Genomic DNA, 230,686 nt, shown 5'->3' with positions numbered 1-230,686 from the left:
CGAACAAGACCAGTGAGGCGAGGTAAAGACGCTTGGTGCCGAAGCGGTCCGCGGCCCAGCCGGTGACCGGGATAACCGTTGCCAGAGCGAGCGTGTAGCCCGTCATCGTCCACGCGACCGTGGCGTAGGTAGCGTCGAACTCCTGCATGAAGGTCGGCAGCGCGACGCTGACGACGGTGACGTCAAGGATTGCCATGATGGCACCCAGCACCACCACGCCGGCGACTTTCAGGACGCCACTATCGAGTTTGTCCGCTGAGGGTTTACCAATTGCAGCTGAGCTCATGCGCTCTCCTCCGTGAAGGGTGTTTCCGTTCATGCTCGCAACCGATCGTGCCAAAACGGTTTCGCGCAGCGCGCCCGGGGCCGCATAGTTGGCCGTATGCGCGCGAGCCGGCTGGTTTCGATCATCTTGCTGCTGCAAACCCGGGGGCGGATGACGGCCCAGGAATTGGCAGATGAGCTGGAAGTTTCCGTGCGCACTATTTACCGCGACGCCGAATCCCTGCACGAGGCCGGCATCCCGCTATATGGCGACGCGGGACGTGACGGGGGTTACCAATTACTCGACGGGTACCGCACACGGCTGACCGGCCTGACAAGTCACGAGGCTGACGCCGTGTTCCTCGCGGCCGTCCCAAAAGCCGCCGCTGAGCTGGGTTTGGGCACCGTCATGGCGGCCGCTCAGCTGAAGATGAAGGCCGCCATGGCACCGGAACTCGCCGCCCGCGCCGACCGGATCCAGCAACGGTTCCTGCTCGACGCCCCCGGCTGGTACAGCGATGGTGACTCCAGCGAGCATCTTCCGGCCGTGGCCGGGGCGGTGTGGGATCAGCGGAAAGTCGAGGTGCTCTACCGGCGGTGGCGCGAACCTACTGATGTCACGCGGGTTCTCGATCCGTACGGCATCGTGCTCAAGAGCGGCAAGTGGTATGTCGTGGCCGGCTGTGATGGGCGGGTGAACACCTACCGGGTCAGCCAGATCCTGAAACTTCTGGTGCTTGAGGAGGAATTCACCCGCCCAGCTGATTTCAGCCTGCCCGGCTTCTGGCGTTCGCAGGTCAGCCAGTTCCGCACACGGCTCGTGCAAGGTGATGCCGTTATCCGCATGTCCCCGCTGGGCGTGGAACGTGTCGCCGACCTGATGCCGTCAGATGTCGTCAAGGCCTTTCAGGAAACAGGTCACGACGATCCTGTGCGCGAAGGCTGGACCCGCGCGACCGTGCCGATCGAGTCCCTGATTCACGCCGAGACCGAGTTCCTGAAATTTGGCGGCGAGGTCGAAGTGCTTGAGCCCCAAGCACTTCGCTCCCGTCTCACGGAAACCGCCCGTGCGCTTGCCGCTCTATATGCGGGTGTGGGTGGCGATCCAGTTTAGTTCGTCCCAGGTTTTGCCGTCGTCCCACGAAAAGCGTTGTGCCCATTGGGCTTTGCCGTCACCGAGGTTGTCCCACTCATACCGCACGATGATCGGCTTGCCGTGAAACTCATCCGGGCCTTCGAAAATGCCGCGGTTACCGTCGAAGCGGCCTTCCACGGGCGGGTCGAGGACGCCGGGGTAACGCGTGGACATCCACCAGATGCGCCACGTCTGGGTCTCTGGCACGAACATGCGCAAGGTCGCGCCCTCAAACGATGCACTGGACAGGGTGTCCACGTTGCCTAGCCCACCGAGGATCGGCATGCATTGCGCCTCTGACTCGAACTCGACCCACTCGGTGCATGTGGGATCGGTGACGTCGGCCAGCTTGCGGTTGCTGGTGCGCCACTTGCCGTGGAAGAAGTCGAACGCGTGGCGCCCGTCATTGATCTGACTCATGACCGGGACGCTAACTACAACTCACTGACACCTTCTGTCAGTGGAACTCCGAGGGTCAGGTAGGCGAAGCCGAAAGCTCCGCGATAGCCGTGCAGCCACCGGCGGCGGTGTTCGTCGGACTGGGCGCGCACTTCCTGTGCCCGGGGGTGAGCCGGGTTCTTGATCAGCCATTCTTCATAGTCGGCGAGATATCCGGATTCGAAGGCGTCAAGTTCGTTCAGGGAACTTTCCTCGGTGTACAGCGGCCGGTAGCCCGCCTCGACCGCCACATCCACCAGGCCTCGTAATGTCGGCAGCTCAAACAGGTCTGGCCACACCAATTCCGGCTCGGGCACGGGACCGGTTGGGTCCCATAGACCTTCGCCAAACAGCAAGCGTCCTCCCGGGCGCACCCGCGTGCGCAACGCTGACAGTGCTTGCGCCGGGCCGCCGAAGGCGTGACTGGCCCCGATACAGATAACTACGTCGGCTTGTTGCTGTGTTTCTTCCCCGGAAAGGGTGCGAAAGGTCGCCCGGTCAGTAAGCCCGCGTTTTTCGGCTTCCATGCGGCCGCGGGCCAGGCCCCGCTCGTCGGTGTCGATGCCGGTGCCGACGGCTGACGGTGCGTGCTCCAGAACGCGCAACATCAGTTCACCCCAGCCGCAGCCGATGTCCAGGACGTCGGCGGGCCGGGCGGCGGCGAGACGGGCCGCTAAGTCGTTGGCCCGGTGCTCGCTGAGCGGAGCATTGAACGATAGATGGGCATACCAGGTGGGACCGTCAGATTCCGTCATGAGCCGGCAATCTACGCGGATTGCTGGCCGGATGGCACTGAGTTTTCTAACCGGTATGCTCCGCGTTGTGACTAGGCGGGAATCGATCACCTGGTGGGGCAGCGGTGCTGTGCTGCTCCTGTTCGCGGTGAGCGGTTTGATCGGCGCGCTGGTGAAACCAGCCGAGGCGGCGAAACCTTGGCAGGTCAGCGTTTTGTCGGCATCGACCGCCACTGACCGGCCTCCGCTGCAGCGGGCTGACGCGGCCAACCGCTGGCTGATCGTCCGCGCCAAGGTCGAGGTCACCGGCGATAGCAGTGCTTCTGGCCTGAGTTCAATGGTCCGATTGTCCGGAGTGGACGGTTTAGTGAAACCCGAACCTGGTGTTGTGCTTTTGCGGGATAGCACGCAAATTGACCGGCTACATCCCGGAATGCCGGAAGAAGTGGTGTTCGCCTGGGAGCAGGCTGCCGCGACGGCATCGCCCCAGCAACTGACCGTGCAGATCTCCGGCGCGCAGCCCGTCACCGTGGCGGTGACCGCCCCGTGAGCTCCTCGAAAAACCGTTACGACCGGCTCAAGAATCTCGGCGGTGGCGAGAAAGAAGCCGAAATCCTCAGCGACGAGTGGATTCAGGCGCCCGATGGCAGCTGGATCCGCTCCAGTGACAAAGCCGCCAAGAAGCTCGCCCGCAAAGGCAAGATAGCGGCCCCGGCCGAGCCGGAGAGCGCCGAAAACGGGGAAGCCCCGGAACCGAGGCGCTGGTTTAGCCGCAAGTCGTCGGCCGAAAAGAAGCGCGAAGAAGAAGAGCTGCGCCAGCTTGAGGCCGAACGCAAAGAGCGGCTGGACAAACAACAGGCCGAAGAGTTCGAGCGGCACGCTGAGCGGGAACGCAAACGCAAAGCCGAGCTGGAACGCGAGATCGAGCAAGAGCGCCTCGCGAAGCTTGAGAAGGAATCGGCCGCCGAACGCGAACGGCAGGCCGAGCTCGAACGCGAGCGTCAGCGCAAGGCCGACCTTGAGTTCATGGCCGAGGTCGAGCGCACCCGTGCCCGCGAGATCGAGGAAGAATTCGAACGCGAGCGCGCCAGAGTCGCTGAACTGCAACGCGAAGTCGAGCAGGAGCGGCAGCGGCAAGCTGAGCTAGCCCGTAAAGCCGAAGAGGAACGGGCACGCCAAAGCGAACTCGCCCGCGAGGCCGAGCGCGAACGCCAGCGCCTCGCCGAACTCGAACGCGAAGCCGAGCTCAACCGCACTTCTAGCAAGGACTCTGGCTACTTCCGCGGCTCGGGCAGTGGCACCAGCTTTGACGAGGCGACGATCGGCAACAATTCGCCGACGTCATCCGGCGGATTCTGGGGCGCTGGCACCGGATCCGGCACCGGGTTCGCTGACGACACGATAAGCAGCGGCTCGTCCTACTGGGATTCGGCTAGCGGTTCGGGCAGCGCCTCGTGGGATTCAGGCGCGGCAAGCGATCCGTGGGCTGCTTCGAAGGATGACAGCTGGGACTCTGGCACGGCCGAAGGTGCTGGCAGCGAAGGAACCTATTGGCGGGCGCCTGACGCTGACGGCACCCTGACTGACCTTCCGCCAGCGGACACGAAGAAGAAGCGTAAGAGTAAAGCCAAGACGAGCCCTGCCCCCAGCGCTCCCGCTGGGCCGAGCATGGCGTTCATTCCGCCGCGGCGTAAACGCAGTGCGGGAGAACGGATCGTCAGCGGTGCCATCGCCACGGGGCTCGTGCTCGCGACGCTGGCCATTGGCGGTGGGCTGCGCTGGCTGGGTCCCGACCCGGAGCGCGTTCAGCGGCCGTTTGTGACCTCAGGTGAGCAAGGCGAGACGGTCAGTTTGCGCAAGTTCGCGATCACGGTGCAGACCGCCAAAGCCGTGTCGACTGTCCAATCCGGAGGATCGGCTCACGACTCCCAGGGCGTGTGGGTGGTGCTGCGCGTGCGCGTGGTCGCCAGCAACGAACCGGGGACGGTCAGCTATGTGGCGCTTCGTGATCACAGCGGGCGGACGTTCCTCGCGACGGACCGTCTTGGCCAGCCGTTGCTCGATGGCAAACGCACTTTCCAGCCGGGGATTCCGCTGGAGGGTGAAGTCGTCTTCGAAGTGCCCAAGGACGCCCTGGGCGGCCTGACCGCGCTGTTCGCTCCCGACCCAGCACTCTTGAGCATGGAGGCGATGGCCTCCGTTGACCTGCCAGCCTTGAGCGTGCTCGCGGATCAGTCTTCGGCGACGCTTGGCGCGGCTGAGGTGCGGCCGTGAACCAGACCAATTTCTTCAAGCGCAACCTGTGGGGACTCGTCGCGCTGCTGCCCGTGACAGCGGCGTTCGGGATCGTGGCCCTGGACCGCACCGGCTACTTCGACGTGCGCAGCCCGGGGCAGGCCGTCACCGCTGAGCCAACGCAGTGGGTGGCCTACTCCGACGCCAAACTGCGCCTGCTCAACCTCGTGACCACGGCTGATCTTTACGACGGCGAGGCCAAGCCGGTGAAACTGCCCGATCAGGTGCGTGCGTGGCGGGCGGTCATCGAGATCCAAGTCAGTGACCAGCGCAGCCTCGACGGATGTCAACTGTCGCTTGAGGACAGTGCGGGCCGTGTCTTTGGCACCCAGCCCAGTGAACTTTCCGCCGTGCGCATGCCCCCGCCGACCTGCACGGCCGAGGACAAAGGGCTAAACACCTATCAGGTGACCGTCTTGTTCGTCACGCCCGCCGAAGCCAAACCCGTCGCCGTCCGCGTCATGCGCCCCGCCGCGCTGCCCGCCTATGCCCGGCTGCCCGCCGCTTGACCGCTCCACGAACGCGGCGACCAGGCACACCAGCAAGAACACGCCGATCGCACTGTTGACCGCGCCGAAAATGCCCGACAGCGGAAGCCAGAACGTTTCCGGATCGCGGGCACCGAGGATCAGCCGCTCGATCTGCCACAGCAGCAACGGGATCAGCTGAACGACCACGATCAGCAAACTGGTCGCCAGCGTCAGCGGCAAGCCCACCCGGCGGACCAGGTCTGGCGTTTCCAGCGGGTTGACTCCCGTGGCCAGGGCACCGACAGCAAGCCACGCCACCGGCACGATGATGACCATCAAAGCGGTGCTGAACACCCACGACACCGGCTCAGCGAGGTCGGCGATCAAACGCGACAGCGGGTGAGTCGCGATCGTCAGCGCCAGCAGCGACATCCAGCAGATGTCCAGGCCCATGCGCACATAGGCGGCCCACGGCTGATCGTTCACGGCTGCCCACAACGGCATCAGCCAGCGCAGCAGGATCGCGCCGATCAGCACGCTCGCCGCTGCCACGTCCATGGTCACCTGGGGCTCCAGGGCCGGGTTCACAGAGTACCCATCGAAGTGGTTGGTGCTTATATAAATGAGCAGGAATGGCACCAAAACGACGGTGAACGTGGGCCAAGAGCGCGAGGGAAGCATCTTGCGGAACATCAGCAAGATGGTGGCGAGTAACGCGGCTGGCGCGAAGGCGTGCACGAACACCCCTGCGGCCCAAGCGATCCCGCTGGCGAGGACGGCCAGTTTGACCGTGGCGAGTTTGGCCGTGAAACCAGCGAAGGTCAGGGCAAGCAAGGTCGGCCAGTGCTCAGCGAGCTTGGCTCCGGCCGAGCGGACCAGCTGTAAGACATCGGCGGCGGTCTGCTGCACGGGCGACAGCTTACTGGACGACATGCCATCGCCGCGCCTCCTAGCATGACCGGGAAATCTGACTAGGTTGTCAAAGATGCCGACGTTAGAGATTTCCGTTGCCAGCCTTGATGATGTCCGGCTCATGGGACGGTGGGCCGCCGACGAGGGCTGGAACCCTGGCCGCGACGATCGCTTCGCGTTCCTTAGCGCCGATCCGCAGGGGTTTCTGATGGGCCGCGTCGGCGGTGTGCCCGCTGCCTGCATCTCGGTTGTGCGTTACGAGGCCGGGCACGGGTTCCTTGGGTTCTACATCGCCCGGGAACCGTTTCGGGGCAAGGGGTTTGGGCTGCAGATCTGGCAGGCGGGCATGCGCCGGATGGCTGGCCGTAATGTCGGGCTTGATGGCGTTGTGGAGCGTCAGGCCGACTACCGCGCTTCCGGTTTCACGACAGCGTGGTCCAACGTGCGGTTCGCCGGTGTCCCTGCGCCACAGGATGCGTTGCCTGACGTCCAGTTGGTGGACGCACGAAGCTTGCCGTTCGACGCCATAGCGGCCTACGACAGACGGTTCTTTCCTGCTGCCAGGGACAGCTTTCTGGCCTGCTGGCTTAGCTTGCCAGACCGGCAGGCGGTCGCGGCAGTACGCGATGGGCAAATCGCCGGATTGGGGGTCGCCCGCCCGAGTGAAACCGAATACCGGGTTGGGCCTCTTTATGGTGAATCACCGCAGATCGTGGCACTTATCCTAAGCAGACTGCCTGCGCCGCTAACGATCGACGTGCCAGACATCAATCCGGCGGCGATCAAACTCGTTACGCGGCAAGGGATGCAGCCGCAGTTCGAGACGGCGCGGATGTACACCGCAGGGGCGCCGCGGATCGATTTGAGTGGGTTGTTCGGAGTTACCAGTTTGGAGCTTGGCTAACTCGGCCGCGGGTGAATCTTCTTCAGCAGCTTGGTACCATGCCGCGGTCAAGGCGCCGAGGTTTGCTCAAGCAGGGAGGTCTTTCCGATGACCGACAGAGGAGTGAAAGGCCGCGTCAAAGGGCTGTTCAGCGGACCAGGCCAGGAAAGCGAAATGCTTGACGCACCACAGCAGGTGGCGCCGGTCCTCCCCGACGCTGAAATGGAAAGGCAGGCGCTGCAAGTGCTGGTGCTAGCCCGGCGAACGGCCGAAGAGCACGTGGCCAACGCCCAGCAGGAAGCTGAGCGCATCCGCACCGACGCGCGGGCCAAAGCCGAACAAACAGCCAAAGACGCCCAAGCCATTGCCGAGGGCGTACGCCGCGACGCCAACAAAGCTCTTTCAGACGCCCGGGCACGGGCCGAAGAGCTGGCACGTGACGCCCAAGGTCACGCCGAGACGGTGCGCCGGGAAGCCGACATGACCTTGTCGGAAGCGCGGGCGAAGGCCGAGGAGATCACCAAATCGGCACAGTCCAAAGCAGACGCTCTTGAGCGCGAGGCCCGTCAGCGTTATCAGGACGTGGTCGGCAGCCTGGAGATCAAGCGCGCCTCGGTGCAGCAGCAAATCGAAGCGCTGCAACAGTTTGACCGCGACTACCGGTCACAGTTGCGCACGTTCATGCAAAGCCAGTTGCGCGTGCTCGGCCCGGAAGAGCCGAACACGGCCACCGCCGCGGTCATCCCGGCGCAGTCCACGGGCTCGCTGGATGAGGCGCCCCAGACGTTTGAGTCCGAAGCGCCCCAGCAGGTTTAGCTAACGTTCTGACGTGGCTGGCTCAGCGTCGCGCTGGGCCACGTCGTCCGGCGGGAACTCAGTTTCCCGCCCGAAGTACTCCCCTGGCTCCCGCTGAGCCGGGATCTCAGGCTCACGCCGCGGCAGTGGCTCTTGCTCCGGCTGCCCGAAGTATTCGCGATCCTGCCGGACATAGGCGTCAGGCTCACGCCGCGGCAACGGCTCACGGCCAAACGGATCCCGGCGCGGCAACGCCCCAGGCTGACCTTCGCTGTGCTGGCCTTCGGCTTCGCGCGCTTCGTCCTGACGCAACTCGGCCTCGCGCTGGGCGGCTTCCGCTTCCCGCCGCGCTTCGTCGTGCTGCGCTTCAGCCTCGCGCTGGGCGGCTTCGGCTTCCCGCTGGGCTTCGTCGTGTCGCGCTTCGGCTTCCTGCTGCGCTTCCGCGTCCCGCTGCGCTTCTTCCTGGCGCAGCTCGGCTTCGCGCTGCGCTTCGGCTTCACGCTGGGCCTCAGCCTGGCGCGCTTCCGCTTCGAGCTGGGCTGCCTCGTGACGGGCTTCGGCCTCGCGCTGGAACTCGGCCTGACGCAATTGGGCCTCGTGCTGCTGCTGAGCCTGGCGCTGTGCTTCGGCTTGACGCTGGAACTCAGCCTGCCGCTGGAACTCGGCCTGGCGCTGTGCCACGTCGTGGCGCATCTCGGCCTCACGCTGCTGCTGAGCTTGACGCTGCGCTTCAGCCTGACGGCGCAGTTCGGACTCGGGAGCCTGACTCAAATGCTCAGCGTTCTGGCCGTTGAGACCGGCCAGCGCTTCCTCAAGAGGCTGGGCCATAGGCTGCTGAGCGGCGGCACCCTGGGGTCCTAACTGGACGATGGGGAACTCGCCCGTGGCATCAGAACCACGCGCGGCCGCTGCCATGACCGCTGCCGCGGCAAGGCTGGCGACGCGTTCGGCTTCCCGCTGGACCCGCGCCCTGACCTCGATCGCGTGCTTTTCCGCGGCATCGGCTGCCCGCTGAGCCTCGTCGAGCCGGCTCAACTGAGCGGTCAGTTCCTGCGTGGTCTCGCCGAGACGCTGCTGCAGCTGAGCCAGCTCACGATCGGCGGCCGCACCTTCTTGCCGTGACTGGCCGAGGCGCTGCTGCACACTGTCCAGTTCGGACTGATGTTGCGCCACAGCCTGACGCTTGGTCTGGATCTCGTGCTGCAAAGCATTGAGAGTCTGCTGAGCGGTTGACGCCTGCTCTTCCGCGCGGCGCTTGAGGTCAGCGGCGTAGTGCTGGGCCTCGGCGGCGAGCGCGGAGTTCTTCTGGTTGACCGCCTGACGCAGATCGTTGATCTCGCGCTCGGCGACGGCCTTCATCTGTGCCGCTTCCTGCTGGGCCTGGTTACGGGCCGCTTCCAGGAGCGCTTCGATCTCGGCACGGGCCAGCTCAGCCTGCTGCGCGGTCTGCTCTTTGACCTGGGCTGCTTCCTTTTCGGCCTCTTCTTTAGCGGCATCGCCTTCCGCACGCAGACCGTCGGCCTGCTCGCGCGCCTCTACGAGCAGCTTGTCGGCTTTTGCCTGGTGATGCCCGGCTCGCTCGACCGCGTTGGCGACGATCGCCTCGGACTGTTTCTCAGCCAGGGCAAGGATCTGGTCGACCATCGGGCCAAGGTGGCGAAACGAAGCGCGCTCGATCTGGGCCGGCCGCTGGTGCAGTTCAGTAAGCTCATTTTGCAGCTTCTGAATCTGCGAACCCATGTCCTGGATCTGGCCGAAAGCGCGCTTACGCTCGCCCATGAGCGCGGTGAGTTCACTGTCGACGCGGGCGACGTATTGGTCGACCTGCCGTTTGTCGTAGCCACGCAGCCCGACTTCAAAGCCCGGCCGCGCGATCATGTCATCACGACTGGGCTGGTCTTTAGCCTGGGACATACGTCATCTCCTCCAAACGTCCGCGTGCACAGCGACACGCTACGCGCCGCAGAAGGCCACGTCACTACGCCCTCTGTACCACTTCGGCCAACTCGGTCTACCTATGCAGCCATCGACATCTGATCAGGCATGGGTGAGACTCGACGCGCGGCGGTCGCGGAACATCGCGCAACTACGCGGAAGTGGAGTAAACCAGGGTGCAATCCGACCGGCAGCTCGAGGTCACCTTCACCTCCGGGAGATCGGGTTCAGGCCCGGCCACCTGGGGACAGCAGAAGATCTGGAATGTGGTCAGCAGCCTCGGCAATGACGCCGCTAGGTACAACGTGACCGGTGGATCACCCGTGTCGCCTGGCATAACGCTGGCACGGGCCGATGAGATCTTTCGTAGCCTGCTTCATTTGCATGACTCTTTGCGCACGCGGCTTCATCTGGGTGATGACGGTCAGTTGACGCAGGTCGTGCACGCGAGCGGCGCGATACCGGTCCTCTCCCGACAGACCGCCGAAGATGACGTCACTGAAAATGCCTATGCGCTCTATCACGAGCTTCAGGGGCGCACGTTTGACTGTGCGAATGAGTGGCCGCTGCGCATCGGGCTGATCGAGGCGGGCGGTCTCGTGCGCTATGTCATCTTCTCGATGCCGCATACCGCCAGCGATGGCTGGGGGTTACGCAACCTGCTGGCCGATTTCGTGGATCTGCTTGGCAGCGTGCCTAAGGCGCGTGAGGATCTGATGCAGCCGCTGGAGGAAGCCGCGTTTCAGTTGTCTGATCGTGGCAGGCGGCGTGACGCCGCTGCCCGGCGGTCGATGCTGGACAAGCTCGCCCAGGGTCCGGTTTGCCTGTTCCCCGCTTATGCTGGGCAACCGCCGGCGCCGAAATTCCCTAACGCGTGCTTGCATTCTCCGGCTTTGGCCCTGGCGCTGGACTGGATCGCCGCTGATTTGGCGGTCACACCGTCGTCGGTGTTGCTGGCGGCCGCTTCCGCGTCGGCTGGGCGCATCACCGGCGTACGTGATGCGTTGTTTCAGGTTGTCGTGAGCAACCGGTTCCTGCCTGGTTTGGCGACGGGTGTGAACGTGGTGGCCAATGAAGGCTTCTTCTTTCTGCCCGATATCGACAAGGATTTCGCTGACGTGATCAGGCGTGCTTTCGGGGCGACGCTGTCCACGCAGCGGCACGCTTACTACGACAAGCTCACCCTGGATCGCGAGATTGAACAGCGCCGGTCGGCCGGTGAGGCAGTGGCTGATTATTCGTGTGTCATCAACGACACGCGTGGGCTGATGCCGATCCTGAACCTCGAAAAGGCTTCCCCTGAACCACTTTCCGAGGCTGTCGCCCGGACGGTTCTGACGTGGCCGGTCGAGTTCGAGCCGCGGACGTATACGACGTTCGCGCTGGGGGCTGGCGATGCCCGGGGTGCGCTGGAGTTGTCGATGACGGCTGACAGCGCTCTGGTGCCCAAGCCGGATATGGAGCGTTTCCTTTACGGCATCGAGGATCTGGTCGTCACGCAGGCTCTTGCCCTGGGTGCGCCTTAGCCGGCCGCTGCTGACAGTTCGTTGTAGCTGTCGGCGATTTCCTGTCCGCTTAGCTTTTGGATAGCGGCCATGATGTCGTCGGTGACGTCGCGGCGTACTTTTGCGCCTGCGCTGCCTTCGGGCTGTGCGAAATACATCGGCTCACCGAAGCGGACCGTGATGCGGCCTAGCTTGGGCAGCCGCGCTCCCACGGGCTGAATCTTGTCGGTGCCGATGAGCCCGACCGGCACGACCGGCGCTCCGGAGGCGAGGGCCAGCCACGCGACGCCGGTGCGGCCGCGGTAGATCCGGCCGTCGCGTGAGCGGCTGCCCTCGGGGTGAATGCCGAACGCGTGTCCCTCGGTGAGGACGTCCAGGGCCAGCTCGAGTGCTGCTTGGGCGGCGCGGTGACCGCCGCGTGGGACCGGGATGGCGTCGGTGCCGATGAAGAAGGAGCGTTTGAGCCAGCCCTTTATGCCGGGCTGGGTAAAGAATTCCTCTTTGGCCAGGAATGCCACGGGCCGCGGGGTAACCAGCGGGATGACGAAACTGTCGATAAACGACAAATGATTGGCAGCCAAGATGACCGGGCCGCGCTTGGGGACGTTGTGCGCTCCTTCGATCACCGGACGGTAGATAAGCCGGGCTGCCGGGGCGATGACACCGCGTACGGTCTTGGGAAGTAGCACGATCTTGGAGTTTACGCGGCGCTGACAAGCAGGTGGCGGGCACGCTGGCCGCGTGCCCGCCGCGACGGGCTGCTAGGTGACGCTGTAGATGCGCTCGACGGTCTGCGTGACGCGTTCGCCGGTGGCGGTCGTGGCCTCGACTTTGAGCCAGACATAGCCGGTGGCCGGGTTCTGGATCGTCGTGTTGCCATTGGTGACCGTGGTTTCGTGCCAGGTGGCTCCCTCGTCGGTGGAGAACCAGGCGCGCAGTCCGGTCAGTGCGGCCGTCTCGCCGGTGTTGGTGCGCTTGACGTCCACGCCGATGGTGTGCGGTTGCCCGGCTGGGGCGTTGTTGTAGAGGTCGAGGCCGAGCCGGTAGAACGGTTGCAGCAACGATTCGTCCTTGCATTCGAAGGGTGATCCTTGGAAGCAGGGCGCCGGATTTCCGCGCCCGGACCGGAAGGTCCACGTGGTGTCGACGCGCGGGGACAAGCGGCGGATCGCTTGCACTGGCCCACCGGGGCCGCTGGCCGGCAAGACGGTCTTAGCTTCCAGACGATATTCAAATTCTTCAGCTGGTACTGGGAAATCAGGCACCGAGGAATATGGTGACCCGATCGGGGGGATCTCGGTCCCGTCGCGGAACAGGCGGTAGGTTGTCGCGCGGTAGCCGTGGCTGTCGACGTCGAGCAGGTGTCCCACCGATCCGTCGCCCATGTAGGTGCTGGGCCGCAGGAATTGTTCTTGCCCTGCAAGGTTCAGCCGGAAGAACGACCGGTTGTGCGGATCGAATCCGCCCGGGGAACTCGGGCCGGAGAACCACACGTCGGTGCCGCCCATGGGACGGCGGTTGTACATCGTGATCTGGTTGCGGCCCTTGTCGTGGATGACCGCGATGCGGGTCCAGGTCACCTTCTGGATCGCATCGGCGCTGCCGCCGACGTATTCGGTGATTTTGGCTGGGCCGTTGAGGTTGATGGCTGGCATGACGATCGTGCCGGCGGCGTCGTTGCGGAATCCGATGAACGCCCGCCATGAGGCTAGCCCGGGCAGGTCGGCGTGATATTCGGCGTCCACGCGGGTGAGTTTGGCCGGGTCGACGCGGTGGGTCAGGTCGCTGGGGATGCCGCTATCGGGACCGTAGTGCAGGTTGTAGATGAACGCGGGGTTGGGTTTTGTCGTGACTGCCAGTGTCCCAGCGGTTTTCACCGCCAGGCCGTCAGCGCGCGAGAGCCCGAGGTAGGCGAGGTCGCGATAGGACGTGGGCACCGGTGCCGCGCCTTCGGTGTCGACGAACGTGACGATCGCTTTGGCACCAGCCGTGTGGGCGTTGCGGGCCGCGTAGTAGGTGGCCAGTGACGTGTTCTCGGCGGGAAGCCCTACCAGGGCAACCTTTCCAGCTACGTCGATGCCGGTGAAGTCAGAACCGTCGCCGGCCCAGACGGCCGGTTGCGTGCTCTGTCCCGGCAGGCCGGCCGCCCACAGGGCGGGGTCGTGGATGCCGCGCAGTTCGTGGCCTGCGGCGGTGAACCAGGTGATGCGGTCGGTGAAGGTCCACGTGTCTTGCAGGTTCAGCTTGCCGAACCGCGGGGCAAGGGTCGGGGTGGCGTAGGCGTCGCCGATAGCGCAGGCGCAGCCTAAGACCGCGGCGGCTCCGCCGGGCACGGAACGGCTAAACGACACCGAGTGCACCCGTGCTTCGGCGTCTCCGGCGTCGGTTCGCAGTGGCACCGCTAGGCGGGCGTCGAGGGTGACGCCGGTCTTGCGGGAAACAGGTATGTCCACTTTGGATAGTGCGGTCCAGCGCAGGCGGCCCGTCGCGGGACGTTGCGCCAGCGCGGACAGCACGCTGTAGCTTCCAGTGGGGACCTCTGCGGTGAACGTGCCGTCGGCGGTTTGTTCCGCGTCATAGAACAGTTGCGCGAACGGATCGTTGTTGGCGGCCTGATCGAAGTCGTCGCGCATCACGTAGACGCCCGGGGTCGCTTGCTGCCCTTGGTGATCGAGCACGCGTGTGGTGAGGGTGTGGGTGGGGGCCACGACGTAGAAACTGACCGGCGTGCGCAGGCTGACGCCGTCCGCGGTAGCGGTGATGACGCCGGAATACGAGCCGTTGGGGCCGAAGAACGTGTTCACGATGAGGAACGCGTCGGCTTGCCCGCGGGCGGGGACGGTGATCCGGCCGGTGAGTGCGGTGGCGCCCACCGGGATCGGGCGGCCGTTCCAGCCGGTGCCGGTCAGGGCGAGGTTGACGGTCACGGAACGGTCAGAGTTGTTGTGGTAGGTCAGCTTTTTCAGCTTCAGCGACTGGCGCTTGAGGCGGCCGAAGTCAACGGCGGCGGGGGCGGTTAGCTTCGCTGAGTACGCGCGAGAGATGTCGGTTCTTCCGGAACCGCCTTCGGTGACCTTGATGTTGACGTCGGCGGCTGTGGACACGAGGGTGTCTTTGAGACGTTGCGGTGTCCACTGTGGATGCTGCTGAGCCAGGATCGCGGCGGCTCCGGCGACATGAGGAGTGGCCATCGAGGTGCCGCTGGCCGAGGTGTAGCTATCGCCCACGGGTGTGCCCATGGCCGTGTCAACGGCACGCGCGGCGACGATGCTCACGCCGGGCGCCGTCAGGTCGGGCTTGATGCCCGCGTCGAGATAGCGGGGGCCACGGCTGGAGAAGTTCGCGAGCTTGTCGTCGCGGTCAACCGCACCGACCGTCAACGCTGCCTGTGCCGCGCCCGGAGACCCGACCGTGACCGGCCCGAACTCTCCCGTATTTCCCGCCGCGACAACGAAAAGCGCCCCGGTTTCGGCGGTGAGGCGGTTGAGTTCCAGCGATAACGGATCGGTGCCGTCGCTGATGCCGCCGCCGACACTCATGTTGATGACCTTCGCGCCCGAGGACGCCGCGTAGTTCATCGCGTCGATGAGCCACGAGTCGTAGCAGGAACCGGAGCCGTCACAGGCCTTGGCGTTGATGAGTTTCGCGCCTGGGGCGACACCTTTGTAGCGTCCGCCCGAGGCGGCTCCCGAGCCCGCGATCGTTGAGGCGACATGGGTTCCGTGCCCGTAGAGGTCGGCCGCGTCGGGGTCCTCGGTGAAGTTGTGCTCGGCCACGACCCGGTCAGACAGATCCGGGTGGGTGGCGTCGATGCCGGTATCGATGACAGCCACGGTGACGCCGGTGCCGTCGAGACCGGCACCCCAAGCCGCGGGTGCGCCAATCTGCGGCACACTCACGTCAAGGGCGACTTTGCGCCGGTGGTCCAGCCAGACTTTCGTTTGCTGGGCTAGCCCGCGCAGGAATTCGCCCTTGCGTTTGCCGTCGACGCGCACGCCGTCATAGCCGTTGGCCTGCTTGATGAGCACGGGCAGGGTGGTGGCCTGGTCCAGGCCTTCGCGCACGAGACCGGTGACGTTGAACAGCTCCCGGTCCAGGCGGGTGTCGTCGTCCACATCGGAGGGAATGACGTAAAGGTCACGGCTGCCCGCGATCGTGGATCCGGTGAGCCCCGTGAACGTGACGTCACGGCCGTCGGGGCGTGGGGCGGCCTCGACGGCGAAGGTGTTGTCAGCGAAGAACGTGACGACGTCACCGGTGATCAGCGTGACCCGGTGCGGTGAGGTGTCCACGCGCGACGGAAGCCGGGGCTGTGTCACGCCAGCGCTGTGCGCGGGGATCGGCCCGGCGAGCAACGCGAGTGTTAGCGAGATGATGAAAAGCTTGTTTCTACGCATGGCACGCATCCTGATAGGTGAATGTCAGGTGACGGAAGATGAAACAGCGGCGGATCCTCGCCATTGACGAGGACCCGCCACGAATCCACACTCGTCGCATGAACCCGCTCGGCCTCGATGAAGCGGCCCTGGCCGTCTATGAACGGCTCGTTGACCGGTCGCCCTCCACTGTGGACGAACTGCGAACCGCGGTGCTCCTGCCAATGAACCGGCTCCAGGAAGCCTTGGAAACATTGGAGTCTCGTGGCCTGGTGAGCCGGGTGGCGGGCAGCCCGGCGCGCTATGGCGCGATATCGCCAGACATCGCGATGGAAGTGCTTCTTCTGGAACGGGAGGAGGAGATCAAGAGGGCACGCCGTTATGCCGAGCAGCTCACGGCCCGGTTCCAGGCCGCCGCCATGCAGCGTGATCCGGCGGAGCTGGTCGAGATCGTCACGGGGATCCCGGCGTTGCGGCAACGGTGGGAGCAGCTTCAGCGCGGGACCCGCCAGGAGGTCCGGGGCATCGACAAGCCGCCGTACACGGTGTCGGCCAAGACGCCGGAAAGCACGCACACGGAGACGGAATTGCTCGGGCGTGGCGTGAAGTACCGCATCATCTATGACACCTCGGGCATTGATGTCATGACCGACTGGCATCTTGATATCGAGCGCAGCGCCGCTCTGGGTGAGCAGGCTCGGGTCATTACCAACGCGCCCACGAAACTGGTCATCTTCGACGACCGGTACGCGCTGATCCCGCTACAGGTCGCACCATCGACGATCGCCTCGATGATTCTCGTGCACCGCTCGGGTTTGCTGGAGGCGCTGTGCGCGTTGTTCGAAAGCCTTTGGGCCCAGGCGCTTCCGTTTGCCGTGCAGCAGACCTCCACGCCTGACCGCCCGACCGAGGACGAGGCACGGCTGCTGGCGTTGCTCGTGACCGGGGTTCAGGATGAGGTCATCGCCCGTCAGCTCGGCCTGTCGTATCGCACCTATCAGCGCCGCCTGGCTTCGCTTTTGCGCCGTCTCGGCGCGGAAACCCGGTTTCAGGCGGGTCTTCGGGCGGCGTTCCTCGGCTGGGTGACGCCGTAGCCTCCTACCTCCCGGGGGTAAGAGGTATCCTCCTCGGATGCGACCTCGACGACGAGCACGGCTACTGCTAGCCGCCCTGCTCCTTGTCGCGCTCGCTGGCTGGCAGGGCTGGCAGTGCCATGCCTCCCCCGCCCTGCCCTTCACCGCTGCGGGCTCTGGGCACCACGCCTCCGCCGACACCGGCTTCGCCGCGGCCGCTTTGCTCGACAGCCGCATCGCAACTGCTCCCGCCTCTGCAGCCAAGCCGGCGGAAGCCGGGCATGCCGATAGCAGCCTCACACCGGGTCAGGCGAAGGTGGGTGCGCAACTTGGCAGCGCCAAGGTTCGGGCAGAAGTGGATGCGCACCTTGGCACCGCTATTGCTGCGGGCGGCACGTTTGGCGGGCATGAGGAGCCGGCGGCGATGCTGGCGTGTTTGAGTTTCCTGGCCACCTTGGCCGTTGCTCTGTTTGTGCTCGCGCGGCCGCTGCGGGTGTTGGAGCTTGTGTCCCAAGCGCGTGAAGCGGTCAGCGTGGGGTGGTTTGGTGCGCGAACGCCACGACTGGCTCAACTAGGCGTCATGCGGACCTGAGGATAACCAGCTCTCGATGCATTGATAGTCATCGCTGGTTTACTACCCTCGGAAAGGCTTACTCGTGTCTGCACAACTCATCTCCGTTCTCCTGCTCGGCTTGCTCGCCGGTGGCGTGTCGTGCGCCGCGGTGCAAGGTGGGCTGCTGGCCGGCCTGGTCACCCGGCAGCGCACCGGCACCGATCAAGGCTCCAGCGTCACCGACGATCTCGCCCCGGTGGGCGGCTTCCTCGCCGGAAAACTTGTGTCCCACGGGCTGCTCGGGCTCGCGCTCGGCAGCATCGGATCGGTGATGCAACTGTCCCTGCACGTGCGGACGATGGCGCAGCTGGCCGCCGGTGTCCTGATCATCGTGATGGGGCTCGCTCAGCTCGGCGTCCCGGGATTGTCCAAGCTGGCCTTTAGCCCGCCCGCCGCGTGGGGACGTTTCGTGCGCGGACGGGCCCGTTCGATGTCCGTTTTCGCTCCCGCCGTGCTCGGCTTGGCGAGTGTGCTGATTCCGTGTGGCGTAACACTTTCGGTCATGGCCATGGCGGTCACGACGGGGTCGCCTTGGCAAGGTGCGGCGCTGATGCTGGTGTTCGTGCTGGGCACCGCGCCGCTTTTCACCCTTCTGGGTTATGCCGCAGCGCGTGCCCGCAGGGCTGCTGGGCCGTGGCGCAAGCGGCTGGCCACCGCGACGGGGTTGATGGTGCTCGCGGCCGGGCTTTACACGTTCAATGGCGGTCTTGAATTGTCCGCCTCTCCCCTGGCGGCCAGTCAGATCGCCGCCTGGTTCAGCGATGGCGCACCCGCCCCGGCGCAGGCGACCGTGACCGACGGCCAGCAGCGGATCACCATCACCGCCGTGACCGACGCCTACGAGCCCGCCGATCAGCAGGCGGTCGCTGGCGTGGACACGGTGCTTGTGGTGCGGTCGAAGCAGGCCCAAGGATGCATCCGGGCGTTCGTCATCCCGAGTTTGCGCATCGAGAAGACGTTGCCGGTCAACGGTGACACCGTCATCCCGCTTGGTGTGCTCAAGCCCGGCAAGCTGCGCTACACGTGCGGCATGGGCATGTACACCGGGCAACTGTCCATTGTGGAGAACCTGTCATGACCGTCGAGCACACGTTCACCGTGTCGGGCATGCATTGCGCCAGTTGTGGCCTGCTGATCGATGACGCGCTCGAAGACCTTGCCGGTGTGGAGCATGCGCAGACCAGCCTGCGCACCGGGGTCACGACCGTGCGGCTAGATCCAGCCGTGATCACACCTGCCGAAGTCGCCGAAACGATCCGCTCCACCGGCTATGGCGCCGCTTTACAGGCGCCTGAAGACTGACACGACTTTGCCGAGGATCGTCGCGGTGGTGCCGTCAAGCGGCTGGTAGTGCTGGTTGCGTGGCTCCAGCATGACCTTGGCACCTTTACGGCGGTAGACCTTGACGGTGGCTTCACCGTCAAGCATCGCCGCGACGATGTCGCCGTTTTCGGCGGTCGGCTGCTGGCGCACGACGACGATGTCGCCTTCGCAGATGGCGGCTTCGATCATCGAGTCGCCCTTGACGTGCAGACAGAAAAGCTCGCCCTGGCCAACCAGTTCTGGCGGCAGGGGCAGGTAGTCCTCAATTGACTCTTCGGCGGTGATGGGCACACCCGCCGCGATCGTGCCGAGCAGCGGAATCCAGACCGGCTTGGAACCTCTGTTGCTAACGGGTCTGTCCGTTGTGGACGTATCCAGAGTTACCGCGCGCGGCCGGTCCGGGTCGCGGCGCACGTAGCCCTTACGCACCAGTTCTTTGAGCTGATAGGCCACGGACGACGGCGAGACCAGGCCGACCGCCGCGCCGATCTCGCGGACGGTGGGTGGATAGCCGTGCTCCTGCACCCATTGCGCGATAGCGGAAAGGATGCGTTGCTGGCGTGCGCTGAGCTGGCTGGGCACCGTCATGCCCCAGATCCTACGCCATATTCGATCAGGTGTACGGGAGGCGCCCGCTTAACTCGAAGGGGGTCATAGGTGCTCTGCGAAGTGCGTACGCCAGTGCCCGCTCAGAAAAGGGCAGAGCAAGCGCATTGATGCTGGCAGTTGTGGGCAGGTCAGGTTGCTGTTGTTCTTGGCGGCTTGGGCTGCGTCAGTCCAGTGGGGCAGCGCAAGGAATTGCGCGCTCGGCTGCTGAGCTGCCAGCAGGGAGCAACCGGGCGTTTTGCTGCTGCCCGCACAGACTGGCCCAGCTTTCTGGCCTGCGGTAAGGACTATGCGACTAGGCGGATGACATGCCCCCATGTATGCGGGCACCAACCATACGCACTTCGCGACTACACATGAACCCAGGCCCGGCGGCGTGACTACCATCGCGCGCGCATGCCGACGGGCGCGGCGTGGCGGGCTGAAGCGGGCGCGCGGCAGGGCATGCAACGGGCGGCGGCGTGGCAGGCGGAGCGGGTGCGCGGCAGGGCATGCAGCGGACGGCGGGCGGGCAGGCGGCGGTCAGACGCAGCCAGCGGAAGCCCGCGAAAGTCAACAGGGCCAACAAGAATGAGATGGCGCGGCTGGAGGCGTCATAGCCTCGAGCCGCGCCATCGCAGGCACGTTCACCTGCCTCCGGATAGTCGCCAGTTAAGTGGTGACCGAACGGAAACGGCGCAAGCGCAAGCTGTTGGATACAACGAACACGGATGACAGGGCCATGGCCGCGCCGGCGATCATGGGGTTGAGCAGCCCGGTAGCGGCCAGTGGAATGGCGGCCACGTTGTAGGCGAACGCCCAGAACAGGTTGCCCTTGATGGTGCTCAGGGTCCGCCGCGACAGGCGGATGGCGTCCACCGCCGCGGTGAGGTCTCCGCGCACGAGCGTCAGGTCGGAGGCTTCGATGGCGACGTCGGTGCCGGTGCCCATGGCGAGGCCGAGGTCGGCCTGGGCGAGGGCGGCCGCGTCGTTGACGCCGTCTCCGGCCATCGCGACGACTTTTCCTTCGCCCTGAAGGCGTTTGACGACCTCCACTTTGTCCTGTGGCAGGACTTCGGCGATGACTTCGCTGATGCCAACCTCTTCGGCGATGGTGCGCGCGACCGTCGCGTTGTCGCCGGTGAGCAGGATCGGGGTCAGGCCCAGGTCCTTGAGCGCTTGCACGGCTGCCTTGCTGGTGGGCTTGACCGCGTCGGCCACGGATAGCACGGCTCGCACTTCGCCGTCCCAGCCGGCCAGCACTGCCGTGTGTCCCTTGGCTTGTGCGGCTTGCTGTGCTTCAGCGAGGGCTGCCGAGACGGTCAAACCCTGATCGCTGAACAACTGTGGGCGCCCGACAACGACCTTCTTGCTGTCGACGATGCCGGTGACGCCCAAACCCTCCACATTGGAGAAATCCGTAACCGCTGCGGTTGACGCGGCGGCTAAAGCGATCGCCCGTGCGACCGGGTGCTCGGATGCCGCTTCTAGGGCGCCTGCGAGGCGAAGTGCCTCGTCGCGTGCCGAAGCCGGGAAGACGTCCACCAGCGTCATCTGCCCGGTGGTCACGGTGCCGGTCTTGTCCAGCACGATGGTGTCCACGGCACGGGTTGACTCGAGCACTTCAGGGCCTTTGATGAGGATGCCCATCTGCGCTCCGCGGCCGGTGCCGACGAGCAGTGCGGTCGGTGTCGCGAGCCCTAGCGCACAGGGGCAGGCGATGATGAGGACCGCGACGGCGGCGGTGAACGCGGCGGCGACGCCGCTTTGCGTACCAAGCCAAAATCCAAGGGTGGCAACGGCCAGAGCGATGACGATGGGCACGAACACCGCGGAGATCTTGTCGGCCAGGCGTTGCACCGCGGCCTTGCCCGACTGGGCTTGTTCCACGAGCTTGGCCATCTGGGCCAGTTGTGTATCAGCGCCAACGCGTTCGGCCCGCACGATGAGCCGGCCGCTGACGTTGACGGTCGCGCCGACGACGCGGTCGCCCGGTTTGACGTCGACTGGGACGGATTCACCGGTGACCATGGAGTTGTCCACGGCCGACGTTCCTTCGGTGATGATGCCGTCGGTGGCAACCTTTTCGCCGGGGCGGATGACGAACAGGTCGCCGACGGCTAGCTGCTCGACCGGAATGCGGGTCTCGGCTCCGTTGCGAAGCACCGCGACCTCTTTGGCGCCCAGCTCCAGCAGCGCCCGCAGGGCGGCACCGGCGCGGCGCTTGGAACGGGACTCGAAGTAGCGCCCGGCCAAGATGAACATGGTGACCCCGGCCGCGACCTCAAGGTAGAGGTTGCCCGCTCCGTCACTGCGCTCGATGGCGAGGCTGAAGGGGTGCTTCATGCCCGTGACGCCCGCGGTGCCGAAGAACAAGGCCCACAAAGACCATCCAAAAGCGGCGAGGGTACCAAGGGAGATGAGCGTGTCCATCGTGGCCGCCCCGTGGCGCAGGTTGGCCCACGCCGCTTTGTGGAAGGGCAAGCCGCCGTAGACGACCACCGGTGCGGCCAGTGTTAGCGATAGCCATTGCCAGTTGGGGAATTGCAGGGCGGGAACCATCGCGAGCACGATGACCGGAACCGATAGCACGATCGCGACGATCAGCCTGGTACGCAAGGGATCTGATGGCTCTTCGGTGGTTTCGGCTTTCGCAGCGGGCAACGCGGCGGTGTAGCCGGTGGCCTCGACCGTGGAGACGAGGTCTTGTGGGGTCACCGTTTCCGGGTAGGAGACGGTGGCCTTCTCGGTGGCGTAGTTGACGGTCGCGACGACTCCGTCGAGTTTGTTGAGCTTCTTCTCGATGCGCATGGCGCAGGAGGCACAAGTCATGCCGCCGATGGCGAGTTCGATTTGCTTTGGTGCTGTTGTTGTCATGACTCTTCCTCCCTTCAGTGGCCGTGGCCGGGTGAGCCGTGCGGGCTAGGGGTGGCGGTGGGAGCCACCGGCACCGTAACGCCGTTGGTGGTGGCGGTGAACTGGGCTGTGCGGACCGTTCCCTGATGCTGGAAGTCCAGGAACAGTCCGTATGTTCCCGCGCTCGGCACTTCGGCGTAGAACACGATCTGCGGTCCGGCTTTCGTGGTCTCTTCCGGGTGCACGTGCAGGTAGGCCAGATCACCGTCGCGCAGGGCGACCAGGTGCCCAAAGGCGCCGAGATAGGGCTCCAGATCCGTTACTGGCGCTCCGGCTTTAGTGACCGTGAGCGTGAGTTTGGAGGAGGTGCCCGCAACGAGGTCGCCGTCGATGGTGACGGTGTAGTCATCGACCTTGGCTTCGCGGGTCACCTGTGCGGGTGGTTGCGGCTGGTAGTCGCCGGGCGCGTTGACGTCGGCGCCCAGGATCAGGCCGCTGTCGCGTCCCGTGGGCTGAAAGTCGGCGAAAACGCGGTATGGGCCCGGTTGCCCGGCGCGCAGCGGCACTTCCCACGTGCCGTCAGGCGCGAGCACCGGGTGCACGTGCTGGAACCCGGTCAGGTCACGGCGGGCGACGATCAGGTGCAGATCCTTCTCGTGCGCACGGGTATAGGAGGTCAGCGCTTTTCCGTCTGGGTCAAGCACTTTGAACCGGAACGGCTGACTGTCCGTTGTGGACAATGTTGGCGTGACGACCTCGAGACGGTAGCCGTCCTGGGCGATCTGCAGTCCGCCGGGCACGGCTGGAGCGGCACTGTCGCCGCCGTGTTCGTCGCCGTGCGCTTGCGGTTGCGTGGCGGGGGCGAAGGGACCGGCGAGTGTGCCGGCGCCCCACGCCGCCGCGAAGATCGCTACCAGGCCCAGCCCGAAGAGGCTGAGCTTGACAGGTGTCTTCATACCGTTGTCACCACCCGATATCCGGCCTCGTCGACAGCTGACGCGATGGCCGCGTCGTCTAGGGCCTGTTCACTGTCGACGGTAACCGTCCCTGAGGCGAGGTCGATGTTCACCCCGCGCACGCCCGTGAGCTTGCTGATCTCGGTGGTAACGGAGTTCACGCAGTGGCCGCAGGTCATTCCGGAAACGGTGTAGGTCTTCGTCGTCATAACGCTCACCCTACCCCTACCCCCCAGGGGTATCAAGTGTGACGGCGGCCGCAGGTTTTCGGCCCCATCCGGCGGGTACGGGACCGGCATGAAGACAACGTGGAAACCACCCGCCCGGGAACGCCACGGTGAACTCACCAACCGGTCGAATCTGCCGGACGAGATCTTCGCGTTCCCGAAGAAGCGCAAGGAACCACTCACGGACGCCTCGCATGTGCGCAACGCGCTAGCACGGTTCGACCAGGTCGAGGACGTGACCGACGCCGAACGCGACCAGGCGTTCGCCAACATCAAGAAAGCGGCCGAACACTTCGATGTCGAGGTGAGCGAGGCCAGCTGGCACGAACTCGGCAAGCCCGAATGAAACAGTTGCGAGTACCAGTTGACAAGTTAACGCAATATTTCGACAATTCAATGAAAGTTTGGCAGGGCCGAGAGGCCCTGTAGGTCGGTCCCGCTCGCCGCCCACCTGTTCCTTAACCGTCCCCCAGTGACAGGACAGCGATGAGACGAACGACCCTGGCCTTGTTCGCGGCCGCGCTTGTGACGACATATGGGCTGGTAGCCCCCGCGCAGGCCGCGGGCGGGCCCAATCTGTCGCCCGGCAAGCCCGTATCGGCGAGCACCTCCAACGGCCCCTACACCCCCGGCAACCTCAACGACGGCAACGCCTCGTCCTATTGGGAAAGTGCCAACAACGCCTTCCCGCAATGGGCTCAGGTCGACCTCGGCACCAGCACCAGCATCGACCAGGTCGTGCTGAAACTGCCCGCTGGCTGGGGCGCCCGCTCCCAGACACTGTCCATTCAGGGCAGTGCGACCGGCTCCTCCTTCACCCCGATCGTGGCTTCCGCCAGCTACTCCTTCGCACCCGGCAGCGCCAACACGGTCACCATCAACTTCCCCGCGGCGGCAACGCGCTTCGTGCGCGTCAACATCACGGCCAACACCGGCTGGCAAGCCGCGCAGCTGTCCGAATTGGAGATTTACGCAGCTGGCACGCCTTCGGGCAACCTCGCGCTCGGACGCCCCACAACGGAAAGTGGTCACGCTGACGTCTACGGCGCGGACCGCATCGTCGACGGAAACCAGGGCACGTACTGGGAGAGCGTCAACAACTCGTTCCCCGAGTGGGCACAGGTCGACCTGGGCGCGGCGGTGAGCGTCGACCGGGTCGTGCTGAAGCTGCCCGCCTCCGGCTGGGGCAGCCGCACGCAAACGCTGTCCGTGCAGGGCAGCACCAACGGAACGTCGTTTACCGACTTGAAGGCGTCCGCCACGTACACGTTCGACCCGGCGGTCGCGGGCAACTCGGTCGCCATCACGTTCACGGCGACGTCAGCTCGTTATGTGCGGATCAACATCACCGCCAACAGCGCGTGGCCTGCCGGTCAGTTGTCGGAACTTGAGGTCTATGGGGCGGGTGGCCCGGTCGATACGACGCCACCGAGCGTTCCCGGGACTCTGTCTTATTCGGTGTCCGGCACGACGATCACGCTGAACTGGGGCGCGTCGACGGACAACGCCGGTGGCAGCGGCATGGCCGGTTACGACATCTACCGCAACGGCTCGCTGGCTCAGACGGTGGGCAACGTGACGACGTGGAACGACACACAGCCCGCCACGGCGACGGTGTCTTACTTCGTGCGTGCCCGTGACAACGCCAGCAACGTGTCTGGCAACAGCAATACCGTTACGCGGCAGGGGACTGAAGTGGACACGACTCCCCCGGGTGTTCCGGGGACACTGTCCTATCTGGTCGCTGGCACGACGATCACGCTGAACTGGGGCGCGTCGACGGACAACGCCGGTGGCAGCGGCATGGCTGGCTACAACATCTACCGCAACGGCTCGCTGGCTCAGACGGTGGGCAACGTGACGACGTGGAACGACACACAGCCCGCCACGGCGACGGTGTCTTATTACGTGCGTGCCCGCGACAACGCGGGGAACCTTTCCGGCAACAGCAACACCGTTACCCGGCAGGGAACGCAGCCGCCCGGATGCAACAACGTGGCCTCTGGCAAGACGATGACCGCTAGTGGGTCGACGTTCACGTTCACTCCGGAGAAGGCCAACGATGGGCAACTGTCGACCTATTGGGAGGGCGCGGCTGGGTACCCACAACATTTGATTGTGGCCCTTGGCGCCAACCACCACGTCACCGCGGTGCGGGTGAAGCTGAACCCGGACCCCGCGTGGGGAACTCGCACGCAAAACATCGAGATCCTTGGGCGTGACCAGGGATCGTCTTCCTACACCACGGTTCTGGCCGGCGCTACGTACCAGTTCGTTCAGGGCAACAATGTCGTGGAGATCCCGGTGACGGCCACGACGGCCGATGTGCAGCTGCGTTTCCACAGCAACTCTGGCGCCCCTTCGGGTCAGGTGGCCGAGCTGGAAGTCTGTGGCACCCCAGCGCCGAACCCGGATCTGGTGGTGTCCAATGTCTCCTGGACCCCAGCCTCCCCCACCGAAACGTCAGCGATCACGCTGTCGGCGACGGTGCAAAACATTGGCACCGCTGCTTCTCCTGGCACGACGGTCAACTTCGTGCTCGGCGGATCGGTGGTGGGCAGTGCGGCGGTTGGCGGGCTGAACGCTGGCGCGTCAACGACCGTCTCGTTCAACGCGGGCACCCGCGCGATGGGCAGCTACAGTGTCGTGGGCGTGGTTGACCCCACGAACACGGTGGTGGAGCAGAACAACGCCAATAACACGTTCACGTCACCGATTCAGCTCGTAGTGGCACAGGCTCCGGGCCCGGATCTGCAAGTGGCTGGTGTCACGTGGAATCCGCCTAACCCGGCTGTTGGCGCAGCTGTTTCCTTCACAGTGTCGGTCAACAACAGGGGCACCACGGCCTCGGCCGCCTCGGTGACCCGGGTGACGGTTGGCAGCACGGTTTTGAATGGCAGCACAGGAGCGATCGCCGCTGGTGCGACGGTCAGCGTGGCCATCTCCGGCACGTGGACGGCCACTTCCGGTGGGGCCACGATCGTGGCGGCCGCGGACGCGACCGGTGTCGTGGCAGAAACCAATGAAACCAACAACACGCTCAGCCAGTCCATTGTGGTCGGACGCGGCGCGGCGGTGCCGTGGGTGTCCTACGAAGCCGAAGCGGCCGCACACAACGGCACCCTGCTGACTACCGATCCCCTGCGCACGTTTGGGCACACCAACTTCGGCACCGAGTCTTCGGGCCGGGCGTCGGTACGCCTGAACAGCCAAGGCCAGTTCGTGGAGTTCACGTCCGCCAACGCGGCCAACTCGATCGTGGTGCGTAACTCAATTCCCGACGCCGCCGGCGGTGGCGGGATCGACGCGACGATCAGCCTGTATATCAACGGAGTGTTCAACCGCAAGCTTACGTTGTCGTCCAAGCACAGCTGGCTTTACGGCACGACCGACGACCCTGAGGGTTTGACGAACACGCCACAGACCAACGCACGCCGTCTCTTTGACGAGTCAAGCGCCCTGCTCTCGCAGTCCTATCCGCAGGGCACCAAGTTCAAGCTGCAACGCGATGCCGGGGACGACGCGTCGTTCTACATCATCGATTTCATTGACCTGGAGCAGGTTGCCCCGGCTTTGACGCAGCCATCGAACTGCACGTCGATTACGGCCTATGGCGCGGTACCAAATGATGGTCTTGAAGACACGGACGCGATCCAGCGTGCCGTGACCGATGACCAGAACGGTGTCATCAACTGCGTGTGGATCCCGGCCGGACAGTGGCGGCAGGAAAAGAAGATCCTGACCGATGACCCGCTCAACCGCGGCACCCACAACCAGGTTGGCATCAGCAACGTGACCATTCGCGGGGCTGGGATGTGGCACTCGCAGCTTTACAGCCTCATCCAGCCGCACCAGGCACCCGGGATGATCAACCATCCGCATGAGGGCAACTTCGGTTTCGACATCGACAAGAACACCGTCATCTCCGACATCGCCATCTTCGGTTCTGGCCGCATCCGTGGCGGTGACGGCAATGCCGAAGGCGGCGTTGGCCTCAACGGCCGGTTCGGCGTCGGGACAACGATTTCGAACGTGTGGATCGAGCACGCCAACGTGGGTGTATGGGCCGGGCGCGACTTCACCAACATCCCCGAACTGTGGGGCCCCGGTGATGGCGTCATGTTCAGCGGCATGCGGATTCGCAACACCTATGCCGACGGCATCAACTTCGCCAACGGCACCCGCAACTCGACCGTGTTCAACTCGTCGTTCCGCACCACCGGCGATGACGCCCTGGCGGTTTGGGCCAGTCAGTACGTCAAGGACACCTCCGTCGACATCGGGCACGACAACCGGTTCGCCAACAACACGATTCAGCTCGTGTGGCGGGCCAACGGCATCGCCATCTACGGCGGCTACGGCAACAAGATTGAAAACAACCTCATCTACGACACGATGAACTATCCCGGCATCATGCTGGCGACCGACCACGACCCACTGCCGTTCTCGGGTCAGACGCTGATCGCCAACAATGGGCTCTACCGCACCGGCGGGGCGTTCTGGAACGAGGATCAGGAGTTCGGGGCGATCACGTTGTTCGCCCAGAGCCGCGGCATCCCAGGCGTCGTCATCCGCGACACGGATATCTTCGACTCCACCTACGACGGGATCCAGTTCAAGACCGGCGGTGGTGTCGTCACCGCGACGATTACGAATGTTCGCATCGACAAATCCAATAACGGTGCCGGCATTCTGGCCATGAGTGGCGCGCAAGGCAGCGCCACGCTCACCAATGTGGTCATCACCAATTCCGCTGACGGAGACATCGTCCGCCAGCCTGGCACTCAGTTTGTGATCAACGGCGGCTAAATCGCGCCTTGATCGTTGGCCAGGGCATGAGATCAATTATTCGTGCCCTGGCCGTCGCCTTTGTGGCCACCGCCGTTGCTATCACTGGCACACCAGCGGTGGCCGCTGCCGTTCCGCCTGAGATCTTCTTGCTGATCGCCGAGATTCCCGGCGGGTCCACCGACGCTAAGCACCCGCGTGAGATCGTCATCGACTCGTTCTCCTTCGGCGCCACCCGGGTTGGCGACGATGGCACCGGCGGTGGTGGCGCCACCGGCAAGGTCGTGTTCCAGGATCTGCACCTGACGAAGAAGCCTGATGTCGCGAGCCCGCTGCTGTTCCAGGGCATCGTGCAGGGCAAGCACTACGTCCAAGCCGTGCTGTCGGTGGAAAAGCCGGGCCCGGGACAGACTCCGTACCTCATCATCACGATGAAGGATGTCCTCATTTCCTCCTATCACACCAATGGCGGCACGGAAGCGGTAAGTCTTCACTTCGACGAGGTCACGCTCGGCTAGTCCTTTTTGGACGCCGCCTTGATAGCATGTCGTCGATGAGAATCGGGATTCCCCTGGCCTACAGCGGCGGCTTCACCCAGGCGGTCAAAGCACTGGCCGACTATGAGAAAGCGGGCCTCGACGTCGTTTTCGTCGCCGAGGCCTACACGTTCGACGCGGTGAGCCAGCTCGGTTACATCGCGGCGAGCACGCAGCGGCTCGGCATCGCCTCAGGTGTGATGCAGCTTTACACCCGCACCCCAACGCTGATCGCGATGACGGCGGCCGGCTTGGACTACGTGTCCGGTGGCCGCTTCACTCTCGGGCTCGGAGCGTCTGGGCCGCAGGTCATTGAGGGCTTCCACGGGGTGGCTTACGATTCCCCGCTCGGGCGCACCCGCGAGACGATAGACATTTGCCGCATGGTGTGGCGCCGCGAACCTGTTTCCTACCAAGGCGAGCACTATCAGGTGCCGCTTGCCGAAGGCTTGGGCACGGGTTTGGGCAAGCCGCTAAAGCTCATCAACAAGCCGGTGCGCGAGCGGATTCCGATTAGCCTGGCCGCCATTGGTCCCCGCAACGTGGAGCTCGCGGCGGAGCTGGCCGAAGCATGGCAGCCCGCGTTCTTCTACCCGGAGCGGGCTATGCAGGTGTGGGGCGAGCCGCTGGCCAGCGGCACCGCCAAGCGCGCACCCGAGCTGGGCAGGCTCGACACCATCGTCAACGTCATGCTGGCCATCGGTGAGGATGCGGCGCCACTGCGGCGTTTGGCACGGCCCGAACTCGCGCTCTACATCGGTGGCATGGGCGCGCCTGGCCGCAACTTCTACAACTCGCTGGCGCAGCGTTATGGCTTCGAGCAGGCCGCCGCGAACATCCAGGAGCTCTACTTGGCGGGCCGCAAAGATGAGGCTGCCGCGGCGATTCCCGACGAGCTGGTCGACGGGACCACACTCATCGGCCCAGCGTCGTGGGTCAAGGAACGCATCGCCGCGTTCGCGCAAGCCGGGGTCACCACGCTCAACGTGGTGCCGGTCGCGCGAACGCACGAGGCGCGGGTTCAGCTCATCGAGCAGATCCGCGATCTGGCCGGCTAGCCGAAGTAACGCTGGCGCAAGGTTTGCTCGCCGTCGTAGGACTTGCGGAACAGGCCGCGGCGTTGCAGTTCTGGGATCAGCAGCTCGCAGATGTCGGTGATGCCGCTCGACGGCGGGCATGGGATCAGGTTGAAGCCATCGACTTTGGCGACTTCGAGCCACTGCTCGACGCGGTCGGCGACCTGTTCCGGGGTGCCGTAAAGCGTTACCGGAGCGTCGGCCCGGGCACGCCGCGGCCGGGAGACGAGGTATTTCACGTCGCCGACGGTCCAGTCCCGGTCTGGGCTTAGGCCGCGCAGGAAGCCGATAAACGATTGGCTTCCCTGGTTTTTCACTTCGCTGACCGGTGTTTCTTCCGGGTACGCCGCGAGGTCGACATCCATCCAGCCGCACCATTTGGCGAGCTGTCCTTCGGCGCTCCACATTTTGTTATAGGCCTGTGCTCGGGCGCGGGCTTCTTCTTTCGTCGGCCCGACCATCACCATGGTGCCCTGCAAGGCTTTGAGGCTCGCTGGATCCCGGCCCACCTCGGCGGCCCGTTGCCGCAGTGCCGCGACCTGCTTGGCGCCCGCTTCGGGGTCGGACATCGTCAGGAATACCACTTCGGCGTGTGTCGCGGCGAAGGTCATGCCGCGTCCTGAGGCGCCTGCCTGGTAGAGCACGGGTGTGCGCTGTGGCGAGGGCTCGCATTGGTGCGGCCCGCGGACAGTGAACCATTGGCCCACATGGTTGATTTCGTGCACCTTGGCTGGGTCGGCGAAGATGTCAGCTTCGGCGTCACGGATGACGGCGTCGTCTTCCCAGCTGTTGTCCCACAAGGCGCGTACGACACTGAGGTATTCGTCGGCACGGTCGTAACGCTGGTCGTGGTCTAGATACTCCCCTAGCCCGCAGCCCTCAGCCGAGCGCAGGTAGGACGTGACGATGTTCCAGGCGATGCGGCCGTTGGTGAGATGGTCCAAAGAGGAGAACAGCCGGGCGCACTCGTAGGGCTGGTGATAGGTGGTCGAGTAGGTGACCGCGAAGCCCAGGTCGCGGGTTGCCGCGGCGAGCGCGGCCACGACGAGCACCGGGTCGATCGACGGGATCTGCACGCCGTGCTTGACTGCCGTGGCCCACGATCCCTTGTAGACGTCATAGGTGCCGTGGATGTCGGCGAAGAAGAGAGCGTCCACACACGCCTGTTCGAGCTGGCGGGCGATCTTCGTCCAGTAGTCCAGCGACCGGTAGCCGGTGGCGGTGCGGTCATCTGGCGAGCGCCACATGCCGACGAACTGCGGCGACGGCGAGCACTCGGTGAAGACGTTGAGATGCATTAGTGGGGGCTCCCCTCAACGTGCAATGGCATCGCTTTGATGCCGTTGACGAAATTGGACTCCAGCCGGACGACCGGGCCCGCGTGCCGCAGCCGGGAAAGGTGTGGCCGCAACGCTTGCAGCATCGCCGCGGCTTCCATGCGGGCCAGGTGCGCGCCGAGACAGAAGTGCGGGCCAATGCCAAAGCTCAGGTGCGGGTTGGGATCGCGGCGCAAGTTGATCGTGTCGGGTTCATCGAACACGGCTTTGTCACGGTTGCCCGAGACGTAGTAGAGCACGACCTTGTCGCCGGAGGCGATGTGCTGCCCGGCCAGGGTGACATCACGCGTGGCGGTCCGCCGGAATTGCATGATGGGTGTGACGGCACGGATGAACTCTTCCACGGCGAGGTTGACCGGGCTGTCGCCAAGTGCCGTCTGCAAAGCTGGGTCGGCAAGGAGCATCTGGACCGAGTTGGAGATCAGATGGCGGGTCGTCTCGTTGCCGGCGACCACGAGCAGCAGCCAGAACTGGCAGAATTCCCGGTCTGCCAAACGTTTTCCGTCCACCTGCGCGTTGGCCAGCAGGCTGATGAGGTCGTCGCGGGGATTCTCCCGGCGCTCAAAGGCTATGCCTAGGGCGTATTTGAAGGCTTCACCGAAGGTGGCACGGTAGGCCTCGATGTCGCCGCCGCCGTATTCGGGATCGTCGAAGCCGACGAGGTTGTTGCTCCACCGGTAGAGCAGGTGACGGTCTTCGCGTGGCATGCCCAGCAGATCTGACAGGACGAGCAGGGGCAACTCGGCGGCCAGATCCGTTACGCCGTCAAAGGTTCCGGCCGCCATCGCGCGCTCGACGATCTGAGCCGCGTGCTGGTGAACGCTTTCGGATAGCTCGCGCATCGCCCGTGGGGTGAACACCGACGTGACCAGTTTGCGGATGCGGGAGTGTTGCGGGGCATCCATGTTGACGAGCAGCTGGCGGGCGGTGTTTAGATCGGCGACGGTGCGCGGGTCAACCAGGAACGCGCCTTTGGCCGCTGAGGAGAAGTCTTCCGGCCGCCGCGACGCCTCGATGATCGCGTCGTGCGCGGTGACGGCCCAGAAACCGGTGCCGCGCTGCAAGGTGCGCCCGACGGCGCTGTGCCGCCACAGAGCCGGTTCGTCCGTCCACGTGACGCCACCGGCCGCGCGCAGCCCGGCGAAGTGTTCGTGGGGAACACCTTTGGCGTAGGTGGCCGGATCAGCGATGAAATCGTTCATGCGCCTGTGCCCTCTTCTGGATGGGCCGCCAGGAGATCGCGCAGCAGGTCTTTGCGGATTTTGCCGGTGCTTTCCCGCGTGAGGCTGTCGACGACCCGGTATTGCCGTGGCACCTTGAACCCGGCGAGCGAGGAGCGGCAGTGCACGTCCAGTTCGCTGAACGGCACCGGGGACTCCAGCTCCACCACGGCGGCGACGCGTTCGCCGAACTCGTCGTCGGGGGTGCCGATGACGGCGGCGTCACGGACAGCCGGGTGGCGTAACAACACCGCTTCCACCTCGGCGGGGTAGACGTTGACCCCACCACTGATGATCATGTCCTGTGCCCGGCCGGTGAGGAATAAGTACCCGTCGGTATCGACGTGGCCGATCTCGCCGTAGGTGAACACGCCTGGCCGCAAGTGTGCGGCGCGGGTTTTGTCTTCGGCGTTGTGGTACTGAAAGCCGCGGCCGGGCCGTCGCATGTAGACACGGCCGGTTTGGTTCGGGCCGAGTTCGTTGCCGTCCTCGTCGACGATGAGGATGTCGTTGGGCGGGATCGGGCGGCCGACGCTGCCGGGACGCTTGACCCACTCTTCAGCGCTGATAAGCGTTACCGCGCCACCTTCGCTGGCACCGTAGTACTCGGTAATGACCGGCCCCCACCACTCGATCATGAGGCGTTTGACGTCTTGCGGGCAGGCCGCGCCACCGTGCCAGATGGTGCGCAGGGCGCTGGGGTCGAAGCTTTCCTTTACCGCGCTTGGCAGCCGCAGGAACCGCACGAACTGTGTCGGCACCAGGTGGCAGTGCGTGATGCGTTCCTGTTGCAGGACCGTGAGGATCGGCTCGGCGTCAAAGCGCTCACGCACGATCAGCGTCGAGCCGCGAAGCAGCGACATCAGGGCGAAGAACAGCTGTGCCGAGTGATACCACGGCCCGACGAGCAGCACGCGGCCATCGTTAGGCACGTCGAGTAAACGGCCCGCGTAGTTCAGCATGCGCTCGATGCGGTCAAACGGATCGCCCAGCGTGAACAGTCCATTGAGGACGCCCTTGGGCGCGCCGGTGGTGCCGGAGGTGTAGACCATCAGCTGTCCGCACACGGGCTCGCCGGGGTCCTTGCCCTGCACCGGTTTGGCCGGGTCGAAGATGGGAAGGCCGGTGATGTCGGTGCGGTCGGTCACGAGCGCGGAAGCGCCGGAGTCCTTGAGGATATAGGCGACTTCGGGTTCGGTGAGATGTGTGTTGATGGGCACGACGGTGATGCCGCTGTGCAGGCAGCCCAGCAGCACCTCGAAGACTTCGCGGCGGTTGGTCAGCAAAATGCCAACGGTGTCACCGGTTTTGAGGCCTGCCGTGGCTAGCGTGCTGCGCCAGGCGGCCGCCCGGCTGGCCAATTCCTGCCAGGTGAGGGCGCCGCTGTGGTCAGCCAGCGCGATCGCGTCAGGATTGCTGGCCAGCTGGGCCCGCAACATGGTGATCATTCGAGCAGATCCGGGTGACGGCGGATGATTCCCTGGTACATCGTCTTGAAGTTGAACCGGCCGATTCCCGGAGTGCCGATGGTGTCTCGGGTTGTCCGGGCGCTGTCCGGGTCGATGGGTATCGTTTTTCCGGCCGCCTGGGCCAGAAGCTGGACCTGGCAGCACCGGTCCATGGCCACGAACCACCATGTCGCCTCCTCTACCGATGCGCCTACGGTCAGCAAGCCGTGGTTGCGCAGAATGACCGCCTTGGCCGGGCCGAGTGCTTTGGCGATCCGGCGGCCTTCCTCGTGGTCGAGCACCACGCCGGTGTAGTCGTCAAACAGGGCATGGTCTTCGAAGAAGGCGCAGGCGTCCTGGTTGATCGGATCCAGCAGGGTGCCTAGGGCCGAGAAGGCACGGCCGTGCACCGAATGCGTGTGCACCGCGGTGACGACATCTGGCCGTGCTTCGTGGACGTGGGCGTGGATGGTGAAACCAGCGGGATTGATCCGCCCCCGGCCATAGACGATGTCGCCGTCGCTGTTGACCAGGAGCAGATCCGACGTGCGCACGTGGCCGAAGTACCGGCCGAAGGGGTTGATCCAGAAGCAGTCCAGCCGCTCCGGGTCCCGGGCGGTGATGTGTCCTCCGGCCCCCTCGTCGTAGCCCAGTTCGGCGAACAGGCGCAGGGACGCCGCGAGGCGCTGCATGCGGTGCAGTCGTTCCGGGTGACGAAGGTCGACGTCCATTATCCGCAGCCTCCAGCCTGATCGGTGTCGTAGGCGGTCTCGGGTTTCGCCGGCGGCTGCACCGCTGGTGTTTCGTCGTCGGCCTGGAAGACGCGCAGGAACGCGTCGACTCGGTCCAGACCCCAGAACCGGTGCTGGCCCCATTTGAGGTAGGGCACGGCGAAGATGTCGTCAAGGTAAGCCTGGTAGAGACATCCGGTGCCTTCCTTGCGGATGGCATCGTCGAGGTGAGCGTCCACAATGGACACCGGGTCGAGGCCGGCCTGCTCGGCGCAGCCGGTCAGGACTTCGGGCTCGCAGATGTTCTCACCGCGGCCCCAGCGGGCCTCGATGACGGCGTCGTAGAACTCGTTGGCTTTGCCCGCCGCACGCGCGCGCAGCCAGCCCAGGTGCGGCAGCTCCCAGAACGGGTCCACGTCAATGGGCCAGGCCATGGGTACGCCTTCGGCCTGCGCCAGGCGTTTGGTGTCCATGAGGATGTAGAGGTGCTTGGCCCGGCTCATCTGCGCGTAGTGGAATTCCCCGCCAGCCTCGGCGAGTTCACGGCTCGTGCGCTGATCGGGATCCCAGTAGGGGTAGACGTCAAAGGTTTCCAGGACGTTGGGCACGGCCGCGCGCAGCCGGCGCATGGTGAGCCAGCTATACGGGCTGCGGAACGAGAAGTACAGCTTCGGCGGCTTGAGAGGTTTACGCGCCACTGCCGTCTCCTAGCAATATCCGGCTTACCTCGGCGTCCAGTTCGGCCAGGTTGCCCGCTTCGGGTCCGCGGCTGATGGCGTAGCCGTGCAAGATGGTGGCCGTCGCGACATGGAACAGCGTCTGTCCACGTTGGACATAGCAGTCCATCTGGCCGTCGAACATGGTGGCCCGCAACACGTCGGTGACCCGGAAGGTGGTGTGGATCGTCTCTTCCATGTGAGCTGGGGCGAGCATGCGCACCCGTGCCCGCGAGACGACGGGGATCCAGGAGCGTTGTGCCAGCATCCGCCCGACGGCCAGGCCACGGCTGTCGAGGAACCGGTCGACGACCTCTTCCAGGCAGCGGGTGAAACCTGAGTGCTGCACCCGGTCGGAGAAGTGGCAGTAGAAGTATGGTGCCCGCCACGACCACAGCATGCCTGTGCAGCCATGGGGCACCAGCACTTGCTCAACACTGAAACCCGCGGGGATCTGAAGGTCACGGGCGGTGCCGTCGTGCAGTTCGGTTACCTCGTACGCCGCCAGAGCCGACGGGGCGGGCCGGTGCGCCGGGGCGTCGCGTTCGGGCACGAGGTTGAGGGTGACTTTTCCGCGCAGGGCCACGACTTCGGCACCCTCACGGGTCACCAGCAGCCGCACTTGCAGCTGCCTGCCCTTGGCTGTGATCACTTCAGCGCGCACCAGGTCGTCAACCTCAAGCACGGCGGGCAACTGGACCGAACAGTCCACGATCTCGGCGCCGAGGCCATAATCGTGAAACAGCTCCCGGGCACCGGCACCGTTGTCACGCAACCAGGCGAGGACAGCCTCCTCGACTAAATACATAAAATGCTTGAAGCCGACCCAGGTGCGAATGTTGGCGCCCTCGTAACGGGGGCGGCTTTCCAAAACAGTCGTCACAGGCTGCAAAATGTGGGTCACGGGCCGCTCCTTTGATAAGGGACGGGCGCCAGCGCGTCGGCGAACCGGATGATTCGATCCGCGACCTCGCCGGGCCGCTGGACGTAACAGAAATGGTCGTACTCGTCGTCGATGAGCAAACTGGCGTGCGGGATACGCCGTGCCAGTGAGGTTGCCGCCTGGGGCGACAGGGTGGGGTCGGCGCCGCCGGCCAGCACCAGCACCGAGGCTGATATTTCGCCCAGCGCCACCGCCGCACTGGAGACGAACTGGTCGAAGACGGCGAGGAAACCGGCCGGGCCCACCCGGTCGATCGCCTTGCCAATCATGTTTTCCACGACATCGGCGCCGATGCGTTCTGCCCGCCCGGACAAGCGGGAGAGCAGTGAGTCCTTGATGTGCTTTTCGAAGGCACTGCGGGACCGGTCAAAGATCTTCCAGGTGACCGCCACTTCTGGCGGCCGGTACAGCGGGCAGATCAGGGCCGCTGCCTGGCTGGTGCGCGGGTCGCCGATGCTCAGCAGTTCGAGCAGAGCGTTGGCGCCGTAGGAGTGGGCGATGATCAGGTCGGGTCGCTGGCCCACCAGGTCGAGGGCGTCGGCGAGCAGGGCGCTGGAAGAGCGGCGCCGCCATTGGTAGTCGTTGCCGGGACGCCACGGCAGATCGAGGGCGACCAGTCTCCATTGTGGACTGATCTGCTTGGCCAGCGGCAGCCAGCTTTCCCACGAGTCTTCGAGACCGTGGGCGAGCACGGCAAGCCGGCCTCCGGGTTGTCCCGGGGCCAGCTCGCGGCAGGCCAGCCCGGTCACGCCGGCTGCTCCTGGTGCAGTGCGCTGACAGCTAGCGCGACGCTGATGATGTCTTGGGCGCCATAGCAATCGCCCCAGGTTTGGGCAATGCCGCGGGCGTGTTCGCGGGCCTGGCTGAAGCTGACGCCGTGGTCGCTGTGTTCCAGGACGAGGCAGGCCGCACCGGCCCGTAGCGGTTTGGCGTAAAGCCGGTCGGCCACGGGATCAGAGGGCTCAGCGCCCACGACGATGACCCGGTTAGCCCGCCCTGATCGCAAAAGCAGGGCACCGAGCCGCAGGGCGTGTGCGCCGCTGTCGCGCCCGGAGCAGAGCATGAGGTTGGGGCCGCCGAATTTGAACCATTGCGCGACGGTGCCGGACAAGACGTTGCTGGAAGCGTTGGGGGCGACCATCGGGCTGACGGCTTTGCCGCCATCGGCCGCGACCGTGGCGACCACGTCCACGACGGTTTCGACGTTGCCGAGGTTGCTGCTGGCGACGACCGCCGTGCCTGGGTCGGCCGGGCCGTCCTTGCGTTCACCGGTGCCCATGTTTAGCGCGCGGTGCACCGCGCACAGCGCGAGCCTCGTGGCCGGTTCCTTCATGAGCAGGCCTTTGCGCCCGAGCAGGGTGTTGGCTTGCTCGGGTGGGCAGGCCCCATCCGTGCCGGGCAGATGCACACTCCACCCGGTGACCGTTATTGGCTTCATGCTGACTCCAGCAGGGTGACCGCGTTGACGCCGCCGAAGCCGAAAGCGTTGAGCTGTATGAGCTTTGGCGCGTGGGTCGCTGGGGCGTCTTTGACGATGTTCAGGTCGGCTCCTTCGGGCAGCACCTCGCGCAGCCCGGCCACCGCTGGCACTTCCCCGCCGGACATGCAGCGCAGGGCGACGTCCACATTGGCTAGCGCGGCCCCGCCTGACATGTGGCCGACCGCGCCTTTGATGCCGGTGATGAGCGGGTTGCCGCCGTAGGCGATGACGCTGCGGCGCAGGGCTTCGCACTCGGTGGGGTCGTTGAGCGCGGTGCCGGTGCCATGGGCGAGCACGAGGTCGGTGTCGCGTGGGTGCCGTCCACTTCGGGCATAGGCTTCGTCGATGGCACGGCAGATCCCGTTGATGTCCGGTGCTGTTTCGTGGAACGCGTCGCAGGACAGCCCGGTGTAGAGAAGCTTGGCGAGTTTCGGCCCGGCCCAGTTCTCCCCCACGACGACCACCGCCGCGGCGCCTTCACCGAGCAGCACGCCGGGGCGGTCTTTGTCGAAGGGACGGACTTGGTCTGATGGCTGCTCGGCGACCCGGCCGATCATCGCCAGCATCGAGGCGGTCATGACGTCGGCGGCGCCGACGACGACAGCGTCTGCCTCCCCGGTCTCCACCATGTCCTGGGCCAGGGCCAGAGCGTGCCCTCCGGCGCTGCACGCGTTGGCGATCGTCATCACCTCAGCGATGCCTGGCACGCTCTGTCCGAAGTGGAGCCGTTCCGGGTCGGTCAGGTTACCCTGCTCGACGGCGGCGAGCTCCCGCAGTCCGGTGCCCACGATGGCGACGACCCGGTGTTCAGCCAGGTCGAGCCGGGCGTCGGCCAGGGCCTGGGTCACACAGCCGGAAAGCAGGTCACCGGCATAGCCGTCCATGGAACGGCCGGGGATGTGATAGCCAGCGTTGACATTGATCGGTCCGGGCACAGGATGGCGCAGGGGGCCGACACCGGTGATTCCTTTGAGGAGACTGGCGAAGGTTCGCTCGCCGTCGCCGAGGCACGTGAGCAGACTGCTAGCCGCGATCAGCGCCGCCACGACTCCACCCCCGGATGATTGCCGCGCCCACGGCGCCATCGTCCGTGCTCGCCGTCAGCAAGGTGAGCTCACCGTCGCGGGCAGGCTCGGCCTCGTGTAGTTCAAGGACACTGGCCAGGGCGATGGCTCCCGTGGCGGCACCGCAGTCACCGAAGTGCTGTGCGGCGCGGAAGATTTTCGTGCCGGCGAGTGCGCCGCTTTCAGCCTCACGGGTGATGGCGTGCAGCCGGATGTCGCCAGCGCTCGCGTGTGCTTTACGCAAGACGCGCTGCACGCATCCGGCGAGGGCCTCACTGCCCTGACCGCCTGGGCCGTAACCGTTGGCGATGGCAAGGACTTCGGCGACCGGGGCCATGCGCACTGTGCTGACGGCGAAAACGGCCACGGCTTCCCCGGCCGGGTGCGGGACCTTGCCGGATAGTGCGGTCATCCACGCGCGGTGCGGGGTGAACTCCTCGACGGCTCCTACGAGCATGGTGTCGGCGTACCCGCGATTGATGGCGTTTCCGGCGTAACGCAAGGCGTTGAGGAAGGCCATGGGCCCGCCGGTGATGGTGGCGTTGGCGCCGCGCAGGCCGTAGCGGATCGCGGCCTGCCCGGCGGCGCAGTTCATGACGGTGTTGGGAAACAGCACCGGGTTGACCAGGTAGGGCTTGGGCTGCACCAGCGTTTCCATGCTGAAGTCGCTGGTGGACTTGAAGCTGCCCAGCGTGGTGCCCAGGGCGATGCCGATGCGGGGGCGGGTTTCTTCGTCAATTTCGATGTGCGCGTTGGCCAGTGCCTCACCGCAGGCGACGACGGCTAGCGCGGTCGCACGGTCGTAGAAGCTGGTTCCCTTGCGGCCCAGGTGGGTTTTGACGTCGAAGTCGGTCAGGGCGTGACCGTCGGCGGCGGGAAGCTCGGCTTCGTAGAGGGAGCCGACGGGCACGCCCGGGTGGGCCTGCCCGCTGCTTACCCGTTCAGCTAGCGCACCGGCCCGCATTCCGGCTGAGCTGATCGAGGCGAAGCCGGAGATGAAAAGTGTGCTCACCGCACCGCTCCCAGCATGACGATGGCGTTGTTGCCGCCGAAGGCGAAACCGTTGTTCTGCACGACCCGCACGGTGGCGCGCCGGGCGACGTTGGGGATGGGGTCCACACCGGACAGTTCCGGGTCGGCGTTTTGCCAGTTGATGGTGGGCGGCAGGAAGCCACGGTCGATGGCGATCGCCGAGGCGATGGCGCCAAAGCCACTGGCCGCGCCCATGGTGTGCCCGATCATTGACTTGATGGAGCTCATGGGCGGCGGGTTGTCGCCGAAAACCTCAATGACCGCACGGGCTTCGGTGAGGTCGTTGGCTGGGGTGCCGGTGCCGTGGGCACAGATGTAGTCGACTTCTTCGGGTTTGATGTCGGCGGAGCGGTGTGCGATGCGCATGCACTGGGAGATGCTTTCGCGGTCTGGTGCGACCGGGTGCTTGGCGTCGCAGTTGATGCCGTAGCCGAGGACTTCGGCGTAGATGCGGGCGTTGCGGCGCTGAGCGTGCTCGAAGGTTTCCATGACGAGCACGGCTCCGCCTTCGCCCGTGAGGATGCCTGAGCGGTCCCGGTCGAAGGGCGCACAGGCGGTTTCGGTGAGGGCGCCGAGTTTGAAGAAGCCCGCGTGTGCCCAGCGGCATACCGAATCCGCGCCCCCGGCGAACACGACGTCGGCTTCACCGGTGACCAGCAAGTCGTAGGCGTAACCAATGGCGTAGTTACTCGCCGAGCAGGCGGTCGCCAGGGTCAGCGATTCGCCGTGCAGGCCGAGCTCTTCGCTGACGGCGTGGGCCAGCCGGCCCGCTGGCAGTTGCTCGATGAGTTCCGGGACCATGCCGGGAAATCCGCTGGCCAGAATCTGCGCCGTGAGCGCTTCTGCCACAACGGATTCCCCGCTCGTCGTGCCGAGCACCGCGTGGGCGCGGCCACGGTCGAGGCTGTCGAGGTCCAGACCGGCATCGTCGGCAGCCAGCCGTGCGGCGGCTGCCGCGAATTGGCTGGATCTGCCCCACCGCTGCGGGTCAAGACGCCGCAGCCACCGTGCCGGATCGAAGTCGCGCACCTCGCCGCCATTGCGATGCGGAAAGCCGCTCGAATCGAAGCTTTGGATCTGCGAAATACCGGACGCGCCGGCGAGCAGAGCCGCCGCGAACGCCTCGGCACCGGTGCCGATACTCGACACCGGTCCCAGGCCGGTGACTGCGACGCGAGTCATGACTCAGCCCTGCCAGCCCGCGTGACGCGAAACCGCGTCGAAGGTGGCTTTTAGGTTGCGCAGTTCCGGCAGCTCCGACTGCGGGATCTCGACCTTGAAGTGCTTGTCGATACGGGCGAGGATCTCAATCGCACGAAGCGAATCCGCTTGGTACTCCTCGGCGAAGTCGCCAGAGTCGGTGAGTTCCTCAGGCTCGATCTCGAGCACCTCGGCAATGATCTCGCGCAGCTCGGCGTACCGCTGCTCAAGTTCTGACATGGCGATCCTCCTCATTGGACGTTGTCCCGACCGCGTCCTTGGGGCGGCGGGCGGCCATCAGTGAGCCAATGTGTGCTATCCGTGTGTCCCCGACCCACGATTCGCCAGTGGCGAAAGCGGTGTCGGCGACAACCTGCTCCAGGTGCACGACGTGGCGAACCACGTCCCCGGGGTAGGCCCGTCCTTCGACGCGGTACTCACGTGCGCCCAGGAAGAGCAGCACTGATCCGTCGGCTGCCGCTTCGTCGCCGAGCCACAGCAATGCGGCGCTCTGCCCGAACGATTCGATCAGCAGCGAGACCGGGTAGGCGTATGCCCCGATCTCGGCTCCCACGGGGACGTCCGCGTAACACGGGTCCGACGCGGTGACCGCTTTGATGGTTTCGATCGACCGGCCCGGCTCCATGTTGAGGACCCGGTCGACCAGAAGCAGCGGGTGCCGCTGCGGCAGTGCCGCTTGCACTTTGGCGATATCCATTAGGCACCACCAAAAACGGCCCAGATGGAGGCGGCGGCCGCACCGTCGCGGCGCCGGCCGGTGCCTCGCGCGTTCCATCCGCCGTCTAGTGGGGTGAGCTTGACGGTCAGCGTGAGTTCGTCGCCGCCGTGCAGCGGAGCGGTCAGGCGCAGTGACCGCACCGACAGCAGGCGGCTCTGGGTGGGAAACGCCTGAGCCATGGCCTGGCAAAGGGTTTCGACGATGAACACGCCTGGATACAGCGGCAGGCCGGGGAAATGGCCGCGCAGGATCGGGTGCTCCGGGTCGATGTAGAGCCGGGCGGTGAGGGTGTCGGCGGTGACGTCGAGCTGCTCCACCGCGCGCAATGGCGTCGCGAATGAGACGGTCATAGGGTGATCCCGCCGTCCACTTGGAACACCTGGCCGGTGATGTAGTCAGCCTTGGCGGAGATGAGGAACTCGACCATGTGGGCGACATCGTCGGCGCTGCCGTAGCGGCGCAGGGCGATCAGTTGCAGGGCCTTGTCGCGCACTTTGGGGTCGAGCACACCGGTCATGTCGGTTTCGATGAAGCCGGGGGCGACGACGTTGACGCGAATGCCATAGGCGGCAACTTCTTTGGCCAGCGACCGGCTCAGCCCGATGATCGCGGCTTTGCTCGCGCCGTATGCCGTTTGGCCTGAGTTGCCGTAGACGCCGGCGACGGAGGACAGGTTGACGATGTTGCCGGCCCGCCGTTTCATGAACCGGAACGCGAGCGCGCGGCAGAAGTTCCAGGTGCCGCCGAAGTTGGTGTCCATCACGGCGTCCAGATCGGACCGCTTGGCGAGCACGAGGGGTGCGTCGCGTGTGATTCCGGCGTTGTTGACCAGTGCGTGGATGGGCCCGAGGCGGTCCTCGGCGGTGGAGATGAACGATTCGACCGCCGCGGCGTCGGTCACGTCGCAGGTCGCGTAGTAGTGGGGCACGCCGACGCCGGCGATTTCCTTCTGCGCCTCGTCGGCGGCTTCACTTGGCGTGCTGTAGCAGGCCGCGATCGCATATCCCTGCTGGGCCAGCCGTAAGGCGATCGCCCGGCCGATGCCTCGCGATGCTCCGGTTACTAGTGCCAGCTGCTGGTCGCGCAAGGTCCCGCCTCCTGTCACTGGAACATACGAGAAAACACGAGACTCGTATGTCGTGTTCCCACGCTGAACAGTCTCAAATACGAGTCTCTTGTGTCAACACACTCTCGGTGTCGGCTCCGGGAGCCGAAGCGCCAAACCGCACCTTGGTAGGGGTTCTGGAGAACTTCGCCGCAGGTCCGGTCAAAGGTGCGACAGTGCCGTTGTGCAGGCGAGTGTTTTGCAGCATGTCGCGTTCAAGCACGTGCGGATCGGTGGCGACCTCGGCTAGCGGGCGGATGCGCTCGGCGACCAATCCCGCCTCGGTAAAAGCTTTGATGACAAACGCCACAGGGCGTTCGGCGCACCAGGACGCGACGGCGGTGTTGATTTCGCCGCGGTGGGCCAGCCGGTCCACATTGGTGGTGTGCCGGGCCAGGTCAGGCTGCCCGAGCAGGGCGACGAGGGCACGCCAGTGTTTGTTGAGCGCGACAGCCAGATAGACCGAACCGTCCTGGCATGGGTACACATTGGACGGAACGACGAAGTCGGTTTCGTTGCCCATGGGCACCGGTGGCGCACCGGCGGCCGCGAGGGTGAGCAGCCCGCAGCTGCTGGCCAGGACGGCGTCAAGCATGGCGACGTCGACGTGCTGGCCTTCGCCGGTGCGATGGCGGTGGTTGAGGGCGGCCAGGGCGCCGATGGCGGCGTGCAGGCCGGCTAACTCGTCGGCCAGGAACGTTGGTGCCCGGGTGTCGCCGTTGAGGGCCATCCAGCCGCTGGCGGCCTGGACGGCGGGATCGTAGGCGGGCCGGTCGATGCCGGTGCCGTATTGTCCCCAGCCGGTGATGGACACGAAGATGATGTCTGGCTTGACCTTGCGGCAGTCTTCGTAACCGGCGCCCCATCCGCTCAGCGTCCCGGGACGGTAGTTCTCCACGACCAGGTCGGCGTCGCGTACGAGGTCGAGGAACGCACTGGCCGACTCCCGAAGATCCAGGCCGACACTGCGTTTGTTGCGGTTGACCGACTCACGAAACCACGACAGTCCCGTGCCCGGAATGTTGGGCGGCACGTCACCGTCGCGGCCGTTGGGCAGCTCGACGCGGATGACGTCGGCTCCCATGTCGGCCAGGACACAGGTGGCCTGCGGTCCGGACCAGACGCGGGTCACGTCGAGCACGCGGATGCCGTGCAAGGGTCCGTCCACATCGGAGCGGGCTTCGCGGTAGAAGTCTTCGCGCCGCATGTCAGACCCGCCGCAGGATAGAAGCCGTGCCCAGCGATCCGCCGCAGCACATGGTGATCAGGGCGTGTTCTTGATCGGTGCGTTCGAGTTCGTGCAGTGCGGTGACGAGCAGCCTGGTGCCGGTGGCGCCCAAGGGATGCCCGAGGGCGATGGCACCGCCGTTGACGTTGGTGCGCTGCAGGTCGGCCTTGTGCTGCTCAGCCCAGTTGAGCACGACGGCGGCGAAAGCCTCGTTGACTTCGAATAGATCGCAGTCGCTGATGCTCATGCCGGTCTTGGCCAGCACGCGGGAGGTGGCTTCTACCGGTCCGTCGAGCAGGTAGTACGGATCCGCTCCGGTGACGACGCCGCCGGCGAGCACGGCTCTTGGCTTTAAGCCCAGTGCCTTGGCTTTGTCCAGGGACATCCACAAGATGGCGGCCGCGCCGTCGGAGATTTGAGATGTGGTACCAGGTGTGTGTACTCCGTCAGGCACATTGGTCTTGAGGGTCGAAAGAGTGTCCATGGTGGTCGGCCGCAGGCCCTCGTCTCGTGAGACGCCCTTAAACGCGGTGATCTCGCGGTCGAACCGTCCTTCGGACCAGGCTGTGGCGGCCCGTTCCTGCGACTGCACGCCGAACGCGTCCGTGTCGGCACGGGTCAGGCCCTGGCGTGTGGCGATCCGTTCCGCGCCACCGAATTGTGACTTCGGCGGATCGTCCCACGGGTATTCGGCGGTCTTGTAGTGGCCGGGACCCTGGTAGAGGTTGACGCCGATGGGCACACGGCTCATCGTTTCGACCCCGCAGGCGATGCCGATGTCGATCGCCCCGCTGGTGATGAGAGCCGACATGAGGTGGTTCGCCTGTTGTGCCGAACCACAGGAGACATCAACTGTCGTACATCCAACACGAGGGTCGAAGCCGGTGTTGAGCCAGGCGTTGCGGGTGACGTTGAGGCTCTGCTCACCGGCCTGGGTGACGCAGCCGCCGATGATCTGGTCGACCTGGGCGGGGTCCACTCCGGACTGATCCAGCACCGTTTTGATGACGTGGGCCAGCAGTTCAACGCCTTTGTAGGCGGACAGCACACCCGCACGCCGGCCGATCGGCGTGCGGGTGGCCGCGACGATCACCGCCTGGCTCATGCGTCTTCCAGCGTGATGGCGAGTTTCGGGCACGCCCTGGCGGCCTGCTCGACGCTTGGCCACAGATGCGGCGGCGGCTTCTCGTCCAGCACGTAGAGAAAATCGTCTGAACGGACTTCAAACACTTCGGGAGCCGCGGCGGCGCACAGGCCGTTACTGTCGCAGCTCTCATACTCGACGACTACTCGCATGGTCTCGTATCTCCTCGTATCTCTTGTGTCTATCCAACACCCTAGATAGCGTCTGTGCGAATGCAAGTCTTCACTTGCGAGGAGGTTCGCGTGGAAACACCACTGCATGGCTTCACGCCCTGGCCACCAGAGTTTGCGGACCGCTATCGCCAGGCTGGTTACTGGCGGGGCGAGGTCCTGGGCGATCTTCTGCGCGGGCCGGCTGCCACTGATCCGCAGCGCACCGCGGTCGTCACTAAGCAAGCCCGCTATTCCTATGGTGAGCTGGATCTGCGGGCCGATCAGCTGGCTGCGGGCCTGGCCGAGCTCGGGATTGGACGGCGTGACCGCGTCGTGGTCGGGCTGCCCAACACCGTCGAGTTTGTGACAACGTGTGTCGCGCTATTCCGGATAGGAGCGCTTCCGGTCCTGGCGCTGCCGGCGCACCGGCGGGCCGAGCTGACCTATCTGGCGCAGTATTCCGAAGCCGTAGCGTTGATCACCCCGCACGCCGACCTGGCGCAGGAGGTGGCCAAGGAGGCGAACACGCTCAAACATGTGTTGCTTGCCGGTGACCTCGCCTCGGTCAGCGGCACGCCTCGCGATCATCAGGGACCTAGCCCGTCGGATGTGGCGTTCTTCTTGCTGTCCGGGGGCACAACGGGTTTGCCGAAGCTGATCCCCCGGACCCACGACGACTATGCCTTCCAGATGCGCGCGAGCGCGGCGGCGATGGGCTTCGATGAGCGGCACGCCTATCTGGCGGCGCTGCCGGTGGCGCACAATGCCGCCCTGGGCTGCCCGGGTGCGCTTGGCGCGCTGTGGGTGGGCGGGCGGGCGGTGCTGGCTTCCAGCCCGGCTCCCGATGAGGTCTTCCCGCTGATCGCGCAGGAGAAGGTCACGCTGACGACACTGATGCCGGCCGTGTTGTCACTTTGGACAGACACCGCGGAGTTGTTCAACGCGGACCTGTCCGGCTTGACGATCGAGGTGGGCGGTGCGGTGCTCGCGCCGGAGCTGGGCCGCAAGGTGCGCCCGGCGCTGGGGGCGACGCTGACGCACTGGTTCGGGATGGCTGAAGGCATTTTGTGCTTCACCCGCCGCGACGACGGAGATGAGGTGGCGGCAACGACGCAGGGCACGCCGATGTGCGAGGGCGACGAGTTGCTGATCGTCGATGAGGACGACAAGCCGTTGCCTGCCGGGGAAACCGGGCAGCTGCTGGTGCGTGGGCCGTGTGTGCTGCGGGGCTATTACAACGTCGAGGAGCACAACAAGACGGTCTTCACCGCTGATGGTTTCCTGCGCACGGGTGACCTCGCCAAGCTGACCGCCGAAGGCCGCCTGGTCATTACCGGCCGCATCAAGGACGTCATCAACCGCGGTGGTGAGAAGGTCTCTTCCGATGAGGTGGAAAGCCATCTGATCGCGCACCCGAACGTGCGTGGTGCCGCTGTGTTGCCGCTGGCGGACCGGCGGCTCGGCGAGAAGATCTGCGCGGTGATCGTCGCCCGTGGCGAGCCACCGACGCTGGCCGAGTTGCGTGAGCTGTTGCGCCAGCGGGGCCTGGCTGATTTCAAGCTGCCAGACCGGCTGGAAATCGTGGAGTCGTTGCCGCAGACCAACGTTGGCAAGATCGACAAACGCAAACTCGCCGCATTGCTGGATGGGTCATGAGTCTGTGGCTTGAGGGCAAACCGCCGCGGCGGCCCGGTTTGCAGGGCCGCCGCGAGGCTGATGTCGTCATCGTCGGGGCCGGCTTTACCGGGCTGTGGACCGCCTATTACCTCGGCGTTCAGGCACCTGAGCTCAGTGTGCTGCTCATCGAAGCCGAGCACGCCGGGTTTGGTGCCTCGGGCCGCAACGGTGGCTGGTGCACCACGGAAATGCCGACGTGGCTTGGCAATCTGGTGCTTCGTTACGGCCCGATGGGCGCGATGCGGTTTTACCGCACGGCGGGCAAGTCGCTCGATGAGATCGAGAAGGTGCTGTCCAGCGAGGGAATCGACGCCGGCTGGCAGCGCGACGGATCGCTTTACCTGGCCCGAAACGAGCCGCAACGGCAGCGGTTGCTGGCGTGGCAGGACATGCGCCTCAAGCTGGGCATCAATGACATGACCATTTTTGAGGGTACCGCGGCGAAAAGCCGCCTGAACGCCACGAGCGTGATCGCGGCAGGGTTCACCCCCAACTGCGCGACCGTGCAGCCCGGGCGGATCGCGATCGGGCTAGCCAGCGCGGTGGAGCGGCGTGGGGTGACGATCGCCGAGGGAGTGCGCGCTGTCCACATTGGACCCGGTGTCGTCCGCACCGATCAAGGTGACGTGCGCGCCAAGGTGGTCCTGTGCGCGACGGAGGGCTACACCGGTTCCTTGACCGGGCATGCGCGCCGGGTCCTGCCGGTGCGTTCCCGCTTGATCGCCACCGTTCCATTGCCGGACAGTGTGTGGCAGGACCTCGGCTGGCAGGACCGCATGACCGTCGCCGATTCGCGTTATCAGTTCGGCTATTTCCAGCGCACCGCCGATAACCGGCTGGTCGCTGGCGGCCGTGGCGTGGGCTACAAGGCGCGCGCCGGTGCCGATGAGGTGATCTTCGCCCGGTTGCGGCAACTGATCGGCGAGCTGTTCCCCCTGCTGCGCGATGTGGAGATCACGCATCAGTGGAGCGGTGAATATGGCCTGCACCGTGATTCGGAGCCTGCCGTGGTCTTTGATCCGGCCACCAACATGGGCTACGCGGGTGGTTATGGCGGGGAAGGTGTGGCCCTGAGCAATCTCGCGGGGCGCACGCTGACCGCGCTGGTGACCGGGCAGCAGCGGGCCGAGACCCGGCTGTGCTGGGTCAACCACCGCTCCCGCCGCTGGGAGCCAGAACCGCTGCGCTGGCTGGGAGTCCGCGGTGTCGCGGCGGCAGCCAGCTGGGCAGATAACTACGAGGACCGGACCGGGCGAAAGGCGCCGCTGGCCGGATTTGTTATGAGGAGAGTCCTGTGAACGTCCCCATGCTTAACGGTGGCACGCATATCAACCTCACCGTGCGGGATCTGGAGCGCAGCACGGAGTGGTATTGCCGCGCGCTGGGTTTCACCGTGGTGCGTGATGCGCGGCCGGTGGAAAGCGGCTTTCACTTCCGGACCCTGCTGCACACCAAGGCGCTGACGTCAGTCGTGCTTGGACAGGCAGACAACCCGGACCCGGAGCCGTTCAATGAGAACCGGGTCGGCTTGCACCACCTCGCCTTCCACGTTCCTGAGCGGGAAGACCTCGCCGCCTGGGCTGAGCACCTGACCGCGGCGGGGGTGCAGCACGACGGGGTGCAGAAGTTGTTCCTGGAGGCCGGTTTCGGGATCTGGCTGCGCGACCCGGACAACATCTGGCTGGAGCTTTACTGGCTCAACGCCGAATTCTTCATGCAGCAAATGCGCGCTCGCGTCAGGGAACGCCGCGCGGCGACTCCCGCAACTGTCTGATTAGGAGCTAATCCCATGCGGTATGAGAATTATTGGCTGAGCACCGAGCCGGTAGAGCCGGGGCCGCCGTTGCCCGGCGACGTCAGCTGTGACGTGGCCATCGTGGGTGGCGGTTACACCGGTTTGTGGGCCGCGCATTTCCTCAAGGAAGAGTCACCCGGCCTCGACGTGCACATCCTGGAAGCTGACTATGCCGGTGCTGGAGCCTCCGGCATGAACGCTGGCTTCGTGCAGATGACGGCGGGCAAGGTGCTGCGGCGGATGCTGTGGTACTACGGCCGGGAGAAGGCCGGCGGTGTGTACAAGTCGGTCGCCCGGTCCATTCTGGAGCTGGGCCGTTTCTGCAAGCGCAATGAGATCGACGCTGACTTCCAGAGCAACGGCATCGTGCAGGTGGCCACGGACCGCAAACAGCTGGCGCGCATTCAGCTGCAGGTCGCGCGGGCCAACCGGGCCGGTGCGGGTGCCTTTGATCTCCTGGACGCCAAGCGGGCGCAGGAGATCATCGGGTCACCATCGGTGCTGGGTGCTATCAAGGTCAGTGGGGCTCAGGTCAACCCCCACCGTCTGGTACGCGGGCTGGCCCGCGTGGTGCGTTCACAGGGCGTGACGATTCACGAGCAGACGCCGGTGACCACCATCGTCAAGAACGGCGACAAGTGGGAGATCACCACCGAGCATGGCACGGTTACCGCGAGCCAGGTCGTGGTGGCCACCAACGCTTGGCAGGGAACGTTTCCTGAGCTTTACGCCCGGCAATATCCCATCTGGAACTACCTGATGGTCAGCGAGCCGTTGACGGACGCTCAGCTGGCTAAGGTGCGGTGGCCGGGACGGGAAGCCGTCGCCAATTCACTGTCGTTTTCCACCGCGGCCCGGCTCACTCCGGACAACCGTGTGCTGTGGGCCGGCGGTCTGTGGTACCGCTTCGGTGACCGCGAGACGAGCCGTGCGCACGAGCGCAACGACGAAGCGTTTGGTCTGCTGGAGGAGTCGTTCCGCGGGTTCTTCCCGCAGTGGGGCGATGTCAAGTTCGCGTATGCCCACGGCGGCCTGATCAGCTGGAGTCACACGTTCATCCCGCAGTTCGGCCGCACTCCTAGCGGGATGATTTATGGACATGGCTACACGGGCAGTGGGATCGCTGCCAGCCACACCGGTGGGAAGATCCTGCGGGATCTGGTGCTGGAGCGGCAGACCGAGTACACGGATCTGGCGTTTGTGACGGTCAATCAGCCGAAGTTCCTGCCGGGCGAGTGGGGCAACAAGGGTGCCGATTACTTCATCTGGCGGCAGCGTGTCGGTGACAAGCTGCCGTTGATGCTCCCCTATCGTGCCGCACTCGCGCCGGGTTCGTTCTTTAAGCGCCACAGCCGTTCTGGCCGTTAGGTCAGGCTCTTGGCGCGGTGGGGCTGGGGATAAGGTCACGGGTTTCGCCGACGGCGAAGTCCCACAGATCTTCCGCAGGGCGGCCGGCTTCGGCCCAGGCCTGGCGGGCCAGCTCCACCGGCGCCATGGGTGCTTCGGCTGACATGGCGAACGCTCCCCAGTGGATGGTGCCCATGCGGGCCGCCCCAAGGTCTTCGGTGGCGCGCACGGCTTCGGCTGGGTTCATGTGCAGTGGTTTCATGAACCAGCGGGGCAGGAACGCGCCGACGGGCATGAGCGCCAGATCGATGTTGGGACAGCGCTGGCCGATTTCGCTGAAGTAGTTGCCGTAGGCGGAATCTCCGGCGAAGAACACGCGCTGCTGGGTGGCGCTGCCTCCTTCGGCGGTGAACATCCAGCCGCCCCATAGGCTTTGGCATCCGTCGAACAGGGTGCGGCGGCTCCAGTGGTGGGCCGGGACGAATTGTGCCTCGACAGGGCCGATGGAGGCGGTTTCCCACCAGTCCAATTCGGTCACTTGTGTGAAGCCGAGGCGGCGGAACCACCAGGCGAGCCCGGCGGGCACGAGCATGGTGGTGTCACGTGGGAGCCGCTTGATCGTGGGGGCGTCAAGGTGGTCGAAGTGGTTGTGGCTGATGGCCACGGCGTCGATGTGGCCAATGGCCTCTAGCGGAATGCCGGGCGGGGAGAAGCGTGGTTTGACGCCGGGGATGCGCTGTGACCACACCGGGTCGGTGAGCAGGGTGACCCCGCCCATGCGCACGACACAGGTGGCGTGGCCGATCCAGGTGACCGAGCTGCCTCCCTCGGGCACGGCCGGCAGATCGCTGGCTACCGCGAGCGGAATCCGGTTGCTGTCGCGCAGGTCGGGTTTCATCCCGCCGGAGAGCATGAGCTTTTGCACATGCCGCCAGCTGGGCATCGGGTGGGTGAGCCGGTCGGCGAATCCTCGTGGCCAGCGTCGCTGTCCGCGGCGCTTCGATCGCAAAGTGTCAAACACTCGGTAAACACTCCGTGGATACCACATGTGACCCTCCGAAAACCTATTTAACAGAAGAAGATTACTTAATATTCATCGATCCGTAGACAGGGCTAGATGACCTTGTGACAGAGTCGGTTGTAAATGCCCTAGAGTGCCCGATCCAGCCGCCACAAGCAACTTCGCCTCTCCCCTTGAACCTTAATCCATGGGGCAACGCTATTGAAGAACCCTCTTGCAAAGGTGCCTTAGTGCGCTAGCGTGTCGTCATGCAATCACGACATTCATTCCCGTGGAATTATGGTCCATTATGGACACGCCGGGCATTTTCACATCTTGTTTGAAATCTTGTATTAGGTGCTTTCTGGGGGGAACTGGCGCCAGGGACAGGGGGAACTGTTGAACACCCAAGAAAAAATGCTCGACATATGGGGCAATATCTTCAAGAAACCGGTCGAGCCGGAGACTGACTTCTTTGACGACCTCGAGGGCGACTCCATGGCGGCGGCCGCGGTGGTGCACTGGATCGGCATCGTATTTGGGGTACAGGTGCCGATGGTGGAAGTGTTTGAGCAGCCAACGCCCGCAGAGCTAACTCGCCTCGTCGACTCGATGATCGCTAGCGGCTAGCCGGAAACCTGCTAGTTCCGTCGAGGATCCGACGAAACTAAGTCCAGCATTTCCAGCTACCGCAACCATTACCCAAGTGGATCGCGCATCCTACGACGCCGCATTCCGGCGGGGGCCCATATGCATCTGAGTTTATCGATGCATTCAAGCAGAGGTTTGGGGACCACGTGAGATGAAGAACATCCGATTTCAGGCCTGCCTGGTGGGGCGAAACGGCACTAGCCAGACCAACATTCCAAAGCAGCCCGGACGCATTGTTGCCAGGGCACCGTTAAGCGACCTACAAGGCGCATACCTGTTTGGCGAGCTTGGTGATTATTCCCTTGGCGGCCCGGCACTTTTCTATGAGGAGTACGCATGTCGGGAAGTCGACATCGTCGCCCTAAGCCGGGCTTTACACGAGCTTATGCGCCGCCATGAAATGCTTCGCGCCACCTTTGACGCATCAGCGACGTTGCGTGTCCACAACGAGCTTCCAGTGCCACTGTCCTATCGCTCATTGCAAGGCTTCCCAGCCGAGGTGTGCGCACAGATCCTGGCCGAAAGCCGCGACGAGTGCTACCGGCTGGCCACGCCGTTGACCGACGCCGCTCCGTTCACCGTCAAGGTGTTCAAGATGGACAGTAAGACGATCGTTCAGGTGTGCGGGCGCCTGCTGGCGATCGATGGCTTCTCCGGCGAGATCTTCGCCCAGGAACTAAAGGCGTTGCTGGCGGGGCAGCAACTTCCTCCCTTGCGTTACACGTTCCGCGAGTACCGCAACGAGATCGATGAACGCAGAGAACTGCCTGAATACGCGACCGCACGTGCCTACTGGATGGACCGGATCGAGACACTGCCGTCGGCACCACAGCTTCCCCGGCGCCGCCGTGGCGGCGACCCGGATCCCAATCTGGTCCGGCGTATCTTCCGGATGCCATCGCAGCAGTGGGCCAAACTGGCCGCCGCGACCAAGAAGAACCGCCTCACCCCAACGATGGCCATCGGGGCGGCCTTCTGCGAGGTTCTGCGGCACTGGGCGAAGGCACCGAACTTCACCATCAACATCATGTATGGCGAGCGGGCGCCGTTGAGTCCAGACGTTGGCAATGTGGTCGGCAACTTCAGCAGCACCTTGCTTCTCGAATGTGCCGGTGGGGCACCCGAGAGCACCTTCCTGGACCGGGCGAAGGCGTGGCGGCGCCAGCTGGCCTCAGATCTGCAGAACTCCGCTTTCAGTGGGGTGTCTGTCATTCGCGAACTCAACCAGCGTCACGGCAACTCGCGGGAACCGTTGATGCCAGTGGTCTTCACCAGCATGCTGGGGGTTGGCGAAGACAGCAGTGGTGTTTTCCTGGAAATCCTTGGCTGGCAACGGCTTGAGGGCCGGGTTCGCACCCCGCAGGTGTCGCTTGACCATCAGGTCTATATGGCCGACAACGAACTGGTGGTTCAATGGGACACCGCTGACGATCTTTATGTGCCGGGTGTCATCGATGAGATGTTCGCCGCCTACCAGCGTGTGCTCACGCGACTGGCCGACTCCGAAGAGGCGTGGCATGCCGAGGCGTTTGACTTCACACCTGCCTCGCAGCTGGCCATCCGGGCGCGGGTCAACGACACCAGCATGCCCATCGCGCCGGTGACGCTGCACGAACTGTTTGAGCGGCAAGCGATGCGCAGCCCCGGCCGGCCCGCTGTGATCACCGCGGCCGGTCAGGTCACCTATGGCCAGTTACGTTCGCAGGCCAATGCCGTCGCCCACGCTCTGCGGGTGCGCGGGGTCCGCCCGGGCGAGCTGGTCGGGGTAACCGCTGCCCGTGGGCCGCATCAGATCGCCGCTTTGCTGGGCGTCATGATGGCCGGTGGCGCCTACGTCCCAGTGTCTCCACAATGGCCGGAGCAACGTCGTGAGCAAGTCAGCCAGATGTGCGAGTTACGGTTCATTCTCAGTGATGTCGAAGAACCCGCTGGCGAGGCTGAGGCCGAGGTGCTGCCGGTGGCGCAGACCATCGCGGACAATACCGGCGCGCCAGAGGTTGTGCCTGATCACGACGGCAGCCGGCTGGCCTACGTCATCTTCACCTCGGGCACTAGTGGCACGCCAAAAGGTGTGATGATCACACATACGAGTGCGGCCAACACCATCGCCGACATCAATGACCGCTTCACTGTCGGCCCTCAGGACAGGGTTCTCGCGGTGTCGGACTACACCTTCGACTTGTCGGTGTGGGATGTGTTCGGGCTTCTGGCCGCCGGCGGGGCGATTGTCGTTCCCGATGCGCAGGCCGCCCGCGAGGTGACCCACCTGTACTCCCTCGCCCTCGATCACGATGTGACCATCTGGAACAGTGTCCCGGCATATCTAGCCATGTTCGTCGACTTCGTGCGGGCAGGGGAACGCTCACCCTTACCGGCTTTACGGCTGGCGATGGTCAGCGGCGACTGGGTGCCGGTGACGCTGGGCGGTGATCTGCTTGACGCGGCACCGAACGCGCGCTGTGTCAGCCTGGGCGGCGCGACGGAGGCGTCCATCTGGTCCAACTACTACCCCGTGCCTGCCGAGCCGCCCGAAGACTGGGTGAGCATCCCGTATGGATTCCCACTGCGCAATCAGCGTTTCCATGTGCTGGACGGGCAGTTGCGGCACCGGCCGGACTGGGTGGCCGGTGAGCTTTACATCGCCGGGCACGGTCTGGCGGCCGGTTATCACAACAGCCCTGAGCTGACCGAGGCGGCGTTCAAAGTCCATCCGCGCACCGGCGAACGGATCTACCGCACCGGCGACTGGGGCCGTTACTGGCCCGACGGCACACTGGAGTTCCTGGGCCGGGAAGATCCGCAGGTGAAGGTCAACGGATTCCGGGTCGAGCTGACCGAAATCGAAGCTGTGCTACTGGCGCATGAGGCGGTCAACGACGCTGTTGTCGTCACCCGCAAAGCCACGCATGGGGTTTCCCTGGTTGGCTTCGCCGCCTCGGACCGCACCCATCCAGGCTTCGAAAGTGAGCTGCGGTCCTATTTGGAGGACCGGCTGCCGTCCTACATGGTGCCGCGCATCATTGACGTGCGGTTCAGCCTTCCCCTCACCGCCAACGGCAAGGTAGACCGGCGGCTGCTCAGCGAGCAGGCCATCGCGCTGAACACGGTCGCCATCACTCCTAAAGGCGCGGCACCGGTGGGAGACACCGAGCGGGCACTGGCCAAGATGTGGCAGGAGCTTCTTGACGTGCCAGAGGTTAGCCGTTTCGATGACTTCTTCGCCTCGGGCGGCAACTCGCTGCACGCGGCCCAGCTGATGAACCGCATCGAGCAGGAGTTCGGGCAGCGACTTCCCCTGGCGACGCTGTACACCTCGGCATCGGTGGAAAAGCTGGCCCGCAGCCTGGTTTCACAGACTCCGCAGGCAACACGCCGGGTGCTGCAGCGGTTAGGCGGCAGCGGCGGCGATCCACTGGTGCTGGTGCACCCGGTCGGCGGTGACCTGTTGTGTTACCGGGATTTGGTGTCCGCTGTGGAATCACGGCGGTCGGTGCTTGGCCTGGCGGGCTCGACGGCGACGTCTATCGAGGAGATCGCGGCGGAGTATCTGTCCGAAGTGGTGCAGACGGTCAACGAGGGCACGGTCCGGCTAGCGGGATGGTCACTTGGTGGGGTCATCGCCTATGAGATGGGCCGGCAGCTGCTCGCTAACGGCCGCGACTGCACCGTGTTGATGATTGACCCGTGGGTACGCCGTCAGGACGCCCCAGTGCCCACGGAACTGGCTCTGGCCGGATCGTTCCTGTCCAATCTGGCCGAGTCGGAAGTCGACTTGAGCGCTGCTGGTCTCGACGGGCAGGCTGGAGCGTCCAAGGCGCTGCATTACGCGTGGAGCGACTTGTCCGGGCAGCTGCCGGTGCTCAAGCAGCTGACGTTTGACGAGCTGTCGCGCATGTTCGAGGTGTTCGCCCGCAACACCAAGGCGTTGCTGGCCTACACCCCGCAAGTCACTGCCCAGCTTCCGGTTGAGCTGATCGAAGCCGGTGCGGGGCTAGCGGGGCCCGGCGGGCACTACCTTATGCCGCTGCGGCAAGCGCTTCCTGACATGAGCGCCGGCATGGTACTGCCGGCCGATCACTTCGGCATGCTGAAGGGAGACAACGTTTCGCAGATCGCCCGGCTGCTGTAAGCCTAGCCGCCAACGGTGGGCCGGAGCGGATGAGCAACATCCGTCCCGGCCCGCAGCCGTTTCAGGCCCGGTCGGTCAGGGTTCCGGCCAGGTGCGCCGCCCACAGTTCACGGCGCTTGGGTTTGCCACTGGTCGTACGCGGCACCGTGCCCATCGGCACGGCTACGGGCACCAGGCGTGCCCCGCCAACGTGGGGGAACAAGACACCGGAGAGCCCTTCGCGCCATGCGGGACGCGCCCCTTCCAGGATCACCAGCGCTGTAGCGGTGCCGTTGTCGTGGCCGAGGACGGTGGTGGCGCGCCCGGCCGGAATGCCAAGCGCGGCAACGAGAAGAGCGTCGAGGTCTTCGGCGAACACGGCCCGTCCACGGATCTTGAGGCTGTCGCCGAGGCGGCCGAAGACGTAGAGCTGCCCGTCTTCGAGCACACCGGCGTCTCCGGTGCGGACTGTCCCGTCGTCAAACGTGGTGGACTGGGCGTAGCCTTCGCCCACAGATGTGCCGCCGACGACGATTTCGCCGGGTTGCCCGTCAGGCACAGCGTTTCCGTCATCGTCGACGACCGTCACGGTGACGCCTTGTAGCGGCTGGCCGCAACCGACCACGGTGCCGGCGTCGCCGTCGCGGGCTTGCCAGCCGGTGCGCAACGGCAGCCCGGTGACGGCCAGTGTCGCTTCGGCTAGGCCGTAGGCGGGCAGCAGCGCGGATCGCGACAGGCCGGCCGGTTCGCCGAGCTGGAAGAACCGCTCCAAAGTGGAGGCCGAAACGCGTTCGGCACCAACGATGACGGCCCGCCAGGCGGAGAAATCGAATCCGGACAGTGCTTCGGGGCGTACCCGCCGGGTTATGTGGTCTAACCCAAAGCCGGGCAGTGCGGTGAGCCGCGCACCGTGCACCCCGAAGCATTCCAGATAGCGCAGGGGCCGGCGGACGAACTCTTCCGGCGGCATCAGCCACAGGTCTCCCCCGGTCGCCAGCGGAGCCAGCAGGCAGCCGATCAGGCCCATGTCGTGGTGCACGGGAAGCCAGGAAGCCGTTGCGTCTTCTGGCGTCATCTCCAGCCATGCCTGGATGGCGTGGACGTTGGCGGCCAGTGCGGTCGCCGCAATGCGCACGCCCCGCACGTGGCCGCTGGTGCCGGAGGTGAACTGGATGAGCGCCAGCCGCGCCGGGTCAACGCCGGGTCCCGTTTGCCCGCCACCGGCGGCCAATAGCGCCCCGGAGTCGATGGTCCGCACCCCGAGCTCCGCGGTCACTTTGCTTACCGTCTCCAAAGCCGTTGGCGCGCAAACGACAAGAGCTGGTTTGGCGGCGGTGAGCGCACCGGTCAGGTGTGCGGCATAGCGGCTGGCGTCGTCGAACGTCATTGGCGGCGCGAGCGGCGACGCGGTCGCTCCGGCCTGCCATGTGCCGAACAGCGCACCGACGAAGCCGGGCCCGGTTCGCTCCACAATGGATACCACGTCACCTGGGCGGACCCCAGCGATCCGTAACGCGTGGCTGGTTTGCCGGGCCAGCTCGGCCAGTCTGGCGTAGCTCCAGAAGTCCCAGCCGTCAGGCTGAGCGAACCGGATGCCACGGTCGCCTGATTCGCTTAGCTGGCCCAGCTTCACCGCCTACGCCGCCTTCGCCTCGATGATGGGGAACATGGGTGTCATGGTGACGTTGACGAGTTCGAGTCCGGCCGCGCCCAGCAATTGGCGCTGCTGTTCGATGCTGCGGGCGCCGTTGCCGTTGAGGGTGAAGATGAGCATGTCCATGCGGCGAGCCAGCGGCGGTGAGTCGGCCTCGACCCGGCCGGCTTCCAGGATGAACACGCTGCCGTTGGGGGCCATGGCTTCGCGGATGCGCGACAGGATGCTGATGACCTGTTCCTCAGACCAGCTGTAGAGAATCCGCTTGAGCACGTAGGCGTCACCGCCGGGCGGGATCGGGTCTACCAGGAAGCTGCCGCCGACGACTCCGCAACGGTCGGCAACCCCTGCTTCGGCAAGCATTTCCGGTGCTCCGGCGACCACACCGGGAAGGTCGAAGAGCACTCCCTTGGCTTTGGACAGCCGGCCGAGCAGGCTGGCGAGGAAGCCGCCGTTGCCGCCGCCGATGTCGACGATGGTGCCAAACCTGGTCCAGTCAACGGATCGCACGATGGCCATGAGTTCCATGGCGGTGACACCGCTCATCACCTTGTCGAAGCGCTGGCTGTCGGCCGGGTGGTCGGCCAGGTAGTCCCACATGGGACGGCCGTGCACGGCGTCGAAGGCGGGCTCGCCGGTGCGCAGGGCGTGGTCGAGGCCTTCCATCGCCCGGGTGCACACCACCGGGGACAGGAAGACTTCACGGGCCGAGTAGGGGTGATCGGTGCGCAGCAGTTCCGCGATCGGGGTCAGCGCGAAGACATCAGTCTCGGTCTCCTTGAACAGCCCGCGGGTGGCCAAGTAGCGCAACGTTTTCTTCAGCGACTCCTCGTGGCCCCCGGTGGCCTTGGCTAGTTCCCCGATCGGCAGTGGCCCGTCAGCCAGGTGGTCGGCGACGTTGAGCAGGCACACCGCACGGATCGTGTAGGGGTAGAGGTAATCGCCCAATTCCATGAGCGTGAGGATCGATTCGACATCAATGGGTACGCGGCGCTTAGTGGTCAGCACGGTGCGGTCCTTTCGCTGGTTCGCAGGCCTGGTCGGTTTTAACTGGGCAGGTTGGCCCCGCCGAAGGCCTGCAGCCACAGGGCCCGGCGATGCCAGCGGTGGAGCGGGTGTTCAGGTGTCAGGGCGGTTTCGCCGATGACTTGCCTCGCGTTTTCGGTGCACGCCATCGCGGCTCGTCTGCTGGCGGCTATGGCCGAGGAGAGCGCTTGGCCGGTCTCGGCACCGGCGGCGTCGACCGTTCCGGTGAGCCAGGCGGCGCGGTAGGCCAGCGCGCGGACGACTTCAAGTTCGGCGTAGGCGTCGGTCAGCTGGTGCGCCACGGCTTGAAATGGTGCGTTAGGACGGTCGGATCGTGTCTCGTTCTTGGCGTGCTCGACGGCCATATCGAGCGCACGGTGGGCGATGCCGATGCCTTCGCAGGCGAGCAAGGCGATGGCGGCACGTGAGGCGACCTGCATGACCCGTCCGCTGTCCACTGTGGACACCAGGAATCGGGCTGGGGCGTCGAGGAACCGCAGGTCGCACATAGGGCGCAGCGGGTCGTGGCCTTCCCTGGCCAGCATCCCGGCGTTTTCCGCGCTGACCGCGAAGACGGCGGTGCCGCCGGCGATGACCGCGGTGGTCAGGATTTCGGTGGCGAGCTCGGCATCAGGCGTGTGCGGTGCCTTGCCCATGAGCGTCCAGCGTGTTCCCGAAGCGGTGGCTTTCACTACGGGAGTGGCCGAAAGCAGGCCAGCGATAGCGACGGGATTGGTGTCCTTCTCCCCCGCGGCTTCCCGGATGACCGCACCCGGCCCGGCGCTCTGCCACCACGGCGCTGGCATCAGGGCGTAGCCGCTGGCTTCGGCGAGAAGGCCGCGTTCCACCGGGCCGAGGTCATAGTCGAGCCAGCCCCGGCGCACGAGTTCTGGCCACAGCTGCATGTCGGTGGGAGGTTTGCTGGTGGCCAGGTCGTTGATGGCTTGTGCCGGGTAGCGCTCGGTCAGAAAGGCCCGTGCGGTTTGCTTGAGCTGTTTTTGCTCGCCGGTGAGAGCGAAGCCCATGTGCGTCTCCGTTCGGCAGCGGGTCATCTCGCCGGTGAGTTGAGCCCATCAAGGATTCCCGCGTGTACGTGGTCGATCAGCGGGACCAGATAGAAGTGATCACCTGAGAACACTTTGAAGTCAAACGAACCGGTGGTGGCGTGCTCCCAGTCGGCGACCTCGGGCACGAGCGCTTCGGGGTCCTGGTCGCCGGTGAACGCTGAGATGGGCGTGGTGATCGGCGGCCCGAGGGTGGGCTGATAGGTCTCCACGAGCCGGTAGTCGGCGCGCAGTGTTGGCATCAAAGCGGCTCGCAGCTCGGGGTGGGCTAGGGCCGCGTCGGTGGTGCCGCCGAGCCGGCGCATCTCTTCCCACAGGAAGTCGTCGCTGCCAAGGTGTTTGGACCCGGGACGGTGGTGCTTGGGTGCGGGGCGGCCGGAGACGAATAGCCGGACTGGAGGTGCCCCCAGGCGATACTCGAGCCGGTAGGCGACTTCCCAGGCGATCGCGGCGCCCATGCTGTGACCGAAGATGGCGTAACGTTCCCGCACCTTGCCTGATAGGGCGGTGACGATGCTGTCAACCATGGTTTCCATGTCGGGGACGCACGGTTCGGCGATGCGGTCGAGGCGGCCCGGATATTGGATCGCCACGACTTCGATGTCGGTGGGCATCTTGACGGCCCAGTTGCGGTAGAAGGTGGCGTTGCCGGTGGCATGCGGGAAGCAGAACAGCCGTAGCCGCGCACCGGGCCGGGGGCGGTAGGCCCGCAGCCAGTCGTCGGGGTTGATGCTCACGCTTCACCGGCCTTGTCCGCCGCCGCGGTCAGCGCTGCCAGGTCCTCATTGGTCAGCATGACCGGTGGCCGTGAGCCGAGCAGCTGAGGCGGGCCGAGGCGCAAGGTGAGGTCTTGCCAAAGCTGGCATAGCGACAGGTGGTACTGGCCTTTGCGTAGTGGGTCCTCACCGGCGTCGGCGGCTGCTTTCAGTTCTCCGACGGCGTGGACGATGCCTTCGGGCCAGACGCTGCGGAAAACGTGCAGATAGGACGGAACCTGCGCCTGGCCGATGACAATCGAGCTGGGCACGTCGTCTTCGTCCAAAACCGACTCGTAGTGCGGTTTGGCGTCGTTTTCGGCGACCTCGCGGGGGAAGTCGGGCCGTGCGGTCCACACCACGGGGCCGTGGGTGCTTAGCAGCGTTAGGTTTCCGGCCTCGGTGCCGATGCTGAGCCGGTGCATCAGGTGGGCGTAGTTGTCGGGGTCGGCGGGGTCCATCTGGTTCTGCACGCGCAACGTGATCGGAATGCCGGCCAGGACGCCGTCGAGGCTGCGGAACGGAATGTCTAGCGGGGTGGCTGAGGCGATGTCGGGGTTCATTTCCGGGACGGGCCCGAACGCCCAGGGCCGTACGCCGCCGACGGCCATGCCGATGATGTCGAGCATTGAGTACGCGAGCTGGAAGCCGCACGCCGCGTCGATGTAGAGCGGCTTTTGCCGTGACAGCAGTTCCCTTGCCGCGCCGAGGAACCGGCGCACCGGTTCGGTGTGGGTGTAGAACGGGTTGAGCTGGTAGATGACTTTGTTGCGGCGGGCTGTCTTGAGGTTTTGTGCCAGCTCGTCGTGGTGCAGCGGATGTTCCTGCAGCACATGCATTCCGCGGGCCATGAGTTCCTGGGCCAGCTGTGAGCCTTTGCCGCCGAGCAGCCCGCCGCGGATGACGACGCAGGCGAATTTGACGTCTTCGGGGATCTGGCTTGGCGAGGTGTAGAGCGGCACGCCGTAGCGGCGGGCGCAGGCCTGTGAGCGTTCGCTTCCGCCGGCCAGCACGCCGGCGAGTTCGAAGGGCTGGTTGGGGTTTCCCAGTGCTTCTAGGTAGACCTGGCCGAAACGGGCTCCGGCCACCACGACGCGTGTCTTCACACGGCCTCCTCGACGTAGGATCCGGTTTCTTGCGCCGAACCGTCCAGGATGGACAGGTCGTCGATCGTGGGCAGTGACGTCAGCCGGGCGACCGCTTCGGCCGGGTCGAGGATTTCGCCCGCGTGGTGGACTCCGTCCGGGACGCGTTTGCTGGCCAGGGCGTGCGCGGCGAGCGCGGCGACGGCACCGGTCAGTTCACTGGCGCCGTTGCCGCGCAGGACAAGCGTTTTGGTCTGCGTCGCGGTGGCCAGCTCGATGACGATGAGCTGATAGGTGGCGCGGCCGAAGCTGTCCAGGGCCGCCGCACGGGTCAGGGCGTGCGCGTCGGCGTTGCCGCGCATCACCGCGCCGACGTGTTCTCCGGCGAATACCGAGTAGGTGGCGGCGTTGGTGACGCCGAGGCGGGCGCAGACGCGCTCGGTCTCGGTGCTCAGGAACGCCATGCTGAACGCGGGTTCGGCGAAGAACGGCAGCGTGTCCGGCGGCGGTGCGGTGGCGGGTGCCCGCTTTCCGTTGCGCAGCACCGTGCGCACGGCCCCGAAGGCGGTGCCGCCGCGGAAGTAGTCTTCGGCGGCGGTGAGCGTGAACTTGTCGCGGCCGCCGATGTAGGCGGTGAGGGTGTGGGGCTGGCCGGTGGTCAGCTGGGCGAGGTAGCGCGGCAGCAGTGAGGTCAGGCCGGGCATCATGCCCGCTGAAATCATGGCGGTGCCGGGGCGGATGCGCGCCACTTGCTGGTAGAGCACATCGTCGCCGGCGGCGTCGGCATATGCCGCACCCACGGCCGCGGCCGCGCGGGCGACGCGGTCGCCGACTTCGTGTGCGGGGCCAGCGCAGTTGACGATGACGTCGCATCCGGTGCAGAACGCGGCCAGGCTCGCCGGGTCGAAAACGTCTGCCTGCTGGGTGTGGGAGCCGGGAAGCGTTGCGGCCAGGGCGGTTAAGGCATCCTGGCGGCGTCCGCCCAGGCGCAGCGCTGTTATGCCCCAGCGGTGCAGCGCCTGAGCGGCAGCCTTTCCGACCGCGCCGGTGGCCCCGACGATGCCGATCACGGTCATCTCCTTTACCGGTTCGTGACGGTGGCGGCCAGTGTGGCGATGGTTTCGGTGTCCGATGTGGACGCCGGCCACGCCAGTTGTGCCGCGGTGAGGGTGGATTCGGTGACTTGCAGGTCGCCGAGGCAGATGTCCTCCCAGAACTCGAGGTCCGTGGAGGTGAAGTCGGCGGGCCAGATGAGGGTCAGGTCGCCGGCGTAGATGGCGGGGCTGGGCGTGCCGGCTTGCGGCCCGAGTGGGGCGAGCAGCACGGTTTCTTCCACGAGCACGCCGCGTTCGGTGAGGGTACGGGCGATTTCGAGGGCGATCAGCGCACCGGGGCCGGTCGCCAGGAGCCGGACCTGGGCCACGTCGGCGTCTTCGAGGGCCTGGGCGCAGCTGGCCGCGACCCGGTCCACATTGGGCAGTGCGGCGAAGGCGGCCGGGCTCAGCGTCCACGCCGGGGCGCTGGCGTCGATCGCTTCGGCCACCGCCTCCAGAGCCTCGGCGCCACCACCAATGGCGGGCACCAAGACCAGCGGCACCGAACTGCCCGAAGAGCGAAGCGGGACAAGGACATCGGCCTGCGCGCCGACGGTGGCCAGAGCTGGCGAACCGGTCGCTTCCGCCGAGGCTAGCCATTCGGCCAGACCGGCGACGGTCGGGCGTTCCAGCAGATTGCGCAGGATCTCGTCGAAGAACCCGCCTTGTGCCTCGGGGAGCTCTTCCATGATCCGCCCAGCGAGCTGAGCGGCCACGAGCGAGTCGCCGCCGAGCTGGAAGAGGTTGCCGTCACGGCCGACCGGCACCTTGAGCGCCTCGGACCACATGGCTTCGAGCCGCTGTTCGAGGTCGGACATGGCTTCGGTGCGCACACCGGTGACCGTGCGCTGGCGTGGAATCGCGGCGAGCAGGGCCTTGCGGTCGATTTTGGCGTTGCTGGTGATGGGCAGGGTGTCGAGCACGTGGATTACGGGCGGCACCATGTGTTCGGGCAGCCGGTCGCGCAGGTGTGCCGTGAGCGCTGCTGGGTTGAGCGGTGCCCGGTCGGCCTTGAATGAGGCGGCCAGCACGCACATGCCGAGTTCGCCGATGTAGGTTCCCGCGTCGGGCAGGCACACCTGAGCGTGTGCGCCGGCGCGGGCGAAGACTTTCTCCCAGGCGATGCGGTCGAGGAAGACGCTGTCGGTTCCTTGGCGGTCGTCGGCGAAATCGCCGGTGGCCGCGTCAAGGCTGACGAGCAGTTCCAGTGACGTCATGATCTGGTAGTGGTCACGGGTCATTTCCAGGGCCACGATCCAGCCGCCCGGGGCGAGCACGTCGCGGAGTCGGCCGAGCACGGCGTCGACGTCGGCGGTGGCGTGCAGCACGTCCCCGGCGATGATGAGGTCGAAGCTGTTGGGCGCCAGGCCTTGTGCGCGCAGGTCGGCGTTGAGGTCGCAGACCGCGTAGTGCACGGCGGTGTTGTCGGTGAACCGTGCCTGAGACTGGTTGAGGAAATAGGGCGACAGGTCGGTCGACAGGTAGGTGTAGTCCACATCGGACAGTGCGCTGAGCACGGACTGGGTCGTGCCGCCACCGCCGGCGCCGACTTCCAGGATGCGCACCGGCCCGCGGAACTGTCCGGTCAGGTGACGCACGACAGCTCCGGCGGCTTCGTTGGCCCAGCGGTTGAACAAGGCGTCTTCGTAAAGGGTTTGGGAGACGTCGAGTTTGCCGTCGGGGAACAGCAGCCGCAGCGGGTCGCTGTCGCCGCGCAACAGTGCGGGCAGTGAGCTGATGCTCGCACGGAAGTAGTCAAGCAGTGCCTGATCGGTGGGCAGCGCGACCTCGTCGACTCCGGCCCACGCCTGATCCAGTGGTTGCACGGCGGCCACGAGGGAGTAGCGGCCGTCGTGGTGCGACAGCAAGCCTTCGTGGGTCAGGGCGCGCAGCCAGCGGCGTACGAGCCGGTGGTGTTTGGGTGAAACGGCTGCGCCGGTGAGGATGTCGTCGAGGGTGTGGCTGGTGCCTGGCTCGGGGAACAATCCCCCGGCTTGCAGCGCATGGATCATCGCCGGCAGCGCGACCCGGTCGAGGCGGTCGGTGAAGGTGCGGTAGCGCTCGCGGTCCACGCCTTCGATTGAGGCGTCTCCGGCGGCCGAGGCGACGGCGGGCAGTTCGTCTAGCCCGGTGACCTTAGGGGTGATGCGGGCCGGTTCGGCGAAGGCCACGAGACGCCGTTCGAGGGGCTGGTCGCCTTCGACGAGCACGGCCGCGTTGGCCACGCCGGTGTGTGCCGCCAGGGCGGTTTCGATTTCGGCGAGCTCAATGCGGTACCCGCGAATTTTGACCTGGAAGTCTTCTCTGCCAAGGAATTCGATGTTCCCGTCGGCCAGGTAACGGCCGAGGTCACCGGTGCGGTAGAGACGTTCCCGTGTCGTGGGGTGGGTGATGAAGCGTTCCTGGGTGCGCTGTGGGTCATTGAGGTAGCCCATCGCGACACCGGCTCCGCCGATGTAAAGCTCACCGACGACCCACTCCGGGCACGGCCGCAACGCGGCGTCCAGCACGTGGAAGGTCTGGTTGGCCAGTGGCTTGCCATACGGAATGCTGGCCCAGGTGGGGTCGACCGTCCCTATTGGATAGGAAATAGACCAGATCGATGCCTCGGTCGCCCCACCCAGGCTGACTATGGACAGTCCCGGGACCTGGGCCCGGATCTGATCGGGCAGCGCGACGGGAATCCAGTCTCCCGAAAGCATCGCGAGCCGCAGGCCCGGCAACGCTGGCGCGCCCGGCACGGAAAGGTAGCCGCTGAGCATTTGCAGCTGGGCCGGCACCGAGTTCCAGACGGTGATGTGGTGCTGCGCCACCAGCTGTGCCCAGTGCGACGGGTCAGCGCGGCGCTCATGATCGGGGATGACGAGGCAGCCACCCACCGACAACGGGCCGAAGATGTCGTAGACCGACAGGTCAAACCCCAAGGCGGACAAGGCGAGCACCCGGTCGTTGTCGGTGACGCTGAAGCGCTGGTTGATGTCGGCGATCGTGTTGAGGGCCGCCTCATGGGCGATCATCACGCCTTTGGGGGTACCAGTCGAGCCTGACGTGTGGATGACATAGGCGAGGTCTTCCGGCCCTGTTCCCGTCACGTCGCGCGGCGGCGAACCCGGCACGATGGCAGCCATCGTTGTTGCGGTCAACCGCAACCGGGCACCCGACGATGACATGATCTGTTCTTGCCGGGCGGCCGGTGAGCTGGTGTCGATGGGCATGTAGGCGCCACTGGCCAGCAACGTGCCCAGGGCGGCACTGACTTGGTGCCAGCCACGTTCCAGGGTGATGGCGACGAGATCGCCTTTGCCGCAGCCGTTGGCGGTCAGCCAGCTGGCGACTCCGGCGGCGTGCGCGGCGAGCTGGCCGTAGGTGACCTCTTCGGCGCCGGCGATGACGGCGATGCGGTCCGGTGTGAGGGCCGCCTGGGCGAAGAAGGCATCGTGCAAACGGCCGCGGGTGAACGGGGCGGCGGTGTCGTTGGCCTGGGCGCGGCGGGCCTGTTGCGCGGCGGGCAGGGCACTTTCCAGTGGCCCGGTCCACGCGGTGTCGTCGGTTGCCAAGCGCAGCAACAGGTCCTGGTACGCGGTGAACATGTCGTCGATGACGTCGTCGGGGAACACGCCTTCGCGCACGTCCCAGTTGGTGGCCAGCATGCCGTCGCGTTCCATGTTCTGGCAGTCGATGAACACCTGTGGCGTCTGGCTGATGCCATATCCCAGCTCGCCTAGCGGAATGTCGCTGGCCTCAACGCCTCCGGCCAGGCCGATGGCGCTAGTGAACACGACCGGGAATAGGGCGGCGTCGCCTCCCTTGCGGCGGGCGATTTCGCGCATGACCTCGATGCCGGTGAAGGTGCGGTGGTCCATGTCTTGCCACAGTTGTGCTTGCGCGGCGCGGGCCCGCTCGGCGAAGGTGACCGGCGTGCAGTCGACGGCCAGCAGTTCGACGCTGGTGAAGTCACCGACGAGCAGGGGAACCTGCTCGTGCAGGGGCAGCCGGTTAAGCAGCGTCACGTTGACGGTGAAGGCGGGGTGACGGCTCCACCGGGAGATGGCGTCGACATAGGCGGCCAGGACGGCGGTTGAGGGGCTGACATCGTGGCGTCCGGCGCGTTCGCGCAGCTGACTCCACGTGTCGCGTGGAAGGGTGAGGGCCCACCGCTTGAACCTGCCGGCGCTTTGCCCGGCCTGGCTGGTGACCGGAAGCTCGGGGGCCGGCGGCAGACTGTCCACGCGCGAGAGCCAGTAGTCGCGGTCGGTGTCATGGCGGCCGCCCGCGACGTAGGACCGCTCGGCCAGCAGGTAGTCGCGGAAGGTGATGTCAAGGCTGGGCAGTGTGGTGTCTGGCTGGTGATAGAGACGGTGCAGTTCGTCGAGGATGATCTGGATGCTGATGAAGTCAGCGATGAGGAAGTCGACCGACAGGTGCAGCACGGCTTCGTCATCGCCCAGGGTGATCCTGGCTTCGAACAGCGGCCATTTGTCGTGTGGGAAGACCCGGTGGTCCATTTCGGACCGTGTCGTTTCCACCGCGGTGTCGAATCCTTTGGTGCCACGGGTGTCGGTCACGGCCACCACGTAGTCGTCGACCTTCGGCAGGACGCGCTGTGAGCCGTCGTTGGCCACGACGGCGCGCAGCATGTCGTGGCGGGCGATCAGCGCACGCCACGCTGCTGTCATGCGGGCCGGGTCGAGCGACGGGTAGCGCAGTTCGCCGTAGCCGTGGCAGGCCACGCCGCCGTAGACGAACGTGCGGCCCCGGCCGAGCAGGTATGCCGACTGCACGTCGGTGATCGGGAACGGCTCGTAGCGGCTGGCCTCATCGGCGGTCAGCCGCGGGAACCCGCCGGCACTGAGGTGGCTGATGATGTCGTCTTTGTGTTCCCGCAACGCTTGCCGGCGTTCGTCGGTCATCGCCCCTTGCGGCGCACGGAAACGCAGCTGTCCCTGCTCGGCCCAGACCCGGATTCCGGCCCGTTCCAGGTCGTCGATGAGCTGCGATATGGCCTGTGTCATATGACGCCTTCCTCAAAGTCACCTGGTTGCACATCAACGAATGCCGCGAGCTGGGCGATGGTTGGCGCGGCGAAGAGTTGCCGCAGGGTCAGCACGACACCGAAGCGCTGGCGCATGAGTTCCAGCAGCCGGGTGGCGAGCAGGCTGTCGCCGCCGAGGGCGAAGAAGCTGCGGTGCCTGCCGATCGGGGTGCCGTCGCCGAGCAGCTGGGCCCAGAGTTCGGCGAGGAGTTTCTCGGCTTCCCCGGCCGGTTGTTCGCTGGCCGCTTCGGCGATGGTGTTGCCGAACAGCTGCCGCACGGCGGTTCGGTCGACTTTTCCGTTGGCTGACAACGGAATCTGTTCCAGCAGCTGGATCTGGTCGGGCACCATGTAGCTGGGCAGCCGTTCGGCCAGGGTGCGGGCCAGCGCGTCGAGGTCGACTTCGCTGAAGGGTGCGAACACGCCCAGGGCGATGCCGGGCCCGGCGACGACCGCGACGGCACGTGACACGCCGGGGTGTTCGGCCGCGACGGCTTCGATCTCGCCGAGTTCGATGCGGTGTCCCCTGATCTTGACTTGGAAGTCAAGGCGGCCAAGGAATTCCAGTGTGCCGTCGGGCCAGTAGCGGCCCTGGTCGCCGGTGCGGTACCAGCGCTGCCCGTCCTCGCCGGTGACGAACTGTGCCGCGGTCAGGCCTGGTTCGCCACGGTAGCCGAGGGCGACGCCGGCGCCGCCGATGCGCAGTTCGCCTGGCACCCAGTCGGGGCAGTCGCGGCCACGGTGGTCGGTGACGCGGTAGGCCTGGTTGCGCAGCGGTGTGCCGTAGGGAATGGACTTCCAGTGCGGCGGCACTTCGGTGACTTCGATGGCGTTGGACCAGATGGCCGCTTCGGTCGCCCCGCCCATGGCCACGAACGTGGCCGAAGGCGAGGCGTTCTTGAGCCGGCCGGGCAGATCGAGACCGACCCAGTCACCGGAGACCAGCACTGTGCGCAACGAGGCCAGCGCCTGCGGTTGCGAGACGGTCAGCAGCATGTCCAGCAACGCGGGAACCGAGTTCCATACCGTAATGCCGTGCTGCGGTACCAGTTGCGCCCACAGCCGGGCTTCGCGGCGGTCTTCGTCGTCGATGAGCACCAGCGCCCCGCCAGCCGACAGCAGGCCGAAGATGTCGTAGACCGACAGGTCGAAGTCGAGGGCGGAGATCGCCAGGACCCGGTCTTGTGGCCCGACGTGGTGGCGGGTGTTGATGTCGTCAATCGTGTTGACGGCGGCGGCGTGCGTGATCTCCACACCTTTGGGCTCACCGGTCGAGCCGGAGGTGAAGATGATGTAGGCCAGCGCGTTCGGGTCGGCGTAAACCGGTTCGGTCAGTGCTGGCCCGTCGTCAAAGGACAGTTCGGTGTTGATGATCGCTTTCACGCCGGCCTTGGCGTAGATGCGTTCTCGCCTTGCCAAGGGCTGTTCGACGCCGACGGGAACGTAGGCGGCTCCGGCGGCCAGGACGCCGAGGACGGCGGCGATTTGGCCCGGCCCGCGCGGCAGGGTCACCGCGACGGTGTCGCCGGGCTTGACGCCTTTGCTGACAAGGGTTCCCGCGATCGTCAAAGCTTTGGCCCGAAGTTCGCCATATGTCAGCGAAACGTCGCGGTGGATAACGGCGACACCAGCAGGGCCGGCGGTGAAGAACGGCTCGTGCAGGGTCCGCCAGGGCCGTTCGCCGCTGGTGTTGTTGACCTGCGCCCGGATCGCACGCTGGCTCGCGGGCAGCATGTCGGGCACGGGACTGTTCCAGTTGCCTTCGGCGAGCCAGACCAGCAGGTTGCGGTAGGCGGCGAACATGGTGTCGAGCAGGTTCTCGGGGAACAGTTCGTCGACGCTGTCCCAGTTGAACGCCAGCCCGCCTTCGCGTTCCATCACCTGGTTGTCCAGCCACACCTGTGGTGTCTGGGATATGCCCCAGCTCAGCGAGCCGAACGGGAACCGCATGTTTACCAGGTCGGGTGCCACCCCGAGCGCGCTGGTGAATACGATCGGCATGCTGACGGCGTCGCCTTGCTGGCGGCGGGCCAGTTCGCGCAACACCCACAACGCTGATACGGCACCGTTTTGCATGCCGTCCCACATGTCCTTTTGCAGCCGCTGCACGGTGTCGAGCCAGCTGTCGCCGGGTTCGGCGTGGTGGCCGACCAGCAGCAGTGAGGTGAAGTCGCCCAGGATGTTGTTGATGTCTGGGTGGACATCGTCGCGGTGGAACATGGTGGCATTGAGCGTGTGCTGGTCGGCGCCGCTGAAAGCGCTGAGCACTTCGGCGTAGGCGGCGGCGAGCACGGAGGCCGGTGTGACCTGGTGTGCCCGTGCGGTTTCGACGATCGCTTTCCACTGCGCTGGGTTGAGGAAGTCTTCGCGGCGGTGGAACACGGGTTTGGTCAGGGTGGCCGGGTCTTTGGCCAGCGGCAGGGGTGCCGCGGGCGTGAGGCTGTCCAGGCGCTTGAGCCAGTAGGCCGCCGCGTCCTCGTGTCCTTCGGCTTCGCGTCTCACGTAGTCGCGGAACGAGACGCCGAGTTCGGGGAGGGCGGCGTCCAGATCGCTGTACAAGGTGGACAGTTCCGAGAAGAAGATGACGATGCTCAGCGCGTCGAGCACGATGTAGTCGAAGCTGAACCCGAGCCGGTTTCCAGCGGACTGGATTTCGATGAGCGGCCAGCGCGCCGGGTCGGGAATGCGCTGTGACAACTCCGCGCGCATCGCCTCGGCGTCGTCGCGGATGCCGATGGTGAACCGGGGCACCTCGGCCAGGATGCGCTGATTGCCGTCGTCGTCGAAGATGGCGCGCAGCATTTCGTGTCGCTGGACGAGCCGGTTGACGGCTTCCTCGAGCCGGGCGACGTCCACATCGGAGCCTTCGAATTCCCAGTACCAGTGCGAGCCGACGCCGCCAAGGGCGAAGTCGTCGCTGCGGCCGAGCCAGTAGGCGCGCTGGACATCGGTGGGCGGGAACGGGTCGTTGCGGTGCTCGGGGTCGTGCTCGATCGGTTTCAATGGGGCGGGCGCGGCCTCGGGTGTCAGGTGAGCGGCGAATTCGCGTAGCGTCGGTGAGCTGAACAGGTGGCGCAGCTGAACGCCGCCCAGGCCGAGGATGCGTAGCCGGGCGAGCAGTTTTGTCGCGATGAGGCTGTCGCCGCCGAGGGCGAAGAAGTTGTGCTGCCGGCCGATCTGGGCGACGCCGAGCAGTTCTGACCATAGGGCGGCGACGGTTTGCTCGGTTTCGCCTTCCGGCTCTTGCATGTCGCCGCCGCTGTCGACGGTGATGAGTTGCTCAAGGCGCCGCCGGTCGATTTTTCCGTTGGCTGACAACGGAAATTCGTCCAGGACGGCGATGACACCGGGGATCATGTAGGCAGGCACCCGGTCGACGAGCAGGTCACGCAGTGCCGCCGGGTCGGGTGAGCCGGTGACGGCGGCGGCCAGTTGCCGGTTGCCGCCTTCACCAATGGCCAGCACGACGGCTCGTTTGACGAGCGGGTCGCTTTCGAGGGCGACTTCGATTTCGCCGGGTTCGATGCGGTGGCCGCGGATTTTGAGCTGGAAGTCGCGCCGGCCCAGGAATTCGACCGTGCCGTCGGGCCAGTAGCGGGCCTCGTCGCCGGTGCGGTACCACCGCTGCCCTTGGTGGGTAACGAATTGCGCGGCGGTGCGGTCGGGGTCGCCGGTGTAGCCGAGGGCGACGGAGTGCCCGCCGATCCATAGTTCGCCGGCGACCCAGTCGGGGCAGTCGCGGCCGTGCGCGTCCACGACACGCATGAGCTGGTTGTGCAGCGGCACCCCGTAGGGCACCGAGCGCCAGTGTTCGGGCAGCGGCACGGGCACGAGCTGAACCGTGGAGTGGATCGCGGTTTCGGTGGTGCCGCCGAGCGCGACAAGCTGGCCGGGGAACCGGGGTGCGAGGTTGAGCGCGACCCAGTCGCCACCGAGCAGTGCTAGGCGCAGCGGCAAAACCCGCTCCCCTGCCGCGGTCAGGACGAGGTCGAGCACGGCCGGAACCGACTGCCAGATGGTGATGTCGTGGCGCAGCACCAGGTCGACCCAGGCTTCGGGGTCACGGCGGGTTTCTTCGCTGACGGTCACGAGGGCGCCGCCGGCCGACAGCATGGCGAAGATGTCGAACACCGACAGGTCGAAGTCGAGTGCTGACACGCCGAGCACCCGGTCGGACGGTCCAATGTGGAATCGTTCGATCAGGTCGTCGAGGGTGTTGAGGGCGGCGGTGTGCGGCACCATGACGCCCTTGGGTTCTCCGGTCGACCCTGAGGTGAACAGCAGGTAGGCCGGGGCGTTGGGGTCGCCGGGCAACGGCTCGTCGCGCAGCGGCACGGCCACAGCCGGCAGATCGGCTTCGGTGATGGTGAAAGCGGCGTTCGCGCGGGCGGTGATGCGTTCGCGGCGCGCGGCGGGCTGATCGATGCCAATGGGCACGTAGGTGCCACCGGCGCGCAGGACACCCAGGACCGCCAGAACCTGACCGGGTCCTTTCGGGACCGTCACGGCGACCGCGTCGCCGGGCTTCATGCCCCGGGCGATCAGATCGTCGGCGAGCGCCTGGGCCCGGCCGGCGAGTTCGCCGTAGGTCCAGCTGCCGTCCTTATCCCACAGCACGGCGGTGCGCTCGGGGCGCATGCGGGCGCGTTCGAAGAAATCGTGGTGCAGCAACCGGATATTGCGCGGCGCGGCAGTATCGTTGGCGCGTGAACGGGTCGCGTGCACGGCACTGCTGAGCATATCGGGCAGCGGCTGATCCCAGTTCTCCTGCGCCAGCAGCCAGCTGATGATGCGCCGGTAGGCGCCGAACATCTGCTCGCACATGCCTTGCGGGAACAGTTCTTCCACGACGTCCCAGTTGAGGTAGAGGCCGCCTTCGCGTTCGGTGACCTGATAGTCCAGCCACACCTGCGGCGTCTGCGACATCGTGTATCCGGGGGCGCCGAAGCAGCGGCGCACCTCGGCGTCGAAAAGCTCGCCGAGGCTCAGCGCGCTGGTGAACACGACGGGTGCGCCGACGGCTTGCCCGCCGCGGCGGCGTGATAGGTCGCGCAGCACGTCGACGCCGGAATAGGCGGCGTTGGCGGCGTCGGTGCGCATCCGGTCCTGGGTCGCTTTGGCAAGGGCTGCAAAGGCTTGCGGGCCGGTGTGCACTTCGAGCAGCAGCAGGTTGGTGAAGTCGCCGACGAGTTTGTCGACCTCGGGATGCACTGGCCGGCGGTCGTAAAGCGGCAGGTTGATCATAAAGTCGGTGGTGGTGCTCCACGCGCCCAGCACGTGGGTGAAGGCGGTCAGGAACGCGACGGACAAGGTGATGTCGTGTTGCCGGGCGCGCGTGTTGAGCAGTGCTTGCTGTTGCGGGTCGAGCCAGTGGAAGTAGCGGGTGGTGCGGTGCTGGCTGACCTGGCTGGGATCCTGGGCGAGCGGCAGTTGCGGCGCACCGGGGAAGGTGTCGAGCCGTTGCTGCCAATAGTCGCGTGCCACCGACCGGTTGCGGTCGGGCTGCGCGGCGACGGTCGCCAGATAGGAAGGAAAGTTCCATTCGATGGGTACTAGACCCACGCCCCAGTTGTCGTAATAGGCGGCCAGGTCCGACATGAGCACGCGGAAGCTGTGCGCGTCGGCCACCAGCATCTCGATCTGTACGTGCATGCGCGTCTTGCCCTCGGGCAGCAGACTGAGCTGAATGTCGAACGTCTGTCCTTTTTCGACATTGAGCCGCCGGTGCGAGATCTCGTCGCGCAGCTGTTCCAGGCGTTGTTGTGCGAAAGCCGCGTCAAGGTAGCGCAGGTCGTGCACGGTCAGGCCGGGCCAGGCGCTGTGCGGGCGGATCTGTTGCGTGCCATCGGGGTGAAAGACGGCCCGCAGCATGGGGTGGCGGGCCAGCACGCAGCGCACCGCGGTCTCCAGCCGGGCGGGGTCGACGTTTTCCCCGTCGAACTCGTTGTAGAAGTGGGCACCGACGCCGCCGAGCGGCTGGCCGTCAGCGCGGCCGATCCAGTACGCGTGCTGCATGGTGGCGAGCGGGAACGCGGCCGATTCGTCCACCGTGATAGCCGGTGTCGTTTTCGGACTGTCGCCCATGCGCGTTTGCGCGAACTCCCACCATTGCGCCAGCGTCCGGAACTCGATGAGTTCGGCGAAGGTCACGTTCGCGCCTTGCGCGTGCCAGCGGCTAGCCAACCGCATGACGGCGATCGAGTCGAGGCCTAGCCGCAGCAGGTCGTCGTCATCTCTGACGTCGGCCGGCGGGCAGTCCAGCGACTCGGCGATATCCCGGCGCAGATCTTCTATCTCCAAGGTCGCAACTCCTATTGTCTCGTATGACACATAGGCTGGCGTTAAGCTATCAGCGCCGACAGATACAAGTCTAGAAGATACTCGTAAACACTGCTCCGTTGAGGACGTGAAGATGACTATTACCTGCAGCGATAGGGAATGTCACGTGTTTTGGGCGCAGGTAGACGCGAGTCATTCGATCCTGTGGCCGCTGCTTGACGACGGCGAGCGGGAACGTGCCCGCGGCTACAAGCACACTCCCGATCGCGCCCGGTTTGTGCTGGGCCGTGGCCTGGCCAAGCTGGCTGTCGCGCAGATCGCTGACGTGGAGCCGGAATCGGTGAGGCTGACCGCGACGTGCCGTCATTGCGGTGGCCCGCATGGGCGTCCGGAAGTTGACACCTTGGACGGGCGGATGCGTTTGTCGATCACCCACTCGGGAACCCGCGTCGGGGTGGCCGTGACGTGGGATATCGAGTGCGGCCTCGACATTGAGCAGGTGGCGTTGCGTGGGGGCGGCCCGCCGCGTAACGCGCTGTCGCCCACTGAACGCACCGTCTTAGACGCGATCCCGCAAGACGAGCAGGTCGGGGCGTTCATTCGCACGTGGACGCGTAAAGAGGCGGTGCTCAAGGCGACCGGTGATGGGCTGATGCTCTCCCCGGCCGATCTGACGATGAGCCTGCCGTGGCAGCCCGCCCGTCTCGACACGTGGGTCAACCGGCCGCTGCCGCACACGCCGGTGCACCTGCATGACCTCGATGTCGGACCGCACTACCGGGCCAGTCTGGCCACCCTGAACGTTCCCGTGACGGTGGTTGAGCACGATGCCGACATTTGCTGGCTTTCTGAGATGACCGCTCCACTGTAGAGACAGGAGAACGCGTTGCTTCCCCGATTCGATGCTCTCGACCCGGCTGTGCTCGAGTATCCGTATCCGGCATATGCCAAGCTGCGGGCAGAAGGCCCGTTGTGCCGCTTCGGCCCGGGTGCCTATGGCGTGACGCGGCACGCCGATGTGCTTGCGCTGCAGCGTGATCCGCGGCTGGGCAGTGAGTTCCCGGACCAGTATCACCACCTGTCCGTCGGCGATGGCCCGGCCAGTGCGTTCTTTCAGCGCATCATGCTCTACCGCGACCCACCGGATCACACGCGGCTGCGCAAGCTGGTGGGCAAGGCGTTCACCCCGGCCGTGGTCCGCCGGCTGCGTGCGCACATCGAAACGCTCGTCGAAGAGCTGATGGCGCCGGCGCTCAAGGCCGGCGGGTGCGACATCGTGTCCACTTTGGCCTATCCGCTGCCGGTGCTGGTGATCTCCAAGCTGATGGGCATTCCGCCCAACGCGCACGATGATGTGCGGCGGCACTCGATCCGCCTGGGCCGGGCCTTTAGCGCGATCGTGCCGCAGAACGCGCGCGAGGAGGCGCACGAGGCGGTGCGGTGGCTGCGTACCTACATTGGACAGTTGCTCGACGCACGGCGGGAGAACCCGGGTGAGGATCTGCTGTCGGATCTGCTGCGTGCCGAAGACGATGGCGACACGCTGACGCACGAGGAGATCGTGGACAACACCGTCTTCTCGTTTTTCGCCGGGTTTGAGACCACGGTGCATTTGATCACCAACGGGTTCGCTTTGCTGTTGCGCTATCCGGAGCAACTCGAACGGCTGAGGCGCGATCCTTCCCTCGTACCAGCCGCGGTTGAAGAGTTTTTGCGGTTTGAAGCCCCGATTCAGGGCACCGCGCGGCTGGTGCACGAGGCGGTGGAAATTGGCGGGCACAAGGTGCGTGCTGGGCGGGTTCTGGTGCTGATGCTGGGGTCGGCCAATCATGACGAGACCGTGTTCGACAATCCTGAGCAGCTCGATGTCGGGCGGGCGAAGAATCCACATACGACGTTTGGTGGCGGCGGGCATCTTTGCCTGGGCGCGTTTTTGGCCCGGACGGAAGGCCAGGTGGTCTTCGAGTGGCTGCTGCGTCACACGACACAGCTCAAGGCCGCCGGTGATCCCGTCCGGGAAATCGATACGCCGTTTAGGGCTTACGAATCGCTGCCGGTCGCGCTGAGCTGAGCCCGCAGAATCGTCAGTGTCGGGGTGGGTGTGACTTCGGTCAGGCTCAGCCCGGCACGGTTCAGCAGCTGCGCGGTGCGTTCGGTGGTGCGGTGCGCGCCGCCGGTCAGCACCATGGTGTGCACGTCGAAAAGCTTTGCCACGTCATAATCGTCGCCCGGTGGCAGCACGGCTTCGAGCAACAGCAGGACGCTGTCGGGGCGCATGGCCGCGGCGATGTTGGCCAGGATGCGCACGACATCGTCGTCGCTGAAACCGGGCAGCACGGTTTTGCAAACATAGGCGTCGGCGCCTGGTGGCACCGTGTCGAAGAAACTGCCCGGCACGATCTCAGCGCGGTCCTTCACCGGTTGCAGGAACAGGCCCGCCCCGGCGACGACATGGGGAAGATCAAAGAGAATGCCCTTTATCTGGGGGTACTTGGTGAGCAGTCCCGCCAGGAATGAGCCGTTACCGCCGCCGACGTCGACCAAGGTGGACAGTTCGCCCCAGGCGAAATAGGGCAGGACAGTGCGCAGGTGCAGGTGGTTGATGCTGCGCATCCACAGATCGACGCGCACGCTTTCGTCTTGGTGCGCGGCCAGATAGGTCCAGTAGTCGGTGCCGTGTGCCTGGTCGAACGCGGGCTCGCCGGTGCGCAGCGTGTGACTCAAATGCGCCCAGGCCTGCGCGTCGGAGGGCAGGAGGGTGAACACGTCTTTGAGCGACATCGGGTGATCGCTGCGCAGCGGTTCGGCTAGCGGTGTCAGCGCGAAGACCCCGGGTTCGGTTTCGGTGAAGATTGCTTTGCAGGCCAAGGCTTTCAGTGCCCGGTGCAGCGAGTGCTCGTGTGCTTGCGTTTTGGCGGCGAGGTCGGCGACGCTCATCGGCCCGTCGATGAGCAGGTCTGCTATGCCGAGGTCGCTGACGGCCCGCAGGGTGAACGGGATGATGAAATCGCCCAGCTCCCCCAGGCGCATGATGGAACCCAAGTCCAGCCGCTTCACCGCTTTGTCTCCTCGCTGTAGCGCATCAGGTCGAGCTGATGCAGGCCTTTGCGCACGTTGGGGCCGAGCAGGCCGATCTGGCCCAGGGAGTGGCCGACGCGCGAGAAAATGGTTTGCCGGTAGGCGACCATGAGGTCGTTGTAGGCGGCGAATTCGACGCCCTCGGCCCGGTTGACGTCCATGCGTTCCCAAATGTCTTCCAGCAGGAAGCGGCGCCGGATCAGGCTGGCCGATTCCAGCACGAGCTCTTCACGCTCGGCTCGTTCGGCACTGGTCATCTCGTCATAGATGCCGGCCAGCGACAGCACGCCGAAGGACACGTGCCGGGCTTCGTCGCGGCCGACCATGGCGGTGATGCTCTTGATGAGTTCATCGTGGAAGGTGTTGTTGGCCAACCGGAACGCGGCCATGGCGAGGGCTTCGACCATGATCTGCATGCCGAGGGCGACGACGTCCCAGCGGCTGTCAGACAGGATGCTTTCGAGCATGAGCCGCAGCGGATCGCAGACCGGGTAGGGGTCGGGCACCTTCTCGCGCAGATAGCGGGAGAACACTTCGACGTGGCGGGCCTCATCGACGGCCTGGGTCGTGGCGTAGAACTTGCTTTCCAGGTCCTTCATCGTTTCGACTAGGCGCGCGGACACCACCATCGCGGCCTGTTCGCCGTGCAGGAACTGGCTGACCATCCAGGACTGCAGTTCCCACCGGAACTCATCCCAGGCCGGGCGCCCTCTTTTCGCCAGCGGTGAGGCGGCGAACGCGGACATGGCGAACGCCGAGTCGTCGGGCAGCGGTGCCCCAAACGGAACGTCGAGCGTCCAGTCGATGTCCTCGACTTTCCACTGGCCTTCTTTGGCCCGTTCGTAGAGCGTGCGGACCCTGGACCCGGTCGGGTCGTAGTCCCAGCCGAGACGTGTATCTACAACAGTCTGTACAAGCATCTCGCCCACACTCGTAAACACTAGCTATCCTCGGGTGGTGGAGACAACGGAAACCTATGACGTGCCCGCCTCCGTTTCCCAGCGGCTGCTCTGGATGATCAAGCACTATCGCACCGACTATGGGGCGCTGAACTGCCCTGTTGTCTGCCGCGTGCGCGGATCGCTAGATCTTGACGCGTTTCAGCGGGCGGTAAACGATCTCGCGGCGCGCCACGATTCCCTGCGCACGACGTTTCAGGGACGCGGGCCACGGCTGTCCCAGCGCATCCACGCGCCCCGGCCAGAGCCCGTCGTGCTGGAGGATCTGTCCACTCACGACGATCCGTCCACGGCGGCGGACAAGGCGTTGGCGCAGGAACTCAGCTCCCCCATCGACCCGCAACAGTGGCCGGTGCGCGCCCGCCTATGGCGGATAACCGCCCGTGAGCACCTGTTCTGCCTGAACCTGCACCATCTCGTCACCGACGCGTGGTCGACGGGGATCTTGTTGCGGGACTTGTGTTTGCTTTACGACATACACACCGGCGGCACGGCATCGCTGGCTCCCTTGGGCTGGTCGCCGCGCGAGTTCGTGGAGTGGCAGAAAGCCCTGCTGGCCGGGGACCGCCTCAAACGCCACCAGGACTATTGGCGGCGTCAACTGGCCGGCGCCCGCCTCCCCCAGCTCACGTCTGCTCCTCCTGCTTCCGCTGCCTCGGCTTCTGGCGCTGCTGTTTCCGGCGCCGGCGCTTCGGGCGCTTCCGTGACGGGCGGAGTGGGTTCGGGCGGCTCGGCTTCCACGGGCGGCGGTGCTTCGGGCGGCTTGGCTTCCGGTGCTTCGGGCGCAGGGGCCGAAGATGGCGCGGGACTGTCCGGGGTGGATGGTGCGGCGCGGGTGGACACGGTGGACTTGCCGGCGCGTGTGGTGTCGGGGTTGCGTGACCTGGCCAAGCGGGAGCAGACGACGCCGTTCACGGTGCTGCTGGCGTTGTTTCAGGCGCAGCTGCACCGGGTGACCGGGCAGGGCGACATTTCCGTGGCTTCCATGTTCGCCAACCGCACCCGCCCCGAACTGCGGGAAACCGTGGGTCTGCTGGCCGGCATGGTGCTGTTGCGGGCCGATGTCGCGGCGCAGCGGTCCTTCACCGATCTCGTGCGGCATTGCCACAAAGCTGTGCTCGGGGCGTTCACCTACAGCGAGCTGCCGTTTCAGTTGCTGCCGACGAATCTGGTCGACACCGGTGGCGGCCGTGCGGACAACGTGATGTTCAACGTGATGACTGAGACACAGCACCTGCGTACCGGCGGCGGGGTCCACTTTGAACTCGTTGTGCCCACCGACATCGGCAGCAGGTTCCCGTTTGAGCTGGCTCTGGTTCCTGTTGGCGAGTCGGCGATGAAGGCCGCGCTTTTCCGCGCCCCTGATCAGCTTGAGGCGGCTGGGGGTGAGGCTTTCCTGCGCGGATTCGCCGCGTTGGCGGCTGCCGTGGTCGATGAGCCTGACGCGAGGTTGGCAGGTCTATTGACAACGAGCGCGGATGCCTGACAGCCTCGTGACTGGACACTCGTAAACACGCGCATATACGAGAGAACGCAAGCAAGCGGATGGCGGAGGCGCTGATGACATTGCGGCTGCACTGGTTCATGCCGTTGCACGGAGACGGGCGTGAAGTCGCCAAAAGTGCGGACGGCTCGTCTGAGACGAACATCCGCCGCGAGCCTGATCTCGCCTATCTGAGCCAGGTCGCCCAGGCGATTGACCGGTTCGGTTTCGTTGGAGCGCTGATTCCTACCGGCATGTTCTGCGAGGATCCTTGGCTCGTTTCCAGCGCGCTCGCGGCGTACACCCAAAAAATGAATTTTATGATCGCTTTGCGCCCGGGATCGATGCCGCCGATGGTGGCCGCGCAAATGTCGGCGACGTTCCAGCGCCTGTCGGGCGGCCGGCTCATGCTCAACATCGTGACCGGCGGCGACGCCGACGAGCAAAAGCGTTACGGCGATTGGCTTGACCACGATCAGCGTTATGAGCGCACCGCGGAATTCCTTGATGTGTGGTCGCAGGCGTGGAAGGGCAAGCCGTTCGACTTTGAGGGCGAGCACTTCCACATCAAGGCTGGCCTGCTGACTCGCCCGCATCCGGTACGCCCATTGGTGTTGCTCGGTGGCGCATCGGCTGGGGCACAACGTGCGGCTGCCGCGCATGCCGACGTGTATTTGAGCTGGGGCGAATCGCCTGACGCGATGCGGAATTTGACCAAAGAGGTCAGTGAGCTCGCCGCCAAACACGAGCGCACCCTGGAATTCGGGACGCGGTTTCACATCATCAGCCGCGACACCTCGCAGGAGGCGTGGGAGGTCACTGAGCGGCTGCTGGCCGGCATGGATCCTGAGCGCATCGCTCAGGCCCAGAAACGTTTCGCCCGAAGCGAATCGGAGGGGCAGCGGCGTATGGCCGCCCTGCACGGTGGCAGCACGGACAACCTGGAGATCTACCCGAACGTGTGGGCCGGTTACGGCCTGGTGCGGCCGGGGGCTGGAGTCGCGCTCGTGGGCAGTCACGAGGAGGTGGCGGCCAGGATCGAGGAATACCACGACACCGGGCTGACGCATCTGATCCTTTCTGGCCAGCCGCATCTGGAGGAGGCCTACGCCTTCGGCGAAGGTGTCATGCCTATTCTGCGAAAGCGGGGCTTGCTGTGAGCACACCGACCACTTTGGTCATTGGCAACCCGCGTCAGGGTTCGCGGACCTCCACGGTCGCCGTGGCGCTGGCTGACGCGTTGCGCACGGCTTTGGCGCCTGAGGGTGTGACGCTGGCTGAGCCGGATGTTGTTGACCTGTCTGAGCTTGGGGCCATCATTCCGGCGCGGGCCAGTTCCAGCGTGGCGGCGCCTGACGCGGTCGAGCAGGCGCTTAAGGCGGTGCGCCAGCCGGGTTTGCTCATTGTTGTCAGCCCGACCTTCAAGGGCGCCTATTCGGGGCTGCTCAAGCTTTTCCTAGACATGCTGCCCATTGACGGGCTGTCTGGCACCGTGGCCGTGGCGGCCATGACCGCCGGGTGGGCCCGCCATCGTGGTGCGGCAGACCAGTTCCTGTGTCCCTTGCTCACGGAACTGGGAGCAAGTGTTCCTGTTCCCGCACTATCGGTTATCGAAGAAGAGTTCGCCGATCTCAATCCTGTTATCGGCAGCTGGATCACCTCGCACGCTCCGACGCTGGGGGCTGTCTTGTGGCGCCACCGCGACGGGTTCGAACGCCTTTCGGTCTCGATGGAGAACCGAAGTCCAATCCCGACTGGAGGAAGTTGAAATGACCGAGCAGGCGACCCCCGTCAGCACGGACCTGTCAGAAGATGTTGTCCGGGCTAAGGTCCTGACCGTTATCGGTGACATGGCACCCAAGCAGGATGTGACCGTCACCGCGCAATCGATCCTGATTCAGGACCTGGGCTATCACTCCCTTGCCCTGATGGAGGTGGCGTTCGCGCTTGAGGACGAATTCGACCTCGACCCGATCGATGAGAAGACCGCCCGTCAGATCACCACGGTGGGCGCGGTGCAGGATCTCGTTATCAAGAAGCTCGCTGACAAGAAGTAGTTATAGGAGCCCTTTACGGGGAGGTGCCGAGGGCGCACCTCCCCGTAAAGCTTTAGCCGGCTAGGCGGTAGAGGCGGTGGAAGCCGTCGGTGGCCGGCAGGATGGTCATGCCGGAGAATCCGGCTTGTTTGGCTAGCGTGCGCACGGCTTGCGGGCGAAGCACGGTGCCGGTTCCGGTGGAGCCTTCGCCGACCATCGCCGCGGGCAGGCAATGCAAAACACTGGTGCAGTACTGGAACCGCTCGACATCGTCGCCAGGAGCGGTGAAGGCGGTGGCTACTTTGGCGTCCATGAGCAGGACTGTCCCTTGTGGACTCTTGAGCGACCGGCACGCTTTGAGCACCGCGACTGGGTGCGAGATTTCGTGCAGGGCGTCGAAAAGGCACACGAGGTCGTATTCGCCGGCTAGCTCAGGGTCAGCGGCGTCGCGGGCTTCGAAGCGCACCCGGTCGGCGACACCTTCTTTTTCGGCAAGCATTTTCGCGTCGGCGATGGCGTCGGCGTCGAAGTCCAGGCCGTCGATGTGCGCGTCCGGATAGGCGTGTGCCAGGGCGACGCTGGACCAGCCGGCACCGCAAGCGACGTCGGCGATGCGCCGTCCCGGTTGCGACAGCGTCTCGTGAACGTCCGGCATGCTTTCTTTGATCCAGCCCGCGAGCTGGTGGGCGAACAGCGACCGGTTGGCGCCGGAGTGCCCTTCGCGCCAGTCGATGCCAAACACACTGTCGGGCACGCCTTCGCCGGTGCGGTAAGCCGACAGAAGCGTTGGCAGGGCTAAGGCGATGCCTCCGAGCGGTAGCACCGCGAGGGAGGCCATGGAGGCGGGACTGTCGGAAATGGTCAGCACTTCGGCGTGGGCCGCGGGCATGCTGTAGCGGCGTTCGCCGGGCTGTGCCCGTATGTCGTCGACGGTCAGGATGGCCGCGACCGCTTGCTGTTCCAGCCATTCGCGGGCGTAACGTTCGGCGATCCCGGCTCTGTCAGCGACTTGTGCTGCGGTCAGCGGTTCGCCCGAGGCGGCGAGCACGTCATAGAGCCCGAGCCGCACCCCGAGATAGGAGGTGAGGAGTTCCTGTGTGGCGAGAAGCGATTTCCACATGCGCATCGCGAATACATTGGCCTGCGTATCCGGGCTTGTCACCGGTGCCCCCAAGAAGTCTTTACGAGTATGTTCACACACTAGCCTTGTCTATGGTCTGATAACAGTCGTGGATGTGAAGAGAGCAGTCAGCGAGCTTTTACCGGAGGTCGCCAAGCGGGCCGATGAGGTCGAGGCGGGGCGGCGGCTGACCGACGATCTGGTCAGCGATCTGCGTGCCGCCGGATGCCTGCGCATGCTGGTGCCAGTGGAGTATGGCGGCCTGGGGCTGCCGATGCCCGAAGCGCTTCGCGTCATTGAGGAACTGTCCACGGCAGACGGTTCGGTCGGGTGGGCGGTCGGTCAGGTTGGCTTGTCGCAGCTCATCATCGGCTGTGGGCAAAAGGAAGCCGTGGACGCCATTTACGCGGGCGGGCCGGATGTCTATGCCGCCGGGGCGGTTGCGCCTAAGGGCCGCGCGACGGCGGTTGATGGTGGCTGGAAGATAACGGGCCAGTGGCCGTTCGTGACGGGAAGCCCGCACGCGTCGTGGCTTTACCTCAACTGTGTGCTGGTTAGTGACCGGGCGGTGCAGCTGTCGGATGCGGGGACACCGCTGACCCGCATCATGCTGATTCCCGCTGACAAGGCGCAGCTGGTGGACACGTGGCACACCATGGGGCTGCGGGGAACCGGCAGTAACGATATGGCGGTCTCAGGCGCGTTCTGCCCGGCGAGCCATGCGGTGGAACTGGTGGAGGGTCAGCCGGAGACGATCCGTGCGGTCAACAGCATCGCGCAGTCGAGTCTCATCATCGCCTCAGTCGCGGTGGGTGTGGCGACGTCTGCTTTGGACGATGCGATCAGCCTTGCCACGGGCGGGAAACGGCCGTCGCTGAGTGCGACCCGGCTGGCTGCCTCGGCGACGTTTCAGGACCGGCTGGGTGAGGCGCACACGTTGCTGCGGGCGGCCAGGGCACTGCTGCGCGATGAGGCGGCACAGGCGTGGCAGCGTTCGGTGGCCGGGCAAACGTCGGCGCAGGACCGGGCTGGGACGCGGGCGGCTGCGGCTCAGGTGACCACGCTGGCGGCGTCTGTTGTGGACGCGGCCTATGGGCTCGCGGGTGGCAGTGCGGTTTATGACACGTCACCGGTGCAGCGGCGGATGCGTGACGTGCACACGGCCACGCAGCATTTCGTGGCCGGGCGCAATTCCTATGCCACTGTCGGTGCTTTGCTGGTGGGCGAACCCATCGACACCGGCATGTTCTAAAAGGGGCTGGGGTGGGGCGGGTTACTTGCCCGCGGGGATGACTCCCTTGCGGCGCAACCGGCTCACCCAGCCTTGCGCGGTGTGCGTGGGCACACCGTAGTGTTCCGCGACCCCGGTGATGGTGCGGCTGGCGAGGTAGGTTGCCTTGACCTCAGCCGGATCCGGCATCCGGCGGTAAGCGCGGTCGGGTTTGCGGCGCGCGGCCAGCGAGGCGATGGTGCGGCGTTCACCCGTTGCTACGGGGGATGCTGTGGAGACGGCTTCTGTGTGCTGACGGCGCGCGAACGCCTGCAGCAGAATGTCTAGGTCGACCTGGATCACCTCGCCGGGACCAAGCTTGGCGTTGTCGGCTACCCGGACGGTCAGTTCTTTGATGTATGCCTGACCGTCTTCGGCGACCACTCGCATTGTCGTGCGGGAGGCCGCATCCTCGTCGCCACCACTACCCAAGACCGGGGTGATGGTCACAATGTATTGAGCCATAGCCCGTCCCTTTCTCTCGGCCAGCAACCCGTTTCACATTTGGCAAGCCGTACATACAGTTTACGTCTAACGCTTGTAAACGGTTCACGCCTGTGCTACCTGCCGATCTGCAGACACATTAACACTTGCCATCACTGTCGTGAAACCCAACGCAACACAAAGGGCCGTTGAAACACGTATCGCCTCTGCAAGGGTTACCGAGCGTTAGCCGAAATGGCGATTACACCGGGATCCATACGTTCTTGGGTCGCAGGAATTCCCGCAATCCGGCCAGACCGCCGATACGACCCGAACCGCTTTGTTTCACACCACCGAAAGGCACCGAAGGCATGAGACCAGGGGCGCCGTTAACCCATACCGCACCTGCTTCGACCGCACGGCTGACCCGGTGGGCCCGGCGCAGGTCGTTGGTGTGCACATAGGCTCCCAAGCCATAACGAGTGTCGTTGGCTAAAGCGACACCCTCGTCTTCGTCAGCGAAGGTGATCACGGAAAGCACGGGGCCGAATATCTCTTCCTGTGCCAGTTCCGCGGCGGGGTCCACATCGGCGAAAACCGTAGGCTCGATGAAGAATCCTGCCGAAAGGTCGCCGCCGCTGCGGTTGCCGCCGCTGACCAGGTTGCCGGATTGCCGGCCGCGGTCGATGACGCCGAGGATGCGCTGGCATGCGTTGTGGGACACGACGGGACCCATCACGGTGGCTTCGTCGGCCGGGTCGCCGAGTTTCGTTTTACGCAGCCGCGACACGAGGATGTCCAGGACCTGGTCGCGAACGGATTTGTGCACCAGCAGCCGGGTTCCGTTGGCACATCCCTGTCCAGATAGGGCGATGACGCCACTCATGGCTACGCGTGCGGCGAAACGGATATCGGCGTCTTCAAAGACCAGATGTGGAGATTTGCCGCCAAGCTCCAGGGCGACCGGGGTCAGGTGTTCGGCGGCGCTCGACAGGACGCTACGGGCGGTAACCGCTCCGCCGGTGAAATGTACTTTGCCGACACCGGGATGCCCGGCTAGCGCCTGCCCCGCGGCGGCCGCTCCGGGCACGACGACGACGGCGCCGGTGGGCAGTCCAGATTGGACGGCCAGCTCAGCCATGCGTGTCGCGACAAACGGCGCGAGCTCCGATGGCTTGACGACGATGGTGTTGCCGGTGGCTAAGGCGGGGCCGAGCAACTGTGCCATTGACATGAGTGAGCCGTTCCACGGGATGATTCCGGCTATCACTCCGTAAGGCTCATCGAGGGTGTAATTGAGGCTGCGGATCGGCCAGGTGCTGATGACGTCGCCGCCGGACTTGTCGGCCCACCCGGCGTAGTAGCGCACCCAGTCGGCGGCGATCGCGGGCATCTGCCGGGACAACTGCACGGGGACGCCGATTTCAAGGGTTTGCAGATCGCTGAGTTCCGTGGCGTGCTCGACGATGAGGTCGGCGAAGCGCAGCAGGATGTCGCGGCGTTCGTTGACGGGGGTGTCGCGCCATTTCGGGAAGGCGGCCCGGGCGGTGGTGACGGCGAGGTCTATTTCGGACGGTCCGGCCAGCACGACGGGGGCGGTGGTTTGGCCGGTGGCGGCGTAGACGTGCTCGACAGTACCGCCGGATGACTCTGTTATTTCTTCTGCCCCGATGCGGAGCCCGGGCTTGCCGATCAGATGTACCGCTGCTTGACGGACAGCCATATCTCCTCCTGAACCAGCAACCCCGGGCGGGGCCCTGACAGCTATGAAGTCTCGTATTCCATCGTATGTTGACGAGACGAGTCTGTCACTTTGCCTGGCTTTCGGAATAGCGCATCAAGCGCGTACCGGCCCGGACCGAGTATCGCGATGAGGAAGAACGACCAGCAGAACATGGCCGCGAGTTCACCACCGTTATTGAGCGGCCACAGTGCCAGCGGGGCGTGGACTACGAAGTAGGCGTAGGCCATCGATCCTGAGCAGATGATCGCGGCGACCCTCGTGGCCAGGCCCGTCATCACTAAAAGCCCACCGGCGAACTGGATGAGGGCTGCCCACCAGCCCGGCCAGTCGCCGACGGCGATCGCGGCACCGGTGCCGCGATGTCCGCCGAACATGCCGAAGAGCCCTGAGGCGCCGTGGATCGCGAATAAGAGGCCAATCACGACCCGGAACAGGGTCGTGGCCGCCTCTGACAAGCGTGTCTGCATTGTTCTCCCAACTCTGCTGTCGCACGTCGTGTGCGGCCCACGGTGCGCGTGGGCATTTACATACACGCATGAATTGGGTGAAGGTTCAAGAGTTGGCGAATTTAAATGTATGTTTCCATCTGCAGCACCGGCTTGATGATTTCTCCAGCCGCGGCAGCGGTTAGCGCCTCTGCCGGTGGGATGTACCCGATGAGTTCAGTGAACGGAAACCGCCCTTGTTCAGCGAGTGTTAACAAGGCTGGCACGAGCGTGTGGCTTTGGCCTTCGCCGCCCATACAGCCGCGAATGCTGCGTCCCCACTGCGTGCTCTGCTGATGTGCCCGCAGTTCCGTCGTGGGATCGCCGGTGCCCACCAGGCAGCACACGCCCAGCATGCCAATGGTTTCGATGGCCTGGCGGATGACTTTTTCCTGTCCGGTGCATTCGATGACAATGTCTGCCGGGCCGCCGCACGCTTCGCGGACCGCGCGAGGCACATTGCGAATCCCATTCACGTCAATGGTTTGGGTGGCGCCCAGTTTGGCGGCCAGGGCGAGCCGCTGTGGATTGCGGTCCACGGCGACGATGGTGGTGGCCGGGGTGAGCCGGGCCGCCATGACCGCTGCTAGCCCGACCGCGCCAGCGCCATAGACCACGAGCGACGATCCCGGTGCGGGCTTGGCGTTGTTGAGGACCGCGCCGGCACCGGCTGAGAAGCCGCATCCGAGGGTGCCGATCGCTTCTAACGGCAAGCTGGTGTTCACCTTCACCGCGGTACGGGCGTCGACGATCGCGTGGGTGGCAAACGACGACTGGCCAAAGAATCCGCCGTGCAGCGGTGTGCCATCGGTGAGGTGGATGGTGCGTTTGCCGCCGAACAATAGCGATGGCAGGTTCACGCAGTAGCGGGGTTGCCCGGCATAGCAATTGCGGCACTGGCCGCACCACGGCCAGCCGAGCACGACCGTGTCGCCGGGGGCGAACCCTTGCGCGCTAACGCTTTCCACTACACCGGCGCCTTCATGGCCCAGGACTCCCGGCAGCGGGAAGGGCATCTTGCCGGCCGCGGCCATGGCATCGGTGTGACACACGCCGGTTCCGGCCAGGCGCACCAGCAGTTCGCCCGGTTGCGGTTCGCCGATGGTGGCCTCAGCCAGGCGCAGCGGTTGTGCCGGGCCGTCGGTGACGGCGACGGTTATCTTCATAGCGTCACCTTGGCCAGTTCGGGGCGGATGGTCAGCCACTGGGTCTCGGTATAGGCGTCCAGATCGGACAGTCCCCCGGCGCGCCAGCCGTTGCCAGACAAGCCGAATCCGCCGAAGGGCGCCTGCGGTTCGTGGTCGATGGTGGGGTCATTGATGTGCACCATGCCGGCCGGAACACGGTCAGCTAACGTCATCGCCTTGCCGACGTCGGCGGTCAGGATGGAAACGGCCAGCCCGGTTTCGTTGTCTGCCACCAGCTTTGCCGCCTCGCTGACGGTGCTGAACGCCCGGACCGGGGCGACGGGGCCGAACACTTCTTCGCGGTAGGCCTCCGTTGGCTCTGCTGGCTCAGCTAGCACGGTCGGGCGGTAGAACAGGGCGTCGAAGGTGCCGCCGGTGACGAGTTTCGCGCCCGCTTTCACGCTAGCTTCCACGAGGTGGTGGACGCGGTCGCGCTGGCGCACGTCGATCAGCGGTCCTAACGCGACATCGTTGTGCGACGGGTCGCCGACGATGAGACTGTCGGCGAATTCGGCGAGTTTGGCGACGTATTCGCCGTAGATGCTTTCGTGCACGAGGTGGCGCCCGGCTGCCATGCACACCTGTCCTTGGTGCAGGAAGGAGGAGAACGCGCCGGCCCGCACGGCACGGTCGATGTCGGTGTCGTCAAAGACAACGAGGGCGTTGTTGCCGCCTAGTTCGAGCATTACTCGTTTGAGCAGACGGCCGCCGCGTTCGGCGACGTGTCTTCCCGCTTGTGGTGAACCGGTGAACGACACTACGCGTACCAGCGGATGGTCAATGATGGCCGCACCCACCGCGGCATCGCCGGCGAGTACCTGCAGCAACCCCTTACGCAGTCCTGCTGCGGCGAAGATTTGCGCGAGCACGACTCCCCCGCTGACGGCGGTGCGCGCATCGGGTTTGAGCAGCACGGCATTGCCCAATGCGAGTGCCGGGGCGACCGCGCGGATCGCCAGCGCCAGCGGCATGTTGAACGGGGTGATCACGCCGATGACACCGGCTGGGATGCGGCGGGTCAGGCTCAGCCGCGGCTGACCCGAACGGATGACCTCACCGTAGGGGCTATTGGCTAAGGCGGCGGCCTCGTGGCAGGTTTGCGCGGCGGCGGCCACTTCCGCTTTCGCTTTGGCTTGCGTTGATCCGCTCTCGCTGACGAGCCAGCCCACAATGGCGTCTTGGTGTTCGCTGAACAGGTCGCCGGCGCGGCGCAGGAGTGCCGCGCGGTAGCTGGCGGCGACTTGTGCCCAGGTGCCGCGGGCCTGCTCGGCGTGTTCGGCCGCGGCGGTAACGTCCATTGTGGACGCTAGGCCGGCTATCCCGAGCCGCTCGCCGGTGGCCGGGTTGATCACCTCACGTGTTTGGGTGGCTGGATGCCATAGACCTGTGAAGATCCGCCCACTCCAGAGAGTGGGGTCAAGCAGTGACATACCGGCCCGCCTCATGAGCGTTGACGATACAAGCTCGTATTGGCAAGTGTCTCCTGCTGAGCCTTACCAAATACTCGCAAAGGCGCCCCGCCTGCGAGGGGATGTCCTAGGTGGCGTTTAGACTCGCGGGGTCACGAGGTATCGGAGGCTTTCCATGATCGGATGGCTACGGGCAAGACAGGAATGGCAGTTCTTCGGGGTGCTGTATCAGGCCGACCGGCCGCTGGCGCTGCTGTGGTGGCTGGTGTTGCTGCTGCGCGGGCTGTTGCCGGCCGGGTTCGCGGTGGCGATGGGTGTGCTGGTCGGCGCCGTCGAGAACGGACAGTCCCTCACCATGCCGTTGGCGCTCACCGGTGTGATCTTTGTGCTGCTGCAGGTGCTCACACCGATGCATGCCGCTATCGGCATGAACCTGGGCGACCGCACGTCGGCGTGGCTATATGACCGGCTCACCGAGGCGTGTGTGCAGCCGTCGGGCATGGGGCACCTGGAAGATCCGGAACTGGCCAAGGACATGACCACGGCCCGTGACTTCGACTTGGGCATGAGCGGGCCACCACTGTCGCTGTCGATGGACTTCATCGCCGGCGGACTGGTGGAGTTGCTGGCCGGGTTGTCCTCAGCGGTGGTGCTGTTCGCGTTCGCGTGGTGGGCGCCGCTGGTGCTGGCCGGTGCGTGGCTGGTCACGCACTGGATCCTGCGCGAAAGTGGCGTATGGAGAGACCGTGAAACCGATGCGGTGCGTGCCGCCCGCCAGGACGCCGACTACGCCTACCGGCTGGCCGTGGACGCCCCGGCCGCCAAGGAACTGCGGCTGTTTGGCCTCGTGGGCTTTGTGATCGAACGGTTCATGGCCCGGCGCGTGGTGTTGCACGACCTGCAATACCGGGCGACGCGGATGCGGGAAAAGTCGGTCATCTTGTGTCTGGCGATCGTGCTGCCGGCGAATGTGGCGGTGTTCTGGGCGCTGGCGTCCACATCGGATCTTGGTGCTTTGGTGACCTATTCCCAGGCGGCTATCGGCACGTCGCTGATCGCGTTCGGTGGGCTGAACTGGGCGCTGGATGGTGCTTCGGCTCCGGTGGCCGCGGTGTTGCGGCTGCAGAAAGCGACCGGGCCGCGCGGTGCGCTGGAGGTGCGCGGTTCCGCACCGGCCACAGGCATGCCCGCTGAGGCGGTCGCGTTCCGGGACGTCACCTTCGCCTACCCCGGCACGGCTGACCGTCCGGTGCTCAATGGGTTCGACCTGACGATCCCAGCCGGATCATCGCTGGCGATCGTGGGACGCAACGGCGCCGGGAAAACCACCCTCGCCAAGCTGATCTGCCGCCTCTACGACCCGGTCGCAGGGTCGGTGGAAGTTGACGGGGTTGATGTGCGGGCGATGGACGTGGAGTCGTGGCGGTCGCGGATCACGGCCGTGTTTCAGGACTTCATCCGCTTCGACCTGCCGTTGCGCGACAACGTCGCCCCACACGGTGCACCCGACGACGTTATTCTCGCCTCGCTCAAGGCCGCAGGAGCCGAAGATCTGGCCAGTTTGGACACCATCTTGGCCAAAGGCTACGAAGGCGGCACCGACCTCTCTGGCGGGCAGTGGCAGCGCATCGCCCTGGCGCGCACCATCTGCGCGGTGCGCCAAGGTGCCGGAGTGGTGCTGCTGGATGAGCCCACCGCGCAACTCGATGTCCGGGGTGAGGCAGAAATCTTTGAGCGGGTACTGGCCGAAACGCGGCACTGCACGACCATCCTCATCTCGCACCGGTTCTCCACCGTGCGTCAGGCTGACCGGATCTGTGTGCTGGAAGAGGGCCGGGTCGTCGAGCTGGGCACCCACGATGAGCTGATGGCTTTGGGCGGCCGCTACCGCACCATGTTCGACCTGCAAGCCGAGCGGTTCGCCGCCGGGCTGCCCGCGGAAGACTCCGACGAAGAGGTGAGCTATGACGTCCTCGGCTGACGACATGCCGCCGCCGTGGCAATCGATGTGGCGGTGCTGCAAACTCGGGTTCAAATTCGAACCCAAACTGATGTCTGTAGCGTTTGGACTATCGTTGCTCGCCGCGCTGCCCGACGCGTTGCTGGCACTGTGGCTCAAGTTCCTCAGCGACGGCGTCCTGGACGGCAACCGGCGCCTGGTTTACATCTCGCTGATGGGCCTTGCCGTCTCAGCGGTAGGCACCTGGTTTTTGCGCACCGTGGCCGACCGGGTGCAGCGCCGCTTCCGCGACCGCGTCACCATCGCCCTGGAAGCACATGTCGCCCGCCTGCAAGCCTCGGTGGGCACCATCGCCCACCACGAACGCCCCGACTATCTCGACCGGCTCTCGATTTTGCGGGACCAGGTCTTCGTCCTCGACCACATGTACCTGTCAGTGTTTTCCACCGCGGGCTGGATCGTGCGGCTCGTCATCACCGTCGGGCTGCTCACGTCGATCCATCCGGCGCTGGCGTTGCTGGTGCTGTTCGCCGTGCCAACGGTGATGACGTCGTCGTGGCGTCCTGCCGTGGAACGCAAGATTGAAGAAGCGGGCGCTTCGGCGGCCCGACTGGCCCGGCACCTGTTCGTGCTGTCCACCACCGCGCCGCCCGGCAAAGAAGTTCGCGTCACCCGCATCGGCTCGCGTTTGGTGTCGATGAGGCGCTCTGCCTGGGAGCGCTGGTATCAGCCGATCGCGGCCGCCCGCTGGGGCACCGCGTGGTGGCATTCGCTGGCCTGGCTGGTGTTCGGCCTGGGTTATGTGGGCGCGATCGTGTTCGTCGCCGTCGGCATCAACGCCACCCCTGGCAGCGTGCTGCTGGTATTGGCGGCCGGTTCCCGTTTGTCGGCCTACATCGGCGCCACCGTGGGCGAAATCGGGTTCCTGCGCGGCTTCTGGATGGACGGCTCACGCCGCCTAGCCTGGCTGGAAGACTATGCGGCCTCGTTTGATGAGGCGGCCGACATCGCCGTGCCTTCCACGTTGGCGTCGGGGATTCGTTTTGAGAACGTGAGTTTCGCTTATCCCGGCACCACCGCGCTGGTGTTGCAAGACGTGTCGTTGACGTTGCCTGCCGGTGCCGTTATCGCCGTGGTGGGCGAAAACGGGGCGGGCAAGAGCACATTGGTGAAACTGCTGTCGAAGTTCTACTCCCCCACCTCAGGCCGGATTCTCGTCGACGGTGCCGACTTGGGCCGCATGCCCGCTGACGAGTGGCGGGCACGGCTGTCCGGGGCGTACCAGGACTTCTTCCGGTTCGAGTTCTTCGCCCGCCAATCCGTTGGCGTCGGTGACGTGCCGCGCCTGGATTCTGTGCCGGCTGTTTCCGCGGCTGTGGATCGGGCCGGGGCGGCCGATGTGGTGTCGTCTTTGGAATCCGGGCTCGACACCCAGCTGGGGCCGTCGTGGCCGGGCGGGGTTGAGGTCTCGTTTGGACAGTGGCAGAAACTGGCTCTAGCGCGTGGGTTCATGCGTGACGAACCGTTGTTGCTGGTCTTGGACGAGCCGACCGCGGCGTTGGACGCCGAAACGGAGCACGCCTTGTTTGAGCGATATGCGTCCGCTGCGCGGTCGTCGTCTGGGCGGATCACGTTGCTGGTGTCGCACCGGTTCTCCACCGTGCGGATGGCTGACCTGATCGTCGTGTTGGACGGGTCACGCGTCGCTGAAGTCGGCTCACATGAGGAACTGATGGCTAAAGGCGGCCAGTACGCTGAGCTTTACGCTATCCAGGCGGCCGCCTACCAGTAGCGTGCTGTTTACCTTGGCGCTCTAGCGTTTCGGCTCGTGCTGGCACTTGTCACCGGGGCGACGTCAGGGATCGGCCACGCGTTCGCCGTCGAGCTGGCTGCGCGTGGCTGGGACCTTCTGCTGGTGGCCCGTCCGTCGTCTCGTTTGGACGCGTTGCGGGCTGCGTTCCCTGAGGCGGTCGTGGTACCCGCCGACCTGTCTGACCCTTCTTCACTTGCTTCGGTTGCCTCGCTCGCCGCGTCTTCCCCCGTGGACCTTTTGGTTAACGCTGCTGGGCTGACCCTGAACACGGTCTTCACACGGTCACCGTTGTCCCGTGAGCTTTACCTGCTTTCGGTGAACGTGACGGCTGTTCTGGCTCTGTGTCATGCCGTGCTGCCTTCGATGGTCTCGCGCGGCTCGGGGAGCATCATCAACGTCTCTTCAATCACCGGCTTCGCGTCCACTCTGCCCGGCAGCACCTACCCCGCTTCCAAAGCGTGGGTGACCCACTTCAGCACGTCTTTGGCCCTGTGGGCGCGTCCTCACGGCGTTTCCGTCATGGCGCTGTGCCCCGGGTACACCCAGACTGCCTTCCACGCCTCCGCTGGCGTCGACGTAGGCCGGGTCTCGCCCTCGGTATGGCTTTCCCCCGCATACGTGGCCCGGGTCGCGCTACGCGACCTCTCCCGCGACGCTGTGGTGTGCGTGCCCGGGTGGCGCTACAAGCTCGCCGCAGCCTTCATGCGCCACTCCCCGCGCTGGCTCCTGCACCATGTCTCCCGGCTCGTCCAGCCCCCACACGGAACGTGAAATCCGCTCCTCTGGGCCCGCTTGATTCGGACATTCCGGCCCGGACGGAACCGGATTGTGGTGATCAAACACGGCCGTGTATTGTGGTCCCTCGTGCGGTTGTCTGACCTGCTTAGGCAGGTTAGCGGCAACACTCACCCTGTCCGGGTGGCGGAATGGCAGACGCGCTAGCTTGAGGTGCTAGTGCCCGTATAGGGCGTGGGGGTTCAAGTCCCCCCTCGGACACGATCTATCCCCCAACGGTGCTCGCCGAGATCAATTTCGGCCAGCACCGTTTGTGTTTCCTGAGCGTAGGTCAGCCTGAGGTCGAGGGCTCGGTAGACCTTCCACTTGTCCTCTGGGATGGCGTCCTTGATCGCCTGCGCGATGTCGCCAAGCTGGTTGATCAAGGTCCTGATGTCGTCAGTGGTGATCTCTTTGGGCTTCGGTTGGGTGATCGTCTTTCGCTGTTGATCGAACTCGTCTTGGGCTTCTTTGATCCACTTGGTGACGACCGCGGGATCGGCTCCCGCATCCAGGGCTGCCTTGTAGCGGGCCATCTTCGCATCGAGGGTCTTGGTCGGGTGCTGCCCCGGCGGCGTCTTCGGGCCTACATTGAGCTGGCTCGCGAGATCGTTGATTGTTTGGTCGCGTGCCGTGGGGCTGAAGCTCTTCGTAAGCCAGAGGTCGATCGCTGGCTCGATGGCGTCCTCGCGCAAAATGATGTTCTTGGGGTGGTCTACCCGGTTGGCACGGGCATACTCGGCCGGATACCTACAGCGGTAGTACTTGATGTCGTGCGCATGCAGGCCCTGCATCTTCCGGCCGCAGAGTCCACAGAAGATCAGGCTCTTGAAGACATACGGATGTTTCGACGGCTTCACTCTGCGGGTGTGTCCGTGCTTCCGCCGGTAGCCGAGCATCTCTTGTGCCTGGTCGAAGGAGTCCTCGTCAACGATGGGCTCGTGCACGATGTTCTTGGAGATGATCCAGTCTTCCTTCTTGTTCCATCGCATCACCTGCGTGTGGCCTTGCGCGACGTCGTCGACGTCGAGCAGGACCTCGTCGGTGCGTTGCTTGTTCCACACCTGCCGGCCCGTATAACGCGGGTTTGTAAGGATGGTCCGGACTGCGCCCTTGCTCCACGCCAGGCCGGTGCGGTGCGGGTTGCGTTTGCGGTCGTAGGCGGACGGGCACGGGATGCCTTCCTCGGTAAGGTCTTCGGCTATGGCGTACATCCCGGCGCCGTTGAGGAAAGCCGCGAAGATCCGCATGACGACGGGCGCGGTAACGGGGTCGGGTGTCAGCCCGTGCAGCATTCGGCCGTCGGCTGCTTTCGCCGGGTTGGGATGCGGGCCAAGGTCTTTGAGCTTGTAGCCGTAGGGAGGCCGGCCTCCAAGAAACCGGCCTTCGATCTCGGTCTGGGCGACCATCGCGTTGCGTACGCGGGTCTTGACCCGATTGCGTTCGCCTTTGCTCATGCCGCCGAAGATGGACATCATGAGCTCGTGCACTTCGTTGCGCGGGTCGATAGCGCCGCCCATTTCGGGCACCCATAGCGTCACTTTGTAGTGCTCAAGCAACGGCAGGGTGAGCCCGAACTGGTTGCCGTAGAAGGCCCGGTGCGGCTCACCAATGACGATGTGGTCGAAGCCGCGCTTGGGGTCCTTCAGTTTCTTGAGTAAACGGCTTGCTTCAGGCCTCCGTTGCCACGGAATGGAGCGGCTTTCGCCGACGTCGAAGAAATTTTCGACGATCTGTCCGCCGTATGGAGTGATGAGGTTCTGCGCGAGTGTTCGCTGCCAATTGAACGAGGACTCTGGGTCCTGGTTGTCTTCCGTGGATACTCGCCCGTAGAAGGCGAAGCGCATCGTGTTTGTCATGGGTTTCCTTCTTCTTGCTGTCGGCGTTTCTCTAGTACGGCGCGGAACAGGCTCAGCAGTGCACGTGCCGATTCCGGGTTGAAGACAGGCGGTTGCTCGGGCACCTCAACGTGCACGTGTGCTTCGCTAATGCGGTCTGCGGTGGATTCGTCGTTGGAAGACATGGCATTCCTCGGCTTTCTCGATGCGGTATTGGCTTTGGCTCTTGCTCTGGCGAATGTGCATCGGGTTTCCTCCTTCGTTTTTGTCTAATGTGGACAGTTGGATTCGATCTTGCCTGACGGCCCTGTTGTGGATCTCCGCTCCATCTCGGGCTGGTGTCAACCGCCGGTTGGCTGACCGCCGACCCTCAGGTGGGCATCAGGCGCCGAACGGCGGCACGGCGGGGATGGTTTCGGGGTGGTGCTGATGTGGATGAGCCCCGACCGTAGCGGCCGAACCTCTCAGCGCAAGGGCCTGAGAGGTTTTGAAAACCTCTCAGGCCCTCAGGCGGAAAACCTCTCAGGGTTCGGCCGAAAACCTGTCAGCCGTGGTGGCGCCCACTTTTAGCGCGTCTCGGCGTCGAACGCGGCGAGGTTGACGGGACTTTGCACCGGAAGCTCGGCTAGGCGCACCAGTGGTGTGGCTGCGGCGTGGAGGTGCCAGACCTGTTCTGCCGGGTTGCTTCCGTCGAGGCGGTCGCGGGCGATTGTCGCGATGGGGATCCTGGCCTTCACGCTGGCCAGCTTCTGGTGCAGGTGTCCTTCCCGGACCGTTGTGGGCAGGCTGAACAGCACGGGCCATCGTGCGTCCCACATCTCGTTGTAGCGGACGACTTTGTCGACGAGCGTGGGCAGGGATTCGGTGCCGTGGTCGTGCTCGTAGTAAAACGCGATCGTCTGCCCTCGGTCGGTCCATACGCCGATGCCGTCTGGCTTGACCGAGGCAATCGACATGGTGCCGGGCGGGCTGAACCACTGGTTACGGTGTTCGGGTAGCCAGTGATGAAGCTTGGCTCCATCGTTGAGCCGCTCATACTTCGCCAGCTGGGTGAAGAAGTCATTGATTCCGAGCCGGTGTTCGAAGTTGCGGCTGGTGACGATCCGGTGGATCCGGGCTTCAGACTGCCCCAACCGGGGCGGCGGTTGTGACCGTGATCCGGCGACGATGAACGCGCCCAGGTGGTCTATGACGTAGTGGAACGGGAAGTTGCCACCTTCTAGCCGGTACGGCTGGAACCGCTTGAGGACGCCGTAATCGGTCAGGTTTCTGAGCCGGACCTGGGCACGGTGCAGGCTCGGATAGAGAGCATTCGCGATCTGGTCGGTGGTGAGCAGCTGGTGATCGTAAAGCCAGCCGAGCAGCCGCCAGTCGCGCGGCGTGAGCCGGTGCTGCATGAGCACGGCTTGGTCTGTTTTGGATTGGCGTGGCATAAGGCATCGCTCCTTTGTTTGTCCCCCTCGCGGGGAGAAGAGAGAAAGACCCCTTGGTCTTTCTGGATCGGGCAGAGGCGGCCGGGAGCGGCTTGACCTGGGCGGTGGCGCGATGCGGGTGTGCTTAAGGGGCAAAGGTTCAAGGAGCACCGGCTTAAGCACGAGCTCAAGCAGCCGCTGGAGCGCACCCCGGGTGTCGCGGGCGGAATTTCTATTCCACTCCCAGTACCGCGCTGAGATGCGATATGGCTGGACGCCAAAACCTCTCAGTACCTCTCAGCGACTGCCGGTGCAGGTCGGCGCGTTGGGCGTGATCATGGCTGAGAGGTTTCTGCGTCAGGGCGGGGCTCTGTCAGGGTTCCACCGATGCATGGTTCCGGAGCCCGAATCCTCACACCTCTCAGCGGCCGATCCCCCACGCGGCCGGACCTCACAGCCCCCGGCACCTCAAAGCGATACTGAGAGGAATTCCGCTGACCTGCGCTGACAGGTTTTCTGTACCGCTGAGAGGTTTTCGGGTCCAGCCATTTCGCCTCTCAGCGCGGTACTGGGAGATAGCTATCGCCCGCCTGCTGCTCGGCTTGCGGAGAGGTATTTGAGGATCGCGTCTGCCACGTCATACGCTCCGGGTTCTGGCACGCTTGCGTTAGGCCCTAGCCGCTTGGGCGATGTCAATGAGCGCGCGGGTGGCGGCAACGGCGGCGATGAGGTCGGGACGGTTGAGTCCATCGAGAGTTTGTCGGAGCACGGCAGCCGCGTCGCTAATGGACAGTCCCTGAGTCGCGGTCACCTTCGCCGCGAGTTTGACAAGATCTCCGCGGGCGAGGTACTTGGCGGCCACGGCTGCACGAAGCAGGGTCGCGACGGCAGTGTCGGTATGTGCTTGGGCCGCTTGGTCGCTGTGGGCTTCGATGAGCGGAATGAAGGTCAGGTTGCTAGCCGGTAGCCCAAGACAGTCAAAGATCGCAGTGCCATCGGCAGGAATTGCCGCGGTCACTGGTGGCCACTGGTACCAGTCGACCCACAACGGTAGGCCCGATACCTCAAGGCATACGCCGACGCAGTCGCCGCCGATCGGTGCGTTGCGTGGTGCCTTCACGGAGGCCAGCACCTGACTGCCGAACAGGTCAGCGAGGTCCAGCCCTGAGAACCAGTCGCCAGGTACGGCGATGAGATCTAAATCGGACCATGCGTCGCCTCCGCCACGGCCGAGTGAGCCAATGAGAAGCAGTGCACCTATACCTGCGCCGTGGGCGGCTTCGACGAGCCGGTCCAGGGCATGCTGGCGCCCGCGTTCAAGCGCAGCGAGCTTCACGGCTGCGCCGCTAGTGTGCCCGTGCGGTCCACTCACTCACAGTCCCTTTGAGATGGTCTTGGACACCCCGCCGCCAAGGGCTCGCACCATTTCCTTGCGCGACGGGGCGTAGCGCGCATAGTTGACTAGGTTAGGGACTGCGTGACGATCGCGCAAGTGCACTATTCCTTGAGGCCCAGCACGCCCAGCAGAGGGAGGCATGGCTCCAGGCCATCGACTCTCACCGAAAGGCGTTTGCCCTCCAGCCACCTTTCGCGGCTAAGCCGGAGACGTTGCGAAATCTGCAGGCGTCCCTGCACCACATCCCTGTTTATTCCGTCGTTCGAGTAGCCAAGCTTTCGTGACACGCCTAGCGACGCCGGGTTATCGGTGTATGCGGCCGAAACGATGGCTGTGGCGCCGAGGCCTGCGAACGCGAGGTAGGCGACAGCTGCCCGCATTTCTGTACCGATTCCTCGGCCGTGAAATCGCCGCCCGAGCCAGCTGCCGGTCGAGCACTCCCGAGTGACGGCGAAGCTCTTTCCGGATAGGGACTGTTGACCTACCACTTGGCCGTCCCAAATGACGGTGAAGGGAAGCGTCCACGATGCTGGCGACCATGCGCCAAGTGTCGCCCAGTGGTGCACGACCACCGAACGCGCCCGTTCTGCGGGAGGAAGATCGGTCCAAGGCACCGTGAAGGGCATCGTCGAAGGGTCGTGTACGCCTTCGCTGGCGACGTCGGCCAGAGCGCCCAGCTGTTCCGGTGCCGGTAACCCCAGCTCAAGCCTCGGAGTGCTGAGCCGCAAACCGAGCAACGGGAAGTGGTCGGTCAGCATCATTCAATAGTCAGCCATACCTTCTGATCGCTCAATTCGATTTAGACATCGGCGCCCGGACAACCCGATTGTCCGCCTACGAGAGATAGATGCACGCCGGAATTCATGTGAGCTTGTCTATGACTGCTACCCCGTGATGCGGGAGCGGCAATCGGTGCCGGAGGGCGGACCAATGAGAGCCAAGGCTGTTGAAGGTATTGCGATGATGCGACTTCTGAGGCGGCCGACCTTCATCTTGTCGACTGTGAGGTCGGGTTCAACCTTGTTGCGCTGCTTGATGAATTCGCACTCAAGGGTTTGCGCTCCGAGCGAACTTCATCTCGGGTCAATCCAGGTACGCGTCGAAGGCGAACATGGGCAGCTTGCAATGGATGTTCATGATCTGCCTATTCGCGAGCTGGAGTACATGCTCTGGGATCAGGTGCTTGCCCGATTGCTCCAGAGGTCTCGAAAGGACTACTTGATCGAGAAGACGCCGGCAAACGTAAAGATCGTTCCCCGGCTAGTCGAGTGCTGGCCGGACGCCAAGTTCATTGTGTTGAGGCGGAATCCTGCGGCGATAGTGGAGTCGATCGTCGCTAATGGACACACGCGGCCCAGGGCCCTAACGGTGGTTACCGAAGCAGTGATCCGACTGGATGAGGTTGCTCTTCATCTGTCGGCACATGAGATAACGTACGAGGGCCTACTTCAGGATCCACGCAATGTCCTAGCGGAGACCTGTGAATTTGTTGGTGTGGTCTTTGAGCCGTCGATGATGGCGTACGGCGATTTCGATCATGGAACGTTTGAGTACGGCATTGGCGACTGGGGCAAGCAGATCCGCTCCGGGCGCGTCCAGTCGGCCCGGCGGGTTCTGGAACCCGCCGAGCCCGAACTGCTAGATCTCTGTCAGCGGTGGGGTTACTACACCGACACAAGCACGGTGGCACCAGCATGATCGTGATGACACTGGTCGTACGCGATGAAGTCGACATCGTCGCCGCGACAATCGAGCATCATCTGGCAGCCGGAGTGGACCGGATTATCGTCGCTGATCATCGTTCAGTTGACGGGACCAGTGACGTATTGGCTGCTTACGCCAACGCGGGCGCCTTGGAGCTACATCAGGAAGATGGCCCAGCTTTTCGCCAAGCCGCCTGGACCACGGCTATGGCGAGGCAAGCCGCTATCAGACTTGGAGCCTCCTGGGTGATCAATGGCGACGCCGACGAGTTTCTATGGCCGCCGGTGGGCGTTGTTGAGCTGCTCAAGTCCACTCGGGTCAGCTGTCTTGTCGTCGAACGTGACAACCTCGCCGAGGATCCAACTACTGACAGCTCCTGGCCTTGGCCGTCGCGCTTGGTTCTGCGGGACACGCGGTCGTTGCGGAACGAAGGCAAGCGGATCGCACCAAAAATGATTCACGTAGCTGATCCTGAAGTCAGTGTCGGTGCGGGCGGCCATATCGTGTCCGGGCCGCTTATTGGTCCACCATATGCCGATCACCCACTGCGGATCCTGCATGCCCCTGACCGCGGTTTCACCCAGTACCGCCAGAAGATCAGCAATGGTGCCGCGGCTGTTGAGGCGGCAGATCTTGACGCGAGGATCTGCCGGCATTGGCGAGACGAAGCGGAGCAGCTCAAGGACGGCACGTTCGCTGATGCTTATCTCGCGGGCAGGCTGACTGCGGCCGAGGTCGACAGGCGCCTTGTATCCGGCCGCCTGGTTCGCGACACGAGGTTACGAGATCACCTCGCAAAGTTGGTCAGCACCGCTGTGCTGCCCGCGCAGTTGGCGAAGGTCGTCGGTGGTTTGCGTTCGCTGTAGGGCATTGTGAAGCGGACAAAGAACATGTCCGCCGTCGTAGCGCGAAAACATCGTCCGCGAAGGGCACGATACTTATATGGACTTCACTCCGATCAAACGTGAACCGGGCTCCTTCCAGGAGTCAGTCTTGGCAGACCAGATCTTGGCCATGTCCCGCCGGATATTTGGCGAAGACGTCAAGGTGGCGTCGGCGGTGGAGCTAGGCAACGGGATGTACAACAACACCTACCGTGTGGAGATCGAGTCGGTAGGACCCGTGATTCTTCGAGTGGCACCCGAGCCAGAGCGGCAGTTCCGCAGCGAACGCGAGCTGATGCGGGCGGAATACGACAGCGTGCCCTACTTGGCCCCTATCGCCTCGCTCATCCCGAAGACGCTGGGCGCAGACTTCACACACGATGTGATCGGACGCGACTATCTGTTCCAGACCCTGCTGGCCGGCATCCCTGGTCCGCAAGCCCTGGGCAAATACGATCGGAGCATGTGGCGGCTAGTGTTTCGACAACTAGGCGAGATCACCCGCAGCATTCACTCTGTTCACGGTGAGAGCTTTGGGGCGGTGCGCGGGTCACGCTTCGCGACGTGGAGTGAGGCCTTCCTCTTCGTGCTCGGGCAAATTGCCGACGACATCGACAGCGTCGGACTGGAGTCGAGCGACGTGCGCCTCCTGGCAGCGCTTGCAGAGAAAGACAGGGACGTCTTCGACGAGATAGCCCAGCCGAGCATGCTGCACGGCGATCTGTGGACGGTCAACGTCATGCTGGCAGCGGATGCGCCCGAGCCAACCATTACCGGGGTGTTCGACAACGATCGAACCTCCTGGGGGGACCCAGCTTCCGACTGGGCCATTCAGATGGCGGGTAAGAAGCCTGGCACTGAGCGAGATGCGTTTTGGGAAACCTATGGGCAGCTTCCCGATACGCCAGGCCGGCAGGTGCGCGAGCTGTTCTATCAAGCCAAGCACGTTGCGGCCATCCGGCTGGAGCGTCATCGGCTCGGCAATCACAGCGCAGTACCAGAGACGTACGAGCAAATGCGTGAGGTCATAGCGAAGCTGCAGCGCTGACAGCTCAGCTCATCCGTCAGCCATGAGCTGGCGGACCGCGCTATTAAACTCGGGCTGCGAGTGGGCATACGCAAGCAGATCTAGCTGGTGTGGCAGCATCGATGGGCTTCCGCTCAGGTACAAGCCAACGGGCACAAGAAAAGTACGGACCACAGCGTCCACACCGCGTTTGTGGCGTGGTGCCTGGTACAGCAGGTATGCGGCCCGAACCCACCTTTCCGCCGCGTGACCTTCGCCGCCTGGCATCGCTAGCAGCCACATAGCCCAGCGGAAGATTACGCGCCGCTTGTGCTCAAGCGCACTCGCGATGTAGAGCATTTCATCGTTGCTGTGACAGCGCGACGTATCGCCCCCGCGTGCCGCAATCCTTGATGCGATAACGGATGCGGCCTCTGAAGCAGCCGAGTTCCGCAGGAGGCGTGCGCCAGGAACCGTTTGACCGGAAGGAAGTCTTACTTCATTAACGACGACATCGCTGTCGTCCTTCTCGAATCGTCGGCTGCCAGTTCGGAGGATCTCCTCCATAGTTCGGCTTGCAGGCGTCTCGGCTCCGTCTGTGTACCGGAGCTCCTGTTCGTCCCATACCGCTCCCTCGCGAAACCGGCGTGGATCTCCGATCGGAAAATAGTTTGGGCTTTGGTCTGTAATCCGGGTTCGGAAGTTTTCGGCATGGATGGCGCTGTATCGCCCGTCAGCGCTGGGACGCGCCGCAGCGAGCCGGTATCTCCACAGCTCAACCGCAGAAAATGCTGACGCAAGGACAGCTTCCCGGCGGCGCGAGTCCGACGTGGGAGAAAGGCTGCGGCGGAGCATGCGATAGATCTGTTTGGCTTGATGCGCTTGAAGATTCGCGAATTCTCCCAGGTCGGAATTCACTTTGCCGTTGCTAGCCCGGATGAGGATGTGTGGCGTCGGGAAGCAGGCTGGGGTGATGAGATCTTCTAGAGCATGCCATGCGGATGTCATGCGTCGCCTGCCTTCGCGACCGGCTCTACCTCGATCCGTATGTCTGCCAGCAGATCGTTTGCACGTCGCTCTACATCGGAGGCATTGTTGCCCACAACAGCGAAGCATCCGAGCCTGTCGGAGTTGCTGCGGGGTGGCGCGACACGCGTACCCGCCGTGGCACGGACCCGTACGAACGGAATCTCTGAGCTGACCTTGGGAAGCCCATGTATCGCGACAAGCCGACCAGAACGATTGGCGCTTAGAAACCTCACCGTGGCAAAGCAATCAGAGGTCCTCTGTAGTTGCATGGGGCGGCCCAGGGCGACGTCAAGGCAAGCAGCCCACGGGTCGACTCCGGTGGCGTGCCTTATGAGGTGGCCGATGTTGCCTGCGGCGATTCGAGCAGCTACTTCAACGACCTTGCATTCGCCGGTGGGCGTGAGGATTACTTCCGTGTGGGTGGCGCCATTGCGGATTCCTACAGAGGCGATTGCCTGGCTGGCGGCATCGAAAATGGCCGTGCTGTCTGCATCTTCGTCGGCAGGAAGCATGTGGCCGATCTCAACGCGGTTGGAGCCTTCTGATACAAGCTTGCGGGTAAGGCAAAGGTGAGAGGTTCGCCCATCCTGAGTGATGGATTCGACGCTGTACTCCTGGCCGTTCGCGTACTCCTGGATGAGGACGCGCCCGTCAAGCAGCGCGCCGTACATCGAACGTTGACCATTGGCATCGAGCACCGCTCCCGCTAGCGCCTTAGGCCAATCAACGATCGTGACTCCGCCGGAGCCTGCACCTTCCGATGGCTTGACGACGACAGGAAAGCTCAGCCCTGCCGCGTGGATCTGGTCTTCCACGTTGCAACCGCCATCTAGGACGAGTGTTCGCGGAGCCGGAACATAGTATGCAGCAAACCTCGCTGCCATTTGCGCCTTGTTGCGTGCTGCTAAGGCGAGGCTCGGGTCGTTGCCTGGCAGCCCGAGGTCGGCGGCAGCGAGTGCACAAAGTGGCGTCAGGTACTCGTTGGTGGTGAGCACGGCAGATACTTTGATCAGCCTTGCATAGGCGACGACAGCTTTCGCCGCTTGGTCTGACGACGAGAAGTCAGTGAGCAGGTGCCCGGTGAGGAGGTTTCGGAGAGCGGTGTCGTATCCGTCCCAACGCTCACGGCTTGTGACTGTGAAGACCTCGTATCCACGGGCAGCGGCTGTCGTTGCGATGGCATGGGACTCGGGCCCTGCGGCCTCAAGCAACAGGACCCGCGTGGTCGTCATGACTGGTAGTCCTCGCGCTCGCCGTCGCGGTTCGTGTCGAGGGTGAAGCAATGGAACCCGCCTCCGAACAAGCGTCGGTGACGGTGTCTCACCGGCACGGCGGTGAAGCCTTCAGCCTCAAGAGTTTTGATGAGGCCGGTGCACTCCTGGTTCACCAGCACTGTGTTCGTGTCGATGGAGAGCACGTTCAGGTCGATGTATGGACTTGTGAGGACCAGATCGTCTTCCTCATAGGTCGGGAAGGTACCTGGGTCTGGCTCGGGAGGAACGATGAACTTCCACGATTGAAAGGCGTCTGGGAGCATCTGCCGTAGTCCCTCGTGGCGCGCAAGAAATACTCCTGGCCTGAGTGCGAGCAGCATGCTGTCAATGTGGTTGTCCGCCATCCGGTATACACGGTGGATTCGGTAGCGTTCGCCAAGATGACGGGCAAGCCACTGAAGTGCCATCTCGTGGTTGGCATGCGCCACGTTGACCACAAGGTCTCGTCCAAGCCGCAGTACCTGCGCACCGTCCAGCATCATCTCGAAGCCCACGTCGTACGGGCTAACCTGAGGATCGCTGATGGGCTCTGTGGGGCCGCCCAACGTCGTCGCGGCATCCCGTGCGTAGGCGAGGTCGAACGATATGTCGGTCAGCACAGGCCGGGGCATCGTGGTCCAGGTTGCTCCGGCGTTGTAGTAGTCAGTGAAAACCTTCGCCAGAAGCCGGGTTTCGAGATAACGCGACCTGATCGCAGGCGGCGTCTCTATGATTTCGTTGCCAAGTATCAGGGTGTTGTCGCGGATGTTCAGCGCCGGCGTTGGCGTGGCTTCCCATCCGCATCCGGCGATGCGGGTGGCCGCTGCTGGCAGCGGTATCGGCCGGCGGACCGTGACGCCAAAGGTGGCAATAACTGAGGCTAGGTTCTCGACGTCCTCATGCAGTTCCTCGGTGTATCGCTGTTTTATGCGCCACAGGTCGCTTGCTTTCCCGCTGTCCTGAGCCGACAGGCGCGGGTAGGCCCAGTCCGAGCGAAACCCCGCCAGGCTTTCGTGGTGGAACAGCTCGAAGGTCACGTCGCGCTCGTGCGAAAGGTAATTCTCGGCGGATCCTACGACGATCTCGCGCAGCGGCGTGAAGTCATCATGGCTTCTCAGTTTCACAAATGCTCCTAATTGGACTCTCGTCATGCGGATGCAGCTGCTGGGACACCAACTCGTTCACTGGCGTCATACGTGCCATCAGGGATGCCGTTGAAAACGTGGTCAAGGCCCGCTAGCGTCGCGTCACGTTCGAACTCGGAGCCGTAGGCGACGCAGAACACGAACTGTGCAATGCCCGGCACTTGAGCCTCGATCGGCATCGACACAATGACTCCTGTGCGGGTCTTCGGGTCGTAGAGTGTCCCTTGTCTTTCAGCCTCCGCGATGAACGTTTTCCAGTCGGGCACGGCCCAGGTCGGTGGCACGTGGTACTCGGTCACGGCGCGGCGTGGCGACTCGCTAACTCTGACGATGCCGTTAGCGATAGCTTGATAGATGTGAAGCGATCCTGAGACTTGGGCGTTTACTTCTGTGAACAGCACGTCTCCGCTTGGCGTGACAATGGCGTCTGCGCTTAGGTACCCGCGGTATCCAAAGCGCTGGTACGCGTCGGCAAGCTGGGTACCGCCGTCGAGCAGTTGCTGCTGAACTTCTGATGCCGCATGGCGAAGCGGGACGATCTGGTAGCTGAGTCGACGGCCAACGTAGTGCAGTGACCCCGCCTCTGTCGGCTGAGTTCCGTCGTCGCTTGCGAAATGCTCGGAATAGATCGTCTGTGCACCAGGCACGTACTCTTCGACGACAACGGGAAATCGCCTCTCCGCCGAGGCCCAGACCCATCGCTCGGACCAGTAGGCCTCAAGCGCAGCTATGTCCGATCCGGACAGTAGGTGCAGGTGCCGTGCGCCGACATGGCCGACAGACAGAGTCTCGTCGGCTAGGAGGAGTTGGTTACCCATGCCCGCACCGTTGTGGGCCTGCTTGACCATCACGGCCCCAGTCCGTGCGATCAGGTCGCTGCTAGCCTGGATCGCTTCACTCATGTCGTGGCACACCGTGCCGGCAGGTGTGGCGGTACCGGATGCTGCAGCGATAGCGCGGAAGAGTGCCTTGTTGTTGCAAAGCTCTCCGCCACGCTGAGACAAGAAGTCCGCGGCAGGCAGTCGGTCACGGAGACCTAGCGCATCGGCGAACCTAGCAACGCTGTCCGACGGCCAGAGGGGGAAGATTTCATCGACTCGCTCGCTGCCGATGGCTTCCGTAACAGCCTGAAGCAGTTGCGGGCTCGTAAGCGTTTCTGGATCGAGCAGGAGACCGCGGTGCGGGCCCTCCGGCGAGACGATCACATGCAGGCTCGTCTGGTCAATCCCGAGGTGATTGCATACGTAGCTCAGAAATCGATTGTCCGGCTCTGCACTCAGAATGACGACGTCGCCATTGCGGGCGAACCAGAACACGCGCTGGGTCCATGTGCGCAGGTCGCCGCGGTCGCGTATCGCAGGGTCAATGTGATTGCCGATGAGGATTCGCACGGAGCACTAGCTCCTTTCTGGAGTTCGGGCTGATTAGGCGGATAGGGCGGCCGGCAGTGTGGCGAATAGCCGCATCGTCGCGGTTCTCCTTCGCACTGCCGGGCCGGCAGAGTGAAGTGAGGCAGGGTGGTCTGCCAGCGCGCCAACAAGGCCGCGAAGGGTCGCCTGCGCGGCGGTCGTGCCAATGCAGGAATGAGTGCCCCAGCCGTAACCGAGGTGCTGGTTCGGGGAGCGCAGCAGGTCGAGTACGGCGGGTTTGTCGAACTGGTCAGGATCATGGTTAGCAGCGGCGAAGAGTGCGACGACCATGTCGCCGGATGACAGTTGCTGACCGCCGATCATGCAGGGCGACATGGCGATCCTGCTCGTGCCTTGGACGGGTCCGTCATAGCGGATGAGCTCATCCACGCCCGTCTCCAGCGGAGCGCCGTTTCTAAAGAGCTCCAACCCTTCTGGGTGCGTCATGAGTGTGTGGAGGACGTTGCCGATCGCGGCTGTGACGGTGCTGTAGCCGCCCTGGAACATCACACGGATGGTGTTGCGGATGTATGTGAGCTCCTGGTCTGGCCAGCCTTTTGAGTTCCTCACGACATCACCGAGCAAGCCCTGGCTATCAACGTTGAGCCAGGAGTCCACAAGCTTCGTCAGCGCCACTCGCGCTATCCGGCCGGGCTCAGCAGTCGAAGGATCCAGCCCGGCATCCATACTGCGCATGATCGCATCGGAAATCTCAGCGAAAGATTCAATCCGTGGCGGAGCCACGCCCAGCAGGCCGGAGACGGCGTCCACGGCAACCGGCATGGCAATTTCCGGCATTACATCGAACGAAGGCTGCGAGGACAGCTTGGCCAACAGATTGCGCGTGAGTTCGTGTGCCCGGGTTTCGATGTGGCTGAGGTCTTGAGCACGAAGGGCGTTCATGAACAGGTGCCGGACGGGGGTTTGGTCCGGAGGGTCAAGGGACTGGACGCTCAGGCTCGGACCGGCGACGGTATCTCCAGCGCGGCGCCGGTCGCGGGCGAAAGTCTTGTGATCGCGAAGAACCTGAACACAGTCGGCGTACCGAGTCAGGCACCACGACCGCATGCCCTCATGCCAGAAAACCGGGGTGCTGGTGCGCAGCGCGTCGAACAGTGGATAGGGATTGGCGATGACTTCCGGATCGAGCGGGTCATAGCTTGGTGCGATCACTTGAGGCATGGCAGTCCTTCGCAGATGATGTGGGCCCGCAGGGGGCGTAGGGCGGGCCCAACTGGTTCGGCAGAAATCAGTGGTCGTAGAACACAGCGGCCTCCAAGTTTGTTTAGTTGGTCGGTGTGATTGGGTTATGCGGCAAGGGAAATGACCGGCTGCGATGCCAGCCGCACAACGCCTACATCTATTGCGCACTATCGCGCGTGTGCCGTCTATGTGTCCTGACCGGACAGGCCAACTGTCCGGACGCGCATTAGGCATTGCGGTCACGTGGGTCAGCGGCGGCGATGATCGAAATATCTGAGTAAACAGTTGTTATGGCGGCTGGCCGTGGTCCAAAATCGATGATGCGACAGGTTGTCCGGGGGGAGGGATGGCAATGGGGGTTCCGAGGCGGACATTGCTGCCGTCAGCATCGCCGCTGCACCTGTTCGGTGCTGAGCTGCGCCGGCTTCGGGACGAACAAGGCTTGAGCCAGGCGGACCTAGGACACGCCTCACTCGTTAGTGAAGACCTCGTTCGCCGGATCGAAAACGCCGACCGATACCCAACCTGGGACTTTCTGAAGCGCTGCGAGAACGTCTTGCACTGCAACGGCTATTTGCAGCGGATCTGGCCAATGGTGGCTCGTCAGCGAGCTTTAGTGCAGGCACGTGGAAGCGCGCCGTTCCGGCCTGAACTATGTGATCGTCCGGTGCTCGATTGGCTGATCTCTGAATCAACGCCCGGAGGCATCGAACCGACGGACACCAGCCTCGACAACGAACTGGTACAGCTACGTCAGCTTGATCACGCTCACGGCGCGGGAAGCCACTACGGACACGTGATGGGCGCACTTCCGCGTGTCCGAACAGCATCGCTGCGCGCATCGATTGGATTCCTCGAACTCGCAGGCTACGAAGCTGTGGACCTAGGCGCTGACGGATCGGCACAAGAGCATTACCTCAAAGCACTCGCGACATCGACCCTGGCAGGCGACAAACTACATGGCGGCTACCTGGTCGCCGTCAGCTTGGCGCACCTGTCCCTGCACTGTGGGGATCCCGAACAGGCCGCTCGTTTGGCGCTTGCCGCGATGAAGGGCACAGCTACCGTATCGACGCCGGCAACACGGTCCGCATTTCTTGTCGTACTCGCACGTGCGCGGGCGCGGTCGGGTGACGAGCCAGGCACAACCTCGGCCCTCTTAGCCGCTGAGCGAGAACTCGGGCGTAGCCGAGCCGGCGAGGAACCAGCGTTCATTTCGTATTTCAGTCAAGCGGACCTAGCGGACGAGAAGGCGCACGCCTTCTTCGACCTTGGAAACTTTCGGCTAGCGCAGGAGGAAGCCGCACAGGCGATCAAAAGCGTTGGCGCCTCCCGGGTACGGCGGCTCGCTATCGATAATGCGCTGCTTGCCTCAGCCTTCGCACGCGACGGGGAGCTGGAACGTGCATGCGCCGCCGGAAGGCAAGCAGTCGATCTGGCGGCTGGGATCATGTCGTTTCGAAGCCAGCATCGTGTTCTCGAAATGCTTGGTTACTTGCACCCGAATATTGGTGTTCCAGCCGTTCGCGATCTCTTCGAGTACACATACGAAACGCTGCCTCTCAACACATCCTGGCTGATGTCAGCGTCGTGATTGGACGAACTTCTTGAACGCTTGAAGCTCGAACTCCAGCGTTTCCACCAGTGCCTTACCTGACGGGAAATGGCCGACTTCATCAAGCTCAAGGTAATGAACATCTGCATTTCGCCTGCGTAGTCCGCTCACCAGGCTCCGCACATCGGCAACAGGGGCGACAGGATCCTCACCCCCATGAACTATCGCCACCGGTCGGCGAAAGGCTTCGGCGAAAAGCTCGCTATGTGGTGAAAGGAGGGTCGCAGCGTGGGGGCGCTGGAAGCGCGGCGCTGTCGTTACCCACGACCTTGGGCTCACGATCGGTGAACGCGCTACGGCTCCGGCGAAAGGCGTGCTGTCAGCTGTCACCGCCTTAAGCGCTGTTAAACCTCCACCGCTCGCACCAAAGATCACCAGGCTGTCTGAGGAGGCCTTGCCGGATGTCACGAGAAACTTGGCTGCAGCGACGCAATCATTTACATCGAAATGTCCCCAGTTGCCGTTTAGTGCAGTTCGGAAAGCGCGGCCGTAGCCGGTGCTGCCGCGATAGTCCACATCGGCTACAGCGAAACCGCTGCTTGTCAGGAACTGGGTTTCCCAATCGAGACGTAGCTCCAATTGGTAAGTCGGCCCAGGATGCGCTCGGACGATCGTTCCTACTGGCTCTGAGCCGTTGCTCGCATAGTAGGCGATTACTATCTGATTGCCGTCGCTGTCACACGTCAAGATCTCTGGCACCGAGATCTGCGCCGCATCGGGAATCTCCGCGGCCGAACGGAGGACCTCGACCTCACCACTCGTGGCGTCTACTAACGCGATCTGCTGAGGCAATGTAGGCGATGCGCCAATCAGCGCGATCTTGCTGCCGACTGAGGCGAGGTAAGGCTTTATCGCTGTGTAGGGCAGCGGGATCTCGGTGAGCTTTCCCTCCGTGCCGACGGTCATAAGCTGCTGGAGCGGACCACGGTGGGCCAATATCGCAATCGTTCCGTCAGAAAGGAATGTGTAGCTGGAGTAGCCATGCTCCCATTGAGCTGCAGCGCATTCGGCCTCCATCGGAGCTACCGCCTCGACACTGTGCTGCTCGGTCCACCGGTAAAGGTTCCACCAGCCTGTTCGGTCGGAAACGAAATGCAGCACGCCATCCGGGCTCCACCGCGGCTCCGCAACAGACTCATCCAATCCACCAGCAACGAGCCGCGCAGGGCCCAACGCACCATGGCCGCTCCAGTCCGCTGTCCACAGGCGACAACTGTCCCAAGGCATGACATCCGCAGACCAGGAGACCCAAGCAATCCGTCCGTCAAACCAGCGAGGCGATGAGATGAACGGCGCAGACAATAACTCACGACATGCGTCGCCTTCAAGATCAATTGAAATCAGGTCGTCGCCCTCAGCGCCCTCAGAAACTGCGAGCAAATGACCATCCGCAGCGGCTAGATCACCGAATGTGCCTGCTTTCGGGCTCAAGGGCGCAGAAGCACCCGCATCCCAGATCCCGCCATCGCGGGCGTCAACAACCCAAAGACGGTCGGGCTGTATAGCGACTGCTCCACCGCCATAGGCATGCAGGCGGCTAGATGCGCATACCCCGTGTTCCTTAGCACCACTCGCAGCAGCCCATGTAAAGATCCCCGGCCCATCCCTGCCGGTCTCTACCCATACAAGCTGCTCGCCGTTAGACGACAGGCCATCGAAGGAGACAGATTGCCGCGCCACCTCATTGGCAGAAATATCCATCAGTACGTCCCTGGGTAGTTGATCCCGCCTTACGGTAGACCACACGGCCCTGAGTGCTCACGAGCCAGCTGTCCCAGCTGAAGAATTTCACCTCGACGGAGGCAGCCGCCCGCTGTAGCCCGGACATTAGACGTGTCCTGTTACTTGCGTCGACAATGATCGCGGGCCGCTGGCTACGGGATCATGCCGATCAGCCGCTGGAATTGCTGGTGAAGGAACCCGAAGTGATCGGCGCTCGCGGGCAGCGTCTGCTCCTCGACCAGCAACTGAAGATCTTCGTCGTCAATCGGAATGATGAAGCCACGATCATCCCGGGCAGTGTCCACACAAGACTGCCAAATTGATGCCTTGTTGACGAAGCCTCTATAGACTAGCAAGCCGAATTTTCCTCTAGAGGGTGAAAACCTGCCCTGGAGCTGGTCTAGTTCTGGGTTAGCGATTGGTCTACTGTAATTCTTGCACTCAAGGACTACATGTGCTGCTGGGTAATTAAGCGCTAAGAAATGGAAAAAGCCCCGAATGGCGTTGTTCGTGTAGGAGATGTCGATGCGCTTTCGTCCATCATGGATTCTCTGTTGACGGCGTGGAAACACCAGGTGCGGGTAAAACAATGCAGACGTCAATGCCTCCACCCTACGCTCGTACTCATCGGCGGCATCGTTACCCAGCGGAGTAGCAAGAACTATCCGAAGTAGATCATTTAGCGTAACTACAGGACCTCCGATCGCATCAACCAGTTCTTCATCTGGGATCGCGATGCTTGGCTCGGATGACTTTACTTCTCTGTATGATTGTAGGAGTTCTGGATTGCCTTGCGATGCAAACGCATTTATCCGCTTCTCTACGCCAGGATTGTGTCGACCCGCATCAAACCTGTCCTTATACTTCGCGTCCACAGACTTCTTGGTAATCCGGGCAGAACGGCGCAACAGCACCCCGAGCGAACTGCCAGGCTCTTGATCGACAAGGTAATTGAGCACGTGATGTCGATAGAACTCGCTGGCGTTCATGTGAAGCCCACGGCGAACTATCGCCTTAGGAATTAGGATGAGCTTCTCTCCATCAGGCATAGGCAACGACGTGAACTCCTCGCGCCATTCGCCTGCCACTGCATGCCACAAGGGGCCGGACGAAACACCTGGAACCAATGTAATCCCGTAGTAGTCACACGTTTCCTGGGTGTACTCGATAAGCTCTCTACGGATCAAATTTGTTGTGATGTCTGATATTCGGTCTCGGTCAATTCCTTCAACCACGAGGGCCGTATCCTCAAGGTCTTGAATAAGCCCTGTCCGGACAGCACCACTCGTCGAGAGCGCTGCCCAAAAGTCCTCGGCCAGATCATGGCCAAGGCCACTACCTCGCGATTGCCCACGGGAGAGCCCAAGGTGAGTCTCGTTCGGCTCACGCAACATCGATAATAGCTGAATCGCTAATGGATGATCATCTACAGCAATCGCATCAAGGACGCGTTGGAAGAACGACTGGACACTTGCGACACAGCTGTCGGCCCAAGGCGAGGATATTTGCGCCAATGCCTTTGGGTCCAAAAAGAGTCCTACGTCATTCCTAATGTCGACATCGACAAAGTCCAGCTCTGCCTGTGACCTTCCGAGCTCGTAATACTCTGAAACACGCACTTCGCTCTGCCTGCCTGCGCGACGCACGAACACCGGGGTGATGGCTAAAGTCCAGAATACTGTTTCGGCGCCCGGCTTTCCTGATTCAATGGCCATAGGGCGGGCTCTCTGGCCATTACCCCCACTCATCCTTCCCAACCTTCGCGCGAACAGATCGTGTTCGATAGAAGTTACGGCCCTGCCAAACTAAATCCCGTGAGTCGATCCGTGCATCACTGAGCGGGATCCATCGCTGCAGGAACAGACGGGGAACCACGGCGACTCAGTTCTGTATCAGCGCGAGCGATGTCGGAACGGCCTTCATGGCAAGGATGTCGAGTTGACTCAGGATATCGTCTGGCCGCCGAGTCAAGTCGAGCGGGTATGGTTGAATGTGGATGTCCGAGTGACGTACGGCGCGCGCAGTAGACCCGGTACCGTGGGCGTATACAAGCCAGCCGCAGTTGAGCTGCAGGGCAGTGCAATACGCAAGCATTTGGTATACATCGGCGTTAGGGTAGCCCGACTTTGGGTCTTCCAACTTGTACTTCGCATCGAAAACCGCCACCGGTATGCTGCTGATGAGGTGCACGATGTCAGGTTTCATTGGAACATGGCCAGACTCGTCCAAATTCACTTGGTACTGCGAGTGTGTGGCGCCTGGATACGAACGCAGGGCCTCTTTGACGGCGGTAAAAAGGAAGTCCTCAAATACCTTCGCCATGTTGACAACGAAGGACGTAACGGCGACGTTTCCTGGTCCGGGCTCTGCCGAATAATGCCGAAGAATTATCTCTGCGAGTCGTACGGCCGGTACATAGGCACGATTGAGCCGGGTTACGCGCCATGACGGGAGCGGTGAGCGGAGCCGGAGGACGGAGACGCCTTCGAGGCGGGCATCGAGATGCTTCAACCGAGCCTTGAGCGTTGGCGCCAACCGTGGCACCGCAGCAAGCAGGCGTACGGCGGTCCGCAGAATCTGGTTCTCCGCGATGTCGCGCGAGTAATCGTCGTACCTGACTTCAAGCGGCAGCAGCATGCCAGGACGCCGGGCGATCTGATCGGCGATGCGGACCCGGCCGCGAACAACTGCCAACGAGTCATCGACGGTGACGTATCCTTGCCGGACGCCCTGAAGCAGGGCACGTTCTGCTTGGCGGGCAAGAGATTCAGCCAAGGCCGGCCAGAGGTCTGGCTCAGCCTGTCCAGGTGTGTCATCGGGACGGAAGCCAGGGTCATGCGCGTATCCGAGCAGGAATAGCAGACGGCTGATACCGATTTTGGGCACGACATGGATGTCGACTCCGCCAACGCTGACCGCACCGACCCGGCCAGCCGGGACAACCTGCCACGTTCCGCCACCGATCGGGCGAAGTTCCACCAGTCCGGTCGAGGCCAAGGCGGCCGCTGCCTCAGTTTCGAGTGACACCTGCGCACCAACCCGGCTAAGTTCCGCAAGTACGATCCGGGTCATGTCACATCGGGGCCGAACGTGTGGCCGGACGGTGGATTCTCAGCTATCGCCTTGCGGATCGCCTGTAGCCCGAATCGCTCATGTACTTGGTGGCGGGTGAGTCTGCCGTAGTAGTGCTCTTCTAGCAACGGCATCAGATCGTGCCGCCAGACGCGTTCGATGCCGCCAGGTGTGTCTACCCAGGACTTCATGAAGTAGGACGGGCCAATCTTAAAGTCGCGGTCCTCCTCGTCGATCGCGCCATTGAGCGCATTGAGGAGTGCCACCCGATCGTCATGGTCACTTCCCTTGGCCGACAACCACTTGCCCAGCAAGTCTCGCACTGGCGGCTCATCCGGGTGAAGCTCCATAAAGGCGAATCGTCTACGGATCGCGGCATCGACAGCTGCGATTGAGCGATCTGCGGTGTTCATAGTGCCAATCACGAAAAGGTTCGGCGGCAGCTGGAACGCGGTCTCGGGCGAGTATTGCAGGCGGATAACTCCATCGCGGTACTCCAGGAGGAAGAACAGCTCACCGAATATCTTCGGCAGGTTGCCGCGGTTCATCTCGTCAATGATGAGTACGTAGGCCCGGTCGCGATGAGTCGTCGCTTCCAGTGCGAGTTCACGAAGCGGGCCGTCCTTCAGCTCGAATCCACCATTCTCATTGGGACGGAATCCCTGAAAGAAGTCCTCGTATGCATACGAGGAATGGAATTGAACGAGCCGGACCGCATCTATGTCAGCAATGTGCCGGGCTATCGCGCGGGCGATGTAGGTCTTGCCTGTGCCGGGAGGACCGAAGAGAACCAGCTGGCGCCGCTCTTGAAGTGTGTCAATGACCTCCTGAAGCCAGTCCACATTGGCGTGAAGGCTTTCTGCGAGTTCGTCGGTGGCAGGGGCGAGCGTGAGCGGATCAATGGGTGTGGACTGGGTGTCCGGGCCTGGCTCGTCATCACTGGTCGCTTCCTCAAGCCACTGCGACAGAAGGTCCAGGGCAGCGGTAATATCAACTACGGTGCCTTGGTGTTCTAGCAGTGCTGGCAATGGGACTGGCAGGTTGGTGAGATCGTGGCCTGGGCCCGCCCAGTCGACTCCGCGGCGAACCCGGGCATCGTCGGCATCCGCCTGGATCTCGGCATCACTCGTCACACGGCCAAGAATGAGCCGGTCGCCGGAGACTGTGGCAACGATATCTTCGACATTCATTCGAGTAAGCAAGGTGTAATAGGCGTCGGCGAGCGGTTTACGCTGCGATAGTTCAACATGTTCGTAGCCGTCATCGACTGCAGCCCGCACCTTGGCGACTTCATCACCCGGTTCGACTCCACGCAAGTATGCGCCTGAAAGGGAAACGAATTCGCCGTCCAGCCATCTGGCGACCAGGTCTGTCGTGTTGTTGTCGGGCCGGATTAGCCATGCTCGCTGCGCGTCATCTGGCTTGAGGATCTTCCACTCGTCGTACAGCCGGAAGTCCTCCTCACGGAGGTCGTAGATATCCGGAAAATCGGCGAGAGCTTTGCGCCCTGCGGCAGTGATCTCCCACATTCGCCCCGGCGGCTTAGTAATCCAGCCGATGCGAGCTATCCCGCTGCTATACCACTGGAACCGGATCCGGATCTTCTGGAGGTTAGGCCCCCCAACTTGGAGTTCCTCCGGTGTGGGTGGAATCCGTTGCAGGACTGCGCTCCAAACTTCACCTGCGGACAGCTTTCCGCGTTCTTGAAGCACACGAAGACCTTCGGCAATCCGTGGCCACGCGAAGTCGTTTACAGCGCTTGCCATCAGGCCTCCCCATTCTCGGTCACGGAACGTGCCGGGTGCCGAGGTCCGCGCCCCGGCGGCGGATCCACAATGGATTGATAGGCTACTCCGGTATCAATCGCTTTCTGCATCGCGTCGTAGACCTGCAGAATCAGCCTTTTAGTTCGGTACTCGCCATGTGTTTTCTCGTCACGTTCACGAAGGACCTTGAAGGTATCCAAGATGTGGTCGACGTCGTCTCGTTCGACACCGTAGAGGTGGAAGTAGGCGGCATCGAGTTCAGATCGCATAAACGTCCGGCGTTCGGTGTCCCATACGAAAGGTGCCCCATCGTATCCGAGATCATGCCCGTAGCCCGCGATATCATATGACGTGTAAGTAAGCTCCAAGACTCGCTGGGTGATCCACCCGTCAAGGCTTATGGTATTTTCCCAGGGTGTAAATCGGTCGTATGTCTCTGGCGGAAGGACTGCCAACTGGCGAATCACGAAGTAATTCAGGTTCGAGCCACTTGCCTTTTGCCTAGTACAGAAGTCCACTACGAACGACGAAAGGCATGCGTACAGCGGTGCGATATGAAGTAAGGTTTTGGGGAGCAGAACGAATGCGGAATCCGCGACACCAACAAGCGGGAGAACGAGGCTAACGAAGGTTCGCTCATTGCCGGTATTGGTAATTTTGCGCCATCCGAGTAGCCAGTCCCGGTCCCACCGGGCCATACTACGGTCGGAACTTTCGGTGAGAGTCTTCTCGATCAGCTCCTGAGGAACCCAGTAGCGCGGCAGAGGCACCCTGGCTGGATCTATATGTTCGGAGTCTGACATCCGGGGCAGAGTCCCAACGTTGAGCTGTTCCTGCGTGGCACCAGCGTAGGTGCTAAAGCGGTGGTCGAATTGGTGGGCCATCTTTGCTTCATACAACGGCAGACGTCGATCACTGCCACGACGATAAACGTTCCCGTCGAGCATCCATCCGGCTCTGAGCAGATCATCAGCTGCAGAAAAGTTACCGGAATCGTTTGCCATGTGGAACATGGCCATGAAGGTGAGTTGCCACAAGTTGCCGTCAGGTCCCCAAAGTACAGGGACACGTTGATAGATCCCTAGCGTGATCTCGGCATCCCGACGAGTGTTGAAGACCGGGCACGTGCCAGTGTTCGGATTGAGGAGCGTTATCTCCTCGGGGGTCAACGAATACGAGCGGCCGACGATCTGATCAGGTTGTCGCACGCGGAAAACGAGTCGGATCGACGCGATGCGGCGTGAGAGTCCACTTAGGCTGAGAAGCGCAAATCGGAAGCGATGGTCAACTCCCGGAAAGAGCTTGTCTTCGTTCTCGAAGTCGTAGAGTGAGACGAGCGTATTCGTGGTGACGGTATCTCTGAAGAAGCGCTGTGTCGTAGAGTCGGTCGCGACACCCGTCGGCACGATCATGCCGAGTAAGCCGTGTGCGTCAACTAACGAGCGAAACGCTTCAGCGAAGATTGCGTATGTATTGATGTCACCAGTTGCAGTTAATGGGTATCTTGTCGACTCTCGTATGAACTGGCTAAAGCCAGCTGAAGCTCGAAGTGCATCCGTCCATTCACGATAGAGCGCACGGTCGCCATTCTGATTGCTGATCTCAAGAGCAGCGATTAGCTTCTTCCGTGCGCTAGCGTTGGGCGCATTGGCTATTTCCTCATCACGGCCGGCGAAGAACTCCTTTTCCTGCAGCTTGATCCGCTCCCACGGAGGGTTGCCGATCAGGCAGGAGAAGCCTCCGGTCCATCCTGCGGCTCCGTGTCTTGATTGCCCGGCGACGGCGAAGATTTCGGGAAACTCTAGGTGCCAGTGGAAGAATCGGTACTGGTGGCCTAAACGGTCGACCATCTCGACTGTCTTGTTGAGTCCGGGGTCGAACGGGTTGGTTTTGATCGCTCTGACCACCGCGTCGACGGGTGCCTCTGGGGCTGTGGTGGTCAATGGCCACACGAAGGCGGCACACCAAGCATCAGCGTGGACTTTTTGCCCGCGATAGTTCGGAGATTCCTGAAAAGCAGCCCATCGCTGAGCTTGCTCCCGAACAGCATCCACGTTGTCAATGAGCGCCAGTGCTGCGGCACGTTCGGCAACGAGTGCCTGGTGCGAAATTCCGGTCTGTCCAAACAGGAGCATGCCTTGGCCCCCGCGGCTTTCCTTGTTCCGTTTCCGGGTGGCTGCGGCGACCTTCTTGTCGTCACCTTCGAGATCTTTGAACGCCGCGTCGGGTACCCCGTCTTCGAGGAGCTTCGGGGTTGCCCCCAGCAAAGAGTTGCCCACCCGGATTCGGGCGTCGAGAAAGCCGAGTGGTTTGCCGGGTTCCAGCGCCTCCAGCCAAAGGGAGACTTTGGCGAGTTCGGCGGCGAGGTCGTTGAGGTCAACGCCATAGATACAGCTTCCGATGACTTCACGTAGCGCATGGCGTACCGCATCAGGGGTTGGTTCGTCGTCACCGAAACGAACCTGAGCGAGGCGGCGCGCGATACGTCGGGCTGCGGCCACGAGGAAGTGGCCCGATCCACAGGCGGGGTCACAGACCGTCAGTGCAAGCAGACGCCGTTCGGCGTCAAATGCATCTCTGGATTCCATGACGGCTTCGTCCAGGAGCGGATCGAGGGCCGAGTCGAGCAGCGCGGAGACTAGAGATGGTGGGGTGTAGTAGGAGCCGGTGCTCTTGCGCTCGTTGCCAGCGACGGTGGTCAGGCGGAAAGTGCGGTCGGCCAGATCGATGTCGGGGACGAGTTCCAGCAGGGATTCGTAGACACTACCGAGTTCCTCTGCGCCGAGGTTGCGGTAGTCGACCGGCTGCGCACGAAGACCGTCGATCTCCATCCAAGCCAGCTTGCGAACCGCCGATAACAGATCCTCATTGGACAGTTCGTAGCCAAGTAGCAGGTCAGTGTGGCCCTCGATGTTCGGCAGTCGTGGGTCGGGGTCAAACAGCCCGGCGAGGGCGGGCAGGCCCAGTCCAGGATGGCCGTGATCGCCCAGTGCGAGGAGCACCAGGCGCTGAGCGTGCCACAGATCGCCGTGTGAGGCGCCGGCGCGTACCCGGGAAATGCGCCGCAGGCGGGCAGTCGAGAAGTAGGTCATGTACCGATCGCGTGCCGCCTGTGGTGTTTGCGGGTCAAGGAGCGCGTCGCGGTCTTCGGTGACGAAGATGAATAGGAGCCGGTATGCGAGACGCAACAACGCCCGCCGGAATTGCTCCTTGGTCAGTGCGCCAGAGGAAAGGGCAGCGACAAGGGAGATGTTAGCCGGATGGTGCAGGAATCCGGTGCCGAGGGCGACGAGTGCCGCCTCCACGCCGTTGCGCAGCCGGTCGAGAGCCCGTGTTCCAGCATCAACCGCCTCACCCCGCCAGGCCTCCATCCAGCAGTCGGCGGGAGATGACTGGGGGCCTTCGCGCTTCTCCAGCCGGCTGACGTGGCAGAGCTGAAAGAGCAGCAGGAACTCTGAATACAGTTCTCCCTCGAAGATTGTTTCGAGATCGAATTCGAGATAGGCCGAGCCCGCCAGCGCAGTTGAGTCACGAAGGAGACGCAGTCGCAATCCGTTTGATACCAAGGCCCAGAGGTGATCGCTGGACCGGTTTAACAGCTCCTGGACCATCGCTTGTGGTGGACGTTCGGCGCCCGCAACAGCCGCGTTGCGCTGATTGAGGTTGACTTCCGGGCCCAACAAGTGAATCGGAACATGGTCCCAGCTGTGGGACACCGGATAGTGGCGCTCGTCAATGGTGTACCCGCTAGCTAGGGCTGGTACGCGGCCATATCCAAGTTCACGTAGCAGGATTAGCAGCCAACGTTCTCGCGCGGCATTGGTGCCTGGCGTCCCAGGAGGCTGTTTGGAACCGAAGTCACGCCATGCTGTCCATGCGCCACGCAAATAGGTCCAGGCGCGGCTTGCAGCATCGCGGACTGTTTCCCGGCCCACGAGGTGATATGTGGCAGGGTCAAGGCTGCCTTTGGAGGTCACCTCACCGGCTTGGATGCGAGCGAGGAGGCTTGGCGGAACTACGCCTCCGACGGCATGAATCGCTTGCAGACCCGGAGTGCTCATTTGGTGCCTCCGGGCTGGTAGAGATACACGCCGAGAATGTCGGCCGGGAGTTGCGGTTGGACGGTCAAACCACGAATCGTTAAAGCGCCAGCACGATCACCGCGGGCTGCGGTACGGACGCGGACGTGTGCTTGCCGCAACTCGTCTGCAAGCGATCGAGCATGCTTATCGAGGTGCGGGGTTACTGTGTCAATTGAGGCAAGAATATGGGTCATCATGTTACGTGCCACGTCTGGCGGCATGTTGGCATCAGGTTTCGCAGCGAGAAGCCGGTCGACGGAGGCTTGGTCGAGCCATGTGGGGCTTGTGGGCGAGCCCGTGAATGCTAGAACACGGGCTTCCTCAGTGACTTGAGCATGCGGACCTGCCCGTCCAGGCAGCGTGAGGTGGATGCGAAAGCGCACCAGTAAAGCGATCGTGGCAGTGTCGACAGCCTTCGTGACAATCAATCCGCAGCGCCGCGCTGGGCGTGCTGATGCAGGCAATGAGGAGTCCAGTGAGGCATCGAGAACGTAGCGGGCGATAGCGGCAACGCGGGGATCGGTGCGTTGGAGGACTGCAGAACCACGGGTTGCTGGCAGATCGGGCATAAACGGGATTGGAGCATTCGGTCGGCCAAGTGCGTCCAGGAGTCCAATGGGGAGTCCCTGAGGTTGCAGGAGAAGACCGCCGCTTTCGTGGGGCAAGACCGTTGCCCCACTTTCCTTTAGCGCGGTACGGACGAAGCCCGCGATATCGTCAGGAGTGCCGAGTGCTCGCCGGTACGCGTCGATCTCGTTCTGTACCTCGTCTGGGGAGATCGATGCCTGCGCGAATCTTGTCCGGCGGACCTTACGTTCCTCTTCTGCGCTGCTCTGCCAGTCGAGTTCCAGTTGCTTGATTTCTCCCGGCATTTCAAAGAGGGTGTCCTGCACGAATTCCGGGCCTGATCGTAAGACGGTGTCCATTAGTGCGTTGAGTACCTGCTCGGTGCTCGCTGGCACCGGAACGCTGATGCCGAGGTCCCGCCGGATCGCCTCATGCTTGCGGATGAGAACATCCATTACGATCTTGTCGATTCCGTTGTCGGATCCGTAAAGCGTAACCGCACGCACGATTTCGGCAGGCTGGCCAAATCGGTCGACTCGGCCTTCGCGTTGCTCGTGCCGTGTGGGATTCCATGCAAGGTCGTAGTGGATGACAGCCTGGAAGTCTTCTTGCAGGTTTACGCCTTCTGAGAGGCAGTCAGTCGCAACGAGTATCTTGGCTGCCTCCCCCGCCTGGCTGGCGAACTCGCGTACTCGTTCGGCGCGGTCTTCGGGCGGATGCTCGCCAGTGACTACCTGGATGCGTGCCTTTGCGAAACGTTCGCGGAGGTGGTTGGCAACATATTCGGCGGTGTGGATGAAGCGGCAAAAGACGATGGGGTGGAAGCCATCCTTGTGCAGCTTTTTGACTGTCTTGACTAGAACTGCGAGTTTGGCGTCTTGCTCTTCGCGCCTAGCGGGCTCGGCTTCAGTCGCGATACCTGCCGCCCTTGCGGCGAAGCCGCCTAGCAACGCCTGTTGGGGGCTGGCGTTGGGCTGGTCGTCGACCAGGGCGCCAAATGGTGTGTCGCTGCCTTCGGCCGACTCGTCATCGGCCAGTTCGTAAAGCGGTCCGACGCTCATTCTGTCAACGGATTCGGGGGTGTCCGCCCCGGCAGCTTGCGCACGGGACCGAAGAGTTGCTGCAGCGGCCGCAGGAGAGGATGCCAAGGCACGCAACAGAGATAGCGCCGACCACCACCGGACCCGTTGTTGCACCCTGGTCCCGGATTCGTCAGTGACTTGACCCTTTGCGTAAGCCAAGACATCCTCGAACAGGGCTCGATATTGCGGGGACAGCTGGTAGGTGTCCTCAATGGTTTCGCGATCGGTTGGGAACTTGGTCGCCGCCAGCCAGCCTCGGATGTCGTGACGTCGGCGTTGCACCATGTGGCCAGCCAATCGGCGGCGACCCGCCTCGTTGGACAGGTCCGCATCGTGGAGCGCTGGATCCAGCAGGGCGATCAGGTTGCGGAAGGTCGTGTCGTTGCCGCTGTGCGGGGTTGCGGTAACGAGGATCAAGTGCCGATCGGTACGACGGGCCAGATCTTTGACCAGACGGTAACGCTGAGTTCGGCCGCGGCCGCCAGTGCCTGTGTCGTCAGAGACGCTGGAGTGTGCTTCATCGACAATCACCAACTCTGGTGCTGCGCGAAGGAAGTCGTCTCGCCGGTTGTCGGCCTTGATGAAGTCAGTCGAAACGATCGTGACTTCGTGCCGCTCAAAAACGGATTGTCCGTATTCCAGTCCGCGTTCGAGTTTGCGGACAGTGCTGGGAAGGACTAGTTCAGCATGGATCCCAAACTTAGTGGCAAGTTCCTGTTGCCATTGGTCGGCAAGGCTTGGCGGGCACAAGATAGCGAATCGGTCGATCGTTCCCTGTTCACGCAGTTCGGCGGCAATGAGGGCTGCTTCGATTGTCTTGCCGATACCCACATCGTCGGCGATGAGGAGTCTGACCACCTCCTGCCGTAAGGCCAGGAGCAGCGGAACGAGCTGGTAAGGGCGTGGCTCTACGGCCAACCTGGCTAGGCTACGGAACGGCCCACCGCTAGCGCGGAAACCAATCCGCAGCGCGTCCCGCAGGAGGCGGGCGCTCAGATCATCCCCTAGATCATCAGGGCGGGGGCGGTCGAAGGTGGCGGGAGTGACGCCTTCATCGGCGAAGACTCCGGCGATGTCATCGTCGCCTCCGCCGAGTGGGCGCAGGATAAAGAAATCATCACTGCTGCCGGGAAGAACGACCCATTCTCGTCCACGTGCGCGTACTAGCGCGCCGACCGCCGTACTCATCGGGCGGCCTCACCGAACACACCAGGGTGGGCAGCAATGACCGCGTTGAGATCATCGCCCGGAGCAATCGTCACCACGTTCCATCCGCCAAAGACCAGTGGAATGATCTCTGCTGACCGGCTGGGCTCGAAGTCAACCAGCACAGCTGAACGGTGATTTCCGTTGTGGTAGACGAGGTCCACATGCAGTCCTTCCAATGTGGTGTCAATCTCGGTGGGCCAGCGGAGCGCATTACTTTGCACTATGCCGAGAAGAACCCCGAGGCGGCCTGGATAGTCGTTGCTGGGAGTAGCGCCTTCGGGTCCGACGCTCGCCGTCACTGCATTGGTCGCGCTGGTTGTCAACGCATGCAGCATCGCGATGACTTGCCGGCGGTCGATCATTTCGTGGACCTGCTGATTGCCAAAGGACAGCAGACACCTATAACAGCCACGTACACAGGCATCGTCTTGCTCGGACAGAGTGACAGGATCAACGTGCATGATCCGTAGCGCCTCAGCGGATACACGGCTAAGTGCATCTGGTTCGGCCTGAATACGGCGTAACACGCCTGCGCCGCCTTCAGCCGCTTCCTGTAGCAGCAGACGGCCACGTGATTCACCATCAGGAAGCAGTTCGCTGGCTAATTCTGAATCCTCTAGCTGGAACACCGCTTCGATGCCACGTTCTAAAGCATATTGGAGAGTCGTCGCCTGCTCGATCGTGATCTCATCAACCCAGCGAAGGACGACGATGTTACGGCGATCTTCCACGTATGGAATAACGCGCTCTTTGCGCTTTACGTCGGCGAAGCCTGCTTCGAGGTCGTCCTCATCTGAGTCGTCCTGAGCGTCGCCTTCGCGTTCGCTGAGCCATCGTCCCTTGATGAGATCGAGATAAAAGCCGTGCTGGGATTTGTTCCGGCGGGATGTCCGGCCAAGATTGGTTACCCGTACTTGGGCACCGTCACCATAGGACAGTTCTGCGACCGCTTCGCCGGACGCGTTCTTGATTGTCGCGTCCAGCCGTCCAGGAGAGTTGTTGCGCGGCACGAAACTGTAGGTGGTTCGCAGCTCAAAACCGATCCGGTTTCGCTCTTCCTCGTCGGAGCTGATCCGTTCTCGGCGGCGGGTGACTACCGACTGCATTTGAAGCAAGTGTTTCCATGGATCCGGCAGCCGGGTACCGCAGGACTCGCAGACGGCGATTTCCGCCCGGCGCGGGTGATGGTAGCCGCATGACTCACAGATGCGGGCTTCGGTGAGGACAACCTGTCCAGCCGCTTCCGCATCCGTGCTGCGCGGCAGGTTGATCCGGCTGACCTGGTAGCGCGCTCCCTCGTGGTAAATCAGCGCACCCGGACCGAACTCGCGAACCGCAAGAAAACGGGGCCGCTGAAGCCAGGCGTTGCCCCGGCCCCGATAGCCGGGAATGTATGCGGCAAGAGGCAAGCGCGGGAAGGAGTATCCGGGAAGGAAGCCCTCGGACGCCAGGTAGCGATACGTGTAGAAGTCAGACTGACTACCTTCGTCTGTCTCGTTAAGCAGCAACTCTGCGCGCTGCCGGGCTTCGCGCAGACGCAGCTCCGCGTCATCTCGCTCGCTTTTTCTTGAGGAGACATCAGACATCGCTTCGTATGCCGCTGTTCGCTCGGCAACAGTGGTCGTGTAAAGGCCACGCCACCGATCACATGCCCGGTCAAACGTGGTAATCGCGTCACCGACAACGTCCGATGGCCACGTTGCCTTCCACCAGACGGTGGCCTCTAGAAGGCCACGCAGAGGGCTCAGAAGCCGGCCAGCGATACGGATAGCACGTTCGCGTGCGTCTGGATTCTTTAGTTTCGCGACCAGGTCGGCCTTGAGCGGAAATCCTTCGGCCTCAAGGTTAAGGACGTCGCTCATCGAGCTTTTCAAGTCAGCGGTAGTCTCTGCCAGCCAAACGGCCTGGATATGCGACTTTATGAGATCCTCGTTCGCCAGGTCCAAGCGTGGCGGCTGAACCTGGCCGGCGACCATCAGTTCAGAACGCTGGAAGTAGTAGGTGTCGTGGCTGTTACCACTGGCACAGTAGGTCACGACGAGCGCCGGCTCACCCGAGCGGCCCGCACGGCCGGATCGCTGAGCGTAGTTCGCCGGTGTGGGAGGGACGTTTCGCATTCCAACGGCGTTGAGCGAGGAAATGTCGACGCCTAGCTCCATTGTGGGAGAACAGAACAGCAGTGGCAAAGCAACGTCTTTGTCGCGTTCTCCACGAAAGGCTGCTTCCCTCTCCTGACGATCCTCAGGCCGCACTTGGGCCGTGTGCTCCGCGGCGTGGAGACCGGCAAGTTCATGGCCCGTATCGCGATACAGATCGCGGAAGAACTCCACCACCCGCGGCCTGGTTTCGGCCTCGAAACGGCGCCGTAGCGGATCGGCTGCGCCGTGTTCACCGGAACCGGGGCGCAGCAGCATGGCTGATGACTTCAGGCGGTAGCCCGTATGCGGCCCTTCGGTGACCCTAGTCAGGATCCCTTCATCCGCAAGAAGTTTGAGGAGGCTAGCGATGATGAGATCGGCATCAGTCGTGGAAAGCGTGTGGCCGAATCTGTCGGAGTGGCGCAGCCATCGGCCGAACATCCCCCGGCCGGACAGATACAGCGCGTTTCGTGGGCCGCCAACTCGGCCGGTACCAGGAATGACTATGCCGGGTGTGGGATCAGGTTCCGTTTCAGGGAGCGCCCAAAGTCCGGCAAGATGTTCGCGACTCTCCCGGCGAAGGCGATCGACAAAGTCCGTCTCCAGCGCCTCCGCGTCGACCGCGAGCACCCGCCGGAATTCGTCTAGCAGAATTCTCATGATTTCGACGCGTTCGCTGTTTTCAATATTCCGCAACGGGCCGGTTTCATGCCAGCGTTCGTCAGCTGCGGCAAGCGGCTGAATCAGCGGGTAGTCGACAATGAGGAGTCCGGACTGCTCAAGGTTTGGCAGGGTTACCCGCCATCCACGTTGCAGGTCGCGGAGGGTTCGGTACTCGACAACACCTCGCAGCGCGCGTTTGGCCCGGCGGTCGTCGAAAGATGTGGGCGCAGCGTCGTAGTCTGCGCGGCTCAGCCCAAGGTGCTTGGTTACTGCGGTGCCAAGCTCTAACGGGTCGACGCCACCGTCGCCGTCTTGCTCCGCCTCCATAACCGCTCGATGCAGCGCGGCGCGGATCTGGATCACAAGCGCGAAATCGTTGAAGTGACCCGCTTGGAGGCTGGCGTCTTGCCGGTTGTCAACGAACGTAAGGAGCTTACGGGCATCGCGTGGGAGGTCTGCGTGAGGCAGGGAGCGCATAGTGCGCACAATGCTCGACGCAACAACTGTCATCGCGCTGCTACGGCCTTCGGTATTCAATGTCACAAGCTTCGCAAACTCACTACTGCGGAACTGCTCGTAAGACACTCCGCAGCGGAGGCAGAAGCGGAAGACGCCGGGGATCCAAGCCGCCAGCACTCGCGGGTCCGCTGGGTCACCAGCTGTCAGAGCCACCTCGGCGGAGCCATCCGGACCGATGCGATGCCGAACTGGAATGTCCTTGCGGCGTGCAGGAACGACCGGGTGGCCGCTTCCGTCCGGTTGCCGCCACGAACTTGGCAGCCTGTTCTCGGCGATCGGGTCTGTTGGCCACTCGCGGTCCCTGGAGACATACAGGTAGCCGTGCCCATCCTGGGTGGGCTTAAGGTTTTGCCTCGCCCGGAACCTGACAGCGCCGTCGGTCTGCGTTCGTTCGGCCAGCAGGTAGTCCTGTCCGCATTCGCGGCAAAAGGCCGCAGGAAACAGCCGCCGGCCGCCAGGCAACTCAAGCTGATATTCGGTTTCCACCGCCCGCGTCCCGACCGGCTCAGCTGTCAGATAAACCGAACCTCCTTTGGATAGGAACTGGTGCAGCCGGAACGCGAATAGCGGTTGTTCAGATTCCTGAGCTTTTACCCGCGAGCCCGCCAACAAGGTCGCGCGTATCGCGGTCGCGCAATCTTCTCGGCTGCGGCCGGTGAGGGCGGCGAGTTGCTCGGAGGCCTTATCAACGGTCGTGGGCACACGGCGGATCAACCGGCCACTCTCAACTTCGGTAGTGACACCGAAGGTGTCCTCGATCCATGAGGCGAGTGGGTCTTCCCGTAAAGCCTCGAAACCCTTATGGAGCGCGGGATCATCGTTCTCCGCACCGCCGCGGGCATTCACGGCATCAGCAAGTAACTCAACATCCGGATCGCGCAAGGTGGTCGCGCGCACGAGTGATTCGGTGATGACACGTTGCGGGTACACCATCGTTCCGAAAACGTCGGTGGCGATGGCGGCGACGTCGCGCTGCTGGTCAGACAGGGTTCCGCCGTTTGACATCGTCGCCGAAGTGCCTACACATTGGAGAGTGTCTTGTGCCCCACAGGCGTCACGAACTCGACGGACGAGCATTGCCACGTCGGCGCCTTGGCGTCCGCGATAGGTATGCAGTTCATCTAGAACAAGGAAGCGAAGATTTTTCGCCGCTCTTGCAAGATGCCGACGCTCGTCAGGTCGGGTGAGCATGAGCTCCAGCATCACGTAGTTCGTCAGGAGTATGTCTGGCGCCTGTGCGCTGTCAGACAGCACTAGCTCACGCTCTTCGCGGGACTCCTGACCTGTATACCGGGCAAATGTCACCGGCGACTGGTCATAGCCGACTTGCAGGAACTTGCGAAGCTCCTCCATCTGGCTATTGGCAAGTGCGTTCATCGGGTAAACCACGATCGCCCTGATACCGCGACCGGGTCCCTCGCGCAGCACTCGGTCCACAATGGGCACAATGTATGCGAGTGACTTTCCTGAACCAGTACCTGTAGTCAGCACATATGAGCTGCCAGATGCTGCGGCGTCAATAGCATCAACTTGGTGCTGATGGAGAACCATCTGTTTACCGGTCGGATCGGACGCTCGCTTCTGTGCTCGGAAAATCCGTGCGCATTCCTTATGCAAGATCCCGTCGGCGACCAGGTCGTCGACCGCACCGCCGGGGGCGAACGATGGATTCAGGGATAGCCACGGTGCGGGCCACTGTGCGCCCCGCGCACTCTCAGCTTCCACCTTGTCGCGGATGGCGGCATCGTGGATGTCGACAAAGCCTTCCGTGAACTGCTGATAATCGCGTATTAGGTGCTTATGCACCGTAAAGGCGTCCACCGACCGCTTCCTCCCACCCACGTAGTACGCTGAGTTACTTCGCACCCCACGCAGAGCCTACAGATCTGCTCCAATGGTGTGGCGTTGGCGACAGACAACCTCTACGCTGCTGTCAAATACAGTGACAAACGCCTTAACGCCGGACAATCCCCTTACCGGACGAGGAGGCCGTATGGCCACTCTGGGCATCGACCGAGAGTTCTTGCGCGACTTCGCGCGACTTCAGCGCCCGGTCCAGGAAAAGGTCTACGAGATCTTCAGCAAGTTCGAACAGGCCACGCATGCTGGAATTCACCTTGAGAAGATTCATGACGCCGAAGACAGCCTCCGCAGCGTGCGTGTGGATCAATTCTGGCGCGGTATCGTCCTAGCGCCAGCGGCTGGAGACGCTTATCTGCTGCTAAAGGTTCTCCCGCACGACGATGCTTACACCTGGGCCAGGCGACACAAGATCACCGTCAATCGGGCGACTGGTGGCATTGAGGTTAGGGATTCAGCTGGCCTGCTAAGCCGGGCTTCGGACATGAACGTTCCGGCCCAGGCCGCGGCTCATAAGCTATTCAATCAGATCAATGATTCAGACATGGCCCGCCTCGGCATCGACGAGCAAGTCCTCAGTTTCGCGCGAGAACTAACCACTGCGGAGCAGCTGCATGCAGCCAGAGCCATCCTTCCTGAGACCCAGTACGACGTACTGACAGGGCTGTCGATCGGAATGACACCTGAGCAGGTGTGGCAGGAGCTATCCGATCGGATTCTAAGTCCGGCTGAAATCGACCCTGAGGATCTAAGCGCCGCTGTGGAGCGCTCCGCCGATCGAGTATTCACCGTCAGCGGTCCCGACGAGCTTCTTGATTTGCTGGGCATGCCATTGGACCTATGGCGGGTATTTCTCCACCCGATGCAGCAACGGATCGCCTACGGCACCTACGCGGGATCCGCGCGGATCACTGGTGGCCCTGGAACAGGAAAGACCGTCGTCGCCCTGCACCGCGCGAAGGCTCTCGCCGAGAGGGCTTCGAACACTAAATCAATTCTGTTGACTACATTTACAAGGGCGTTGTCGCAGCAACTGGAGCACGGTCTTCGGCAATTGATCGACGACCCGCAGCTATTGCGAAGAGTCGACGTGCGTCATATCGATCAAGTCGCAAACCAGCTCGTTTCACAGCGACATGGTTCAGTGAGGATCCTTGACGCAGGCACCGAGCGCTCTATATGGGAGGGCCTGGCAAAAGCAGAAGAGCTCGACTTTGCCCCCTCCTTTCTTGCGCAGGAGTGGCGCTATATCGCATTCTCTCAGCAAATTGATGATATTGATTCATACTTATCCACTGCAAGGCGCGGGCGCGGACGTCAGTTGAGCGCGGACCAGCGACGTCGCATCTGGCCGGTACTGGAGAAGTTCAACTCGGAATTGCGCGCTCGCGACCTTTGGACGCACGAGAGAGTGGTAGACGAGGCAACCAGCATCCTGTTACAGGACGGACCGCTATACCGACATGTGATCGTGGACGAGGCGCAAGACCTCAGCCCGTGGCAATGGCGGCTCTTGCGTGCAGCAGTTCAGCCAGGGGGCGACGACCTGTTTATCGCGGGTGATACGCACCAGCGGATCTACGATCATCATGTCAGCTTGCGGCGCCTGGGTATCAGCGTGGCCGGGCGTTCCGAGCGGTTGCGCCTCAACTACCGGACGACGGCGGAGATCCTTGCATTCAGCCTTGGGCTCCTAAACGGACAGCTTATTGACGACATGGACGATGCAGTCGAGACATCCGTTGGGTTTAGATCACTTCTCCACGGACCCATGCCTCAGGTCAAGGGTGCTGCTACCCCTAGGGAGGAGCTGGATCTGATTGTCAGCCAAGTCCAGCGGTGGTTACGCAATGGTATTTCTCCAGGGGAGATTGGCATCGCTGCACGCTCTCGTCAGCTCGTTGGCCGTATCACCGCGGCCCTGTCCGCGGTCGGAATCCCAAACGCTGAACTAGCTGCTGACGTTGGAACCAAGGAATCAGTGGCAGTGGGAACTATGCATCGGATGAAAGGTCTGGAGTTTCGTTGCGTCGCCGTCGCCGGAGTTAGCGATGGTCAGGTCCCAGCTCCGGCCTCACTGACAGCGCCTGAAACGGATCAGGCGACTAATAGGCTCGACACGTTGCGAGAACGATGTCTTCTGTTTGTGGCATGCACCCGGCCACGTGAAGAACTTCTGCTCACCTGGAGCGAGGCGCCCAGCCAGTTTCTACGCTAAACGATGGGTTCTCGTCCATGTAGACCCAGTATTTCGCCGGCTACATCAGTAAAGGCCGAGATCGCCTGACCTCTCCCCGCCACGAACAGTTATCCACAACCCTGTCCACAGGAAATAGAGCGGACATGGCGGTCGTGCGTCAAATCGCGGAACATTTACTTCATGCACAGCTGGGGAATCTGCCGGACGTCACACTTGGCACGGAGCGCACGATGACGGCCGACCGCCGCTGGCAGCAAAACGCCCTTGCGCTTCATCCGTGTAGTGACAACACGTGCGCAGAGGGAGTTCTTCTGCGGCAGGGGATGTACGCTGCGGCACTTCATCTTCTGGCACATGCGACGGACTGGCAAGAGTGCTACCCACCGGGCGCCTGCGGCGAGTGTTTTCGTTGCATAGCAGGCAACCTCATGGCATTCGACGCAGACGTCGTCCGTAAGGAATTAGAGGACTTTACTGACATGTTCCGCTGGTCAGCTGCAGACTGTCCTAATTGCACGAGTCGTGTCTATCTAGAACAGCAAGAGGCCGTGGGAACCGAAGTTACCTGCGCTTCCTGCCGTCACCGTTCGGCTCTGGCCTACCGGCTAGTTCCGCTGAACATTACTCAAACGTAGGCCACTGCCACTCGCCTTTATGGAGCCTGTCGCTAGTCACCAAACCCCAGCGCTTCCAGCAGCCCTTCCTTATTGCGGTCCGCCTGAGGCTAATGCAGTGCCTCACCATCGCTCGCCGACGTGGCGACGATTGCCACTGTGGAGTCCGATTCGCGGCGCGAGCCGTTCTATCAGTGCGGCTCAGTTCCCTTCTCCCACATGTCAGCCCACTTGAATTGAACGCCATTGACAAGGGCAGTTACCGCGAGCCCGGCGAAAGGATCGTCGACATAACGGATCCGGACCTCCTGACCCACCTCCACTAATGCAAGCCGGTAATGATCGGAGTTCTGGCCAGTCCGGATCTCGCGGTTGGTGACGAAAAAGTCATCGGCGCCTTCGGCTCTGCCCTTCACCTCAATGTGGACCAGCGCTCCTTCCGGACCGACCGACCGAAGGTCGTAGCCGGGATTGTTGGGCGGCATGATCTGAGCTTCCCGTCCCAGTTGCCTCTCGGCTGCAACAACAGCTTCGATGGCACGCATCTCGACTTCTCGAGAATTGGCCAGCTCGGGTTTTCCACTGGCTGCATCAAAAAACCCCTGAGGTATAACAATCGCAACAGCTTCTACCACGGGAGGGGTGACTTGGGTGTGCTCCTGCGCGTTTAGTTCGGCGGTTCGCTTTTCTAGTCTCCTTTTCAGGAGCTCTACCTCCTCCGAGGCGGTTCTGAGACTGACCCCCTGGGTGGAGGATTGACCAGAAGCAAGGCGGCTTGTCTCGTGTTCCCAGAGCGATATCTCTTGCTTGAGCCGGTCGACCACGAGGCTGCGGGCTTTAGCTACAAACTGCCTACGTCTGCTTGCTACCTGTTCGAACCAGGCGGGAAGGCTTGATGAAGTTGCCCACAGCTCCGCCGTTTTGGCCGCCGATGACAACCACGCTTGTTTCTTGATTCCGTCCAGCAGCCGGAATTCCTGCTCGCGAACACGGTCGTAGTCGAGGAAAGGCGCTGGGCCAGGCCGACTCTCTCCGTCTTCGGTCATCTCTACATACTCGAAACGCTTCGCCACCGCCCGGTTCGTCCCATCGATGATTTCCTCGCTTAGGGCAACCATAAGGCGAGGCTCCTCGCTGTTGTCCTGGCGATCGACGAGAACGGTGCCACGTATGAGGGCATCACGGTATTGGTCCAAGGTGGATTCAATCAAGGTCTCTAACAGCGTGTGGCCAGGAAAAATGAGCGACGCTTTGGGCTTTCCGGTGACCTCAACGTCCTTCGCGTCGAAGCAGATTCGGTCGTACCTCAATGGCAGCGAGCCAGAATTCGCCGTTCTATCGCGTAGTGCGGTGGGTATGTGTGGAATGGAGAAGCGGCCCGCTTCAGCCGGATTGACGTCGCCGCCGGCCCGGCGCATCGCGTCACGAAAAAAGCCCTCTATATAGTGTGGCTGGAGACGTCTCAGCCGTGCATCCTCCAGCTCCTTGCGCAATCTAGCTACGTCTGACATGCCAACGAGGTTGGGATGCAGAGCTTTTTCCTCCGCGAGCCTCTTGGCGAAGTCGCCGATACGTTTGTCGATGATCTGCGAAAGGTGAGTCTTGACGTGCGGTTGCTCGCCAAATCTGATCGCTTCAATCAAGAGTTCTTGCAGCGGCTGTCCTTCAAACGCTTCGCCGAGTACATCGAATATCTTGTCACCTAGAGCCTGGTTCATCTGAGCGATCTTGTCGAGTAATGTCTTGAATACGGCACCTTCGCGTGTTTCGTAAGCCACCAGGTTCCACAGATGACACATCTCGGTCTGGCCAATGCGGTGGACGCGCCCGAATCGCTGCTCGATTCGATTGGGATTCCAAGGCAGGTCATAGTTCACCATGAGGTGTGACCGCTGAAGGTTCAAACCTTCACCGGCAGCGTCCGTCGCCACCAAGATGAGGCACGTAGGGTCATTGTTGAAGCGATTCTGGATGGCTTTGCGGGCATCGCGGGCGACACTTCCGTGAATGGCAACAACAGCATTTCTTCGCCCGAGCAGCTCAGTAATCCGAGAAACAAGATAGGTCAGGGTGTCTCGGTGCTCAGTGAAGATGATGATCTTTCGTGGATCGCCGTCGGGCCCGCTGATTTGTGGCGCAGATGTCAGCAGTCCCTTCAGTTCTGTCCACTTTCGATCGATGCCGGAGCTCCGCACCTTGGTGGCGGTCTCAACAAGAAGCTTCAGCGCGGCGATCTCCCGGATCAGCTCGTCAGCCGACCGAGATGCAGTCGCGGCGTCGGCGAGTTCGTCTTCGGTGGTTTCGCGGTCGGCGGCGGCATACTCGTCGACGTCCTCGGGTTCCATTTCCCTGGACCGAGACTTGGACGCTTTCCGCTTTACTGCTGTGGCAGTTTCTGCTAGAGCTCGCTCAAGACGTTCCTGTCGGCGTTCCAGCGAACGCAAGATCGCCTCAGGGCTGGACGCAAGCCGCCGCTGGAGCACTGTCAGAGCGAAACCGACGGTGTTTCCCCGGGCGTCGTTTTCCTGGCGGAGCTGGTCAACTCGATTGAACTCGTGGGTAACGTACGCCGTCACCTGGTCATAGAGCTCTTGCTCTGCCGCCGACAGAGCATAAGGAACGGTGTAAGCAGCGCGCATCGGAAACAGCGGCCGACCGTCAAGAGTCAGCAGCTCTTCCTTGACTCTCCGGATCATCAGCTCGTCTGCACCAGCTGGGTGGACTTGGTCGCGATACTGGCCTGCGAAACGATCAGGATCGAGCAGGCGAAGAAAGAGCTGAAAGTCTTCCTCTTTGCCCGAATGCGGTGTTGCTGTCATGAGGAGCAGGTGCTGGGTGGTATCTCGCAGTGCTTTCCCGAGCGAATATCTCCTCGTCTCGATGACCTTTTGCTGAGGCCCGAAACGTGCTGCCATACGATGCGCTTCATCGACGACCACGAGGTCCCAGCGCGCAAGCCTTAGCTGGGCTACTAGAGCGTCCTTACGGGCGAGCTGGTCCATTCGTGCGATCAGCCGCTGCGGGCCGCGGAAGAGGCGCTGACCGTATCCGAGGGCAGCGATGTCGTCACTGGACAAAATGGAGAATTGAAGTCCGAGGCGTTCGGCGAGTTCGTCCTGCCATTGCTCGACAAGGCCGCCCGGCGCGACGATGAGGCAACGCTCCAGGTCGCCGCGCAGCTGCAGCTCTTTGATAAACAGCCCCGCCATGATTGTCTTGCCGGCACCGGGATCGTCAGCCAGCAGAAATCTAAGCGGAACCCGCTCCAGGAGCTCGCCGTACACCGCTTCCACCTGATGGGGAAGTGGGACAAGTGCGCTCGATGTCACGGCGAGCATCGGGTCAGTGCGTGCGGCAGTCTGGATGCGGAGGGCTTCCGCCGCAAGTTTGAAGTCTTCCGGGCTGGCATCGTAAGGAACGTGACGTTCCTCCAATTGGGACAGATGAGGTTCATTTACCCGAAACAGGATCTGCTGCTGTAGTTCAGAACCTGCTGTGTAGATGACCTTCACTGCATCCGGAGATATCGAGCTTACGGCGACCAGTTCAACCGGTCCACCTGCAACTACTCCAAGCACCTTGATGCCGGGTACCAGCTCTTCAAGGCGCATTTGGACTCCCAAATCTGCAGAGGCTGGCGATCCACATTAGAGTGCCCCTGTCGTGGGTGAGCATAGTAGTCATCTCGTCACAACGCGTACCCCAATTCACCTGGTTGTCGTCGAACCTGGCCGAAAGGGTGGGTGCCTGTCGATCGATGCGGCACTTAACGTCATGAGCGCGCACCAGCCTCCTGGGCGCTGCTGGCATGTCATGCAAAGGAGGGTGGATGAAGATTGTTTCGGTCCTGAACTACAAGGGCGGCGTCGGCAAAACTACGCTCACCTCGAATATCGGCGCCGAACTCGCACGCCGAGGGCGAAAGGTCCTGTTGTTAGACCTCGACCCTCAGAGCAACTTGACGTTCTGTTATTACACACCTGATGAGTGGCGCAAACAGTTGCGTGACCGACACACCATCAAGCAATGGTTTGATAGCTTCCGCAATGGCAAGCCGACGAAGTCCCTCGCCGACATCATCACTAAACCTGCGGTAGTCAACGCCGTTTTTGGCGAGGGAAAAGGAAGTCTGGACTTCATCGGTTCTCATCTGCGTCTGCTGAGCGTCGATCTCGACCTTGCCACAGACCTGCGTGGGACCAATGAGGACATGAAGGCGGAGATTCACGAAGTCCGTGAGGCACTACGGTTCGCGCTGGCGAATGATCCCATTCCTCGCTACGACTACGTCCTCATTGATTGCCCTCCAAGTTTCAATATTCTGACGCAAAGCGGTTTGATAGCAAGCGATTACGTGCTTGTACCGACACGGGCCGACTACCTCTCGACGATCGGCGTCGAGTTTCTCTATGGCGCGATGCACGACCTCGTCAGCCTGCACAATAGATCCACGAAGAAGGCCAAAATTGCCCCACCTGAGATCATGGGTGTGGTTTTTACGATGGTCGAGTTCTACAACCAGCACCCGATCATGACGCAGCAGGAATACATGAACAGGGTGAAGCGGCTTAATCTTCCGGTGTTTACCAACGTGATGAGGCATAACACCACCCTCTTCGGCAACCCCATCCCCACGTCTATGCCGGCGGTTCTGAAGCACAGGCTCAACAGCCAGATATCGATCGAGCTTATGGCTCTTGTTAGCGAATTCGAGAACGCATTTAAGACTGAAAGGGCCTTGGCCGCATGAGCGACGTACAGAAGCTTTCCTTAACAGTGCTCCACACGGTTGCAGAGTTCCTCGCGCTCCTTCCAGCCGAGCATCTCGATGATCTAGCCGCCGGAGCGGCTCGCTTGGCAATCATTCCAAAGGATTCCAGCGAGCCGCTACTGCTGGCCACTGCGGCTGCACCCAAGCGTGCCTCAACCCGGAGTGCACCCAAACCCCCGCCTGCCCCAGCGCCAGAAATCGTTGCGCTGGTTGAACAACTCGACTCGATGGAGACACGTGAAGGCGCTCAGGCACTACTCAAAGGCGTGTCTGCCGCCAATGTGAAGAAGATGGCTGTCGCACTTGGGATAGGAGCTGCCCCATCAAAGGCGGACAACGTTACGAAGCTGGTTGAATTCACTGTTGGCAACAAGCTGAACTCGGCGGCCATCCGTCAGCTGTGAGTAGGGCTTCACCAGGGTCTATGTACCGGGTGGAGCTGATGGAACACGCTCGCGCTTCTAAACCTGGATGTTCGCTCCACAGTTATGACCAGGCCGTGCAAGCACCGCCGACCCGCTCGCGGAGCTCCATTTTGTTGACATCGATGGCCGTGCCAAACCAATCGTTTGCCACGAAACGAGCGCGCTTTGCGTAGCGCCTAATCAACGCTGGCAACAACGGTTTTAATTGCGCGGCGTACAGTGCCACGCTTCGCGTACGTGAATCATCCTCGCGATGCCTGCAGCCTCGTGGGCTCAATCATGTCGACATCTGTCGATTGACCACGGTATAGTTCAGTGTTTCATCGATGCCGCCGGACGGGGACAAGGTGGTTCTGCACAAAGAGTTCATGGAAATGGCGGCTGCGGCGCGAATTGAGGCCGCCTCGTCGCGACGAAGAATCAAGGACCAGCCAACCGTCAAGTTGACGAAGGGGCGGACTGCGGCGCACCAGGGCAACGGGTACGCGTACTACTTTGCCGCACCACGCGGTTTTCGGTTAGCTGATCGAGACCTTCTGATACGCGCAGCCAGCAAAGAGTGGCTGCGGGTCGTTGAGCTGACTTGGACTGACAAGACTCTGCAAGTCGTGACAGCCGAGGCGCTCCAGGTCATCGCCAACGACTTCCAAGCGGAGTTATGTGAAGACGAAGGCCGGTCCTGGGAGGTGTTGGCCAAACAGATGGAACTGCTGGCCAGCACTGGCGACAAAGGTCGGGTCACTCGGCCGATCGCCTTAATTAGCAGACGCAGTACCAGGGTGGCCGATTTCCAAGCTGCAATACCCTGGGCCGAAGGCGGAAACGGTAAGCCTTTTAACCCGGCTCAACAGGACGCGGTACGGCGCGCGATGGCCAGCGAAATCACGTTTATCTGGGGCCCGCCTGGCACCGGCAAGACCGATGTCGTGTCTGCGATCGTCGAGGGAAGCGTTCGTCAGGGTAAGCGGGTCCTATTTGTGGCTCCTACCCGAGTTGCGGTAGACCAAGCGTTGGAGCGCATTTGTGACCGTCTCCGGGAACATCCGCGCTTCTCCTCGGGCTTGGTTAGACGCCTCGGTGAGATCGAAAGTTTGTCATTAAACGAGCGCTACGGCGACTACATACTGCAGGACAAGGTGGTAGCACGGCGCACCGCGGAAATCGACGCGCAAGTCCAGCAAATGGTCCAGGCGCGCGCCCAGACGAGCGCTGCCATCAAAGACCGTGAACGGTTCGAGCAGCTGAGCAAGCAAGGCGCCGATGCAGAGCATGTTCTCAAGCAAGCCAAACATGCCTTTGAGCACCACCAAAGAGAACTTGCCCAGGCGCAACCAATGCTGTCGGCCTTAGACAATCGCATCAAAGATCTGGCTGCCGACAACAGCATCATCGGCAAGCTTCGTCGTGCTGGCATAAGTGGCCTTGAACAGCAACGGGCAGTCCTTGTCAGGAAGATCAGCGAATCCGAACAGCAGCTTGCAGCGGCCAGGCAAGTCCATCAAGTCGCACTCGATCGATACCAGAACATCATCGCCAAAGTAGCGGAGGCCAACTCGGGACTCACAACTCAGTCCACTCTGGAGCAGCTGCGCCATCGTGTACGGCAGCTTGGCAACGCAATCACCGAAGCCGCCACGCATCGCCAGGAAATTGAGCGGCAAGTCGCTGCAGGCTGCCAGGTAGTAGCCACGACCGTGGCGAAGGCGATCCAATCGCGCCTCCCTCTGTCTGCAATGGACATCGTCATTGTCGACGAAGCAGGCATGGTAGACCTTCCGAGCGCATGCTACTTGGCCACACTCGCGGAGCCCGACAACGGTCAGCTCATCTTCGCTGGCGATTTCAGACAGTTGCCCGCAGTCATTGGCGGCGCCGATGACAACGCAGCCACAAACGAAGAGCGCTTGCTCGTCAAGCATTGGCTGGCACGTGATGTGTTCCGCGCTGCTGGTGTAGTGGCGTCTGACGGTATCGCCAGTCTGACCGACCGCAGGCTTGTCCGGCTGGACACCCAGTATCGGATGCGTCGCTCGATCTGCGAGGTGATCAACACGATCGCCTACCCGGACGCGCCACTCACGGTGGGGCGAGATGAAACCAGCTCCATCGAAAGGTCGCCGCTTCTTCAGGCGCCGCTTGTACTACTGGACACCAGCGGACACAACGTCCGTGGTCCCCGGCGTAATTGGGGCAACGAGGTTCATGCAGCTGCCATCCGCGAAATCGTCCGTGGACTCCAGCATGACAAAGTGCTTCCTGCCCGCCGGGATCCAGAGCGGAGCCCCGGAGACACATTGGCAATCATCGCGCCTTACAACGACCAGGTCGCCCTTTTGCGCAGCAGGCTAAAGGAACGATTCGGCGAGGGCTACGGCGATCTGGTAGACACAGTTCACCGATTCCAGGGAAGCGAACGCCCGATCATCCTGCTGGATACCGTAGTGGGCGCGCGACCTGACATCGGACGGTTCTTTGACACTCAGGGTGTCGACTCGCAAACCTGCCGGCTGCTGAACGTCGCCGTGAGCAGGGCTCGCGATCATCTAGTGCTGCTGGCTGACCGAGCTCTGCTGTATGAACAGCTAGGGCCGGCAAGCGAAGTGCGGATGATGCTGGATCATGTCGCCTCCCACGGTCACTGGCTGTCAATGACAGACCTCGTCCCGATCAGGGCAGCCTCAGAACTCGCCTTGCTTGAGTCAGACGAACTAGAACGGCCTGCGTTCTTCCCTGCGGACGAAACCGATATGGCCGTACGTTGGGACATCGACCGTGCCACCCATCGTGTAGACGTCTATTGCGCATTCCTCAACGGCGGCCGAGTAAAGATTTGGGCCGACACACTTCGTTCCGCTGTACTACGCGGGGTGACCGTGACGGTGCACTGTCGGGATGGCAACCAAACTCCTGATAACGGCCCGCACATCCAGACACTCGCGAAAATAGGCTGCGTTATGAGCCATCGCGATCAGATGCACGAGAAAGTCGTCATCGCCGATGACGTTCTTTGGCATGGATCCCTGAACCTGTTCCAGCACACCAGATCCACTGAACTCATGATGCGTATCGCCAGCTCATCGGCTTGCCACGAGGTTTCGCGGATCGTGGAACGAGCCAATCCCACGCAACCTCGGTCAATGCTCGCACAAGCCGCGCAAGGAGCCACGTACCTCAATGTGCCTTATGCGGAGAAAGATGAAGCTAAGCAACTCGGCGCCAGGTGGGACCGTAACAGTAAAAAGTGGTTTGTTCCGGGTGGCGTTACGGACCTGACCGTCTTCACCAGATGGCTATAGAGCAAAGCCCCGTTGCCGCAACATGTCCTGCCGAAGCGCCGCAAGTCCCTTGTCGAACGATCACGGCGCGGATAGCCGCGACACCTGCACTATGCGCGGCGTGGGCGAGCGTTCGGCGCGCTCGCCCACGGACATCACAGTTCGATCAGGGTAGACAGGCTCAGACCTGGCTGGCCGTTGGGCGGTGTCACTCCAGGCACACGAATACGAGTATCTAGAGACCACTGTCTGCGGTGGTAAGACGAATCGCCGGAGTGCCCGGGACTGGCCGCGGTTTCGAAAACCTCGTGTGGGCAAGCACCGGCGTGAAGTCTCGTCCAGGCAACTGTGGGATGTGTCGCAGAGGCAACCTGCGCGGCGCCCGTGACGATTCGTGGGCGGACCGCAGCGCCACGGGCATGACTGGCTCGCCTGAAGTTTCGTCAAGCCGATCTGGGGTTAACGCAATGTGGATGAAACCACTATATGCTGGCCGTGGCCACACTACGTGCTGTACTCCCCCGGCTAGCGATCCTGCCAAACGTAAGGCTGCCAGCCGTCGGCCGCCCGTGCCGAAAGGCGCAGGCGCCTGCGTGCACCGAATCCGTGCACCAATGCCCCTTCGCCAGCCGGTGCCGTGGTGTGCTGTTCGGCTGCGTCCTTTGTTTGCTGTGATCGCCCAGGGGGTGGCGAAGCTGCGCGCGTGTCAGCTGCTGGCGAGCGTGGGGCTATCCGGGCTAAGGAATTTCTTGAGCCGTGCAGGATCGACGAGGACGGCGACGGATTGCCCGGCTGTCCACATCGTTGCGGTGATGACGTAGGCGGTACCTGGACGGCCTTAGACCCGTGGCGTCACAGCTCAAACAGCTCGCGAAAGACCTCGGAGCCTCGATCACCGGCGCTTCCACCAAGGTTCAGATAAAGGACCGGATCGTCGAGTGCACGGTCGGGTTCCGGCTCAACTCGCAAATCATCCGAAGTGGTTCCTGGAAGTCGTAGCATAGCCGCTAGCCGCTGCGGTGCCCGCGCGCAATATCGGGCGGGCACCGCACACGCTGTTGTTCAAGCTGGTGCGGCCGCCGCCGGTGCTGAAGCCTGCTTCGACGGAGCGGTGAACATCATCAGGCCGCCGACGATGAGGATGGCGCCGAGGAGTTGGCCTGCCGTAAGGCGTTCGCCGATGGCGATTACGGCGGCCAGGACGCCGAAGACCGGAATGAGATTGAGTGCCATGCCAGCTGTGCTGGCGTGGACCACGGTAATCGCGTAGTTGTAGAGCAGGAACGGGGCCACGAAAGCCATGGTGCCGGCGAGTATCGCGGTGATCCAGTAACCCGGTGAAACAGTGAGGACCAAGAGCTCCTGGCCGGTCAGCCATTGCGATGCCACGACAGGTGTCGCGAAGATCAGCCCGAACCCGAATTGGTAGCAGGTCATGGTAATCGGGTCCACACTGGACGCCATCCGGCTGGCCATCACGACGTAGATGGCCGCTGAGAGGGCGCCGCCCGCGATCAGGACGTCGCCCAGTTCCAGGGCGAGTATCGGCCGGGCTCCTTGCAGGACAGCGACTCCGGCGGCCGCGAGGGCCACCCCGGCCATGGCGCGCCGGGACATTCGTTCACGCAGGAACCAGACCGCGAGCAGGACGACGAACACTGCCTCAAGGCTGGCGAGCAGTGCCGCGTTCGCGGCAGTGGTGTGCACGAGGCCGAGATTGAGCCCCGCGTAAGCAAGTGCCGGCTCGAAGAACCCGAGCAAGGCGAAGCGCCACAGCCGGTCTGGCCGGGTCAGGCCTTTGCGGATGATCAGCAGCGGCCACAGGATCAGGTTGGCGACGACCAGTTCGATGAGGAGCAACGTCATGGGCGGAAAGCCGCCGAGCGCGTACTTGGTGACCGCTGTCGAGCCGCCCCAGCAAAGCACGGCTCCCAGCAAGGCCAATCGCGGCATGGCGTTCATCACTGCGCTACCAGGAAGTTGACAAAGCTCCACGGCTCGCTAGAAGGGCTCGCCGGCTGGAAGGCGGCGAACGGATCGTGCGCGGAAGGCGTCCAGTCGGTCGAGATGGACGGGCACGGTCCCAGATAGGGCGCCGCGACGGCCAGGACCTCTTCATGGTCGAGGTCGTCTGGGACGCATAGGCCACGGCGCGGATTGGCGACGATCCAGTACACGGCGCCAAGTACCGAGGCGGCGACTTGCAGGGTGGTCGCATTCTGGTGTGGTACCAGGTCGCGGGCCTCGTGAATGTCCAACTGCGATCCAGTCCACCAGCCGCCGAGATCGTGCCCGAGCAGCAGCACGCCGAGTTCGTCCATCCCCTCGGTGATTTCGTCGTTCATGATGCGCTGATCGGTCTGCAACTCGTACCCACGCATCCGGCACTCGTGCAACGATGCCATGGCCGCATCCGTTGGCAGATAAGCATAGTGAACGGTAGGCCGGTAGACCGGCCGCGCATCCGACCATACGGTGAGGTTGTCACTGATGGTGAACGCCTCGCCGTGCCGCACCACCATGCCGATGATCGGGCCGCCGACAGGTACCCAGGATTTCACGAAGGTCGTGATGCCGGTGCGGGCAAGGCAGATCTGGTTTCGCGGACCCTCGGCGTGCTCGAACGCGCCGGGTGGCAGCGTAGGTTCGTGGGTGCCCCAGCCGAGTTCCGCCGGGGCGATGCCTTCCTCGTAGAACCCTTCGACCGACCAGGTGTTGACGAATTCGCCTACCTTCTTTGGCTGCGAAGCGATTTGGGTGTCGCGTTCGGAGATATGGATGACTTTCGTACCGGTCTCCATGGCGAGCCGAGCGTAGTCAAAGTCAGCGAGCGCTTCCTCAAGCCGGGTACGCCGCATGGCATCGAGATCAGCAGACTCCTTAAGGATCGCTTTCGCGATGTCCTCCAGCGCCACCTTCGTCCAATGGCTGACCAGTCCTGGGTTGGCCCCGTGTTCGACGACAGCGGTTGGTCCATCGGGTTTCCAGGCGGCCGCGCGCTTGCGCAGTTTCATGTGCCGGGCGTAAAGCGTACGGTCCTGTGGCGAGGTACTGGCCTGGCCGGCGTAGGGATCCCACATCTCCACCGACGTGTCCACGTAGAGCACCCCATGGTCCTGGCACCACTCGATGATGTCACCGGTGTCGATATTCCAGCTCAGGTTGATCAGCAGGTCGCCAGCACCCAGGTGTGCGCCGAGAGCAGAGGAGAGATTCTCCGGCGTGATCTGCTCGCGCACGAATTTCGCACCGGTGGCCAGAGTGTCCGGGATGGACCCGCCGAGGTCGGCCATGTCCATGACTGTCAGTTTGGTGAAGTCCATGTCCAGATGCCGCAGCAGCAATGGTTGCAGGCACTGGGAAACCGATCCGCACCCGAGGACGAGAACGCGGCCATTGAACCGAAGTGAACTCAACATGAGCTGCCTCCCAGACAGAACGTGGGCAGTGGCGAGAAGCCGTTGAAGCCCATGGAGGAATAGGTGACGGTGTAGGCACCCGTACCGAGGATGTCCACGTAGTCCCCTGGCCGCAGTGACAGGGGAAGCTGATAGCCGGCGTGCTGATACATGATGTCGACGCTGTCGCAGGTTGGGCCGGCCAGCATGACAGGCCCGGTAGGCTCGCCGTCGTAGCCGGTGACCATCCGGTACTGGATGGCTTCACCTTCGGTCTCAGCGAGCCCACCGAAGCGGCCGACATCGAGGTATACCCAGCGGTGGTCATCGTCAGCGGATTTCTGGGATACCAGAACGACTTGCGCCCGAAGCACTCCGGCGTCCGCCGCGATGTAGCGGCCCGGTTCGATGGCCACTTCTGGTACGTGCGCGCCGAAGTGGCGCCGTACCGCACCGTAGATGGCCGCTGCGTAACACTCAATGGGCGCGACCGGTTCGCGGTAGGTCACCGGAAACCCGCCACCGACGTTGAGTAGGCGCAAGTGGATTCCTTTTTGGCGCAACCACTCGAACACCAGCGCGGCCTGAGCGATGCTCGGTTCCCACCGCGACGGGTCCAGTTGCTGTGACCCGACGTGGAAGGAAACGCCGACCGGGTCCAGACCCAGTGCCGCCGCTCGCTCCAATAACGACACTGCCATTTCCGGTGCGCAGCCGAACTTTCGGCTCAACGGCCAGCGCGCTCCGTCGCTGCTGGCCAGAATCCGGCAGAACACCATGGCGTCTGGGGCGTGTTCGGCCAGCTTCTCCAGTTCGGCCTCGCTGTCGAAGACGAATAGTCGCACGCCGCGCTCGTAAGCGTAGGCGATGTCAGCCGCCTTCTTGACAGTATTGCCGTAGGACAGCCGTTCCGGTTCGACGCCTTCCTTGGCACACAGGTCGATTTCGGCGGGGCTCGCCACGTCGAACGAGGCGCCCATTTCGGCGAGCCGCTGGATCAGTTGCGGCTCCGGATTCGCCTTCACCGCATACATGATCGGGGTACCCATAAAGGCTTTCGCTAGCCGCCGGTACTGCCGGGCGGCGATGTCGGTGTCAAGCACCAGGTACGGTGTTGAGCGAAGGTCGTCGATGGTCATGTCAGAGCCGCCTCTCCGATGGTGGTGTCAAGGGCGAGAGTCAGGCAGCGGCAGCCTCCGCCGGCTTTCACGAACTCGCTCATGTCGCACAGAAGTACGTCGAAACCACGCTGGCGCAACAGATGCCGCAGCCGTTCGGAGCAGGCCGACATGATGACGCTGTCGCCGACTACGACCGAGTTCGCGCTGAAGGCCAGGCCTTCCTGCAAGGTCAGCTCAATCGGGTCGGGTACCAGCTCGCGCAGGACCGTCAGTGACGCCGCGTCGAACGCGGCCGGGACGATCAGTGCGCTGTCATTGTTCAAGGGGCAGAAGGCGATGTCGAGGTGATAGAAACGCGGATCGATGAGCCGCAGCAGCCGCATGTCCCAGCCGGTCTGCGCATGGATCGCGGGGTATGCGCTGCGTTGTGAGCGCATCCCATGCCCGCCGGCCAGTCTCCCGTTGAATACCAGGGCATCGCCAGCACCCTCCTGGCAGTCAACCGGTGACTCAAGCACCTTCCAGCCCCGCTCGGCGAACCAGTCGCACAGGTAGGTTTTCTCGCCCTGCCGCTGCGGATGCCGCATCGACGACGGCAGGAACACCTCGCCGTCGATCAAGCCCCCGTTGGCGACGAACACCATGTCCGGCAGGCCTTCCACCGGATCGATCAGCTCCACTGAACCGCCGCAGGCATCGATCGCGCCAAAGAGCCGGAACCACTGGCTTTTGGCCAGATCATGGTCGACGTCAACGGTCACGTTCATCCAGGGGTTGATGGAGTAGCTGACCTCGTAATGAAACGGAGGGCACATCAGAAAACGAGTCATCGCACGCGCCTCTCAGTACTCGAAGAGCTCCGTGTTGGAGGCTTTCCGGGCTGGCCAGGGGTTGTGGTACTTGTTGCATTCGTCGATCGGCTGACCGTGAAACAGCCCGTAGTTGAGGTGATCGGGCGGGAAGACCTTGTCGGTGATGTAGTCCAGGATCAGGTGGGACCAGATTTCGAGTTCGTCATTGTCCTCATAGGACCCTTGCACCAGGCGGCCGTCGTAGGTGGCGTCGGTCGGGACGAGCACATCGGTGTGGTACAACGCCGAATACCTGGTGGGATCGAAGTTTTCCGGCACATACGAGGGCAGCTTGCGTACCGGGCAGACGCCGGCCGGGTCGCTGTCGATGCGCTTGTTATGCCAGCTCTGGCTTTCCACCTCAGCAGCGCCCAGGCCGCCGTTGCCGATAGACCGGAAAGCGGTGTCGCGCACGAATTCCAGCGCGTCGTCGAAGGTGGACACTCCACGTAGCGCCAGCGACTGGGCGTAGTGTCCGGGTGAGTTCATCGAGAACATCAGCCCGCCGGGCAGCCGCCGGTCGTGGTTACGGGTGCGGTGCGCCCCGGTGTAGAAGATGTTGCAGCCAGCCTTGAACAGCTGTAGCTGTCCTTCGGCGTTACGCAGCGGTACCGCTTCGGTGTAAATCACATCAGCCTGGATCGGGACGTGCTCGATCAGGTACAGGTTGGAAAGCTCGATGCACAGCTGCACAAGCTCTTTGCTCGGCGCCGCGTAGGCGAGACGCCGGCTGTTGAACATGATGAGGAATCCGCTTGCCTCGCCCCGTTCGGCGAGATCCTTCCACTCCCGGCGGCCGCGCTGAATCTTGGAACTCACGTGTTCGGCCCCGCGGCTGATGTCTTCCTCGTCGAGCCAGCACAGGTGGGCGTACAAACCTTTGGAGGCGGCCATGCCCTTTTCCGCGTGCGAGGCCAGCCTCCCGAAAAGGCAGGGCTGCCAGCGCCCGGTCCACTTGAGCAGCGCCTTGCGCTTGTCGGATTCGGGTGCGTCGGAGAACAGAATCTGGTGTGCCGCATTAATGTCGGCACCGAAGTCGGTGTCGCCGGGAAGCTGGGGCAGTTCGTCGATCAGTTGCGAGAGACTGGCCACACTGCCAGCCATGGTTTGGGTCATGATCGCGCTCATCGCGCACCGTCCAATCGCACCAGCACGCGCTCGTCGGCGTGCAACCGTCCAGGGCGCTGGCCAGCGAACATTTCCGCCAGCTGATCCCAGGTGAAAGACCGGTCAAACCCGTCGGGGCCGGCTTCTGGGGTGGCCGGGGCCGTCATTTCGATCAGCACCGCGCCAAAAATGAGCCACTCCGCGGGTACCCGGAAGGCTTTGCCTTTTGAAGAAGTGGAGAACACCAATTCGGCGCCCATCACCGCGTCGCGGGCGTTTTCGGCGGCCGCGACCACGACACCTCGCGACTGCCGCAAGGCGGCACAACAGTCCACCAGGGATGTGGCGAGCCGGGCATCGCCATCGAAGACCGCCACGTGCGACAGCTTCGACAGGTAGCGAATCATCAACGCGACGAGAATCCGGGCGGGCATACCCGCACCGAGAACGCCGACCACGCGGGGAGCCGGCGTGAGTAGCTCGCCGGCCGCCGCGATCGCCGCGGCACAGATCTCGATATCGCTTGGTGGCGCTGGCTTTCCCGGACCGAAGTTGGCCCGGCTGATCAGCGCGTGACGCGAAAGCGCCACCACGTCGCAACTGGACAATTGCTCAGCCAGCTCGTCATCGATGAGCTGAGCAGCTTTGATCGTCATGGGCCGATCGTGCGAAGACCGCCCAACCGGCGGCTATCAGATGACCATCGTGAGCCCTAGACAGCGACGATGGTCAATTGATGGCTGGTGAATGGCGGCGGGCCGGGAAATGAGGGTGACAGACGATCCCAGCCCGAGAGGAAACTCCGATGACCATGGACGAGACCAACTGGGGATGATCCTCAGCCTTCCGGCAACTGCTGACCCAATCGCAGCAAGCTCTGCCGAATCCGAAGTGCCTCCGCCGAGTCCACTCGCGACAGCATCGCCAGCCCCAGTGCGGCGCCTTCCGCCGCCCCCTGACTGTCACCAAGCAGCATCCGCATCTCACACAGCATGGCCATGGCCCGGGCCCGCCATACGATCGCCCCAATATCGGCGAACATCTGTTCCGCAGCGGCGAAGTGCGACGCCGCCCCTTCCCATCGCTGCCGCCCTCGGTCGAGCTCGCCGAGGGTGTAGGTGGCCTTGGCCGCGACCATGAACTCGCCAAGTTGCCGGGCCAGCCGGATCGCCTCGGAAAGCACCAGCTCCGCCGGATCCTCGCGCTGCTGGCGCTGGTGAACGGTACCCAGGCCGAGCATCGCGTAGGACTCCCCGACCCGGTCGCCGCTATCGCGTACACGGCGCAGAACCCAGTGAAACGCGTCCTCGGCGGCGTCGAGATCTCCCCATTGCAGCAGCAACTCACCGAGCCGGTGCCGCGCCTGGGTCTCCACCCGGTGACTGCCAACCGCCTTGCATATCGCCAGCGATTCATCAAGCAGCGCCCGGGCTCCTTCCAGATCGTCGTCGGCCAGTCTGAGCTGCGCCTGGTTACTGAGGACGTGGGCCTCAGCGACCCGGTCCCCCACCTCGCGCAGAGCCCGTAGCGCCAGTCCGTAACGCTTTTCGGCGGAGGACACGTCGTTGCGAATCCGGTCCAGATAAGCGAGATTGCGCAGGACCAGGCCCTGACCGTGCCGGTCGGAAAGCGACTCGAACAGCCGTAGCGATTGCTGCAGATATGTCTCTGCCTTGGCGGTTTGCTGTTGAGCGAGCTGGTACGCCCCGAGTGTGTGCAGCATGGCCGCCTCACCGCGGTGGTTACCCGCCCGCCGGGTGGCCTGTAGGCCGATCTCGGCGCACTCCCGCCACTCATCGAAGTATCCGCGTGCTTCGAAGAGTGTCACGGTGGTCATGCACAGGTCCCAGCAAAGGTCATCGAGACCTTCTGCGGCGGCCAGCCTGATCGCCGCGACCACGGCCTCCCGTTCGCTTTCCCACCAGCTCATCGGCCGCACGAGCAACCGGTCCAGCAGCTTGCGCGGTAACGGCCAGCGAGGCGTGTTGCCATGCAGCACGGTGTAATCCCCGCCGTACACCCTGCGGTGCGCTTCTTCCACCAAAGTCATCCAGGTACGCAGGCAGCGGTTCGCCGCGTCCTTTACCGCCACCGGATCGTCGGCCGAGAGCCGCTCCCGCGAGAAGACGCGGACGAGTTCGTGAAAACGGTACCGGGCCGCCTGTCCCGGCACCGGCACCGCGGCTTCCAGCAGCCGTGCGTCGACCAGGCGGTCCAGCTCCTCCTCGGCGATCTCCAGCGAGCAGTCCAGCAGTGGTGCCGCCACCCAGCTGGCGAAATCGCCCGGCCGCATAATGGCCAGCAATCGCAGCAGCTGACGGCCGCGTTCGTCCAAGGTTGTATAGCTCAATTCAATACTGGACCGGATCTGCAGCTCCCCGTGTACCAGTTCGTCAAGCCGGCGTGATTCGTCCGCCAGCTTGGACACGAGCTGCTCCACCGTCCAATGTGGACGCGAGGCGAGCCTGGCCCCGGCGATACGCAGGGCGAGCGGCAGGTGCCCGCACAGCTTGGCTAGCTCCGTAGCCGCTTCCCGCTCGGCGGCTATGCGGTCCTCGCCTGCGATTCTGCTCAGCAGCTGATGCGACTGATCCATCTGAAAGACTTCGACGTTGACCTGGTGCATGCCGGACACACCGGTTAGTGAGCCCCGGGTCGTCACCAGCACAGCGCTACTCGAGCTGCCGGGCAGCAACGGCATAATCTGTGCGGCGTCCATCGCGTCGTCGAGCACGATGATGACCTTGTGTTCGGCTAGCCGGTCCCGAAACATTTCCGCCCGTTGCGGCACGCCATCGGGAATGGCCTGTCCCGCGACGCCGAGCGCACGCAGTAGTCTGGCCAGCGCTTGAGCCGGCGACAGCGGATCGGTGCTGCTGCCACGCAGCTCGGTGAACAACTGGCCGTCGGGATAGTTCTCGCGCAGTTCGTGTGCGATGTGGATGGCCAGCGTCGACTTACCGATGCCTCCGGGACCGCAGATGACGATTACCCGAACCGGCTGCGCATCCGGCATGGCCGGGCCGAGCAGATCTCTTATCTCGGTGACGAGCTTTTGCCTGCCGGTGAAATCCGCCGTGTCCCGGGGCAGCAGACGCGGTACCCTGTGCCCGGCGGCTGGCGCCTGAGCAGCTTCGCCGCGTACGGCATTGGCCGGCAGGTCAAGGATGGGACTTCCGCTGAGAATGGCCTGCTCTATCCGCTTTATCTCTTCGCCCGGATCGATACCCAGTTCGGTTGTGCGGATTCGCCAGTTCACCCGGTACGCCTCCAGCGCCTCGGCGGACCGGCCAGCCCGGTGCAGCGCCAGCATTAGGTGGCTGTGAAACTGTTCCCGCAGCGGATGCTCCGTTACCAGGATCATCAGTTCCGCGATGACCTCGTGATGGCGCCCCAGGGCGAGTTCGACGCGAATCCGCTCCTGCGTGGCCGCCATCCGCCGCTCATGCAATTGCGCCCGGGCCGCATCCATAACTCGGCCGGGCAGTCCGTCCAATGCGGACCCACGCCACGTCGCCTCGGCATTTCGCAGGCTCTGCGCGGCGGCACTGAGGTCACCTTCCGCGATCTGATCTTTGGCCGCCGTACTCAGCACATCAAATACGCCGAGGTCAAGCTCCTCTGCCTTGAGCCTCAGCTGATACCCGGAAGCATGGGTGGTGATCGCCTTGGGGTCATCCACCGCCATTTTGCGCCTGAGCCCTGAAACGCAGATCTGCACCTGATCGCGGGCTGTCTGCGGTGGCGACTCGTCCCAAATCGCATCGATCAGCCTGTAGACAGGGACGACCCGGCCCAGCTCCAATGCCAGCATGGCAAGCACGATCTGTTGCCGCTGGCCGCCGAGGTGCACCCGGTTGCCACCAGCCAATAGATCGATGGGTCCGAGTATGCGCACCTCCACAGCGCGAATTTAGCTCAGGTTCGGCCCAAAAAATATGCCCGGATGCGTGTGTCACGACGAGTTAATACAACCCGAACACTTAGCGCTTCGCGAGTGCCTGAGACGCCTCCTGCGCAAGCTTCTCGTCGTACGGCCGTCCGAGCTTGCAGGCCAGCTCGATAGTGCGCTTGTGTAACGCCAGCGCTTCGGGGTAAAGACCCGCCGCGCGGCTGGTCTCGGCGTCTCCAAGGTGGAGGCGCCACTGGCCGCTAGCGCTAACCCGCATCCTCCTGCATAGAGGCAGATCGAGAGCAGCTTGCCGCCTACCAAGCCGAGGCCCGCGAGTGGGCGGAGCTGGACACGCAGGTTAGCGAGTGAGCCCTAGCAGTCCAGCTCGCCCCGCGGCAGGTGTGGTGGGTCGAGTTTGATCCGCAGGTAGCAAGGGAGCAGGCTGGCCGAAGGCCCGGCATCGTCGTGGAAGTGCAGCCCCCGAACTTAAGCAGCAGCCACCGGCACGCTAGGTAATGGTCGACGGAGCTACCGCCGCCAAACCGGCTGGCCGGCCAATCCTATTTCGTCAGGAAGCCACGCCAGGCTTGTTCGAAGGGCCGGATTGTTGGAACGCAAGTGTTCGAAGACGCTTCGCATCTGGCGGAGGTCGTGTGTGTCGTGGCGGAAGTGCGCATCAGCCGAACCGCTCCTGCGATCACCGATAGCGGTGGCCGCACGGGCCAAAACCCTTTGGACAGCGCGAACTCAATAGCCAGATCCGTTGGTGCATCCACTAGCAGTCCTAATTGGACTAGCGAACAGTTACGCCGCACCAGCTCTCCAATGCAGGGAGATGAAGGACCGGAGTGCCGTTATCGCCGGGTGCAACGGGACGCGACAGCAGCTGGATTGATACGGACGCAGCACGTTAACGTGCCACCGATGCAACCCCTACCGCAGCGGCGTGGCCTTTGGGCACCAACGACCCAGCTCAAAATCCTTGCAGCCCTGATCGGCCTCAACGCTATCCCGGTACTGTCGAATCTGATGCTTCCTGCCGTACCAGTCTGGATTACGGTCAGCACCGTACTCGCATAAGTTGCGGCAGCCGCAATGCTGTGGCGTTTGGCGTCAGCATCACGGCCAACACAGCCGGTCATCGCCGGTGCGCTTTTGGCGATCATCGCTTTGATCGGCCTTGGCATCGTTTATGCCCTACAACCTTCGTGACGCTGCACCCCGCAATCACCATCCCGTTAAACGTCGTCATAGGTAGTGTTCTGCTCACGTTCGTGTACAGGACAGCGCGGGCTATCCAAGGCGAAGCCACACTGATCCCCTATGAACGGCTAGGCGAAACCTGCTCCTTCGATAGCGGCGGCCGATATCGTCTCAGCCACGTTTGGATATCGAGTGCAATACCGCTGACGACCGCGGGCGGCGCCAAACCAACCTGGCGGTTCCAAAGGTTGAGTTCTTGGCCCGCCTGCCGCACTATGCACCGATGGGTGTGCTCTATGACTACTTCCTGTGCGGTGAGCCTGCACAGATGAGGCAGCTGCTCGACGAGCACAGTGGCCAAAGCCCGGTCATTGCTGGCTTGTGCGAAGGCGTGGATGCTAAGGGCATTGACTACACCGTCGGCCTAGGGCAAGCCGTCGCGTTGTCGCAAGGTGTCCCGTGGTCTGTTGACCTCATGGCAAATGAGCTGGTCTGGCCAGCCGACGATGATGACGGCGAGGGCCCGTTCGTCATCGTCTACACCAGACTGGCAGTCGAATTGCTCGCCAAGGTAGATGCCGCCAGGGTCGCACCACCGTGGGCGCTCACCGAGGAGTTCGGTGGCCGCGCCGATCCATCCGATTTGGCGCACGTACTCGCAGAACTGACCGCGTTGGCGCGTAAGGCCATCGCGGAAGACAAACACCTCTATTGCTGGTGCTCCTTATAAGCAGACCGGATGGTGCGCCATCGATGGCCGGACAGTGGGCCTTGGCCAGAGACGGGCGCTGGTGAGGCCTTGCGGCGCGGAATTCTGGGCATTGAGTTCCTATCGGCTAGGCGGTGCGCTTCGCCAATACAGCCTGCGAAGTCCTGGACCTACGGACCTCTCGGGGAATGGAGGGTCGATTTGATAGCTCAGGATGCCCGCTGATTGACTTCGGTTGTTGCTGGCTAGGATGATCGTGAATGAAATCATGAGGGAGGCATTCATGAGGCTATCGGAACTTGCTGCTCTGGAAGCGGCATATCAAGCGCTGCAACCACTGTCGCTCGCGAGCCGGCGGCGCGCGCTAGCCTGGCTTGCCGATGCGCTCGCAGAAGATAAACCACTCGTGGAAACCGGGGATTCCGATTCACTTAACACCCAAACCAATGAAGTGCCGAAGAAGGTAAGCAGGCGCGCCGCCACCAAATCCGTAAAAGTCAAGAAGCGCCGCGGCCCTCAAAAGACAGCTGCCAGTAAAGCAGCCGCCAAGCCTGGCACCCGGACCTACAGGCGGATGCCCGAAGCCACAGACATCATGGGCGCGTACCGGCAAATGGGCAGCATCAACGGCCTCGCGGAACACTTCGATGTCCCCGTCCACACGGTCTACAGCTGGGCGCGGCGCCTGCGGCAGCAGGGATATCAGATCGGACGATAACGCTGCTCGATGCTCCAGCACGTACCAACTGCCGCGAATCATTTGCCAACAACGACCGGCCCGTGACAGACACCGCGGGGCGGCAAAGGGCCTGCGTCTCTCGTCTAAAGGCGAGAGATGACCGACCTGTTCTCGTCGGCGGAGCCTTCTGTTGCAAGGCTTTCTGACATTCGCCGTTCAGCCCTTAGCGTAGTCCGTGCACGCGTCATCAAAACTTCGACAGCTCAGCGCCTGGCATGCCGCTGCACTCCAGTCTGGGCTGCAGAATGCGGCTAACCACGGCGGTGGTAAAGCACCGCTGGCCGGGCCGGAGTCTTCGAGCGCCGAGGCGCCGGCCCAAAAGTCAGCACTTGATCGTTCCGGCCTATGCAGGCAGGTTTTCGGTCGGTGCTCTTTCGGCTGTTGCCGCTTGCGTTTCTGCCTGTCGCTTCACTGTAGGTGTCGATGGGCAGGCCGGTCATCGTCGTGTGTGAATTCGCGTATTCCCGCTGATGCCTCGCAGGCATGCGGCAGATTGGTTGAGCAGCATGGTTCCTGTGCGCTCTGGTGGGTGCGCAGCCCGGATCGGCTGCGCGCCTGGCTGACTGGGACAGCCGTTGGCTACGAACAGTTGTGGGGGCTGAAGGTGATGCCTGCCTGCCACGGCTCACCGATGATGACGGCCATGGGTGTTAGGACACCTGAGTAGCGCAGGAGGAAGGTGCTAAACGACATGTCGTCAAAGGACTGCTGGGACCGCATGTGTGGCAGGAACGCGACTACTGTCCAATGTTGAGGGTCATTCTTGACGGTTTTCCAGCTCAGGTAGGTGCCGTCGGCTCTGCGGCCCCAGCACAACAGCCCGTGTCTGCTGGGGTGAAAGCTCACATGCTCTGCCAGGCCAGCGTTTTCGGCCGCTGCCGCTTGACCGGCCTGGCTGGCAACCAGGTTGTGGCTTTCGCACGGATCAGGGCCCAAGATGGTGATGTCACAGACGCAGCCGGTGCCACAGCCGTCCATGAAGGCTTTGTAGTCGCTGGGCAACGCCGTTCCTAGTCGTGTTTCCAGCGCCGCCCAGTCAATGCGCCTACTGGCCGGCGCTGGTGAACCGATGGCACCGATGAGGGCTTCGCTGTCGTCACGTGGCAGGGGTAGCCCATAGAACGTTTGCTCGTTTGCTTTGGCAGGCTCGAAGGGTCGCGGTTTTGCCGCTGGGTAGGGCTTGAACCGGGCGAGCCGGCCAGCATCCAATTCGGCTACCACGAACTGGGCCATGCCCGCCTCATGCGTACGCCAATGGTTGAACGACCGGTCACAGGTGACCACCTTCCACTCGTTAGGGTCCTTCGGCCCGGTAAGCCACCAGTAGCAACTGCTATTTCCGCTCGCCCACAGCAGCACACCTTGCGGCTCCGGATAAAGGGGGAAAGGAAAATTGCCGTCCCCGCTGTGCCGCCACCGCACGAAGGTATTCAGGATATGCGCGTGGGGAGCCAGGTAGTCGTTCGCCGGGTAGCCGAGCAGGCCAGGGTAGTTGGGCAGAAGCTCGTTGCTGAAGGTCCCGGCCGGCGCCTGGTCGACAAAGGCCTTGAAGTCAAAGGGAAGCGCAGTGCCCAGGCGCTCTTGCACAGCCTGCCAGTCCACCTGCGCCCACATGGCGTCACGTGGGGATGTGATCGTGGCAAGGAGGCGGTTGATAGCTTCGGCTGACAATGACAGACCTCCGGCCCAGTAGACCCTGTGAATGCCCTACCGGCCAACGAGACTCGCTAGGACGACTACACCGAAGACGATGGTGCCGATCGCCGCTCCCCCGTATACGGTGATTTTCACGATGAGTTGAAGGCGGTCGTCTCGCTGTTTTGGATCTCGCAGGAACGGCGCAGTCAACGTTGATCTCCTCTGGAGTACTCGCCCCGATCCTGCCAGTCGAAGAATCTCAAGGCAACGTACCTACTTCGCTGGCAGACCTAGCCGAAAGGTCTCCCTCTTTGCATCGAGTGATCCCAATGCGGCTGGGAAGGCTAACGCCCCTAGTGATAGGCCACCGCTGACAAGATTCTCAAGTACCTTGATCGACGCTCTGGATCTACTGTCGAAGATAGACAGCGCGCCCTCGTACGACAACCGTGACCGCCTTGCCATGCATCGACAGTAAGGAATGGAAGCAAATGACTCTGACGGGCGGCGTTGGCAAGCACCTCAGTCCGCCGAGTAGCTCTTCACTCAACCGGACGACAGCGCCTGTCTAGTCCCACCTAATGCTTCCCGCAGGCCTAGGTTTCTGATGGGTTGATGAAGGGCCGTTCGGGTTCGATTCCGTGCTTGCGAAGAATTTGGTCGAGGTGTTGCTGGCCTTCTTTGGTGAGTCCGATTTCCGTTTGCGGGAACAGACGTCCCGTGACTACAGGGACATCGCCGCCTGATTCTGCATGGAAGATCCAGCCGTTTCCCACGGCGATAGCTGAGAACTGAGCGAGTTCTTCGGCAAGCGCGTCTGTAATTTGCGGGGCCGCGCTGGCGTTTGGGCGTTCCGGTTGGATCTGTTCTGCAGTTTGGGCGTCAGCCATGATTAAGGGGTTGAAGTCCATCAGTGGTATGGGTTTAGGAATTCCGGCTGGCAGTACTGGGCGAAGCTGGTTCCAGACGAGTTGCGCTGCTGCGGTGTCGAATCGCTGCGGGGTTTTGGTGGCCTGCAAGATGAGGGAGTTGCCAGCTTCGATCACTTTGTCGAAGGCACCGCTGCTGCGCAGCGCCTCTGGGCCGCCCAGCTTTTCGGCAAGCGCGCTGTTGAGCAGGGTGGCCCATTCGTAGCCGCGCAGCAGGCTTGTCGCGAGTCGTGTGGAATCTGTGTCGGTTCGGCGCAGCAGCAAATCGAGGCGTGTGGACGGTTCGTGTGCTGTCCACTTGGGACAGACTTCGCCGTAGACAGGTTCTGAGGTGGCGGCCATGGTGGACAGCATGCCGATGACCGCGGCCGTGGCTTTGCTGACGGTTGCGGCGTCGTAGGTAGTGAAGCCGATGGATTGGTGGAGCAATAGATGTCCGCGGTCTTGGCCATACCGCGCGAATTTGAGCCGTACGAACTCGAGAGTCTCGTGTTCTCCGTGGTCGAAGACGAGGGCGGCGTAGGCGAGAATGGATGATCTTCCCTGCATCAGGCCGCCCAGATTCGGCAGGTCGGTGTTGTCGATGCTCGGGCACGGCTGGCCGTCTTCGCTTGTTTGTGAGATGTACCAGCGTCCCGGGAACTCGGTGCCGAACAGCTGCTTCACTAGCCCGAGAGCTTCGGTGAGCCATTGGGTTAGGAGTGCCTCGGCTTGTGCGCCGCCAGGAGTGGTGTAGTAGATCGCGGCGTTCGGAGGGTTGCGAAGCGCAATGTCGGTGGACTTCACGTCCATTGCTGTCCCTTCGCTGGGCGTCCTGGCTGGCTGATAACTATAGGCATGCGTCCCCGATTCGTGTCCCAACGCGCCAGGAGCCGCAGTGGTGGCCTGCATGGTGCACGTCATCGATCAGAACTCGTCTGTCGCACAGCTTGCGGCACTTCCGCTAGAGCACGTGGCGCGACGCGATGATCCCGGCCTTCCGTGGACCATTGAGGAATTCGAGTGGGAACCCGACCCTTAAGACGAAAGGACTTGACTGGCCAACTAGCCTGCAACACCTTGGCCAACCCGGCTGCAAATTCGCGCTCAAGCACCGCTTCGCGGTGGCCATTTTGCTGTGGCAGGCACCGACAAATCGCTTAGCGGTCGCCAGAACAGCTCAATATGCACGTGCACGATGCACGTGCGGACCTAAGGTGGCGGCATAAGAACCTTCTTCATGCTGGCCAGAGGTCGTATGAATTCCAGTTGGCGCCGAGTTCTACTTAGTTAGCTTGCGGACTCCGCATGTTCAGCGTTCTGGCCGCCGTTGCGCGCAGGCGGTGCGGTTTTAGCCCAGACGGAAGGCACCAAGAAAGAGGGTAAGTTTCTGACAGCGATTACATCGATATACCTCAAAGGCCCGCAGCATCATGCCCAGACTGAACAGCGGGCTATTTGCGCCTGGTACCGGTTCGGGTCTCCCAAGCCGCCTGGCTGACTCGTTGAGTTCCCTTACCTGTGACGTGATATCGGCCGCCTCTGTGACCGTCAGCGGGTTGTTCCAGCGGTCCGCCGATGTCAGCGGAAATTCACAGCCCCTACAGAACCTCATGTCCATGTGGCCGCGTCCCAACGTATTCGTCCTATATTGGAAAACCTAAGTATCACTGCGTCGGCCAGCGGCGACAAGCCGCGGTCTGTGCAGCTTAAGGACCACCCGCAAGTTTCGCGGTACGACAGGTCGGCCACACATTTTCAGCCCAGAGGCGAGGTCTGTTAGGAGCAGTACGGCGGCACAGTTTGTGCGGCCCATGAGTTTCTGGGCTGCTTTACGATCCTAGGCGAACTCTGGAAAGCCATTGCCAACTGCTCGGGTCACAGATAAAGCTGGTGCTGCTAGAGGGCCACATCGCGCCGCCTGGCAAGGTCAAGCCAGACCGAAGTATCGATCAACAGATGCACCACTTCCGTGACGATAACGATGTGCCTCAGTCTGCTCACCTGAACACACGGTCCGTCGGATCGGGGGGTGACCGTGCGGGGGAACGATTGAGCTGGAGCGCATATGGCAGGGTCTATGCATGTCATATCGGTCCGATGACGACACGGCGGGACACTCGGCATCGACCGGCAGGCGCGGCGTTTTCCGGCAAGTAGCAGCCGACCTGCGGCGCGGACGGAGCATAGAGCTTTACGTGACGATCGCGGTCTCCGTGACCGCCGCGGTGCTCGGGGTTCTGAATGTCGCCAATGTGGACGTAATTGGTGCTGCTGTCTTGGCTTTCCTCGCTCTTCTGGCAACTTCTGGCCTCACTTACGCTTGCTGTAGCTCGAAGAGACGGATGCGGGTGATCGGCTAGTGTGGGTTGCCGTACACCGTAAAGCCCTCCGACGTGGGGCAGATGAGTTTTGTTGGCGAGGTATCGCAGTTGCCGTTGATCGCGATCACGCCAAGCGAGCGCGCACGACGGGTGGCCAAATCGTAGATGATCATTTCCGCTTCGGCGATCACGCGGCCATCTTCACTCGGGCCAGTAATGTCGCTGGATCGGACTCTGAACACCAAGGTGTGATCGTTCATCCACCTCGTAGCCCAACCGGTCAGGTTCCCGGGGGTGATGTCTTTTCCTGCGTAGTCGAAGATCTTCGAGCTTGCGGAGTCCCGGTCGTCGCCGGCGACGATGATCCCGGCGCTGTAGGAGGTTAGGTCGTATACTGATATATCACTGTGGCGGCGCCACAATTCCTTGCCGGTCTTGCGGTCGATCACGATCAGCTCGTTTGCGTCCGAGACCAAGCAGATAAGCTCACCGCAGGTCTGCAGCGGCGTCCGTGCGGATCCCAAGGGCTGGCTCAGGACAATCGGCTGCCAAGGATCGTTGCCGGACAAGGAAATACGCCTGAATCCGGCCGCATCCAAGTAATACAGCCAGCCATCGGCGATCACCATCCCGGATCGATCCTTAGCGATAGGTACGCCGGTTCGCCTCACGAACGTCTCACCTGTTGCCGGGTCGACCGTGCGCAGCGTGCCGTCGGCGAGGATCTGCAGTAGCTCGCCTTCAAATGGCATGGCCAGCAAAGGTTTCGCCGTACCGGCGATGGTCCACTTCGGCTGTCCAGTTTGGATATCCCTGCCTTCGGTAACCCCGCTGGCGAAGCCAGTGACCGCCACGATGTCCGGAAAAAATTCGATGCTGTCGCTGTCGTTGGTGGTGTAATTGACAGGCAGCTGCCACAACAGTTTCCCAGAATCCGGTGCGATCGCGAGGAGAACGCTGTCTGCAACCGTGCCATCACCGCGTACGCCTATGGCGAATACAGCGTTGGGCCCGGACCCAACTAGGCCGAATGTACGGTCGAATGTGCCGAGATCGACCGGGTTCCAGGCCAAGGTTTCCGACGTCAGGTCAAACGCGGAGATGCGCACGTTGCCCGACACCTGTTGCCAGAACACGAAAGCGCGGTTGTCATGCACCCGCACGTACCCGACCTTGGTGTCGGCGCCGTACGGAAGTACGAGATTTGGTGGGACGGCTGGCGGGGCGGGGCTTGGCACGAACAGGAAGGCGGCCGCGGCAGCGGTCGCTGTGGCGAAGAAGGCGATGATGGTGGCCGTCAGCGTGCGTTTGCGTTTTTGGCCGGCTCTGCGGCGTATCAGAGAAAGGTCTGGCTGGTCAAAATGCGTGTCAGCGAGCTGTTTGAACAGCGCCGACCGTCCTCTGTGAAGCCACGTCTTGACCGTATTGACGTTGACGCCCGTTTCGGCGGCGATCTCGGCCACCGGCTGATCAAGGAAATAGTGCAGGACCAGTGCCTTGCGCTGTTGGAGCGGCAGCTTCTTGAGCGCGGCAACGAGATGGAGAAGTTCCGGATCTGGGCCTGGCTCGTTAGCCACGACCGGAGCGGGCGCGTTCCGGCGCAGACCCAGCCAGCGCCACCTGTCTGTGGCCATGCGGGTGACCACTAGACGCAGCCAAGACTCAGGGTTGTCGTAGTTCTGCAGACGCTTCCATCGCTGCCACGCGCGGGCATACGCCTCCTGCGTGAGGTCCTGCGCCTCGGACATGTCCCCGGTTAGGCCGTAAGCAAAGCGCATCAGGCGATGAGAGGTCCCACGGTAGAAAGTCTCAAAAGTTGCGGTCACACTCTCGTACACGGGCCACCCGTTGCCTAGGTTTCGCTGACGTAGTCCGCCATTGAACCAGCAATTACCCGATCGCCGCTGTCCAGCAGGGAGAGCAGTCAGCCCCCACCCGTCCTTACCGGTTGAGGGCTGAGCTTTGTGGACTTAAGTAGCGGCAAGCGAACCCCGTTCACGCTGGCCAGAGGTCACATGCATTGCCGGTGGAACGAACTCCGCCGTGCAAGTTACAGCAACTTCGTATCGGCGGTTCGCGGCTTTCGAGCCCATCTAGCCGGAGCCCATACAGAGATCAAGGTCAGCGGCTTCCCGGACGACCGGCGCCTTGTTCCTCATCTCGATGCCGAGGCAACAGCACACAGGCAGGCTATGGACCGTGCGTTCACCGAGGTCCAGATGATCGCTAGTGCAGAAGAGACCGTAGCCGCGGCGGGAATGCTTCACCGGATAGCCTTTCGAGTCGCTACAGCGCGCGGGCTTTACGATCGGGTACTTTCTGAACGCTACTCGAACCAGCTATGGCTCGCCGAACGCGCATTCATTGATGCCGCCCGCACCGAACTGGGTTACGGCTGCTCTCCGTAGATCCATTCAAGCCATCCACCGACATCGACAACCTAGACAGCGAACTGCACCAAAGCTTCTTCAGCCCCGAGAACGGGGCCAGCAGATCAGCAGATTAATGGGCACAGCGGGCTCCGGGTCGTCATTAACGCTTCACCGCACGTGCATCGTGCACGTGCGGTGGACCCGATGTGGCACAACCCGAACCGCATTCACACTGTTCAGGGGCCTGCTGTGGTTGTTTCGGCGGTCCGCCGACGTGTCGCGTAGTCCGGCATCCACGCAAGCGGCGCGACCGAGATCTCGGTCGCGCCGCTTGCGTACAGCTCCGGCTCCGCATCCCAGTAGTTCAGGGGCAGGTTGTTGCAATTGTGCCCGTGCGGCTGCGTGCGTTGACCTGTGATCGCTTCTGGCGCAGGAGGCGGTTGGTGGATAACTACGCTCGCGGCCGGCCGCTGCCTGGAGCGGCGCCGTGTTCTTGTTGCGGCTGTACCGGTGCCGCGGCTTCGACGGCGCAGTCGACGAACGCGCGAATCAAGGCCGTCTCGTTGGCCGGCAGCCACATAGGCGCCCACTGCACCGGCGGGGCATCCGGCATCGGCACGTACACGATGTCGGGCCGGGGGTAGAAACGTGCTGCGTGTTCGCCGACCGGGAAGACGCCCTTGCCGGTGGCGACGAGAGCCAGGATCTCCGGGAAGGTATCGGCTTTGGGGCCAAGGAGCACGGGCCGTCCGCTTGGCGTGGTGGCGGGTATGCGGTATTGCCGGGCCTCCTCGGGAAAGGCGTCGGGCATTTGGACGACCGAGTGGTCGGCCAGAACCTCCCGAGTGACCTCGGTGCAGCCGGCCAGAGGGTGCTCGAGCGGAACGGCTAGGAGCTGCGACTCGGAAAGAAGCACCGGCCCCACGCGTACGCCGCGGACCGGCAATGCGGTGATCAGGACGTCGACGGTTCCGTTCAAGACCCGCCCAACAGCATCATGAACTTGAGCCTCGTGGAGGTGCACCCCGCATTCGGGATACCGAGCACCCATCCGCGCGACCGCCTTGAGAAGTAGTTGGCCCGCCCCGGCGCCGAGAAAGCCTACCCGAAGTGTTCCGTTGACCCCGCGAGCTGCTTCGACGGCACGGCGCACCGCTTTGTCGATGCCTGCCACGTGCGGGGTGAGCTCCTCGACGAGGCTCGCGCCGATCGGCGTCAGGGCGACGACGCGACTGGTACGGATGAACAAGTCGGCACCGATCCGCCGTTCCAGGCGCTTGACGATCCGGCTGACCTGACCGGTGGTAAACCGCAGCTGTTCGGCTGTTCGACCGAAGTGCAGCTCCTTAGCGAGGGTGAGCAGCACCTCGACCTCGCTGCGTTCCAGCATGTCCACCCCTCACCGTTGCACCGAGCGCAACGACGGTAGCCAGAACCGTGCTTGATCGTAATCTCGCGCTCACCGAAGGTGGTTGCTGTCACTCCTTCATACACGTTACGGAGACAAAAGATGCCATACCAGATCGGAGATGCCCGATGAGCAAGGTCGTAGCGGCAATGTCCATCTCGGTCGACGGATACGTCGGCGCGAGCGACCCCGAACAGTGGTTCCCAGTGCACGACCGGGTGCACAACTGGGTGTTCGACCTGGCCGCCTGGCGCGAACGGCAAGGTATGAGCGGCGGCCGCCACACGATCTCCTCGGACCTGGTCGCCGAGGAGTTCGCCAACACTGGTGCCTATGTGATGGGACGCCGCATGTTCGACTTCGGCGAAGAACCCTGGGGTGAACAGCCGCCGTTTCGCGCCCCGGTGTTCGTGGTAACCCACCGCGAACGTGAGCCGTTGCACCGGACTGGCACCACCTTCACGTTTGTGACAGACGGGATCGAATCCGCCGTCAAGCAAGCCACTGAGGCGGCTGAGGGCCGTGATGTCTTCCTGTCCGGTGGCGCCAGCATCGTCCAGCAAGCCATCGCCGCCGAGCTGCTCGACGAGCTGCACCTGCACCAGGCACCGGTGCTACTGGGCGCCGGGGTTCGGCTGTGGGATGGCATCGGCACCGGCTGGACGGAACTCGCTCCGGTGCGGGTCACACCCGGCGACGGGGTGACCCACCTGTACTACCGATGCGTCCGGTAGTACAGCGGCACCCAGCATCACTCGAACCGCGAACCCATGAGATGTCCCAGACACGCGGCACACGCACGCCATCCGAGTGACTGGTTCGCACTGCCACATCCGCGATGGATGACCCAGCTGCCCCAGATAGCTGAAAGCCCAGCTCAGACGTGAGCTGGGCTTTCTCTAATCGGACATATCCGATTTACGGGTGGGCCTGACGCACCAGAATGCGAAACGGATCATTGCGGTCGCGGGTGATCCATTGTCCATTGGTACGGCCAGATCTGTCCGCTGAGCACCAAATGCGTAGCAGGCAGTTCGGCGTCGGATGCCTCCTGGGGCCGCGTTCTCACGCAAGCCTTCAGATTGCGCGACAGAGCCAACTACATATGACTACACTGAAGTCATGACTGCACCGCGTTCTGTTCGCTTCGACGAGAGCGTGCTGTCGCGACTAGACCGCTACGTCCGCGAGCACCCAGGGTCCTCCTCGTCGTCGGTCGCGAACATGTTCATCGATGAGTCGTTGCGAGCCTACGAGCATCCCGGCATCTACTTCCGGCCTGGCCCAACTGGCCGACGCGCCGCCGTATCAGGAGGCCCTGATGTTTCAGAAGTCGTTGCCGCCCTGCACGCGATCCGGGCCGAAGAACCTCACCTCGAGGGCGATTCCCTGATTGAGGAACTGGCCGCTGTGACGGGACTCAACGCGCAAAAGGTTGGGATCGCGATTCGCTACTACGCGGCGTTCCCGGAGGAAATCGACCAACGGATAGCTCTGAACAGAGACGCAGCCGAGAGAGAGGAGCATTTGTGGACGTCTCAGCAGACACTCCTACGGCGCCAGAGCTCCTAAACCGCGTGCTGCTAGACGAGATGTACCCGCCCACGCTCGCTCAGTACCTGCGCGACAACGGCCACGACGTAGTGGCAGTGCTCGACATCGAGGTCGGCCTGGCCTCCCGATCCGATGACGATGTGCTTGCCTGGGCGGCCCGAAATGGGCGATGCGTGGTCACAGAAAACGTTAGCGACTTCGCCAGGTTGGCCAATACTGGCCATCGACTCCCGCTAGCCGTGAGGTCGGGCGCCGGCGAGCTAAGCGGGCTCAACGTTTAGGAACTCTGGTTCGGGAAGTTCGTCTGGACCCGTTAGTTCAACGCCAACCCACTCAATGCCACCAAGGACTTCGCCCTGTTGAGGGTCTTCAATCGTGTAGAGGAAGAGACCATCGTGAGAACCTCGAACGCCCGCATTGACTCTTATCTCCATCCCGTTGCCGCGTCCGCTCTGAAAATCGATGGAAGGACACCCGCAGCCGCACATGCCGACAACAACGGCTTCCATCGCCTGCTGCCGAAGAACTTCGGCATTTCGGATATCCACGGCAAGCAGTGCCTCAAGTACCGCCCGTTCTCGTGGCGTCAACGGCCTGCTGTTCATACCGATGATCCTCTCACCGGCTCCACACGGTCAGCACCTGCGATATCACACGGATGAGTTGTTCTTGCGGAGCTCACGGGCAGCCAGCACGTGCGGCATACAAGTGGGCCTGACACACCAGAATGCGAAATGGGCCATCAGCCTGACGGGTGATCCACTGCCGGTTTCGGCAGCTAGGTCGATCGTTTGAACACCTTGGGTGCGGCTGAGTGTGCCCGATGTTGCGCGGGAGACATGAGCGTCCGCCTCACTAAACTTGTTGTGTCATAGGATCTTTGCTGTGATACTGCCGCTCGTGGAACGCTTTCGGTGCGCATGGTGCGATGCCGTCCTTAGCGTTTCGTTGCGGCAGGTAGATTTACCAGCGCCGCCGCATTGGACGCTTCTCGATCACCATCATGTGAACCCGCCGCTGTTGCCGCCGGGCTGCTACGCGGTCGACGAGGCTGAACGCGGCCGGGATCGAATCAGCGGAACCTACGTGCTATCTCCTGGCGACGTGCGCGGGACGCGGTTTGTTCATGAGTTCACTCAGCTCAGCGACCGAGCGCTTCGGCCCTCCATCAATCTTGGTTTCCCGACCGTTCACCGACCGATATGACAAAGCTGGGCACGCTCATCATGAGGACCTTGTACAACCTCACGAATGAGGCCTCGCTCTACGTGCCCAATCCGGGCCAGGCAAGTCAAGGGGGACGGCATTCTGATCTATCCGGCGCATAGGGCGTCGCCGGTGAGGGTGCGCGCATAGACGACGCGGCGGCCTTCGCGCCAGCGTGTGACGAGCCCGGCCCGGCGCAGCACGGAGAGGTGATCGCTGATGCCGCCGCCGCTGACGTTCATGCGGCTAGCGAGGTCCTGGGTCGCGGATGGACGGTCAAGCTCCTGAAGGATTCGGGCCCTCCGCCGGCCGACTAATGATTCCAGAGCCTCGGCGTGCGGCCCGGCAGGCTCCCATAGGTCACCGATGGCCCTTGGCGGGTAGACCAATGCTGGGTCCCAGGGCGGATCGGTCCGCGGCCAGACACGCGGCCACGTGAACGCTGACGGGATAAGGAGCAGCCCCCTTCCGCCCAGGTTCACGTCAGCCGCCCTCACCGCGGGCCGGACGATGAGCCGGTCCGTGTCCCAGTGAACCGTTGTGTGCAGGCCTGCGAACGCCGCGCGCGATCCCTCCGCCACCAGGCTGCGGGCGCGTGCGGTGAGTTCGGCTTCTAAAAGCGCTGAGATGGTGGGCCATCGAGGTGCCAGGGCGGCTTCCCACAGCGACCGCATTTGCTCCACTAGCTTGGCGAGCGCCCTCGCCGGGTCGTCCACGAACGGCCGCGCGGCGGCTGGCAGGTCATCGGCGTACCGCTGAGCGATCTCCCTGGCGACCTGCTGAGGCGGTGTCGCCGCGACCCGGGCCAGTTCGGCCTCGATTGCCGGGTGCGGCTCGCGTGGAGGTGGGCTGACGAACACCGGCCAGTAGGGTCCGCCAAACGGGGTGGCGGCGTCGAGTAGCGACAGGTCAAGGTGCTGTATCCGGGGGGCCGCCCACGCGATCCAGCGGCGGTGCACCGTGTAGGGGCCGGGCCGCCGCAGCACGTAGAAGGCGCCGATTAGCTCCATAAGCGGCGCGATGGCGAACCGCGTACGCAGCAGGTCGTCTTGCCCGAAACGGTAAAGGATCACGGATTCAGCCTAGGCTGAATCTTTGGGGTAAGCGGCACCGCCGATCTAGAAACGATGTATGAGTGAAGACCTCGCCGCCATCGCACGATCGATCATCGACGCCAACAGCTACCTGACACTCGCCACTGGCGACGGCAGCGGCACGCCATGGGCCACCCCGGTTTGGTTCGCGCACGACGGGTATACCAAGTTCATCTGGCTGTCGCGGACGTCAACGCGTCACTCGGTCAACTTGGCCAGCCGTGCGGAAGTCGGCATCGTGGTCTTCGACTCGACCGTCCCCATCAACCAAGGCCAAGCCGTGTACGCCGAGGCAGTGGGCGAAGAGATCCCAGCCACCGAGTTAAAAGCGGCGATCGCGGTTTACTCCGCTAGGTCGGTGGCGGCCGGTGGCCGTCCCTGGCAGGTGGCCGATGTCGTGGCACCAGCCAGCTTCCGGCTCTTCTCAGCCCGCGCGACGGCCCTTTATGTCCTTGACGCCCACGACAGCCGCGTCCCTGTCGATCTGGCCCGGGCATAACAACCAGGCGGCCGTGTCCAATGAGGAGGAATCACTATGGGTAAAGTTTTCGTTCACGCCACCGTAACTTTGGACGGGTTCATGGCAGACAGCCAAGGCGGTATGGACTGGATGTTTGGCTTCGACATCGTCGACAAAGACATGGAAGCCGTAAAGAAAGTGATCGATGAAATCGGGGCGATAGTTGGCGGTGCCAATGAGACTCGCACCATTGAGGAAGGCGAGCTGCCATACGGCGGCTCCCTGAAGGTGCCGGTATATCTCATGACCCATGAGGCCCACGAGCCCGTAGAAAAAGACGGAGTTACCTATTCGTTCGTCGTCGACGACATCGCGGCGGCGGTCGAAGCGGCCAAAGCCGACGCTGGGGACAAGAGTGTGAGTTTGCTTGGCGGCAGCATTTCCCGGCAGTGTTTGAAACTTGGGTTGGTGGACGAAATTCACCTGCACGTCGTGCCGGTACTGCTGGGCCAGGGCATTGCGCTATTTGGCGGGCTCGATACGCGCATTACCTTGGAGCGCCTGCACACGGCCGCATACGCGAGCGAGACACACATGCACTATCGGGTAGTCCGCTAATCCGGGTCGAGGAGCTGCGCCGATTGCCTCGTCCATTGTGGAACGAGACCGGCCTTTCCTGGCCCTGTCTGGGTATGAGACATCTCGCGCTGATACTCCACCTGCGGAATTGACACCGACCCCGCGGAACCTACAGCCGGACAAGGAACTGATCTACAGGTCCGCAAGTTCAGTGAATACAACTCACATGACGTGCTTGGCGTAAAGGGTGAGCACACTATCGGTGAGCGGACTGCGATCATCGTTGAGGGCCACTACGATGCGCTAATCATCAACGCGCTGCTTGGGAGACAACGTATCCCGGCATATTCGGTAACCCCGGCCGGTGGCCAGCTCAACCTGCCCCTTACGGCTCTAGCTCAGTTCAGTATGCGTCCAGACACTACCAAGATTGTCATAGTTACTGATGGTGATACCCGCCCTGAAATGGTCCGCGACCGAATTCGGCAATCTCTTCACGACGCCACCGTGCCATCTGGGTCAATCATCGAAACGGTTGTAATCGACCCGGACCTTGAGACCGCTTTGGGCCTTCCTAAACGAACACGCAGTCATCCCAACGCTCGCGAGGTGACTGAGCAGGTCGGCAATCTGGACCTTGCGGCCTTGGGTGCCAGCGAGCCCGAGCTTCGTCGGCTGTTTCATTTGCTGAACGTTTCGCGATGATCTCAGTCGGCCGGGCGCACGCCTCGCGAGCCATCCGGTCCAATGACTCAGGCGAGCAGTAGATCCTCAGCAGACCGAAAAATGCAGGAAGGGTTCGTGTTAGGCCTCGGACACCAAATATTCACACCATCGATCGCACTTGCCGCCATCAGCGCCGAGTTCCCCAGCGGGCTCACCTACACCGTCGGCGCGCTGATTGCAGAACAGGACCGGGTAGCCGCCGAAGTCGGGTCCACCGGGGTTCATCTCAACGGCAAGCCTTACGCCAACCACCACCACTTCCTGTTCACCGTGCGCGACGGGCAGATCGTGGTGGCCAACGAATACATGGACACCAAACATCTGCATGACTTCGTCATCTAGACCTCAGCGCTTTTGCCGGTGATGTATGTGGGCTGGTACAGCGCGGTGTACGAGATGATCGTGGCTCCACATGTGGGTGTGGAGCCTAGCGATGACAGCGCCGCTAGTCCGTGGCTCAGTGGGACTGCAGGACGCGCTCGGAGTGGTGGTTACGGTCGCGTGCTTCGGCGAGCTGGTCTTCCAGGATCACGATGCGGCACGCGGCTTCCACTGGCGTGCCGTGGCGGGCGATATCGCGGACCCGGGCGGCCAGCCGAAGCTGGTAGCGGCTGTAGCGGCGGTGCCCGCCTCCGGAGCGCACCGGATCGAGCAGGTGGGCGTTTTCTACGGCACGCAGAAACGCCGGGGAGACGCCGATCATTTCGGCGGCACGGCCCACGGTATAGGCCGGGTAGTGCTCATCATCGAATCTGTCGGCTACCGATTTCCTTGCATGGGCCATAAATGCCTTTCCTGTAAACGGTTGAGGGTCCCGGCACCAACTTGCCGGCGCCGGGACCCTTAGGAGAGTTCGAGTTACTTACCATCACCGGCCAACGTTCACCGGTTTAACGCCTTGCCAGCCTTCCAACCATGATCAGCGGCGCGCCAGCATTGGCGTGGATACTTTCCGGACCCTGTCGTTCCGGGATCTACGGCACCCATCCGGCCTGAAACACCGTCGGGTGATCCGATGGCATTACTCCTCTCAGCTGACAGCTGTTTTCAAACCTTGTTGTTCGTATTACTGGTCTTGCCTTCTACCGGCGGCCAGAACGGTCTGACCGCTGTGCCCGGCACCGCCGCACAGCCCACTTGCACTTTCCTGGCCGTGTGACTTGAACCTTTCGGGCTTGCCTTGCTGTGCGCCAGTTCGTCTGCCGCACCATTTCTTATCTCTCAACAACGAGAACCATACACACACGCTTAGGCAATGTCTACTCCCGCTCTTACAGATTTTCTGAAGTTCTGTCGTACGGCTATCTGCCTGCGGCAAAACCAGATAGCTACCGGCCCGTGACAGCCAGTGCCCGGCAATTCCTAGCCCCAACACCGCCGTCAGCAGCATCCCGGGGCATGTACGGCCTGTAACCCGCCTGGAATTCCAGGCGGCGAGGTAGTGCGTCCCGCCACCTAACCTGGCCCGGTCGAACCGCTTGCACGACGCGGAGAGGCGTCTCGCCAGTTCAGGACCACTGCGCGGGATACAGCGAAATTCTGTGCCCGCGGAAGTAGACATGTCCTCAGAGCGTGTGTATGTTCTTACTCGTTACGAAGAACGATTAACGCAGGCGACCTGCCACAGAGAAAAACCCGCGACAAAGATTTTGCGGCCACGCAAGCGAACAGGGCTGCAGAATGACTCGCGGCGCAGATAGGCGGGCAACCGTGATATCTGTGCAAGAACAGTCAAGTTGGTGTGAAGCAGGTACCAGGGAGAGGAGTAACGCCATCGGATTGCCCACGTGGCCGCGTCACGCGCCGGTGGGAACCGCAGACCCCAGTCAACGTCAAGGAGGTCCCCGGTCAATATCCACGCCACAGCCCCGCACCCCTGCCTCACGGCGGGCTAGCGGGCACGACGAAAACCGGTGCAACGTAACGGCCGGTGATGGTAGATAACTCGAATTCTCCCCAGGGTCCCGGCGCCGAAAAGGTGCCGGGGCCCTTACCCGCGTTCAGCAGAAAAGGATGTATATGACCGTTGACGACACCACGTCGCCAGACAAATTCGATGACGAGCACTACCCGGCCTACACGATGGGCCGCGCCGCCGAAATGATCGGCGCTACCCCGGCATTCCTGCGCGCTGTCGAAGCAGCAAACCTGTTCGACGCCACCCGGTCTGAAGGCGGGCACCGCCGCTATAGCCGCTACCAGCTGCGCCTGGCCGCCCGGGTACGCGAAATAGCCGACCAGGGCACCGGAGTAGAAGCCGCCTGCCGCATCGTGATCCTGGAAGACCAGCTCGCCGAAGCACTCGAGCTCAACCACCAATACGAACGCGACCAGCAACGCAACGCCACACCCTAAGCAGCCACAACAAGGCAAAGCCGCGGCCATCGGTGTCACTGGCCAATGGGAACAGCGCTACGCTCACTCGCGGTGACCCGCCGAACTTCCCGCCAGCAAACCTCGATCTTGCCGCCGGTTGCCGGCATCTGGCCAGTCTGCCGCAATGGTGTCTAGGGCAGCGTTTTGGCGGCGGCTCCAGGTGACCATTCCATGATGAGGCGTCGCCGGTGGGCGGGCCGCCGAGGTGGCCGATGACGGCTTCAGTGAGGCGCCGGGTTGCTTCGGGTGCTGACAAGTGGTCGATGGCGTGCGGGTGGCCAGGTCAACCAGGCGGTCGCGGCCGAACAGTTCGCCGTCTGGGCTGCGGGCTTCGATGACACCGTCGGTGTAAAGCAGCACCCGGTCACCGGGTTCCAAAGCCTCCTGGGCGATGCTGGCGGCGGCCGCGCCGGTCAGGGATCTAAGCCGACGTTCTTCGCTAAGAGTGCGCACAGCATTCGTTCCGCGAAGCAGCACGGGTTCGGGGTGCCCGGCGTTGATGTAGCTCAAAATGCCCGTGCCGAGATCGAGCTGCGCGAGTATCGCGCTGGCGAACCGGCAATCACTAAACTGAGCTGCCAGTTCGGTGTCTGCAGCGGCGGCCATGGCGTCGACTTTGCTGCCCGCGCGGCGGGCGGCGCGAGTCGCCGCGAGAGCCACTGCGGTGCCCAGCCCGGCGTACATGCCGCGGCCCGTGCCATCAAAGACCGCCACATGCGCGGTTCCGGCGTTCACAGCGTAGTCAAAGGCGTCACCACCAGCGGTATACGGCGGGCACAAGGTGGCACTGATGACCCAGCTCGGCGCAGGTGAAGGTGCGCGGGGGAAGCATCCGCCACAACAATTCCGATGCCGCAGACATAGGGCGGGTGCGGCGGAACTGTTCGAGTCGGTCGCCGTAGCAGCTTCGCGGCGATCAGGTGCCCCATCAAGTTAGCCACCGCCACATGCGGCTGCATGTCCAGATCGCCGCCGCTGGCCGCAGCCGGGTCCATATCGGACACACAATCCAGTCAGAAACCCAATTAACCACATGGCAAACAACCCAAAAATAGGAGCGCGCAACCGCTGCCGTGCGTCAAGCCCGGTACCCCAGTGACGTTGTCAGATGTTGGCACAGGCGAAGGCGTCTGAGAATCCGCGCCGTGGGCACCACAGGAGTATGGGTATAGGCGCAAGCATTTTCCTCATCGCCTTGGGCGCGATTCTGACCTGGGCCGTCGACTGGAGCATCGGCGCAATCGACATCAACGTCATCGGCGCGATCCTCATGGTCGCCGGGGTCGGCGGGCTCATCTTGTTCTTCTACTTCTGGAACCAGAGCAGGGTGCCCGAAGCCGTCACAGCGGTACGGCAGCGCCAGGTCCCCGGACCGCCGCGTGCCTACAACGATGCCGCAGCACCACCGGCCACCGTGACACCACCACAGCCGCAGCCTGCGACCGTCACGACGGTGATGCCACAACAGCCGCACCCTGCGACGTTCAACACCGTCACGGCAACGGCCCCGGTCCCGGCCGCGTCACAGAGCCCGAGGCAAGGCGACTGAGTGCGGCGCTCTTTCGAAGGCCTCACTTCGATGAATATCGAGGACGTCGATGCCCAGCGGGCCGCCTCCCGCTGGGCATCAAGGTACCTGGCTACTGCTGGCTGAGCAGCAGAGTGCGGAGGTCTTTCAAACAGCGGCCCAGCAGCCGCGAAACATGCATTTGCGAGATACCAAGCCGTTGCGCGATTTCGCGCTGGGTCATGTCTTGGGCAAACCGAAGGCTGAGGATAGACCTGTCACGGGCGGGCAGCCCGGCAACATACTGGGCCAGGGCGTGGCGGTCGGGTACCAACTCCATGCGGCTGTCCAGCCCGCCGAACAGGTGCCCGAGTTCACGTTCACCGTCATCGCTGGCGGGCTGATCCAGTGACCGGGTTTGGTAGGCGAACCGGGAATCCAGGCCATCACGGGTGTCCTTTTCGGACAGTCGCAGATAGACAGCCAGATCCCCCACGGTTGGCGTGCGGCCTAAAAGCTGGGTCAGCACCGGGATGGCGCGGCTGGTTTGCATGTGCAGTTCCTGCATCCGGCGGGTGCGTGAATTGGCCGGGATCGCGTTTGAGGGAAGCTCGTATCCGCAGACGTTCGTCCTGGCCGACCTGGAAGCTGACGACATCGAGCCTGGTGCGGCGCACGTGTTCTTGTCGGGTAGCGGGATGCTGTTCTTCTTCCCCCTGGTGCGCCCTGCGTCTTGGCGGTTGCTGGTGATGCGTCCCAAAGGTGACCCGACCCCGGCCGGCGCTCCAGTCGGCTTGGCGGAGCTGCAATCCTTGTGCGCCGCCTATACCGGTGGTGCGGGTGCGGCTGCGGGATCCGGTGTGGATGACCAACTTCCGGCTGCACCACCGTGCCGCAAAGCATTATCAGTCCGGGCGGGTGTTCCTGGCTGGCGATGCCGCCCACATTCATTCCCCGGCCGGAGCGCAGGGTATGAGCACTGGCATCCAGGACGCGGCAAACCTGGCCTGGAAACTGGCCGCCGCGCTGCACGGCATCTGCCCAGCATCCATTGTGGACAGTTATCAGATTGAGCGGGCGCCGATCGGGCGGGCCGTGCTGCGCACGTCCGACCGCGCGTTCACGATCGCCACCTCCACCAATCCTGTCGTGCGGTTCGCCCGCACTCGCCTGGCCCCAGCCGTTATCCCCCTTGTACTCAAAGCGAAGCTTGGCCGGGCTTACATGTTCCGCACAGTGTCGCAGCTAGGGATCGGCTACCGCAACAGCCCGCTGTCGGCCGATGCTCCCGGCGTGCGGCGCAGGCTGCGGGCTGGTGACCGGCTCCCCGATGCACCCATAGCCGCCGGTTCAGCTACTTCTCTGCACAGGCTGACGGCGAAACCTGGCTGGCATCTGCTGCTGTGCGGCGGCGACGGCCTCAATGACGTGACCAGGCTCGTGAACGGAAGGCCTGATGTTTTTGCCGTGCAACATCTTCACGGCCCAGGAAACGAGCAGGCACTGGCCCGCCTTGGCATCAAACTAGCCCAGCAAACGATCCTGCTGGTGCGCCCCGACGGGCACATTGGATTCCAGGGCACCGGCATTGCCGGGTTGGCCTCCTATCTGGACCGTTGGCTTCCGGTACGGCCCTAACTGTCAAAGCCCGGCGCCGTCAGGTCTGGAGCCGGCTGGTGTACCGAAGAACCCGGCCAGGTTGCCCCCTAGGCCGCCATATCCAGCCTGCGGCCCGCGGGGCCGTGTTTCCGTAGAGCTGGCGCAGTACCCCGTCGATGATCAGCCCCGCCGGCGCCTCGGTGTGCTGCCGTCCATTCCAGTTCCACACCCGCACATGCCACCGGTGCCGTGCCGGCGCTCAACGTGGTGCAGTCACCGCATGCGGCTTCGGCCAGCTCGCCGCTGATGTCGGTGCCGTTGACCCGGATCGTCGGCGACGATTCCAGCCGCAGCTTCTCGGCTTGCCCGGCTGAGCTGACCTGAACCGGCCGCAGGTGCAGGGTGGTCCCGGCCTGATCCGGTACGGGTTCCAGCAAGGCGATTGCTTCACGCAGGCTGGCGTCGCTGGCCACACACGGCCCGTACGACGAAAGATCTAGGTATAGGAACTCGACCTCGGCAGTCCGTTGTGCCTCATCCATCTCATGCCTTCCGGAAAGTGTCTACATGCGACTGCTTCACTATTTCACATGTTTGTGTAACAGTGAATCTCGTGACGAGTAATGAAGCGACCGGCCCTGCCGGAACCGCCGGACGGCCGGCACTACGGGACCGGGATTTGATGGATCCGCCGGCCGCGACGCGGCTGGAGGGCATCTTCAAAGTCCTCGCGAATGACACCCGCCTGCGGCTGCTGCACGCCCTGGCCCGCACCAAAGAACTGACCGTGACCGAGCTGTGTGCGTCGGTGGGTATGCAGTCCTCGGCGGTTTCCAACCAGCTGCAGCGTTTGACAGACAAGCAGATCGTGGCGTCGCGCCGCGACGGCAACCGGATCTGGTACCGCATCGCCGACCCCTGCGTGGTCGGGCTGATCGACCTGGCCTGGTGCCTGGTCGAGACCCCGCCACCCCCGGACGGCACCTCATGAACGCCGTCTTCGAGTGGGCTACCGGTGTGGTGGGGCGGGCTTTGGGGCAGGTGTGGCACACCTTCACCGGGGTGTGGCCGTTCCTGCTGATCAGCATCGTGGTCGCGGCAGCGCTGACCACCTATATCGGCGCCGACCGGCTGGCCAGTGCGTTGCGTGCCAACGTAGTTATCGCGGTTGTGGGTGCTGTGGCGCTGGCGGCGTTCACGCCGTTTTGTTCCTGCGGCACCACCGCTGTCGTGCTTGGGGCTTTGGCGTCGCGGGTGCCGTGGGCACCTTTGGCGGCGTTCATGGTCGCCTCACCGTTGACCAGCCCGCAGGAGTATGTGCTGTCGGCGGGGCTATTCGGGTGGCCGTTTGCCAACACGTTCTTCATCGCCGCGATCGTGCTCGGTCTTGCCGCTGGTGCGGTCACCCACGCCATCGAGCGCACCGGTGCCCTGGCCGGCCAGGCACGCCTTCGCCCAGCCGCGGAGGCCGAAACCGGTTGCTGCGCAACAACTCCACCCGCTGCTCCAGCTAACACCCCGGCGTGCTGCACCACCGAGAACACCGCGGCCGGCGGGCCTCCTGTGGGAAGCACCTTGACCCTCACCTCGGTGACGGTAGTGGCACCGGTGACATGGCGGGCACGGTTCAAAGTAGACGCACTGGCACAGGAAATCGGCGTCACCGCACGTCGGCTGGCCCTGTATTTCTTCGCCTTCGCCACCGTCGGCTATCTACTCATCGAAGCCGTCCCCACCGCCTGGATCAGCCAGTACCTCGGCGGGAGCAGCCCGTGGTCAGTCGTTATCGCCGCTGTGGCCGGAATCCCGGTCTACCTCAACACCGACGGCGCTCTGCCGATGGTCGCCGCATTGATGCACGGCGGCATGGGCCCCGGCCCGGCGCTGGCTTTTCTCGTCACTGGGGCGGGCACGAGTATCGGCGCGATCTCGGGCATGTTCGTCATCGCCCGGGCCGGCATCGTCGCCCTGGTGATCGGCTGTCTGCTCGCCGGAGCCCTGCTGCTCGGCTGGACCGCACCCCTCTGGCTATAGACCAGATACCGCCAATCCCTTAAGCCACCTGGAAAAATTTCGACCTCACGGGAGACACCATGACCACCGAACACACCACTACTTTGTCCGGCGGGTTCGCCGGCGACCCGTTCGCCGCCCTCAAACCGCCCGCCGACCCCAACGGCTGCTGCTCCACAGCGGAGGCCACCGACTCCTCCGCCTGCTGCGCCAGCCCAGCGGTCAGCACCGCCAGCGCCTGTTGCGAACCAGCCGCGGAACCGGCCGGGTGCTGCTGATGACCGCCACAGCGACTGGTGAACCGTTGCACTCCAGCGGATCTGCCGAACCGTCCGCGGACCGGATGATGGAGGTCGTCGCCCGGCTTGCCGCCGATGACTTCGCCGGCAGGCAGGCCGGAACATCGGGCGGGCACGCCGCAGCCCAGTGGCTGGCCACCCATCTGGAATCCCTTGGTGCGGCGGTGACGGTGGACGAGTTCGCGGTCACGGGGGCCGTGCGAACCCTCGATGTGACACCGGTTCTGTCTTGGACAGACGGCGCCAGCCGCTGGGGCCTGGTGCACCGGCGGGAATTCGCCGAGCATCTCGCCTCCACCTACCTGCCGCAGCTGGCCACCGGCCTGCTGCGCCTAATGGGCAGCGGCGATCCGGCTGGGGTGTGGCTGCTTGACAGCGAGTACGCCGCCGAACGTGCCGCGCAGGCGGCAGCCCAAGGGGCGCTGGGCGTAGTGGTCCCCAGGGGTGTCGATGACGGTGGCTGGATGCCGAAAATGGTCGGCGGCCCGCCGACCGCCGCCCTGCCAGTGGTTTCGGTGCGTACCGATATTCAGCAGCAGATGACCACCGCCGCTATGCAGGGCGGCGCAGAGCTGGGTGCGTCGGTTCCGTTGCGCCCCAGGGATATCACCGCCGTCAATGTCCATGGTGTCTTCGGTGTTGCTCAGCCGGGCCAGGTATCCGTTCTGCTGACGGCCCATTTTGACGGTGTCGGTGACGACCCAAACGGGCTGCGGCATCCAGCCGCGTGCGACAACGCCAGCGGAGTCGCGGCCGTTGCCGTAGCCGCCCGGATTCTCGCCGCAACCCACCCGCACGTTGGTGTGGCGGTGGCGCTGCTTGACGGGGAGGAAAGCGGCCTGCACGGATCGGCCCGCCACGCACCACACGTCCCGGCGGGCACGTTTGTGATTAATCTCGATGGGGCGGCGGCATTGGATAAGCCTGCGGTGGTGGAGGCCGGCGGCCCCGCGCACCGCCTCCTTGTCGCGCTGGATCAGGCGGCCCGGCAGACCGGGATGCCGTTGCGGGCGCAGGCGATGCGCTCAGACAACCGCCGCTACACTGCCGCAGGACTGCCCACTGTCGGGATCGGTATGGGGATGCCCGGCTACCAAACCCCCGCCGAAACTCCCGACCGGGTCCAGCCTGAAGTCCTTGTGGCAGCGGTCCGGCTCCTGCTGTCCACCGTGGACAAGCTTGCGGCCTCGCCGCCCGAAACGGCAATACACGAGATCGGCCGTGATGAGCTCGCCCAACTGCTCCGGGACGGCGAAATCGTTGCGGTGGAGGCCCTGCCGGAAGACGTCTACGCCCGAGGGCATCTACCTGGTGCACTCAACATCCGGCCACGCCGCGTCGCCGAACTCGCCCCACAACTCCTGCCAGACAAGGGCGCACCGATCGCCGCGTACTGCGGCGACGCCGGATGCGACGCCTCGCTTCGAGTAGCCCGCCATCTGTCCCTGCTCGGTTATACAAATGTGCGCCGCTATACCGGCGGCAAACGCGACTGGACCCAAGCCGGCCTCGCCCTCGAAACGGTATCCCGGTGCAGTGAAACAGCTGGCGTGCCTCAAGGTTGAGGCACGCCAGCACAGGGTCAGTAGTGCCAGAGTTTGCGGCTGGCCCGTTGTGCGAAGGCTGGCCCGGCCCAGTTGCGTTCCTTCAACAACGTCATCAGCGCTGGCGTTAACAGCAGGCGGATCAGGGTGGCATCCAGCAGCACCGCGATCGCCAGCCCCACCCCGAGCTGCTTGATGATGAGCAGGTCGCCTGCGGCGAACCCCGCGAACACCACCACAATCAGGCCCGCAGCCGTGGTGATAACGGCTACGAATTTGCCGTTCTGGCCGACCGCTTTGGCCGCCCAGGGGAATCACCAAGGCCACTGCATACTCAATTGGCCCCGCCAAGCGAGATTGCCGGGCCAGTACACACTGGCCGTCTCGCCGATGCCGTCAACGAGAAGGTCAAGAAATACGCCGGCATCGCCACACGTTTTCACGCTCCCCTCATCGCAGCCGTCGGGCTCGGCGGCTTCACCGGCCTATTGCTCGGCTCCACGGGTCATGCACTGATCAATCATGCAGGCTGCCCGTCGTGATCGCACGGATGCGATCTGGCGAGCACGGGGCGTGGACCCACTTGCCGTCCTAGGGTTCCGCACCGTACGGCTCCCGCCCGCGGTCGGCTTCCCGCCGCTGGAAGCCGGTACTGCCGCCCGATAGTCGCCCGGCGGCGGCAGGAGGGTCCCGCCAGCTACGGGTTTAGGTGCAACTGGTTCTGCGGCCAGACGCTCGGGCAGGCTGTCGACCTCGCCAGAAAGGGTTGACGCGCTGCGACAACAGCCCAGCGGCTTAAAGCGGACCTTCGGCCCTAGCCATTAGGTGCCCGGTGGGAGAATCTGAAGGTGGCACCCGCCGACAAGGCCATAAGCAAGTAGCAGACGGAAAGTGGAAAGGCAGCCGAGCTGCATGACCCACCATCATCAAGATGGGTACCGCCGAGCGAAACTCATGATCACCGGCCGACGGGTGTCATTTCGTGCTTCGGCCCGCGTCTATCGCGGCCACGAGGGGACTTTCAGCCCTGGGCCCAGTCTTGGTCCCGGCCTAGCCTGCAACCATGCGGGCTGACACCTGGCGGATTACCGCGATGGCAGGCGCAGTCCTGTCCATCTTCGTTCTGTGCACGCTGGGGTGCTGGGTCACGGTGTTCTATGGCCTGGGCCAATTCCTCGACCGTTGACGCCGGTACTCCGCCGGTCCTGCAATTCGCGTTACCGGCGACGCAGTCGTGACCAGAATCCGCTGCCGGGCTCTTTCTGGGTGGGATGGCAGTTGCCAGCGCAGCGCTGCGACTTGGGCACTCCGGCGAGTACCTGCTCGACGTGGTTTCCGCAGCCACGGTAGGTGGCTTTGCCGCAAGTGCGGCAGGTTGTTCGCTGGCACATCGTTTAAGCTCCTGGTTTCTCTGGCGTTACGCGGCCTGCGCCTGGTGCGGGTCCAATTCGCGGACAGCGGAAATAAGTTGTTCAAGCGCGGCCGGTGGGAGCGCGCCGGGCTGGCTGTAAACGAGGATTCCGTTGCGGAATGCCATCAGCGTAGGGATTGAGCGGATCTGAGCGGCGGCTGCGAGCCGCGGCTGCGCTTCGGTGTCAATCTTTGCGAACACGACATCGTCGTGATGGATGCTGGCCCTTAGGAAAACGGGTGCGAAAGCGCGGCAGGGCCCGCACCATCCGGCCCACCAGTCGACCAGGACGATGCCTTCACGCTTGACCGTGCTAGGGAATGTATCTTCCGTCAGGTCATGGTTGTCATGGTTCTTTCCTGTCTTAGCTGGCCGTGGCGAAGGTGCTTTCCAGGCCGCATACCCGCCAAGGAGGTCAGACGCGTCGGTGTGGCCGTGATGGCGCGGCAGGCTGGCCGCGACCGAGGATCGGTAGCCGCCTGCGCAGTGCACGACGGCAGACCGTCCAGCTGGGATTTCGCCAAGGCGAGCCGATAGTTCTGCCGACATCATCGGGCACTGACAGTGCAAGCTCCGCGCAGGGATTGTTCGGGCATTCCAACGATCGATGCTGCTGGTGCGTAGCGCCTTGAACGCCCCTGCTGCAGGGTAGGCCCGTCCGTCACCGGCCCCCGAAGGGGGTGTCCCAGCCAAGCGGGACTTAAGGCTCTGACACTATCCTCCGTTCCCGCCATACGCTGCGTTTCATGGACGGGCTTAAGCTGGCCGGGCCGATTGTGGCAGGCTATGACGGATCGCCGGGAGCCGATCAGGCGCTGGCGTGGGCTATGCGTGAAGCGGCTCTGCGTGACGCGCAACTGCAGGTTGTTCATGCTATCGAGTGGCCGGTATACGTCGCTCCAGGCGACATTGGGTGGCTCAGCGGCCAAGAGCGTCTCGACATCGCCGCCAAACTCGCCTCGGACGCCAAGGCTGCCACCGGGTACACCGGAGAAGTCTCCATTTTGGACGGATCCGCGACCGGAGCGCTTTGCCGGCTCTCCAAGTCCGCTGGCATGGTAGTAACCGGATCACGGGGGATGGGATACTTCTCTGGAATGCTCATCGGGTCTACCAGTGCTTCTGTTGCGGTGCATGCAGAATGCACCGCCATCGTCGTGCGCGGCGGCAAATCCACGCCGGATGGTCCGCTGCCAGTAGTTGTTGGTGTGGACGAATCCGTATATTCACAGCGGGCAGCTGAATTCGGTTTCGCTGAGGCGAGTGCGCGCGGCTGTGACGTGGTGGCGGTCCGGGCCTGGCGGCCGGGGCCTGACCCACTCGGCGAAATCGACACAGCGGAACGGCACGCGCTGCGTATTGCGCTGGACCCTGCCCGTAAGGAGTACCCAGAGGTGAAGTTCTCTCTGCGGCTGGTCGCGGACCGCCCAAGTGCGGCTCTTGTCGAGGCTTCCTCCGAAGCGCAACTCGTGGCCCTTGGAGCTCGCGGAACCGGTGGTTTCAAAGGGATGCTTCTGGGCTCAGTGGGCCACAGCCTGCTACACCACGCCCACTGCCCAGTCGCTGTGGTGAGGTAGGCCAGTAGCTGGAGTCTGAGGCTCCAAAATCGACAGTGGATTGATGGGGCTTTTGGTCCTGCGGGTGCGAAGTCGTGATTACCGCGCCGGGCTGGCGTTCCTCATCAAGAGCATTCCGGGACGCCACCTTCCGTCTTAAGCCAGCACGGCCGAGTAGAGCCCAGCGGTCCCGCTACGGTGTGATGCCAGAGGATGTGCTGGCCTTGCGTGCGGCGAGGCTGCCCAAGGTATCGCCCCACAGCTGCGCGCGAGCTAGCTCGCCATCGGCTAGCGGTCCGGTGGTGTCGTTTACGTAGAAGCTTTCCGGCGGCGCTGCGATCGGCAGCCCAAACCGCTTTAGCCGCTTCATGGCACTTCGGGCGGCCGAGCCCGGCAGCCAGGCCGGTTTGGCGATTTTGGTATCGAAGCTTGCGGTCAGCGTCTGAGGACTGATCTTTGGTGCGTTTTCCAGCCACTCTCTGATGCCCTCGCCCGGTGATATCAAAGGGCCAGTGCCTTGCTGCGCGGCGCTTTCGCGAGTCTTGGCTCTGCTCATCCCGAAGGCATGAGTCGGGCCTCCAATGATGAGGAGGCTGAGATCTGCGGGAAGAGGGCCTGTTGCCTGGCTGACCTCGATCAGATCGGCTTTTCCGTGGCGGGCTAGGCCTTCGGCAACAGCCTTGGCAATCAGCTGGGTGTTGCCAAACATGGATTCGTAAATAACAAGAGCTCGCATACCTCAAGTGTTCGTACGGCGCTGACCAGCGCTCAGGGCCGTCGTGCCGTGCACGTAAAGACCAACGGCCTGCACTGAAGCGCCCGTTTGGAAAATCACGCCCGGGGCTGGGGCGCGTGCGGCAAGCGGTGCCGGGTCCAACGACCCTGACGCGGGAGGGCGCATGCCTCTGCCCGCTGGCGGCGCACTGGTGGGACGGTGAAATCCAGAAGAGGTGAAGCTGATGAGACCTCGGTTTCTAGCGCCCACCATCGTTGGCGGGATTGGCCGCAGCGCCGGCGAAGACATCCTTACTGCGGCGTTGTGGCAGGCCCACGCGGCTGACGGCACGCTTAGACGCGAAATGATCGTGATCGGAACCCGGGGCAGCCAGGACATTGCGGTGCACGCTGAATGCACCGTCCTGCTCGTACCCAGCAATAATCATGACAACGGTGAGTCCCATGTCCCGTAACCTCAAATCGGCGCAAGCACTGACCGTTGTCGTGGCAGCGCTCATGGCCGTAGCGTCGGCTGCAGGATTGTTGATGCCCGGCCTGTACCGGGAGCCGCTTGCCGCCGAAACAGTATTACGCGCCTACGACCTGGTGAATCTAGTGATCGCAGCCCCGGCATTGCTTTTTGCCAGCATCTTCGAGCGCAGGGGCGGGCATCGCGCGCAGCTGGCATGGGCCGGGACTCTGGCCTACGTCGTGTATGCCTACGCGTTTTATGTTTTTGGGACAGCCTTTAACGACGCCTTCCTCTTGCACGTGGCTGTGTTCTCCTCATCCCTCTACGCACTGGTGCTGACGCTGGCGAACACGAATGTCGCAGGCATAGCCGCAAGCTTCCAGCCGCGCACTCCGGTCAGGACAGTCAGCATTCTCCTTTTACTGCTGGCGCTGCCCATCGGGGCATTCTGGGTGTTTTCCTCGTTGCGACTGACGCTGACTGGCCAGCTGCCGGCCGACACCTTGCTCGTCCAGTCCCTTGACAGCGTTCATCTGTCCTATGTGCTGGACCTCGCGCTGCTTGTGCCGGCCTACGTGCTCGCGGCGGTTCTGCTCTGGCGCCGTGCCGCATGGGGATACACCGCAGCGGCTGTGCTTCTGATATCCGGCCTGGTACACCAGCTCAGTACATGACCGCGCTGGCTTTCCAGGCGCAGGTGGACGTGCCCGGGGCAACGGCATTCGATCCGCAAGAGCCGTTCATCGTTCTGGCGTACCTGATAGCGGTTGTTCTCCTAATGGTGAACCTGCCCGCTGGCCCCGCCCTTCAGCCCGCCGGCAATGAGAAAATCCGGCCGGGAATCTCATAGACGAGCCTCTAGTCCGATGTGGACGTACGCTACGGCTGGCCAAGTTGGTGATGTGGGACCGTCGCCCCTGCCGTAAAAGCAGCTAAGTACGCGACGATCACGTTATGGCTCGGACGTGGATGCGCCAGACCACCCGTGTGCTAGCCAGTGAGCCGAAAAGCAAAGGCGCAATGGGTCGCTCATGCGCCGCGCTGGTGTTGTCTGGGCTGCTCGCATCGGTGAGTGCGCTGGCGTCGGCACCGGCGCTAATGCCGCCTAGCTATTCGTGGATTGCCAACACCGCCAGCGCATCCGGTGCGCAAGCGCTGTCTGGCACGTGGCTTGCCCGGCTTGGTTTCCTCCTTTTCGGACTGTCTGTGTTGATGCTGGTAGAGCTTCGGGCGGTAGCTGGGGCAGCGCCAGTGCCGGTCTGCGCGCAGCCTTCGGTGCGCTGATGACAGCTACGGCGGCTTTTCGCATCGTCCAGCTAGCGGATCGTTCGACTGCATGGAAGACCTGCTTCATTCTGCCGCCGCTACGGCGATGGGTTTCGCATTCGCCCTGGGCATCGTCGCTGCTAGTGTCCACAGCCCCAAAGAGCGGCCGTCCTCGCCATTGCTGCTGGACTGGATCGCCGTTGGCGCCTCGGTGCTCATCCCGCTAAGCATGAGCGTCTGGCCGCAGGCTGCTGGCCTGCTGCAGCGACTCATGTTCGCGGTCGCCTTTGCCTGGTACGGCGCCCAGGCTTGGCGCGCGACGAAATAGACGATGCAATAGAAGCCGAGCTGGGCCCAGCAATCACCGTGCTCACTCGCGGCGGCTTCCGGGTGCACGGTGGCGGCGCTGCTAGAGACGAGCAGAGCATGCCTGGCGCGTACCTGCGTGCCACTGCGGGCATCTGCTGGGGAACCGGCATTTACGTCCCCACCCCTACTGGCGACCGGGTCTGTGCCCTCCCCGCTTCGAAAGCAGCGTCCTGCCACGGTTCGTGGCTACCACGGTCGATCCCAACCCATCAAGTGAAGTAGAGCTCAAGCGTCTTGCGAAACGGCCGTGGGAAGGGCTCAACGCGTCATCAATACGGGTGTGTACTCAGTAAGGACGTGAGGGGTCGAGGCCTATTGCCGTGATGATGGGGTCGCGCAGGCCAGGTCGTGGTTCTGCCGTGCCTTTCAATTGGCATCGCAATTTCTGGGGCGACTGGGATGAGGCCGTGGCGGCTTCGACCTCCTAGGCTTGCGGCATTGAGAACGGACCTGAGTGCGCGTGCTTGTCCTGGCTTGAGTCCGTAGGTGACTTCACCGGTTGGTTTGCCGTCGACGACCCGGCCGACCCGGTCGAGTTCGCCTAGGCCGCCAGGCTGCAATGCGGTCACCCAGATCCTCTGCGTCTGGCGAATTTGAACGTCACCGCGCAAGGCTCGCGCCTTTCTGCCGGTCGGCGGCCAATGCGCGGCACGGTCGGCCCCGGTCCCGCTCTGGAGTGGACGACCGGAGAGCAGATCGCCCGGCATCTGCTGACGCGCCTCGATTGTATGGTGGCCAAGGGTGCGGCGAGTTGACGTCTACAGGCTGGGATCGACCGGCCCGAGTGGACTGTCGGTGGTGGACGGCTCGCCCTTGAGCTCGATGAAGATCGTGTGGGTGTCCGTGTCGCCGATGTTGTGGCCGACGTGCTCCTGCGCGCCCAACCACCGCACCTCGCCCGCTGCGAGCTCGACGTCGACCTCACGGCCACCTTCGCGACCGCCGTTGGAGACGCGCCGGGTGAACGCGCTGAGCGTCACCATAACGCTGTCGGGGTGCCGATGTGGATGGGTCTGATCGCCTGGGCGATCGCGATATTCCAGGACCCGGACACGCTCGTTTTCGAAGACCAGCCGGTAAAGCCCTGGATCGGTGATCGTGGGATCTTGACTGCTCATCGCCCTTGCCTGCCCTCCGTGCGAACCGTTATGGGACTAGAGTACCATAACGGTATGGCAGTGCCATATGAACGCGGCGGACGCACCAAGCAGAAGGAGCGCACCCGGCAGGCGCTGGTGGAAGCGGCGCGGGAACTGCTCGCCCAGGGTCAGACCCCCAGAGTCGAAGACGCGGCCGCGCGGGCAGGCATCTCCCGCACCGCCGCCTACCGTTACTTTCCGAATCAGCGCTCGCTGCTGCTCGGGGCGCAGCCACAGATCCAGCCCGACACGCTGCTCGCCGACGATGCCCCGACCGAGCCGAGGGCCCGCCTCGAAGCCTTCATGACAGAGTTCACCCGCTACAACCTCACCTATCAGCCGCAGCTGCGCACCGCCCTGCGGCTATCGTTGGAAAAACTGGCGGCAGAAAAGCCGGTGCTGCGCCAAGGTCGCGCCATCGGCTGGATCGAAGACGCGCTCGCGCCCCTGCGCGACAAAGAAAAGAACGTCGACATCAGACAGCTCGCCATCGCGATCCGCTCGGCCACCGGCATCGAAACACTGATCTGGCTGCTCGACATCGCGGGCCTCACCCCGGAGCAAGCAGCCGAAACGATCCGGCACACGGCACTGGCCCTCCTCGACGCGGCCCTGGCTGATTCGAAACGCTGACTCGACCTTCCATGGCTGCAGGCACAGGCATTGACGGCCTATGCGTACACGCGGCAACTGCCCGCATCAGCGAGGCCCCCGACAGCAAACCTGTTGTGCTGCACTGCGACGGCAGCTACAGGTCCTCCGTCGCCGCATCCCTGTTACGCCGGACGGGCCACCCCGACGTGTCCGACCTCCTCGGCAGCTACACCGCATGGCAAGCCACCTTGCATCCAGTGCCATAGCACCAGGCAACGGCAAACCCGCCGGCCTTCGTGCCGGCGGGTTGCACACAGGCAATGGGAGTGGATGCGGCCCACCTTCAGGCCAGCGCACCGTACAGACATCCTCTCGGCCCCGCGCCGGTGATACCACCGGCCGCACGGCAGCCAGCTTTCGCACTACCGCGCGACGTAATCCGGCTGCGGCCCAGGCCGTGGCGCGCATTTGCTTAGTCCTCGCCGGTGCCCTCATCTCGTGGGATGGATGGCTTGAGCCGGAACACCGCCGCCCGCACCTCTTTGATGATCTGGTCGGTGGTTTCGACGTGCTGCTGGATCGCTTGGCTGACTTCGGGTTTGATGGTTTTACCGGCGGTGACTTGCAGGTCGAGGGCCAGGCCGAACAGGGAGCTGATGACGTGTTCACGCATGTCGTCAGCGATGTCTGCGCGTTCTTGCAGTACGAGCAGGGCCTCCTGGTCTCGGCGGGCCTGTGCGAGTTCGAGGGCCAGGCCGGCGTGGGCGGCCGTGCCGCGGATGATCTGGATGTCGAGGGCGTCAAAGGTCTGGCTCACCTGGGCCGCGGGCCAGGATGAGCACGCCGCTGGTGCCACGTTCGCCGCGAAGCGGCACGGCAACGGATTGGCCGACGACGCCGAGGGCGTCTGGCCATGTTTCGTGGGTGCGGTCGTCGGTGCCGGGGTCGGCCACCATGACAACTTCGCCGGTGATGGATCCTTCCAGCGGGATCCGCTTGTCCTGCCAGCGGGTGAGGGTCCCTACCGACACCGCGATGCGCCATTCATGTTCGCCTTCCACCGGGACCGAAACCGCGGCACCTTTGGCATTCACGATTTCGCGGGCATGCCGTACCAGGGCCGAGAGCGCGCTTTGGGGGTCGCTGTCGGACAGGACACCAGTGGTTAGGGTAACCATTGCTTCCTGCCATGCCTCCCGGCGGCGCAGCCGGTCAAACAGCGTCGCGTTCTCTATCGCCGTCCCCGCGATCGCGGCCAGTGCGATGACAAGTTCTTCGTCGTCGCTGGTGAACTCGCTGGCCTGCTTTTTTCCGACAGATAGAGGTTTCCGAAGATCTGGTCCCCGGCAACAATGGGCACCCCGAGAAAAGACCGCATGGGCGGGTGGTTCTCCGGGAATCCGACCGATGCCGGATGGTCGGCGATATCGGCTAGCCGCAGCGTTTGCGGATAGTTGACCAGCAGGCCGAGCACACCTTTGCCCTCGGGCAAGTGGCCGATCGCCTCGACGGTATGCGGGTCCATGCCGGTGTGCAGGAACCTGGTCAGTACGCCTTCGCGGGTCACGCCAAGTGCGGCGTAGCGGGCGTCGACCAGGTCACGTGCGGCCTCCATGATCCGCCGTAAGACGCTTTCCAGGTCGACCGTCGCGGGTCACCTCCCGGTAGGCGTTAAGCAGCCCCCGCAGCCTGCTTTGTGTCTGCTGCACATCACGCGCCCGGTCCACCAGCTGCTCAAGCAGCTCATCTAGCTCCAGCCGTGCCGCAGCCGGAAAACTGATCTGCTCATCCGCACCGTTTCCTGGCCCCGGTGCCGTTACGCCTTCCACAACACCCCCTTACCACCCGAAAGGGATACCGAAACAGTCTCCACAACGACCTGCACGCCCGCAATGGAAGTAATGCGCCAACCTCAATGAACCGGGCGCGGAATTTTGGCGCTCAAAGGCGAGCCCCGGCAGACCAGTGACCTCAAGCTGCGGCTTCAACTGCGCGTCTAAGAAACCTGCACCGTGACGTTCGGCCCAGGTTTGGAGGACTCTTTGCCGTACCACGCACAGCGTAAGACAAGGAAAGATTATGAATAGGATAGTTGGCTTTATATCGGACATTAGGTCAAGGAGCAGGTCATGGCGAATGCCAAATACGGCACACGAGCCGCGCGGTGGCTAACTGCAGCGACCATAGCGATTCTGGCCAGCGCCTGCGCCGCGTCCGAAAGCCCTCGCAGCACCGAAACCACCAGGAATACGCTGAACGTGGCCCCGTCTGCCAGCCCAGGCAATACCGCCACTATCGCTGAGCGGATCTGCCAGAATGCGATCGCCTACTACGAGCGGCTCAAAACATCAGATCCCGTCGGGAGCCAAGTGGCTGCGAACGAGGCCATAGGCGAGGCGGTCAAAGCACTTGAGCGCACAGGCTCACGCGAGCTTGAGCCACTCACGCAGGCACTGCAGGACCTGGCCAGCATTGGCCAGCAGCTTGCCATCGCGATGGACCGCGGGGAGCCAGCCGCCAGCGACCTGTTCGAGGCCTACTCTGCGGCAGGTGACCTAGTCGTTGCCGAAGCCGAAGCTGTTGGCGCACCGGCCTGCGCCCGTATCGCTGCGGAAATGTGAGGAGCCAGCCATGTCTCCCTGCACACTTTGCGGAGGCACCGGGCTGGTCGCCCGCACGGGCATGCCAGCCGATCTGACCGGCGTCACCAGCGGCGCCGCCACCGCCACAATGGCCTGGTGCGGACACTGTCACGGAACCGGGCACGAGCCCGGACCCCAGCACACAGAAGACAGCCCAGCCATTAGCCGAAACGCTTTCACCCCGCAGCCGTGGAACGTCTATGTCAACCCGCGAAAACCAGGCGAAGCATTCTGCGTCATGGGGGCACCGCTGTCGCTCTACTTCTGCCCGCGCTACACCCCAGGCGTCTCGGAAACCGACCCGAGCCACTGGGAGTTCGTCACCACCATCGGCAACCTGCCATACGTGCAGTGGACGACACCCGCACGAGCCAATGGCCAGAACCTGCCACTGACGTTCTTCCACGGCAGCATCTTGCAGGCGTCCTGGATCTAAACACGCATCACGGCCGCGCTGGCCAACGCTCGTGTATGCGGCGCGTCCTGGCATCAGCAACGCCACGCGGCCTCCAACACCACGCTGACCTGGCGGCACCGCCGTGTCCTGCGCTTGTGGCACTGACGGTGTCTGGCCGGATGTGCTCTGGCCAGCAAGCCTGCGGCGAGCCAGAGCCTTACTTTCCTGGCCGGGCACCAAACAAGCGCGCGTCTACCGCCGCAGCAGCCGGGCCGGTTACGTTAGCGGCAACCGGGTCTCCCAGACTTGCCTTACGGGCGTGGGCTGGGAGCCCGGGCTTTCCGCCTTGTTCCACAAGTAGGCCGGGCGTTGTGCGTTGCGCCGCTTTACAGCCGACGCAGCGGCACGGCGAGCACCATGTTGGCGCATCAAAATTTGTGTAGGCCGCTCCGCTCACATGCACCCCACGGCATAGGAGGCGGGATGCGCCGATGCCAGGTCGTTACGCCGTGGCACACGTATCGGCCACAAGCACGCATGAGGGCCCGCCCTGCCCGGAGGGGTGTCACAGCGTGGTTTTTGGCAGACCCGGCGCCGTCACAAGGACGGCGCCGGGTTCCAAAGGGAGGGATGGGAGCGCTTCCAACATAGTTCCCCGTGCCACCCTGGGGCAGTGACCTTCCGGGTCACATAAATGCCTGCAAAGACGACAGTTGCGGGCGAAAAGACTAAATATGGCAATGATGCGCCGGCCGTCGGCTGAGCTGGCTGACGATCCGAAGCCTGCGGCTTTTGTCTAGAGGCCGGCGCGATCTGGGCCGGGCCAGCTTCCCGGGTGTCAGTGTGCGGCTCCTCGACATGTTGGACCATGTGGCGCCTGTCGTTGCTTGACAGGTTCAGGAGTTCTCGATTGCTCCCTGGGCGGTCGCATGGTCGGCGAACGCGCCCACCCGGTCAAGTATTTCCTCCCGCAGGGTCATCTTGTGCCACCGTTGCCGTGCAGAAGCATTTCCGGTGCGCGGAACGCATGCACGGCTGTGGGTACGCCGCGCTCGTGATGCCAGTTTCCTGGGCGCCAGCTGATCGGCAAATTGAGTGGCTACCGTGCAGGTGAGACAGCTTCACAGGAAGCCAATGACACCCAAAGCTACTAAATTTGACAAAACGCGGCTACAGTTCGGATCTTCGCCTGGCGGGTGCGTGACGTCGCGAGCGTGGCCGGGTCGGTACGATACTCAGCGTGGCGAAACGTCGGTTAAGTTCTTCGACGCGGGAGGTGAGCGGTGAGTGCTGAAGCTATCGCCCCGCCGTGGATGCACGAGCTGGTGACCGCGCAGCAGTACGACTCGTGGTCTGCCGAGCAGTGTGCCGGTATTGAGATCGTCGATGGGATGATCGTCGTGAGCCCGAGCGCGTCGAAACGCCACAACCGGATCGCCAGGGTGGTGGCGAACGCACTGGACGCGGCGGCGAGACCTGAGTGGAACGCCGATACCGACTTCGACCTGCGCCTGCAGGATGTGCCGTTACTCAACCGGCGCCCTGACGTGATCGTTTACCGGGCCGACACCCTCGATGTCAGCCCGACCCGGCCTGAACACGTCATCATGGTCGCCGAAGTCGTCTCGCCTGGGTCGGAGACCACCGACCGCATCGTCAAACTCGACCAGTACGCCAAAGCCGGTATCCAGTTCTACTGGCGCATCGAACAGGCGCTCACCGGTATCCCGATCGTCTACACCTACGTGCTCGACAAGGCCGCTACGAAATACCGCGAGACTGAAGTTTTCACCGGCGTGGTCACCACGGCTGCGCCGTTCCCGGTCACGATCGACCTCACCAAGATCTAGAAGTCACCAGTAAGCCGGGACTGTTTCTCCAAACCCGTGTTCGCGATCCGCAGCTTGTGCGGGCCAGCGGGTGGTGATGCTGCGTGAATGCGTGGTCTCCTTCGCTTCGTACGGGTTCCGTGCGGCATTTCACCACCTGCTCGTCAGTGCCGCGGTCCCGCAGCGCCTTGTCCGGTGCCAACAAACCTTCGGCGCGGGAGCGGCTGTTTACTGGGGCAGGGACGATCAGGTGGCACAGGTCCTTGCCAGGGCGTGGGTTCGGTGGACGCGGTTGTGCCAATCGATCGTCCCCAGACTTCGGTCCCTATTGCGACTGGTGTGTTTGGACGGCGGGAAACTGCCAGGTGCCGTTGAGGATTTCGGGGTGGGGCCGGTAGAGGCGGACCATGTAGTTCCAGCCGGGCATCACGGGCAGCCGGTTGGGAAGACTGGGGTCGCCGCCGAAGTGGATGGTGACCGCGCCGTCGGGGTCGTGCTGGGCGGTGAGGTTGTTGATGCTGACTTTGTCGCCGGCGTCTGTTGGGAAGTAGCCATCGGCGTTGTAGACCGATATGGACCAGAACCCGTCCACGGGTACGTCGCGGACGGTGAGCGTGTATTCGCCGACGGGCAGGCCCGGGTCGACGTTGATGTAGTGCGCTGCCGCGTCGGGTAACCCGCCCCAGGCCGCGGCGGAGGCGATGAGATGGCGTACGGGGTCGATTTGGGCACGGGAGCCGAAAGCGTGAGCCATGTCGGGCAGGCCTCTGCCGAGCTGTAGCAGCGCGTTGCGGGTGGCGTCGAAACTGGTTTTGTCATAGTTCGGCATGCTGAACGGGCGTGCGGAGTGCGCTTCTAGAGTGATCTTGTCTTGAAGGGAGTTGGCGTTGGCGATGTCGGCTGGGTCTGCGGGATCGGCGAGCACTCGCACGGCCAGCACCAGGTAGTCGGTGCCGAATTCGGTTGTGGTCAGCGTATATTCGCCGGGGTCGTGATACACGGTGTTGACGTATCCGTCGCGGTTGATCGGCATGACCGATAGATAGCGCCCCGCGCTGTCCGGAATCGTGAGTTTCGCGCCTGCACTGATGTCGGCTAGCGCGGCGCTGTAGAGCGTATCGCGGTTCTGCCGGATCACCGGCTGGTGGTCCAGGGGTGTAGGCGTCCGGTTGTGCTTCCACTGGTTGACTCCGCCGGTGTCGGCCAGAATCGCCATGAACATCCGGTCGGTCTCGGCCCTTACGAAGTTGTCGGCGTTGACCGCTACCACATCCGCCATGCCCTCATCATGCCGGGATACGGCACGATGCAGGCGAATATCGACAGTCATGGCTTGCAGCACGGAAGTCGGAGGTAGGCAAACTCGCGTCGATCACCGCGATCGTCCGCGCATAGCCTCCGGTGCAAACCGTGTGGCTGGCCGGCCGGGGTGAGCCCCGGCCTGTGGAGACATGCAAGTGGCTGGCCGACAATCCATTGTTGGGCAGCACATGCTGAGCGGAACGGGTAGCGCCACGAGCCGGCCGCCGTGCGGTGCTTGCGGGCTCTGCCGTGTCCGCAGGGCTGGCCGGCTAGACCCAGGACGCCTGCGACATCTTCGATTAAAAACACGCCCCCACCTCAGAATTCTCAGCCATAGATTGGTGAGAATAAGGGCCGGCGCAGCCATTCGACCATCGCGCGCGCGTCGGGCGCTGAAACATCGTCGGCATAGTTAGGATCCCACGCCGGCCAGGTCAAGGTTAGCTACTTGTCATGATTCACGATCAAGGCCGCCCGAAAACCGTCTGGCCATGGATCGTAAAAGAGTTCTATGACTAACCAGCTGCCCAAACCTGAGAACCATCTGCCAGCCATATCCAAGAGACGCTCAAGGGACGGTCCGCTATGGACCGTCCCTTGCTGCTTAGGTCAGGCGCTGACCCATGCTCCACAACCATTGGAATTGCATGCCCGGAACTGTGGCCGCTCGGCGCACCACGGAAAGAACACGACGAAAGTCGGCCTGGCTGTGCTCTGCCACACGGCGGTCCCGTCGGTGTTGACCCACTTGACCTGCCCGAAGCTTTCTCCGTAGACGGTCCCGGTGACGAGCCACATCGGCATGCGGCCACCGGTGAAGTCGCGACCTTCGCCGTAGGAGTAGCAGAATTGCACCTTCGCACCGCCTGTGCTGGTCGGTGTCTGACATGCCTGAGTACCGGCGTCTTCCTGGCTGGACATTGGCTGGCGTACTGTCGCGTTTGGAGGGCTGGCCGAGACGGCGGAGGCCGCTGGCCCGGGAATGACTATCAGGCTCGCCAAGAGCAGACTCAGCATGGCAATCGCTGATTTTCGTTGACCTAGCAAGGAGATCTCCTTCGGATGCTGGCTTTCCGCGAAAAGCGGCGTGCCTGACGAGAACAGCACGGCTGGCGCGGCGCCGAAAATGATTCGAACAAGGTCGAATCTCTCCTCCAGATTCGCGAATCTGATTGGATGCGGTGCATGCTCACCTTGCGCATGACGGCTAGCGCAGTAGCGCGCACCAGGCTGGCCCTATCGCCCGCTGCCGAAATCACCGTGTGGCTTTGGCTGCTTGCTATGGGGCGCAGCCACCCTTTGTTCGGGGCGCACAGCCCGGCTGCCCGCGCGGCTCTGCGGCATCCCGACGTGGCGCTGGTCGCCAGCTCGCTGTCCCCGGCCTACGCACCAGATCTGCTCACTCCCGCACCACTACCGGGGCTCGTGTCATCGGTGCTGGATACAGACATGATCAGCAGCACCACGCAGGAAGCGATTGCCGAACAAATTGAACGCGTCGGGCACTACCGCCGGCAAGTGCCAGCCACTGTCCGCGAGGCTGTCGACGCCGGCGTCTTCGGCCGCCGGGCCGCCAACGGACTGAGGACGTTCTGGAGGCACGCTCTTGCCGACGGCTGGAGTTCGCTGCATGACTCGATGGAGGCAGACCTTCTGGCACGCATGCACACCATGGCAAGCCAGGGACTAGCAGGAATGCTCGAAACACTGCATCCAGCCATCAGCTGGACCGGCGACTCTCTCCTGATCGAGCTTGGCCGGCACGAGGAGGATGTCACGCTGGGCGACCGGGAGCTGGTACTGTCACCCACCGTGCTCAGCTGGCCGAAGGTCACCGCGAAGATATGCGGTCAGGGCCCGGCCGTTATCAACTATCCGGCCGCAAGCCTCGCGCCGAACGCAGGCCGGAATCCGCACGTGCTCGCCCGGCTCTATGGTGATACCAGGGCAAGCCTGCTCGCCGATCTAGACCGCGCACGGTCAACGGCCGAATTGAGCGCCCGCCACGATGTCGCACCATCGACAGTGTCCTATCACCTTCGTGTGCTGCACCAAGCAGGTCTCATAACGCGGCGCCGAGCAGGCCATTACATGCTGTACCAACGCAAACCAAGCTGACGCACTGAAACAATAACTCACTTTAAGCCGCACATGACCGTCGCCTGCCAGCACGACCGCCGAAGGTGAGCCAAGCAGCTCGCGAGGCTCACCAAATTGACCCGTGCGTGCAGGCAAACGTGAGCCACCTGTCTGTCTTTCAGGTCGAGCCGGATGGACGTCATGTGGAACTGACTGCCCCCCTTGGACGTTAGCACTGCTGCTTGTCAGCAAGGTGTCAACCGATTCCACGGCAGGTCCGGCAAGAGTTTCTGCTGGGCGCAGACAGCGTCCTCGTCCGGGCATGCGCATTCACGCCCGGGTGATGACCGAGACGAGGTTGACAAGTCATGAAGAAAGTAAACCGAAGGACGTTTGTCCTCGGTGGAGTGGCGACGGCCGGAGCGTTTGCGTTAACCATGCCGAACGGATCCAAAGCGAATGGGCTGGCCACCATTGCGTACCCGTTCAAGCTCGGCGTCGCCTCAGGCGAGCCGGATTCCAGCAGCGTTGTGCTCTGGACCCGGCTGGCACCGACACCCTTGCACTCCAGCGGTTTTGGCGGGATGCCAACCGCCGACGTCACGGTCGACTGGCAGGTGTCCACAAACGACAGATTTACCACCCTGACGGCTTCCGGGTCGGTGGTAGCGCGTTCTGCCGACGCGCACTCGGTGCATATTGTCGCGGGCGGGCTGAACCCTGATTCCGACTACTACTACCGGTTCCGGGCTCAGGGGCACATCTCTGCGGTGGGTCGGACTCGAACGGCTCCGGCGCCGGGGACCAACGGCCGCGATCTGGTGATGGCATTCGCGTCTTGCCAGCATTATGAGATGGGGTACTACAACGCCCACCGGCGTATGGTCGAAGACGATCCAGGACTGATTCTGTTCCTCGGGGATTACATTTATGAGGGTGCCGCGACCGCTGGCAGGCCACGGATCCATGTTGGCGGCGAGCTTCAGACACTGGCCGATCACCGGCGGCGTTATGCGCAGTACAAGTCAGATCCCGATCTGCAAGCCGCGCATGCGATCGCGCCGTGGCTTGTGGTGCCTGACGATCACGAAGTAGAGAACAACTATGCGGGTATGGTACGAAACACCGGGGAATCCCCGGTTCTGAGCCAGCAGGAGTGGATCGAACGGCGAACCGCAGCCTATCGGGCGTTCTACGAGAACATGCCGCTTCGGCCGGCGCAGAAATACAACGGCAACAGCATCCCGCTCTACCGCCGGGTGCACTGGGGTCAGCTCGCGACGTTCCACATGCTCGACACACGCCAGTTCCGCACGGATCAAGCCTGCGGAGATGGCAGGCAGCCACCGAGTTGCGGTGAAGGGACGTCACGCACTTTGCCCGGCATAGCGCAGGAAGACTGGCTGCTCGACGGTTTGGCGCAACACTCCGCCACCTGGGATCTCATCGGCCAGCAGGTGTTCTTTGCCAGGCACCTCGATACCAATGGGGAGGTGTCGATGGACAAGTGGGACGGCTACACGGCCTCCCGGGCTCGCATCCAGAATGGCTGGGTGCAAAGGCAAACACGCAATCCGGTCGTGCTGACAGGCGATGTTCATCAGCACTGGGCCAATGATCTGAAGGCCGACTATGGTTCCGCGAACTCGCGCGTCATCGGTGCCGAACTCATTACGACGTCGGTGAGTTCGGTCGGGGACGAGGCATTGAGCACCGAAATTCCCAACGGCGCAGCCAATCCGCACATCAAGTTCTTTGGCCGCACCCGCGGTTATGTGCGCACAACCATTAGCCCAAGCCAGATTCAGGCCGACTTTCGCCGCGTCAGCCAGGTTGGTGAGCATGGTGCCACGGCCACCACGCTGAAATCATTCGTCATTCTCGACGGCCAGCCCGGCCTTCAGGCAATTTAGGGGTACGCGATGAAGGCGCTTATTTCTGTAGCCCTCACTGGTTCGATGGCCTTGGGTGTCGCCGGTGAGCCGATCGTCGCCAGTCCTATGTGGCAGGACGCCAACTATGCGGCCAAAGGCGACCAGGACAGTCCGTCTATCGCCACGAACCGGTATGGGCATGTGGGCGTGGTCTGGGAGCACGATCAGGACACCGACTATGCGAGTAACGTGCACAGTGACGTGTTCTACCGGCTGTTCCGCCTGGGTACGCCGGTTTGCGAGATCAAGCTGTCGGCCGGCGGCACCAGTGGTGCGAACTGGCGCCACATCATGCCCGACGTTGGCCTTGACGACAGTGGCAATGCCGTCGTCGTGTGGGCGCACGATCCGGACGGGAACGGCTTCTTCAATGTGGCCTACCGTGTGCTTAACACCTCGTGCGATGTGACCGGTTCAGGCTATGCCAACAGCGACCACGCGGGGCAGCAGATCAATCCGAGGGTGGCCGTCGATCCCGACGGGTCTCCTAAAGGCGGGAAGACCGCGTTTACCGTTGTCTGGGAAGACATTCAAGGGTCGAACCCGGCCACGATCAAGGCGGCGCGCTACAGCGATCCGGCAACTCGCGCGTATGAGGTCACGGCATCGCAGCCCGGCGGGCAGCATCATCAGCCCGACGTCGCGGTGACGGCGGGCGGAGATGCCTGGGTCGTGTGGGACGAAGATGCCAACGCCGACGGCGATTACAACATCGGGCGGGTCAACTTGTCCCGGTTGGGATCTGTTATCGGCACCCACGGCGTGGCCAACGAGAACGTTGCGGGTCAGCAGACCAGCCCATCGATCGCGGCGACGTATGCCGGCAGGTTCGCTGTCACGTGGCAGTCCGATCACGGTGGTGCGGCTGGGGTTTGGGCCCGTTCGTTTCAGCTCAGCGGTTCCCCGTCGCACAGCGAGGTCGAGGTGGCGGGCGGCGGGCTAACACCGCGGGTCGGCTTGGACGAGCAGGGTGGCGTTGTGGTGGCGTGGACGGCACAAGCTAGCGACCTTGACGTGTGGGTGCGGGGGTTCAACCCTGACGGTTCGCCAGCGGGCCGCCTCGAAGTGCAGCGGCTCAGTCTGGCCACCGCCGGCAAGCAAGAGCAGCTGACCGTTGCGGTCTCACCGTACGGCGAGGTCGGTGTCGCCTACACGGATGATGCCGACGGCAACACCGGCGACCAAATCATTCTGGGCGTGGGAATCTTCAACACCAGCTGGTGAGGACGACAACAAAGGGGGGGCGGCCAGTAGCCGCCCCCCTTTGTTTGTTTATCTTCCGTGCCGCTTGCGGAACTGGTTCAAGCCGCCGGCTCTATTCACCTTGCCCCCGGCCCGCTTGGCTTTGCCGCCACGGTGTTGCTGCCCGCCGGATCCGCCTCCGCCCGCCTTCGACCCAGGCTTGCGTTTGTCGTGTGCCTTCGCCGGGGTCTTGCGTTTGTCGTTGGCAGATGCGGGACGGTACACCTTGCCGCCGACGCCAGCCCCTGCAGCAGGGCCCAAGCCACCTCCGCTGCGAGCCACGATCCCCTTCGTGAGCGGCTTGGGTGGCGGCGGCATGAAGCAACTGGCCGGAATAAGCGCACACTCGTGCATGGATTTGTTCGGGAAGAGGAATGACCACGTGGAGCCTATGGCGGTCATTCCTATGCCGAGACCTTTGACGAAGGCGTCCGTCCACTCCGCCTTGTCGATTGCCGCAGCGAGCCTCGGAAACAATGCACCTGCCCCGCCGAACCCGAAAAACAGGCCCACGAAGCTGATCGCACTGCTAATGATTCCGACCTGGCAATCGAGCGTTTTACCTTCGACGCAGGACTTTACCGTAGCGATCACTCCAAACTGGAACGACATCATGCCCAACCAGGGCGCGAACGGTGCGCAGACAATTAATTCCATGCAGATCGCAGATTCGGCACCCGTAGCGGCGCTGACCTTGTCTGCGTTATTCCAGACCCAATCAGCAGTGGTCTTGACGCCTTCCACTACTGCAGGAAGGCCAGCAATCTCGGCCGTAAATTCGATTCCCTCGGCGATGAAGTCGAAGTCTGGCCAAAGACCGTCCGGGTCGCTGGCGCTGACCGGTGAGTTGTTCGCGTACGAATACCCTTGCAGCTGCTGCGGATCGTCCTTGTCGAGCACCGGGTCCACCGAGATGAACCTTCCGATCGACGGGTCATACTCGCGTGCTTCGAGGTGGACCAGGCCCGTGTTGTCGGCGGTGCCACCGACGAAGCCTTTGTCCATAGACGACGGCCAAGTACCTGCGCCCGCCCGGCTTACGCCGAAGGGAGTCTCGCGGCGGATTGCCGTTGTCTGCGCGTTGCCCGCCTCGATACTGATGTTGGCGGTGCCGTGATGATCGCCCGAGAGCCACACGACCCCGGCAGCGGTGCGGGTAGCGAGGGTTTGCCCGGCATGCGTGTAGTACCTGCTGCAGCTTGCTGCCGAAACGCCGTTGGTGGAACGCACCTCCTGATCGGGAAGGTAGAGGGTCGTGCCGGTGGGATCGTTGCGGATGAGCCGGCTGCCGTCGGCGTCATAGATGTAAGACGTGGTCCCGGTCGTGTCTGTGCTCGTGGCGAGGTGCCCTTCGGCGTCCCACGTCATCGTCTGAGTGCCACCACCCGGGGCCGGCCGCGTCAGCATGTTCCCTGCCGGGTCATAGGTGTACGCCGCACTGCCTGCACCGGAAACCTGATGCGTCCCCGGTTTGATGGTGTAGTCGGTCGTCCGGGCGACGGGAGCGAATTCTTCCAGTCTGGTCCGGTTGCCCACGCCGTCGTTGGTGTAAGTGTGCCGGTACGGCGCCGGGCCGCCCAGCACCGCCGTTGCCGGATCCTTCAAACAGTCCCCGTCGGCCGGAGTCCACGCGTCTTTGAGGCGGCGCAGGTGGTCGGAGGTGAAGCACTGGCTGTCACCGGTCGCCACATCGGCGATTCCGGTCACGTTGCCGGCTGGGTCATAGCTGTAGCGAAGGTCGGACACCGGATCCAGCGCCCCCGAACGCTTGGTCTGGATCTGCTCCAGCCGTCGCGTGTGGAGGTTGTAGGCACGCGTGACGTCCACACGAGGTGCGTTCACGTCGGTGCTGTTGCGCAGATGCATCGCACCGAGTTCCCCGAAACTCGTGTACTCGGTGCCCGTTACGTAAGTCGCCCCGAGGGTCGTGCTCAGCGTTGATGGCAGGCCAGTCTTGCCGTAGTCGAATCTGAGCGTCTCAGAGCCGAGGTTGCCTGCGGCAGGCAGCCGGACAGTCTCCGGAGAGCCGTCTGGCTTGTAGCTGAACACATAGGTGTACTTGCCGCTGACGCCGGTCGTAGAGGGAGTAGCCGGGATGGTGTGCGTCACCGCCCCAGCGAGATAGCCAGCGGTGAAACTGGTGTATTCGGTGGAGAACGCCGCCGTGCCCTCGTAACGGGTCGTTTTGACCAGTCTTCCGCGCACGGCCAGGCCGTTGCTCAGCACGTCGTAGGTCCACTCCGCACGGACCGGGCCGGTGACCGACCCATCCCGCACGGTCCGCTTGCGCCCGATCGTGTCGTAGGTGTAGGCGATCGTGACCTCGCGACTGTCCCTTGTGGACTCGATTTCGTCGTAGTCGTTGTAGACATTGGTGATGGTGCCACGATCCGGGTCGGTCACCTTGACCTGGCGGCCACGGAGGTCGTAGGTGTACTCCCACTTGAGCCCGGCGGGATCAGTGAGCGATATGAGCTGGTCCTTGCGGTTGTACTGGTAGGCCGTCTTCTCGAATCCAGTGCCGCTCTTGTGGTGCTGGCGCTTTTCCACCACCCGGTCGCCAGCGTCGAGGACTGATGTGACTTTCGTTCCGCCGCTGGGAGGCGACGTTTCCTCACGGTCACCGAAATGGGCGTAGCTGGTGCGCCAAAGCTCGGTGCCGCCTTCGCTCGCCGGTGGCCCGTCCTTCTTCTTGACGTCGGCGATGGTCCGCCCGGCGGAATCAAAGAGCTTCACGTTCAGCGACGGGATGTTTCCGTGAGCTACGAACAGGCTGGTGCTTGGGCCTACTTCGGCGACGTACGGGTCGTGGGTCTTGTGGGCGCGGCCGGCCGAGTCGTAGAACGTCTCGGTGACGACCGCCCCGGTCCCCTCCCCCGCGTTGGGTTGCTGCGTCTGAATGTCGCGCAATAGCCCGTCTTGGAACGCGTACGAGGCGATGTAGTCACCAGACGGGCCGAGCCGCTTGGTCACCGTCACACTCGGAGCATCGTGGCGCACGTGGTATTCGTGAATCACGTTTGCTGTCTGAGTCTTCTTGTCCCGCCCGGCAAACCAGGTTTGGGTCATCCGCCCGAGTGGATCGAATGTCGATTCCACCTTGCGGCCGTTGGGATCAGTCGTGGAAACTTCGACCCCCCACGCCGGCTCGAACTGTGTGGTCGTTTCCCAGCCGAGCGGGCTCTTTGATGTCATGGCTGTCAGCGGCCCGCCTGTGCTCGGGGTGTACGCGGTTACCGTCTTGTTGCCGCGGATGTCCACGGATTCGAGCACCCGGCCATAGCTGTCGTAGGTGGCAGTGTTCTCGACGAGGTAGGCGGGGTTGCCATCGTTGAAAGCTTTGAGCTTCTCGGACTTGAGCAGGTTCCCGGTCGGAGCGTCGTAGGTATAGCGCAGGTCATCGAGCACGTCGTCGTCGGTCAAGCCCGTGCCACTCAAGGCTTTCGTGCAGTCAACGGCGAAGGTGCGCTCGCGAGCCGGCAAATCCATGATCCACAGGTTGACGTTCCGTGCATAAGTTGTCAGGGCACACTTTTCGTCGCCAGTAACGGCATTGTCACCGCGGTCTTCCGCCTGCACCCGCATGCCGTACTCGTCGTATGTCATGCGTTCAGTCGTCGTGCGTGGAGCACGGCCACCGTCCAATGTGGTGCGAGTGTGCTGTGCGATGGTCTGCGCGACGCGGGCGCTGACTGTAGAACCGTTGATGGTGCGGGTCGCTTTGACCGCCGACTGCCACGGTTCAGTGGCCAGAGCCGACACCTCGTTGCCCGGTCCGTTGAAGGAAATGGTCTCGCGCAACATTCCCGCGTAGGCATCTTCGTCGTCAGCCGCAGGCACCCCGCCTAGCGCGATCCCTGGCACCTGCACGCTGCGGGTGCCGGTGGGCAACTTGTCGCCATGCATTCCCCGGAAGAACCGCCGCTCCTGCACCGTCTGCTGACCTGGATCGCCCTTGGTAACCCGGACAGCCGAGTACCCGCGCCAGACCGACCACGTCTTATAGGCGCTCTTGATGAGGCCATCGTCATCGGTGTAGTGCCAGCCGGGTTCACCGAGATAGTCGTAGTGGGTCAGCACCCGCGGCGACCGGCCGGACATCTCTGCCTCTGCCACATCGGAGACGAGATAGCGGTGGAAGAAGTCGTTGATCGGGCTGGTCAGCCCTTCCGGCGTCCATTTCACCGGATAGCAGCGCAAGTTGTTGGCATGCAGATTGTTCTGGTCCGGCATGCGCGTGCCCTTGACGCAGCCAGCGCTGGTGTACGTGACGTCGATGCGCCCGCCGGTCTCCGTTGTTATCGCCTTCATGCGATAGCGCGTCATTGCCGGGAACTGATCGGAGTTCGTGTCGACCCGGTTCGGCAGCGATGTCCCCTGGAAGGTCACGTCCGGGACGCTGGCCGACCCGCCGACCAGCCCAGTGTGCGAAATCTTGGCCAGCCACAGCGACGGCTGGTCTGAGCTGGGGAAGGAGTGAGACAGCGTCCATTTTTCGACGTCGGTGTAGGCGAGCCCAGCCCAGATTTTGGTGATGACAGCAGCAAGCCGCTTGGTCGTGAAGAAGGTCGGCGAGACCTGGTTCAAGCCACAGGTTGCGGCCGTGCAAACTTGGTCCCACGGGACGTCGGGCCAGTGTGCCGCATCATTGACGGTGCAGTCGGCTAGGCAGCGGTCGGCAACGTCGAACACGACCTGCATCGGGGCGTTGCCTGTGGAATCCGTGCGCGTGCCGTATTCGATCTTCTGCAGATAGCCATCGCGGTCGTAGACCGTGTCATCCTCGGGCCGCAGGTTTCGGCCGTACTTGTTGGTTTCCTTCACGTAGGTGTAGGACATGGTGTTGCCGGTGGTATCCACCACATAGTCCAGGAGCCAACGATACCCCTGAGTGCAGTAGGAGGCCGCATAACTGCTGCCGTGGCACGGTTCGCCGCTGTGATTGCCATACACCGGCACCGTGAGTGTGGCACTGGAACCAGAGCGGCCGCCGAACCAGTACTGCGTGCCGTCGGTGGTGCGCACCAGCCACCATTCGCCGTTGTTGTCGCTGTTGGGACCGCCGGTCTTGCGCTCGATATATGTGCCGTCGTCAGAGCGCAAGAACCACCGGTTCGCGTTTGCCGCATCCTTGAGGAGTTCCCCGGAATGCCCCGACAGCGTCAGCGACGCGTTGTCCGTCTCCCAGCACAAGTCCCCGGTCTTGGTGGTGTTATTGGCTCCGGTGCCCATGTCTTCGGCGCAGCTGTTGTAACGGCGCTCAATGTGCCCAGGGTTGAAGGTGAACCCCTCACCCACCAACGACGACTGATTGTTGGCAGAAGCCATGCGGCCGTCCACACTCGCCGAGGAATAGTCGAAGCCGATGGCGGGTTCCGGGCCACCGAGGCCGGGCGGCACACGCAGACCGTAAGACCAGTTGAAGTCACCGGAGTTTCCCGCTGCGCCCCACGTGGCCGACGGTGACAGCGAGGTCGCCTTGTAGTCGCCGGCCGACCCAGAAGGTGCCGCAGCCAGCATGACGGTTACGGGTTCGGCGCCCACGGCCATCGTCGCTTCCACGGTGCCCTTGGCGACATCGTTGGTCGCCGCGACCTTCTGCCCTTGAACGTAGAGCGAAAGGCGTGACGCCCAATCACCACCACCGGCCCAGCGGAACTGGCTGTAGTCGATGCTCAGGCCGATGCGCGTGGCCACGGCGACACCGTCTGCTCGCGACAGACGCATCTGAACACCGTCGCCGGTCGCTGACAGCGTCTCCACACTTATCCGTCTTGGTGTGATGCCAGAGGGATCGCCCGTGATGGTCAGCGGCTGCCCGGCCACCTTCACCGCGTTGTCGGTACCTAGCTGGCGCTCCCGCAAACCAGGCAACGTCACCTCAGTCTTGCCCACGGACGGCCACTTCGTCACGGCTGGGCGGAACTGCGTACCCCATGAGGTATTTGGTCCTTGGGGTTTGAAGGAGGATCCGGGGACGGCCGGTTCTCGCTGAACCGATCCCGGCTGATAGGCCTGCGCGCCCGCAGGCAGCGCCACTGCCAGCGGCAGCACCAGGATTAGTGGTGCCAGCCGTCTAAGGTGCTTGAGCATTTGAGGTTCTCCCCAGTTCTATTTGATGGTGGCGAGATCGCGGACGATTCCCTGGTACACCCGGATCTGATCGATGTCGGCAGCGGCAAACTGTCCAATCAGGAATGGCCCGCTGGCGTTCCACGGCGTCCACAACGGGTTCATGGGTGTGATTACCGGAGCAGTGGTGGTGTCGACGTAAAGCCGTAACTCGCGCTTCTGCGCATCGAAAACGCCAATGAGGTGGTGGAAGTCTGTGGTAGCACCGGTTGCCGGAGCAGCCGCGATGGTGTCGGCGGCGGCGTTACTTCCCGCTGCCGGTAAGCGCAGCCGCCACTGCCCCCCATTTCCAGGCGAGAAGGCCAGGGTGAAGCCTGCCTGCGACAGGATCACCTGCTCGCGATCGGTGGCTGCCAGGCGAACCCACGCCGAGACCGTGAACGACTGATCGGGGTAGAGCACCGGCTCGGCGCAAGCCGCGTAGTCATCAAGCCCGTCAAGCCGCAGCCCGGTTCCTTCCTTTCCGGCGCCGGATGGCGGAATCTGCGCTCCACCAAAGAAGTCCAGGTCGTGTTGCATCCCTGAGCTGTCATAAGTGGGGCCTGGCCCGATCTCTTCCATCAGCCAGGTGCCGACGCCTCCGACCAGAAGAGCATCGCTGGCCCATTGGGCCTCGGCGAAGCTGACCCGGCGTTCCCACAGCTGGACTCCGGCCAGCGAACCCTTGAATCCCTTGCCAACCCGCGTCGGCCCGTTGGCGTCCCACAGCGTAATGCCGGAGACGCGGGCTTCTCTGGTTCCGTTGACGTACAAATCGAAGGCGTTGATGGCTTCGTCGTAGCTGACCGCTAGGTGTGTCCAGGTATTGAGGCGAGCTGGACTCGTGGAGTCGGCATTCGGATTCGCTGCCGCCCCAGCAGTATCCGCGGTCGTGCTGCGGAATCGCCAGACGCCCGAGCTTGAGTATTCGAGCGCGAAGAACTCGCCGCTGGAACCGCTCTGGCTAACGATGGTGCGGCTCGTGCTCAGGTCGCCCAGCTTCACCCACGCGGCAACGGAGAAGTTCTTCGTGGTGTCGTCAATTACCGGTCCGGAGGTCTCCACCACGTCGTCCACGCCGTCGAAGGAGATCGCCGTCCGTGAGACGCCATCGTTTCCGGGAAGGAGGCGGCCCGGAGCCCCAAGTGTCGCTCCATTAAGGACTGCCGCGGGAGGACTGTTGCCCGATTCATCAGCCAGCGTGGCTGCGCCCGCCGCGTCGTTCATCAGCCACGATGCGGCCAGGGGTCTGCCCGCTGCGACCGTGAACTGATAGCGGCTCGNCGCCTCGTTGCCAGCCTTGTCGATTGCCTTTACATACAACGAGTACGCTTTGGCGTTGAGCGGGGTCCAGGCGATGGTGACGTTGCCACCAGCTGCCGCTGGCACTACGGAGGTGTAGGGCGGATCCGACCAGCCCCACAGGTATTTCACCGTGTCTGGCGAAGAGGCGAAGGTGAAATGACCCGTGATCCCGGTTCCGCCTGAGGTTTGGCCCTCCTGGTAAACATCCCCTGTCACCGTGGGCGCTATAGGCGCAGTGAGATCGACCGTCCATTCACAACTCGCGCTCGCGTTGGACGTTAGGTGTGGGGTGGTCGACGGGGAGTCATCGGCCTTGGCGTGAAACGAGTAGATGCCGCCCTCCACACCGGCGTTGACGCTCATTCGTGCGGTGCTGCCGCTTGGCACCGAGTCCTGCTTGGCACCCGAACCAGGCTCCGCCGCGAATGCCGTGCCGTTCCACTTCGACCAGTAGAAGTACGTGTCCATGAGGTCGGTGTCGGCGTCGACCACCCGGGCCTGAAGTGCTGGCGTGGTGGTCTTGACCGCTGGGCGTTGCGGGCCTGTGGCACAAGGCTTCCCGTCAACCGTGAGGCTGTCTGGCGGGTTCGGCCTCGTGTTGAAGGTGACCCTGAGGCGGTAGTCATTGAGGAAGAAGCGCATGTAGCGCGAATTGACGGACTCGTTCGCGCCGTCCTTGGTGTCGGCGGCGGACAGCCCGACGGTGTAGAAACTCCAGCCTTCGTCCACCCCGAACTGCAGGTCGCTGGCGAAGCCGGTTCCCTCGAAGAGCTGGTTCGCGTAGTAACAGGGGTCATTGGCCTCGTTGGCAGACTTCACGCTGGCCGTGGCGATCCGTTCCTGGAGCTCCGGCCCGGGCCAGCTTTGCCTCGGGCTGCTTGAGATTGCTTTCGCGCGATAGAAGTAGGTGAGCGACGCAGAACACAGCCAGGTGTGGTCGGCCTTGCCAGCGATGTTGGCGCTGAGGATGGTTTTTCCCCGCAGCCCGGTGAGGGGAAACTGCAGGAAGCTGCGGTATCGCCGTCCCATGCCTGGCTCGGGCCCGACGATCAGGACCTCCGCCTCAGGCGAAGGGTCCGCGCCGGTCACCTTGGTGTCTCTTGTGTTGCCTTCACTGTTGTTGGAGGTGGCATAGGCCCATCGCGTCTGCGTCAGCCCGTCCTCGTGGTCTTCGTCCGAGGCGATCACGATGTCGGTGCCTTCGATCCCGGCACGGTCTCCTCCAATGTGGAGCTTGACCTCGGGTGCGTCCTGGCCGGTCAGGCGATGGCCGAATCCGGTCGGTGTCGCCCACACCATCAGGTCTACCCCAGGCATGACACTTTGGTAGGTGGCCGAATTCTTATCGACACGGGGTGCGGGCAACGGCGTGGGCCAGGTGAGCGTGGTCGTGCGGCCCTCTCGCTGGAACGTCACGAGCGGGCCTGAGCCCCCGGCGGAAAACTTAACGTTAGCCGCGGTACCGGCCGGAACGAGCCCGTCAGCCATGCGGTGCAGTGTGGTATCGATGGTCCCCCAGGTTCCGTCATGGCGTTTGGCGCGCTGCGGCACGACGGCGCTTTCCCAGGTGTGCGTCCCGTCAGGATTCGCAAACACCTGGGCGTATTCGGTGCGGGCCGTCTCGATCTCGACCCGCGTCCGGCACGCCGCGGCCATGGCAGTTGCCGCAACGGCATCCGCCGCAACAGCAGTGCACTTGGCGGGTGCGGCGAGGGAAAGCGACGGTCCGATCACGACAATCATCGGCCCAGCTGCCAAAGCAGCCAGGATGGCGTTTATTCGGCGCATGGTGCCCCTTTGGCGGATCCCAGAAAGCGTTACGTTGGTCTGGGCGACAATGAGGGACGGTGCCTACGCCACGGTTGCCATTTTGCTGACACGCTGCCGGGCCTTTTCGGCGTCCGCGGGCGCGATGGGGTCAAGCGCTAAGGCGTCGTGCAAATACTGCGGCGAATTCAGCAGCATGCCCAGGTCGGCCAGGGCCTTGCCCAGCTCGTTCCGCTCGGCTCGCTCCGTTGCGAAGACCCGGGCCTGCTGAAAACTCTGATACGCCTGGTCGCGCAGACCCGCCGCCGCAAAGAGGCCGGATGCTTTATTCTTTATCGACGGCGGTCGAGCTGGTTAGGAGACCTAGCCTTGGTGAGTACCTCAGGGATCTAGCCCAGGCATTTATCAACCGCCGGCATGGCCACTTTATGGCCTCAGAGCAGTCAAGGTGGTCCACGGCAATGGCCACATTGGAACAGAACCTGCGCGAATCCTAAAAGGACTTTCTTTGGGCGTCGGCTATCGCGTTGGGGTCAACCGGTATCCGGTCTCATCGCAGATCTCCGCTACGCGTTCGGCCCGCTTCTGCGCAAGCTTCATATCGCCGCCGACGGCATCCAAATGTGACAATATGTTTAGCGCATCAGCTTCCCGCAGTTTGAGCTGCGACCGCAAGGCTACGTCCAAAGCTTGTGTGGCCAGAGTGCGTGCTTGCTTATGATCGCCGAGTCCAGCGCACGCTTCGGCCAGCCCGAGCACGGCCCTAAGGTGCGCCCGTCCCGGGCGGCTGCGGCCAAGTTTGGCGAGGGATTCCTGATATGTGCTGGCTGCCTCCGGGTACCTGCGTGCCGCGAGGTGGATCGATCCGATTACAGCGGTTGCCCGGGCCGCTGCTAGCTCGAATCCGCCAGCGGCAGCCTTTGCCAGGGACTGCTGGGCATGATCCATCGCGCCTTCGAGGTCGCCGAGATGCCGGAGTGCGGTGGCCAGGTTTTCCAAAGCCAATGGTTCTACCCAGCGATCGCCGCTCGTTTGCGCCAGATCATGTGCTCGCCTGGCATAGTCGAGCGCCTTGGCGTATTCCCCAAGCATTTGATAGCTGGCCGAAATGTTCGATAAGACATTCGGCTGCGGATACTCTCCGTAGCGATCGAGTTGTTGCTGTGCCAAGTCAATTGATTCGGCAAGCATTCCCAGATCCTGATAGGCGCCACCAAGGTTGCCGAGCGCTAACGACTCGCCCAGCTGGTTGTTGTCTGCGCGGCAGCCGTCAAGCGCCGATTTGAAAGCTTCCATGGCTTCGTGTGGGCGCATCAGTTCCAGGTAGACCACCCCAAGGTTGTTGTGGGCGGCCGATTCGGCAACTTCCCATCCCGTTTGCTGGCAAAGATCGATGGTGTGCCGTAATTCGCGGATGGCGTCGTCGTGTTTGGCCTGTCGCCGGAGCACTCCGGAGAGGCTTAACCGGGCCGCCGCCTCCCCGAGCGGATCCGCGGCGGCTAGCGCTGCCTTCAATGCGGCTTCGGCGGTCACCGTCCACTCCAGAAGCGGGACTCGCATGTTGTAGAAACCGCGCAGTGAGTCAGTTAGCAGCCAGGCGATGTGAGAGTACGGCTGCTGCGCCGCGCTCTGCACGGCTGCAACGAGGTTCGGCAGCTCCTGAGCGAAAAAGGCCATCGCCGTGGGGACATCAGGGAAAGGCGCGACGCGGTGGCGCCATTTGGCTACGGCGGGGTGCCTGGTAGCCATAGGGTAGGCGGTCGCCGAAGCTTCAACGGTCATCGACAGATACCACTCGGTTAGCTGCCGCAGCGGCTCACCCGTCACGTGATTCTGCGCGGCCTGCTCGCGGGCGTGCTCGCGGATGAGGTCGTGCAGCGAGTACCGGTGTGCGCGGTGCTCGATAACGAGGCTGGCCGCGCATAGCTGGTCGAGCAGCCGGTGTGTCACGTGCGGGTCGAGGCCAGCCATGGCACTAGCGGCTTCGGCTCCGATCTCGGGGCCAATGGCTACCCCGAGCAAACAGAATAGCCGCTGAGCCGCTGCGGGAAGCCGGTCATACGACAGCTGAAAGGCGGTGCGGACGGCCGCGTCGCCATCGACCTCTAGCGCGTTTAGCGGCTGGTCGCGCATTTGGGCCGCGTACTCAGCGAGGCTCCAATGTGGATGGATGGCGAGATTGGCGCCTGCCATGCGCAAGGCCAGCGGCAGGCGCGCGCAGCGGTTTGCGATTTCGGCAGCAGACTGCCGGTCAGCGTCGCATCTGGACGATCCAATGATGCCTTCGAGTACCGTGTGCGCCTCGGCGGCTGTCAGGGTCTCAAGCGGCAGCCAATGCGCTGAGTGCGTGCCGATGAGCGATCCGAGCCGGGCACGGCTGGTGACTATCGCCGCATTACCAGCCGTCGCCGGAAGCAAGGGCTTGATTTGCCCGGCCGAGCCGACATTGTCTAGCACCAGCAGCACACGCCGCCCGGCAATTCTGGAGGCAAGCAGACTAGCCGCAGCCTCCTCATCGGCAGGAATCTCGCTTGCGGCAACGCCAAGCGAACGCAGCAACCGCGTCAGGCCGTCCAAAACGGACAATGGCTGGGAGTGCGAATAACCGTTGAGATTGAGGTAGATCTGACCGCCTGGATAGCTGCTCGCGACGCGGTGAGCCGCCTCGATAGCGAGAGTTGTTTTGCCGATACCCGCTGTCCCGGTGATAAGGGTGACGACTGGCCCGGCCTGGCTCTTCCTGCCCAGCAGTTGCTGCAGGAGCGCCACCTGCTCGTCGCGGCCGGTGAACGCCGAGGCCGGAGCCGGAAGGTCTTGCGGGATCGCCGGCGGCGGGCAGAGCTCATCTCGCAGCACCTTCACATGCGCCGCTTGCAGCATCGGTGTGGGGTCAATGCCTAACTCGGCAGCTAGCCACACTCGCGTGCGCTCATAGGCAGCAAGGGATTCTGCCTTGCGGCCCGCCTGATAGAGCGTCGTCATAAGCAATCCTGTGATTGGCTCCCGGCCTGGGTCTTCGGCATTTAGCTGCTGCAGCAGGGGAAGTGCCTCGTCGCGCCGGCCCAGCTCCACGAGCGTCGCCAAATGAAGTTCTTGGGCCGACAACCGTATCGACTCCCACGAGGCGGCTACCTTCTCATGAAGGGCCGGCCCAGCATTGTCGCCCAGTACCGGCCCCTGCCAAAGCGCTAACGCCCGTTCCAGTGTGGACAGCCGTTGTATGAGATCCATTTCGGACTGTGCTTGCCGGGTTAACGCCTGGAACAGATGCACATCGACCTCTTGCGGATCAATATGCAACGTGTAGCCAGAGTCACTGGCTGTAAGTGCATCTCCGGTGAAGGCACGAATACGGGCGATGTGGCTATGCAGGGTCCGTTTGGCGTTTTCGGGTGGCTCCTCCCAAAGGAGCTGGGTAAGGCGGCTGGCCGGCATAGGACGGCCTGCTTCGAGCATCAGCAGGCCGAGCAGGCAGCGCTCGCGGCGGCGATTCAGGACAACGTGCTGCCCCCGAAACTCCGCTGCAACGTTGCCAAGGACCCGAAACCGCATAATGCTGACCATAACTATGGGACGCAATGCCGTGTCAATTCGTTGTCAACAACGACGCGGGCGCCGGTTGCGATCGTCTTCGGGACGTTATTCCACGCGCACCTAAGGAGACAGATGAAGGGCGACAAGGGTATTGTCAACCCGGATGACATCCTTGCTTATGCAAAAATGTTCCCGGAGGTCATGGCTGACAGCGAGGTGGCCAGGCAGGCGGCTGGCCGCTGCACGATCGCCATGCCGCAGCCGTCAGAGGATTTCATCGGCAAGCGGCTGATTAGGGGCGCGGTCGGCCAGCCGGCCAGCTATACGGGGCGCTGATGGGAGTTTGCTGGCGGCGATTGCCGAATCCAGCGCATGCATAGCGGTGAGTGATCAGCTTGACCGGTGGGTTGCGCAGTCCAATTGTGTCGACGCAGAATGGCTGCTCCATGCCACGGCTTTGTTCCGCGAACCCCCGCGGCATGCTCGTCAGCACGCTGACAACCGTCCAATCTGATTGTCGCCGTCGCCCATCCGCGATCGCAATGCCGCCTCGCCTGAGGTCTGAACCAGCGAACACCGCCTTGAGGTCCGGCTGGGCGTCGAGGTACTGGTTGACTGCCGTGCTCGCAAGGTCCATCGAGCTAAGGCAAGGGGCTGTGCTCGCAGTTTTTGCTGGTGGTCTGGCTGAAGGGTCCAGTGCAGACGGCCGCAGGATCGCGGGCAGCGGCAAGGTCACGTGCTCCGCGCTGCACACGGCGCGGAGCAACAGGCCGGGATACGGCAGCACCCGCGAAAGAGTATTCGGGCTTCATTAGCTAGATGGGGTGTCACAGTACTTCAGACCTGCAGGTGCGGCCTTGCCTGACAGCTACGGCTCTTGCGGCAGACCTCGCGGCATTTCACCGTCCGGGGTATGTCCATTTTGGACGGCAGCCAGTCGTTACCTTCGCGGAGTGGAGCCGCTCCGTTCGCCGCGCTTGCGCCCGGATCGGGCCGAGTTTTGCGGCTGTCTGGGCTTCCCTTGTGAGACCTTAGCCTCTTCGTGAAAAGCGGCTCATGTCCGGACCCTGTCAGGCATGCCATCTTTTCGGTCAGTGTGGATAGTTCGTTTCCTTGCCCTGATGCTGTTGCTTGTATCCCCGGTCTTGATTGTTATGCCTGCCCGCGCCGAAGGGCCGACGCTGGCATGGGTGGAGTCGCTGCACAACAGTGGTGGGGAGTTCGCCGTCCATCCGGATGGATCAGTCACGATCACGTCCGGCTGCGGAAGCGAAGGAGCGACCGTTATCGAAACTGTCAGTGCGAGCCAGCAGGAACGATGGACTGTGCCGACGGGAGCTCAAGGCCTTGATTGCTGGCGTCCAACCACTGCCGCCGGGGACCAGATTGCCTATACACACGTGCGTGATGCCAGCAGCGGACAGCTGCTCATCGCCGCCCACCGCCACGGAACCCGCCTGTGGCTTACCGATCTGCCCGAGCCGCTTGTGTGCGCTGAACCCTTTCAGGAGACCGCAGCGCGAGACATCAAGGTCGGCGCCGACGGCAATGTTTACGTTCTCACCACTGCCGCTGCAGCCGACTGCCACCGTCGCGAATTCCGTGTCATCGGGCTTCGTGCGGCAGACGGGAGCATCATGTTCAGCACATCCTTCGCGCCGACTGAAGACAATGTCGAATTCTTCGATGCTAACGCCGCAGGGCTTGTCGCCGCGTCACCGAGTACAGCCTATTGGATTGCGTATACCGGGGAAGTGACCGCGACCGCCTCCTTGCCGGAAACCGATTTGGTTGAGGGATTCATGGGCAGCAATAACGCCGATGGCCGGTTTTTCGCCTTCCTCAACTTTCGCCAGCTGCCGCAAGGATGCCCCGCGGGCTCCACATCGGCTCAATCGGTGGTAGCGATCGACAACGGTCACATACGCTGGCGCACCAAAATAGTCGGGCACTGCACCGAACCCGTCGACATCGATGCACTCCCCGACGGCGGCGTCGTTGTGACGGTCATCGAGCGAGGCCGAGCCAAACTCATCCGCTTCGACGCGGGTGGGCACATGACGTGGTTGAAGGTCTATGGCCCGGACGTGATCGCAGCGATCACAACCATCGACGGCACCGGCTTGATCGTCGTGCAGGCCGATATCGACACTGGCGACACACGCCGGGCGCGGACGATTGTCTACTCAGCGGACAACCACACCGTGATAGCAGACTTCACCACCGAGCAATTCGACGGGCTGCACAACGGATTCGCCAACGCCACGCGCGTAGTGCCCGGCACGGACCTCGCCCCAGGACGGATATACCTGCCAGTGGTGCGATGTTTCGACTTCTTTGACTGCAACTACATCTATACCCTCTACGCGGTGACCGTGCCTGGCATCACGGGAGACTACCCTCGCGTCCAGCTGATCTCGTAGGCGCCGCAAGGGTCACATGAGTGATCACCGGATGCCAAGCCCTTCCGCTTGGCACGCCATGCGGAGATGCCGCATGGCGCAACGGCTGCGTTGCACGCGAACTGACGCGGGCGACGAGACCAACCCAGCACCTACCTTCCACCGATCCGGGTACGAAAGATTTGACGCTCGTTAGCGGGTTCCGGCGATCGAACAACCTGGCTACACCAGGAATCCGCCACGGGCTATGCCTCATCCTGGCCCTGTTCCGGTTGGCGTTTTGGTTGCTTCGAGCGCTTAGGGCTTCGCGGGGTCCAAGAGACTCCCGCTTCGCGTAATTGCTTTGCCACAGTCGCATCGAGCTTGCCTTCACGCTTTTCGAGACGGCGTTTCTGTAACCATTTGCCCAGCCGTAGCCCGTCAGCGGTGATGTGGCGCGACGGTATTTCGGTGTGACCGTGCTCGCCACGAAACTCCAGCAGCGCAGGCAGCATCCGGGCGGCGTACTGCTCCCGCTTGGCCTCCCACGGCGACAACGGGTCAGCCCACGACTTATCGATGCTCGACAGCCGTTCCTGCAGCAGCGGATTGAGCGTTCCTGCACGAAGTTGGTTACGCCGATCCGAAAGCCACCACCCGAGGCCCACACCGGACGGTGCGACATATGCCTTCGGCACCCGCACATGGCCATAGGCATCGAAGTATTCCTGAGCCGCCTGCAGCATCGGCTGGTAGCGCCCCAGACCGCCCAGAACGGTGACGGTCCAGCCTGGCGCAATCTCTTCCAAAGCCGCTGCGATCGATGGATCAAGACGGCCATTGGCATACGCGGTACGGCATCTAGCCAGAAACCCGCCCAAATGAACCCCGTTCACGACCTCACGCACCCGTACCTGCAGATGCCCATGCGTCTTGGCAAAAGACCGTGCCGCTCTTAGCACCTGCGTTAGCCGTTCGGCACTAATTTGCATCCGCGCCGGCTCGCTCGAGGACCGGCCACTTCCGGTGGCTGACTTCTGGCCAGGCATAGGAATCATTTTCCACACAGCAAATGCAGGAACCAAACCCGCGCGCGAGTGGCGCCGACGTTGACTTTGTATAACAAACCCCTACGCCGGATGCTGGGCTTACTTCAAATTAGGCGCTGCCGATAGTCGCAGGATTCGTAATCTGTTTCCTGGTAAGGGTTTTCGCCTTAGCAGGATTGTCGCGTTTGAGTCCCCGATGGTTCTGTGACGCGGATGCTTGCCAGGATGGGTGAGTTTCCGCAGGCAGGGTGCGCGGCGGATCGCCAAGGCTCTACTCCGTCCGGTTGGCAGATCCGGGATTGAAGGATCGCCTGTTCAAGCCGCTATCGTGGCCGGATGACGCACAGCTTTCGGGGGGCCGCCGCAGTCACCGTAGACGGCACTGTCGTCCACCAGATCCCTCACACCGCCACGACTTTCTACAGTTTGGCCTCGGTCGGCAAACACATCTGCGCGGTAGCAGTTCTTGCCGCAGGCCTCGACCTGCACCGCCCGGTGATGCACTGGCTGCCGGACTTCCCCGATGCGAGGGTCACCCTGCACCACCTGCTCAGCCACACCTCAGGCGTCGGGCACTGGCGGCCGGAGATACCCGGGTTCGATGTGGATGCGACCCTGCCAGTGCTGGAGCGGATGTCGCTGTTGCAGCAGGCGCCACTTTTGTTTGAGCCTGGATCATCGTGGCTCTACAGCAGCCCTGGGTACGCTCTTGCCGGCCGTGTGCTGGAGGTCGCCACCGGGCAAGACTATTCGTCCTATGTGAATTCACAGATCTTTGCTCCGCTCGGGGTCGCATCGATACTCGCAGGTGATCCGCCAGCTGGGGCCACTGTGGCCTCCGGCTACCGTGACGGCGAGCCCATCGAGACCAACGCCCTGAGCGCGCTGCCGGGCACCCGTGACATATGGGCGACGGCTAGCGGCCTGGCCGAGTTCAGTACGCTGCTCCACAGTGGACAGCTCCTGTCACCGCCTACGCTGGCGCTCCTTGGCGCCGCTCACTATCCCATGCCGCGCCAGTTTGGCTTGGTGACGACGTCCAGTTACGGCTACGGCTTGTACTCCGCCGTGGTGGACGGCAAGGCGGCCCTGCTACACCCAGGCGACAACCCGGGCTTTCGGACTCTGGTCGTCTGGTTCCCTGAGCCGCGGGCATGCATCGCGCTCCTATCGAATGAGGAGACGACGGATCCACTGTCCGTCCTGCGCTCCCTTCTCCGCTACGTCCCCTAAGCGACCCCACCCGCTTCCCGCCGGTGCGCCCATCCAAGATCACATGTCGAGGTCGACAACGGCCAGTCACAAGACAATCCTGCAACGGCTGAAGCGGCATAGCGGCCAGTAAGGCGTTCGAGAGTCTCTGACACGGCTCGCACAGCCCGCAGCGACGCGCTCGCTGCTGCGCAGGGACCGGAACGAGACTAGATATAGGGATGGTTGCGTTCTCCCCCTGTCCCCCGCCCTCGGCCTGTCTGCCACGCCTTGGGTGCTCGAATATGTAGCCCGCCACCGACGACAGGTGCAACTCAACGCCGACCACCAACTCGCCGCAGTCGCCTACCTTGGTGTGGCACACGCCCGCCAGCTCAGCGTCACCGTCAAAGACCGAATGGTGAACGTCGCCGCCTGGTACGAACACATCGACCTCTTGACGAAGCTTTACTCGGTCTTCACCCCAGCTCACCGCCGCTCATACCTCTGGGATGGGCACAGCTTCATTCAAACCAGTGGCGCAGATCAGCCGAAAGTACTCGCCCCGAGCAAAGACACGAAAACAGGTGACCCCGTAACACTCTCACCGCCTGCGATGATCGCGATGCCATGCGGCGGCACACTACAGTTCACCGGCGGCAAGGCTCACCTCGGCGACACAACATACGAACTCCTGCCACATGGTGCCGTCGACGACATGGCATGCGGGTATGCGCAGGTGCCCGTGTTGGGGCGCGGAAAGCGTCGGCTGCGCCCAGGTGGGCGGCCGCTAGGTCGCTGTCTGAGGGTTGCAGGTTTGCAGGCTTGTTTTGGGCGCCATGCCCATTGTATGGCTGGCTGCTTATGGGGTTGCCCGGTGATGTCCGGCCTGTTGNGNNCGNGTGGATTGCCATCATGGGCTTGCCGGTGTTTGGGTTGGCCAGGCGAGTCGCGGTGATGNNTTCAAATACATAAACGGGTAAGTGTGTGCATGGAGTGTGCGCTACATTCGCGTGTGAACGCTTCGATTGTCCACAATGGATGAACCTGCAACCTATCGCGGGGGACTGATGACTGTCTGGTCGCGCCGTGCGGTTATGACCGCGGGCGCTGCCATGTTTGCCGCCGGGTGCACCGGCCCGTCCGGGCCAATCATCACTGGCGAAACGGCGATCGGCGTGTCGGCGGATGCGGCTGCGTTTGCCGGCATTCTGGCGCGCAGGGCCGCTGCGGTGCGGTCTGGCGACGAGGCCGCCTTTCTGGCCGACCTCGACATAGCAAAGCCTGGGCTGCGCAGCCAGCAGCGGATGCTTTTCGCCAATTACCGTCAGCTCACCTTCGCCAGCTTCGGCTATGTCCCCGTGCGTCATCCGGTCCGTCTGCCCGATGGCCGTGTTGCCTTCGACGTTGTCGGGATCTTGCAGTTGAGTATCGATGACGCCGGGGCTGGCGTGCTTCCCGGTGAAACGTGGCGGTACACAGTGTCGGCCAAGGACAGCCGGCTGATTGTCACCGACATTGTCGGCAAGACGCACGGCAGCACGGGCATGCAAGGTGTCGAGGGCCCTTTCGCGGATGCGCCATGGAACAGCACCGCGTTGACGGTCAAGAAGGCCGGCAATGTGTGGCTGGCCGCAGATACGTCCGTCACCGACCTTGACCGTTACGTCGCCCTGGCCACTGGTGAAGCGCACCGTATCGACGCGTTGTGGGGCGGCCGGTTGCGTTACCCGGGAAGCATGCTGTTTTTTACCCGCGACCCGCAGGCGTTTAAGACGTGGTATGGGTTTGGTTCGGCGCCTCACTACCGCGACACCGTTGAGGGAATCGCTACGGCGCGCTTGGGCGTGCGTGCCAACGGTGCACTGTTCTCCGGCCAGTTCGCCGGATCGCGGGTGGTGGTGAACCTGATGAGAACTGATGCCGCCAAAGACGATCCCCAACATGTCATCCGCCATGAACTGGCCCATGCTGTTACCGCACGCGCCCGGGAAGTCGGCGCCGGGTTCGACGATTTCTATTGCGGTGCGCCGGTGTGGGCGGTCGAGGGGTTCGCTGCGTGGACGGAAACGCTTGACAGCCCGCACCGTGCCGCCGCCTACCGCCATCACGCCCGAACGGGCTTCACCGGGTCGCTGCCCCGGTCGGATTCTTTCTACAGCGGGGATACCGGTGCGCACTATGCGCAGGCGGCCACGGTTTTCCTGCTAGCACAACAGCTTAAGGGGCCGCGGCGGCGACGGAGTTCTACGCTGCGGTGGCAGGTCACGCCGATGCCGGCCCGGAACCGTTTACGGCACTGCCCGCCTTTAGCAACATTTGCCAGAACGTGTTCGGTGTTAGCGGCGCCGTGTTCCTGTCCCAGTGGGCGGCCTTCGTCCGAAACGGAGGATGACATGTTCACAAGCGCGATCAAACAGGTGGGCCTGTGTGTTGCCGCGATGCTGATTGCCACCGCGGCCTCGTTTTACCTGTCCGGTGGCGGCCGCGCGGCTCGTTACGGCCCGGTGCGCTGGCTGTCGCCACGTCGTTTCACTGCATCCCCGGCTTGAATGCCAGCGATGTCATCAGCCCGCTGCAAACCAGCGGTTTCACGTGTAAGCAGAAACGCGCAACCGTGTACGCCTGCGAGCTCAACGTTGGGGCGGCAGGGTTCGAGGCGACCGTCGCCACCGCCGGGAATGCGGTGACCCGTGTGAGCGCGATCGTGCGTATCGAAGCAAACCTTGAACCCGGCCCCGGCACATTGGTGTTCCTGACCTGGATAGCCACGATCCCTTATAGCGGCGACCAAGCCAGTGTCACCGAAATCGCGTCGTGGGTCACCGGCCACGTCCAGGCCCGAACCTCAGCAGCCGCAACGATCGGCAGGTACATCTACACCCTTGAAGCATCCGTCCCGGGCACGTTATACCTCACGGTTGAAGGTGACGGTAAACGATGGCCGGCATGACCCCTTCACGGCTCACGATCGCCGTCATGGTCGCCGTGAGCCTGGTCGTCGGCGTTGTCACTGGTGTGGTTGCGGCGAAAATCGGCGAACCACCCCCGAAAGGCCCCGCGCTTCCCCTTGCTGTTGCCGCCGGATTCCCCACCGCCGGGCGGGCGTACTTGCCGGGTGTCACGGTCAGCCTGATCACGCAGGATTGGCTGGGAAAAGCCGCATGGACATGTGACGTACCGGAACCGGCCGGGTACCTCAACGCTGCTCAACAGCGCACCTTGTGTGTCGCACCGGCTTTGTCCCCTATGAGCGTGACGGTCCTGCACGATGGCAGCAAGGTCCGCAGTGTGTCCGCGTCCTGCCGTCACCCGCTCGGCTCCACGATCTGCACGACCTTGTATTCGGCTGCCGCAGAACTTGTCTTTACGACGATCCCGGAACATCGTGCGTCGGCGGCTGGCTGGGCCGCCGGTAACGCCACCCTGGATGCCAACACCACGATCGGCGGTATTCGGCTCATCACCGACCTGAGCGCACGGCATATCCGGTTCGTGGCCGCCGAATAAATCCCGGCCGGTTTCCGTCAGCTGCTCGGCTGATGGTGCCGCGCCTGCGGCCCATCCCCAAGTTGGCCGGACAGGACGTCACGCCGGCGCTTGCCCACACGAGGTCTTCGAAACCGCTGCCAGCCCGGGCACTGCCGCGATTCGTCTTACCACCGCAGACAGTGGTCTCTAGATACTCGTATTCGTGTGCCTAGGGCAAGCCGCGCGGCGCCGCTGATGATTCGTGGGCGGACCGCAGCGCCACGGGCATGACGGGCTCGCCTGAAGTTTCGTCAAGCCGATCTGGGGTTAACGCAATGTGGGTGAAGCCACTATGTGATGGCCGTGGCCACACTACGTGCTGTACTCCCCCGGCTAGCGATCCTGCCAGAACGTAAGGCTGTCAACGGTCCGCCGCCCATGCCGAAAGGCGCAGGCGCCAGCGTGCACCGAATCCGTGCACCAATCCCCCGTTCGCCAGCCGGTGCCGTGGTGTGCTGTTCGGCTGCGTCCTTTGTTTGCTGTGATCGCCCAGGGGTGGCGAAGCTGCGCGCGTGTCAGCTGCTGGCGGGGGTGTTGCTATCCGGGCTGAGGAATTTCTTGAGCCGTGCAGGATCGACGAGGGCGGCGATGGATTGCCCGGCTGTCCACATCGTTGCGGTGATGACGTAGGTGTATGCGATGGTGTCGCGGGTGCTGATGCTGGCCAGCATCATCCCGATGATGGCCAGGATGCCGCAGGTGTAGATGCGCGCGCCGGGGCTTCGGGTCAGCAGCAGCCCGATCGCGGCACCAGATAAGCCGCCGCCTGCCCAGATGAGAATGGTCCAGGTCGCTTTGTCCTGGCCGAACAAGGTGATGTCGCCGGATAGTCCGGCGGTGATGGCGGCTGTTCCTGCTGCGGCGCATAGCAGTGAGCTCGCGGGTAGCGAGCGCGGCCGGGCTACGGCGGGGGTGAGGTGGTGTGCGGCAAGGAGGACGACCGCGGCAGGGATGGTGCACCACATGGTGATGGGCAGGATGGGGTTGCCGTCGGTTTCGAGGTAAAGCTGTGCGGTCAGGCCGTAGATGACGGCAGCGGCCAGGCCGGTGAAGATGGCGCCCGTTCTGAGGTTGCGGCGTCGGCGTTTTGCGTCTGGGGTGTTATCCCCCGCTGCCGCCAGGAGGTGGCCGATGGTGGCGGCGGCGTGCAGGGCGATGAAGGCTGCCAGGCCGTAGGCGGCCCACGCGGTGATGATTTTCTGGCCGGTGCTGTACGTGGCGGCGTAGACGTCTGCGGCCATGAGGGTGTGGGTGAACAGCAGGATGGATGCGGCGATGAGCAGGAGTGGGCTGGCGAGTTTTGCTGCTTTGAGGCCGGGTTTGGTTGTCGGCGTTGGGTTGGCTGTGGTGTGTTGGCGGGTGGCTGCGGCGCGAACTGCTGCGGTGGCGGGGTCGGCGACGGTGATGACGGGGATGCCGAGCGAGTGGTGCAGGGCATCTGCGGCGCCGGGAAGTTGTGCTGTGCCGCCGCGCATATATAGGCCGGCCCACTGGCCGAGGGTGGTGTCGCTGTGGGCGGCGGCTTGTTTGATGGCGCCGGCGAGGGCTGTCCACAATGGATGGGCGAGTTGCCGCAGTTCGGTTTGGGTCAGCGTTTTACCGTCCGCTGTTGCCGTGGGGTATGCCGACAGCTGATGTTTGAGTGTTTGGGCGATAGCTAGCTCGGCTGGATCGCCTGTGGTGTCCGGGTTTTCGGGATAAAGGTGCGCTGCGATGAGGATGTCGATGGTGTCGCCGCTGACTTCGCGGGCGCGGGTGGCGGCGAGGATTTCGTGGCGGCCGTTGACATTTTGCACAACGGTGATGTCGGTGGCGGCGGCGCCGAGGTCGCAGATCGCGGTGATGGAGCCGTCGGGGTGTGGCGCGCCGGCGGCGGTCAGCGCGTCGAGGTGGGTCGTCGCGGAGTCGGCCAACTGTGGTGCCGGAAGCTGGGCGCGCCCAGCGGCGCGGCGCAGCGTGTTGCGCCACTGCGGGCCGCTGTAGGCGGGAACGAGCAGGACAGTCGTGTCGAAGGCGTGTCCTGTTTGGGCCGTGGCAGTGGTGTGAATGTGGCGCAGCGTGACGGCTGCGAGGGTGGCCGGGTCTGCCGCACTGTCGGCCGGGTCTTTGCCGAATGCGGCGGCCGGACACACCGGCTTGCTGCCCGGTGCCGGTGCGAGGTGAACGTTGCCGCGTTCGTCGGGGTAAACAGTGGTGCTCACATAGGAGTGGCCGTCGAAAGTGATCAGTTGCGGCGGTGTCGTGGGGCCGGCGGCGGCGGCCTTGGCCGCGGACATGCCGTAGTCAATGATCAAGGCATGTTGAATCATCGATCAAGAATGCCGCACGGGTGTGACAGTGTCCACCCAAAATACTGCCACCCCATGAGCAATCGCCTGATGTATACATTGGACGTGATCGCTGTGACAAAGAGGGTGTGACTGCCGGGAGGCGGGTGCCGGAATGGACAGGTCAATATTTGTGGCAATGCGCGGCCTAGCGGTAATCGTGGTGCTGGCCGCTGTACCCGCCGGGCTGTGGTGGTGGTTTCCGTGGCAGCCGGTTCCGGTGCCGCGCCTGGATTCCCCGGGTGAAACCGGTGTCGCCTCGCTGGTGCCGCTTCTGGTCAACGCCGCCGGTGTTGCGGCGGGACTGCTGTGGGTGTTGCTGGCCTATGTGACGGTGGTGCGGATTGCCGCGGTGTTTCTGCGGATCCGGCTGCCGCTGCCTAAACTCGCGGTCCCGTTGCATACGGCTATCGGCGGCGTTGTTGGAGCATCCGTTGTCACCACCGCGATCGCTTCCCCTGCTTCAGCATCGCCTGTAACCGCGTCTGCCAGTGCCGCGGCAGACGAAACCACTGCCGCGCAGGCGCGATCTGAAACGGCAGCGCTGGTGCCGGTACGTGTGATGGTGGGAGCACACCAGTACACGCACGTGGTGCGTAAAGGCGAGTACCTGTCTGTGATCGCAAAGGCCTGGCTCGGTGACGCCAGCCGGTGGCCTGAGATCTGCCAGCTCAACAAGCATCGTCATTTCCCGCGCCAGGGCGGCACCTTACGCGACTGTAACCTGATTTACCCGGGCTGGGATTTGCTGTTGCCCGCCGATGCGGTCCCGCCGCCGGGCACAGACGTAGTGCGGCCGCCAGACGACAACGCACAGACAGCACCTGAACCCGAACCGTTGGCGCCGCATACCACCACACCTTCCAGTACCGGCCCGGCAACGGCCACACCGCAGCCGGCTGCACCTGCCGTAACCGGGTTTTCACCATTGGCATCAACGGTGCTGCAACCATCCACACCCGACACCGGCCCCAGCGGCGATGCGCACGACGACATCACCGAAGACGGTGGCATCAGCGTGCCAGGCGGCTGGATGGTCCCCGCGATGGCCGGCCTAATGCTCGCCATCGCCGCAGGCGCATGGAACCGGCGCCGCCACCGCTACTTGCCCACCAGCACGCACACCACCCCGCATCCGGCCCCCGCCTTGGCCATCGCGGCCCGGCTACGTCACGCCCTGCGCCGCCGCTGGCAACACCAGCAACCCGAAACTATTCCGGCGCCTGAAGATGAACCGGTAACCGTGGCGCCAGAAGAACAGGCGCTGCCCGACCTGACCGGACTTGGCGTGCCCACCGGCACCGCCCTGAGCGGGCCGGGCGCCGACGGTGCCGCACGCGCCCTGCTCATCGCCGCCCTGTCCGCACACACCCTCGACGCGGACGGCCCGGCCGCACAGGTCATCATCCCCGCGCAAACCCTGCGGCGGTTGCTCGTCCAGCCGCACACCCCTGCCATCGACGGCCTCACCGTCACCGGCACCGCCGCAGACTCCCTCACACAAGTGGAAGAACAACTGATTAGCCGGTCGCGCACCGCAGCCGACACCGACGGTGCGCCAGCTTTGCCGCCGCTGCTGCTGCTCACCGACGTCCCCGACCCGCGCTGGCATCCCCGCCTCAGTACCGCGATCGCCGTCGGCGCCAACCTTGGCATCACCGTCGCCCTCATCGGCGACTGGCCCGCTGGGCACACCCTCACCCTCGACACAGACGGTGTCACACAACACAAAACACGCCTGTCGCATGTGGACAGCTCAATCGCCAATGATGCGCTCCACGCCATCGCCGAAGCGTCCGGAACCCAGCCAGAACCCGCACCGGCAAACACGACCACGACCGCCCCCACACCGGCCAGCGAAACCAGCCCGGCACAAGTAAAAGTGTGGGCGCGGATCCTCGGCGAACCTGCCATCCTCGGCCCCGACGGGCGGCCCATGCCCAAACTACGCACCAAATCCCTGGAACTACTCGTCTACCTCGCCGTCAACCCCGCCGGCGCCACCCTGTCATCCATCATGGAAGCACTCTGGCCCGACATCACCATGCGCCGCGCCAGCGAACGCCTGTCCACGACCGTCGCCAACCTGCGCAGCATCATCCGCGCCGCCCACGCCCAAACCACCGGCACCACACCAGACCGCAACCTCGAACCCGTCACCAACACCGGCGGCCACTACACCCTCAACCCAAACATCCTCGACATCGACTGGTGGCAAACACAACACGCCACCGCCCACGCCGCCGCCCTCCCCCGCAACCAGCAACTAACCGCACTGCAAACCGCCATCAGCCACCTCAACGGCCCACTAGCCGCAAACCAAGACTACGAATGGATAACCACCGACCGCGAACACATCCGCCGCCAGCAACTCAACCTCTACACCAACGCCGCACAACTCGCCTCCGAAAACGACCCCACCCAATCCCACGCCCTATGGGAAAAAGCCTGCGACACCGACCCGCTCAACGAAAACCTCGCCCTGCAATCCATCCAAGCAGCCGTCCACATCGGATCCCACACCGCGGCGGCACGGCGCCTGGCACACCTGCGCAAAGCCCTCGCCGACGCCGCAATCCCGGCCACCACACCAGCAATCACCCAAGCCGCGAAGCTCGTGCACGCCGCAAACACACACGGAGCGAGCCGGCGCCGAAACCAGCTCACCCCGCCACGGTCGGGATAACATCCGACCGCAGCCGATCCAAAGCATCGCCCGCATCTTCGTTACCTCAGCCTGTCCGCGCACAGATTGGATTGGCGCGAGCCGGTCAACTGCCGCGCTCCAGTTGCTCCAAGGTGCCTCGAACTTCCCAGCCTTGAACTGCACCCCAGGCAGAGCCAGGCTTGGCTGAGCCGGCTAATCAGAGCTCGTGTCAAAGGACATCGCGGAGTGCCTGGCGACTACGTTTCAATCCCTACCCGATACAGCATTTTCCCAGCTTTCACCGCATACCCCTCCGCTCATAAAACGCAATCGCCAAAGGGTTGTCGCTGTCCGCGGTCCATTCCACCCGACTACAAGCCGTCTCTTGGGCGATCTCAATGAGTCTGTCCATCAGGAGCTTGCCGACACCGCTTCGTCTTTCGGCTTCGGACACATACAGCTCCTTGAGGTAGAGAGATTGGGTGAGATCGGCAGCAGGCCGCAGAAATGAATACGAGGCGGTACACCGAACCATGGCTTCGCCCCGCTAGCGCCTGCGCTTGCCGCGCAACGGTTATCGCTTCCGCCAGGTTGCCTGCGTAGTAATGGACGTACGCCTCGTGCGCTCGTACCCACGAGCGGGTGTCGTTATCCACGGCTTCGTCGGCAGCTACGCGAGCGGTACGCGCCCAGCTCCGCGCCGCCAATGGCTCGTCCAGCTTGATGAGTGTCAGGAACATGAGTCCGGCCATCTGCGCCGTAGCTCGGGTGAGCCGACGTAGCGCCGAGGACGAGGACGAGTGCCGCCGTTCTAGAAGCTGTTGCAGCTCAACGAAATCCGAAGCAAGCTCCACAAGCATCTGGCCAGCCGGACGGAATCGGGTCGCCTGGCCGTGGATCTCCACAGTCAGCTCCCACTCATCCAGCCCACTGCACTGACGCTCTCGGTACTCACCGCGTCGTGCAGGTTACGCCAGTGCGTGCCTTCACTGCCTGGAGATGAGGTCTTCAGGCTCGGTCCTGTTGGGGTCCGTGTCAGCCAACTGATCTTCAACACGTCCAGGTCTCGGGCATCTTGGTGCTCGCCGGCGGCTTGATTAGGCTCTTCGACGTTAGGGCCGAGGCTCAGTGAGCAGGGCGCGAAGTTGGGCGACAAAATTATCGCCCGGCATGATGCCGCTCGTGACATCCACATATTGAAGGCTGGCGAGGCTAAAGAAGCGGTTGCCTTTGAGGAGAAGAGGGAGGATGGCCTTCTGGTAGTCCTGGGCTTCGGCGATTTCATTGCTGACCCAGTCGGAGTGTTCTGCCATGGGGGTCATGACAACGATGACAGCTGAGCTGGTGTGGATGCGTTCTCGGATAACGTTGGCCCATTTATGGCCGGTGATGATCTCATGGTCGTACCATACGGGAATGTCCAAGTTAGACAGATATCTTGCGAGGCGCTTCACATAGTCGGCGGCTTCGTGATGGCTGTAGCTGATGAAGACGTGTTTAGTTGACGACGGAAAGCTATTTGGCGGGTTCGGTCCGGGCGCCGATTGGGCTGGATCAGGTGTATGCAGAGGCAGATCGAGTAATCCGGGCCGGTTAACTTGCCGTGCCCGCACCCACAGTGTCCTATCGGGAACTGCGTGTGCCGTGGGAATGGAGACGATTGGTTCTGGTTCCGGTGCTGGCTGGTCAAGAGCTGCCCCGAGCTCTCCCCTGGCAGCTGCCCAGACAACTAGCGGGGCATAGAACGCCAAGATAGCAGCGCCACTCCATAGCGCGGCCGTCATTGATTGAAATATCAAACCGACCACGGTTGAGACCAAGAGACTACCAATGATGCCGCCGCATCCGGCCTTTAAGCCGTCTTCCACGCGAGACACCAGTCACCATCCAATGAACATCGACAACAGCCACAGTCTCGCAGTAGACCCACCGTCAACCCAATCCACTAAACGGAGCTACAATCCTGAGGCTCACCCCCGGGAATGGACACAGGGTTTCACGCGGCCAGCGCCAGCGTAGCGGTGAAGCGCCCCGACTTTCGTTGAACCCCTGATCTCCACCAGGCTCGGGGCGCTTCACGTAGCGCCGTGTGGGAAGTCGTTCTGTCCTTGCGTAGCCGGGAATCATTTCATCCCAGTCGGCGGAAGACGCGAACTGTGTGGTCAATACTGGTACGAACCGGTTGTGGTGTGCGCCGGTCGGGCCCCGGTTAGTGGCTGAAACCTGGTTTGAGTCTCATTTGGAGCGCGGCTAGGGTTTGCACACGTGACCAACAAATCGACAAATGTGACTGGGCGTCGGCGGCGGGCTTCGTGGGAAGCGATCGGCGGGATCACCGCTATCGCGGGCCTGGTGGTTGCGGCGGTGTTCGGGGTGTTAGAGCTCCTTCCTGACCGGCAAGCGCCCGTTGATGAACGCCTGGAACTCGTCGATTTGGAGTTCGCACCGGACGCGGCGGATGTCGCGGACCTTAGGGGTGGTGATGCCTATCCGCGGCCGGTTCTGCTGGTCACCTTGCGTAACCCGGCGGACGATACGGCTGTGCTCACCGGTGTGAAACTGGTGGTACGTGACCTGTTGCGGGTACCTGGCTGCGGGCTAGCCAGCGGCGGCGACCTCGGCCCCACCCTGAACTACGACTTCAAGTTCCCTGTCGCCCAAGGCGACTGGGAGGAAACCAGCCCACGCAATTTCGCGGTGGCGCCTCGTTCAGCGGACGCGCTATCGATCACTATGGGCCCCAAGCAAAGCGACGACCACCTGGTGTTCCTGTGGCGTTTTTCCGTCTACGGTGTCTCGGCCGCCGGCCGCGAGGCGCACTGGGGCGATGGCATTGCCATCAACATCCACGCCTCACCGCAAGGCTATGAGGAATACGTTTGGGGTGAACGGTCGCCGAGTATCACCGAGGTGCAGGTGCGTGCGTGTGCCGGCACGCGGGCAAAGGAGATCGCCAGCTACCTGGCCAAACATTCCGATGCCACGCTGCGTCACCGGGAAATTGCCAGCCTGCTCACCGGTTTCCAGTCAATGGCAGCAAAGTAATGCGCCGGCGCACGATCCTCGGAGCCGGTGTGGGGATAGGACTAACGGTTGCCGGCGGTGCCTGGCTGGCACTTCGCCGCGATCCGGGTAGCGGATCCGGCTTCAAGGATCCGGCGGGTACGCGAGACAAGCCTTTCCTTTGGCAAAGCAATCTCGTCGTCGATGGCTCTGGCGATCTGGCCGCCGACGACAGTGCGCTCTATTTGGCCAACGACGATAGGCAGTTGATCGCCCTGGACACGGCGGCGGGAAAGCAGCTGTGGCGCAACGACGACGCGGTCGCAAAGATGGAGTCGGCCAGGCTGGTGCGCGCTGGCGGGCATCTGTACGCCTACGGCGGCTTTAGCGACAAGAACAGGCACTGCCATCTGGTAGCACTCAACCCGGCGACCGGGAAACCGTTATGGCACCGCGATTTCCAGTACAGCGCCGGCCCGGCACAGCCGATCCTGCTGGAAAAGGGGCTGCTGATCGGGTTCCACGAAGGGTATGTGCACTGCGTCGACCCGGCAGACGGCGACGACGTGTGGCAGGTTGATGGTGGAGCTTTCGCCGCAGGAAACTACATCGATCATCTCGGTGCCACGCCAGGCGGATCCGTGATCGCCAGTGTCCAATGGGCCAAGAATGGCGGCGCGGTGCTGGGGATCAGGCCGGGCGGAGGCCTGACCGAGTGGCTCGCCGACCCAGGCAGATCCGAATGGCCGGTACCCAGCGCATGGGCGACCGAGCCGCATTATCGCGCCGGTGTGCACTGGCTCGCGGTAGCCTCCGATGACCTTGCCCACGCGGTATGCAAGGTCGCTGGCGGTGCGGAGCTGGTGGCGTTTAACCCCCTAAACGGACAGCTGCGCTGGCGGCTAAGCGCGGCACTGTGCAGCAGCCCGATCCTGCGCGAAGGCACCATGTACGCCGCCGTACTGGAACAATCCGGCACCGCAGCAGTCCTGGCTCTCAATGCGGCGACCGGTAAGGTCGCCTGGCGGTGCGAGGCAAACGCCGACCTGCTCACTACCAGAGTGGGCAACATAACCTACGCCTCGCTGGCCGCAGGCGATGATGGCATATGTGCCGCGTCGGACGAAGGGCTCATTTTCGCCGGCCTGGCCGACGGCAAACCCCGCGCACAGGTGGCTGCACCGCCAGACATGAGCTTTGAAAACAGCAGCATGCTGGCAATCGGCCACGTATTGCACATCGTGCGGCACGGGCCACAAGGCGACGCGGTCGACCGGTTCGATATGAGCAACGGGCAGGCCATCGAGCCAATCAAGCTAAGCGGCCACGGTCACATGCTGGCCCAAACAAAAGCCGGTGTCATGCTCACCACCTCAGAGGGCACCTTCCGGCTCGCGATCTAACGACCCGGCCTGCAGCCGGTGACTGCGCCGGGCGGTTCACGACCTCGGTCTCCCACTCGGCGATGACCATCGCGACGAAGTGATCGATGATGGGCTGAAAGGCTTCAGGTGGTACGTCAAGCTCAAGCCGTGCGATCAGGGTCTCGTACAAGTCCCGCAGGCGCGCTTCGCATTGGGCCTGCGTCACGGCTGAACCGGTTGCGCGACAGGTAGATGCGTACGTCCCGGGCTTGCTTTAGCGTGCGTGCGATGTCGGCAATGCTTAGCTTTCGCGCCAATGCCTTGCCGAATGTGGCTACCAATGGTGGTAGCACCCGTCCGGCATGTGCTTTGGCGTATTGCGTGAATAGAGCCGTCGGTGCCGCGACCCGGTCGGCGATGGCCGCAGCCAGCAGTCCAACGCAGGCGTCAGCGAGCCTGACTGGGGCACGGCGAGCCCATGAGTTCGAGGGCTGGAATGCCGCAATCTCACCGCCGTCCACAATGGTGCGAAGGTGACAGACGCCTTAACGTCCCCGAGCCAGCGAACTCCAAGGGCAGGACGGCGCGGCACCGGGGGAGCCAGGGTCGTTCGCCGGAGCGTCGTGAGGTACGGGATTTCTCAATGAGCCCACGGTGGTGTGGCATCGACTGGGCCGAGACCCAACACGGCGTCGTCATCGTTGACGAGCAAGGAAAACCAGCCGCCCGGGCAAGGATCACCGACGATCCTAAAGGAGTGTCGCGTCTGCCGGGAATGCTGGCTGTTGCCGCAGACGCCAACGGTGGTGTCGCGGTGCCGGCGGCGATCGAGACACCACACAGTCTTCTGGTCGCCTCGCCGTCAAGTCCGCTGGTCTGTCACATGAATAGCAACAGAGGTCAAGTTAGAAGGTAGTGCAAATTGGACAATAGCCTGCCTCGCCAGCCAATCCACCGAATAGTGCTCGACCTGCGCAGCCCTCGATCGGACCGTCGACCCCATCTGCGCCGTGGCCGCGATCAGCCAGCCATCGCTGGTCCGCTCATTATCACGCTGGCCGAATCTGGTGCCTGCGCCGTCACAGCGCAGGGAGAACGCCTCAGCTGCGCACAGCGGCTGGCACCGCACCGCATCCGCGCATCAAAGAATCCAGAAGTTCAAACATAGGAGGACGCCAAGATAGAACAATGGTGCAAGCGTGAACACCGCTTTACTGATGTCATTCTTGATGTTTCTTACCTCTTGTGGGCTCGCGTAGACCCAATCATCTATCGCCTCATACCCCGGATGGCTGGGGTCATCGCGCATGATATCGATAAACTTTTGCCTATCCTGACGCTCCTTCTTGATCTTCCGTGCGTTCCGGAAGATAGATACCACCGAGCCGGCCAAAGAGGCAGGCCACATTATGACTTCAAGGATCAGGAACATGACCACCAGAGCGGAGCCAGGCCAGCCAGAATCACCTCGATGGTGTCGGCCACTGCGCACTTTCGAGGCCACATAAATGATTCCCACAGACAGGTAGTCCCGCACATAGGCTGGAACTTCGGCCTGTATGCCAATCCAGCCGAGCGGGACGGAAACAAGAACGTGGAAGACCCACGTAGCAGCGGGCCGGATAGTCACCTCCCACACCGCCAACAGCGGCGAAAGAGCACTCTTCCAAGGGATGTCCCACATTTGCCCAACCGCGGCGGCAAGTCCAAGAGCGGCAGTGATAGCGGCCACCTGCTGACCGAGATCACGTACCTTTGCCCGGAGGGGGTTCCTGGGCTTCTTGCCGGGACTGGCTTCAGGCACGGCAGTAGTGTATTCACCCGCGTCAAACGCCCGTCATGGCTGCGCGCGTCAGCGAATCAGCTCGTTGGGCCTACTGTGCGACTCGCACGGCGCAGTCCGAAACGACGACCGCACCCAGACCCGCTTTGAAACGCCGCAACCAGCTGCCTGCTCGCGTCCGCCGGCTCGCTCGGTCTCTTTTGGGCAGTCGTGGGCCCGTGCTGGTGCTTCGATACGGTCATGAGGCCATTTTGTGATCTTGAAACGAGTTGAGCCCCGGCGATGAGCTGGTGCGTTGTTAAGTCAATGAAAGTGTTTGGCATGCCTGCCGATTCGGGGTGGCTCGGACAACTTCACCACTGCCTGCAACACCGCGAAATCTTTGACGAGAGCTACGCCTACCTCGAAACAAGCCAGACCCCGTACGAACCTACAACAGATAGTCAGGCATTGATGTTCAATGGCTTAGCAACCTGGAAGTCCGGCCAGCAGTTTGCGCGATGAGCTGGGGATCGAACCGCTCCGCCGCAGTCGAAGGCCAGGTCAACCGCATCAAAATGCTCAAATGTCAAATGTACGGCCGGGCCAAATTCGATCTACTCCAGAAACGTGTCCTCCTCGCCACCTGAAACCAAGCGGGTCAACATTAACGGAAAGTGGTTAGATCCAGTTTTTCCGCAGTGCGGCAGAACCCGTCCGAGCCGAGGCGGTGACCTCGCAGCGGGCTACCCGGTCCGGTGATTGGCGGATGTCCATTTACCCTTCGGGGGGTGACACTGTCGAGCGGGTGCGTACTGGAGGTGGCGTGAGACGGGCTATGCGCTTCGCATCGGCGTCAATCGTCGCCGTAGGAGCATTTCTAGGCACTTGGTGGTTGTGTTCGTCTATCTTGGAGCTTGATCAAGAGACCGGTCAGGCTCTGGCTGGTTTGGCTGCCACCATCGTGCTGCTCCCGCTCACGTGGTGGGCGACCCGGGAGATTCACTACGCCGCCGCTCTGCCCGGCCGAAGGCGAGTCGCGGTCATTGTTGCGAGCGGGATTGTGGTAGCTGGTGCCGCTACGGTGGTGCTGCTTAACTCGCGCCACCCCAGCGGAACCGCCAACACCGCATCTACGCCTGGCACTACTGGCGCTAGTAGTTCACCATCATCGTCTTCTCCGACCACGCCATCTCCATCGGCGAGCCCCGTAAGCCCTTCAGCGACTGTTCTTGCCACCACGACCACTCAGGCGGCAAAGCCAAAGCCGTCTCCCACCTACCCAAGCGGCGACTTCTTCTTCGCGCAGTTGATCGAGTGCCTATGGGGACCTGACGGAGTTGGTCAGAACGAAGTCATCGTCAGGTATCACATCGGCTATTCAGGAGCGCCGCTGACGAACCTCCCCAACGGCACCATGTTCGAGCGACGACACAGATACATGGGCATCTGGAGCGGCCCGTTCTTCAATTCACCGCAGGCATTTGCCAATCAGGATGACCAAGCCATCGTCGACAGGCTAGCGGACTTGTCCTCCGAGGCGACGGGGACTGCCCTCATCAGACTGGACTATGCCAACACGTTCGCGGAGCCAAACGAAAGTAACAACACCTTGAGCGTCACCTTTACACGTCCAGCTGGCCACAACACCGGGTTCTACACCTCAATTCCCTGCCACGTAGGGTAAGTCCATATATATCTATATTTGTGCTCCTGAACTTATCTCGCTGCTGCCGATGCAGCTGATCTACCTGGATGGTGGCTTACCCGATGGTAGTGATGCTGTCCCAGCAAGTGCCACAGACCGGGCCCGGACAGAACCGGCGGGCCGGGCGAGGGTAGCGCGCGGACACAATGATCGAGCCCATGAAGCTCAGTGACTTACAGGGAGCGCTGACGCGCATGGAGCCCGCCGTGCTGCCGTCGTGGTCAGCCTCAAAGGCGGCCGTCCCGATGACGGCTTCGCCATCAAACGCGAAGGCGCTAAATGGATCGTGTACTACAGCGAACGTGGTGGCCGGTCCAACATCGAAAAGTTTGACAGCGAAGACGCAGCCTGCCGACGACTATGGACTCTGGTGACCGACGGTCTACCAGTACCGGAAGACCTGCCAGGCTAGGCGGCTGAGCGCCGAAGCAAACAACCCATCATAAATCTAGGCCACCGGTTAACCATCACCTGGGACGGAAAAGCTAAGCATCAGGTGGGACTAGACAGGCCGACGCTGATTGTAGGTATGACGAAGACCGTTGACTTTCGGGTCGGCGGTCTTTTGCTTGAGGCGTTCGTAGGGTGTTTGCCCGTTGAGGCCGCCGTGGGGGCGGTGGTAGTTGTAGTAATCTTCCCACTCCTGGAGCTTGATGTTGAATAGCTGGGCGTCGTCGATCACGACGCCATCCAGGAGTCGGTAAAACTCTTCGGCGTCGATGCGGTGTGATCGTTCGACTTTGCCGTTGAGGCGTGGGGTGTGGGGTTTGATGTAGACATGGCGGACGCCTAAATCTGTTACGTGCCAGTGGAATTGGGTCTGAAATTCGGCGCCGTTGTCAGTCTGTATGACCTCCACGTGAAACGGCAGCTTGGACAGCACGTAGTCGACGAACTGGATCGCGGTTTTCTGGTTGCAGGCCGGGTAGGCGCGCAGCACGCGCAGGCGGGTGCAGTCGTCGATCGCGGTGAACTGGTAGAACCGGCGGCGGGAGCCAGGCAAGCGCTCGAGGAATTTGACGTCGATTTGCAGCCGGTGGCCGGGCTGCTGTTTCTCGTAGCGTTTCCACCGCTTGTTGTGCTGTTTGTAGCGCTGGTAGGCGGGCAGGCGGCCGACCCCAGCCCGGTGCAGGATGCGCCACACACCCGAGGTGGAGATCTGTACGTCGTGGTACCGCTTGAGGTACATAGAGATCTTGCGTGGGCCGAAGTGGTAGCTCTGCCGCAGGTACAGGATCTTGCCGACGACCTCGGCTGGGGTCTCGTTGCGAATGTTCTTCGGCCGTTTCGACCGGGTACGCAGGCCATCGACGCCTTCGGCCTGGTAGCGGCGGTACCACAGGTAGTACGCCTGGCGGCTGATACCGAAGTATCGGCAGGTCAAAGCCACATTGCCCGACACTTCCTCGACATGCTGGATCATCGCCAGACGGCGTTTAGCATCACGATCAAGCGGCTGCGGCTTCGGTGAGTCTTCCGGGGGCTGGTTCACTTTGTCTCCAACGGTTCTGGAGACCCGAAGTGTCAACGATCTTCGTCAGTTTTAGAATCAAGTGGACCTAGGCATTTCGGGGACATTTTGTCGTGTCCCGGTAGATTGCTTAACCCAGGCGCACCACTGGATGCTGAAGGAACGGCCAACGGCGCCCGGGTGGTGAGGTCCGGTGCCGTGGGCAGACACCTTTGTGCTTGCCCACGGCACCATCATTATGTTATTGGAGCATTAGCGCCTGGGGCCATTGCCCGCCCATGTTTACTGCTGATGCTTGCCTCGACCAATGCGTCGTACTGGCAATGTGCCAGCCGCTCGTATCGGTGTAGATGTGTTGTACGACACCGTTTTTGAGGGCAAGCCCCTGGGGGTGCGTGCCACCCATGTTCACCGCTGATACGGCATCTGCCGGCAGCCCGGTGCTTCCGATGTGCCAGCCAGAGGTGTCAGCCCAGAT

191 protein-coding genes, 1 tRNA gene and 2 pseudogenes (1 of these 194 cut by a window edge) are annotated in these 230,686 nt (G+C 63.3%); 90 read left to right on the top strand and 104 right to left on the bottom strand.

Annotation, left to right across the window (positions count from 1 at the left end; translation table 11 throughout):
• Positions 1–286, bottom strand: the 5' portion of a protein-coding gene (locus tag A3E1_RS0104705) for a DHA2 family efflux MFS transporter permease subunit (protein ID WP_020519586.1). It extends 1,247 nt beyond the left edge of the window; 286 of the gene's 1,533 nt are visible here — the first part of the coding sequence; it begins with the start codon at positions 284–286; its stop codon lies off the left edge, out of view.
• A gap of 96 nt (positions 287–382) precedes the next feature.
• Here A3E1_RS0104705 and A3E1_RS0104700 point away from each other — a divergent pair, with 96 nt between their 5' ends.
• A complete protein-coding gene (locus A3E1_RS0104700) occupies positions 383–1,378 on the top strand; it encodes a helix-turn-helix transcriptional regulator (RefSeq protein ID WP_020519585.1) in 996 nt (331 codons plus the stop codon).
• Here A3E1_RS0104700 and A3E1_RS38925 read toward each other — a convergent pair.
• Positions 1,346–1,819 (bottom strand): hypothetical protein, encoded by a 474-nt coding sequence (locus A3E1_RS38925; RefSeq protein WP_020519584.1) that lies wholly within the window; start codon positions 1,817–1,819, stop codon positions 1,346–1,348. The genes A3E1_RS0104700 and A3E1_RS38925 overlap by 33 nt on opposite strands.
• 14 nt (positions 1,820–1,833) lie before the next feature.
• Positions 1,834–2,592: an SAM-dependent methyltransferase gene (locus A3E1_RS0104690; protein ID WP_020519583.1), complete on the bottom strand. Its 759-nt coding sequence runs from the start codon at positions 2,590–2,592 to the stop codon at positions 1,834–1,836.
• Positions 2,593–2,659: 67 nt separating this feature from the next.
• Between A3E1_RS0104690 and A3E1_RS0104685 the strand changes: the two genes are divergently transcribed.
• From A3E1_RS0104685 to A3E1_RS46975, 3 genes are read left to right on the top strand one after another with little or no spacing between them, the layout of a single operon-like run.
• The gene (locus tag A3E1_RS0104685) at positions 2,660–3,121 is read left to right on the top strand and encodes a DUF4352 domain-containing protein (protein WP_157631315.1); all 462 of its coding nucleotides are present in this window, start codon (positions 2,660–2,662) and stop codon (positions 3,119–3,121) included.
• On the top strand, positions 3,118–4,845 hold the full coding sequence (locus tag A3E1_RS44420; protein ID WP_051104778.1) for a hypothetical protein: 1,728 nt from the start codon (positions 3,118–3,120) through the stop codon (positions 4,843–4,845). The genes A3E1_RS0104685 and A3E1_RS44420 overlap by 4 nt, the downstream gene beginning before the upstream one ends.
• A complete protein-coding gene (locus tag A3E1_RS46975) occupies positions 4,842–5,375 on the top strand; it encodes a hypothetical protein (protein ID WP_157631314.1) in 534 nt (177 codons plus the stop codon). Before A3E1_RS44420 ends, A3E1_RS46975 begins: the two co-directional genes overlap by 4 nt.
• Here the strand turns inward: A3E1_RS46975 and A3E1_RS0104670 are convergent.
• A complete protein-coding gene (locus A3E1_RS0104670; RefSeq protein ID WP_157631313.1) occupies positions 5,259–6,245 on the bottom strand; it encodes a hypothetical protein in 987 nt (328 codons plus the stop codon). The two genes, A3E1_RS46975 and A3E1_RS0104670, sit on opposite strands and share 117 nt — an antisense overlap.
• A gap of 76 nt (positions 6,246–6,321) precedes the next feature.
• Between A3E1_RS0104670 and A3E1_RS0104665 the strand changes: the two genes are divergently transcribed.
• Positions 6,322–7,152 carry a GNAT family N-acetyltransferase gene (locus A3E1_RS0104665; RefSeq protein WP_020519579.1) on the top strand — a complete coding sequence of 277 codons (831 nt, stop codon included), beginning with the start codon at positions 6,322–6,324 and terminating at the stop codon, positions 7,150–7,152.
• A gap of 87 nt (positions 7,153–7,239) precedes the next feature.
• Positions 7,240–7,947 (top strand): hypothetical protein, encoded by a 708-nt coding sequence (locus A3E1_RS0104660; RefSeq protein WP_157631312.1) that lies wholly within the window; start codon positions 7,240–7,242, stop codon positions 7,945–7,947.
• Here A3E1_RS0104660 and A3E1_RS44415 read toward each other — a convergent pair whose 3' ends face one another.
• A complete protein-coding gene (locus tag A3E1_RS44415; RefSeq protein ID WP_051104777.1) occupies positions 7,948–9,840 on the bottom strand; it encodes a DivIVA domain-containing protein in 1,893 nt (630 codons plus the stop codon).
• Between the two features lie 197 nt (positions 9,841–10,037).
• Here A3E1_RS44415 and A3E1_RS38905 point away from each other — a divergent pair, with 197 nt between their 5' ends.
• Entirely contained in the window at positions 10,038–11,387 is a 1,350-nt protein-coding gene (locus A3E1_RS38905) for a condensation domain-containing protein (RefSeq protein ID WP_020519577.1), read from the top strand.
• On the opposite strand, the gene A3E1_RS0104645 is transcribed toward A3E1_RS38905, so the two are convergent.
• Together A3E1_RS0104645 and A3E1_RS0104640 are read right to left on the bottom strand one after the other, a co-directional pair.
• Positions 11,384–12,055, bottom strand: a complete 672-nt coding sequence (locus A3E1_RS0104645) for a lysophospholipid acyltransferase family protein (protein WP_020519576.1) — start codon at positions 12,053–12,055, stop codon at positions 11,384–11,386. The two genes, A3E1_RS38905 and A3E1_RS0104645, sit on opposite strands and share 4 nt — an antisense overlap.
• A 72-nt stretch (positions 12,056–12,127) precedes the next feature.
• On the bottom strand, positions 12,128–15,763 hold the full coding sequence (locus A3E1_RS0104640) for a S8 family serine peptidase (protein WP_020519575.1): 3,636 nt from the start codon (positions 15,761–15,763) through the stop codon (positions 12,128–12,130).
• A 38-nt stretch (positions 15,764–15,801) separates the two neighbouring features.
• Here A3E1_RS0104640 and A3E1_RS0104635 point away from each other — a divergent pair, with 38 nt between their 5' ends.
• From A3E1_RS0104635 to A3E1_RS0104620, 4 genes are all read left to right on the top strand, one after another.
• Positions 15,802–16,836: a helix-turn-helix domain-containing protein gene (locus A3E1_RS0104635; RefSeq protein ID WP_211215850.1), complete on the top strand. Its 1,035-nt coding sequence runs from the start codon at positions 15,802–15,804 to the stop codon at positions 16,834–16,836.
• 37 nt (positions 16,837–16,873) lie between these two features.
• On the top strand, positions 16,874–17,407 hold the full coding sequence (locus tag A3E1_RS0104630; protein ID WP_020519573.1) for a hypothetical protein: 534 nt from the start codon (positions 16,874–16,876) through the stop codon (positions 17,405–17,407).
• A 64-nt stretch (positions 17,408–17,471) separates the two neighbouring features.
• Positions 17,472–18,506 (top strand): sulfite exporter TauE/SafE family protein, encoded by a 1,035-nt coding sequence (locus tag A3E1_RS0104625; protein WP_020519572.1) that lies wholly within the window; start codon positions 17,472–17,474, stop codon positions 18,504–18,506.
• Positions 18,503–18,730 carry a heavy-metal-associated domain-containing protein gene (locus tag A3E1_RS0104620; protein ID WP_020519571.1) on the top strand — a complete coding sequence of 76 codons (228 nt, stop codon included), beginning with the start codon at positions 18,503–18,505 and terminating at the stop codon, positions 18,728–18,730. The genes A3E1_RS0104625 and A3E1_RS0104620 overlap by 4 nt, the downstream gene beginning before the upstream one ends.
• Here A3E1_RS0104620 and lexA read toward each other — a convergent pair.
• The 4 genes from lexA to A3E1_RS0104600 all read right to left on the bottom strand — a co-directional run bounded on the left by lexA (position 18,710) and on the right by A3E1_RS0104600 (position 23,357).
• Positions 18,710–19,339, bottom strand: coding sequence for a transcriptional repressor LexA (lexA, locus tag A3E1_RS0104615; protein WP_020519570.1), 630 nt, complete (start codon positions 19,337–19,339; stop codon positions 18,710–18,712). The genes A3E1_RS0104620 and lexA overlap by 21 nt on opposite strands.
• Positions 19,340–20,008: 669 nt before the next feature.
• The gene (locus A3E1_RS0104610; protein WP_020519569.1) at positions 20,009–22,213 is read right to left on the bottom strand and encodes a heavy metal translocating P-type ATPase; all 2,205 of its coding nucleotides are present in this window, start codon (positions 22,211–22,213) and stop codon (positions 20,009–20,011) included.
• 14 nt (positions 22,214–22,227) lie between these two features.
• Entirely contained in the window at positions 22,228–23,148 is a 921-nt protein-coding gene (locus A3E1_RS0104605) for a hypothetical protein (protein WP_020519568.1), read from the bottom strand.
• Positions 23,145–23,357 (bottom strand): heavy-metal-associated domain-containing protein, encoded by a 213-nt coding sequence (locus A3E1_RS0104600; protein ID WP_020519567.1) that lies wholly within the window; start codon positions 23,355–23,357, stop codon positions 23,145–23,147. Before A3E1_RS0104600 ends, A3E1_RS0104605 begins: the two co-directional genes overlap by 4 nt.
• An 88-nt stretch (positions 23,358–23,445) precedes the next feature.
• Here A3E1_RS0104600 and A3E1_RS0104595 point away from each other — a divergent pair, with 88 nt between their 5' ends.
• From A3E1_RS0104595 to A3E1_RS0104580, 4 genes are all read left to right on the top strand, one after another.
• Positions 23,446–23,721: a DUF6582 domain-containing protein gene (locus tag A3E1_RS0104595; protein ID WP_020519566.1), complete on the top strand. Its 276-nt coding sequence runs from the start codon at positions 23,446–23,448 to the stop codon at positions 23,719–23,721.
• A 140-nt stretch (positions 23,722–23,861) separates the two neighbouring features.
• Positions 23,862–28,184: a discoidin domain-containing protein gene (locus A3E1_RS0104590; RefSeq protein ID WP_020519565.1), complete on the top strand. Its 4,323-nt coding sequence runs from the start codon at positions 23,862–23,864 to the stop codon at positions 28,182–28,184.
• Positions 28,185–28,210: 26 nt separating this feature from the next.
• Positions 28,211–28,681: an Hcp family type VI secretion system effector gene (locus tag A3E1_RS38900; protein ID WP_083929358.1), complete on the top strand. Its 471-nt coding sequence runs from the start codon at positions 28,211–28,213 to the stop codon at positions 28,679–28,681.
• A gap of 35 nt (positions 28,682–28,716) precedes the next feature.
• Positions 28,717–29,757 carry an LLM class F420-dependent oxidoreductase gene (locus A3E1_RS0104580; RefSeq protein WP_026208081.1) on the top strand — a complete coding sequence of 347 codons (1,041 nt, stop codon included), beginning with the start codon at positions 28,717–28,719 and terminating at the stop codon, positions 29,755–29,757.
• On the opposite strand, the gene A3E1_RS0104575 is transcribed toward A3E1_RS0104580, so the two are convergent.
• The 18 genes from A3E1_RS0104575 to A3E1_RS0104490 form a co-directional block, all read right to left on the bottom strand.
• Complete coding sequence (locus A3E1_RS0104575) at positions 29,754–31,073, bottom strand: LLM class flavin-dependent oxidoreductase (protein WP_020519562.1); 1,320 nt, start codon at positions 31,071–31,073, stop codon at positions 29,754–29,756. The genes A3E1_RS0104580 and A3E1_RS0104575 overlap by 4 nt on opposite strands.
• Positions 31,073–32,314 (bottom strand): cytochrome P450, encoded by a 1,242-nt coding sequence (locus A3E1_RS0104570; RefSeq protein WP_020519561.1) that lies wholly within the window; start codon positions 32,312–32,314, stop codon positions 31,073–31,075. The genes A3E1_RS0104575 and A3E1_RS0104570 overlap by 1 nt, the downstream gene beginning before the upstream one ends.
• On the bottom strand, positions 32,311–33,780 hold the full coding sequence (locus A3E1_RS0104565) for an AMP-binding protein (protein ID WP_020519560.1): 1,470 nt from the start codon (positions 33,778–33,780) through the stop codon (positions 32,311–32,313). The genes A3E1_RS0104570 and A3E1_RS0104565 overlap by 4 nt, the downstream gene beginning before the upstream one ends.
• Positions 33,777–34,511 (bottom strand): class II aldolase/adducin family protein, encoded by a 735-nt coding sequence (locus A3E1_RS0104560; RefSeq protein WP_020519559.1) that lies wholly within the window; start codon positions 34,509–34,511, stop codon positions 33,777–33,779. The genes A3E1_RS0104565 and A3E1_RS0104560 overlap by 4 nt, the downstream gene beginning before the upstream one ends.
• Positions 34,511–35,209, bottom strand: coding sequence for a 2-hydroxychromene-2-carboxylate isomerase (locus A3E1_RS0104555; RefSeq protein ID WP_020519558.1), 699 nt, complete (start codon positions 35,207–35,209; stop codon positions 34,511–34,513). The genes A3E1_RS0104560 and A3E1_RS0104555 overlap by 1 nt, the downstream gene beginning before the upstream one ends.
• A complete protein-coding gene (locus tag A3E1_RS0104550) occupies positions 35,199–36,131 on the bottom strand; it encodes a thioesterase family protein (RefSeq protein ID WP_020519557.1) in 933 nt (310 codons plus the stop codon). Before A3E1_RS0104550 ends, A3E1_RS0104555 begins: the two co-directional genes overlap by 11 nt.
• Positions 36,128–36,919: an alpha/beta fold hydrolase gene (locus tag A3E1_RS0104545; protein ID WP_020519556.1), complete on the bottom strand. Its 792-nt coding sequence runs from the start codon at positions 36,917–36,919 to the stop codon at positions 36,128–36,130. Before A3E1_RS0104545 ends, A3E1_RS0104550 begins: the two co-directional genes overlap by 4 nt.
• Entirely contained in the window at positions 36,916–37,608 is a 693-nt protein-coding gene (locus A3E1_RS0104540; RefSeq protein WP_020519555.1) for a beta-ketoacyl synthase N-terminal-like domain-containing protein, read from the bottom strand. The genes A3E1_RS0104545 and A3E1_RS0104540 overlap by 4 nt, the downstream gene beginning before the upstream one ends.
• Positions 37,605–38,696, bottom strand: a complete 1,092-nt coding sequence (locus A3E1_RS0104535; RefSeq protein ID WP_020519554.1) for a beta-ketoacyl synthase N-terminal-like domain-containing protein — start codon at positions 38,694–38,696, stop codon at positions 37,605–37,607. The genes A3E1_RS0104540 and A3E1_RS0104535 overlap by 4 nt, the downstream gene beginning before the upstream one ends.
• Positions 38,674–39,726, bottom strand: coding sequence for a beta-ketoacyl synthase N-terminal-like domain-containing protein (locus A3E1_RS0104530; protein ID WP_020519553.1), 1,053 nt, complete (start codon positions 39,724–39,726; stop codon positions 38,674–38,676). Before A3E1_RS0104530 ends, A3E1_RS0104535 begins: the two co-directional genes overlap by 23 nt.
• A complete protein-coding gene (locus tag A3E1_RS0104525; RefSeq protein ID WP_020519552.1) occupies positions 39,723–40,928 on the bottom strand; it encodes a beta-ketoacyl-[acyl-carrier-protein] synthase family protein in 1,206 nt (401 codons plus the stop codon). The genes A3E1_RS0104530 and A3E1_RS0104525 overlap by 4 nt, the downstream gene beginning before the upstream one ends.
• A 3-nt stretch (positions 40,929–40,931) precedes the next feature.
• The gene (locus A3E1_RS0104520) at positions 40,932–41,186 is read right to left on the bottom strand and encodes an acyl carrier protein (RefSeq protein WP_020519551.1); all 255 of its coding nucleotides are present in this window, start codon (positions 41,184–41,186) and stop codon (positions 40,932–40,934) included.
• Positions 41,173–41,664 carry a 3-hydroxyacyl-ACP dehydratase FabZ family protein gene (locus A3E1_RS38895; protein ID WP_020519550.1) on the bottom strand — a complete coding sequence of 164 codons (492 nt, stop codon included), beginning with the start codon at positions 41,662–41,664 and terminating at the stop codon, positions 41,173–41,175. The genes A3E1_RS0104520 and A3E1_RS38895 overlap by 14 nt, the downstream gene beginning before the upstream one ends.
• Positions 41,664–42,035, bottom strand: a complete 372-nt coding sequence (locus A3E1_RS0104510; protein ID WP_020519549.1) for a hotdog family protein — start codon at positions 42,033–42,035, stop codon at positions 41,664–41,666. The genes A3E1_RS38895 and A3E1_RS0104510 overlap by 1 nt, the downstream gene beginning before the upstream one ends.
• Positions 42,032–42,772, bottom strand: a complete 741-nt coding sequence (fabG, locus tag A3E1_RS0104505; RefSeq protein ID WP_020519548.1) for a 3-oxoacyl-ACP reductase FabG — start codon at positions 42,770–42,772, stop codon at positions 42,032–42,034. The genes A3E1_RS0104510 and fabG overlap by 4 nt, the downstream gene beginning before the upstream one ends.
• Positions 42,773–42,845: 73 nt before the next feature.
• Positions 42,846–43,997, bottom strand: coding sequence for a CaiB/BaiF CoA transferase family protein (locus A3E1_RS0104500; protein WP_020519547.1), 1,152 nt, complete (start codon positions 43,995–43,997; stop codon positions 42,846–42,848).
• Position 43,998: 1 nt separating this feature from the next.
• Positions 43,999–45,123, bottom strand: a complete 1,125-nt coding sequence (locus tag A3E1_RS0104495) for a steroid 3-ketoacyl-CoA thiolase (RefSeq protein WP_020519546.1) — start codon at positions 45,121–45,123, stop codon at positions 43,999–44,001.
• The gene (locus A3E1_RS0104490) at positions 45,120–45,314 is read right to left on the bottom strand and encodes a ferredoxin (RefSeq protein WP_020519545.1); all 195 of its coding nucleotides are present in this window, start codon (positions 45,312–45,314) and stop codon (positions 45,120–45,122) included. The genes A3E1_RS0104495 and A3E1_RS0104490 overlap by 4 nt, the downstream gene beginning before the upstream one ends.
• A gap of 90 nt (positions 45,315–45,404) precedes the next feature.
• Here A3E1_RS0104490 and A3E1_RS0104485 point away from each other — a divergent pair, with 90 nt between their 5' ends.
• Genes A3E1_RS0104485 through A3E1_RS0104470 form a run of 4 tightly spaced genes read left to right on the top strand, consistent with a single transcriptional unit; the run spans position 45,405 to position 50,154 of the window.
• Complete coding sequence (locus A3E1_RS0104485) at positions 45,405–46,970, top strand: (2,3-dihydroxybenzoyl)adenylate synthase (protein ID WP_020519544.1); 1,566 nt, start codon at positions 45,405–45,407, stop codon at positions 46,968–46,970.
• Positions 46,967–48,289, top strand: a complete 1,323-nt coding sequence (locus A3E1_RS0104480; protein WP_020519543.1) for an NAD(P)/FAD-dependent oxidoreductase — start codon at positions 46,967–46,969, stop codon at positions 48,287–48,289. Before A3E1_RS0104485 ends, A3E1_RS0104480 begins: the two co-directional genes overlap by 4 nt.
• Entirely contained in the window at positions 48,286–48,765 is a 480-nt protein-coding gene (locus tag A3E1_RS0104475) for a VOC family protein (RefSeq protein WP_020519542.1), read from the top strand. The genes A3E1_RS0104480 and A3E1_RS0104475 overlap by 4 nt, the downstream gene beginning before the upstream one ends.
• A 15-nt stretch (positions 48,766–48,780) precedes the next feature.
• Positions 48,781–50,154, top strand: a complete 1,374-nt coding sequence (locus tag A3E1_RS0104470; protein WP_020519541.1) for an NAD(P)/FAD-dependent oxidoreductase — start codon at positions 48,781–48,783, stop codon at positions 50,152–50,154.
• Between the two features lies 1 nt (position 50,155).
• On the opposite strand, the gene A3E1_RS0104465 is transcribed toward A3E1_RS0104470, so the two are convergent.
• The gene (locus A3E1_RS0104465; RefSeq protein ID WP_245571079.1) at positions 50,156–51,154 is read right to left on the bottom strand and encodes an MBL fold metallo-hydrolase; all 999 of its coding nucleotides are present in this window, start codon (positions 51,152–51,154) and stop codon (positions 50,156–50,158) included.
• 378 nt (positions 51,155–51,532) lie between these two features.
• Between A3E1_RS0104465 and A3E1_RS38890 the strand changes: the two genes are divergently transcribed.
• Together A3E1_RS38890 and A3E1_RS0104455 are read left to right on the top strand one after the other, a co-directional pair.
• Positions 51,533–51,763: an acyl carrier protein gene (locus tag A3E1_RS38890; RefSeq protein ID WP_051104843.1), complete on the top strand. Its 231-nt coding sequence runs from the start codon at positions 51,533–51,535 to the stop codon at positions 51,761–51,763.
• A gap of 172 nt (positions 51,764–51,935) precedes the next feature.
• A complete protein-coding gene (locus tag A3E1_RS0104455; protein ID WP_020519538.1) occupies positions 51,936–55,913 on the top strand; it encodes a non-ribosomal peptide synthetase in 3,978 nt (1,325 codons plus the stop codon).
• Between the two features lie 61 nt (positions 55,914–55,974).
• On the opposite strand, the gene A3E1_RS0104450 is transcribed toward A3E1_RS0104455, so the two are convergent.
• Genes A3E1_RS0104450 through A3E1_RS0104415 form a run of 8 tightly spaced genes read right to left on the bottom strand, consistent with a single transcriptional unit; the run spans position 55,975 to position 73,902 of the window.
• Positions 55,975–57,525: an AMP-binding protein gene (locus tag A3E1_RS0104450; RefSeq protein ID WP_020519537.1), complete on the bottom strand. Its 1,551-nt coding sequence runs from the start codon at positions 57,523–57,525 to the stop codon at positions 55,975–55,977.
• Positions 57,526–57,528: 3 nt separating this feature from the next.
• A complete protein-coding gene (locus A3E1_RS0104445; protein WP_020519536.1) occupies positions 57,529–58,554 on the bottom strand; it encodes a methyltransferase in 1,026 nt (341 codons plus the stop codon).
• A 38-nt stretch (positions 58,555–58,592) separates the two neighbouring features.
• Positions 58,593–59,597, bottom strand: a complete 1,005-nt coding sequence (locus A3E1_RS0104440; protein WP_020519535.1) for an acyl-CoA dehydrogenase family protein — start codon at positions 59,595–59,597, stop codon at positions 58,593–58,595.
• Positions 59,598–59,620: 23 nt separating this feature from the next.
• Positions 59,621–60,373 carry a thioesterase II family protein gene (locus A3E1_RS0104435; RefSeq protein ID WP_020519534.1) on the bottom strand — a complete coding sequence of 251 codons (753 nt, stop codon included), beginning with the start codon at positions 60,371–60,373 and terminating at the stop codon, positions 59,621–59,623.
• Positions 60,370–61,497, bottom strand: coding sequence for a Gfo/Idh/MocA family oxidoreductase (locus A3E1_RS0104430; RefSeq protein WP_020519533.1), 1,128 nt, complete (start codon positions 61,495–61,497; stop codon positions 60,370–60,372). The genes A3E1_RS0104435 and A3E1_RS0104430 overlap by 4 nt, the downstream gene beginning before the upstream one ends.
• Positions 61,494–62,546, bottom strand: a complete 1,053-nt coding sequence (locus A3E1_RS0104425) for a saccharopine dehydrogenase NADP-binding domain-containing protein (protein ID WP_157631311.1) — start codon at positions 62,544–62,546, stop codon at positions 61,494–61,496. The genes A3E1_RS0104430 and A3E1_RS0104425 overlap by 4 nt, the downstream gene beginning before the upstream one ends.
• An 11-nt stretch (positions 62,547–62,557) precedes the next feature.
• The gene (locus A3E1_RS0104420) at positions 62,558–67,582 is read right to left on the bottom strand and encodes a non-ribosomal peptide synthetase (RefSeq protein WP_020519531.1); all 5,025 of its coding nucleotides are present in this window, start codon (positions 67,580–67,582) and stop codon (positions 62,558–62,560) included.
• Positions 67,579–73,902, bottom strand: a complete 6,324-nt coding sequence (locus A3E1_RS0104415; RefSeq protein WP_020519530.1) for a non-ribosomal peptide synthetase — start codon at positions 73,900–73,902, stop codon at positions 67,579–67,581. The genes A3E1_RS0104420 and A3E1_RS0104415 overlap by 4 nt, the downstream gene beginning before the upstream one ends.
• 145 nt (positions 73,903–74,047) lie before the next feature.
• On the opposite strand from A3E1_RS0104415, the gene A3E1_RS0104410 reads away from it, so the two are divergent.
• Positions 74,048–74,752, top strand: coding sequence for a 4'-phosphopantetheinyl transferase family protein (locus A3E1_RS0104410; protein WP_020519529.1), 705 nt, complete (start codon positions 74,048–74,050; stop codon positions 74,750–74,752).
• 15 nt (positions 74,753–74,767) lie between these two features.
• Positions 74,768–75,952, top strand: a complete 1,185-nt coding sequence (locus tag A3E1_RS0104405) for a cytochrome P450 (RefSeq protein ID WP_020519528.1) — start codon at positions 74,768–74,770, stop codon at positions 75,950–75,952.
• Here A3E1_RS0104405 and A3E1_RS0104400 read toward each other — a convergent pair.
• Both A3E1_RS0104400 and A3E1_RS0104395 read right to left on the bottom strand, forming a co-directional pair.
• Positions 75,922–76,938: a methyltransferase gene (locus A3E1_RS0104400; RefSeq protein ID WP_020519527.1), complete on the bottom strand. Its 1,017-nt coding sequence runs from the start codon at positions 76,936–76,938 to the stop codon at positions 75,922–75,924. The genes A3E1_RS0104405 and A3E1_RS0104400 overlap by 31 nt on opposite strands.
• A complete protein-coding gene (locus tag A3E1_RS0104395) occupies positions 76,935–77,879 on the bottom strand; it encodes a ferritin family protein (RefSeq protein ID WP_040390522.1) in 945 nt (314 codons plus the stop codon). The genes A3E1_RS0104400 and A3E1_RS0104395 overlap by 4 nt, the downstream gene beginning before the upstream one ends.
• 37 nt (positions 77,880–77,916) lie before the next feature.
• Here A3E1_RS0104395 and A3E1_RS48275 point away from each other — a divergent pair, with 37 nt between their 5' ends.
• The 4 genes from A3E1_RS48275 (at position 77,917) to A3E1_RS0104375 (ending at position 81,458) form a co-directional block, all read left to right on the top strand.
• Positions 77,917–79,404, top strand: a complete 1,488-nt coding sequence (locus A3E1_RS48275) for a condensation domain-containing protein (protein ID WP_245571078.1) — start codon at positions 77,917–77,919, stop codon at positions 79,402–79,404.
• 74 nt (positions 79,405–79,478) lie between these two features.
• Positions 79,479–80,561 (top strand): LLM class flavin-dependent oxidoreductase, encoded by a 1,083-nt coding sequence (locus A3E1_RS0104385; RefSeq protein WP_026208077.1) that lies wholly within the window; start codon positions 79,479–79,481, stop codon positions 80,559–80,561.
• On the top strand, positions 80,558–81,169 hold the full coding sequence (locus A3E1_RS0104380; protein WP_020519523.1) for an NADPH-dependent FMN reductase: 612 nt from the start codon (positions 80,558–80,560) through the stop codon (positions 81,167–81,169). Before A3E1_RS0104385 ends, A3E1_RS0104380 begins: the two co-directional genes overlap by 4 nt.
• Before the next feature lies 1 nt (position 81,170).
• On the top strand, positions 81,171–81,458 hold the full coding sequence (locus tag A3E1_RS0104375; RefSeq protein WP_020519522.1) for a phosphopantetheine-binding protein: 288 nt from the start codon (positions 81,171–81,173) through the stop codon (positions 81,456–81,458).
• Positions 81,459–81,510: 52 nt separating this feature from the next.
• On the opposite strand, the gene A3E1_RS0104370 is transcribed toward A3E1_RS0104375, so the two are convergent.
• Complete coding sequence (locus A3E1_RS0104370; RefSeq protein WP_020519521.1) at positions 81,511–82,563, bottom strand: class I SAM-dependent methyltransferase; 1,053 nt, start codon at positions 82,561–82,563, stop codon at positions 81,511–81,513.
• 109 nt (positions 82,564–82,672) lie between these two features.
• Here A3E1_RS0104370 and A3E1_RS0104365 point away from each other — a divergent pair, with 109 nt between their 5' ends.
• Complete coding sequence (locus A3E1_RS0104365; RefSeq protein WP_245571077.1) at positions 82,673–83,809, top strand: acyl-CoA dehydrogenase family protein; 1,137 nt, start codon at positions 82,673–82,675, stop codon at positions 83,807–83,809.
• A gap of 21 nt (positions 83,810–83,830) precedes the next feature.
• Here the strand turns inward: A3E1_RS0104365 and A3E1_RS0104360 are convergent, their stop codons facing one another.
• The 5 genes from A3E1_RS0104360 to A3E1_RS0104340 all read right to left on the bottom strand — a co-directional run bounded on the left by A3E1_RS0104360 (position 83,831) and on the right by A3E1_RS0104340 (position 89,111).
• Positions 83,831–84,292, bottom strand: coding sequence for a hypothetical protein (locus A3E1_RS0104360; RefSeq protein ID WP_020519519.1), 462 nt, complete (start codon positions 84,290–84,292; stop codon positions 83,831–83,833).
• 220 nt (positions 84,293–84,512) lie between these two features.
• On the bottom strand, positions 84,513–85,973 hold the full coding sequence (locus A3E1_RS0104355; RefSeq protein WP_020519518.1) for an aldehyde dehydrogenase family protein: 1,461 nt from the start codon (positions 85,971–85,973) through the stop codon (positions 84,513–84,515).
• Between the two features lie 41 nt (positions 85,974–86,014).
• Complete coding sequence (locus A3E1_RS0104350) at positions 86,015–86,461, bottom strand: DoxX family protein (protein ID WP_020519517.1); 447 nt, start codon at positions 86,459–86,461, stop codon at positions 86,015–86,017.
• A 101-nt stretch (positions 86,462–86,562) separates the two neighbouring features.
• Positions 86,563–87,645 carry an NAD(P)-dependent alcohol dehydrogenase gene (locus A3E1_RS0104345; RefSeq protein ID WP_020519516.1) on the bottom strand — a complete coding sequence of 361 codons (1,083 nt, stop codon included), beginning with the start codon at positions 87,643–87,645 and terminating at the stop codon, positions 86,563–86,565.
• Positions 87,642–89,111: an aldehyde dehydrogenase family protein gene (locus A3E1_RS0104340; protein WP_245571076.1), complete on the bottom strand. Its 1,470-nt coding sequence runs from the start codon at positions 89,109–89,111 to the stop codon at positions 87,642–87,644. The genes A3E1_RS0104345 and A3E1_RS0104340 overlap by 4 nt, the downstream gene beginning before the upstream one ends.
• Before the next feature lie 139 nt (positions 89,112–89,250).
• Here A3E1_RS0104340 and A3E1_RS0104335 point away from each other — a divergent pair, with 139 nt between their 5' ends.
• From A3E1_RS0104335 to A3E1_RS0104320, 4 genes are all read left to right on the top strand, one after another.
• On the top strand, positions 89,251–91,056 hold the full coding sequence (locus tag A3E1_RS0104335) for an ABC transporter ATP-binding protein (protein WP_020519514.1): 1,806 nt from the start codon (positions 89,251–89,253) through the stop codon (positions 91,054–91,056).
• Positions 91,040–92,827 carry an ABC transporter ATP-binding protein gene (locus tag A3E1_RS0104330; RefSeq protein ID WP_020519513.1) on the top strand — a complete coding sequence of 596 codons (1,788 nt, stop codon included), beginning with the start codon at positions 91,040–91,042 and terminating at the stop codon, positions 92,825–92,827. Before A3E1_RS0104335 ends, A3E1_RS0104330 begins: the two co-directional genes overlap by 17 nt.
• A 36-nt stretch (positions 92,828–92,863) precedes the next feature.
• The gene (locus A3E1_RS0104325; RefSeq protein ID WP_020519512.1) at positions 92,864–93,619 is read left to right on the top strand and encodes an SDR family NAD(P)-dependent oxidoreductase; all 756 of its coding nucleotides are present in this window, start codon (positions 92,864–92,866) and stop codon (positions 93,617–93,619) included.
• Positions 93,620–93,760: 141 nt separating this feature from the next.
• Positions 93,761–93,844: transfer RNA gene (locus A3E1_RS0104320), tRNA-Leu, on the top strand.
• Here the strand turns inward: A3E1_RS0104320 and A3E1_RS45925 are convergent.
• The 5 genes from A3E1_RS45925 to A3E1_RS0104295 all read right to left on the bottom strand — a co-directional run bounded on the left by A3E1_RS45925 (position 93,826) and on the right by A3E1_RS0104295 (position 99,026).
• Positions 93,826–95,481 (bottom strand): recombinase family protein, encoded by a 1,656-nt coding sequence (locus tag A3E1_RS45925; RefSeq protein ID WP_026208075.1) that lies wholly within the window; start codon positions 95,479–95,481, stop codon positions 93,826–93,828. The genes A3E1_RS0104320 and A3E1_RS45925 overlap by 19 nt on opposite strands.
• The gene (locus A3E1_RS46960) at positions 95,478–95,645 is read right to left on the bottom strand and encodes a hypothetical protein (protein ID WP_020519511.1); all 168 of its coding nucleotides are present in this window, start codon (positions 95,643–95,645) and stop codon (positions 95,478–95,480) included. Before A3E1_RS46960 ends, A3E1_RS45925 begins: the two co-directional genes overlap by 4 nt.
• 381 nt (positions 95,646–96,026) lie before the next feature.
• Positions 96,027–96,893 (bottom strand): replication-relaxation family protein, encoded by an 867-nt coding sequence (locus A3E1_RS0104305; protein ID WP_020519510.1) that lies wholly within the window; start codon positions 96,891–96,893, stop codon positions 96,027–96,029.
• A gap of 646 nt (positions 96,894–97,539) precedes the next feature.
• Positions 97,540–98,208: a hypothetical protein gene (locus tag A3E1_RS0104300; protein WP_020519509.1), complete on the bottom strand. Its 669-nt coding sequence runs from the start codon at positions 98,206–98,208 to the stop codon at positions 97,540–97,542.
• Between the two features lie 161 nt (positions 98,209–98,369).
• Positions 98,370–99,026, bottom strand: coding sequence for a GNAT family N-acetyltransferase (locus A3E1_RS0104295; RefSeq protein ID WP_026208074.1), 657 nt, complete (start codon positions 99,024–99,026; stop codon positions 98,370–98,372).
• A gap of 136 nt (positions 99,027–99,162) precedes the next feature.
• Here A3E1_RS0104295 and A3E1_RS0104290 point away from each other — a divergent pair, with 136 nt between their 5' ends.
• From A3E1_RS0104290 to A3E1_RS0104280, 3 genes are all read left to right on the top strand, one after another.
• A complete protein-coding gene (locus tag A3E1_RS0104290) occupies positions 99,163–99,966 on the top strand; it encodes a sulfotransferase family protein (RefSeq protein WP_083929355.1) in 804 nt (267 codons plus the stop codon).
• Positions 99,967–99,971: 5 nt separating this feature from the next.
• Positions 99,972–100,838 (top strand): glycosyltransferase family 2 protein, encoded by an 867-nt coding sequence (locus A3E1_RS0104285; RefSeq protein ID WP_157631309.1) that lies wholly within the window; start codon positions 99,972–99,974, stop codon positions 100,836–100,838.
• 76 nt (positions 100,839–100,914) lie between these two features.
• Entirely contained in the window at positions 100,915–101,904 is a 990-nt protein-coding gene (locus A3E1_RS0104280; RefSeq protein WP_020519505.1) for a phosphotransferase family protein, read from the top strand.
• A gap of 9 nt (positions 101,905–101,913) precedes the next feature.
• Here A3E1_RS0104280 and A3E1_RS0104275 read toward each other — a convergent pair whose 3' ends face one another.
• From A3E1_RS0104275 to A3E1_RS0104255, 5 genes are all read right to left on the bottom strand, one after another.
• Positions 101,914–102,222: a hypothetical protein gene (locus A3E1_RS0104275; protein ID WP_020519504.1), complete on the bottom strand. Its 309-nt coding sequence runs from the start codon at positions 102,220–102,222 to the stop codon at positions 101,914–101,916.
• A 644-nt stretch (positions 102,223–102,866) separates the two neighbouring features.
• On the bottom strand, positions 102,867–104,123 hold the full coding sequence (locus A3E1_RS0104270) for an ATP-grasp domain-containing protein (protein ID WP_020519503.1): 1,257 nt from the start codon (positions 104,121–104,123) through the stop codon (positions 102,867–102,869).
• Positions 104,120–105,268, bottom strand: a complete 1,149-nt coding sequence (locus A3E1_RS0104265; RefSeq protein ID WP_020519502.1) for a hypothetical protein — start codon at positions 105,266–105,268, stop codon at positions 104,120–104,122. The genes A3E1_RS0104270 and A3E1_RS0104265 overlap by 4 nt, the downstream gene beginning before the upstream one ends.
• Before the next feature lie 23 nt (positions 105,269–105,291).
• Positions 105,292–106,680 (bottom strand): preATP grasp domain-containing protein, encoded by a 1,389-nt coding sequence (locus tag A3E1_RS0104260; RefSeq protein WP_020519501.1) that lies wholly within the window; start codon positions 106,678–106,680, stop codon positions 105,292–105,294.
• Positions 106,681–106,713: 33 nt separating this feature from the next.
• On the bottom strand, positions 106,714–107,880 hold the full coding sequence (locus tag A3E1_RS0104255) for a cytochrome P450 (RefSeq protein WP_020519500.1): 1,167 nt from the start codon (positions 107,878–107,880) through the stop codon (positions 106,714–106,716).
• A gap of 373 nt (positions 107,881–108,253) precedes the next feature.
• Here A3E1_RS0104255 and A3E1_RS0104250 point away from each other — a divergent pair, with 373 nt between their 5' ends.
• Complete coding sequence (locus tag A3E1_RS0104250; RefSeq protein WP_026208072.1) at positions 108,254–109,495, top strand: helix-turn-helix domain-containing protein; 1,242 nt, start codon at positions 108,254–108,256, stop codon at positions 109,493–109,495.
• Here A3E1_RS0104250 and A3E1_RS38880 read toward each other — a convergent pair.
• The 7 genes from A3E1_RS38880 to A3E1_RS0104215 all read right to left on the bottom strand — a co-directional run bounded on the left by A3E1_RS38880 (position 109,484) and on the right by A3E1_RS0104215 (position 128,157).
• Complete coding sequence (locus tag A3E1_RS38880) at positions 109,484–111,217, bottom strand: S9 family peptidase (protein WP_063825101.1); 1,734 nt, start codon at positions 111,215–111,217, stop codon at positions 109,484–109,486. The genes A3E1_RS0104250 and A3E1_RS38880 overlap by 12 nt on opposite strands.
• 173 nt (positions 111,218–111,390) lie before the next feature.
• Positions 111,391–112,953 carry a hypothetical protein gene (locus A3E1_RS0104240; protein WP_020519497.1) on the bottom strand — a complete coding sequence of 521 codons (1,563 nt, stop codon included), beginning with the start codon at positions 112,951–112,953 and terminating at the stop codon, positions 111,391–111,393.
• Positions 112,954–113,119: 166 nt separating this feature from the next.
• A complete protein-coding gene (locus tag A3E1_RS0104235) occupies positions 113,120–114,310 on the bottom strand; it encodes an McrC family protein (protein ID WP_020519496.1) in 1,191 nt (396 codons plus the stop codon).
• Positions 114,307–116,076, bottom strand: a complete 1,770-nt coding sequence (locus A3E1_RS38875) for an AAA family ATPase (protein ID WP_083929353.1) — start codon at positions 116,074–116,076, stop codon at positions 114,307–114,309. Before A3E1_RS38875 ends, A3E1_RS0104235 begins: the two co-directional genes overlap by 4 nt.
• Positions 116,076–120,137 (bottom strand): Eco57I restriction-modification methylase domain-containing protein, encoded by a 4,062-nt coding sequence (locus A3E1_RS0104225; protein ID WP_020519494.1) that lies wholly within the window; start codon positions 120,135–120,137, stop codon positions 116,076–116,078. The genes A3E1_RS38875 and A3E1_RS0104225 overlap by 1 nt, the downstream gene beginning before the upstream one ends.
• Positions 120,134–122,995 (bottom strand): helicase-related protein, encoded by a 2,862-nt coding sequence (locus A3E1_RS0104220; RefSeq protein ID WP_020519493.1) that lies wholly within the window; start codon positions 122,993–122,995, stop codon positions 120,134–120,136. Before A3E1_RS0104220 ends, A3E1_RS0104225 begins: the two co-directional genes overlap by 4 nt.
• Positions 122,992–128,157 carry a DEAD/DEAH box helicase gene (locus A3E1_RS0104215; RefSeq protein WP_020519492.1) on the bottom strand — a complete coding sequence of 1,722 codons (5,166 nt, stop codon included), beginning with the start codon at positions 128,155–128,157 and terminating at the stop codon, positions 122,992–122,994. The genes A3E1_RS0104220 and A3E1_RS0104215 overlap by 4 nt, the downstream gene beginning before the upstream one ends.
• Before the next feature lie 172 nt (positions 128,158–128,329).
• Here A3E1_RS0104215 and A3E1_RS0104210 point away from each other — a divergent pair, with 172 nt between their 5' ends.
• Entirely contained in the window at positions 128,330–130,414 is a 2,085-nt protein-coding gene (locus A3E1_RS0104210; protein WP_020519491.1) for a UvrD-helicase domain-containing protein, read from the top strand.
• A gap of 787 nt (positions 130,415–131,201) precedes the next feature.
• Here A3E1_RS0104210 and A3E1_RS0104205 read toward each other — a convergent pair.
• Positions 131,202–134,621 carry a helicase-related protein gene (locus A3E1_RS0104205; RefSeq protein WP_020519489.1) on the bottom strand — a complete coding sequence of 1,140 codons (3,420 nt, stop codon included), beginning with the start codon at positions 134,619–134,621 and terminating at the stop codon, positions 131,202–131,204.
• 218 nt (positions 134,622–134,839) lie between these two features.
• Here A3E1_RS0104205 and A3E1_RS0104200 point away from each other — a divergent pair, with 218 nt between their 5' ends.
• From A3E1_RS0104200 to A3E1_RS46955, 4 genes are all read left to right on the top strand, one after another.
• Positions 134,840–135,760 carry a ParA family protein gene (locus tag A3E1_RS0104200; RefSeq protein WP_020519488.1) on the top strand — a complete coding sequence of 307 codons (921 nt, stop codon included), beginning with the start codon at positions 134,840–134,842 and terminating at the stop codon, positions 135,758–135,760.
• Positions 135,757–136,185 carry a hypothetical protein gene (locus tag A3E1_RS0104195; protein ID WP_020519487.1) on the top strand — a complete coding sequence of 143 codons (429 nt, stop codon included), beginning with the start codon at positions 135,757–135,759 and terminating at the stop codon, positions 136,183–136,185. The genes A3E1_RS0104200 and A3E1_RS0104195 overlap by 4 nt, the downstream gene beginning before the upstream one ends.
• Before the next feature lie 347 nt (positions 136,186–136,532).
• Entirely contained in the window at positions 136,533–139,502 is a 2,970-nt protein-coding gene (locus tag A3E1_RS0104190; protein WP_020519486.1) for an AAA domain-containing protein, read from the top strand.
• An 825-nt stretch (positions 139,503–140,327) separates the two neighbouring features.
• A complete protein-coding gene (locus A3E1_RS46955) occupies positions 140,328–140,480 on the top strand; it encodes a hypothetical protein (RefSeq protein WP_020519485.1) in 153 nt (50 codons plus the stop codon).
• Between the two features lie 63 nt (positions 140,481–140,543).
• Here A3E1_RS46955 and A3E1_RS0104180 read toward each other — a convergent pair whose 3' ends face one another.
• The 7 genes from A3E1_RS0104180 to A3E1_RS0104150 all read right to left on the bottom strand — a co-directional run bounded on the left by A3E1_RS0104180 (position 140,544) and on the right by A3E1_RS0104150 (position 149,862).
• Positions 140,544–141,434 carry a DMT family transporter gene (locus A3E1_RS0104180; RefSeq protein ID WP_169454367.1) on the bottom strand — a complete coding sequence of 297 codons (891 nt, stop codon included), beginning with the start codon at positions 141,432–141,434 and terminating at the stop codon, positions 140,544–140,546.
• A gap of 8 nt (positions 141,435–141,442) precedes the next feature.
• On the bottom strand, positions 141,443–142,900 hold the full coding sequence (locus tag A3E1_RS0104175; RefSeq protein ID WP_020519483.1) for a saccharopine dehydrogenase NADP-binding domain-containing protein: 1,458 nt from the start codon (positions 142,898–142,900) through the stop codon (positions 141,443–141,445).
• Complete coding sequence (locus tag A3E1_RS0104170) at positions 142,894–144,018, bottom strand: type III PLP-dependent enzyme (RefSeq protein ID WP_020519482.1); 1,125 nt, start codon at positions 144,016–144,018, stop codon at positions 142,894–142,896. The genes A3E1_RS0104175 and A3E1_RS0104170 overlap by 7 nt, the downstream gene beginning before the upstream one ends.
• A complete protein-coding gene (locus tag A3E1_RS0104165) occupies positions 144,015–144,830 on the bottom strand; it encodes a dimethylarginine dimethylaminohydrolase family protein (protein ID WP_020519481.1) in 816 nt (271 codons plus the stop codon). Before A3E1_RS0104165 ends, A3E1_RS0104170 begins: the two co-directional genes overlap by 4 nt.
• A 12-nt stretch (positions 144,831–144,842) precedes the next feature.
• Positions 144,843–145,979, bottom strand: coding sequence for a hypothetical protein (locus A3E1_RS0104160; RefSeq protein WP_020519480.1), 1,137 nt, complete (start codon positions 145,977–145,979; stop codon positions 144,843–144,845).
• Positions 145,976–146,614, bottom strand: coding sequence for a hypothetical protein (locus A3E1_RS0104155; protein ID WP_020519479.1), 639 nt, complete (start codon positions 146,612–146,614; stop codon positions 145,976–145,978). The genes A3E1_RS0104160 and A3E1_RS0104155 overlap by 4 nt, the downstream gene beginning before the upstream one ends.
• A 182-nt stretch (positions 146,615–146,796) precedes the next feature.
• Positions 146,797–149,862, bottom strand: coding sequence for an AfsR/SARP family transcriptional regulator (locus tag A3E1_RS0104150; RefSeq protein WP_026208070.1), 3,066 nt, complete (start codon positions 149,860–149,862; stop codon positions 146,797–146,799).
• Between the two features lie 387 nt (positions 149,863–150,249).
• On the opposite strand from A3E1_RS0104150, the gene A3E1_RS49080 reads away from it, so the two are divergent.
• The 4 genes from A3E1_RS49080 (at position 150,250) to A3E1_RS44410 (ending at position 152,480) form a co-directional block, all read left to right on the top strand.
• Entirely contained in the window at positions 150,250–150,366 is a 117-nt protein-coding gene (locus A3E1_RS49080) for a type II toxin-antitoxin system PemK/MazF family toxin (protein WP_157631308.1), read from the top strand.
• Positions 150,367–150,774: 408 nt separating this feature from the next.
• Positions 150,775–150,930, top strand: a complete 156-nt coding sequence (locus tag A3E1_RS46945; RefSeq protein WP_157631307.1) for a hypothetical protein — start codon at positions 150,775–150,777, stop codon at positions 150,928–150,930.
• A gap of 406 nt (positions 150,931–151,336) precedes the next feature.
• Positions 151,337–151,783: a hypothetical protein gene (locus A3E1_RS0104135; RefSeq protein WP_026208069.1), complete on the top strand. Its 447-nt coding sequence runs from the start codon at positions 151,337–151,339 to the stop codon at positions 151,781–151,783.
• A gap of 229 nt (positions 151,784–152,012) precedes the next feature.
• Positions 152,013–152,480 carry a hypothetical protein gene (locus A3E1_RS44410; RefSeq protein WP_020519473.1) on the top strand — a complete coding sequence of 156 codons (468 nt, stop codon included), beginning with the start codon at positions 152,013–152,015 and terminating at the stop codon, positions 152,478–152,480.
• A gap of 600 nt (positions 152,481–153,080) precedes the next feature.
• Here A3E1_RS44410 and A3E1_RS0104125 read toward each other — a convergent pair.
• The 4 genes from A3E1_RS0104125 to A3E1_RS0104120 form a co-directional block, all read right to left on the bottom strand.
• Positions 153,081–154,172 carry a hypothetical protein gene (locus A3E1_RS0104125; RefSeq protein ID WP_020519472.1) on the bottom strand — a complete coding sequence of 364 codons (1,092 nt, stop codon included), beginning with the start codon at positions 154,170–154,172 and terminating at the stop codon, positions 153,081–153,083.
• Between the two features lie 36 nt (positions 154,173–154,208).
• A complete protein-coding gene (locus tag A3E1_RS46940) occupies positions 154,209–154,349 on the bottom strand; it encodes a hypothetical protein (RefSeq protein ID WP_157631306.1) in 141 nt (46 codons plus the stop codon).
• Between the two features lie 63 nt (positions 154,350–154,412).
• Positions 154,413–154,604, bottom strand: coding sequence for an NACHT N-terminal helical domain 7-containing protein (locus A3E1_RS49075; RefSeq protein WP_407637342.1), 192 nt, complete (start codon positions 154,602–154,604; stop codon positions 154,413–154,415).
• A 131-nt stretch (positions 154,605–154,735) separates the two neighbouring features.
• Positions 154,736–155,860 (bottom strand): DUF3396 domain-containing protein, encoded by a 1,125-nt coding sequence (locus A3E1_RS0104120; RefSeq protein ID WP_020519471.1) that lies wholly within the window; start codon positions 155,858–155,860, stop codon positions 154,736–154,738.
• Between the two features lie 97 nt (positions 155,861–155,957).
• Between A3E1_RS0104120 and A3E1_RS48785 the strand changes: the two genes are divergently transcribed.
• Entirely contained in the window at positions 155,958–156,089 is a 132-nt protein-coding gene (locus tag A3E1_RS48785; protein WP_020519470.1) for a hypothetical protein, read from the top strand.
• A gap of 1,042 nt (positions 156,090–157,131) precedes the next feature.
• Positions 157,132–157,410 (top strand): hypothetical protein, encoded by a 279-nt coding sequence (locus tag A3E1_RS0104110; protein ID WP_020519469.1) that lies wholly within the window; start codon positions 157,132–157,134, stop codon positions 157,408–157,410.
• A gap of 1,331 nt (positions 157,411–158,741) precedes the next feature.
• Here the strand turns inward: A3E1_RS0104110 and A3E1_RS48265 are convergent.
• Positions 158,742–159,197 (bottom strand): annotated as a pseudogene (locus A3E1_RS48265) (SigE family RNA polymerase sigma factor); the annotation flags it as partial.
• A 138-nt stretch (positions 159,198–159,335) separates the two neighbouring features.
• On the opposite strand from A3E1_RS48265, the gene A3E1_RS46935 reads away from it, so the two are divergent.
• A complete protein-coding gene (locus tag A3E1_RS46935; RefSeq protein ID WP_157631305.1) occupies positions 159,336–159,779 on the top strand; it encodes a hypothetical protein in 444 nt (147 codons plus the stop codon).
• A 415-nt stretch (positions 159,780–160,194) separates the two neighbouring features.
• Here the strand turns inward: A3E1_RS46935 and A3E1_RS0104095 are convergent, their stop codons facing one another.
• Positions 160,195–161,133 carry a LysR family transcriptional regulator gene (locus A3E1_RS0104095; protein WP_020519466.1) on the bottom strand — a complete coding sequence of 313 codons (939 nt, stop codon included), beginning with the start codon at positions 161,131–161,133 and terminating at the stop codon, positions 160,195–160,197.
• Between the two features lie 146 nt (positions 161,134–161,279).
• Between A3E1_RS0104095 and A3E1_RS0104090 the strand changes: the two genes are divergently transcribed.
• The 3 genes from A3E1_RS0104090 (at position 161,280) to A3E1_RS49070 (ending at position 162,986) form a co-directional block, all read left to right on the top strand.
• Positions 161,280–161,885: a dihydrofolate reductase family protein gene (locus A3E1_RS0104090; RefSeq protein ID WP_020519465.1), complete on the top strand. Its 606-nt coding sequence runs from the start codon at positions 161,280–161,282 to the stop codon at positions 161,883–161,885.
• A 388-nt stretch (positions 161,886–162,273) separates the two neighbouring features.
• Positions 162,274–162,723: a hypothetical protein gene (locus tag A3E1_RS0104085; RefSeq protein ID WP_020519464.1), complete on the top strand. Its 450-nt coding sequence runs from the start codon at positions 162,274–162,276 to the stop codon at positions 162,721–162,723.
• A 20-nt stretch (positions 162,724–162,743) separates the two neighbouring features.
• Positions 162,744–162,986: a DUF5615 family PIN-like protein gene (locus A3E1_RS49070; RefSeq protein WP_407637344.1), complete on the top strand. Its 243-nt coding sequence runs from the start codon at positions 162,744–162,746 to the stop codon at positions 162,984–162,986.
• On the opposite strand, the gene A3E1_RS45915 is transcribed toward A3E1_RS49070, so the two are convergent.
• Positions 162,966–163,310 carry a hypothetical protein gene (locus A3E1_RS45915; RefSeq protein WP_083929350.1) on the bottom strand — a complete coding sequence of 115 codons (345 nt, stop codon included), beginning with the start codon at positions 163,308–163,310 and terminating at the stop codon, positions 162,966–162,968. The genes A3E1_RS49070 and A3E1_RS45915 overlap by 21 nt on opposite strands.
• Before the next feature lie 708 nt (positions 163,311–164,018).
• Positions 164,019–164,984 carry an ArsR/SmtB family transcription factor gene (locus tag A3E1_RS0104070; RefSeq protein ID WP_020519461.1) on the bottom strand — a complete coding sequence of 322 codons (966 nt, stop codon included), beginning with the start codon at positions 164,982–164,984 and terminating at the stop codon, positions 164,019–164,021.
• Between the two features lie 58 nt (positions 164,985–165,042).
• On the opposite strand from A3E1_RS0104070, the gene A3E1_RS38855 reads away from it, so the two are divergent.
• From A3E1_RS38855 to A3E1_RS38850, 4 genes are all read left to right on the top strand, one after another.
• Positions 165,043–165,504 (top strand): pyridoxamine 5'-phosphate oxidase family protein, encoded by a 462-nt coding sequence (locus A3E1_RS38855; protein WP_020519460.1) that lies wholly within the window; start codon positions 165,043–165,045, stop codon positions 165,502–165,504.
• Between the two features lie 36 nt (positions 165,505–165,540).
• Entirely contained in the window at positions 165,541–166,083 is a 543-nt protein-coding gene (locus A3E1_RS0104060) for a dihydrofolate reductase family protein (protein WP_020519459.1), read from the top strand.
• Positions 166,084–166,275: 192 nt separating this feature from the next.
• A complete protein-coding gene (locus A3E1_RS46925; RefSeq protein WP_020519458.1) occupies positions 166,276–166,749 on the top strand; it encodes a DUF3226 domain-containing protein in 474 nt (157 codons plus the stop codon).
• A 96-nt stretch (positions 166,750–166,845) separates the two neighbouring features.
• Positions 166,846–167,112 (top strand): nuclear transport factor 2 family protein, encoded by a 267-nt coding sequence (locus A3E1_RS38850; RefSeq protein WP_157631303.1) that lies wholly within the window; start codon positions 166,846–166,848, stop codon positions 167,110–167,112.
• 115 nt (positions 167,113–167,227) lie between these two features.
• Here the strand turns inward: A3E1_RS38850 and A3E1_RS0104045 are convergent, their stop codons facing one another.
• The gene (locus A3E1_RS0104045) at positions 167,228–167,554 is read right to left on the bottom strand and encodes a MerR family transcriptional regulator (protein WP_020519456.1); all 327 of its coding nucleotides are present in this window, start codon (positions 167,552–167,554) and stop codon (positions 167,228–167,230) included.
• Positions 167,555–168,789: 1,235 nt separating this feature from the next.
• Between A3E1_RS0104045 and A3E1_RS0104040 the strand changes: the two genes are divergently transcribed.
• The gene (locus A3E1_RS0104040) at positions 168,790–169,125 is read left to right on the top strand and encodes a MerR family transcriptional regulator (RefSeq protein ID WP_020519455.1); all 336 of its coding nucleotides are present in this window, start codon (positions 168,790–168,792) and stop codon (positions 169,123–169,125) included.
• A 63-nt stretch (positions 169,126–169,188) separates the two neighbouring features.
• Here A3E1_RS0104040 and A3E1_RS38845 read toward each other — a convergent pair whose 3' ends face one another.
• Entirely contained in the window at positions 169,189–169,881 is a 693-nt protein-coding gene (locus tag A3E1_RS38845; RefSeq protein WP_051104775.1) for a PP2C family protein-serine/threonine phosphatase, read from the bottom strand.
• Between the two features lie 427 nt (positions 169,882–170,308).
• Between A3E1_RS38845 and A3E1_RS49065 the strand changes: the two genes are divergently transcribed.
• Positions 170,309–170,695, top strand: coding sequence for a DUF6458 family protein (locus tag A3E1_RS49065; protein ID WP_020519454.1), 387 nt, complete (start codon positions 170,309–170,311; stop codon positions 170,693–170,695).
• A gap of 91 nt (positions 170,696–170,786) precedes the next feature.
• Here the strand turns inward: A3E1_RS49065 and A3E1_RS38835 are convergent, their stop codons facing one another.
• On the bottom strand, positions 170,787–171,413 hold the full coding sequence (locus A3E1_RS38835) for a sigma-70 family RNA polymerase sigma factor (protein ID WP_245571075.1): 627 nt from the start codon (positions 171,411–171,413) through the stop codon (positions 170,787–170,789).
• Positions 171,414–171,493: 80 nt separating this feature from the next.
• Between A3E1_RS38835 and A3E1_RS38830 the strand changes: the two genes are divergently transcribed.
• Entirely contained in the window at positions 171,494–172,291 is a 798-nt protein-coding gene (locus tag A3E1_RS38830; protein ID WP_157631302.1) for an FAD-dependent monooxygenase, read from the top strand.
• A 68-nt stretch (positions 172,292–172,359) separates the two neighbouring features.
• Here A3E1_RS38830 and A3E1_RS0104015 read toward each other — a convergent pair whose 3' ends face one another.
• Positions 172,360–172,794 (bottom strand): DUF2703 domain-containing protein, encoded by a 435-nt coding sequence (locus A3E1_RS0104015; protein ID WP_026208068.1) that lies wholly within the window; start codon positions 172,792–172,794, stop codon positions 172,360–172,362.
• A 71-nt stretch (positions 172,795–172,865) separates the two neighbouring features.
• Here A3E1_RS0104015 and A3E1_RS0104010 point away from each other — a divergent pair, with 71 nt between their 5' ends.
• From A3E1_RS0104010 to A3E1_RS0103995, 4 genes are read left to right on the top strand one after another with little or no spacing between them, the layout of a single operon-like run.
• Positions 172,866–173,243, top strand: a complete 378-nt coding sequence (locus tag A3E1_RS0104010) for an ArsR/SmtB family transcription factor (RefSeq protein ID WP_211215849.1) — start codon at positions 172,866–172,868, stop codon at positions 173,241–173,243.
• Positions 173,240–174,286 (top strand): permease, encoded by a 1,047-nt coding sequence (locus A3E1_RS0104005; RefSeq protein ID WP_020519450.1) that lies wholly within the window; start codon positions 173,240–173,242, stop codon positions 174,284–174,286. Before A3E1_RS0104010 ends, A3E1_RS0104005 begins: the two co-directional genes overlap by 4 nt.
• 59 nt (positions 174,287–174,345) lie before the next feature.
• Positions 174,346–174,543 carry a hypothetical protein gene (locus A3E1_RS46920; protein ID WP_157631301.1) on the top strand — a complete coding sequence of 66 codons (198 nt, stop codon included), beginning with the start codon at positions 174,346–174,348 and terminating at the stop codon, positions 174,541–174,543.
• On the top strand, positions 174,543–176,129 hold the full coding sequence (locus tag A3E1_RS0103995) for a M28 family peptidase (RefSeq protein WP_245571074.1): 1,587 nt from the start codon (positions 174,543–174,545) through the stop codon (positions 176,127–176,129). The genes A3E1_RS46920 and A3E1_RS0103995 overlap by 1 nt, the downstream gene beginning before the upstream one ends.
• 17 nt (positions 176,130–176,146) lie before the next feature.
• Here A3E1_RS0103995 and A3E1_RS0103990 read toward each other — a convergent pair whose 3' ends face one another.
• A complete protein-coding gene (locus A3E1_RS0103990) occupies positions 176,147–176,371 on the bottom strand; it encodes an MMPL family transporter (protein ID WP_157631368.1) in 225 nt (74 codons plus the stop codon).
• A gap of 75 nt (positions 176,372–176,446) precedes the next feature.
• On the opposite strand from A3E1_RS0103990, the gene A3E1_RS0103985 reads away from it, so the two are divergent.
• Complete coding sequence (locus A3E1_RS0103985) at positions 176,447–176,650, top strand: hypothetical protein (protein WP_020519446.1); 204 nt, start codon at positions 176,447–176,449, stop codon at positions 176,648–176,650.
• Between the two features lie 521 nt (positions 176,651–177,171).
• Positions 177,172–177,294 carry a hypothetical protein gene (locus A3E1_RS48780; protein ID WP_281167358.1) on the top strand — a complete coding sequence of 41 codons (123 nt, stop codon included), beginning with the start codon at positions 177,172–177,174 and terminating at the stop codon, positions 177,292–177,294.
• A gap of 231 nt (positions 177,295–177,525) precedes the next feature.
• On the opposite strand, the gene A3E1_RS47675 is transcribed toward A3E1_RS48780, so the two are convergent.
• Both A3E1_RS47675 and A3E1_RS49060 read right to left on the bottom strand, forming a co-directional pair.
• Positions 177,526–177,855, bottom strand: coding sequence for a thioredoxin family protein (locus A3E1_RS47675; protein WP_026208066.1), 330 nt, complete (start codon positions 177,853–177,855; stop codon positions 177,526–177,528).
• Positions 177,856–177,963: 108 nt separating this feature from the next.
• A pseudogene (locus tag A3E1_RS49060) lies at positions 177,964–178,068 on the bottom strand (hypothetical protein); the annotation flags it as partial.
• A 197-nt stretch (positions 178,069–178,265) separates the two neighbouring features.
• Between A3E1_RS49060 and A3E1_RS0103970 the strand changes: the two are divergent.
• A complete protein-coding gene (locus A3E1_RS0103970; protein WP_020519443.1) occupies positions 178,266–179,096 on the top strand; it encodes a universal stress protein in 831 nt (276 codons plus the stop codon).
• Positions 179,097–179,268: 172 nt separating this feature from the next.
• On the opposite strand, the gene A3E1_RS0103965 is transcribed toward A3E1_RS0103970, so the two are convergent.
• The gene (locus tag A3E1_RS0103965) at positions 179,269–179,811 is read right to left on the bottom strand and encodes a flavodoxin family protein (protein WP_026208064.1); all 543 of its coding nucleotides are present in this window, start codon (positions 179,809–179,811) and stop codon (positions 179,269–179,271) included.
• Between the two features lie 223 nt (positions 179,812–180,034).
• On the opposite strand from A3E1_RS0103965, the gene A3E1_RS46915 reads away from it, so the two are divergent.
• The 5 genes from A3E1_RS46915 (at position 180,035) to A3E1_RS0103940 (ending at position 181,858) form a co-directional block, all read left to right on the top strand.
• Positions 180,035–180,265, top strand: coding sequence for a hypothetical protein (locus A3E1_RS46915; protein WP_157631300.1), 231 nt, complete (start codon positions 180,035–180,037; stop codon positions 180,263–180,265).
• A complete protein-coding gene (locus tag A3E1_RS0103955; protein ID WP_020519440.1) occupies positions 180,255–180,938 on the top strand; it encodes a hypothetical protein in 684 nt (227 codons plus the stop codon). The genes A3E1_RS46915 and A3E1_RS0103955 overlap by 11 nt, the downstream gene beginning before the upstream one ends.
• Positions 180,935–181,114, top strand: coding sequence for a hypothetical protein (locus A3E1_RS0103950; RefSeq protein WP_020519439.1), 180 nt, complete (start codon positions 180,935–180,937; stop codon positions 181,112–181,114). Before A3E1_RS0103955 ends, A3E1_RS0103950 begins: the two co-directional genes overlap by 4 nt.
• 104 nt (positions 181,115–181,218) lie before the next feature.
• Positions 181,219–181,548: a hypothetical protein gene (locus A3E1_RS0103945; protein WP_157631299.1), complete on the top strand. Its 330-nt coding sequence runs from the start codon at positions 181,219–181,221 to the stop codon at positions 181,546–181,548.
• 52 nt (positions 181,549–181,600) lie between these two features.
• Positions 181,601–181,858 (top strand): hypothetical protein, encoded by a 258-nt coding sequence (locus tag A3E1_RS0103940; RefSeq protein WP_020519437.1) that lies wholly within the window; start codon positions 181,601–181,603, stop codon positions 181,856–181,858.
• Between the two features lie 799 nt (positions 181,859–182,657).
• Here the strand turns inward: A3E1_RS0103940 and A3E1_RS0103930 are convergent.
• On the bottom strand, positions 182,658–183,017 hold the full coding sequence (locus A3E1_RS0103930; protein ID WP_020519436.1) for a cupin domain-containing protein: 360 nt from the start codon (positions 183,015–183,017) through the stop codon (positions 182,658–182,660).
• A gap of 54 nt (positions 183,018–183,071) precedes the next feature.
• Here A3E1_RS0103930 and A3E1_RS0103925 point away from each other — a divergent pair, with 54 nt between their 5' ends.
• Both A3E1_RS0103925 and A3E1_RS45900 read left to right on the top strand, forming a co-directional pair.
• Positions 183,072–183,671 carry a TetR/AcrR family transcriptional regulator gene (locus A3E1_RS0103925; RefSeq protein ID WP_020519435.1) on the top strand — a complete coding sequence of 200 codons (600 nt, stop codon included), beginning with the start codon at positions 183,072–183,074 and terminating at the stop codon, positions 183,669–183,671.
• A gap of 11 nt (positions 183,672–183,682) precedes the next feature.
• The gene (locus tag A3E1_RS45900; protein WP_083929349.1) at positions 183,683–183,898 is read left to right on the top strand and encodes a rhodanese-like domain-containing protein; all 216 of its coding nucleotides are present in this window, start codon (positions 183,683–183,685) and stop codon (positions 183,896–183,898) included.
• 206 nt (positions 183,899–184,104) lie between these two features.
• On the opposite strand, the gene A3E1_RS0103920 is transcribed toward A3E1_RS45900, so the two are convergent.
• Genes A3E1_RS0103920 through A3E1_RS44390 form a run of 4 tightly spaced genes read right to left on the bottom strand, consistent with a single transcriptional unit; the run spans position 184,105 to position 185,461 of the window.
• The gene (locus tag A3E1_RS0103920; protein ID WP_020519434.1) at positions 184,105–184,449 is read right to left on the bottom strand and encodes a histidine kinase; all 345 of its coding nucleotides are present in this window, start codon (positions 184,447–184,449) and stop codon (positions 184,105–184,107) included.
• Positions 184,433–184,810 (bottom strand): GAF domain-containing protein, encoded by a 378-nt coding sequence (locus A3E1_RS44400; RefSeq protein WP_020519433.1) that lies wholly within the window; start codon positions 184,808–184,810, stop codon positions 184,433–184,435. Before A3E1_RS44400 ends, A3E1_RS0103920 begins: the two co-directional genes overlap by 17 nt.
• A 53-nt stretch (positions 184,811–184,863) precedes the next feature.
• Positions 184,864–185,247 (bottom strand): GAF domain-containing protein, encoded by a 384-nt coding sequence (locus tag A3E1_RS44395; protein WP_026208063.1) that lies wholly within the window; start codon positions 185,245–185,247, stop codon positions 184,864–184,866.
• Positions 185,231–185,461, bottom strand: a complete 231-nt coding sequence (locus tag A3E1_RS44390; protein ID WP_026208062.1) for a hypothetical protein — start codon at positions 185,459–185,461, stop codon at positions 185,231–185,233. The genes A3E1_RS44395 and A3E1_RS44390 overlap by 17 nt, the downstream gene beginning before the upstream one ends.
• A gap of 300 nt (positions 185,462–185,761) precedes the next feature.
• Between A3E1_RS44390 and A3E1_RS0103900 the strand changes: the two genes are divergently transcribed.
• From A3E1_RS0103900 to A3E1_RS0103890, 3 genes are all read left to right on the top strand, one after another.
• Positions 185,762–186,253: a hypothetical protein gene (locus A3E1_RS0103900; protein ID WP_020519432.1), complete on the top strand. Its 492-nt coding sequence runs from the start codon at positions 185,762–185,764 to the stop codon at positions 186,251–186,253.
• Positions 186,254–186,263: 10 nt separating this feature from the next.
• Positions 186,264–186,710: a hypothetical protein gene (locus tag A3E1_RS0103895; protein ID WP_020519431.1), complete on the top strand. Its 447-nt coding sequence runs from the start codon at positions 186,264–186,266 to the stop codon at positions 186,708–186,710.
• A 1,244-nt stretch (positions 186,711–187,954) separates the two neighbouring features.
• The gene (locus tag A3E1_RS0103890) at positions 187,955–188,521 is read left to right on the top strand and encodes a Uma2 family endonuclease (RefSeq protein WP_020519430.1); all 567 of its coding nucleotides are present in this window, start codon (positions 187,955–187,957) and stop codon (positions 188,519–188,521) included.
• 304 nt (positions 188,522–188,825) lie between these two features.
• Here A3E1_RS0103890 and A3E1_RS0103885 read toward each other — a convergent pair whose 3' ends face one another.
• Positions 188,826–189,779 (bottom strand): DUF1214 domain-containing protein, encoded by a 954-nt coding sequence (locus A3E1_RS0103885; RefSeq protein ID WP_020519429.1) that lies wholly within the window; start codon positions 189,777–189,779, stop codon positions 188,826–188,828.
• 632 nt (positions 189,780–190,411) lie between these two features.
• Positions 190,412–190,819 (bottom strand): hypothetical protein, encoded by a 408-nt coding sequence (locus tag A3E1_RS0103880; RefSeq protein WP_157631298.1) that lies wholly within the window; start codon positions 190,817–190,819, stop codon positions 190,412–190,414.
• A gap of 168 nt (positions 190,820–190,987) precedes the next feature.
• On the opposite strand from A3E1_RS0103880, the gene A3E1_RS0103875 reads away from it, so the two are divergent.
• The 3 genes from A3E1_RS0103875 to A3E1_RS0103860 all read left to right on the top strand — a co-directional run bounded on the left by A3E1_RS0103875 (position 190,988) and on the right by A3E1_RS0103860 (position 195,039).
• Entirely contained in the window at positions 190,988–191,920 is a 933-nt protein-coding gene (locus A3E1_RS0103875; RefSeq protein ID WP_020519427.1) for an ArsR/SmtB family transcription factor, read from the top strand.
• Between the two features lie 329 nt (positions 191,921–192,249).
• Positions 192,250–193,794, top strand: a complete 1,545-nt coding sequence (locus A3E1_RS0103865; RefSeq protein WP_026208060.1) for an alkaline phosphatase D family protein — start codon at positions 192,250–192,252, stop codon at positions 193,792–193,794.
• 9 nt (positions 193,795–193,803) lie between these two features.
• Entirely contained in the window at positions 193,804–195,039 is a 1,236-nt protein-coding gene (locus tag A3E1_RS0103860) for a hypothetical protein (protein ID WP_026208059.1), read from the top strand.
• 48 nt (positions 195,040–195,087) lie between these two features.
• Here the strand turns inward: A3E1_RS0103860 and A3E1_RS38820 are convergent, their stop codons facing one another.
• From A3E1_RS38820 to A3E1_RS0103840, 3 genes are all read right to left on the bottom strand, one after another.
• The gene (locus A3E1_RS38820; RefSeq protein WP_051104774.1) at positions 195,088–201,150 is read right to left on the bottom strand and encodes an RHS repeat-associated core domain-containing protein; all 6,063 of its coding nucleotides are present in this window, start codon (positions 201,148–201,150) and stop codon (positions 195,088–195,090) included.
• Positions 201,151–201,168: 18 nt separating this feature from the next.
• Complete coding sequence (locus A3E1_RS49290) at positions 201,169–202,395, bottom strand: LamG-like jellyroll fold domain-containing protein (protein ID WP_456064338.1); 1,227 nt, start codon at positions 202,393–202,395, stop codon at positions 201,169–201,171.
• A gap of 2,364 nt (positions 202,396–204,759) precedes the next feature.
• Entirely contained in the window at positions 204,760–207,792 is a 3,033-nt protein-coding gene (locus A3E1_RS0103840; protein WP_169454365.1) for an AfsR/SARP family transcriptional regulator, read from the bottom strand.
• 114 nt (positions 207,793–207,906) lie between these two features.
• On the opposite strand from A3E1_RS0103840, the gene A3E1_RS45895 reads away from it, so the two are divergent.
• Both A3E1_RS45895 and A3E1_RS0103830 read left to right on the top strand, forming a co-directional pair.
• On the top strand, positions 207,907–208,110 hold the full coding sequence (locus A3E1_RS45895) for a hypothetical protein (protein WP_083929345.1): 204 nt from the start codon (positions 207,907–207,909) through the stop codon (positions 208,108–208,110).
• Positions 208,111–208,895: 785 nt separating this feature from the next.
• Positions 208,896–210,197: a hypothetical protein gene (locus A3E1_RS0103830; RefSeq protein WP_020519419.1), complete on the top strand. Its 1,302-nt coding sequence runs from the start codon at positions 208,896–208,898 to the stop codon at positions 210,195–210,197.
• Between the two features lie 224 nt (positions 210,198–210,421).
• Here the strand turns inward: A3E1_RS0103830 and A3E1_RS0103825 are convergent, their stop codons facing one another.
• Entirely contained in the window at positions 210,422–211,147 is a 726-nt protein-coding gene (locus A3E1_RS0103825; protein WP_281167365.1) for a helicase associated domain-containing protein, read from the bottom strand.
• 393 nt (positions 211,148–211,540) lie between these two features.
• Between A3E1_RS0103825 and A3E1_RS0103820 the strand changes: the two genes are divergently transcribed.
• The 4 genes from A3E1_RS0103820 to A3E1_RS0103805 all read left to right on the top strand — a co-directional run bounded on the left by A3E1_RS0103820 (position 211,541) and on the right by A3E1_RS0103805 (position 215,905).
• Positions 211,541–212,437 carry a serine hydrolase domain-containing protein gene (locus A3E1_RS0103820; protein ID WP_020519417.1) on the top strand — a complete coding sequence of 299 codons (897 nt, stop codon included), beginning with the start codon at positions 211,541–211,543 and terminating at the stop codon, positions 212,435–212,437.
• Between the two features lie 995 nt (positions 212,438–213,432).
• Positions 213,433–214,947 carry a hypothetical protein gene (locus A3E1_RS0103815; protein WP_157631297.1) on the top strand — a complete coding sequence of 505 codons (1,515 nt, stop codon included), beginning with the start codon at positions 213,433–213,435 and terminating at the stop codon, positions 214,945–214,947.
• On the top strand, positions 214,944–215,348 hold the full coding sequence (locus A3E1_RS0103810) for a hypothetical protein (RefSeq protein WP_020519416.1): 405 nt from the start codon (positions 214,944–214,946) through the stop codon (positions 215,346–215,348). The genes A3E1_RS0103815 and A3E1_RS0103810 overlap by 4 nt, the downstream gene beginning before the upstream one ends.
• A complete protein-coding gene (locus tag A3E1_RS0103805; RefSeq protein ID WP_157631296.1) occupies positions 215,345–215,905 on the top strand; it encodes a hypothetical protein in 561 nt (186 codons plus the stop codon). Before A3E1_RS0103810 ends, A3E1_RS0103805 begins: the two co-directional genes overlap by 4 nt.
• A gap of 536 nt (positions 215,906–216,441) precedes the next feature.
• Here the strand turns inward: A3E1_RS0103805 and A3E1_RS0103800 are convergent.
• On the bottom strand, positions 216,442–218,235 hold the full coding sequence (locus tag A3E1_RS0103800; RefSeq protein WP_020519414.1) for an Hsp70 family protein: 1,794 nt from the start codon (positions 218,233–218,235) through the stop codon (positions 216,442–216,444).
• Positions 218,236–218,392: 157 nt separating this feature from the next.
• Here A3E1_RS0103800 and A3E1_RS0103795 point away from each other — a divergent pair, with 157 nt between their 5' ends.
• On the top strand, positions 218,393–220,939 hold the full coding sequence (locus A3E1_RS0103795; protein WP_020519413.1) for a BTAD domain-containing putative transcriptional regulator: 2,547 nt from the start codon (positions 218,393–218,395) through the stop codon (positions 220,937–220,939).
• A 259-nt stretch (positions 220,940–221,198) separates the two neighbouring features.
• On the opposite strand, the gene A3E1_RS38810 is transcribed toward A3E1_RS0103795, so the two are convergent.
• Positions 221,199–221,435 carry a GNAT family N-acetyltransferase gene (locus tag A3E1_RS38810; RefSeq protein WP_020519412.1) on the bottom strand — a complete coding sequence of 79 codons (237 nt, stop codon included), beginning with the start codon at positions 221,433–221,435 and terminating at the stop codon, positions 221,199–221,201.
• A gap of 577 nt (positions 221,436–222,012) precedes the next feature.
• The gene (locus tag A3E1_RS45890; protein WP_157631295.1) at positions 222,013–222,768 is read right to left on the bottom strand and encodes a toll/interleukin-1 receptor domain-containing protein; all 756 of its coding nucleotides are present in this window, start codon (positions 222,766–222,768) and stop codon (positions 222,013–222,015) included.
• 397 nt (positions 222,769–223,165) lie between these two features.
• Here A3E1_RS45890 and A3E1_RS0103780 point away from each other — a divergent pair, with 397 nt between their 5' ends.
• From A3E1_RS0103780 to A3E1_RS38805, 3 genes are all read left to right on the top strand, one after another.
• Positions 223,166–223,945: a hypothetical protein gene (locus tag A3E1_RS0103780; protein WP_020519410.1), complete on the top strand. Its 780-nt coding sequence runs from the start codon at positions 223,166–223,168 to the stop codon at positions 223,943–223,945.
• A 29-nt stretch (positions 223,946–223,974) separates the two neighbouring features.
• The gene (locus A3E1_RS0103775; protein ID WP_169454362.1) at positions 223,975–225,306 is read left to right on the top strand and encodes a PQQ-like beta-propeller repeat protein; all 1,332 of its coding nucleotides are present in this window, start codon (positions 223,975–223,977) and stop codon (positions 225,304–225,306) included.
• Between the two features lie 604 nt (positions 225,307–225,910).
• Positions 225,911–226,183 carry an IS110 family transposase gene (locus A3E1_RS38805; protein WP_020519408.1) on the top strand — a complete coding sequence of 91 codons (273 nt, stop codon included), beginning with the start codon at positions 225,911–225,913 and terminating at the stop codon, positions 226,181–226,183.
• 225 nt (positions 226,184–226,408) lie between these two features.
• Here the strand turns inward: A3E1_RS38805 and A3E1_RS0103765 are convergent, their stop codons facing one another.
• Positions 226,409–227,071 carry a hypothetical protein gene (locus tag A3E1_RS0103765; protein WP_040390332.1) on the bottom strand — a complete coding sequence of 221 codons (663 nt, stop codon included), beginning with the start codon at positions 227,069–227,071 and terminating at the stop codon, positions 226,409–226,411.
• An 868-nt stretch (positions 227,072–227,939) separates the two neighbouring features.
• On the opposite strand from A3E1_RS0103765, the gene A3E1_RS38800 reads away from it, so the two are divergent.
• Complete coding sequence (locus A3E1_RS38800) at positions 227,940–228,716, top strand: hypothetical protein (protein ID WP_157631294.1); 777 nt, start codon at positions 227,940–227,942, stop codon at positions 228,714–228,716.
• A gap of 238 nt (positions 228,717–228,954) precedes the next feature.
• A complete protein-coding gene (locus tag A3E1_RS38795) occupies positions 228,955–229,149 on the top strand; it encodes a hypothetical protein (protein ID WP_020519403.1) in 195 nt (64 codons plus the stop codon).
• 90 nt (positions 229,150–229,239) lie between these two features.
• Here A3E1_RS38795 and A3E1_RS0103740 read toward each other — a convergent pair whose 3' ends face one another.
• Together A3E1_RS0103740 and A3E1_RS47880 are read right to left on the bottom strand one after the other, a co-directional pair.
• On the bottom strand, positions 229,240–230,229 hold the full coding sequence (locus tag A3E1_RS0103740) for an IS481 family transposase (RefSeq protein ID WP_020519402.1): 990 nt from the start codon (positions 230,227–230,229) through the stop codon (positions 229,240–229,242).
• A 220-nt stretch (positions 230,230–230,449) separates the two neighbouring features.
• Positions 230,450–230,686, bottom strand: a 237-nt coding sequence (locus A3E1_RS47880) for a hypothetical protein (protein ID WP_211215848.1), incomplete at its 5' end; no start/stop codon positions are given.

It is taken from the genome of Catelliglobosispora koreensis DSM 44566 (genome assembly GCF_000379685.1).
In the GTDB taxonomy this organism is placed as follows: domain Bacteria; phylum Actinomycetota; class Actinomycetes; order Mycobacteriales; family Micromonosporaceae; genus Catelliglobosispora; species Catelliglobosispora koreensis.
This window is presented reverse-complemented; position numbering and strand designations above follow the sequence as displayed.

What these genes read in the sequence shown, in the direction of transcription:
- A3E1_RS0103955 (WP_020519440.1), top strand. Translation starts at nt 180,255, where the DNA reads ATGTCCCGTAACCTCAAATCGGCGCAAGCACTGACCGTTGTCGTGGCA.
- A3E1_RS49070 (WP_407637344.1), top strand. Translation starts at nt 162,744, where the DNA reads ATGTACCCGCCCACGCTCGCTCAGTACCTGCGCGACAACGGCCACGAC.
- A3E1_RS0103825 (WP_281167365.1), bottom strand. Translation starts at nt 211,147, where the DNA reads ATGCAAATTAGTGCCGAACGGCTAACGCAGGTGCTAAGAGCGGCACGG.
- A3E1_RS0104370 (WP_020519521.1), bottom strand. Translation starts at nt 82,563, where the DNA reads ATGCGCATGTGGAAATCGCTTCTCGCCACACAGGAACTCCTCACCTCC.
- A3E1_RS0104040 (WP_020519455.1), top strand. Translation starts at nt 168,790, where the DNA reads ATGACCGTTGACGACACCACGTCGCCAGACAAATTCGATGACGAGCAC.
- A3E1_RS0104015 (WP_026208068.1), bottom strand. Translation starts at nt 172,794, where the DNA reads ATGGATGAGGCACAACGGACTGCCGAGGTCGAGTTCCTATACCTAGAT.
- A3E1_RS0104195 (WP_020519487.1), top strand. Translation starts at nt 135,757, where the DNA reads ATGAGCGACGTACAGAAGCTTTCCTTAACAGTGCTCCACACGGTTGCA.
- A3E1_RS0103840 (WP_169454365.1), bottom strand. Translation starts at nt 207,792, where the DNA reads ATGCGGTTTCGGGTCCTTGGCAACGTTGCAGCGGAGTTTCGGGGGCAG.
- A3E1_RS0104255 (WP_020519500.1), bottom strand. Translation starts at nt 107,880, where the DNA reads ATGCCTCAAGTGATCGCACCAAGCTATGACCCGCTCGATCCGGAAGTC.
- A3E1_RS0104060 (WP_020519459.1), top strand. Translation starts at nt 165,541, where the DNA reads ATGGGTAAAGTTTTCGTTCACGCCACCGTAACTTTGGACGGGTTCATG.
- A3E1_RS0104630 (WP_020519573.1), top strand. Translation starts at nt 16,874, where the DNA reads ATGCGACCTCGACGACGAGCACGGCTACTGCTAGCCGCCCTGCTCCTT.
- A3E1_RS38820 (WP_051104774.1), bottom strand. Translation starts at nt 201,150, where the DNA reads ATGCTCAAGCACCTTAGACGGCTGGCACCACTAATCCTGGTGCTGCCG.
- A3E1_RS0104005 (WP_020519450.1), top strand. Translation starts at nt 173,240, where the DNA reads ATGAACGCCGTCTTCGAGTGGGCTACCGGTGTGGTGGGGCGGGCTTTG.
- A3E1_RS0103885 (WP_020519429.1), bottom strand. Translation starts at nt 189,779, where the DNA reads ATGGCGGATGTGGTAGCGGTCAACGCCGACAACTTCGTAAGGGCCGAG.
- A3E1_RS0104095 (WP_020519466.1), bottom strand. Translation starts at nt 161,133, where the DNA reads ATGCTGGAACGCAGCGAGGTCGAGGTGCTGCTCACCCTCGCTAAGGAG.
- A3E1_RS0104620 (WP_020519571.1), top strand. Translation starts at nt 18,503, where the DNA reads ATGACCGTCGAGCACACGTTCACCGTGTCGGGCATGCATTGCGCCAGT.
- A3E1_RS0104570 (WP_020519561.1), bottom strand. Translation starts at nt 32,314, where the DNA reads ATGAACGATTTCATCGCTGATCCGGCCACCTACGCCAAAGGTGTTCCC.
- A3E1_RS0104495 (WP_020519546.1), bottom strand. Translation starts at nt 45,123, where the DNA reads ATGAGCCAGGCGGTGATCGTCGCGGCCACCCGCACGCCGATCGGCCGG.
- A3E1_RS0103940 (WP_020519437.1), top strand. Translation starts at nt 181,601, where the DNA reads ATGGAAGACCTGCTTCATTCTGCCGCCGCTACGGCGATGGGTTTCGCA.
- A3E1_RS0104480 (WP_020519543.1), top strand. Translation starts at nt 46,967, where the DNA reads ATGAGTCTGTGGCTTGAGGGCAAACCGCCGCGGCGGCCCGGTTTGCAG.
- A3E1_RS44395 (WP_026208063.1), bottom strand. Translation starts at nt 185,247, where the DNA reads ATGGAGGCCGCACGTGACCTGGTCGACGCCCGCTACGCCGCACTTGGC.
- A3E1_RS0104250 (WP_026208072.1), top strand. Translation starts at nt 108,254, where the DNA reads ATGGGGGTTCCGAGGCGGACATTGCTGCCGTCAGCATCGCCGCTGCAC.
- A3E1_RS0104110 (WP_020519469.1), top strand. Translation starts at nt 157,132, where the DNA reads ATGTCATATCGGTCCGATGACGACACGGCGGGACACTCGGCATCGACC.
- A3E1_RS38880 (WP_063825101.1), bottom strand. Translation starts at nt 111,217, where the DNA reads ATGGATATTTCTGCCAATGAGGTGGCGCGGCAATCTGTCTCCTTCGAT.
- A3E1_RS0104295 (WP_026208074.1), bottom strand. Translation starts at nt 99,026, where the DNA reads ATGCTGACCGACCACTTCCCGTTGCTCGGTTTGCGGCTCAGCACTCCG.
- A3E1_RS0103950 (WP_020519439.1), top strand. Translation starts at nt 180,935, where the DNA reads ATGACCGCGCTGGCTTTCCAGGCGCAGGTGGACGTGCCCGGGGCAACG.
- A3E1_RS0104455 (WP_020519538.1), top strand. Translation starts at nt 51,936, where the DNA reads ATGAAGAACATCCGATTTCAGGCCTGCCTGGTGGGGCGAAACGGCACT.
- A3E1_RS0104420 (WP_020519531.1), bottom strand. Translation starts at nt 67,582, where the DNA reads ATGACACAGGCCATATCGCAGCTCATCGACGACCTGGAACGGGCCGGA.
- A3E1_RS0103865 (WP_026208060.1), top strand. Translation starts at nt 192,250, where the DNA reads ATGAAGAAAGTAAACCGAAGGACGTTTGTCCTCGGTGGAGTGGCGACG.
- A3E1_RS0104375 (WP_020519522.1), top strand. Translation starts at nt 81,171, where the DNA reads ATGACCGAGCAGGCGACCCCCGTCAGCACGGACCTGTCAGAAGATGTT.
- A3E1_RS49065 (WP_020519454.1), top strand. Translation starts at nt 170,309, where the DNA reads ATGGGTATAGGCGCAAGCATTTTCCTCATCGCCTTGGGCGCGATTCTG.
- A3E1_RS46945 (WP_157631307.1), top strand. Translation starts at nt 150,775, where the DNA reads ATGCAACCCCTACCGCAGCGGCGTGGCCTTTGGGCACCAACGACCCAG.
- A3E1_RS38875 (WP_083929353.1), bottom strand. Translation starts at nt 116,076, where the DNA reads ATGGCAAGCGCTGTAAACGACTTCGCGTGGCCACGGATTGCCGAAGGT.
- A3E1_RS0103820 (WP_020519417.1), top strand. Translation starts at nt 211,541, where the DNA reads ATGACGCACAGCTTTCGGGGGGCCGCCGCAGTCACCGTAGACGGCACT.
- A3E1_RS0104085 (WP_020519464.1), top strand. Translation starts at nt 162,274, where the DNA reads ATGACTGCACCGCGTTCTGTTCGCTTCGACGAGAGCGTGCTGTCGCGA.
- A3E1_RS0104525 (WP_020519552.1), bottom strand. Translation starts at nt 40,928, where the DNA reads ATGACTCGCGTCGCAGTCACCGGCCTGGGACCGGTGTCGAGTATCGGC.
- A3E1_RS0103860 (WP_026208059.1), top strand. Translation starts at nt 193,804, where the DNA reads ATGAAGGCGCTTATTTCTGTAGCCCTCACTGGTTCGATGGCCTTGGGT.
- A3E1_RS0104210 (WP_020519491.1), top strand. Translation starts at nt 128,330, where the DNA reads ATGGCCACTCTGGGCATCGACCGAGAGTTCTTGCGCGACTTCGCGCGA.
- A3E1_RS0103995 (WP_245571074.1), top strand. Translation starts at nt 174,543, where the DNA reads ATGACCGCCACAGCGACTGGTGAACCGTTGCACTCCAGCGGATCTGCC.
- A3E1_RS0104155 (WP_020519479.1), bottom strand. Translation starts at nt 146,614, where the DNA reads ATGACGATCAAAGCTGCTCAGCTCATCGATGACGAGCTGGCTGAGCAA.
- A3E1_RS0104395 (WP_040390522.1), bottom strand. Translation starts at nt 77,879, where the DNA reads ATGCTTGTACAGACTGTTGTAGATACACGTCTCGGCTGGGACTACGAC.
- A3E1_RS45915 (WP_083929350.1), bottom strand. Translation starts at nt 163,310, where the DNA reads ATGAACAGCAGGCCGTTGACGCCACGAGAACGGGCGGTACTTGAGGCA.
- A3E1_RS0104290 (WP_083929355.1), top strand. Translation starts at nt 99,163, where the DNA reads ATGCGGGAGCGGCAATCGGTGCCGGAGGGCGGACCAATGAGAGCCAAG.
- A3E1_RS0104175 (WP_020519483.1), bottom strand. Translation starts at nt 142,900, where the DNA reads ATGTTGAGTTCACTTCGGTTCAATGGCCGCGTTCTCGTCCTCGGGTGC.
- A3E1_RS0104595 (WP_020519566.1), top strand. Translation starts at nt 23,446, where the DNA reads ATGAAGACAACGTGGAAACCACCCGCCCGGGAACGCCACGGTGAACTC.
- A3E1_RS0103830 (WP_020519419.1), top strand. Translation starts at nt 208,896, where the DNA reads ATGCTGTTGCTTGTATCCCCGGTCTTGATTGTTATGCCTGCCCGCGCC.
- A3E1_RS38895 (WP_020519550.1), bottom strand. Translation starts at nt 41,664, where the DNA reads ATGGATATCGCCAAAGTGCAAGCGGCACTGCCGCAGCGGCACCCGCTG.
- A3E1_RS0104660 (WP_157631312.1), top strand. Translation starts at nt 7,240, where the DNA reads ATGACCGACAGAGGAGTGAAAGGCCGCGTCAAAGGGCTGTTCAGCGGA.
- A3E1_RS0104490 (WP_020519545.1), bottom strand. Translation starts at nt 45,314, where the DNA reads ATGCGAGTAGTCGTCGAGTATGAGAGCTGCGACAGTAACGGCCTGTGC.
- A3E1_RS0104360 (WP_020519519.1), bottom strand. Translation starts at nt 84,292, where the DNA reads ATGGCTCAATACATTGTGACCATCACCCCGGTCTTGGGTAGTGGTGGC.
- A3E1_RS45895 (WP_083929345.1), top strand. Translation starts at nt 207,907, where the DNA reads ATGAAGGGCGACAAGGGTATTGTCAACCCGGATGACATCCTTGCTTAT.
- A3E1_RS0104500 (WP_020519547.1), bottom strand. Translation starts at nt 43,997, where the DNA reads ATGCGGCGCGAAGACTTCTACCGCGAAGCCCGCTCCGATGTGGACGGA.
- A3E1_RS0104045 (WP_020519456.1), bottom strand. Translation starts at nt 167,554, where the DNA reads ATGGCCCATGCAAGGAAATCGGTAGCCGACAGATTCGATGATGAGCAC.
- A3E1_RS0104180 (WP_169454367.1), bottom strand. Translation starts at nt 141,434, where the DNA reads ATGCCGCGATTGGCCTTGCTGGGAGCCGTGCTTTGCTGGGGCGGCTCG.
- A3E1_RS38855 (WP_020519460.1), top strand. Translation starts at nt 165,043, where the DNA reads ATGAGTGAAGACCTCGCCGCCATCGCACGATCGATCATCGACGCCAAC.
- A3E1_RS0104190 (WP_020519486.1), top strand. Translation starts at nt 136,533, where the DNA reads ATGCCGCCGGACGGGGACAAGGTGGTTCTGCACAAAGAGTTCATGGAA.
- A3E1_RS0104285 (WP_157631309.1), top strand. Translation starts at nt 99,972, where the DNA reads ATGACACTGGTCGTACGCGATGAAGTCGACATCGTCGCCGCGACAATC.
- A3E1_RS46920 (WP_157631301.1), top strand. Translation starts at nt 174,346, where the DNA reads ATGACCACCGAACACACCACTACTTTGTCCGGCGGGTTCGCCGGCGAC.
- A3E1_RS0104510 (WP_020519549.1), bottom strand. Translation starts at nt 42,035, where the DNA reads ATGACCGTCTCATTCGCGACGCCATTGCGCGCGGTGGAGCAGCTCGAC.
- A3E1_RS0104275 (WP_020519504.1), bottom strand. Translation starts at nt 102,222, where the DNA reads ATGCTCTACATCGCGAGTGCGCTTGAGCACAAGCGGCGCGTAATCTTC.
- A3E1_RS0104340 (WP_245571076.1), bottom strand. Translation starts at nt 89,111, where the DNA reads ATGAGGCGGGCCGGTATGTCACTGCTTGACCCCACTCTCTGGAGTGGG.
- A3E1_RS0104330 (WP_020519513.1), top strand. Translation starts at nt 91,040, where the DNA reads ATGACGTCCTCGGCTGACGACATGCCGCCGCCGTGGCAATCGATGTGG.
- A3E1_RS46960 (WP_020519511.1), bottom strand. Translation starts at nt 95,645, where the DNA reads ATGTCTTCCAACGACGAATCCACCGCAGACCGCATTAGCGAAGCACAC.
- A3E1_RS38805 (WP_020519408.1), top strand. Translation starts at nt 225,911, where the DNA reads ATGAGCCCACGGTGGTGTGGCATCGACTGGGCCGAGACCCAACACGGC.
- A3E1_RS0103970 (WP_020519443.1), top strand. Translation starts at nt 178,266, where the DNA reads ATGGACGGGCTTAAGCTGGCCGGGCCGATTGTGGCAGGCTATGACGGA.
- A3E1_RS49290 (WP_456064338.1), bottom strand. Translation starts at nt 202,395, where the DNA reads ATGAACGACGCGGCGGGCGCAGCCACGCTGGCTGATGAATCGGGCAAC.
- A3E1_RS0103875 (WP_020519427.1), top strand. Translation starts at nt 190,988, where the DNA reads ATGCTCACCTTGCGCATGACGGCTAGCGCAGTAGCGCGCACCAGGCTG.
- A3E1_RS0103795 (WP_020519413.1), top strand. Translation starts at nt 218,393, where the DNA reads ATGCGCGGCCTAGCGGTAATCGTGGTGCTGGCCGCTGTACCCGCCGGG.
- A3E1_RS45900 (WP_083929349.1), top strand. Translation starts at nt 183,683, where the DNA reads ATGGCTGCAGGCACAGGCATTGACGGCCTATGCGTACACGCGGCAACT.
- A3E1_RS0103925 (WP_020519435.1), top strand. Translation starts at nt 183,072, where the DNA reads ATGGCAGTGCCATATGAACGCGGCGGACGCACCAAGCAGAAGGAGCGC.
- A3E1_RS0104240 (WP_020519497.1), bottom strand. Translation starts at nt 112,953, where the DNA reads ATGGCCATTGAATCAGGAAAGCCGGGCGCCGAAACAGTATTCTGGACT.
- A3E1_RS0104600 (WP_020519567.1), bottom strand. Translation starts at nt 23,357, where the DNA reads ATGACGACGAAGACCTACACCGTTTCCGGAATGACCTGCGGCCACTGC.
- A3E1_RS45925 (WP_026208075.1), bottom strand. Translation starts at nt 95,481, where the DNA reads ATGACAAACACGATGCGCTTCGCCTTCTACGGGCGAGTATCCACGGAA.
- A3E1_RS38925 (WP_020519584.1), bottom strand. Translation starts at nt 1,819, where the DNA reads ATGAGTCAGATCAATGACGGGCGCCACGCGTTCGACTTCTTCCACGGC.
- A3E1_RS0104440 (WP_020519535.1), bottom strand. Translation starts at nt 59,597, where the DNA reads ATGGGCTTCGCTCTCACCGGCGAGCAAAAACAGCTCAAGCAAACCGCA.
- A3E1_RS0104540 (WP_020519555.1), bottom strand. Translation starts at nt 37,608, where the DNA reads ATGAAGCCAATAACGGTCACCGGGTGGAGTGTGCATCTGCCCGGCACG.
- A3E1_RS0103900 (WP_020519432.1), top strand. Translation starts at nt 185,762, where the DNA reads ATGGCGAATGCCAAATACGGCACACGAGCCGCGCGGTGGCTAACTGCA.
- A3E1_RS0104580 (WP_026208081.1), top strand. Translation starts at nt 28,717, where the DNA reads ATGAGAATCGGGATTCCCCTGGCCTACAGCGGCGGCTTCACCCAGGCG.
- A3E1_RS44415 (WP_051104777.1), bottom strand. Translation starts at nt 9,840, where the DNA reads ATGTCCCAGGCTAAAGACCAGCCCAGTCGTGATGACATGATCGCGCGG.
- A3E1_RS0104575 (WP_020519562.1), bottom strand. Translation starts at nt 31,073, where the DNA reads ATGCATCTCAACGTCTTCACCGAGTGCTCGCCGTCGCCGCAGTTCGTC.
- A3E1_RS0104200 (WP_020519488.1), top strand. Translation starts at nt 134,840, where the DNA reads ATGAAGATTGTTTCGGTCCTGAACTACAAGGGCGGCGTCGGCAAAACT.
- A3E1_RS0104690 (WP_020519583.1), bottom strand. Translation starts at nt 2,592, where the DNA reads ATGACGGAATCTGACGGTCCCACCTGGTATGCCCATCTATCGTTCAAT.
- A3E1_RS0104120 (WP_020519471.1), bottom strand. Translation starts at nt 155,860, where the DNA reads ATGGACGTGAAGTCCACCGACATTGCGCTTCGCAACCCTCCGAACGCC.
- A3E1_RS0103880 (WP_157631298.1), bottom strand. Translation starts at nt 190,819, where the DNA reads ATGCTGAGTCTGCTCTTGGCGAGCCTGATAGTCATTCCCGGGCCAGCG.
- A3E1_RS0104605 (WP_020519568.1), bottom strand. Translation starts at nt 23,148, where the DNA reads ATGAAGACACCTGTCAAGCTCAGCCTCTTCGGGCTGGGCCTGGTAGCG.
- A3E1_RS0104090 (WP_020519465.1), top strand. Translation starts at nt 161,280, where the DNA reads ATGAGCAAGGTCGTAGCGGCAATGTCCATCTCGGTCGACGGATACGTC.
- A3E1_RS49075 (WP_407637342.1), bottom strand. Translation starts at nt 154,604, where the DNA reads ATGGCAAGGCGGTCACGGTTGTCGTACGAGGGCGCGCTGTCTATCTTC.
- A3E1_RS0103965 (WP_026208064.1), bottom strand. Translation starts at nt 179,811, where the DNA reads ATGCGAGCTCTTGTTATTTACGAATCCATGTTTGGCAACACCCAGCTG.
- A3E1_RS0104665 (WP_020519579.1), top strand. Translation starts at nt 6,322, where the DNA reads ATGCCGACGTTAGAGATTTCCGTTGCCAGCCTTGATGATGTCCGGCTC.
- A3E1_RS0103800 (WP_020519414.1), bottom strand. Translation starts at nt 218,235, where the DNA reads ATGATTCAACATGCCTTGATCATTGACTACGGCATGTCCGCGGCCAAG.
- A3E1_RS0104135 (WP_026208069.1), top strand. Translation starts at nt 151,337, where the DNA reads ATGGGTGTGCTCTATGACTACTTCCTGTGCGGTGAGCCTGCACAGATG.
- A3E1_RS0104610 (WP_020519569.1), bottom strand. Translation starts at nt 22,213, where the DNA reads ATGACAACAACAGCACCAAAGCAAATCGAACTCGCCATCGGCGGCATG.
- A3E1_RS0104165 (WP_020519481.1), bottom strand. Translation starts at nt 144,830, where the DNA reads ATGACTCGTTTTCTGATGTGCCCTCCGTTTCATTACGAGGTCAGCTAC.
- A3E1_RS0104590 (WP_020519565.1), top strand. Translation starts at nt 23,862, where the DNA reads ATGAGACGAACGACCCTGGCCTTGTTCGCGGCCGCGCTTGTGACGACA.
- A3E1_RS0104160 (WP_020519480.1), bottom strand. Translation starts at nt 145,979, where the DNA reads ATGAGCGCGATCATGACCCAAACCATGGCTGGCAGTGTGGCCAGTCTC.
- A3E1_RS0103815 (WP_157631297.1), top strand. Translation starts at nt 213,433, where the DNA reads ATGGATGAACCTGCAACCTATCGCGGGGGACTGATGACTGTCTGGTCG.
- A3E1_RS0104270 (WP_020519503.1), bottom strand. Translation starts at nt 104,123, where the DNA reads ATGACGACCACGCGGGTCCTGTTGCTTGAGGCCGCAGGGCCCGAGTCC.
- A3E1_RS0104565 (WP_020519560.1), bottom strand. Translation starts at nt 33,780, where the DNA reads ATGATCACCATGTTGCGGGCCCAGCTGGCCAGCAATCCTGACGCGATC.
- A3E1_RS0104470 (WP_020519541.1), top strand. Translation starts at nt 48,781, where the DNA reads ATGCGGTATGAGAATTATTGGCTGAGCACCGAGCCGGTAGAGCCGGGG.
- A3E1_RS0104225 (WP_020519494.1), bottom strand. Translation starts at nt 120,137, where the DNA reads ATGAGCACTCCGGGTCTGCAAGCGATTCATGCCGTCGGAGGCGTAGTT.
- A3E1_RS0103930 (WP_020519436.1), bottom strand. Translation starts at nt 183,017, where the DNA reads ATGAGCAGTCAAGATCCCACGATCACCGATCCAGGGCTTTACCGGCTG.
- A3E1_RS0104235 (WP_020519496.1), bottom strand. Translation starts at nt 114,310, where the DNA reads ATGACCCGGATCGTACTTGCGGAACTTAGCCGGGTTGGTGCGCAGGTG.
- A3E1_RS0104350 (WP_020519517.1), bottom strand. Translation starts at nt 86,461, where the DNA reads ATGCAGACACGCTTGTCAGAGGCGGCCACGACCCTGTTCCGGGTCGTG.
- A3E1_RS0104220 (WP_020519493.1), bottom strand. Translation starts at nt 122,995, where the DNA reads ATGAGTACGGCGGTCGGCGCGCTAGTACGCGCACGTGGACGAGAATGG.
- A3E1_RS48780 (WP_281167358.1), top strand. Translation starts at nt 177,172, where the DNA reads ATGCGGGCTGACACCTGGCGGATTACCGCGATGGCAGGCGCAGTCCTG.
- A3E1_RS0104560 (WP_020519559.1), bottom strand. Translation starts at nt 34,511, where the DNA reads ATGGACGTCGACCTTCGTCACCCGGAACGACTGCACCGCATGCAGCGC.
- A3E1_RS0104700 (WP_020519585.1), top strand. Translation starts at nt 383, where the DNA reads ATGCGCGCGAGCCGGCTGGTTTCGATCATCTTGCTGCTGCAAACCCGG.
- A3E1_RS48785 (WP_020519470.1), top strand. Translation starts at nt 155,958, where the DNA reads ATGGTGCACGTCATCGATCAGAACTCGTCTGTCGCACAGCTTGCGGCA.
- lexA (WP_020519570.1), bottom strand. Translation starts at nt 19,339, where the DNA reads ATGACGGTGCCCAGCCAGCTCAGCGCACGCCAGCAACGCATCCTTTCC.
- A3E1_RS0103895 (WP_020519431.1), top strand. Translation starts at nt 186,264, where the DNA reads ATGTCTCCCTGCACACTTTGCGGAGGCACCGGGCTGGTCGCCCGCACG.
- A3E1_RS0104385 (WP_026208077.1), top strand. Translation starts at nt 79,479, where the DNA reads ATGACATTGCGGCTGCACTGGTTCATGCCGTTGCACGGAGACGGGCGT.
- A3E1_RS0104345 (WP_020519516.1), bottom strand. Translation starts at nt 87,645, where the DNA reads ATGAAGATAACCGTCGCCGTCACCGACGGCCCGGCACAACCGCTGCGC.
- A3E1_RS0104635 (WP_211215850.1), top strand. Translation starts at nt 15,802, where the DNA reads ATGAAACAGCGGCGGATCCTCGCCATTGACGAGGACCCGCCACGAATC.
- A3E1_RS0104640 (WP_020519575.1), bottom strand. Translation starts at nt 15,763, where the DNA reads ATGCGTAGAAACAAGCTTTTCATCATCTCGCTAACACTCGCGTTGCTC.
- A3E1_RS0103945 (WP_157631299.1), top strand. Translation starts at nt 181,219, where the DNA reads ATGGCTCGGACGTGGATGCGCCAGACCACCCGTGTGCTAGCCAGTGAG.
- A3E1_RS0104305 (WP_020519510.1), bottom strand. Translation starts at nt 96,893, where the DNA reads ATGCCACGCCAATCCAAAACAGACCAAGCCGTGCTCATGCAGCACCGG.
- A3E1_RS0104355 (WP_020519518.1), bottom strand. Translation starts at nt 85,973, where the DNA reads ATGGCTGTCCGTCAAGCAGCGGTACATCTGATCGGCAAGCCCGGGCTC.
- A3E1_RS0103805 (WP_157631296.1), top strand. Translation starts at nt 215,345, where the DNA reads ATGACCCCTTCACGGCTCACGATCGCCGTCATGGTCGCCGTGAGCCTG.
- A3E1_RS0104280 (WP_020519505.1), top strand. Translation starts at nt 100,915, where the DNA reads ATGGACTTCACTCCGATCAAACGTGAACCGGGCTCCTTCCAGGAGTCA.
- A3E1_RS0104205 (WP_020519489.1), bottom strand. Translation starts at nt 134,621, where the DNA reads ATGCGCCTTGAAGAGCTGGTACCCGGCATCAAGGTGCTTGGAGTAGTT.
- A3E1_RS0104520 (WP_020519551.1), bottom strand. Translation starts at nt 41,186, where the DNA reads ATGTCAGAACTTGAGCAGCGGTACGCCGAGCTGCGCGAGATCATTGCC.
- A3E1_RS44410 (WP_020519473.1), top strand. Translation starts at nt 152,013, where the DNA reads ATGATCGTGAATGAAATCATGAGGGAGGCATTCATGAGGCTATCGGAA.
- A3E1_RS38810 (WP_020519412.1), bottom strand. Translation starts at nt 221,435, where the DNA reads ATGGTTCGGTGTACCGCCTCGTATTCATTTCTGCGGCCTGCTGCCGAT.
- A3E1_RS44400 (WP_020519433.1), bottom strand. Translation starts at nt 184,810, where the DNA reads ATGGTTACCCTAACCACTGGTGTCCTGTCCGACAGCGACCCCCAAAGC.
- A3E1_RS0104335 (WP_020519514.1), top strand. Translation starts at nt 89,251, where the DNA reads ATGATCGGATGGCTACGGGCAAGACAGGAATGGCAGTTCTTCGGGGTG.
- A3E1_RS0104170 (WP_020519482.1), bottom strand. Translation starts at nt 144,018, where the DNA reads ATGACCATCGACGACCTTCGCTCAACACCGTACCTGGTGCTTGACACC.
- A3E1_RS38900 (WP_083929358.1), top strand. Translation starts at nt 28,211, where the DNA reads ATGAGATCAATTATTCGTGCCCTGGCCGTCGCCTTTGTGGCCACCGCC.
- A3E1_RS46915 (WP_157631300.1), top strand. Translation starts at nt 180,035, where the DNA reads ATGAGACCTCGGTTTCTAGCGCCCACCATCGTTGGCGGGATTGGCCGC.